This window comes from Novosphingobium sp. CECT 9465, assembly GCF_920987055.1.
In the GTDB taxonomy this organism is placed as follows: Bacteria; Pseudomonadota; Alphaproteobacteria; order Sphingomonadales; family Sphingomonadaceae; genus Novosphingobium.
Map to the genome: position 1 here is coordinate 2,774,546 of NZ_CAKLBX010000001.1, position 225,866 is coordinate 3,000,411.

General features: G+C 62.0%; 223 protein-coding genes, 1 tRNA gene and 2 pseudogenes (2 of these 226 running past the window's edge). 142 read left to right on the forward strand and 84 right to left on the reverse strand.

Translation table 11 applies throughout. From position 1 onward, the window contains the following. The 15 genes from fliG to LUA85_RS13585 all read left to right on the forward strand — a co-directional run. Positions 1-392, forward strand: partial view of a flagellar motor switch protein FliG gene (gene fliG / locus LUA85_RS13515; protein WP_231470806.1) — the end only. The gene continues 643 nt to the left of window position 1, outside the view; only the last 392 of its 1,035 coding nucleotides appear in the window; the start codon falls outside the window, past its left edge; it ends in the stop codon at positions 390-392. After that, entirely contained in the window at positions 385-1,005 is a 621-nt protein-coding gene (locus LUA85_RS13520) for a FliH/SctL family protein (RefSeq protein WP_231470807.1), read from the forward strand. Before fliG ends, LUA85_RS13520 begins: the two co-directional genes overlap by 8 nt. Next, the gene (locus LUA85_RS13525; protein WP_231470808.1) at positions 999-2,321 is read left to right on the forward strand and encodes a FliI/YscN family ATPase; all 1,323 of its coding nucleotides are present in this window, start codon (positions 999-1,001) and stop codon (positions 2,319-2,321) included. Before LUA85_RS13520 ends, LUA85_RS13525 begins: the two co-directional genes overlap by 7 nt. Continuing rightward, the gene (locus LUA85_RS13530; protein ID WP_231470809.1) at positions 2,318-2,749 is read left to right on the forward strand and encodes a hypothetical protein; all 432 of its coding nucleotides are present in this window, start codon (positions 2,318-2,320) and stop codon (positions 2,747-2,749) included. The genes LUA85_RS13525 and LUA85_RS13530 overlap by 4 nt, the downstream gene beginning before the upstream one ends. Positions 2,750-2,783: 34 nt before the next feature. Then, complete coding sequence (locus LUA85_RS13535) at positions 2,784-4,109, forward strand: hypothetical protein (protein WP_231470810.1); 1,326 nt, start codon at positions 2,784-2,786, stop codon at positions 4,107-4,109. 32 nt (positions 4,110-4,141) lie between these two features. After that, entirely contained in the window at positions 4,142-4,726 is a 585-nt protein-coding gene (fliL, locus tag LUA85_RS13540; RefSeq protein ID WP_231470811.1) for a flagellar basal body-associated protein FliL, read from the forward strand. Positions 4,727-4,749: 23 nt separating this feature from the next. Next, on the forward strand, positions 4,750-5,643 hold the full coding sequence (locus LUA85_RS13545; protein WP_231470812.1) for a FliM/FliN family flagellar motor switch protein: 894 nt from the start codon (positions 4,750-4,752) through the stop codon (positions 5,641-5,643). Positions 5,644-5,666: 23 nt separating this feature from the next. Then, on the forward strand, positions 5,667-5,972 hold the full coding sequence (fliN, locus tag LUA85_RS13550; RefSeq protein ID WP_231470813.1) for a flagellar motor switch protein FliN: 306 nt from the start codon (positions 5,667-5,669) through the stop codon (positions 5,970-5,972). Next, complete coding sequence (locus LUA85_RS13555) at positions 5,972-6,265, forward strand: flagellar biosynthetic protein FliO (RefSeq protein ID WP_231470814.1); 294 nt, start codon at positions 5,972-5,974, stop codon at positions 6,263-6,265. The genes fliN and LUA85_RS13555 overlap by 1 nt, the downstream gene beginning before the upstream one ends. Then, positions 6,262-7,038: a flagellar type III secretion system pore protein FliP gene (gene fliP / locus LUA85_RS13560; RefSeq protein WP_371823690.1), complete on the forward strand. Its 777-nt coding sequence runs from the start codon at positions 6,262-6,264 to the stop codon at positions 7,036-7,038. Before LUA85_RS13555 ends, fliP begins: the two co-directional genes overlap by 4 nt. Before the next feature lie 70 nt (positions 7,039-7,108). Continuing rightward, positions 7,109-7,381 carry a flagellar biosynthetic protein FliQ gene (locus tag LUA85_RS13565; RefSeq protein WP_231470815.1) on the forward strand — a complete coding sequence of 91 codons (273 nt, stop codon included), beginning with the start codon at positions 7,109-7,111 and terminating at the stop codon, positions 7,379-7,381. 3 nt (positions 7,382-7,384) lie between these two features. Continuing rightward, on the forward strand, positions 7,385-8,167 hold the full coding sequence (fliR, locus tag LUA85_RS13570) for a flagellar biosynthetic protein FliR (protein WP_231470816.1): 783 nt from the start codon (positions 7,385-7,387) through the stop codon (positions 8,165-8,167). A 12-nt stretch (positions 8,168-8,179) separates the two neighbouring features. Further along, a complete protein-coding gene (locus tag LUA85_RS13575) occupies positions 8,180-9,343 on the forward strand; it encodes a flagellar biosynthesis protein FlhB (RefSeq protein ID WP_231470817.1) in 1,164 nt (387 codons plus the stop codon). 5 nt (positions 9,344-9,348) lie between these two features. Further along, complete coding sequence (fliD, locus tag LUA85_RS13580; RefSeq protein ID WP_231470818.1) at positions 9,349-10,788, forward strand: flagellar filament capping protein FliD; 1,440 nt, start codon at positions 9,349-9,351, stop codon at positions 10,786-10,788. Beyond that, a complete protein-coding gene (locus LUA85_RS13585) occupies positions 10,788-11,171 on the forward strand; it encodes a flagellar protein FliS (protein WP_231470819.1) in 384 nt (127 codons plus the stop codon). Before fliD ends, LUA85_RS13585 begins: the two co-directional genes overlap by 1 nt. A gap of 302 nt (positions 11,172-11,473) precedes the next feature. On the opposite strand, the gene LUA85_RS13590 is transcribed toward LUA85_RS13585, so the two are convergent. Further along, complete coding sequence (locus LUA85_RS13590) at positions 11,474-12,502, reverse strand: chemotaxis protein CheB (protein WP_231470820.1); 1,029 nt, start codon at positions 12,500-12,502, stop codon at positions 11,474-11,476. A 211-nt stretch (positions 12,503-12,713) separates the two neighbouring features. On the opposite strand from LUA85_RS13590, the gene LUA85_RS13595 reads away from it, so the two are divergent. The 8 genes from LUA85_RS13595 to LUA85_RS13630 are packed head-to-tail and all read left to right on the forward strand — an operon-like array spanning position 12,714 to position 18,756. Further along, positions 12,714-12,974: an STAS domain-containing protein gene (locus LUA85_RS13595; RefSeq protein WP_231470821.1), complete on the forward strand. Its 261-nt coding sequence runs from the start codon at positions 12,714-12,716 to the stop codon at positions 12,972-12,974. Next, positions 12,971-15,181, forward strand: coding sequence for a chemotaxis protein CheA (locus LUA85_RS13600; protein ID WP_231470822.1), 2,211 nt, complete (start codon positions 12,971-12,973; stop codon positions 15,179-15,181). The genes LUA85_RS13595 and LUA85_RS13600 overlap by 4 nt, the downstream gene beginning before the upstream one ends. Next, positions 15,178-16,047 carry a protein-glutamate O-methyltransferase CheR gene (locus tag LUA85_RS13605; RefSeq protein ID WP_231470823.1) on the forward strand — a complete coding sequence of 290 codons (870 nt, stop codon included), beginning with the start codon at positions 15,178-15,180 and terminating at the stop codon, positions 16,045-16,047. Before LUA85_RS13600 ends, LUA85_RS13605 begins: the two co-directional genes overlap by 4 nt. Next, positions 16,044-17,063, forward strand: a complete 1,020-nt coding sequence (locus tag LUA85_RS13610) for a chemotaxis response regulator protein-glutamate methylesterase (RefSeq protein WP_231470824.1) — start codon at positions 16,044-16,046, stop codon at positions 17,061-17,063. The genes LUA85_RS13605 and LUA85_RS13610 overlap by 4 nt, the downstream gene beginning before the upstream one ends. Before the next feature lies 1 nt (position 17,064). Next, on the forward strand, positions 17,065-17,622 hold the full coding sequence (locus LUA85_RS13615) for a chemotaxis protein CheD (RefSeq protein WP_231470825.1): 558 nt from the start codon (positions 17,065-17,067) through the stop codon (positions 17,620-17,622). A 20-nt stretch (positions 17,623-17,642) separates the two neighbouring features. Then, positions 17,643-18,014, forward strand: coding sequence for a response regulator (locus LUA85_RS13620; protein WP_231470826.1), 372 nt, complete (start codon positions 17,643-17,645; stop codon positions 18,012-18,014). 26 nt (positions 18,015-18,040) lie between these two features. Continuing rightward, complete coding sequence (locus tag LUA85_RS13625; RefSeq protein WP_231470827.1) at positions 18,041-18,484, forward strand: chemotaxis protein CheW; 444 nt, start codon at positions 18,041-18,043, stop codon at positions 18,482-18,484. Positions 18,485-18,504: 20 nt separating this feature from the next. Then, positions 18,505-18,756: a hypothetical protein gene (locus LUA85_RS13630; RefSeq protein WP_231470828.1), complete on the forward strand. Its 252-nt coding sequence runs from the start codon at positions 18,505-18,507 to the stop codon at positions 18,754-18,756. Positions 18,757-18,921: 165 nt separating this feature from the next. Here the strand turns inward: LUA85_RS13630 and LUA85_RS13635 are convergent. Continuing rightward, positions 18,922-19,688, reverse strand: a protein-coding gene (locus LUA85_RS13635; RefSeq protein WP_231466484.1) for an IS5 family transposase whose coding sequence is annotated in 2 segments (ribosomal slippage) — positions 18,922-19,376 and positions 19,376-19,688 — 768 coding nt in all. Because the reading frame shifts where the segments join, the coding sequence is not laid out codon by codon here. Positions 19,689-19,743: 55 nt separating this feature from the next. On the opposite strand from LUA85_RS13635, the gene LUA85_RS13640 reads away from it, so the two are divergent. The 4 genes from LUA85_RS13640 to LUA85_RS13655 all read left to right on the forward strand — a co-directional run bounded on the left by LUA85_RS13640 (position 19,744) and on the right by LUA85_RS13655 (position 23,464). Then, positions 19,744-19,911: a hypothetical protein gene (locus LUA85_RS13640; protein ID WP_231466483.1), complete on the forward strand. Its 168-nt coding sequence runs from the start codon at positions 19,744-19,746 to the stop codon at positions 19,909-19,911. A 191-nt stretch (positions 19,912-20,102) separates the two neighbouring features. After that, positions 20,103-21,752, forward strand: coding sequence for an Eco57I restriction-modification methylase domain-containing protein (locus tag LUA85_RS13645; protein WP_231470829.1), 1,650 nt, complete (start codon positions 20,103-20,105; stop codon positions 21,750-21,752). Further along, the gene (locus tag LUA85_RS13650) at positions 21,749-22,699 is read left to right on the forward strand and encodes a BsuBI/PstI family type II restriction endonuclease (protein WP_231470830.1); all 951 of its coding nucleotides are present in this window, start codon (positions 21,749-21,751) and stop codon (positions 22,697-22,699) included. The genes LUA85_RS13645 and LUA85_RS13650 overlap by 4 nt, the downstream gene beginning before the upstream one ends. A 93-nt stretch (positions 22,700-22,792) precedes the next feature. Next, positions 22,793-23,464, forward strand: coding sequence for a glutathione S-transferase family protein (locus tag LUA85_RS13655; protein WP_231470831.1), 672 nt, complete (start codon positions 22,793-22,795; stop codon positions 23,462-23,464). A gap of 9 nt (positions 23,465-23,473) precedes the next feature. Here the strand turns inward: LUA85_RS13655 and LUA85_RS13660 are convergent, their stop codons facing one another. Further along, positions 23,474-24,346: a LysR family transcriptional regulator gene (locus tag LUA85_RS13660; protein ID WP_231470832.1), complete on the reverse strand. Its 873-nt coding sequence runs from the start codon at positions 24,344-24,346 to the stop codon at positions 23,474-23,476. A gap of 99 nt (positions 24,347-24,445) precedes the next feature. Between LUA85_RS13660 and LUA85_RS13665 the strand changes: the two genes are divergently transcribed. The 5 genes from LUA85_RS13665 to LUA85_RS13685 are packed head-to-tail and all read left to right on the forward strand — an operon-like array spanning position 24,446 to position 27,998. After that, entirely contained in the window at positions 24,446-25,156 is a 711-nt protein-coding gene (locus tag LUA85_RS13665; RefSeq protein ID WP_231470833.1) for a CoA transferase subunit A, read from the forward strand. Between the two features lie 2 nt (positions 25,157-25,158). Next, the gene (locus tag LUA85_RS13670; RefSeq protein ID WP_231470834.1) at positions 25,159-26,022 is read left to right on the forward strand and encodes a hypothetical protein; all 864 of its coding nucleotides are present in this window, start codon (positions 25,159-25,161) and stop codon (positions 26,020-26,022) included. Positions 26,023-26,044: 22 nt separating this feature from the next. Further along, positions 26,045-26,704 (forward strand): CoA transferase subunit B, encoded by a 660-nt coding sequence (locus LUA85_RS13675; protein WP_231470835.1) that lies wholly within the window; start codon positions 26,045-26,047, stop codon positions 26,702-26,704. A 17-nt stretch (positions 26,705-26,721) separates the two neighbouring features. Then, positions 26,722-27,270, forward strand: coding sequence for a glutathione peroxidase (locus tag LUA85_RS13680; RefSeq protein ID WP_231470836.1), 549 nt, complete (start codon positions 26,722-26,724; stop codon positions 27,268-27,270). Positions 27,271-27,314: 44 nt separating this feature from the next. Then, positions 27,315-27,998 carry a glutathione S-transferase family protein gene (locus tag LUA85_RS13685; protein WP_231470837.1) on the forward strand — a complete coding sequence of 228 codons (684 nt, stop codon included), beginning with the start codon at positions 27,315-27,317 and terminating at the stop codon, positions 27,996-27,998. Here LUA85_RS13685 and LUA85_RS13690 read toward each other — a convergent pair whose 3' ends face one another. Further along, entirely contained in the window at positions 27,999-28,418 is a 420-nt protein-coding gene (locus tag LUA85_RS13690) for a DUF983 domain-containing protein (protein ID WP_231470838.1), read from the reverse strand. It lies immediately after the preceding gene. Between the two features lie 104 nt (positions 28,419-28,522). Here LUA85_RS13690 and LUA85_RS13695 point away from each other — a divergent pair, with 104 nt between their 5' ends. The 3 genes from LUA85_RS13695 (at position 28,523) to LUA85_RS13705 (ending at position 30,673) form a co-directional block, all read left to right on the forward strand. Further along, positions 28,523-29,179: a ferritin-like domain-containing protein gene (locus LUA85_RS13695; protein ID WP_231470839.1), complete on the forward strand. Its 657-nt coding sequence runs from the start codon at positions 28,523-28,525 to the stop codon at positions 29,177-29,179. A 98-nt stretch (positions 29,180-29,277) separates the two neighbouring features. Continuing rightward, complete coding sequence (locus LUA85_RS13700) at positions 29,278-29,883, forward strand: lysophospholipid acyltransferase family protein (RefSeq protein ID WP_231470840.1); 606 nt, start codon at positions 29,278-29,280, stop codon at positions 29,881-29,883. Continuing rightward, positions 29,876-30,673, forward strand: a complete 798-nt coding sequence (locus LUA85_RS13705) for a DUF1295 domain-containing protein (protein WP_231470841.1) — start codon at positions 29,876-29,878, stop codon at positions 30,671-30,673. The genes LUA85_RS13700 and LUA85_RS13705 overlap by 8 nt, the downstream gene beginning before the upstream one ends. Before the next feature lie 3 nt (positions 30,674-30,676). Here the strand turns inward: LUA85_RS13705 and LUA85_RS13710 are convergent, their stop codons facing one another. Genes LUA85_RS13710 through LUA85_RS13720 form a run of 3 tightly spaced genes read right to left on the reverse strand, consistent with a single transcriptional unit; the run spans position 30,677 to position 32,405 of the window. Next, positions 30,677-31,558, reverse strand: a complete 882-nt coding sequence (locus LUA85_RS13710; protein WP_231470842.1) for a sterol desaturase family protein — start codon at positions 31,556-31,558, stop codon at positions 30,677-30,679. After that, complete coding sequence (locus LUA85_RS13715; protein ID WP_231470843.1) at positions 31,555-31,962, reverse strand: hypothetical protein; 408 nt, start codon at positions 31,960-31,962, stop codon at positions 31,555-31,557. Before LUA85_RS13715 ends, LUA85_RS13710 begins: the two co-directional genes overlap by 4 nt. A gap of 8 nt (positions 31,963-31,970) precedes the next feature. Then, on the reverse strand, positions 31,971-32,405 hold the full coding sequence (locus LUA85_RS13720; protein WP_231470844.1) for a TIGR01244 family sulfur transferase: 435 nt from the start codon (positions 32,403-32,405) through the stop codon (positions 31,971-31,973). A gap of 298 nt (positions 32,406-32,703) precedes the next feature. On the opposite strand from LUA85_RS13720, the gene LUA85_RS21660 reads away from it, so the two are divergent. The 6 genes from LUA85_RS21660 (at position 32,704) to queC (ending at position 38,041) form a co-directional block, all read left to right on the forward strand. Further along, the gene (locus LUA85_RS21660; protein WP_305799991.1) at positions 32,704-33,495 is read left to right on the forward strand and encodes a cold-shock protein; all 792 of its coding nucleotides are present in this window, start codon (positions 32,704-32,706) and stop codon (positions 33,493-33,495) included. A 172-nt stretch (positions 33,496-33,667) separates the two neighbouring features. Next, positions 33,668-34,861: an aspartate aminotransferase family protein gene (locus LUA85_RS13735; RefSeq protein ID WP_231471879.1), complete on the forward strand. Its 1,194-nt coding sequence runs from the start codon at positions 33,668-33,670 to the stop codon at positions 34,859-34,861. Next, positions 34,858-35,784: an ornithine carbamoyltransferase gene (gene argF, locus LUA85_RS13740; protein WP_231470845.1), complete on the forward strand. Its 927-nt coding sequence runs from the start codon at positions 34,858-34,860 to the stop codon at positions 35,782-35,784. The genes LUA85_RS13735 and argF overlap by 4 nt, the downstream gene beginning before the upstream one ends. Before the next feature lie 10 nt (positions 35,785-35,794). Further along, positions 35,795-36,694: an Hsp33 family molecular chaperone HslO gene (locus tag LUA85_RS13745; RefSeq protein WP_231470846.1), complete on the forward strand. Its 900-nt coding sequence runs from the start codon at positions 35,795-35,797 to the stop codon at positions 36,692-36,694. A gap of 96 nt (positions 36,695-36,790) precedes the next feature. Further along, a complete protein-coding gene (locus LUA85_RS13750; protein ID WP_231470848.1) occupies positions 36,791-37,270 on the forward strand; it encodes a DUF3617 family protein in 480 nt (159 codons plus the stop codon). A gap of 69 nt (positions 37,271-37,339) precedes the next feature. Continuing rightward, positions 37,340-38,041, forward strand: coding sequence for a 7-cyano-7-deazaguanine synthase QueC (gene queC, locus LUA85_RS13755; protein ID WP_231470852.1), 702 nt, complete (start codon positions 37,340-37,342; stop codon positions 38,039-38,041). A gap of 92 nt (positions 38,042-38,133) precedes the next feature. Here the strand turns inward: queC and LUA85_RS13760 are convergent, their stop codons facing one another. The 20 genes from LUA85_RS13760 to LUA85_RS13855 form a co-directional block, all read right to left on the reverse strand. Continuing rightward, positions 38,134-38,673 (reverse strand): superoxide dismutase family protein, encoded by a 540-nt coding sequence (locus tag LUA85_RS13760; protein WP_231470854.1) that lies wholly within the window; start codon positions 38,671-38,673, stop codon positions 38,134-38,136. A 92-nt stretch (positions 38,674-38,765) separates the two neighbouring features. Further along, on the reverse strand, positions 38,766-39,848 hold the full coding sequence (locus tag LUA85_RS13765) for an OmpA family protein (protein WP_231470855.1): 1,083 nt from the start codon (positions 39,846-39,848) through the stop codon (positions 38,766-38,768). A 193-nt stretch (positions 39,849-40,041) separates the two neighbouring features. Beyond that, positions 40,042-40,500 (reverse strand): DUF2793 domain-containing protein, encoded by a 459-nt coding sequence (locus tag LUA85_RS13770; RefSeq protein ID WP_231471880.1) that lies wholly within the window; start codon positions 40,498-40,500, stop codon positions 40,042-40,044. A gap of 25 nt (positions 40,501-40,525) precedes the next feature. Beyond that, positions 40,526-42,724, reverse strand: coding sequence for a phage tail protein (locus LUA85_RS13775; RefSeq protein ID WP_231470857.1), 2,199 nt, complete (start codon positions 42,722-42,724; stop codon positions 40,526-40,528). 5 nt (positions 42,725-42,729) lie between these two features. After that, entirely contained in the window at positions 42,730-43,125 is a 396-nt protein-coding gene (locus LUA85_RS13780; protein ID WP_231470859.1) for a peptidoglycan endopeptidase, read from the reverse strand. Continuing rightward, positions 43,122-43,943, reverse strand: coding sequence for a DUF2163 domain-containing protein (locus LUA85_RS13785; RefSeq protein WP_231470860.1), 822 nt, complete (start codon positions 43,941-43,943; stop codon positions 43,122-43,124). Before LUA85_RS13785 ends, LUA85_RS13780 begins: the two co-directional genes overlap by 4 nt. Then, complete coding sequence (locus LUA85_RS13790; RefSeq protein WP_231470861.1) at positions 43,940-46,276, reverse strand: DUF2460 domain-containing protein; 2,337 nt, start codon at positions 46,274-46,276, stop codon at positions 43,940-43,942. Before LUA85_RS13790 ends, LUA85_RS13785 begins: the two co-directional genes overlap by 4 nt. A 17-nt stretch (positions 46,277-46,293) precedes the next feature. Further along, complete coding sequence (locus LUA85_RS13795) at positions 46,294-46,875, reverse strand: tail tape measure protein (protein WP_231470862.1); 582 nt, start codon at positions 46,873-46,875, stop codon at positions 46,294-46,296. Then, positions 46,865-47,062 (reverse strand): phage tail assembly chaperone, encoded by a 198-nt coding sequence (locus LUA85_RS13800; protein ID WP_231470863.1) that lies wholly within the window; start codon positions 47,060-47,062, stop codon positions 46,865-46,867. Before LUA85_RS13800 ends, LUA85_RS13795 begins: the two co-directional genes overlap by 11 nt. Beyond that, positions 47,059-47,373 carry a gene transfer agent family protein gene (locus LUA85_RS13805; protein WP_231470865.1) on the reverse strand — a complete coding sequence of 105 codons (315 nt, stop codon included), beginning with the start codon at positions 47,371-47,373 and terminating at the stop codon, positions 47,059-47,061. The genes LUA85_RS13800 and LUA85_RS13805 overlap by 4 nt, the downstream gene beginning before the upstream one ends. Continuing rightward, the gene (locus tag LUA85_RS13810) at positions 47,373-47,780 is read right to left on the reverse strand and encodes a phage major tail protein, TP901-1 family (protein WP_231470866.1); all 408 of its coding nucleotides are present in this window, start codon (positions 47,778-47,780) and stop codon (positions 47,373-47,375) included. Before LUA85_RS13810 ends, LUA85_RS13805 begins: the two co-directional genes overlap by 1 nt. 29 nt (positions 47,781-47,809) lie before the next feature. Continuing rightward, a complete protein-coding gene (locus tag LUA85_RS13815; protein WP_231470867.1) occupies positions 47,810-48,205 on the reverse strand; it encodes a DUF3168 domain-containing protein in 396 nt (131 codons plus the stop codon). 4 nt (positions 48,206-48,209) lie between these two features. Further along, a complete protein-coding gene (locus tag LUA85_RS13820) occupies positions 48,210-48,368 on the reverse strand; it encodes a hypothetical protein (RefSeq protein WP_231470869.1) in 159 nt (52 codons plus the stop codon). Next, positions 48,365-48,916 carry a hypothetical protein gene (locus tag LUA85_RS13825; protein WP_231470870.1) on the reverse strand — a complete coding sequence of 184 codons (552 nt, stop codon included), beginning with the start codon at positions 48,914-48,916 and terminating at the stop codon, positions 48,365-48,367. The genes LUA85_RS13820 and LUA85_RS13825 overlap by 4 nt, the downstream gene beginning before the upstream one ends. Before the next feature lie 119 nt (positions 48,917-49,035). After that, entirely contained in the window at positions 49,036-50,184 is a 1,149-nt protein-coding gene (locus tag LUA85_RS13830; RefSeq protein ID WP_231470872.1) for a phage major capsid protein, read from the reverse strand. Between the two features lie 83 nt (positions 50,185-50,267). Further along, positions 50,268-50,723 carry an HK97 family phage prohead protease gene (locus tag LUA85_RS13835; RefSeq protein ID WP_231470874.1) on the reverse strand — a complete coding sequence of 152 codons (456 nt, stop codon included), beginning with the start codon at positions 50,721-50,723 and terminating at the stop codon, positions 50,268-50,270. Continuing rightward, on the reverse strand, positions 50,720-51,028 hold the full coding sequence (locus LUA85_RS13840) for a DUF6127 family protein (protein ID WP_231470875.1): 309 nt from the start codon (positions 51,026-51,028) through the stop codon (positions 50,720-50,722). The genes LUA85_RS13835 and LUA85_RS13840 overlap by 4 nt, the downstream gene beginning before the upstream one ends. Continuing rightward, positions 51,025-52,179 (reverse strand): phage portal protein, encoded by a 1,155-nt coding sequence (locus LUA85_RS13845; protein ID WP_231470876.1) that lies wholly within the window; start codon positions 52,177-52,179, stop codon positions 51,025-51,027. Before LUA85_RS13845 ends, LUA85_RS13840 begins: the two co-directional genes overlap by 4 nt. A 204-nt stretch (positions 52,180-52,383) precedes the next feature. Continuing rightward, positions 52,384-53,712 carry a DNA-packaging protein gene (locus LUA85_RS13850; protein WP_231470878.1) on the reverse strand — a complete coding sequence of 443 codons (1,329 nt, stop codon included), beginning with the start codon at positions 53,710-53,712 and terminating at the stop codon, positions 52,384-52,386. Continuing rightward, the gene (locus LUA85_RS13855) at positions 53,705-54,079 is read right to left on the reverse strand and encodes a hypothetical protein (RefSeq protein ID WP_231470879.1); all 375 of its coding nucleotides are present in this window, start codon (positions 54,077-54,079) and stop codon (positions 53,705-53,707) included. The genes LUA85_RS13850 and LUA85_RS13855 overlap by 8 nt, the downstream gene beginning before the upstream one ends. A 1-nt stretch (position 54,080) precedes the next feature. Here LUA85_RS13855 and LUA85_RS13860 point away from each other — a divergent pair, with 1 nt between their 5' ends. Then, complete coding sequence (locus tag LUA85_RS13860; protein WP_231470880.1) at positions 54,081-54,365, forward strand: hypothetical protein; 285 nt, start codon at positions 54,081-54,083, stop codon at positions 54,363-54,365. 72 nt (positions 54,366-54,437) lie between these two features. Then, positions 54,438-55,079 carry a YqaA family protein gene (locus LUA85_RS13865; protein WP_231470881.1) on the forward strand — a complete coding sequence of 214 codons (642 nt, stop codon included), beginning with the start codon at positions 54,438-54,440 and terminating at the stop codon, positions 55,077-55,079. A gap of 24 nt (positions 55,080-55,103) precedes the next feature. Here the strand turns inward: LUA85_RS13865 and LUA85_RS13870 are convergent, their stop codons facing one another. Continuing rightward, positions 55,104-56,069, reverse strand: coding sequence for a complex I NDUFA9 subunit family protein (locus LUA85_RS13870; RefSeq protein WP_231470882.1), 966 nt, complete (start codon positions 56,067-56,069; stop codon positions 55,104-55,106). Between the two features lie 221 nt (positions 56,070-56,290). On the opposite strand from LUA85_RS13870, the gene LUA85_RS13875 reads away from it, so the two are divergent. Beyond that, positions 56,291-56,377: transfer RNA gene (locus LUA85_RS13875), tRNA-Leu, on the forward strand. Between the two features lie 170 nt (positions 56,378-56,547). Next, a pseudogene (locus LUA85_RS13880) lies at positions 56,548-57,774 on the forward strand (tyrosine-type recombinase/integrase). Here the strand turns inward: LUA85_RS13880 and LUA85_RS13885 are convergent. Next, on the reverse strand, positions 57,752-58,042 hold the full coding sequence (locus tag LUA85_RS13885) for a helix-turn-helix domain-containing protein (protein ID WP_371823691.1): 291 nt from the start codon (positions 58,040-58,042) through the stop codon (positions 57,752-57,754). The pseudogene LUA85_RS13880 and the gene LUA85_RS13885 sit on opposite strands and share 23 nt — an antisense overlap. A gap of 760 nt (positions 58,043-58,802) precedes the next feature. Between LUA85_RS13885 and LUA85_RS13890 the strand changes: the two genes are divergently transcribed. The 16 genes from LUA85_RS13890 (at position 58,803) to arsB (ending at position 73,829) form a co-directional block, all read left to right on the forward strand. Then, positions 58,803-59,000, forward strand: coding sequence for a type II toxin-antitoxin system Phd/YefM family antitoxin (locus tag LUA85_RS13890; RefSeq protein ID WP_231470883.1), 198 nt, complete (start codon positions 58,803-58,805; stop codon positions 58,998-59,000). Next, a complete protein-coding gene (locus LUA85_RS13895) occupies positions 58,997-60,571 on the forward strand; it encodes a type I restriction-modification system subunit M (protein ID WP_231470884.1) in 1,575 nt (524 codons plus the stop codon). The genes LUA85_RS13890 and LUA85_RS13895 overlap by 4 nt, the downstream gene beginning before the upstream one ends. Then, entirely contained in the window at positions 60,568-61,098 is a 531-nt protein-coding gene (locus LUA85_RS13900; protein ID WP_231470885.1) for a zeta toxin family protein, read from the forward strand. The genes LUA85_RS13895 and LUA85_RS13900 overlap by 4 nt, the downstream gene beginning before the upstream one ends. Next, positions 61,095-61,283 (forward strand): hypothetical protein, encoded by a 189-nt coding sequence (locus tag LUA85_RS13905; RefSeq protein ID WP_231470886.1) that lies wholly within the window; start codon positions 61,095-61,097, stop codon positions 61,281-61,283. The genes LUA85_RS13900 and LUA85_RS13905 overlap by 4 nt, the downstream gene beginning before the upstream one ends. Continuing rightward, the gene (locus tag LUA85_RS13910) at positions 61,280-61,978 is read left to right on the forward strand and encodes a restriction endonuclease subunit S (RefSeq protein ID WP_231470887.1); all 699 of its coding nucleotides are present in this window, start codon (positions 61,280-61,282) and stop codon (positions 61,976-61,978) included. The genes LUA85_RS13905 and LUA85_RS13910 overlap by 4 nt, the downstream gene beginning before the upstream one ends. After that, positions 61,965-62,552, forward strand: a complete 588-nt coding sequence (locus LUA85_RS13915) for a restriction endonuclease subunit S (RefSeq protein WP_231470888.1) — start codon at positions 61,965-61,967, stop codon at positions 62,550-62,552. Before LUA85_RS13910 ends, LUA85_RS13915 begins: the two co-directional genes overlap by 14 nt. After that, a complete protein-coding gene (locus LUA85_RS13920; RefSeq protein ID WP_231470889.1) occupies positions 62,549-65,587 on the forward strand; it encodes a type I restriction endonuclease subunit R in 3,039 nt (1,012 codons plus the stop codon). The genes LUA85_RS13915 and LUA85_RS13920 overlap by 4 nt, the downstream gene beginning before the upstream one ends. Before the next feature lie 41 nt (positions 65,588-65,628). Further along, complete coding sequence (locus LUA85_RS13925) at positions 65,629-67,845, forward strand: AAA family ATPase (protein WP_231470890.1); 2,217 nt, start codon at positions 65,629-65,631, stop codon at positions 67,843-67,845. Then, positions 67,842-68,588, forward strand: coding sequence for a hypothetical protein (locus LUA85_RS13930; protein ID WP_231470891.1), 747 nt, complete (start codon positions 67,842-67,844; stop codon positions 68,586-68,588). The genes LUA85_RS13925 and LUA85_RS13930 overlap by 4 nt, the downstream gene beginning before the upstream one ends. Before the next feature lie 95 nt (positions 68,589-68,683). Continuing rightward, positions 68,684-69,088 carry a hypothetical protein gene (locus tag LUA85_RS13935; RefSeq protein WP_231470892.1) on the forward strand — a complete coding sequence of 135 codons (405 nt, stop codon included), beginning with the start codon at positions 68,684-68,686 and terminating at the stop codon, positions 69,086-69,088. Next, positions 69,085-69,960, forward strand: a complete 876-nt coding sequence (locus LUA85_RS13940) for a TerB family tellurite resistance protein (RefSeq protein WP_231470893.1) — start codon at positions 69,085-69,087, stop codon at positions 69,958-69,960. Before LUA85_RS13935 ends, LUA85_RS13940 begins: the two co-directional genes overlap by 4 nt. Then, a complete protein-coding gene (locus LUA85_RS13945) occupies positions 69,957-71,267 on the forward strand; it encodes an McrC family protein (RefSeq protein ID WP_231470894.1) in 1,311 nt (436 codons plus the stop codon). The genes LUA85_RS13940 and LUA85_RS13945 overlap by 4 nt, the downstream gene beginning before the upstream one ends. Before the next feature lie 380 nt (positions 71,268-71,647). Then, positions 71,648-71,851, forward strand: a complete 204-nt coding sequence (locus tag LUA85_RS13950; RefSeq protein WP_231470895.1) for a hypothetical protein — start codon at positions 71,648-71,650, stop codon at positions 71,849-71,851. 97 nt (positions 71,852-71,948) lie between these two features. Beyond that, positions 71,949-72,302, forward strand: coding sequence for a helix-turn-helix transcriptional regulator (locus LUA85_RS13955; RefSeq protein WP_231470896.1), 354 nt, complete (start codon positions 71,949-71,951; stop codon positions 72,300-72,302). After that, positions 72,299-72,727, forward strand: a complete 429-nt coding sequence (gene arsC / locus LUA85_RS13960; RefSeq protein ID WP_231470897.1) for an arsenate reductase (glutaredoxin) — start codon at positions 72,299-72,301, stop codon at positions 72,725-72,727. Before LUA85_RS13955 ends, arsC begins: the two co-directional genes overlap by 4 nt. A gap of 28 nt (positions 72,728-72,755) precedes the next feature. Further along, positions 72,756-73,829 carry an ACR3 family arsenite efflux transporter gene (gene arsB, locus LUA85_RS13965; RefSeq protein WP_231470898.1) on the forward strand — a complete coding sequence of 358 codons (1,074 nt, stop codon included), beginning with the start codon at positions 72,756-72,758 and terminating at the stop codon, positions 73,827-73,829. Between the two features lie 75 nt (positions 73,830-73,904). Here arsB and LUA85_RS13970 read toward each other — a convergent pair whose 3' ends face one another. The 8 genes from LUA85_RS13970 to LUA85_RS14005 all read right to left on the reverse strand — a co-directional run bounded on the left by LUA85_RS13970 (position 73,905) and on the right by LUA85_RS14005 (position 87,175). Further along, positions 73,905-74,486 (reverse strand): hypothetical protein, encoded by a 582-nt coding sequence (locus LUA85_RS13970; protein ID WP_231470899.1) that lies wholly within the window; start codon positions 74,484-74,486, stop codon positions 73,905-73,907. After that, the gene (locus tag LUA85_RS13975) at positions 74,483-75,862 is read right to left on the reverse strand and encodes a HAMP domain-containing sensor histidine kinase (RefSeq protein ID WP_231470900.1); all 1,380 of its coding nucleotides are present in this window, start codon (positions 75,860-75,862) and stop codon (positions 74,483-74,485) included. The genes LUA85_RS13970 and LUA85_RS13975 overlap by 4 nt, the downstream gene beginning before the upstream one ends. Next, the gene (locus LUA85_RS13980; protein WP_231470901.1) at positions 75,859-76,545 is read right to left on the reverse strand and encodes a response regulator transcription factor; all 687 of its coding nucleotides are present in this window, start codon (positions 76,543-76,545) and stop codon (positions 75,859-75,861) included. The genes LUA85_RS13975 and LUA85_RS13980 overlap by 4 nt, the downstream gene beginning before the upstream one ends. 92 nt (positions 76,546-76,637) lie before the next feature. Beyond that, entirely contained in the window at positions 76,638-77,552 is a 915-nt protein-coding gene (locus LUA85_RS13985) for an SH3 domain-containing protein (RefSeq protein WP_231470902.1), read from the reverse strand. Positions 77,553-77,706: 154 nt separating this feature from the next. Beyond that, entirely contained in the window at positions 77,707-82,539 is a 4,833-nt protein-coding gene (locus LUA85_RS13990; RefSeq protein WP_231470903.1) for a hypothetical protein, read from the reverse strand. Between the two features lie 30 nt (positions 82,540-82,569). Beyond that, positions 82,570-83,874, reverse strand: coding sequence for a porin family protein (locus LUA85_RS13995; RefSeq protein ID WP_231470904.1), 1,305 nt, complete (start codon positions 83,872-83,874; stop codon positions 82,570-82,572). A gap of 123 nt (positions 83,875-83,997) precedes the next feature. Beyond that, positions 83,998-86,502: an autotransporter outer membrane beta-barrel domain-containing protein gene (locus tag LUA85_RS14000; protein ID WP_231471882.1), complete on the reverse strand. Its 2,505-nt coding sequence runs from the start codon at positions 86,500-86,502 to the stop codon at positions 83,998-84,000. Beyond that, a complete protein-coding gene (locus LUA85_RS14005) occupies positions 86,441-87,175 on the reverse strand; it encodes a hypothetical protein (protein WP_231470905.1) in 735 nt (244 codons plus the stop codon). The genes LUA85_RS14000 and LUA85_RS14005 overlap by 62 nt, the downstream gene beginning before the upstream one ends. Before the next feature lie 293 nt (positions 87,176-87,468). On the opposite strand from LUA85_RS14005, the gene LUA85_RS14010 reads away from it, so the two are divergent. The 4 genes from LUA85_RS14010 to LUA85_RS14025 all read left to right on the forward strand — a co-directional run bounded on the left by LUA85_RS14010 (position 87,469) and on the right by LUA85_RS14025 (position 89,908). Beyond that, complete coding sequence (locus tag LUA85_RS14010; RefSeq protein ID WP_231470906.1) at positions 87,469-88,116, forward strand: RNA polymerase sigma factor; 648 nt, start codon at positions 87,469-87,471, stop codon at positions 88,114-88,116. Continuing rightward, complete coding sequence (locus LUA85_RS14015; RefSeq protein WP_231470907.1) at positions 88,116-88,913, forward strand: hypothetical protein; 798 nt, start codon at positions 88,116-88,118, stop codon at positions 88,911-88,913. The genes LUA85_RS14010 and LUA85_RS14015 overlap by 1 nt, the downstream gene beginning before the upstream one ends. Positions 88,914-88,966: 53 nt before the next feature. Further along, positions 88,967-89,458, forward strand: coding sequence for an asparaginase domain-containing protein (locus LUA85_RS14020; RefSeq protein WP_231470908.1), 492 nt, complete (start codon positions 88,967-88,969; stop codon positions 89,456-89,458). Between the two features lie 69 nt (positions 89,459-89,527). Next, positions 89,528-89,908, forward strand: a complete 381-nt coding sequence (locus LUA85_RS14025) for a hypothetical protein (protein ID WP_231470909.1) — start codon at positions 89,528-89,530, stop codon at positions 89,906-89,908. A 58-nt stretch (positions 89,909-89,966) separates the two neighbouring features. On the opposite strand, the gene LUA85_RS14030 is transcribed toward LUA85_RS14025, so the two are convergent. Then, a complete protein-coding gene (locus LUA85_RS14030) occupies positions 89,967-90,128 on the reverse strand; it encodes a type II toxin-antitoxin system Phd/YefM family antitoxin (protein ID WP_231470910.1) in 162 nt (53 codons plus the stop codon). Between the two features lie 348 nt (positions 90,129-90,476). Continuing rightward, complete coding sequence (locus tag LUA85_RS14035) at positions 90,477-91,880, reverse strand: UvrD-helicase domain-containing protein (RefSeq protein ID WP_231470911.1); 1,404 nt, start codon at positions 91,878-91,880, stop codon at positions 90,477-90,479. Positions 91,881-91,970: 90 nt separating this feature from the next. Between LUA85_RS14035 and LUA85_RS14040 the strand changes: the two genes are divergently transcribed. Further along, positions 91,971-92,567 (forward strand): hypothetical protein, encoded by a 597-nt coding sequence (locus LUA85_RS14040; RefSeq protein ID WP_231470912.1) that lies wholly within the window; start codon positions 91,971-91,973, stop codon positions 92,565-92,567. Here LUA85_RS14040 and LUA85_RS14045 read toward each other — a convergent pair. From LUA85_RS14045 to LUA85_RS21735, 8 genes and pseudogenes are all read right to left on the reverse strand, one after another. After that, on the reverse strand, positions 92,513-93,094 hold the full coding sequence (locus LUA85_RS14045; RefSeq protein ID WP_231470913.1) for a hypothetical protein: 582 nt from the start codon (positions 93,092-93,094) through the stop codon (positions 92,513-92,515). The two genes, LUA85_RS14040 and LUA85_RS14045, sit on opposite strands and share 55 nt — an antisense overlap. A gap of 4 nt (positions 93,095-93,098) precedes the next feature. Continuing rightward, positions 93,099-96,179, reverse strand: a complete 3,081-nt coding sequence (locus LUA85_RS14050; RefSeq protein ID WP_231470914.1) for a site-specific DNA-methyltransferase — start codon at positions 96,177-96,179, stop codon at positions 93,099-93,101. Then, positions 96,179-99,166: pseudogene (locus tag LUA85_RS21730) on the reverse strand (BPTD_3080 family restriction endonuclease). Before LUA85_RS21730 ends, LUA85_RS14050 begins: the two are co-directional and overlap by 1 nt. A 121-nt stretch (positions 99,167-99,287) precedes the next feature. After that, positions 99,288-101,636, reverse strand: coding sequence for a hypothetical protein (locus LUA85_RS14065; RefSeq protein WP_231470917.1), 2,349 nt, complete (start codon positions 101,634-101,636; stop codon positions 99,288-99,290). After that, on the reverse strand, positions 101,633-103,183 hold the full coding sequence (locus LUA85_RS14070) for a hypothetical protein (protein ID WP_231470918.1): 1,551 nt from the start codon (positions 103,181-103,183) through the stop codon (positions 101,633-101,635). The genes LUA85_RS14065 and LUA85_RS14070 overlap by 4 nt, the downstream gene beginning before the upstream one ends. Positions 103,184-103,384: 201 nt before the next feature. Further along, positions 103,385-104,293 carry a ThiF family adenylyltransferase gene (locus LUA85_RS14075; RefSeq protein ID WP_231470919.1) on the reverse strand — a complete coding sequence of 303 codons (909 nt, stop codon included), beginning with the start codon at positions 104,291-104,293 and terminating at the stop codon, positions 103,385-103,387. Next, entirely contained in the window at positions 104,290-104,799 is a 510-nt protein-coding gene (locus tag LUA85_RS14080; protein WP_231470920.1) for a hypothetical protein, read from the reverse strand. The genes LUA85_RS14075 and LUA85_RS14080 overlap by 4 nt, the downstream gene beginning before the upstream one ends. Positions 104,800-105,133: 334 nt before the next feature. Then, positions 105,134-105,802 carry a multiubiquitin domain-containing protein gene (locus LUA85_RS21735; RefSeq protein ID WP_371823692.1) on the reverse strand — a complete coding sequence of 223 codons (669 nt, stop codon included), beginning with the start codon at positions 105,800-105,802 and terminating at the stop codon, positions 105,134-105,136. 184 nt (positions 105,803-105,986) lie between these two features. On the opposite strand from LUA85_RS21735, the gene LUA85_RS14090 reads away from it, so the two are divergent. The 6 genes from LUA85_RS14090 to LUA85_RS14115 all read left to right on the forward strand — a co-directional run bounded on the left by LUA85_RS14090 (position 105,987) and on the right by LUA85_RS14115 (position 111,801). Then, positions 105,987-106,349: a helix-turn-helix domain-containing protein gene (locus LUA85_RS14090; protein ID WP_231470922.1), complete on the forward strand. Its 363-nt coding sequence runs from the start codon at positions 105,987-105,989 to the stop codon at positions 106,347-106,349. A gap of 184 nt (positions 106,350-106,533) precedes the next feature. Then, positions 106,534-106,896, forward strand: a complete 363-nt coding sequence (locus tag LUA85_RS14095; RefSeq protein ID WP_231470923.1) for an ImmA/IrrE family metallo-endopeptidase — start codon at positions 106,534-106,536, stop codon at positions 106,894-106,896. A 230-nt stretch (positions 106,897-107,126) separates the two neighbouring features. Beyond that, on the forward strand, positions 107,127-108,320 hold the full coding sequence (locus tag LUA85_RS14100) for a DUF932 domain-containing protein (RefSeq protein ID WP_231470924.1): 1,194 nt from the start codon (positions 107,127-107,129) through the stop codon (positions 108,318-108,320). A gap of 137 nt (positions 108,321-108,457) precedes the next feature. Further along, entirely contained in the window at positions 108,458-110,599 is a 2,142-nt protein-coding gene (locus LUA85_RS14105; RefSeq protein ID WP_231470925.1) for a ParB/RepB/Spo0J family partition protein, read from the forward strand. A 148-nt stretch (positions 110,600-110,747) separates the two neighbouring features. Beyond that, complete coding sequence (locus LUA85_RS14110) at positions 110,748-111,164, forward strand: hypothetical protein (RefSeq protein WP_231470926.1); 417 nt, start codon at positions 110,748-110,750, stop codon at positions 111,162-111,164. Then, positions 111,157-111,801: an antitoxin of toxin-antitoxin stability system gene (locus tag LUA85_RS14115; protein ID WP_231470927.1), complete on the forward strand. Its 645-nt coding sequence runs from the start codon at positions 111,157-111,159 to the stop codon at positions 111,799-111,801. Before LUA85_RS14110 ends, LUA85_RS14115 begins: the two co-directional genes overlap by 8 nt. A gap of 39 nt (positions 111,802-111,840) precedes the next feature. Here the strand turns inward: LUA85_RS14115 and LUA85_RS14120 are convergent, their stop codons facing one another. Continuing rightward, on the reverse strand, positions 111,841-112,116 hold the full coding sequence (locus LUA85_RS14120; protein WP_231470928.1) for an HU family DNA-binding protein: 276 nt from the start codon (positions 112,114-112,116) through the stop codon (positions 111,841-111,843). A gap of 224 nt (positions 112,117-112,340) precedes the next feature. Between LUA85_RS14120 and LUA85_RS14125 the strand changes: the two genes are divergently transcribed. From LUA85_RS14125 to LUA85_RS14135, 3 genes are all read left to right on the forward strand, one after another. Continuing rightward, on the forward strand, positions 112,341-116,621 hold the full coding sequence (locus tag LUA85_RS14125; protein WP_231471883.1) for a strawberry notch family protein: 4,281 nt from the start codon (positions 112,341-112,343) through the stop codon (positions 116,619-116,621). Beyond that, on the forward strand, positions 116,621-117,655 hold the full coding sequence (locus LUA85_RS14130) for a toprim domain-containing protein (protein WP_231470929.1): 1,035 nt from the start codon (positions 116,621-116,623) through the stop codon (positions 117,653-117,655). The genes LUA85_RS14125 and LUA85_RS14130 overlap by 1 nt, the downstream gene beginning before the upstream one ends. A 307-nt stretch (positions 117,656-117,962) precedes the next feature. Continuing rightward, positions 117,963-118,889, forward strand: coding sequence for a DUF2493 domain-containing protein (locus LUA85_RS14135; RefSeq protein WP_231470930.1), 927 nt, complete (start codon positions 117,963-117,965; stop codon positions 118,887-118,889). Positions 118,890-118,904: 15 nt separating this feature from the next. On the opposite strand, the gene LUA85_RS14140 is transcribed toward LUA85_RS14135, so the two are convergent. Next, positions 118,905-119,522, reverse strand: a complete 618-nt coding sequence (locus LUA85_RS14140) for a plasmid pRiA4b ORF-3 family protein (protein WP_231470931.1) — start codon at positions 119,520-119,522, stop codon at positions 118,905-118,907. Positions 119,523-119,818: 296 nt separating this feature from the next. Here LUA85_RS14140 and LUA85_RS14145 point away from each other — a divergent pair, with 296 nt between their 5' ends. The 16 genes from LUA85_RS14145 (at position 119,819) to LUA85_RS14220 (ending at position 131,475) form a co-directional block, all read left to right on the forward strand. Continuing rightward, positions 119,819-119,983 carry a hypothetical protein gene (locus tag LUA85_RS14145; RefSeq protein WP_231470932.1) on the forward strand — a complete coding sequence of 55 codons (165 nt, stop codon included), beginning with the start codon at positions 119,819-119,821 and terminating at the stop codon, positions 119,981-119,983. A 141-nt stretch (positions 119,984-120,124) separates the two neighbouring features. Continuing rightward, positions 120,125-120,565, forward strand: coding sequence for a hypothetical protein (locus tag LUA85_RS14150; protein WP_231471884.1), 441 nt, complete (start codon positions 120,125-120,127; stop codon positions 120,563-120,565). Between the two features lie 582 nt (positions 120,566-121,147). Beyond that, positions 121,148-121,474, forward strand: coding sequence for a DUF736 domain-containing protein (locus LUA85_RS14155; RefSeq protein WP_067907051.1), 327 nt, complete (start codon positions 121,148-121,150; stop codon positions 121,472-121,474). Positions 121,475-121,671: 197 nt separating this feature from the next. Continuing rightward, positions 121,672-121,926, forward strand: a complete 255-nt coding sequence (locus tag LUA85_RS14160) for a helix-turn-helix transcriptional regulator (protein ID WP_231470933.1) — start codon at positions 121,672-121,674, stop codon at positions 121,924-121,926. A 114-nt stretch (positions 121,927-122,040) separates the two neighbouring features. Then, complete coding sequence (locus tag LUA85_RS14165) at positions 122,041-122,313, forward strand: DNA -binding domain-containing protein (protein ID WP_231471885.1); 273 nt, start codon at positions 122,041-122,043, stop codon at positions 122,311-122,313. A gap of 114 nt (positions 122,314-122,427) precedes the next feature. Then, on the forward strand, positions 122,428-122,712 hold the full coding sequence (locus LUA85_RS14170; protein WP_256448275.1) for a transcriptional regulator domain-containing protein: 285 nt from the start codon (positions 122,428-122,430) through the stop codon (positions 122,710-122,712). Beyond that, positions 122,666-123,193 (forward strand): DUF2285 domain-containing protein, encoded by a 528-nt coding sequence (locus LUA85_RS14175; RefSeq protein WP_231470934.1) that lies wholly within the window; start codon positions 122,666-122,668, stop codon positions 123,191-123,193. Before LUA85_RS14170 ends, LUA85_RS14175 begins: the two co-directional genes overlap by 47 nt. 127 nt (positions 123,194-123,320) lie before the next feature. Next, positions 123,321-123,602, forward strand: coding sequence for an AlpA family transcriptional regulator (locus LUA85_RS14180; protein WP_231470935.1), 282 nt, complete (start codon positions 123,321-123,323; stop codon positions 123,600-123,602). Between the two features lie 18 nt (positions 123,603-123,620). Beyond that, positions 123,621-124,766, forward strand: a complete 1,146-nt coding sequence (locus tag LUA85_RS14185; protein WP_231470936.1) for a replication initiator protein A — start codon at positions 123,621-123,623, stop codon at positions 124,764-124,766. A gap of 73 nt (positions 124,767-124,839) precedes the next feature. Next, complete coding sequence (locus tag LUA85_RS14190) at positions 124,840-125,361, forward strand: DUF2840 domain-containing protein (RefSeq protein WP_231470937.1); 522 nt, start codon at positions 124,840-124,842, stop codon at positions 125,359-125,361. Next, positions 125,358-125,915 carry a S26 family signal peptidase gene (locus tag LUA85_RS14195; protein WP_231470938.1) on the forward strand — a complete coding sequence of 186 codons (558 nt, stop codon included), beginning with the start codon at positions 125,358-125,360 and terminating at the stop codon, positions 125,913-125,915. The genes LUA85_RS14190 and LUA85_RS14195 overlap by 4 nt, the downstream gene beginning before the upstream one ends. 68 nt (positions 125,916-125,983) lie before the next feature. Then, entirely contained in the window at positions 125,984-126,331 is a 348-nt protein-coding gene (locus LUA85_RS14200; protein WP_231470939.1) for a DUF736 domain-containing protein, read from the forward strand. Positions 126,332-126,335: 4 nt separating this feature from the next. Then, positions 126,336-127,040 carry a lytic transglycosylase domain-containing protein gene (locus tag LUA85_RS14205; protein ID WP_231470940.1) on the forward strand — a complete coding sequence of 235 codons (705 nt, stop codon included), beginning with the start codon at positions 126,336-126,338 and terminating at the stop codon, positions 127,038-127,040. A 231-nt stretch (positions 127,041-127,271) separates the two neighbouring features. After that, positions 127,272-129,011 carry a VirD2 family relaxase/mobilization nuclease gene (locus tag LUA85_RS14210; protein WP_231470941.1) on the forward strand — a complete coding sequence of 580 codons (1,740 nt, stop codon included), beginning with the start codon at positions 127,272-127,274 and terminating at the stop codon, positions 129,009-129,011. Between the two features lie 25 nt (positions 129,012-129,036). After that, positions 129,037-131,028 (forward strand): conjugal transfer protein TraG, encoded by a 1,992-nt coding sequence (locus LUA85_RS14215; RefSeq protein WP_231470942.1) that lies wholly within the window; start codon positions 129,037-129,039, stop codon positions 131,026-131,028. A 3-nt stretch (positions 131,029-131,031) separates the two neighbouring features. Further along, a complete protein-coding gene (locus tag LUA85_RS14220) occupies positions 131,032-131,475 on the forward strand; it encodes a CopG family transcriptional regulator (RefSeq protein ID WP_231470943.1) in 444 nt (147 codons plus the stop codon). Between the two features lie 248 nt (positions 131,476-131,723). Here LUA85_RS14220 and LUA85_RS14225 read toward each other — a convergent pair whose 3' ends face one another. Next, positions 131,724-132,935 (reverse strand): restriction endonuclease, encoded by a 1,212-nt coding sequence (locus LUA85_RS14225; protein WP_231470944.1) that lies wholly within the window; start codon positions 132,933-132,935, stop codon positions 131,724-131,726. Between the two features lie 62 nt (positions 132,936-132,997). After that, a complete protein-coding gene (locus LUA85_RS14230; protein ID WP_231470945.1) occupies positions 132,998-133,540 on the reverse strand; it encodes a hypothetical protein in 543 nt (180 codons plus the stop codon). Positions 133,541-133,597: 57 nt separating this feature from the next. Here LUA85_RS14230 and LUA85_RS14235 point away from each other — a divergent pair, with 57 nt between their 5' ends. The 4 genes from LUA85_RS14235 (at position 133,598) to LUA85_RS14250 (ending at position 142,348) form a co-directional block, all read left to right on the forward strand. Further along, positions 133,598-135,619: an ATP-dependent endonuclease gene (locus tag LUA85_RS14235; protein ID WP_231470946.1), complete on the forward strand. Its 2,022-nt coding sequence runs from the start codon at positions 133,598-133,600 to the stop codon at positions 135,617-135,619. Continuing rightward, a complete protein-coding gene (locus tag LUA85_RS14240; RefSeq protein WP_231470947.1) occupies positions 135,616-137,340 on the forward strand; it encodes a UvrD-helicase domain-containing protein in 1,725 nt (574 codons plus the stop codon). The genes LUA85_RS14235 and LUA85_RS14240 overlap by 4 nt, the downstream gene beginning before the upstream one ends. Before the next feature lie 281 nt (positions 137,341-137,621). Continuing rightward, positions 137,622-138,887 carry a DNA repair exonuclease gene (locus tag LUA85_RS14245; protein ID WP_231470948.1) on the forward strand — a complete coding sequence of 422 codons (1,266 nt, stop codon included), beginning with the start codon at positions 137,622-137,624 and terminating at the stop codon, positions 138,885-138,887. Between the two features lie 2 nt (positions 138,888-138,889). Then, positions 138,890-142,348: a YhaN family protein gene (locus tag LUA85_RS14250; protein WP_231470949.1), complete on the forward strand. Its 3,459-nt coding sequence runs from the start codon at positions 138,890-138,892 to the stop codon at positions 142,346-142,348. 284 nt (positions 142,349-142,632) lie between these two features. On the opposite strand, the gene LUA85_RS14255 is transcribed toward LUA85_RS14250, so the two are convergent. Together LUA85_RS14255 and LUA85_RS14260 are read right to left on the reverse strand one after the other, a co-directional pair. Then, entirely contained in the window at positions 142,633-143,952 is a 1,320-nt protein-coding gene (locus tag LUA85_RS14255; protein ID WP_231470950.1) for a type II toxin-antitoxin system HipA family toxin, read from the reverse strand. Further along, a complete protein-coding gene (locus LUA85_RS14260) occupies positions 143,942-144,307 on the reverse strand; it encodes a helix-turn-helix transcriptional regulator (RefSeq protein WP_200859915.1) in 366 nt (121 codons plus the stop codon). Before LUA85_RS14260 ends, LUA85_RS14255 begins: the two co-directional genes overlap by 11 nt. A gap of 339 nt (positions 144,308-144,646) precedes the next feature. Here LUA85_RS14260 and trbB point away from each other — a divergent pair, with 339 nt between their 5' ends. The 11 genes from trbB (at position 144,647) to LUA85_RS14315 (ending at position 154,352) form a co-directional block, all read left to right on the forward strand. Next, positions 144,647-145,633, forward strand: a complete 987-nt coding sequence (gene trbB / locus LUA85_RS14265; RefSeq protein WP_231470951.1) for a P-type conjugative transfer ATPase TrbB — start codon at positions 144,647-144,649, stop codon at positions 145,631-145,633. Continuing rightward, positions 145,630-145,962 (forward strand): TrbC/VirB2 family protein, encoded by a 333-nt coding sequence (locus LUA85_RS14270; RefSeq protein ID WP_253073877.1) that lies wholly within the window; start codon positions 145,630-145,632, stop codon positions 145,960-145,962. The genes trbB and LUA85_RS14270 overlap by 4 nt, the downstream gene beginning before the upstream one ends. Further along, positions 145,962-146,243 carry a VirB3 family type IV secretion system protein gene (locus LUA85_RS14275; RefSeq protein ID WP_231470952.1) on the forward strand — a complete coding sequence of 94 codons (282 nt, stop codon included), beginning with the start codon at positions 145,962-145,964 and terminating at the stop codon, positions 146,241-146,243. Before LUA85_RS14270 ends, LUA85_RS14275 begins: the two co-directional genes overlap by 1 nt. A gap of 10 nt (positions 146,244-146,253) precedes the next feature. Further along, positions 146,254-148,692 (forward strand): conjugal transfer protein TrbE, encoded by a 2,439-nt coding sequence (gene trbE, locus LUA85_RS14280; protein ID WP_231470953.1) that lies wholly within the window; start codon positions 146,254-146,256, stop codon positions 148,690-148,692. Next, a complete protein-coding gene (trbJ, locus tag LUA85_RS14285; protein WP_231470954.1) occupies positions 148,689-149,462 on the forward strand; it encodes a P-type conjugative transfer protein TrbJ in 774 nt (257 codons plus the stop codon). Before trbE ends, trbJ begins: the two co-directional genes overlap by 4 nt. Positions 149,463-149,471: 9 nt before the next feature. Beyond that, positions 149,472-149,768 (forward strand): putative entry exclusion protein TrbK-alt, encoded by a 297-nt coding sequence (gene trbK-alt, locus LUA85_RS14290; protein ID WP_231470955.1) that lies wholly within the window; start codon positions 149,472-149,474, stop codon positions 149,766-149,768. A gap of 2 nt (positions 149,769-149,770) precedes the next feature. Next, on the forward strand, positions 149,771-151,108 hold the full coding sequence (gene trbL / locus LUA85_RS14295) for a P-type conjugative transfer protein TrbL (protein ID WP_231470956.1): 1,338 nt from the start codon (positions 149,771-149,773) through the stop codon (positions 151,106-151,108). Positions 151,109-151,110: 2 nt separating this feature from the next. Then, positions 151,111-151,800: a conjugal transfer protein TrbF gene (gene trbF, locus LUA85_RS14300; protein WP_231470957.1), complete on the forward strand. Its 690-nt coding sequence runs from the start codon at positions 151,111-151,113 to the stop codon at positions 151,798-151,800. Then, positions 151,797-152,855 carry a P-type conjugative transfer protein TrbG gene (trbG, locus tag LUA85_RS14305; RefSeq protein ID WP_231470958.1) on the forward strand — a complete coding sequence of 353 codons (1,059 nt, stop codon included), beginning with the start codon at positions 151,797-151,799 and terminating at the stop codon, positions 152,853-152,855. The genes trbF and trbG overlap by 4 nt, the downstream gene beginning before the upstream one ends. A gap of 113 nt (positions 152,856-152,968) precedes the next feature. Next, positions 152,969-154,114 (forward strand): TrbI/VirB10 family protein, encoded by a 1,146-nt coding sequence (locus LUA85_RS14310; protein ID WP_231471888.1) that lies wholly within the window; start codon positions 152,969-152,971, stop codon positions 154,112-154,114. Between the two features lies 1 nt (position 154,115). Further along, the gene (locus tag LUA85_RS14315; protein WP_231470959.1) at positions 154,116-154,352 is read left to right on the forward strand and encodes a DUF2274 domain-containing protein; all 237 of its coding nucleotides are present in this window, start codon (positions 154,116-154,118) and stop codon (positions 154,350-154,352) included. Positions 154,353-154,374: 22 nt separating this feature from the next. On the opposite strand, the gene LUA85_RS14320 is transcribed toward LUA85_RS14315, so the two are convergent. From LUA85_RS14320 to LUA85_RS14335, 4 genes are all read right to left on the reverse strand, one after another. After that, positions 154,375-155,343 (reverse strand): LysR family transcriptional regulator, encoded by a 969-nt coding sequence (locus LUA85_RS14320; protein WP_371823730.1) that lies wholly within the window; start codon positions 155,341-155,343, stop codon positions 154,375-154,377. A gap of 360 nt (positions 155,344-155,703) precedes the next feature. After that, the gene (locus LUA85_RS14325; RefSeq protein WP_029994474.1) at positions 155,704-156,594 is read right to left on the reverse strand and encodes a plasmid partitioning protein RepB C-terminal domain-containing protein; all 891 of its coding nucleotides are present in this window, start codon (positions 156,592-156,594) and stop codon (positions 155,704-155,706) included. Further along, positions 156,591-157,448 carry a plasmid partitioning protein RepB C-terminal domain-containing protein gene (locus LUA85_RS14330; protein ID WP_231470960.1) on the reverse strand — a complete coding sequence of 286 codons (858 nt, stop codon included), beginning with the start codon at positions 157,446-157,448 and terminating at the stop codon, positions 156,591-156,593. The genes LUA85_RS14325 and LUA85_RS14330 overlap by 4 nt, the downstream gene beginning before the upstream one ends. Positions 157,449-157,471: 23 nt before the next feature. Then, the gene (locus LUA85_RS14335) at positions 157,472-159,037 is read right to left on the reverse strand and encodes a recombinase family protein (protein ID WP_256448250.1); all 1,566 of its coding nucleotides are present in this window, start codon (positions 159,035-159,037) and stop codon (positions 157,472-157,474) included. Between the two features lie 70 nt (positions 159,038-159,107). On the opposite strand from LUA85_RS14335, the gene LUA85_RS14340 reads away from it, so the two are divergent. From LUA85_RS14340 to LUA85_RS14350, 3 genes are all read left to right on the forward strand, one after another. Then, the gene (locus tag LUA85_RS14340) at positions 159,108-159,476 is read left to right on the forward strand and encodes a hypothetical protein (RefSeq protein ID WP_231470961.1); all 369 of its coding nucleotides are present in this window, start codon (positions 159,108-159,110) and stop codon (positions 159,474-159,476) included. Between the two features lie 539 nt (positions 159,477-160,015). Beyond that, on the forward strand, positions 160,016-160,528 hold the full coding sequence (locus tag LUA85_RS14345) for a helix-turn-helix domain-containing protein (RefSeq protein WP_231470962.1): 513 nt from the start codon (positions 160,016-160,018) through the stop codon (positions 160,526-160,528). Positions 160,529-160,590: 62 nt separating this feature from the next. After that, on the forward strand, positions 160,591-161,139 hold the full coding sequence (locus LUA85_RS14350; protein ID WP_152523630.1) for a hypothetical protein: 549 nt from the start codon (positions 160,591-160,593) through the stop codon (positions 161,137-161,139). A gap of 342 nt (positions 161,140-161,481) precedes the next feature. On the opposite strand, the gene LUA85_RS14355 is transcribed toward LUA85_RS14350, so the two are convergent. Beyond that, positions 161,482-161,751 carry an AlpA family transcriptional regulator gene (locus tag LUA85_RS14355; RefSeq protein ID WP_081663768.1) on the reverse strand — a complete coding sequence of 90 codons (270 nt, stop codon included), beginning with the start codon at positions 161,749-161,751 and terminating at the stop codon, positions 161,482-161,484. 300 nt (positions 161,752-162,051) lie between these two features. Between LUA85_RS14355 and LUA85_RS14360 the strand changes: the two genes are divergently transcribed. Beyond that, positions 162,052-162,336, forward strand: coding sequence for an AlpA family transcriptional regulator (locus tag LUA85_RS14360; RefSeq protein ID WP_081663766.1), 285 nt, complete (start codon positions 162,052-162,054; stop codon positions 162,334-162,336). On the opposite strand, the gene LUA85_RS14365 is transcribed toward LUA85_RS14360, so the two are convergent. Together LUA85_RS14365 and guaA are read right to left on the reverse strand one after the other, a co-directional pair. Next, positions 162,314-163,570: a tyrosine-type recombinase/integrase gene (locus LUA85_RS14365; RefSeq protein ID WP_231470963.1), complete on the reverse strand. Its 1,257-nt coding sequence runs from the start codon at positions 163,568-163,570 to the stop codon at positions 162,314-162,316. The genes LUA85_RS14360 and LUA85_RS14365 overlap by 23 nt on opposite strands. Positions 163,571-163,888: 318 nt before the next feature. Next, positions 163,889-165,448, reverse strand: a complete 1,560-nt coding sequence (gene guaA / locus LUA85_RS14370) for a glutamine-hydrolyzing GMP synthase (RefSeq protein WP_231471891.1) — start codon at positions 165,446-165,448, stop codon at positions 163,889-163,891. Positions 165,449-165,583: 135 nt separating this feature from the next. Between guaA and LUA85_RS14375 the strand changes: the two genes are divergently transcribed. The 6 genes from LUA85_RS14375 to LUA85_RS14400 all read left to right on the forward strand — a co-directional run bounded on the left by LUA85_RS14375 (position 165,584) and on the right by LUA85_RS14400 (position 168,838). Next, entirely contained in the window at positions 165,584-165,742 is a 159-nt protein-coding gene (locus tag LUA85_RS14375; protein WP_231470964.1) for a hypothetical protein, read from the forward strand. 98 nt (positions 165,743-165,840) lie between these two features. Beyond that, a complete protein-coding gene (gene gluQRS, locus LUA85_RS14380) occupies positions 165,841-166,686 on the forward strand; it encodes a tRNA glutamyl-Q(34) synthetase GluQRS (protein ID WP_231470965.1) in 846 nt (281 codons plus the stop codon). Continuing rightward, positions 166,683-166,913, forward strand: coding sequence for an HIG1 domain-containing protein (locus LUA85_RS14385; protein WP_231470966.1), 231 nt, complete (start codon positions 166,683-166,685; stop codon positions 166,911-166,913). The genes gluQRS and LUA85_RS14385 overlap by 4 nt, the downstream gene beginning before the upstream one ends. Positions 166,914-166,932: 19 nt before the next feature. Beyond that, positions 166,933-167,493 carry a cob(I)yrinic acid a,c-diamide adenosyltransferase gene (locus LUA85_RS14390; RefSeq protein ID WP_231470967.1) on the forward strand — a complete coding sequence of 187 codons (561 nt, stop codon included), beginning with the start codon at positions 166,933-166,935 and terminating at the stop codon, positions 167,491-167,493. 89 nt (positions 167,494-167,582) lie between these two features. After that, entirely contained in the window at positions 167,583-168,455 is an 873-nt protein-coding gene (locus LUA85_RS14395; protein ID WP_231470968.1) for a 3-hydroxyacyl-CoA dehydrogenase NAD-binding domain-containing protein, read from the forward strand. A 53-nt stretch (positions 168,456-168,508) separates the two neighbouring features. Beyond that, on the forward strand, positions 168,509-168,838 hold the full coding sequence (locus LUA85_RS14400; RefSeq protein ID WP_231470969.1) for a hypothetical protein: 330 nt from the start codon (positions 168,509-168,511) through the stop codon (positions 168,836-168,838). Between the two features lie 4 nt (positions 168,839-168,842). Here LUA85_RS14400 and LUA85_RS14405 read toward each other — a convergent pair whose 3' ends face one another. After that, on the reverse strand, positions 168,843-169,037 hold the full coding sequence (locus LUA85_RS14405; RefSeq protein ID WP_231470970.1) for a hypothetical protein: 195 nt from the start codon (positions 169,035-169,037) through the stop codon (positions 168,843-168,845). Between the two features lie 97 nt (positions 169,038-169,134). Between LUA85_RS14405 and LUA85_RS14410 the strand changes: the two genes are divergently transcribed. Next, entirely contained in the window at positions 169,135-169,584 is a 450-nt protein-coding gene (locus LUA85_RS14410) for a thermonuclease family protein (protein ID WP_371823693.1), read from the forward strand. Here LUA85_RS14410 and LUA85_RS14415 read toward each other — a convergent pair. Then, positions 169,570-170,205 (reverse strand): TetR/AcrR family transcriptional regulator, encoded by a 636-nt coding sequence (locus LUA85_RS14415; protein WP_231470971.1) that lies wholly within the window; start codon positions 170,203-170,205, stop codon positions 169,570-169,572. The two genes, LUA85_RS14410 and LUA85_RS14415, sit on opposite strands and share 15 nt — an antisense overlap. A gap of 170 nt (positions 170,206-170,375) precedes the next feature. Between LUA85_RS14415 and LUA85_RS14420 the strand changes: the two genes are divergently transcribed. Next, positions 170,376-172,124: a bifunctional UDP-sugar hydrolase/5'-nucleotidase gene (locus LUA85_RS14420; protein WP_231470972.1), complete on the forward strand. Its 1,749-nt coding sequence runs from the start codon at positions 170,376-170,378 to the stop codon at positions 172,122-172,124. A 164-nt stretch (positions 172,125-172,288) separates the two neighbouring features. On the opposite strand, the gene wecC is transcribed toward LUA85_RS14420, so the two are convergent. Both wecC and wecB read right to left on the reverse strand, forming a co-directional pair. Beyond that, positions 172,289-173,593, reverse strand: a complete 1,305-nt coding sequence (gene wecC, locus LUA85_RS14425) for a UDP-N-acetyl-D-mannosamine dehydrogenase (RefSeq protein WP_231470973.1) — start codon at positions 173,591-173,593, stop codon at positions 172,289-172,291. Beyond that, positions 173,583-174,704, reverse strand: coding sequence for a non-hydrolyzing UDP-N-acetylglucosamine 2-epimerase (gene wecB / locus LUA85_RS14430; RefSeq protein WP_231470974.1), 1,122 nt, complete (start codon positions 174,702-174,704; stop codon positions 173,583-173,585). The genes wecC and wecB overlap by 11 nt, the downstream gene beginning before the upstream one ends. A 107-nt stretch (positions 174,705-174,811) precedes the next feature. Here wecB and LUA85_RS14435 point away from each other — a divergent pair, with 107 nt between their 5' ends. Together LUA85_RS14435 and LUA85_RS14440 are read left to right on the forward strand one after the other, a co-directional pair. Beyond that, the gene (locus tag LUA85_RS14435; RefSeq protein WP_231470975.1) at positions 174,812-176,137 is read left to right on the forward strand and encodes a nucleotide sugar dehydrogenase; all 1,326 of its coding nucleotides are present in this window, start codon (positions 174,812-174,814) and stop codon (positions 176,135-176,137) included. Positions 176,138-176,272: 135 nt separating this feature from the next. Continuing rightward, on the forward strand, positions 176,273-177,271 hold the full coding sequence (locus LUA85_RS14440) for an NAD-dependent epimerase/dehydratase family protein (RefSeq protein WP_231470976.1): 999 nt from the start codon (positions 176,273-176,275) through the stop codon (positions 177,269-177,271). A 176-nt stretch (positions 177,272-177,447) separates the two neighbouring features. Here LUA85_RS14440 and LUA85_RS14445 read toward each other — a convergent pair whose 3' ends face one another. Both LUA85_RS14445 and LUA85_RS14450 read right to left on the reverse strand, forming a co-directional pair. Next, on the reverse strand, positions 177,448-178,215 hold the full coding sequence (locus LUA85_RS14445; RefSeq protein ID WP_231470977.1) for a YkgJ family cysteine cluster protein: 768 nt from the start codon (positions 178,213-178,215) through the stop codon (positions 177,448-177,450). A 294-nt stretch (positions 178,216-178,509) separates the two neighbouring features. Continuing rightward, complete coding sequence (locus LUA85_RS14450) at positions 178,510-179,499, reverse strand: agmatine deiminase family protein (protein ID WP_231470978.1); 990 nt, start codon at positions 179,497-179,499, stop codon at positions 178,510-178,512. 261 nt (positions 179,500-179,760) lie between these two features. On the opposite strand from LUA85_RS14450, the gene glnE reads away from it, so the two are divergent. The 8 genes from glnE (at position 179,761) to LUA85_RS14490 (ending at position 190,650) form a co-directional block, all read left to right on the forward strand. After that, positions 179,761-182,439 (forward strand): bifunctional [glutamate--ammonia ligase]-adenylyl-L-tyrosine phosphorylase/[glutamate--ammonia-ligase] adenylyltransferase, encoded by a 2,679-nt coding sequence (gene glnE / locus LUA85_RS14455; protein ID WP_231470979.1) that lies wholly within the window; start codon positions 179,761-179,763, stop codon positions 182,437-182,439. Continuing rightward, positions 182,436-182,906 (forward strand): peroxiredoxin, encoded by a 471-nt coding sequence (locus tag LUA85_RS14460; RefSeq protein WP_231470980.1) that lies wholly within the window; start codon positions 182,436-182,438, stop codon positions 182,904-182,906. Before glnE ends, LUA85_RS14460 begins: the two co-directional genes overlap by 4 nt. A 37-nt stretch (positions 182,907-182,943) precedes the next feature. Continuing rightward, positions 182,944-183,696, forward strand: coding sequence for a ferritin-like domain-containing protein (locus LUA85_RS14465; RefSeq protein WP_231471892.1), 753 nt, complete (start codon positions 182,944-182,946; stop codon positions 183,694-183,696). A gap of 193 nt (positions 183,697-183,889) precedes the next feature. Next, a complete protein-coding gene (locus tag LUA85_RS14470; protein WP_231470981.1) occupies positions 183,890-184,603 on the forward strand; it encodes a M23 family metallopeptidase in 714 nt (237 codons plus the stop codon). A gap of 347 nt (positions 184,604-184,950) precedes the next feature. Further along, positions 184,951-185,571 carry a GIY-YIG nuclease family protein gene (locus tag LUA85_RS14475; protein WP_083199203.1) on the forward strand — a complete coding sequence of 207 codons (621 nt, stop codon included), beginning with the start codon at positions 184,951-184,953 and terminating at the stop codon, positions 185,569-185,571. A 248-nt stretch (positions 185,572-185,819) separates the two neighbouring features. After that, entirely contained in the window at positions 185,820-186,794 is a 975-nt protein-coding gene (locus LUA85_RS14480; RefSeq protein WP_065847562.1) for an AAA family ATPase, read from the forward strand. A gap of 2 nt (positions 186,795-186,796) precedes the next feature. After that, complete coding sequence (locus tag LUA85_RS14485; RefSeq protein ID WP_231470982.1) at positions 186,797-189,295, forward strand: S8 family peptidase; 2,499 nt, start codon at positions 186,797-186,799, stop codon at positions 189,293-189,295. A 425-nt stretch (positions 189,296-189,720) separates the two neighbouring features. Further along, positions 189,721-190,650: an IS110 family transposase gene (locus LUA85_RS14490; RefSeq protein WP_231466349.1), complete on the forward strand. Its 930-nt coding sequence runs from the start codon at positions 189,721-189,723 to the stop codon at positions 190,648-190,650. Positions 190,651-190,718: 68 nt separating this feature from the next. On the opposite strand, the gene LUA85_RS14495 is transcribed toward LUA85_RS14490, so the two are convergent. From LUA85_RS14495 to sucC, 3 genes are all read right to left on the reverse strand, one after another. Continuing rightward, positions 190,719-191,402 (reverse strand): spermidine synthase, encoded by a 684-nt coding sequence (locus LUA85_RS14495; protein WP_231471893.1) that lies wholly within the window; start codon positions 191,400-191,402, stop codon positions 190,719-190,721. Positions 191,403-191,695: 293 nt separating this feature from the next. Continuing rightward, positions 191,696-192,574, reverse strand: a complete 879-nt coding sequence (locus LUA85_RS14500; protein WP_231470983.1) for an energy transducer TonB — start codon at positions 192,572-192,574, stop codon at positions 191,696-191,698. A 105-nt stretch (positions 192,575-192,679) separates the two neighbouring features. Next, positions 192,680-193,879: an ADP-forming succinate--CoA ligase subunit beta gene (gene sucC, locus LUA85_RS14505; RefSeq protein ID WP_231470984.1), complete on the reverse strand. Its 1,200-nt coding sequence runs from the start codon at positions 193,877-193,879 to the stop codon at positions 192,680-192,682. Positions 193,880-194,100: 221 nt separating this feature from the next. On the opposite strand from sucC, the gene LUA85_RS14510 reads away from it, so the two are divergent. Beyond that, a complete protein-coding gene (locus LUA85_RS14510) occupies positions 194,101-194,877 on the forward strand; it encodes a 3'(2'),5'-bisphosphate nucleotidase CysQ (protein WP_231470985.1) in 777 nt (258 codons plus the stop codon). A gap of 10 nt (positions 194,878-194,887) precedes the next feature. Here the strand turns inward: LUA85_RS14510 and LUA85_RS14515 are convergent, their stop codons facing one another. Next, on the reverse strand, positions 194,888-195,883 hold the full coding sequence (locus LUA85_RS14515) for an aldo/keto reductase (protein ID WP_231470986.1): 996 nt from the start codon (positions 195,881-195,883) through the stop codon (positions 194,888-194,890). Between the two features lie 132 nt (positions 195,884-196,015). Further along, a complete protein-coding gene (locus LUA85_RS14520) occupies positions 196,016-196,708 on the reverse strand; it encodes an OmpA family protein (protein WP_231470987.1) in 693 nt (230 codons plus the stop codon). Between the two features lie 177 nt (positions 196,709-196,885). Here LUA85_RS14520 and LUA85_RS14525 point away from each other — a divergent pair, with 177 nt between their 5' ends. Continuing rightward, positions 196,886-198,214: a hemolysin family protein gene (locus LUA85_RS14525; RefSeq protein WP_231470988.1), complete on the forward strand. Its 1,329-nt coding sequence runs from the start codon at positions 196,886-196,888 to the stop codon at positions 198,212-198,214. 72 nt (positions 198,215-198,286) lie between these two features. Here the strand turns inward: LUA85_RS14525 and LUA85_RS14530 are convergent, their stop codons facing one another. The 4 genes from LUA85_RS14530 to LUA85_RS14545 all read right to left on the reverse strand — a co-directional run bounded on the left by LUA85_RS14530 (position 198,287) and on the right by LUA85_RS14545 (position 207,569). Next, positions 198,287-199,720 carry a glutamate synthase subunit beta gene (locus LUA85_RS14530; RefSeq protein ID WP_231470989.1) on the reverse strand — a complete coding sequence of 478 codons (1,434 nt, stop codon included), beginning with the start codon at positions 199,718-199,720 and terminating at the stop codon, positions 198,287-198,289. Positions 199,721-199,733: 13 nt separating this feature from the next. Further along, on the reverse strand, positions 199,734-204,374 hold the full coding sequence (gltB, locus tag LUA85_RS14535) for a glutamate synthase large subunit (RefSeq protein ID WP_231470990.1): 4,641 nt from the start codon (positions 204,372-204,374) through the stop codon (positions 199,734-199,736). Between the two features lie 203 nt (positions 204,375-204,577). Continuing rightward, on the reverse strand, positions 204,578-206,293 hold the full coding sequence (locus LUA85_RS14540; RefSeq protein WP_231470991.1) for a hypothetical protein: 1,716 nt from the start codon (positions 206,291-206,293) through the stop codon (positions 204,578-204,580). 46 nt (positions 206,294-206,339) lie between these two features. Further along, positions 206,340-207,569 (reverse strand): TIGR04063 family PEP-CTERM/XrtA system glycosyltransferase, encoded by a 1,230-nt coding sequence (locus tag LUA85_RS14545; RefSeq protein ID WP_231471894.1) that lies wholly within the window; start codon positions 207,567-207,569, stop codon positions 206,340-206,342. 69 nt (positions 207,570-207,638) lie between these two features. Here LUA85_RS14545 and LUA85_RS14550 point away from each other — a divergent pair, with 69 nt between their 5' ends. Together LUA85_RS14550 and LUA85_RS14555 are read left to right on the forward strand one after the other, a co-directional pair. Continuing rightward, positions 207,639-207,800: a hypothetical protein gene (locus tag LUA85_RS14550; RefSeq protein WP_231470992.1), complete on the forward strand. Its 162-nt coding sequence runs from the start codon at positions 207,639-207,641 to the stop codon at positions 207,798-207,800. After that, positions 207,793-209,166 (forward strand): putative O-glycosylation ligase, exosortase A system-associated, encoded by a 1,374-nt coding sequence (locus tag LUA85_RS14555; protein WP_231470993.1) that lies wholly within the window; start codon positions 207,793-207,795, stop codon positions 209,164-209,166. Before LUA85_RS14550 ends, LUA85_RS14555 begins: the two co-directional genes overlap by 8 nt. 20 nt (positions 209,167-209,186) lie before the next feature. On the opposite strand, the gene LUA85_RS14560 is transcribed toward LUA85_RS14555, so the two are convergent. Together LUA85_RS14560 and LUA85_RS14565 are read right to left on the reverse strand one after the other, a co-directional pair. Then, complete coding sequence (locus LUA85_RS14560) at positions 209,187-210,065, reverse strand: family 16 glycosylhydrolase (protein ID WP_231470994.1); 879 nt, start codon at positions 210,063-210,065, stop codon at positions 209,187-209,189. Positions 210,066-210,319: 254 nt separating this feature from the next. Continuing rightward, the gene (locus LUA85_RS14565) at positions 210,320-211,576 is read right to left on the reverse strand and encodes a polyhydroxyalkanoate depolymerase (RefSeq protein ID WP_231471895.1); all 1,257 of its coding nucleotides are present in this window, start codon (positions 211,574-211,576) and stop codon (positions 210,320-210,322) included. Between the two features lie 162 nt (positions 211,577-211,738). On the opposite strand from LUA85_RS14565, the gene LUA85_RS14570 reads away from it, so the two are divergent. The 4 genes from LUA85_RS14570 (at position 211,739) to LUA85_RS14585 (ending at position 215,130) form a co-directional block, all read left to right on the forward strand. Next, complete coding sequence (locus tag LUA85_RS14570) at positions 211,739-213,526, forward strand: ABC transporter transmembrane domain-containing protein (protein ID WP_231470995.1); 1,788 nt, start codon at positions 211,739-211,741, stop codon at positions 213,524-213,526. A 63-nt stretch (positions 213,527-213,589) separates the two neighbouring features. Continuing rightward, positions 213,590-214,402, forward strand: coding sequence for an undecaprenyl-diphosphate phosphatase (locus LUA85_RS14575; RefSeq protein WP_231470996.1), 813 nt, complete (start codon positions 213,590-213,592; stop codon positions 214,400-214,402). Positions 214,403-214,495: 93 nt separating this feature from the next. After that, positions 214,496-214,762, forward strand: a complete 267-nt coding sequence (locus tag LUA85_RS14580) for a GlsB/YeaQ/YmgE family stress response membrane protein (protein ID WP_231470997.1) — start codon at positions 214,496-214,498, stop codon at positions 214,760-214,762. Between the two features lie 92 nt (positions 214,763-214,854). Beyond that, the gene (locus LUA85_RS14585) at positions 214,855-215,130 is read left to right on the forward strand and encodes a hypothetical protein (protein WP_231470998.1); all 276 of its coding nucleotides are present in this window, start codon (positions 214,855-214,857) and stop codon (positions 215,128-215,130) included. 64 nt (positions 215,131-215,194) lie between these two features. Here the strand turns inward: LUA85_RS14585 and phhA are convergent, their stop codons facing one another. Next, positions 215,195-216,085, reverse strand: a complete 891-nt coding sequence (gene phhA / locus LUA85_RS14590) for a phenylalanine 4-monooxygenase (protein WP_231471896.1) — start codon at positions 216,083-216,085, stop codon at positions 215,195-215,197. A gap of 234 nt (positions 216,086-216,319) precedes the next feature. Here phhA and rpmG point away from each other — a divergent pair, with 234 nt between their 5' ends. The 4 genes from rpmG to ribA all read left to right on the forward strand — a co-directional run bounded on the left by rpmG (position 216,320) and on the right by ribA (position 219,556). Then, positions 216,320-216,487, forward strand: a complete 168-nt coding sequence (rpmG, locus tag LUA85_RS14595; protein ID WP_011446825.1) for a 50S ribosomal protein L33 — start codon at positions 216,320-216,322, stop codon at positions 216,485-216,487. Between the two features lie 94 nt (positions 216,488-216,581). Next, entirely contained in the window at positions 216,582-217,244 is a 663-nt protein-coding gene (locus LUA85_RS14600) for an outer membrane lipoprotein carrier protein LolA (protein WP_231470999.1), read from the forward strand. A 459-nt stretch (positions 217,245-217,703) separates the two neighbouring features. Next, the gene (locus LUA85_RS14605; RefSeq protein WP_231471000.1) at positions 217,704-218,495 is read left to right on the forward strand and encodes an exodeoxyribonuclease III; all 792 of its coding nucleotides are present in this window, start codon (positions 217,704-217,706) and stop codon (positions 218,493-218,495) included. Continuing rightward, positions 218,492-219,556 (forward strand): GTP cyclohydrolase II, encoded by a 1,065-nt coding sequence (ribA, locus tag LUA85_RS14610; protein ID WP_231471001.1) that lies wholly within the window; start codon positions 218,492-218,494, stop codon positions 219,554-219,556. Before LUA85_RS14605 ends, ribA begins: the two co-directional genes overlap by 4 nt. A 129-nt stretch (positions 219,557-219,685) precedes the next feature. On the opposite strand, the gene LUA85_RS14615 is transcribed toward ribA, so the two are convergent. The 5 genes from LUA85_RS14615 to LUA85_RS14635 all read right to left on the reverse strand — a co-directional run bounded on the left by LUA85_RS14615 (position 219,686) and on the right by LUA85_RS14635 (position 222,634). Further along, positions 219,686-219,985 carry a hypothetical protein gene (locus LUA85_RS14615; RefSeq protein ID WP_231471002.1) on the reverse strand — a complete coding sequence of 100 codons (300 nt, stop codon included), beginning with the start codon at positions 219,983-219,985 and terminating at the stop codon, positions 219,686-219,688. Positions 219,986-220,038: 53 nt separating this feature from the next. Then, positions 220,039-220,380 carry a hypothetical protein gene (locus tag LUA85_RS14620; RefSeq protein ID WP_231471003.1) on the reverse strand — a complete coding sequence of 114 codons (342 nt, stop codon included), beginning with the start codon at positions 220,378-220,380 and terminating at the stop codon, positions 220,039-220,041. Positions 220,381-220,417: 37 nt separating this feature from the next. Next, entirely contained in the window at positions 220,418-221,419 is a 1,002-nt protein-coding gene (locus LUA85_RS14625; protein ID WP_231471004.1) for a right-handed parallel beta-helix repeat-containing protein, read from the reverse strand. 82 nt (positions 221,420-221,501) lie between these two features. After that, positions 221,502-221,714 carry a toxin-antitoxin system HicB family antitoxin gene (locus LUA85_RS14630; protein ID WP_231471005.1) on the reverse strand — a complete coding sequence of 71 codons (213 nt, stop codon included), beginning with the start codon at positions 221,712-221,714 and terminating at the stop codon, positions 221,502-221,504. An 11-nt stretch (positions 221,715-221,725) separates the two neighbouring features. Continuing rightward, positions 221,726-222,634: an SPFH domain-containing protein gene (locus LUA85_RS14635; protein ID WP_231471006.1), complete on the reverse strand. Its 909-nt coding sequence runs from the start codon at positions 222,632-222,634 to the stop codon at positions 221,726-221,728. 295 nt (positions 222,635-222,929) lie between these two features. On the opposite strand from LUA85_RS14635, the gene LUA85_RS14640 reads away from it, so the two are divergent. Together LUA85_RS14640 and LUA85_RS14645 are read left to right on the forward strand one after the other, a co-directional pair. Continuing rightward, a complete protein-coding gene (locus tag LUA85_RS14640) occupies positions 222,930-223,106 on the forward strand; it encodes a DUF465 domain-containing protein (protein ID WP_231471007.1) in 177 nt (58 codons plus the stop codon). A 64-nt stretch (positions 223,107-223,170) separates the two neighbouring features. Next, complete coding sequence (locus LUA85_RS14645; RefSeq protein WP_231471008.1) at positions 223,171-224,151, forward strand: TerC family protein; 981 nt, start codon at positions 223,171-223,173, stop codon at positions 224,149-224,151. A gap of 51 nt (positions 224,152-224,202) precedes the next feature. Here the strand turns inward: LUA85_RS14645 and recQ are convergent, their stop codons facing one another. Next, positions 224,203-225,866 carry the 3' portion of a DNA helicase RecQ gene (recQ, locus tag LUA85_RS14650; protein ID WP_256448251.1) on the reverse strand. It continues 235 nt past the right edge of the window, so only the last 1,664 of its 1,899 coding nucleotides appear in the window; the start codon falls outside the window, past its right edge — the gene reads right to left on this strand; it ends in the stop codon at positions 224,203-224,205.

The following is a 225,866-nucleotide window of genomic DNA, read 5'->3' on the forward strand; positions in this document are numbered from 1 at the left end:
TCATCAACGCATCGGCGCGCACGGTTGAAAAGCGGGTCATGCCCGAAATCGCCAAGCAGGACAAACAACTGGCCAAGGCCATCGAAAACGAGATGTTCAAGTTCGAGCACCTGTTCGTGCTGGACGACAAATCGATGGGCGCGTTGCTGCGCGAGGTCGATAACGATGCGATGATTGCCGCGCTGAAGGGCATTCCCGAAGAGCAGCGCGACGTGTTCCTGCGGGCAATGTCCTCGCGCGCTGCCGATGGTGTGCGCGACGAAATCGCCGGGCGCGGACGCATGAAGATGGCCGAAGTGATCGAGGCACAGAAGGCCATGGTCGCCGCCGCCCGACGCCTCGCTGCCGAAGGCGTGATCGTGTTCGGTGCGGGCGACGACGATTATGTCTGAACCGCTACGGGCGCTATCTTTGGCAGACCTTGGCGCTGCATCGGCCGGCTTTGCGCGCGACCGGCGGTTCTTCCGCGACCTTATGGCTGCGCCTGCGCCGCCACCTGCAGAACCGGAACCGGCGTTCGAGCAAAGCGAACCACACGATCCCGTCGCCGAGGCCTGGGCGGAGGGCTACGCACGAGGTCTTGGCGAAGCGCAGGAAGCCGCGGCGCAGATCATTGCCGAGCAGGAAGCCGCGCGCGCGAAGATCGAACTGTCGCTGGCAAGGCTTGATGCCGCGATGGAGGCAGACCTGAAGGACCGGCTGCGCGAAACGGTCGAGGCCTTGTGCGAGGCGGCGATTGCGCCTGCGGCGATTGACCCCGATGGACTTGCCCGCCGCGTGGAAGTGGCCGCTGCGATGCTGGCGCGCGCGCAGGATGAACGGGTGATCCGGCTGCACCCCGAAGACATCGCGCTGGTGGCCGCGCGCCTGCCCGAAGACTGGCACTTCATCCCCGATGCCACGCTGGAACGCGGCGCGGTGCGGGTGGAAGGCGCTCAGGGCGGGGTCGAGGACGGTCCCGACCAGTGGCGACTGGCGATTGCCGAGGCGCTGCGCCAGTGCTGAACATTCTTGAACGCGCGTTGGACGATTACGCGCTGGCACAGCCCGATTTCACCCCGCCGCGCTTTGGCCTGCTGGCTGCATGCGACGGCGGGATGCTGGAAGTGTCCGGCCTGTCCGTGCCCATCGGCACGCAATGCCGCATCGCGCACGGATCGGGATCGCTGACCGCCGAGACCATCGGTTTCCGCAACGGTCGCACATTGATGATGCTGCTCGGCGATCCGGTGCTGCTGCGCCCCGGCGCAAAAGTGCGTCCCGAAGGCCGCCCCGGCTTGCTGCCGGTGGGCGAGGCGTTCCTTGGCCGCGCCATCGATGGCGAGGGCAAGCCGATAGACGGGCTTGGCGCGATCCATCACCGCAAGGAATGGCCTGCGGGCGGGGTGCGCTCGGCAGCGCTGGACCGCTCCCCCGTGCGCGAACGCTTCGATACCGGGGTGCGCGCGCTGAATGCGCTGACCGCGTTCGGCATCGGGCAGCGCATCGGCATCATGGCGGGATCGGGCGTGGGCAAATCGGTGCTGCTCGACATGATCGCGCATGGGGCCGAGGCCGAAGTGGTGATCGTTGGCCTGATTGGTGAGCGCGCGCGCGAGGTTTCGGATTTTGTCGAACGGCACATGCACGGGGCCAAGCGTGATCGCTCCGTTATCGTGGCCGTGCCTGCCGATCATGCGCCGAACTTGCGCATCCGGGGCGCGATGCTGGCGACGAGCCTTGCCGAATACTTCCGCGCACAGGGCAAGCGGGTGCTGCTGATCATGGACAGCCTGACGCGCGTGGCCCACGCCGGGCGCGAAATAGCGCTGCTGCTAGGTGAACCCGGCGCAGCGCGCGGCTATCCGCCATCGTCATTGGCCACGATTACCAAGCTGGTGGAGCGAGCAGGCAATTCGGCGCAAAGCGGCGGTTCGGTGACGGGCCTCTACACCGTGCTGGCCGATGGCGACAATCAGGATGATCCGGTGGTCGATACCGCGCGGTCGATCCTGGACGGGCACATCGTGCTGTCGCGCGATCTGGCGCAGCGCGGGCAATATCCCGCCATCGATATTGCGGCCTCGCTCAGCCGCGTGATGAATGACATTACCGCGCCTGATCATCAAACCGCCGCGCGCACTTTCCGCGCGCTGGTGGCGAGTTACGAGGCGAACCGCGATCTGGTGCTGATGGGCGCCTATCGCAGCGGGGCCGATCCGCAACTGGACCGAGCCATCGTGATGCACGAAGCCTTGAGCGGCTTCATCAGCCAGCCGCAGCGCGAGATCGTGCCGATGGATGATTCCACCGCCGCGCTCATCCGGCTGATGGGCGGATGAAGGCCGAGCGCGCCCGGCTTGCGCGGCTGAAACGGCTTGAACGCATCCGCGACATTGCGCGGCGCACCGCGCTTGCCGAAGCGGGCAAGGCCGAGGGCACACTGGCGCAGTTGCAGGGACTGGTCGAGCGCACGACACGCCTTTCCGCCGAATATTCAGCCCGGACGGAAATGCCCGATGCCCATGCATTGCAGCAATTGCGGCACTTCGTGGCGGGGCTTGACCGGATCACCACCGGCACTCGCGCCGATGCTGCCAACGCCAAAGTGGTTGCCGATGCCAAGGCGCAGGAAGCCGCAGCAGCCGAACGCCGCCGCGCCGCGGTGGAAGAACGCGCCGCTGCGCAAGCCCGCCTGATCGCACAGAAAATCGCCGGTGCAACAACACCGCTCAGCGCTCGCAAGGCAACTGGCACGGGTCTTGAATAGACAAGGTTAACGCCCACGCGACGGAGCCTTGCCGATGTTCGATCCTGCTGCCCTTGCCCTGCCCACCGCTCCGTTTTCTACCGTTATGCCCAATGCGCTTGTTACGGAAAACCCCGGCGCCCAAGGCGCATCGGCGGAATTGGCGGCAGCGGGCGCGTTCGATGCGCTGCTGACGCTTCAAGCAGCGCAATCCCCTGTTCCATCGGCAATGACCGAACTGACGGCAACCGCCTTGCCGCAAACCGGCAAGACTTTGCCGGATGCGGCAAGGCCGGTTGCCGCCCTTGCCGGTCTGGCGAACCAGCCGGTCGATGACGGTCTTGCCGAGAGCAGTACGGCCCAGCCGGAGTTGTCCGCCGTCCCCCTGGGAGTAACCCTGCCCGATCCCGCGCTGATCGCATCCATTTTCGCCGCTCCCGAACGGCTTGCTCCACTGCCACTCGCAACCACACGGCCCGGCTCGACCGTCAGGCTGGCCGAACAGGCTGACGCTGCCCGGCCCGCCTTGCCGAACCCTGAAGCGCTGCAACGCCCCGCCATTGCTCAAGCCGCGCTCGCGTCAGCGGTATCGGTGGCTCAGGCGGCAGAGATCGAGCTTGCGCCGGCAGATGTGGCATTCGTGCGCGAAGAGCCTGCGGAGGAAAACACCGAGATCGCGGCAGCGCGTCTTTCGACTACCGCCAGCAACGCCCTGAACAGCCGCAGTGTGCGCCCGGTGGCTCCGTCCCGCGCAGGCCCCGCAGGACAGGAGGCGGTGGCTCCATCACCGGAGCCAGCACCAGCGGCCAACGCCACAGCGCGCGTCGCCGCTGCACTTGATCAGGCCGACAAGACACCGTTCGTGCCAGAGACCGCGCACGACATTGCCGCACCGCTGCCCCAGCGTGGCACGGGCGACTTGGCGCCGCAGCAGGATTCGGCGCCGGTGAGCCGCGCAGAACAAAGGCCTGAACGGATCGACTTCGCCACCCTGGTCGACACGCTCAACCGTGCGCGCGAGGAGGCATCGCCGAACGCCGTCCGCATTTCTATGACGCATAGCGATTTCGGACGCGTTTCGATGCGCTTCGAACAGGATGACGGCGGCCTTGCAGTGGCGATGAGCAGCGCTGATCCCGGATTTGCCCGCGCCGTCACCGCATCAAACGAGGCGGCATCCGCCCAGACATCTGCGGACACGCCGCGCGGTCAGTCATCGCAGGCCAGTGGCGGCAACAGCGCGCAGGGCGAAAACGGCCGCCAGCCGCACAGCCAAAGTCAGGACCAGCGTACCGCCACACCAGACCGCCCAGCACCGCAGCTTCGCGACGCCATTCGCCATTCCGATGACACCGGCACCTCCGGCGGCATCTTCGCCTGACACCCTGACATTCGAACCCTGAGGAACATCGCATGAGCGACAAGGAAGAAAAGCCCAAGAAGAAGAAGGGCGGCGGCATGATGAAGATTCTCATGCCGGTCGGCCTGCTGGGCGTGGGCGGCGGCGGCGTGTTCGGGCTGGTTGCGGCAGGTGTGATCGGCGGCGGCGGCCATGCCGAAGTCAAGGAAGACAAGAACCCGAAGCTGATCCGCAAAGGCGAGGTCGATCCGTTCGCCCCTGTTGCCAAGGAAGGTGAAGAAGGCGGCGGGGCCGATACGGACGGCGAAGGCGGCAGCGAGTTCCGCACCGTCTATTACAACTTCCCCGAAGATTTCACATCGAACCTGCGGGATTCCGAAGGGCTGCTGCAAGTCAACATCGCCGCATCCACCCGGCGCGATTACCGCGTGGTGCTGTGGATGAAGAAGCACGAACTGGCAATCCGCTCTGCCGTGCTGATCGCGATTGCCGATACGCCAGAGGAGGACGTCTATTCGCCCATCGGCAAGGACCGCCTGCAGAAGCGCCTGACCGCCGCAATCAACAAGGTGCTGACCGACAACGAAGGCTTCGGCGGAGTCGACGCGGTCTACTTCAAGTCCTTCATCGTCCAGTAACCGCGAAAGCCTGCACCCATCCCATGAAACCAGAACGCGCCTTCATCGCCGAACGTGCCCTGGCCCGGCATGATCCGGTCCTGCTGCGTCCCGGCCCCAGCGTGGGCGATCTTGTGCCTGCGCTGGCGCGGGTGAGCGAACGCATGGCCCGCACCCTGCGCGGCGCGATTTCGCCGCTGCTGGGCGGGTCTGAACCGCAGATCAACCCGATGAAGCCGATACAGACGGACTATGAGGATTTCTGTTCGGAAATCCCGCGCCTTGCCGCCAACAGCCTGTTCCATATCGGATCAGCGCCGTTCGTCGCCACGATCGAGGGCGAAAACGTGCTGCGGCTGCTCGACCGCGCATTCGGCGGTCCCGGCGATACTCCATCGTCCTTGCCCAAGGAATTTCCGCTTTCGGCCGAACTGATGATCGGCCGCGTGGAGCAGATCATCGCCACGTGCCTGGCGCTGGCGCTGGGCGGATCGACCGGCGGCACGATCCGCGCGGTGCGGCGCGAGGCCGCGCACGCCAACCTTCAGGCCATGCCCGCCGATACGCAGATCGCCGCGCTCACCTTCAACATACTCGAACAGGGGCGCATGCCATGGTCGATAGCGCTCGCCTTCCCCATCGAAACGCTGGCGCAAGTCTTTGCGCATGGCGAGACCAGTCCCCGTCCGACGCGACCCTCGCGCGGCCCCGGCAGCCCCACGCAAGCCCCGTTCGCCGACCTGCCCATCGAAGTGACCGCCGTACTGGTGGACATGCAATTGCCGCTGGCGACGATCTCGACGCTGCAAGTGGGTCAGGTGCTGTCCGTGCCGATCGCCCGCAGCGTGCCGCTGATCGTCGGCGGCAAGCCTTGCGCGCACGGCTCCATCGGCGCGCTGGATGATCGCGTTGCCATCCAGATCAGCCAGCTTTCCTGACATTCCCAAAAGAGGCCCGACCAATGACCTTTCAACCCCGTGGTTTCGATTTCCTCAAGGATGTGGATGTCCGCCTGACCGTGGAACTTGGCCGCACGAACATGAAGCTGAAGGATGTGCTCTCGCTCAGCGAAGAGTCGGTTGTGACGCTGGACCGTATGACCGACGAACTGCTCGACGTGATGGTCAACAGCAAGCTGATCGCGCGTGGCGAAGTGGTGGCGCAGGGCGACCGCTTCGGGTTGCGCATCGTCGAACTGCTCGGCACCGAACCCGACGCCATCCCCGCCCCCGCGCCGAAAAAGGCCGCCAAGGGGGATGCGGCCTGATGTTCTGGTACATCCTCAAGTTGCTGGTGCTGCTGCCGCTGATCGGCGGGCTTGCCTGGGCCAGCCTGAAGTTTGCCAAGCGCATGGAAGGCAAGTTCACCGGCGGCAATGGCGCAAAATCGGTGCGGATCGTGGAAACGCAGATGCTCAGCCCCACGTTGCGGCTGGCCGTGCTGGAATTCCATGGGCGCGAGATTCTCGTCTCGGCGGGCAAGAACGGCATCGTCCGGCTGGCTGAAGCGCCTGCCCGGCCCCCCGTTCAACCCAAAGTGGAAGCGGAGGACGCACGATGAGGCCCCTTCTTGCCACAGTGACGGCCGCGCTCGTTCTGCTGCCCCATCACGCGATGGCAGCGGTGGCTCCGGTGCAGCAACCCGCCGCGATTTCCGGCGCGCTGGACCGTGCGTTCGGGCAAATGTCGGGCGCGCAGAGCGGCGGTTCGCTGTCGCTTTCGCTGCAGTTGCTGCTGGTCATGGGTTTGCTGACGATCCTGCCCTCGCTCATCCTGATGATGACCAGCTTCACCCGCGTATTGATCGTGCTCTCGATCCTGCGGCAGGCGATGGGTCTGCAGCAATCACCGCCCAATCAGGTGCTGGTGGGGCTGTCGCTGTTCCTTTCGCTGTTCGTGATGGGACCGACGCTGGACAAGGTGAATGCCAATGCGATCCAGCCCTATTCCGCAGGCCAGATCGGCGCGGAACAGGCCTTCATCAATGGTGGCCGCGAATTCCACGGGTTCATGATCCGCCAGACGCGCGAAAGCGATCTGCAGATGTTCTCGACCATGGCAAAGGCACCGAAATTCGCCACGCCCGCCGACGTGCCCTATTCGATCCTGCTGCCCGCCTTCGTCACCAGCGAACTGAAAACGGCGTTCCAGATCGGGTTCATGCTGTTCCTGCCGTTCCTGGTGATCGACCTTGTCGTATCGTCCGTGCTGATGAGCCTTGGCATGATGATGATGAGTCCGACCATCGTGTCATTGCCGTTCAAGCTGCTGCTGTTCGTGCTGGTCGATGGCTGGGCGCTGCTGATGGGCAGCCTTGCCGCGAGTTTTGGGTAGAACAGCCCACCCCTAACCCCTCCCCCCTTCGACAAGCTCAGGATGAACGGGAGGGGAAAAGGAATATCTGATGGACGATACCGCATCCCTGCTTTCGCTGGCTGACCGCATGTTGTGGATCACCGCGCTGGTCGCCGCGCCCGTGCTGCTGGCATCGCTTGCCATCGGGCTTGTCGTCGGCGTGATCCAGGCGGCAACCTCGGTGAACGAACAGACGCTGACGTTCGTGCCGAAGCTGGCCGTGACCGCGCTGGTGCTGGTGTTGTTCGGTGGGGCGATGCTGGGCCTTGTCGGCGATTTCACCAAGGAAATCTTCGACCAGATCGCGCTGACCGGGCGCTGATCGATGCTTCAGGTCAACTTCGGCTTTGGCGCGCTTGAGGCCGATTTCTGGCGCTTCGTGTTCGTGATGACGCGGATCGGCGCGGCGATGCTGGCCGCTCCGCTATTCGGCATGGCAAGCGTCCCTTATCAGGTGCGCGTGATCGCCACCGGGGCCATCGCGCTGATGGTGTGCGGCTGGACGCCGGTTGCAGCGCCGCCTGCGCTGCTTTCGCTTGCCGGAATGCTGAGCGTTGCCAACGAAGTGCTGATCGGGCTGGCGCTGGGCTTTGTCCTGCAACTGACCTTCGCTTCGCCGACGCTGGCCGCCGAACTGATCGGCGGCGGGATGGGCATGTCGATGGCGACCGCCGCCGATCCGGTGAGCGGTGCCAGTTCGCCCGCGCTGGGCCAGTATTTTGCCGTGGTGCTGACCGTGATCTTCCTTGGCACCGGGGCGCATCTCAACTGGATTGCGCTGATCGTGGAAAGTTATAGCGCGTTCCCGCCGGGGGCTGCGTGGCTGGCGCCGGAGCGGCTTGAATTGATGACGCAGTTTGCCGGAACGATGTTCGTCACCGCGCTGCTGATCGCGCTGCCGGTCACGCTGATCCTGCTGCTGGTGCAGGTGACGACCGGGATCATCAGCCGCTCGGCCCCGGCGCTCAACCTGTTTTCGCTGGGCCTTCCGGCGGGTGTGCTGGCAGGCCTTGCCGCGCTGATCGCCGCCGCGCCGATGCTGACCGATCTGATGATCGACCTTTCCGCCAGCGCGGTGGCGCAGGCTGCCGCGCTGCTGGCGCGATAGGGGAGCCGCTTCATGGCCGAGACCGAGGGCGAGAAGTCCTTTGCCCCTACCGAGAAGCGCAAGAAGGACGCTGCGAAAAATGGCGACGTTCTGCGCTCGCGCGATCTGGCGACGGCGGTGGGTGTGCTGGTCGGCGCGGTGTGGCTGAAATTTGCCGGGCCGTGGGTATTCGATGCAATGCAGGACACATTGCGCACATCTCTGACGATGGACCGCGCGGCGATAGAAGATTTCGCCCCGCGCAAGTTGCTGATCGGCGCGATGATTGCGGCGCTGCCGCCGGTTTTCGTGCTGGGCGGACTGGTGCTGGCATCGTCCGTATTCTCGCAGATCGGCATGTCTGACGGCCGCTGGATTCCGGCCAACCTTGCGCCCAAGGCTTCGCGGATCAATCCGCTATCGGGTCTCAAGCGCATGTTCGGCGCGCAAGGCTGGATCGAACTGGGCAAGGGTCTGGCCAAACTGGCGCTGATGGGCACGATTGCCTGGATCTGGGCTTCGGGCGAACTTTCGAAGCTGATCGGGCTGGGCCATGGTGACATTCACGGGCAATTGGTGATGGCATGGGATGCGATAGTCTCGCTGGCGTTCGCGCTGGCATCGGGGCTGTTGATCATCGCGCTGATCGATTTCCCGATCCAGTTCCTGCGCCGCTTCTTCCGCCTGCGCATGACGTTGCAGGAGGTCAAGGACGAATCCAAGGAATCCGAAGGATCGCCCGAACAGAAGGCCGCGATCCGGCAGAAGCAGCGCCAGTTCGCGATGGGCGCGATGCAATCGGCCATGCTGAAGGCGCAATTCGTGATCACCAACCCCAGCCACTTCTCGGTGGCGATGGTCTATGATCCCGAAATCGCGCCCGCCCCCGTCGTGCTGGCCAAGGGGCGCGGCGAAAAGGCTTTGGCCATGCGTCAACTGGCCGCTGAAATAGGCGTACCGACGCTGGAAATCCCGCCGCTGGCACGCTCTGTCTATTTCACCACGCGCGAAAACCAGGTGATCCGCGAAGACCTCTACGCCGCCGTTGCGGTGGTGCTGGCGTTCGTGATGTCATTGAAGCGCGGCGATGCACCGGCGCTTCCGGCCATCGACGTGCCGATGCACATGCGGTTCGACGCAGAAGGACGCCCGGAGCTGGTCGCACGCCTTAACCCTGCGCTTGCGCAACCGTCCTAGAGTCCATGCCTACAACCTCGTCCACCGCATCGACTTCGGCAACCGCCCAGATCATATCGACGCTGGGCGCGGGCAGCGGCATCAACACCTCACAACTGGCCGAACAGCTTGCCGCCGCGCAATTCGCGACGCGGCTCGATCTGCTCACCGCCAAGAACGAGAAACTGACCGCGCAGATTTCCAGCGCGTCCAATCTCAAATCGCTGATGTCGACGCTTTCGAGTTCGATCGGTTCGCTGATCCGCACCGGCGATCTTGCAGTGACGCCGTCCATCGCCAATGCCAGCGTGGCGTCGGTGACCAAGGGCACGGCTACCGGCAGCGGTTCCTATTCGCTGGAAGTGACCAGCCTTGCCAATGCACAGAAACTGCTGACGCCGGCCTACCCCGCGTCCACATCCACCGTCGGATCGGGCACGCTGACTTTACGCTTCGGCACGGTTTCGGGCAGCAGCTTCACCGCCGATACGGCGCAGGCGGCAGTCGATATCACGATTGCCAGCGGCGCGACGCTTGCCGATGTGGCGAGCGCGATCAACGCCTCCAATTCCGGCGTCAGCGCCTATGTCGCCAACGGAACATCGGGCGCGCAACTGGTGCTCAAGGGCAAGGAAGGCGCGACCAGCGGCTTCGTGATCGAAGCGACCGAAACTGTCGGTAACGAGGGGCTTGCCAATCTGGCGTGGACGCCCGCCACCAACCTGACCCGTCTCAAGACCACAGCCACGGATGCTGCGTACAATATTGACGGCGTGGGCTATACCTCGACCAGCAACACCGTGAACGATGCGGTGGCGGGCGTGAACCTCAAGCTGACCGGCACCAATGTCGGCGCGCCGACGACGATCACCTTCAGCGATCCTTCGGGCAACATTTCAACTGCCGTGACCGATCTGGTCGATGCGCTGAACGAGGTCGCCGCGCAGCTCAATACGGCGACGGACAAGACCGCCGGCGATCTCAACAACGATCCCGGTGCCCGCGCCTTGCGCACCGCGCTGATCACGCTGGCCGGAACCAAGGTCATGCCCAATGCGGCCGATGGCGAACCATCGACGCTGGGCGACCTTGGCCTGAAGGTGGAGCGCAACGGCACTTTCACGATGGATGCCGACCGGCTTGCCAAGACGCTGAAGGACAGCCCCCAAGCCGCTGGCGCAATGTGGACCACGGGAGTCTTCGGCGTCTATGCAACGGTCGACAAGATCGCGCGCGCAGCCTCGTCTACCTCCGAGGGTGCCTCGCTCGGCAGTTCGATCACTCGCTACACTGCGTTGCAGAAAACCGTGACCGAGAAATCGACCAGCCTTTCGGAAAAGCAGGAAGACATGCGCCAGCGCCTCGTCTCGCGCTTTGCCGTCATGGACACGCGGGTCTCAGGCTCGCAATCCACCCTCTCCTTCCTCAAGGCGCAGATCGACGCCTGGAATTCGAGCGATAACTGATGCTGCACCATCGCAACGATCCTTCGGAAGCCTATCGCCGGGTCGATTTCGACGCGCGTGTCTGCGGCGCGGATTCACGCCAGCTGGTCGACCTGTGCCTCGAACAGGTCATCGGATCGGTCGGCCGCGCGCTTCATGCCAATGAACGGCAGGACAATTCCGCCAAGAGCGCGGCGCTCACCCGCGCGGTTGCCGCGCTCACCGCGCTGCAGATGGGCATCGACATGGCCAACCCGACCGCGCAGGCGCTGGTGCAGATGTATCAATCGGCGCGCAATGCGATCCTCGATTGCGTGACGCGGTTCAACGCTGCCAAGCTGGCCGAAATCCGTCAGGATTTTACCGAGATACGCGAAGCCATGTTGCGCAGCATAGCTGCATAAGCTTGCGATTGTCCCGCCCGCATAAGGCGATACTTTCTTCGTCACCCCGGACTTGATCTGGGGTCCATCCATTCCCAAAAGCGGCAGTCAGTTCCGCACCATGGATCCTGAAACAAGTTCAGGATGACGGTGCTGAAGTTTACGGTGCCGAGCGGGATTATCACCCGCACAGTTGTTGCGAAGCCTCCGCTCGGTCCATCCGCACAGAAAGCCCGGAAGGCCTTGATATGGCTTTCCGGGCTTTCTGTTTTCCCGCGCCGCCGGGGACGTGCGGCACGGGAAACTCCAGGGAACATTCGATGTCAGGCGCTGTTGCAGCTGGCGATCAGTGCGGCGCCCATATCATCCAGTGGCAGTTCCGTTTCCGCAGCATCGGCTTCGATGGCTGCGGTGGGCGCTTCTGCCACCATGGCGGTATTGCGATCCTGCGCGAATGTGCGGCACCCCGAATTGCGCATGAGCTTCAGGCCCTTGGCGCCGTCGCTGCCCATGCCGGTCAGGACAGCGGCGGCTGCGGGCACCGATCCTTTTGCAATTGATCCGAACAGCAGGTTGGCCGAAGGACGCATGCCTTCCACCGGATCGCGATCGATCAGGCGCAGCCTGGGCGGTGTGCCCGGTTCGATCACGGCATGCAGATCGGGATCGAAGGCGATGTGGATCGTGCCCTGCGTCAATGGTGTGCCATCCTTGGCGGCCTTGACCGCACATTTCAGATCGGCGTCCATGCGCTTGATGAAGGTTTCGACCACCGCCGGTTCGGCATTGAGCGCGATGACGGTCGGCGGGCATTTTTCGGGAAAATAGGAAAGGATCTGCGTCAGGGCATCGATACCGCCCATCGAGGCGGACAGCGCAACAATGTGCCCGTTCCATTCGAAATTGGTTTCGGCGGCCTTGTGTTCGCGCGGGGCACGGCGATCCTTGACGTTGCTGTTGGCGGCGGCCAGCACGATCTTGCCCAGCTTGCCCACGGTCTTGGTGAACTGTTCGGGCGTTGCCTTCAAAGGCTTGGGGAAACACTCAACTGCCCCCAGCTCGTACGCTTTCAGCGATGTTTCCGTACCGGCCTGGGTAAGGCTCGACAGCATCACCACCGGCAGCGGCGCGGTGCCCATGATTTCCGCGAGGAATTCGATCCCGTTCATTCCGGGCATTTCGACGTCGAGCGTGACGACATTGGGCCGCAGCGCAATGATCTGATCGCGCGCCTCGGCAGCGCTGGCGGCAGCGCCGACAACGGTTACATTTTTCGCCTGATCGAGAATGTCCGCGAACAATGCCCGCATTGCTGCAGAGTCATCGACCACCAGAACCCTTGCTTCGTGCATCTTGCCAGGAACCTCTATTTCGGGCGCGATTGCGCCTGCGATCCTCCTCCTAGTCGTGCAGGGGCAAGGAATTCATGTGCTGCACCTTACGTATCTCACCCTAGCAAGCGCGAAAGCCGACCTTCGTCATCGTGGCTTATCAGGTGGATCACAGTCACCGCGACCGGACCTGTCCGGCTCCGGTTCAATCCATCCGAGGGGCACTCGTCCGATGTCGTCGATATCCTTGCCAGCCCGGTGCGACCGCGCTGCTGCCGAAGCATTGCTGCCCGAACTCGTGGCCGCGCTCGGTTCAGGGCCGCTTCGCATCGATGCGCGCGAATGCCAGCAAGTGGGGCAGGCGATGCTGCAATTGCTGGTCAGCGCGCGGCAGACAGGTGAAGGCGCGGTAATCGAACCTTCGCCCGCCCTGCGCGAAACGGCCGCTCTTGCCGGGCTTACCGACGAACTCTTTGCAGGGACCGACGCATGACCGCCGAGGAAATCCAGGCCATCTTCTTTGCCGAATGCGAAGAATCGCTGGCCGCCGCCGAACAGGGCCTCGCTGCCTGCAAGGAAGGCACACAGGACAGCGATACCGTCAACGCGGTGTTCCGGGGCGTGCATTCGATCAAGGGCGGCGCTGGCGCATTCGGTTATGGCGCATTGCAAGCCTTCACGCATACGTTCGAGACTCTGCTGTCCGACGTGCGCGACGGCACTGTCGAAATTACCGAGCCGCTGATCGATCTGATGCTGATCGCGCTCGATACCCTGAGCGATCACGTCACCGCTGCGCGTGACGGCACAGAACCACCCGAAGATGCCGCACTGCAAGCCGAACTGACCGCCGCGATGGCCGCCAACGCCGGTGCCGCACCCGCGCCAGTTGCGGCACCTGCTGCAACGCCTGCACCTGTTGCCGCGACGACCACCAGCAGCAGCGAAGACGATGACTTCGACCTCGATTTTGACCTCGACGCGTTGCTCGACGATATTTCCGGCGAGATCGGCGAACCTGCGCTTGCCGGTGAAATGCCACGTTGGGAAATGCGTCTGCGCCCGCACGCCGCCGCCATGCGCAATGGCAGCGAGCCACTGCTCATGCTGCGCGAAATGGCCGACCTCGGCGGTGTCTGCGCCGTTTGCGATGTGGCCTCGGTCCCACCGCTTGATTCGTTCGATCCGGGCACTGGTTACCTTGGATGGGTGTTCAGCTTCCCGGTGGACGTGAGCGAAGCGGCTGTGCGCGACATTTTCGACTTTGTGGGTGACGATTGCTCGCTCGCATTCGGCGATGGCGCACAGATTCCGCCCGTTCGCTATCCTGCACCGATTGCCCCAGTCGCGCCCGCAGCGGCTGCTCCTGCCCCTGCTGTTCCGGTCAACGCGTCAAGCGCACCCAACCGTGCCGTACCTGTTGACGCCGAATCCCTTCCCGCTGCACTTCCTGAAGACGCGGCCTCCCCACGGTCGCCGCAGGCCCCGCCCGCTCCACCTGCGCCCGGACAATCCATCCGTATCGAATTGTTCAAGCTGGACAAGCTGATCGACGCGGTGGGCGAACTGGTCATCGCGCAGGCAATGATGGCGCAACGCCTGTCAAGCGACGGCCTTGGCGCGAGCGATGAAATGACCCTGATCGAGGGCCTGACCCGCGATATTCAGGAATCGGCCATGGCGATCCGTGCCCAGCCGATCGGTTCGGTATTCAGCCGCGTTCCGCGCATCCTGCGCGAACTGGCATCGTCTACCGGAAAGCATGTCCGTCTCGAAGTTTCGGGCGAGAGTACCGAACTGGACAAGACCGTGATCGAGCGACTGGGCGAGCCGCTGACTCACCTTATCCGCAACGCGGTCGATCACGGGATCGAACCGGCAGATGAGCGGATCGCCGCAGGAAAGCCCGCCGAAGGAACGCTGACGCTATCGGCCGAGCACCGTTCGGGGCGCATCCTGATCCGCATCAGCGATGACGGCAAGGGCATCGACCGCGAGCGGGTCCTCGGCAAGGCTATCGAAAAGGGCCTGGTTGCGCCCGAAGCGATCCTGACCAAGGAAGAGATCGACCTGCTGATCTTCGCACCGGGCTTCTCCACCGCACAGCAGGTGACCAATGTATCAGGCCGCGGCGTGGGCATGGACGTGGTCCGCCAGAACGTGAAGGATCTGGGCGGACGCATCACCATCGAATCCGAACCCGGATCGGGAACGACGTTCACGCTCACCCTGCCGCTGACACTGGCGATATCCGATGGCATGGTCGTCAATGTCGGCGATCAGACGCTGGTGGTGCCGCTCGCCAACGTGGTCGAGAGCCTGCGCCCCGAACCCGATGAAGTGCAGGGCCTTGGCGCCAACCGTTGCATGATCAACGTACGCGGACGGTTCATCCCCGTCATTCCACTGAGTGCGTCCGTGGGGGCGATCGGTGCAGCGACCCATCCGCAGGACGGTGTGCTGATTGTCGTCGAAACGGAAAGCGCGGGCCGTGCCGCCCTGCTCGTCGATGCGATCTGCGATCAGCGGCAGGTGGTCATCAAGAGCCTTGATACGCATTACCGGTCGGTCGAGGGCGTGGCCGGGGCGACCATCCTTGGGGACGGGCGGGTAGCGTTGATCGTCGATGTCGACAGTCTGGTCTCGCGCACACTTGCTTCAGCCCAGAATCCGGGTTCGGCCCTGGCAGAAGCCGCATGAGCCTGCACGAAACCCTCGATGCGTCGATGCCCGGCGTCAGCCCCGGCATATATGACGAAGCCGATTTTCGCGCGATCAGCGAAATTGCGCATGCCGACGCCGGAATCGTGCTGCCTGCGGGCAAGGCGATGCTGGTCTATTCGCGCCTGGCACCGCTGGTCCGCAACAGCGGCTGCGCCACGTTTGGCGCCTATGTCATGCGCATCCGCGAAGATGCCGCCGAGCGCCAGAAGGCGATCTGCGCGCTGACCACCAATCACACGTTCTTTTACCGCGAAGCACACCATTTCGAACACTTTGCCCAGGATGTGCGGCCGGGCTTCGTCGACCGGCTGCGCAGCGGCGGCAAGGTCAGGTTGTGGTCCGCAGGCTCTTCCAGCGGTGAAGAGACATGGTCGCTGCTGATGACGTTTTTGGGAGCCGACAAGGCCGAGGGCAACGACATTGCGCGGCGCGACTTGCGCCTGCTGGCAAGCGATATCGCCACTCATGCGCTCGCCAAGGCCCGCGCCGCGACCTATCGCGCCGAAGACCTCAAGCCGGTGCCCGACGCGCTGCGCCGCAACTGGACGCAATTGGCGGGCGACGAAGCGACGATAGCGTCCGAAGTTCAGCAGCTTGCGCGGTTCAGAACGCTCAACCTCTTGGGGGATTGGCCAATGAAGGGTCAATTCGATGTGATCTTCTGCCGCAACGTGATGATCTATTTCGACAATCCCACGAAGGAACGGCTTGTCGCGCGCTTTGCCGAAAAGCTCGTGCCCGGAGGGTGGCTCTATATCGGCCATTCCGAACGCGTGACCGGCCCTGCGATGGAGCAACTATCGACCATGGGTCCCACCATTTACCGCAAGAGGCCAGCATGACCATTCGTGTCGTAATCGTCGAGGATTCGCCCACCATGCGCGCGATCCTGATGAACCGGCTGGGCAAGGAGCCGGACATCGAAGTGGTGGCGGCTGCGGCCAATGCCGCCGAAGGGCGCCAGATGATCCGCGAACTGGACCCCGATGTCGTCACGCTGGATATCGAGATGCCCGGCATGAACGGTCTCGATTTCCTTGCCAAGATCATGGAACTGCGACCCACGCCGGTCATCATCGTTTCAGGATCCACCCAGCAGGGCAACGAGATGTCGGCCCGTGTGCTCGCGCTCGGCGCGGTCGATTGCTACGCCAAATCGGGCGGCGGGGCGGGTCTCGACGATGCCGGGCGCCTGGCGCAGATGATCCGCGAGGCATCGAGAGTTCAGTTTTCCACACGCACTCCCACCGTGCAGCGGGTGGCCCAGGAAGCGCGCGGATCACTGATCGAGCGCCCGGCACTGATCGCGATCGGTTCCTCCACCGGCGGCGTCGAGGCGCTGCAGACCGTATTGGGCAGCTTTCCCGCCGACTGTCCGCCAACGGTGATCGTGCAGCATATCAATGCGCGCTTTGCGCCCGCCGTGGCGCGGACGCTGGACCAGTCATGCCCGCCGCGCATCCTGATTGCCGAACCCGACCTGCCGCTGAAGCCGGGCCACGTCTATCTGGCACCGGGTGACGAGCGCCACCTTTCCATCGGTGGATCGAACAACTTTCATTGCAAACTGCGCCCTGGCGATCCGGTTTCGGGCCATCAGCCCAGTGTCGATGTCCTTTTTTCCTCGGTTGCCGAAGTGGTTGGTGCGCGCGCAGTTGGTATCCTGCTGACCGGCATGGGCGCCGATGGCGCGCAGGGGTTGCTGGCCATGGCGCGCAAGGGCGCGCACACCATTGCGCAGGACGAAGCCACCTGCACCGTGTTCGGCATGCCGCGCGCTGCGATCAGTCTGGGCGCGGCCAATGTCGTCGCCCCGCTCGGCTCCATCGCGCGCCATCTGTTCAGCAAGGCGGCCTGACATGAGCTATCAGCAGCCCATATCCAACGGTCCGCCGATTGAACGCGTCACCGTGATGCAGGGGCAGGCGCTTGCCAGCGCCAGCCTTGGCATCGAATATTCGACCGTGCTCGGATCGTGCGTCGCCACCTGCTTCTATGATCCTGAAGCACACATCGGCGGCATGAATCATTTCCTGCTGTCCGAACCGCCCGCGAACACGCCGGGTACGCAGGTTGACGAGCATTACGGCGTCTATCTGATGGAACTTCTGGTCAACGAAATGCTCTCGAAAGGGGCACGCAAATACAACTTGCGGGCGCACCTTTATGGCGGGGCAAACGTGAACCGCAACATGATGAAGATCGGCTCGATGAATGCCGATTTCGCCCGCGAATTCCTGCGGCGCGAAGGCATCATGCTGCTGCGCGAAGACCTTGGCGGCACTCAGGCCCGCCGCGTCGATTTCCGCCCTGCTTCGGGCCAGGTCCGCCTCCGCACGGTGGAAGATCGGTTCGCCCCCCCTGTTCAACCCACCCCGCGCCCGGCTGTCGCCCAAGGCGACGTCGAACTGTTCTGATCGGAAAAGTGAGTCCAACCATGAGCAAGTCCACCAGGATCCTTACCGTAGACGACAGCCCGTCCATGCGGGCCCTTCTCAACCATGCCCTTGCCGGACAAGGCTTCGACGTGTCGCAGGCCGAGGATGGCATGGCCGCGCTCGACTGGCTGGCCATGAACGAGGTCGATGTCGTCATTACCGACATCAACATGCCCCGGCTCGATGGTTTCGGCCTGATCGAGCGCCTGCGCGAAGGCAGCCGCCACCGCGACCGCCCGATCCTGGTGCTGACCACGGAGAGTTCGGAAGAAAAGAAGGCGCGCGCACGGGCAGCCGGCGCAACCGGCTGGATCGTCAAGCCGTTCGATCCCGAAAAGCTGGTCGCGGCCGTCCGTCGCGTGTCACACTGATGTCCCGCCTTTCAGGAGCCTCCACCATGCTGCGCGAACTGATAACCTTCGAAGTCGAAGGCCAGGTCTTCGGTCTCGATATCATGGCCATCCGCGAAATCCGCGCATGGTCTCCCACCACCCGTCTGCCACGCGTACCAAGCTATGTTGCGGGCGTGGTCAACCTGCGCGGCACGGTGCTGCCGGTGATCGACCTTGCCGCGCGCCTCGGCTGGCACGCGACCGAACCGACCCCGCGCCATGCGATCATCGTGACGCAGCAAGGGGCGCAGATCAGCGGCTGGATCGTGGATGCGGTGAGTGACATCGTCACCCTGGCCAGCGACGCCCTGCAACCGCCGCCGCCGACATCATCGGGCGATACCGTGGTCCCATTCCTCGAAGGCCTTGCCGCCATCGAGGACCGCATGGTCATGGTGCTCAATCTTGCCGCACTGTTCGATGGCGCCGAAATCGCCGAAGCAGCCTGATTCCTGAAGGGAGCCGCCCCGTGGCGCAAGCAACCCACCGCCAGATCGCGGTCGTGCTCGAAGAACTCGCCGAAGAGGTCGAAGCCCTCGGCGCTGCGCTGTGCTGCGACATGGACATCGCGATGAAACACATGGACAAGCTTCAGGCGATAGACCTGATCGCCCAGAAGCAGCGCTCATTGGGCAACCTGCTGGTGGCCGAACGTCCCGCCGAAGAGATCGAGCGGATTGCGATCGACGTGCTGCGCGACCGGATGCGGCTGTCGGGGTGAGCGTTTGATGAGCACCTACTCCACACAAACACCTTTCCTGTTAGTGAATTGGCGCTTCACGATCGTCAAATGGTGACAGCGCAGCCAGCTTTCGCTGCATTACGAACGCAAATTGCCACTTCAAAATCCTGTTGGAAAATCCTGACAGCCTTCGACGTTGCGAAACTAGGCCGTAGACTCATAAACGCGCAGCCACAGGCGCATTGAGGCGAGTTGGACCATGGCCAGAAAGTTTTCGGCCAACTTGTCGTAGCGGGTAGCTACTCTGCGGAAGTGCTTCAATTTGGAGAAATAGCGTTCGATCAGGTTCCGCTCGCGGTACAGCCATGTGCTGAAGTACGGTTTCGACTTCCGGTTTGCCTTGGGCGGAATGTTGGCAAACGATCCCTTTTCGCGGAGAGACGCTCGGATACGATCGGCGTCATACGCCTTGTCTGCCAGCACGATTGTTCCGGCGCCAACGTGATTGAGTAGATCGTCAGCCGCTTGCCCGTCGTGGCTTTGCCCGGCAGTCAGGCTGAGCCGGATCGGGAGGCCTTGCCCATCGACGACCGCGTGGATTTTGGTGGTGAGCCCGCCTCGGGAGCGACCGAGACAATGATCTCGATCCCCCTTTTTGCCGTCGCAGCCTGTTGGTGCGCCCGGATGGAAGTGCTGTCGATCATCTGGATATCGCCATCATGGGCGGCGGTGATGGCGTCCATCATTCGATCCCACACACCGGCTTTTCGCCATCGCACGAAGCGATTGTAGCAGGTTGTGCGCGGGCCATAGCGTTCCGGCAAGTCTCGCCACGGCGCCCCTGACCGCAGCACCCAGAAGATGCCATTCAGCACACGCCGGTCATCGACACGTGGCACGCCTCTAGGCTTGTTGGGCAACATTGGTTCGATCACACGCCACTCGAAATCGGTCAGGTCATATCGGCTCATCCAGTCCCTGAATCAGCTTTCGCTCAACAAGGAAAGGCGTGTTACGATGAACCCTATGAAGCCCTGGATGTCTTGGACGCTATTCTTCTTTGCCGCTGCCTTGATCGCATTCTTCAGCGGTGAGCAGTGGAACACCCGACTTATCGTGTTCCTGATTCTGACAATTCCGATTGTCATCTGGGCGGTGCGACAGATCAAGAAGGCTCAGACACCGTCGCGTTAATGGGTTCACGGCCTAGGCCTTTCCATGCCGAGCGATTAAACTATTCCCTGAGCAATGATAAATGACGGTCAAAAGCGGGAATCAGTCACCCTGCGGCCCATCCGCGCTGGTTTGCAACTCGGCCATTGTTCTTGTTATGATCTTTCATTAGTCTGCTTCGCTTCTGCAACGATTCCCCTGGAAGCAAAGTGATGACATTAGATTTCTGCGACTTGCGAGATCGTTGCGGGTTGGAGCTTGCTGATGTTGCGTCAGAGTTTGGTGCACCACTTGATACTGTTTTTCGTTGGGAAAATGGCGAACTGTCGCCGCCCGACCAGGTCTTGCGGTCACTTGCGATCATGGCAGATTTTTCTCCCATTCGTGCAACAGCCCCTGAAGAGGTTGATGTTTTAAAATGTTCGGAGGCCTTGCCAAAGGTGCGGCCTACCACACCGAGGCAACGCAAATCGCAGCTCGGCCAGTTTATGACGCCTCTTGGCGTTGCAGAGTTTATGGCTTCGCTGTTCAACCTCCCCAAGTCTGGAAAGATAAGTCTGCTGGACGCCGGAGCCGGCCAGGGAGCACTAACAACTGCATTCGTCAAAAATTCTCGCAGCTTGCCCGGAGATCGCGTGATCAACGTATCGGCCATCGAGCTGGACGATCAGATTTTGCCCGCGTTGAGTGATAATCTTGCTGCTTTAGGCGACATTGCCCATTGCGAGTTGGTCCAATGCGATTTCATTGAGGAAGCGTCCGCACGCATCTGCTTGGGTAAAGGCGCACAATTCACCCATGCCATCCTCAATCCGCCCTACAAGAAAATAAGCAATAACTCCAAACACCGTACTCTGCTTCGCGCGGCAGGGCTTGAAACGGTCAATCTCTATTCGGGTTTTGTTGGTATGGCGCTCGACTTGCTGGAACCGGGAGGTGAGCTTGTCGCGATCATCCCGCGCAGCTTTTGCAATGGGCCTTATTATCAGCCTTTCCGGCGTTTCATCTTGCGACGCGCTGCAATCCAGCACATCCATTTGTTTGATGCCCGCAACAAGGCGTTCAAGGATGATGCCGTTTTGCAGGAAAACATTATCATCAAACTGGTGCGCGGCACAAAGCAAGGCGATGTCACGGTCTCGACATCACAAGATGACAGCTTCGTTGACTATTCGGAACAGCAACACGGCTTTGCCCGGATCGTCTTTCCCGATGATGCCGAGACGTTTATCCATATACCGACCGGTGATGATGAACAGATATTGGAGCGGGCAAGCTTCGGCCACAGCCTTGCTGATCTGGGCCTAACGGTGTCCACAGGTCCCGTTGTCGATTTCAGGCTACGCGAAGAGTTGCGAACAGACCCCGAAGCTGGAACCGTACCGTTGCTCTATCCAGGTCACTTTACCGGCAGTGGCCTGCAATGGCCCAAGCCGGGGTTCAAGAAGCCGAACGCGATCCGTGACTGCGTGGCGACGCGCAAATGGCTTTATCCCAACGGCTTCTATGCCGTCGTGCGCCGCTTTTCGTCGAAAGAAGAGCGGCGGCGGATCGTCGCAAATGTCATTGACCCGGCGCGCCTGCCAACGGCGATGATCGGAATCGAAAACCACCTCAATGTCTTCCACGCCAAGCGCCAGCCGATACCCGAAGACTTGGCGCATGGGCTGTCGGCTTATTTGAATGCCACTGCCGTCGATTCCTATTTCCGGCGCTTCAACGGACACACACAAGTCAACGCGACCGACCTACGCGCCATGCGCTATCCGAGTGCCGATGCGTTAATCAGCCTGGGACAATGGGCAAAAGGCCTCAGCAGCGTATCGCAGGAAGAGATTGACGAAAGAGTGAAAAGCCTTTGAACATCCATCCCAAAATTGCTCAGGCCTTGCAAATTCTGATCGACCTTGGGCTGCCTCCCGCGCAGCAGAATGATCGTTCGGCGCTCACGCTGCTGGCCTTGCTTGATGTGCAGCCCGACACGGATTGGCAACGAGCAAGCGCTCCTCTGATCGGCATCACTCCCGTTATGGACTGGATCCGGGTGCAGTATGGCAAAGAATACAAGCCCAACACGCGCGAAACGATACGCCGCCAGACGATGCATCAATTCGTTCTGGCGGGTATCGCTCAGTACAATCCTGATGATCCTGCCCGGCCGGTGAACAGTCCGCGGGCTGTCTATCAAATTACCCCGAATGCGCTCGCGCTGATCAAAACCTTTGGCAAGGCGGGGTGGTTAAAACGGGTAGCGGCGTATCAAGGTGACGTAAAAACACTGACGGAAAAGTATGCAAAAAATCGCGAAATGGAGCGTGTTCCTGTCCAACTGGCTGACGGCGTCGAAATACGCCTTAGTCCCGGCGAACATAGCGTGTTGATCCGCGATATCATTGAAGAGTTTGCACCCCGCTTTGCTCCCGGAAGCATATTGATCTACGCGGGTGATACTGGCGAGAAGCTGGGCTATTTTGATCGTGAACGCTTGGCTGCGTTGGGCGTCATTGTCGATCATCACGACAAAATGCCTGATGTTGTGATTCATGATGTGACTCGGAACTGGTTGTTGTTGATCGAATCCGTCACCAGCCACGGCCCCGTCGACGGCAAACGCCATCACGAGTTGATGGAATTGTTCGCAGGATCAATCGCTGGAGTGGTTTATGTCACTGCTTTCCCGACCCGTGCTGTTATGGCCCGCTACCTTGCTGACATTGCTTGGGAATCCGAAGTATGGGTGGCGGATGCACCAAGCCATATGATCCACTTTAATGGGGTTCGGTTTTTGGGGCCATACGATCAAGCATAAACCACGCACCAAATCATGAGTGGTTACCATTCCCTGCAAATTTTATTTGGGCGGGTAGACTTCCCCCCCATCACCGCGCAATGACTCCTCCCCATGTGGCAGCTCTATCAATTTCCCCTTTGCCCGTTCAGCCGCAAGGTGCGGCTTCTGCTCAGCGAGAAGGGCGTGGCCTACGATCTCGTGCGCGAGAATCCGTGGGAGCGGCGCGAGGGATTCGGCAATATCAGCCCGGCCTATCGCACCCCCGCGATCCAGAATCCCGAACGCGGGATCAGTCTGGCCGATAGCCGTGCGATCTGCGAATATTTCGAAGAGACGGTGGACAAGACGCCGATGATCAACGGTACGGCGGCCAATCGCGCTGAAATCCGCCGTCTTGTCGCGCTGTTCGATGAAAGCTTCTATGCCGATGTGACCGGGCCTTTGCTGGACGAGCGCATGAAGAAGCGCCTTGTCTATCGCTCCCCCCCTGACAGCAAGCGGTTGCGTGACGCGATGCGATTGGCGGACGAACACCTCTATTACATCGACTTCTTGATCGATAACCGCCCCTGGCTGGCGGGTTCCACGATGTCCCTTGCCGATCTTGCCGCCGCCGCGCAGATTTCCGTCGCGGATTACCTCGGCGGCATCGACTGGTCTGGCCACGAACAGGCGCGCGGTTGGTATTCGGTGTTCAAGAGCCGTCCCAGCTTCCGCCCGCTGCTGGCCGAACGCATGGACGTGATCCAGCCGCCCAGCCACTATGCCGACGTGAACGCCTGAGGCGAACGGTCACGAATCGATCCGCAAGGCTGCGGCGCGACGGAACAATTCGAGCACCACCGGATCGCTTTCGGTGCTGCGGATCGCGGCTTCGAAATCAATCGTGCGCGGCGGGCGTGGCAACACTTCGACCAGCGCGCCTGTTGCCAGCAATGGTCGCACCATCGGTTCGGGCAGCACGGCGGCACCGCCCCCGCCGCTGACGATCTCGATCAATGTCCGCACGTTGTTGCAGGTGCTGATCGAGCGCGGCGCGATCCCGGCCTGCGCCAGCGTTTCCAGCATCACGCCGTGCAAGGGCGAATGGCTGGGGATCGACCATACTGGCAGGCTTTGCGCAAAGCCCCCGCTCCGCGCCGTATCGCGCCCGGCCACCCATACCAGGCTCACCCCGCCGATGCCGGCCGTACGGATACCGGGGCTGGCGACCGGGCCTGCCAGGAATGCCATGTCGATCATGCCGCCCAGCAATTGCTGAAGCATGCGCGCGGTCAGATCCAGTTCGATCTCCAGCGTCACGCCGGGCAAGTCGCGCTCCACACCCTGTACATAGGCAGGAAGGCACGAGGCTGCGGCAATTTCGCCGGTGCCGATGCGCACGGTGCCGGTCGCACCTTCGAACCCGGCAGCGGTGAGCAACGCCGTTTCAAAGCCTGCCCACAATGGTTCGCATTCCTTCACCAGCCGCCGCCCGCGCGCGGTCAGCACCATGTTGCGGCCTTCGCGCCGGAACACGGCGATGCCCAGTTGGTCCTCGATTTCCCTTACGCGGGCAGATATGGCAGGCTGCGTGGTATTGAGCCGCTCGGCAGCTGCGCGAAAGGTGCCGAGGCGCGCAATCCATAGCAAGGTTTCGAGATGATAAAGGGCGATGCGTTTCATTCGATAGAAGTCTCTTATCGATTACGATAAAAAACAATCGCTCTTTTCAATCCATCGGACGTGCTAGGGCCAGCACCAGAACGCAGGAGAGATTCCACGATGTCCAGGAAGATTTATGCCGACGCCGCAACGGCGCTCGATGGTTTGCTGCGCGACGATCTGCTGATTGCCTGTGGTGGGTTCGGCCTGTGCGGTGTGCCGGAACGCCTGCTCGATGCAGTACGCGATTCGGGCGTAAAGGACCTGACCTTTGCCTCCAACAATGCCGGAATCGACAACGAAGGCATCGGCAAGCTGCTGCGCACGCGGCAGGTGCGCAAGATGATCTCAAGCTACGTGGGCGAGAACAAGGAGTTCGAACGCCAGTATCTTTCGGGCGAACTCGAAGTGGAATTCTGTCCGCAGGGCACCCTGGCCGAGCGGATGCGTGCAGGCGGCGCGGGCATTCCCGGCTTTTATACCAGGACCGGCGTGGGTACGCTGGTGGCCGAAGGCAAGGAGACGAAGACCTTCGGCGGCCAGGAATATGTGCTGGAACAGGGGATTTTCGCCGATCTTTCGCTGGTCAAGGCGTGGAAGGCGGACGAGACCGGCAACGTGGTGTTCCGCAAGACCGCGCGCAACTTCAACGTGCCCGCCGCCACTTGCGGCAAGGTGTGTGTGGTGGAAGTGGAAGAGATCGTCCCCACCGGCAGCCTCGATCCCGACAGCATTCACCTGCCGGGCGTCTACGTACAGCGCATCATCGTCGGCGCGCCGTATGAAAAGAAGATCGAATTCCGTACCGTGCGCGAGCGGGAAGCGGCCTGATCATGCGTGCACTGCCTTGTCTGGCGGTGCTTGCGCTTGCGTCCACGCAGCTTGGCGGCTGCGCGGCCGCAGTCTTGCCCCTGATGGCAAGCGGGGCCATTGCCAAGCGCGCGGTCGACACGCACGGTAACGACCGAAAGGTTATCCCCGTGGTGACCGTGGGTGCAGGTGTGATTCCACCAACGCCGATGCCGACACCAGTAGCAGAGCTTCTGCCGGACGGAGCGCTCTCAGCGGGTGCGCCGGAACCCGCGCCCGAAACATTGGCGGCGGCGCCCGGTGAAGATAGCCCTGTCCCGCGCGAAGGCACCGGCTACGCTGCCATGACTGCATTCGTCATCGCCGCAATGGGCGATGGCAAGCCACTGCCCGGACGCATGTCGGCCCTGCTCGATCAGCGCAGCCTTGCCGCCTTGCCGGTCATGGAAACCTGCGCGGACCAGCGCCCTGCCCTGCTCATGGATCTCGATCCGGGTGCAACGCCGTTCGACCTGACCGATCCCCCCTCGCCCGATCCGGGCCTTGCGGCGCAATTGCGCTCCATCCGCGGGCAAGGCGTCGCGGTTGTGTGGATCGCCACCTTGCCGGAAAGCGCGGCCCGCGATGTGCTGACGATCGTCAAGGCAACCGGGCTGGACCCGCTGGGCATCGATCGCACATTGTTGCTGCGACAGGGCGAAACGCGCAAGCAGCAGATCCTCAACCGCGCGGGCGAAGACTGGTGCGTACTGGCCGTAGCGGGCGATCGCCGCGCCGATTTTGATGAAGTGTTCGATTACCTGCGCAACCCGGACGGGCCGGTTGCGCTTGCGCTGGAGCAGCACATTGGCGCCAGATGGTTCCTTGTGCCGCTTCCCATTCGATGATTCTTGCAGAAAGACCAAGACCATGACCACGCATGACGGACTGAAGGCAGGCTGGAGCCGCGACCAAATGGCAGCGCGCGCCGCGCAGGAATTGCAGGACGGCTATTATGTCAACCTCGGCATCGGCATTCCCACGCTGGTAGCCAATCACGTGCCCGCAGGCATGACCGTGACGCTGCAATCGGAAAACGGGATGCTCGGCATCGGGCCGTTCCCTTATGCGGGCGAGGAAGACGCCGACCTGATCAACGCCGGCAAGCAGACCATCAGCGAACTGCCGCAATCCGCCTATTTCGACAGCGCGACCAGCTTTGCCATGATCCGCGGCGGCAAGATCGATCTGACCGTGCTGGGCGCAATGGAAGTGGCCGAAAACGGCGATATCGCCAACTGGATGGTGCCCGGCAAGATGATCAAGGGCATGGGCGGCGCGATGGACCTCGTCGCGGGCGTCAAGAAGATCATCGTGGTGATGGAACATGTTGCCAAGGACGGCAGCCCGAAGTTCATCCCCGCCTGCACCCTGCCATTGACCGGTGTTCGCGTGGTGGACATGATCGTGACCGACCTTGCGGTGTTTGCACGGCCTGACCACACATCGCCGTTCAGGCTGATCGAACTGGCGCCAGGAGTCACCGCAGAAGACGTGCGCGCCAAGACGACTGCCCATTACGTCGATTGATCAAGGAAGATTGCACCATGAGCACTGATTTCACCACTATTCCGCTCAATCGCATCGACGGCACACCGGACACTTTGGCAAATCATGCCGGCAAGGTGCTGCTGGTCGTCAATGTTGCGTCAAAATGCGGCCTGACCCCGCAGTATGAAGGCCTTGAGGCGCTGTACAAGGCGAAGGCCGACAGCGGCCTGGAAGTGCTGGGCTTTCCCGCCAACGATTTCGGCGCGCAGGAGCCGGGTACGCACGAGGAAATCGCCGAGTTCTGCAAGCTCAACTATGGCGTATCGTTCCCGCTGTTCGCCAAGGCAGACGTTACCGGTCCCGGCAAGCAGCCGCTCTATGCCGCGCTGATCCAGGCGTTCCCGGAAAAGCAGGGACCGGCCGAAGAATTCCGCGAAAAGCTGAAGGGTTTTGGCATGACCCCGACGCAGGACCCCGAAGTGCTGTGGAACTTCGAAAAGTTCGTGATCGGGCGCGATGGCACGGTCGCCGCGCGATTCGCCCCCGGAATCTCGCCAGATGATCCGGCGCTGCTTGCGACTATCGACGCCGAACTGGCGAAGTGATCCGCAACTTGTGAAATGGTCATGGGGCGTTAGGTTTGCGCCCCATGACTTACACCCTGATCACCGCCAACCGGAATTACTCAAGCTGGTCGCTGCGCCCGTGGGTGCTGATGAAGGCCCTCGGCATCGCTTTCGAGGACCGGATCGAGCCTTTCACCAAGCCGTCGAACTACGCCGATTTTCGCGCCTTTTCGCCCACAGGCCAAGTCCCGGTGCTGCTCGACGGCGCGCGCGCGGTGTGGGATTCGCTGGGTATCACGCTCTATCTGGCAGAACGCCACGCGGGCGTGTGGCCGCAGGACGAAGCCGCCCGCGCCTTTGCCATGTGCGCCGTCACCGAAATGCACGGCGGCTTTTCAGCGCTGCGCAACGATTGCACGATGAACGTCGGCGTCCGGGTAAAGCCCCGCCCGATGAACGCGGCGCTGCTGCGAGATGTGGGCCGTGTGCGCGAGATCTTCGAGGAGGGTTTAAGCAGCTTCGGCGGACCGTGGCTGGCGGGTCCAGCATTCACCGCGCTCGATGCCTTCTTCGCACCGGTTGCGTTCCGCATCCGCACGTATGGGCTGGACGTGGGCGCAGGGCAAGCGTGGGTCAATCGCGTGTTGGCGCACCCGGCGATGGTGCAATGGGAAGCCGAAGCGCTGGCGGAAAGCTGGCGTGAGGTCGGGCATGAGGCTGAATTGGCAGTGTGCGGGGAGATCGTGGCGGATTATCGCGCGGTGTAATCAGCCTTCATCCTTTTCCCGCGCGTTCAGCTTGGCCCACAGGCTTTCTGTGCCCGCTTCAATCGCGTTGTTCACATATTGCGAGGCGACCAGCCAGCCCTTGAACGGGCGCAGCGTGGCAAGGCAGCCGAGGCCGAGGATGGGGACGGACGTGATCACATGGACCCACCACGGCGGCGAATAGGCGACTTCGAGCCAGACGACGAAGAACGTCAGCGGAAACGCGGTGATGCACAGCGCGAAGAATGCCGGGCCATCATCGGCATTGGCGAAATGATAACTCAGCCCGCATTCGGGGCACGTCTTGCACAGTTTCAGCCAGCCGTCGAACATCGAAGCCTTGGCGCAGCGCGGGCACAGCCCCTTCAATCCGCACCGGAAAATCCAGTCGAACTTGGGGTTCTTGGTGAAAATGGCCATGCCGGTGATCCTGTGTTGTGCAGGATCGTCCATATGGCGCGCTTCTGGCTTGGCAAGCCCGAAGGGGCGGTGGAACGAAACACCGGTTCGTGCGATGGTGGAGTGTGTCAAAATATTTACAGCGCTTCCGCGCCCGGTTCCTCGATGTGCTCGCATCGATCTACATCTACAACGAGCATCGCGGCTATACTTCGCTGGACCGTGTACTGGATGCCGTGCGAGTGCGCTGCCCGGACGATCCGGCTTTCATTGCGGCCATCGCCAAGCATCGGGGCGACGAGCGCAAGCATTACATGATGTTCAGGCGGTGGTTCGAACTGCAGGGGCGGATGCCGCTGCGTGTTGACAGCACATGCGGGCACATCGACCGCTTTATCGAGAAAGTGTTCGGCTGTTCGATCGACGATCTGGACACGCAGGGCGTAATCGCCAGCCCCGAAGCATTCGAACGCCTGTGTCGCGTCATCATGCTGACCGAGCAGCGCGGCATGCGCCAGGTGGACGTACTGCTGGGCAACCGCCATGTCCGATCCGACAAGGCGATGACCCGGATTTTCGAAGTGGTGGCGCGCGATGAACCCGATCATTGGATGCCCTATGAAGGCTGGCTCGACCGGCAGGGCCGCGCCAAGGCGCTGTGGCGCGAACACTGGGCCGATTACTGGATTCACAAATCGCTGATGCTGGTAAAGCTGCCCAGCCTGTTCCTGCGCCGCTCCACCCCGCGCATGGCCGCGTGGCCCGATGCGGGGGAGGCCTGAACGACGTTTCACCGCTCGGAACTACGGACGGACGAAGGGACCATGGGCGTTAGACAGCGCCGCACCCCCGCGTTAACCTGTCACCGGGGGAGAACGCCGTGGCTATCGAGGACCGAAAGCCTAGCCTGCTATCGCGAATGGTGCGCAAGGCGCTCGTCGGGTTTTATCGCAGACGGGGATGGAAAGCGCACGGCAGCGCGCCGGCGGATGGGCGCTGCGTTATCATCGCCGCGCCGCATACGTCGAACTGGGACTTCCTGTATTTCATCGGACTGACCGAGGATCTCGGTCTCCAGCCGCATTTCATGGCCAAGGACAGCTTGTTCCGCTGGCCGCTGGGGCGGTTCATGCGCGATATGGGCGGTGTTCCGGTGGTGCGATCATCACGGCAGAACGCGGTCGATGCGATGGTGGCCGAGTTCGCGCGGCGCGACCGCTTCATGCTGACCATCGCGCCTGAGGGCACCCGCGGCAAAGTGGGGCAATGGCGGACGGGGTTCTATCACATCGCGATGAAGGCTGGTGTACCCCTGGTGGTGGGCATGATGGACTACGGCACAAAGACCGGCGGGCTTGGCCCGGCGATCTGGCCTACAGGGGATTATGCCGCCGATATGGCGAAGATATTCGAGGTCTATCGCACAGTGACGCCCCGCCATCCCGAACGCGGGATCACGAGCCTGACAGAGGTGACCGATGCTTGACGGACTGCTGATCAACGCTGCCGTGGTGGTGCTGGGCATGGCCGTGCTGTGGCGCGTGGCAGTGCGGATCGGGGATGTCAGCTTTATCGATGCGGTATGGGGCGGCGGCATGGCGGTGCTGGCCGGTGTCGCATGGGTGTCGGTTGAGCATACTGCGGGGACAAGGGCCACGTTGATCGGAGGTATGGCGGCCATCTGGGGCGCGCGGCTGGCGTGGCATCTGTTCCGCCGCTGGCGCGCCCATGGCGAGGACCCGCGCTATGCCAAGATGCTCGGCAAGGCGCGCGCGGAGGGACACTTCGCCAGCGCGGCGTTCAAATTCGTGTTCGCGCCGCAAGCGGTGTTTCTGTTCGTGACCTGTCTGCCCGCGCAGCTTGGGATCCTGGCAAGCGCTGCGCCCGCGCACATCGGACCGCTGGCCATCGCAGGCGCTTCGCTGTGGCTGGTGGGCATCGTGTTCGAAGCCGTGGGCGACTGGCAGCTCAACCGCTTTCGCGCTGATCCCGCCAGCAAGGGCCGCGTGCTCGATACCGGGCTGTGGCGCTATACCCGCCATCCCAATTACTTCGGCGATGCCTGCGTATGGTGGGGCATCTGGCTGGCGGCGGCAGAGGCTGGGCCAGGCGTGGCGATGGCAAGCGTGATCGGGCCGCTGTTCCTGACCTTCACCCTCACTCGCTGGTCAGGCAAGCCGCTGCTGGAAAAGGACATTGCGGCGCGCAGGCCCGGCTATGCGGAGTATGTGCGGCGCACTTCGGGCTTTGTACCGTGGTGGCCCAAGCGGGGATAGCCCTCACCCCTGCCGTTCGGTCCAGCGCACCCTGATAGCGTCCGACCCTTCCCGCGATCCGTCGTGGCTCCAGCCGGGTGGGCGGAGCAGGTACGACAGTTTGTGGCGCCACGGCGCTCCCCAGACATCGGCCAGCATGCCTTGCCATTCGTGGAAAGCCGCGTGGAGGAGGTGGAAGCTGCCGAGTTGCTTGACGATGCCGTAGCGGATCGGGAGGTCATCGCGTTCGCGCTGGAAGGTGCCGAACAGGCGGTCCCAGATGATGAACACGCCCGCGTAATTGCGATCGAGGTAGAGCGGGTTGGTGGCGTGGTGGACGCGGTGGTGGGAGGGAGTGTTGAACACCGCTTCGAACCAGCGCGGCATGCGGCCGATCGTCTCGGTGTGTATCCAGAACTGGTAGATGAGGTTCACGCCACCAACCGTCAGGATCATCGCGGGGTGGAAGCCGATGAATGCGGGCCAGATGCGGAACAGGAACGATCCTGCAAGCGGGCCGGTCCATGTCTGGCGCAGCGCGGTGGAAAGGTTGTAATGCTGGCTGGAGTGGTGATTGACGTGGGACGCCCAGAACCAGCGCACACGGTGGGAGCTGCGGTGGAACAGGTAGTAGTTGAAATCGTCGAGCACGAAGCACAAGCCCCATGCCCACCAGGTGAGCGGCACGGTGGCGACGCGGTGATCGTAGAGCCACAGTGCGGCGGCATAGATCAGGCCCGCCACCAGCGCGCCCGCCACCGCGCTGCCAAGGCCGAGCGCGAGGCTGGTCAGCGTATCGCGCCGTTCGTATTTTTCGGGGTGGCGGCGCGCGGCCCAGATCATCTCCGCCAGGACCAGCACGACGAAGACCGGCACGGCATATATAACGACATCGATCGGCGTCATGGTCGCGCACTCCCCAGGCGGCGCAGGCTGGCGGCCCAGACTTGCGCCTGATCGCCAAGATCGAGCGTGACCGTGCCGAAGCGCTTGTCCTGCGTGGTGATGGTAAGGAAGCGGCCGTCCAGCCGGACGCCCGCGTGGCTGGTCAATTCGCGCGTGGCAAAGTGGCTGCCGTGCTGGCGGATGAGCAGCACGCGGTCCTGCGAATCGCGGACCAATGCGCCGACCCTCGCCCGATCGAGCGCGACGGCTAGGGTATCGAAGCCGCACACAGCCTCATCCGCCAGCGCGCGGGCATGATCTTCATCGGCAATGCGAGGATCACCGCCAAGTTGCAACTTGCGCGCCACCCAGCCGAGCAGGAGGATGGCCAGCAGCGCGGCGGCAAGTTGCAGCAGGACGTGCAAGGCAGCGCTTATCCGGCCTGCGCGGCGAGCATATCCACCGTGGCGCGGATCGGCGCGATATCATAACCCGCGCCAGCGGCCTTGGCGGCGATCTCGTCAGGGTTGATGCCGGCCTTGGCCTGCGCCAGCGCCCACAGCAGGGTGGAGCGTGTGCCGGAGCGACAATAGGCAAGGACCGGAGCATCCCCCGCCTGTGCCAGTGCCTGCTGCATCGCCTCTACCTGGGTCATCGAGAACCCGGCATGCGTGACCGGGATGGCGATGTAGTCAAGACCAGCCTCGCGCGCGGCAGCCTCGATATCGGGGCCGGGGGTCTGGTCGTCCGATTCATCTTCGGGGCGATTGTTGACGATCAAGCCAATGCCGAGCGCCTTGGCATAGGCGACCTCAGCCAGCGTAATTTGCGGGCTGGCATAGGTTTTATCATCGATCTTGCGAAACATGGCTGACTGAGTCCCGATCATTGAAGGCATTATCGCGCTTGTGCCCAATGGCTGAAGGCGGGGCAAGTCTTGCCGGAATCTGCGCCAAATCGGCATTAAAGCCACATCTTTCGGGGCTAATTGACCGGCATATGTCGATTCCGTTCGCGCTTGCCTTTTTTTTGGCTATAGTCTTTCGCGCAAAGGAGACCTCCGGCCCATCAAAGTCCGGGAGTGATTCCTTCGTCGTGCCGCTGGTCCCCGCGTCCGGCCTGCGGTGCCGTGAAGGTAGGGGCGGATTGAAGGTCTATTGATTTCTATGGGTTTTGACAGAGGGCGGCGCGGTCGCGGCAAGGACAAGCGCGACGGATTCGGCGACGAAGGTGGTTTCGATCCCTACGGCGGTGGTGGCGGTTTTGGCGGCGGCTTCGGCGGCGGTGATCGTGGCGGCTTCGGCGGCGGCAATCGTGGCGGCTTCGGCGGTGGCGATCGCGGTGGCTTCGGCGGCGGTGATCGCGGCGGCTTCGGCGGTGGCGATCGTGGCGGCTTCGGCGGCCCGCGTGGCGGCGGTGGCGGCTTCGGCGGCCCGCGTGGCGGCGGCGGCGGCGGTGGCGGCATGCCCGCACAGGTCGTCGGCACCGGCAAGGGCGTCGTAAAGTTCTTCAACGGCCAGAAGGGCTTCGGCTTCATCCAGCGCGAAGACGGCGGCGAAGATGTGTTCGTGCACATCAGCGCGGTCGAACGTGCGGGTCTTGAAGGCCTGGCAGAAGGCCAGCAGCTGGAATTCAACCTCGTCGATCGTGGCGGCAAGGTTTCGGCAGCCGATCTTCAGGTCGTGGGTGACGTGATCGCGGTTGCGGCAAAGCCTGCGGCACCGCAGCGCGAGCTGACGGGTGAGCGCGCCACTGGTACGGTCAAGTTCTTCAACGCGATGAAAGGCTTCGGCTTTATCACGCGTGATGACGGACAGCCGGACGCATTCGTGCACATCAGCGCGGTCGAGCGTTCGGGGCTTCGTGAACTGAACGAAGGCGACAAGCTTGAATTCGACCTTGAGGTCGATCGACGAGGCAAGCACTCGGCGGTCAACCTGGTGCCGATTCAGGGTTGATCCCGATTGCATCGCTTCCGGTGATCTGACCGGCGGCCTGCAACCAACATACGTGCACAAATGGCGGTCCTTTTGGGGCCGCCATTTGTCGTTTGCGATTCCCTTTTCCCCACCCGGACAATGCGCCATGGCCGCGCCACCCGGACCGTTTGCCAAGCAACAGGAGATGCCAATGTCGATCACCCCGCTGATGCCCGTATATCCCCGGTGCGGCGTGCGTCCGGTGCGCGGCGAACATTGCCACCTGATTTCCGAGGACGGCACACGCTATCTCGATTTCGCCAGCGGCATTGCCGTGAACATCCTTGGGCATTCGCACGAGCATCTGATCGGTGCCATCCAGCGGCAAGCCGCAACGCTGATGCACGTCTCGAACCTCTATGGCAGCCCGCAGGGTGAGCATCTGGCGCAGAGGCTGGTCGACCTGACCTTTGCCGACACGGTATTCTTCACCAATTCGGGTGCCGAAGCGGTGGAATGCGCGATCAAGACCGCGCGCGCCTATCACAGCGCGGGAGGGAACGATCACAAGTATGAATTGATCACCTTCAAGAACGCCTTCCACGGCCGCACGATGGCCACGATCAGCGCATCCAATCAGGATAAGATGCACAAGGGCTTCCTGCCTTTGCTCGAAGGCTTCAAATACGTCGATTTCGACGATCTTGAGGGCGCGAAGGCCGCTATCGGCCCAAACACGGCAGGTTTTCTGGTCGAGCCGATCCAGGGCGAAGGCGGCATTCGCGATGCTTCGGATGCATTTCTTCAGGGGTTGCGCGCGCTGTGCGACGAGCATGATCTGATGCTCATTTTTGACGAAGTGCAATGCGGCGTGGCCCGCACGGGTACGCTCTATGCGTATGAACAATATGGCCTGATCCCGGATATCATGGCGACAGCCAAGGGGATTGGCGGCGGCTTCCCGATGGGGGCCTGCCTTGCCACTGAAAAGGCCGCGCGCGGCATGGTGGCGGGAACGCACGGCAGCACGTATGGCGGGAATCCGCTGGCGATGGCTGCGGGGGAGGCCGTGCTCGATGTGGTGGCGAACGACGAATTTCTGGCAGATGTCCGTGCCAAGGGCGAACGGCTGCGCGGGCGGATCGAACAGTTCATCGGCAATTATCCCGATCTGTTCATCGGTGTGCGTGGCCGTGGCCTGATGCTGGGCCTGATGATGAAAGTCGAGCCGCGGCCTTTCGTGGCGCACATGCGCGACAATCACCAGTTGCTGACCGTTTCGGCTGGTGACAACACGGTGCGCGTCATTCCGCCGCTGGTGATCGATGACAGCCATATGGACGAATTCATGGACCGGTTGTCAGCCGCTGCTGCAAGCTATGCGCCGGAGGCGCCTGTTACATGACCCGGCATTTCCTCAATTTGACCGATGCTGGCGGCGATGCGATCGCCGCCATGCTGAATGACGCGCTTGATCGCAAGGCGGCGCGCGCCGGGGTGCCAAAGGGTACGCCAGATGCCGATGCCCCGCTGACCGGTCACTTGCTGGCAATGATGTTCGAGAAGAACTCTACCCGCACACGCGTCTCGTTTGACGTGGCCATGCGCCAGTTGGGCGGCGCGGCACTGATTCTCGACGCCGGGACGACGCAACTGGGCCGGGGCGAGACGATTGCCGATACCGCCCGCGTTCTCAGCCGCATGGCCGACGTGATCATGTTGCGGACCGACGATCACGCCAAAGTGGAAGAACTGGCCCGCCATGCCTCGGTGCCGGTGATCAATGGCCTGACCGATCTTTCACACCCGTGCCAGATCATGGCTGATCTGCTGACACTGATCGAACACGGCAAGGCGCTGCCCGGACTGGAATTGGCGTGGCTGGGCGACGGCAACAACGTGTTGAATTCAATCGTCGAAGCGGCAGGACTGATGAAGTTCAACGTGAGGATCGGTGTGCCTGAAGGATACGAATCCGATGCATCCTTCATCGCGGCAGCAAACGCTGCTGGCGCCAATGTGCGTATCGTGCGCGACCCGCTGGAAGCCGCGCGCGGTGCGGATGTCGTGGTAGCCGACACCTGGATATCGATGGGACAGGCTCATGCCGAAGCCAAGCTGGCGGCGATGGCACCCTATCAGGTCAACGAAGCATTGATGGCCGTGGCCAAGCCCGATGCCTTGTTTTTGCACTGCCTACCTGCGCATCGCGGCGAAGAAGTGACTGATGCCGTGATGGATGGGCCGCAGTCGGTCATCTGGGACGAGGCGGAGAACCGCATCCATGCGCAAAAGTCTATCCTGCGCTGGGTCTTCGGACAGATTTGAGAGACGCCGAGTGAGCGAACAGGACCAGCCGTCAACGGGTTTCGACCAGTTGCTCAACTTCACGCTGCCAGACCGCGATGCGCGGGGGCGGGTCGTCCGGCTTGGGCCTGTGCTCGATACCATTCTGTCGGCGCACAGCTATCCGGCGCCGATCAGATGCCTGCTGGCCGAAGCGTTGACGGTGACGGCGTTGCTAGGGTCACTACTGAAGGACCAGGGCAGCCAGATGACCGTGCAGGCGCAGACCAAGGGTGGCGTTGTCGATCTGCTCGTCTGCGATTACCGCAATGGCGAGTTGCGTGGCTACGTCCGCCACGATCGGGCACGGTTGGACGAACTGGGGCCGGCGCCATCGCTGTTTGCGCTGTTTGGCGAAGGCTATCTCGCGATCACATTCGATCTGGCCGCAACCGGGCAGCGGTATCAGGGCGTGGTTCCGCTGGAAGGCAATTCCCTCGCCGAAGCCTGCGAGAAGTATTTCTACCAGTCTGAACAAGTGCCGACGCTTATCCGCGTCGGCATTGCCAATAGCGCCACCGGCTGCATTGCTGGCGGGCTGTTGCTGCAGCACCTTCCCGAAGGCGAAGAGGGGCGAGAGCGGCTGCATGTGCAACTGGATCATGCTGAGTGGGAACATGTCTCGGTGCTGAGCGGCTCCGTGAAGGCGCAAGAACTTGTCGATCCTGCGCTCGACCTGGAAACGCTTGTCTGGCGCCTGTTCCACGAAGAGCGGGAAGTGAGAGTGGAGGCCGGGACGGCACTAAGCCGCGGTTGTCGCTGTACGATCGAACATTACCGCGATGTTCTTTCCCGATTTGCCGCTGTGGACCGGGAAGACATGAAAAACGATGATGGACTCATCGTGGTGGATTGCGCTTTTTGCTCGCGCGAGTTCGAGATCAATCTCTAACGATAGTGCATCCCAACAATTCTAACAGAACTTTTCACATTTCATCGATGCCATGCGCCGTTTCACCGCAATCACAGCAATGATATATGCGCGCGGGTGAGCAAGCCCACAGCGTGCAGCGCTGGTGGTGTGAAAGAACGCGTTATGGCTATAAAGTCTTGGAAAATAAGCTCGGTGGCGCGGGCAAGCACGATGGCCCTGTGCTTCGGCATGGCGCTTATTGCCGTGTGCGGAAGTGCGCAGGAACCGGCACTTGCCATGCTGGATCGACTGGAACCTGGTTTGTGGGCGATCGTACCTCAGGGGTCGAAGACCGCCAAAGCCGGGATCTGCATCGATAACGGGCGCAAGCTCATCCAGATTCGTCACTCCGGCCAAACCTGCCGTCAGTTCGTCATCGAGGATTCACCGGGTACGGTGACGGTACAATACACCTGCCCCGCCAACGGTTATGGGCATACGCGATTGCGTTTCGAAAATACGAGACTGGCACAAGTTGAAACGCAAGGAATCGAAAGCGGCCTGCCATTCAACTTTTCAGCAGAAGCGCGGCGCATCGGCCCATGCAGGCGTTGATCGGTCCACGTCGCATCCTTTGCAGTCGACCCATTGCATCGCGCGCCAGCGGAAGCTAGCCCATCGGGCATGTCATTCTCCAATACGACCACCCATTCACCACTCGCCGTCGTCCTGCTTTCCGGCGGCCTCGATTCGATGGTCTGCACCGCACTCGCGCAGGAACGAGGCTTCCGCATCCTTGCGCTGACCATCGACTATAACCAGCGCCACAGGATCGAGCTTGACGCAGCCGATCGCATCGCCAAGCGACTGGGCGTTGAACGCCACGTAATTTTGCCCCTCGATCTGCGGCAGTTCGGCGGCTCCGCATTGACCGATAATATCGCTGTCCCGAAAGATGGCGTCGGCAAAGACATCCCGGTCACTTACGTTCCGGCACGCAATCTCATTTTCCTATCCCTCGCATTGGCGTGGGCGGAGGCTGCCGGGGCCAACGATCTGTTCATCGGGGTAAATGCGCTGGACTATTCCGGTTATCCCGATTGTCGCCCGGAATTCATCAGCGGGTTTGAATCACTAGCTCGCACTGCAACCAAGATTGGTAGCGAGGGGGGAACAGTTACGGTGCATGCGCCGCTGCAACACCTGAAGAAATCCGAAATAGCTCTTGAAGCAGCACGGCTGGGCCTGGAGACAGGGGAAAGCTGGTCCTGCTATGATCCGCTAGCGGATGGGACGGCTTGTGGTGTGTGTGACAGTTGCCGCCTGCGACGTGCAGGATTTGCCGAAGCGGGCCTTGAAGATGACACCCGATACGGCTCCGCCTGAGAATATTCAGGCTACCAACATGCCCACGCTCGCTTGACGCTGCTCAAGCGAGCGTGGGAAGAAACCCCACCAACGTCGATGGTGGCTTCAAATTAGCGGGCGTTGCGGACAAGCACTCCGCAGGCGATACGTCCGCCACTGTTACCGCTTGGATCAGTCTTGTAATCGTCAGCGGCCGCATGAAGAACGACTGCGGTGCCGTCGCCATCAAAAATGGTGGGGGATAGAACCGCAACACTCCCAGCAAGCGGGGTGTCTAGCGTCCCGCTGCCATCCGACAGGACGACAACATTTGGCAAATCGCCGATGTGCGGCCCCGCCGGATTCAGGCTGCCATGCTGATGAGCGCCGGGGTTCAGATGCCCGCCTGCCGTCGTAAAGCCTGGCGCTTCACACTTGCCGGTCATGTGAAGGTGTATGCCGTGGTCGCCTGGGGTCTGACCCGCTATGCTTACCCGCAAAAGCACACTTGAACCCTGATCGACAATCTCGGCGGTTCCAATGCCTTTGCCTGCGGCATCTGCCAGAACAGCCCGTCCAATAACAGGCATCGATCCTTCCGCAGGCGTGGTCGCACATCCCCCCAGCAGAGACGCCGTTATCAACGCTATGACGGGAATTTTCTTGTTCATGGATGATCTCCGCAAAATCGACTTACGGAGTTCATAACGAAAAAGGGGCCGGATTTCTCCAGCCCCTTTCAAAATTCGGCGTTATCCGAAAATTACATGCCCGAACCCGGACCGTACGTGATTTCCACGCGACGGTTCTGAAGTTCACGCACACCGTCCGCAGTTGGAACGCGCGGATTGGCTTCACCGAATGCTTGGCTCGTGATCGAACCATCGGGGATGCCATGCGAAGTCAGGTAAGACCGGACCGACACGTTGCGGCGTTCCGAAAGAGCCTGGTTGTACTTGGCAGTACCCGAACGGTCAGCATAACCGGCGAGCATGATCGGCACACTGGCGCAGTTTCCGTAAGCGGTAACGGCATTATCCAGAATGGTCGAAGCTTCCGGCGTGATGTCCGACTTATCCCAGTCGAAGAACACGATGTACGGACCCTTGTTGCAGACCACTGCTGGCGGCGGCGGGGGAGGCGGCGGCGGGGGAGGCGGCGGCGGGGGAGGCGGCGGGGGAGCAGCTTCCTCGACCGGGGCAGCGCCACCGAAGTTGTAGGTCAACGTACCCAAAAGCGAATGCGACCGGAAACGCGTACGAACGTTTGTGCCTGCGTTATTCACCAGGTCAATGTGATCCTGGTTGAAGAAACGATACTTCAGGCCAACGTCAACATTGTCGCTGAGCGGAGTGCGGATACCGGCAAGAGCCTGCCAGGCAAAGCCGGTATCGGAGTCCACGAGGCTGCGAGCGACATCGTTATAGATCACAGCAACCTTGGTGCGGGCAACGCCAACGCCACCACCCACAAAACCCTGGAGACCGTCATCGGGACCAAAGTCGAGCAGACCATTGACCATGAAGCTCAAAGCTTCAGCGCCGCCGCCAAACTGGCTGTCAACGCGGGTAGCCGTCGGTGAATCGTATCCCTTTTCTTCCGCACGACGATAGCTGACTTCGCTTTCGAGGCGGAAGCCACCGAAATCGTAACCAACGATACCACCGAAGTCGTAGCCGTTTCGCGTATCAAGCACGCCAAGTTGACCAGAACCCGTAAGGTTCTCGATGTCCTCGACAATCATCGCGCCTGCTTCAGCTTCGACGTACCAAGAATCATCGCGCGCAAGCGCTGGCGATGCCAAGGCAGTCGAGGCCAAGGCTACGCCCAGGACCAGTTTCCGCATTATAGTTTCCCCTTTTAGCGACATCATGCCACGTCGTGCAGGCTGTCTACCGGTTACAAAGTGGTCATGCAAGCGGACAAACACACTGACTGTTGCACGAATACAACGAACTGAAACCGTTGTGACCTGCAATATGGCAGCTGTAGGCGCCCTCATGTGCCGTAGGAATGTTGCAGTTGCGTTTTGGTTCCAATCACGTTGACGAAATTATGCCGATTTCTTCAAGAGCGGTCAACAGAGCTGCCAGACATGATCGAGCTTCTATGTCCACGGTGCTTCCTCCGGTAGCCAGAAGTGGCGCCGCGACGAGCGACCAGCCATCCGAATAGTACCGGTAGGCGTTGATGGTGCGATCGAGCAATCGCATACCTTGGCGCGGTTGAACGAACCTCCAACCGCCTTGGGTCCATCCGCCAATCCTGTCGACTTCCCCGACGAATGCACCCGTAGCGTCAGGTCCGACGATCCAGGCCATTCCGACTTCGGGATCGGTCGGTGGTATGGAGGTTATTCCCTCGACAGCGCCGGGCAGAAGGAAATCCAACGTCACCAGCGCCTCGTTGACCGTCGTTTCCTTCTGGGCCTGGCCTGCAAAAAGCATGGGCAGCCCAAGGCAGGGTGTTGCAGTTGAGTAACTAAGGAGTTCAGGCATTTCATTCACCTTTCAGGCAAAGGGTTCATGCTGGAATTTCGACAATCAGCGGCAATGAACGGGACTGGCGACCCACTTGCCGAATCGCGAACACCTGCTCCGTTGCGCTGGACCGAAGTTCGGTGAAAAGTGCGGGCGAAATGACCAAAGACGATGATGCCGTTTGCCATATCTTCAGTGGGTTATCGGCTGCTCCAAAACTGATCTCCCACAGCTCGGCACTTTCATTCAGTGGGACGTCGACATCATCGAGCCAGCGCCACGCGCCGCGGGCGCGGCGGACCCAACGCAATTCGGCACCGCCATCGATCGTGCGGATCGCCTGTGCGTGAACAGGAGCGAGAGGGCGCAGCGTCAGCCCTGCATTTCCGATGGTACAAGTCGCTGGCTCAACATCGCCTCTGCCGATCGCAACAATCTCGTTGCCGGGCGTGTCGCCGATCAAGGCGGCAGCCACCGTCAACAGTCTATCGTCAATCAGCGCGAACGGCTCGCCAGTCACGTGGCTGGTAATCGCATGTTCGGTGCCGCCGCGGCCTCTCAACAACCCGGAAAGCCGCCAGGTTTTCACGCCAACCTTTTCGGCGAACGCGAATTGAATCATCTCGGAACCGAGCAAGGCCATGTTGGCGCCCTGCATGATCTGCGCCCAAGTGACCGTTTCCAAGAAGAAATCTACGGATGCGAGTTCCACATCCACGTGGTTGCAAGCATCGAACAGAAGAGGCGTACCACCTTGCAGAACCTCCGTGGCGATGCCTGCCACTGCGCGTCGCCGTCCAGTAGCGGGCAGAGGCTCCATTGCGCCGTCAAAGCGGCGAACGAACAGTGCCGCTCCGGTCCAGCCGCCGGTCAAGGATGTCGCAGCAACTCTTACAGCCGGCCCCGCACCATCGCTCAAACCATCCCATGGGATTTCGAACGCCGCCAGCACCGTTGGTGTCGCCAGCAAGTCGCTGCTCTGGTTCGCCCGACCGGAATCAGCGACATAGCTGACTGGTGGCGATCCCGGCACTGCCAGCAGATCAAGCATGACCCCGTCGGCCTGCCACTCCCACTGGTCGATGCGCCAGATCCCATCTGCCACAGGTGTTCGAACCATGGCACCTGGCCCGATCGATCCTTCAATCTCGCTGGCCCGATATCGCAGGGTATCCCGCGGCATTGTAAACCGCCGGGCGGCGCGGTCGGCCAGAACCCTCGCGTCTGCGGCGGCAAGAGCCGCAGGAAGTTCGATAACCGAAACATCGCCCAGTCCGCTACGACCGACGCTGCGCTGCAACCCCGGCTGGTAGTCACGAGCTATGTCATAGTATCGGATTGCGCACTGCCGGGCTGAAGGCAAAGCCTCGCGCCGCCGCGCCCACCCTTCTGTTTTGGCGTCCTCCGCAGTTTCACCCCCCGCCACAGGGTTGGGAAGCATTGCAGGCAGAACGGTCGGCGATCCTTCAGCCAGCGCAAACGCCAAGGCTTCAGCTTCAACCCTGCAGGACATTGGCGTCACTTCGGACAACGTAGCCAATGCGTCACCAATGGTGCCCTGATCGATCGTGAAACCATGCACCACCGCAGTCGACAACGCTTTGGCGTCGGCGCCCGGCAAAAGTGCATCAATCACGTCCACCATTGATACGATGCCATCATCAGCAATGATTTCCATCGTCACTGAAGGCATGCGATTGCCGAAATCTGCCAGTTCAAGATCCTCGAATACCGCATAGGCCAGTCCGCGATAGGCAGGGTTGCGCCAGAACCCCTCAGCTTGAGCGAGCAGCGGATCGGCGGGCTGGTCACCATGACCGGAATGGATGCGCAATTGCCCGCCGACCTTGAGATCGCCGGCTTCGCCGCGCAGCAGATTACCGTCTGCCCAGATGCGGCCAATTCCGGCAATTGGCCTGCTCGCAACTGCAACCGCAAAAGATACGGTATAGCTGTAGCTGGTCGTCGAAGGCCTTCCCTTTCCACCGCTCGAACTTTCCCGATGCTCGACCAGTTCGGTTGCCCAGATTACCGTTCCTGACGTGCGGATGCGGCCAAAATGTAGTGGAAGCGCCGATCCATAGCTCGAAGTCTGCACCGACAATTCCTTGAGCCTCGGCCCTTCGATCTTGCGGTTGCCAATGATGCTGGAATCGACCTGCCGTCCGATCAATGCGCCGATCGCGCCGCCAAGCGGTCCACCCAGAACCGTGCCGACAGCGGAAAGAACCAGGGTTGCCATGACGATCAATGCTCCTTGTCAGCAAGTTGCCATTGCCGGGCAATCGGCCAGCTCAACGGCGCAGGCATGAAGGTAACGCGCCCCAGCCCTGCGTGCGCATGCACGTACCCGCCCGGCACCGCGATCAGCAGGTGCGGCTGGACGGGATTGACCATGCACAGGATGACATCGCCGTCCTGCGCCACGGGGATGAGGTTGCTTGCTTCAGCGTGGTGAAGCCACTGCGCGACGGATATCGAACGTAGCGAATATCCCTCCGGCGGTCTGGCCGAATACCCGGCGTGGCGCAGCACCTGCGCCACCAGCCCGACGCAATCGAGTCCGCCTTCGACAGTCCGCCCGTTCAGCCGGAACCGCGTTCCGACCAGTTCGAGAGCCACTACAGCGAGCTGGGTGTTCACCCCTGCGCTCCGGGGTATCGCGTCAGCAGATCGTTACCCGGCAAAAACGGTTCGCCCTGAAAATTCACGGCATTGCCGAACCTGTCAGCACAAGTCGCAATCGTATGATCGCAACCTTCGCGCAGAATCACCTGCATCCCTGCGGTCGCATCGTCCGAAAGCGGCCGTTCCAGCACCAGCCACGCCTCGTCAACTGACTGGACACGTACAAGCAAGCCCGCATCGGCACCATCGACCGCACGCAGCCAGCCAAAATCGAAACTTGCAGCGTCGGCGATTCCGGCAATCTTCACCCATTGCCGATCAGCGGAGACTTCAACCACTTCGGCATCACGCGTGAACCGAGCGGCGGAAAGAGTGCAGCCCTCCCCGCAAAACTCGGCCCGGCAGCTGGGAGAAGTCCGGGGCACGATCTGGCGGGCCAACATGTGCTTGATCGATTGCAACTCCGCCGAAAAAGTCGTCCCTTCACGTCCCACCGATCCGATCGTGCCGGTAAACAGCGTTTCGGCCTCCAGCGTTTCCCAATCCACCAGCCCCATTGAAACGCGGGCACCATCGAACCGGCCTGCTGCAAGATCGGCCTCGCCGATGGCATCGTGGCTCATCGCGCCCTGGACTTCGGCGGAATCCGGTTCGAACGTGGCCGTCCGGCGCACAGCCGAAGGCACCATGCCCGGTGCCGTTCGGTGACGCAGTCCGGCAAACACCAGATCACGGTCATGTCCAGTCAGCCCCAGCGTGATGCCGTCGCACCGCTCGATCCGCCACCACACCGCCACCGTCTCCAGCGCCTGGCTGAACCAGGTCCTGCTCATGCGTCTTCTCGCAATTCGATCAGCGGTACGCTCGGTGCCTCGCCAGCTGCAAATTCAGCCCCAGAAATGTCGAGGCGATCTTCGGCGAATCGCACAGGCACGTCGAACTGGAAGCCCGCCCGCACCACTGCTCCTGCCGCAGGAGCGCTCGCCAGACCGATCACCCCCAGCGGTTCCACCACGAAATCGCCCGTCTCGATACCATTCACACTCACCCGCATCGTGCCCGTCCGGGGCCGTGTGATCCGCCGCCGTTGGGCGTCTTCATCTGCGCCATACAACTTGACCAGTTCGAACCGCGCATTGGCGCCATCGCCTGTCCCGATCACCTGATCGATGGGTGTCGGCGTGCCGGTCATGCCGTTCGAGCTGAAGTCCGACGGATCGCGCAACCGGAACCCTCGCGCCTGCCCACGCCGCGCCCGGAAAAACCCGATCAGCTCACCCAGTTCGGCATCGGATCGCACCCCCGGCCCCACGTCAAATCGAAGCCGCGCGTCCGACCACAAGCTGTTGCGCCGCTCGAATCCTGACGCGGTGATCGTCACGTTGGTCGAAAATTCAGGCGTAACCGAGGCGTCCCGGCCCAGTGCGAGCGGGAACAGCACATCATCGAAGGACTGCATCGTTTCGTCTCCGCTATTGTCGGGAAGGCGGACATATCCGTCGCGTGAAACCTGCGGCAGCGCCCAGATGAATGTTTCGGCCACCCCCAACGCCACCGCCTCGCTTGCCGCAGCGTCGATGCGCGGCCACTCGACCGAAGCCTTCGCGCCGTTCAGCACGAAGCCTGACAAGTAGTGCTGCTGCTCGCGCGGATAATTCAGCCGCGCTTCAGCCAAGGTTCGCGCTTGCGTGCGCAACGCATCCTTGCCGGTCGTGACCCAGTCATAATCTTCAAGCTGCAGCACATCGAATGCAGGCGAAGCCCACCCCGTCGGCAAGTTCGCGCGCAGCGCCTCCGGGGTTACCGGGTCAAGCACCGTCGGCAGAAACGCCAGCAATAGTGTCTCGGCTCCCGCTACCCCCGCCGCAGCCTTCACCGCCGCCGCAAGTCCGGCCGTCGATTGCGCCAGCAGTGCGCCCGCCGCATCCAGCAAGGATTTCTGCGCAGCGCTCAGGTTCGCGCCAAGGTCAGGAATATTGACCGGACTGCCCCCGAAAGCGGCCTTCGCTGCCTCATCATAAATGCATATCTGCCGGTCTTGCGTCACCCACCACCAAGGCTCACCCACCTGATGGCGCACCGGCAGTCCTGCGTCCTGCATCAAGCCGACCAGCGCCACGCCCACCTTGCGCACCCACGCCATCGCTTCGGTGTTCGCAGGCGAAAGCAGGGCCGATGGCGGCGACCATCCCGTCAACCCCGCCTCGCCCTCCCAGGTTCGCTGCTGCCAGGCAGCCGGGCAATGCTGCGCCAGCAGTTCGTAGGATTGCGATGCAATGACGGTGTATCCCATCCGCGCCGCTTCAGCCAGAAACGCCCCATGCCACGCATTCGCAGCCCCATTCATCGCTGGCAGCGCAGGGTCGACAACAAACCCGCCCACGCCATCGGGCACCAACGGGAAGAAATGGCTCATCCCGATGTAGTGGTTGATGCTCCCACGGTAGCCGAGCCCACGCACCTGCCGCAGCAATCGCGCAGGCGTCAGATTGTAGGCATCGTCATAGCCCGTGCACATGGAGAGACCATGCGGCGGCACCATGACATCGCCAATTTCAAGCATCGGCTTGTGCCCTTCGCAGCGCACCGCGGTCAGTTCCACCCACCCTGTCGCAGCGTTGGCAAAAGGCGTCGCACCCGTGCCGTAACCCGGCGGCACCAGCGAAATGAACAAACGATCGATGTCGGTGGGATGGACGGGATCAGCCTCGTCCGGCAGCAGAAACCCGCCGCTCAACGCCGAAAATGGCAGGGTCACCTGCGCATCGGTCGGTGTGCCCGTGGCATAGTTCCACAATCGCACATACCATGCGCGCGCATTGCCCGCCGCGTCACGCCCCTCGATGGTCAGCGTCGGTCCATTGACCGCGTCCAGCGGCAGCACGCCCGAAGACCGCCACCGGAACGAAAGCGTCAGGCGCGAATAATCACGCCGCGTGTCGTACGACAACAGCGGATGATCCCACTTGTCCTCCGATTCCCAGATCAGCCCGACAAGATCGTCGGCCTTCTGGAACACCGTATCCACGCGCAAGGCATCGGGCGCGGTGGTGATGACCGAAGCCATCGCCGGCCGGGGAAAGTTGACCGTCCAGAACCGCGGATCGAACCGCTGGATGGTATCGGTATGCTGCACCGTGCGGCGCTTGGCGAGCCAGTGGCTCATGTCCCGTTCTCCGCTTGTCAGAAGTCGTTCAGCGCCCGGCGCACGGCTTGCGCTACCTGGCGGCCAGACCGGCGCAGGCTCTCCGGTTGGTTGCTGCCTTGCGGGCTGACGATCCTGATCGAGACATTCACGTCCCGCCCCTTGCCGCCGCCCAGCGAAGGCTCGACCCGCCCGGCCGATGTCGGGACGAACATCTCTGGTCCGCGCTCGCCCACCAGATAGCCGCGCCCCGGTGCCACCGGCCCGCCCGTTGCCCGGCCCGGAAGGCCGAAGATCGATCCGATCAGGCTGCCAAGTCCCAGCACGCCACCACCGATCCCGCCAGAACCAGCACCACTGCCCAGCGCCCCGATGCCCGACTGCACCGCCTGCGCCGCAATATCGCCCAGAACGTTAAACGCGACCCGGCGCAAATCCTCGAATCCCAGCGATCCCCGTCGGATCGCGCCCAGCAGGCCGCGCTCCAGCGTATCGCCCGCTCGACCGAAGCCATCCACCAGCACGGAATCGAAGCTGCCGCGCATCTGCGCTACATCGGCAGCAAAGCCCGATGTATTGGCGCGCACGTCGATCATCAGTGTGTCGAGTTCATCCGCCACGGTCTGCCTCCATCATACTGTCGAGAGTGCTCTTGTCGATCGTCCCGCCATCGGGCTTGCGCATCGCGCTCAGAACGGTGCCCAGTTCCTCAGGCGTTGCGGCCCAGAATGCGTCAGGCATCCAGCCGAGCAAAAGCGCGGCCTGCCCGCAAAGCCGCGCGGCACTGGCCCCGAATGAGTCGCTCACCCCGCACCCTTCAGGATTTGCACGATCAACGTCCGCAGCGGTGGGGTGCATGCGGCAAGACCCTCGCGCGCCACCGCATCGGCAAAGTCTTCACGTTCCAGCCCCACCCGCTCCCGCAGGCAATGCCAGAACAGCCCGACCATCTCGGCCAGCCGCAGCTGTCCCGCGCTCGCCCGTTCGACCAGGCCAAACAACGGTCCCAGTTCCTGCTCCGCCGCAACCAGCGCGCCGAACGTCGGCCGCAGCACCAGCGGTTGCCCCGCGATGACCAGCACCGCCTCCCCGCGATGGGGGTTCGCAGCGTCCGCCATCAGACTTGCGCCACCAGGCCAGAGCTTTCGAGCGTCATCGTGTAATTGCGCTCGCCGTTGAAATCGCCGGAGTAATCCAGTCGCTGGACCAGGAACTTGCCCCGCATCTTCTCGCCGCCCTCGAACGAAAGCTCGTAGTCGGCGATCGTGCCCGCCAGCGCATTCCCGCGCACTTGCATTTCAGCCGCGCTGCCCAGGAAAATCCCGGCCGCACTCACTGTCACCGATCGCGTACCCGCACCCGAAAGCAGTTCGCGCCAGCCGCCCGAATCCTTGCTGGTGATCACTACGGATTCGCCGTTGATCGACATCTGCGTCGTGCGCAAACCGGCCACGGTGTTGTAGGTCGGTGTCGCTGCGCCATCGCTGATCTTCAGCAGGAACGCGCTTCCCTTCTGGGCTGCCATGATGTTGTCTCCTCGAAAAGAATTGGGTCTCAGGCGGCCAGAACGCGCGCCCGGTATTCCAGCACGACCACGCGCACAGCTTCGTCGCGCTGCTCGGCCCGCGCCCGCAGCAAGCCGATGCTCGCCACGCGAAAACCATTGGCCGATTGGTCGGCAGGCAGGTTCTCCACCCGCGCCTCGATCCCGGCCACCAGCGCCGCGCCGCCCAGCGGATCGTCGCTGCGGTAATTCAGCTCCAGCGCCACACGGATTTCGCGCCCCGCCAGCGTCTTGGTGCCCCAGTTGGTGCTCGCGCTGGTGGTCAGCGCCAGCCACGGCAGCGCCGTGCGCGAAGGCGCTTCTTCAACCACCGCGTTCAGCGCCGCAGCCAGGGCAGGATCGCTCGAAAGCCACGCGATCAGCGCGGCACGAAAGGAAATTTCCATCGGTTCAGTCCTCCCCGAAAAGCGGCCACAGCAGGCTGGCCTTCCGCCAGCGCCGTGCATCGCGCCGTCGCGCCATCATCACCGCCCGCGCCTTCGCCAGCGCTTCAGCCCTCTCGACCAGCCTGCGCGCCAAGGGTCCGGTCGCAGCCGTTGCCGTAATCATGCCAATCGCATCCTGCGCCACGGACGCCACAGTGCCGCCACCACCGCTGGCGGCACCTCCGCTGCCTTGCGCTCATCGTCGCGGCCACGGTGCTGGTGTGCACAAAGACGGATGACCCCGTGCCGGATCGCATCGGGCAGGCTTTCCCAATCTGCCGCCATTCCGGCGGTGTATGTCACCACCACCCGCGTCTGATCGATCGGCTTGCGCAACCGTACCCTGCCCAGCCCGTCCGCATCGATGTCCAGTTCATAGTCGCCGGTCACCAACGCCGTCCGCAGTCCCGCCAGATCCAGCGCCGCCACCGCCGTGATCGCGCGCGCCGGTCGCGCCGACAGCGTCTGCCAGCCATCGCTGGCCGCCAGCGTTTCCTCGCAGCCCGTTTGCAGCGGCATCGCGCCGATAAATCCTTCGCAAATCTCGAACGCGGTGCGCAGCAGCGCCACCAGTTCGGCATCGTCGGCAGACCGGGAAATGCCCAGCCACGCCTTGAGTTCGGTCAGCGCCGCCGAAGACAAGGCGGGCGGTGCGATAATTGCCCGCATCATGGCAATCTCCGGTCAATGAAGGGGAATAAGGGGTGCCTGCAGCGGCAAGGGGGGAACCGCCGCAGGCACCATCGGCACACGGCCTGTCACTCGTGGATGGAGTCAGGCCATGCGCCCGATCAGGCCGCGATCTTCAGCAGCTTGATCGCATCGCTGTCCATCACCTGCCCGCCCACGCGGCGGGTGGCATAGAACTGGACATAGGGCTTGTTGGTGTAGGGATCGCGCAGGATCGACGTCTGGCGGCGTTCCGCAATCAGGTAACCGGCCTTGAAATTGCCGAACGCGATCGGGAACTGATTCGCGGCCACATTGGGCATGTCCTCCGCTTCGATCACCGCATAGCCCAGCAGGCGATCGGGCTGGCCCTCCACCATGCCCGGCTGCCACAGGAACGCCCCATCGGCAGTCTTGAGCTTGCGGACGGTTGCCAGCGTGGTCGAATTCATCACCCACACCGCACCCTGCCGCAGCGGCGCCTTCAACTGGCAGACCAGATCGATCAGCTTTGCTTCCGGCGCTGCATCAAACCCGGCGGCATTGCCCGAACCGATGAACTGCAACGAACCGAAAGCGCGTGCATCGTCCCCGGCAACGCTGGTGGTTGCGGCAAGGAAGCCCTTGGGCTGGTTGGCGCCGGTGCCGTTGATGAACGCGGCACCTTCTGCACGGGCAAATTCGCTGGCGATCTCATTCGCCAGCCAGCCTTCCAGATCGAATGCCGCATCGTCCAGCATGGCCTGCGTGGCCGAAGGATTGGCGTAAAGCTCACCCATTGGCGGCACGATTTCGGCCAGCTTGGGGCTGGCCGTTTCAGGGCGCGCGCCCGTTTCGCTGACCCAGCCCGAAGCCGTGCCACCGGTCGAGATCAGCCGGCGAAAGCCCGATGTGCCGGTCTTGACCACATTGGCCACGGCGCGGATCGGGCTGATCTCCACCATGCGGCGGGCAATCATCGCGTCGATTTCCTGCGGCACGGCAAAGCCGCCATCGGCACCGACCGCGCTCGAAAGCGATTTCAGCTCGGTCTCGCGACCGCTCCGCAGATAACCGTCGACAAAGCCCTTCACTTCCGGCCCCGATACGATCCCGGCACCAGCCAGCATCGGACGGGCCGCTGCTCGGCTGACCTTCTCCAGTCGGCCCTTCACTTCTTCCACTTCGCCGCGCAGTGCGGCCAGTGCGGCATCCTGCGCTTCCTGGCGTCCGACGATGTCGAACGAACCGCTCAGCGCATCGGCCTTGGTTTCGATGGTAACATTATCCATGGGGCACAACGTCCTTTCTGCATGAAAAGGGCCACCCCACGGGGCGCCCGTGGGGGAAATCCAGGGTATTGAAGGAATGCCGATCAGACCGCGTCCGGCGCCGCAGGCTCCACATAATGAACCCGTGCCAGCGGCTGCATCGGCCGCGTCACCAGGCTCACTTCCATGATATCCAGGTCGTGCAGTTCACGGCCGTCGGGCAACGTCCGGCCCTGCCGCACGCGGTAGCCGAACGAGAGTCCGTCCACCGCACCATCCTTCAGCGCACGCGTAGCGGCCGATTCCTTCGCGGTGATCGATGCCACGACGCGCAATCCGCGCTCGTCCTCACCCACCATATCTATCCAGCCAATCTGCTGGTCGGGCCGGTGCTGCCACAGCAGCGGCAGGCGCAAGCCTTCCGACACCCGGCGATCAAGGCTTGCCCGGAATGCTCCCGGCAGGATTGTATCGCCACCACTGTCGCGCTTGCGAAAGATCGCAGCATATCCGGCAAAGCGCAGCGATGCTTTCGCTGCCTTGGGCACAATCGTTGTCATCGCACCAGATCCCCCGAACCGAACCGCACGGCGATGGCGAACAGCAGCAGCGCCAGAACCGCGCGCACCACCCAGCCAACCGCAGCCTTCCACGCGCTCGCCTTGGCATCGCGCCACGCGCTCAGCAGTTGCCGCAATTCCGCCAGATCATGGTGCGCGTTGTCGTCGGCCAGCCCCATCCGGGCGAGCACCCGCACCGCGCCAAGGTCCGATGCTTCCTCCACTACCGCGCGCAGCGTCACCAGATCGCATCCCTCGTCCTCGGCCTGCTCCAGCAGCCGGGCCAGCATGTCCTCGCGGTTCATGCGCCGATTCCCAGCATGGCGCGCTTTTCCTCTGGCGAAAGAAACTCCGCCGCCGAAACCTGGCTCCACAACCGTTCGCGGTCCTCGGCCAGCGCCGGCACCCGGTCCATATCCACGCCCAGCCGCGCCTCGCGGAACCACGGAGCCAGTCCCTCGGCCAGCGCCGAAAGGATCTTGCCCGCCACCGGCAGCAGCGTCAGCCGCCACAGCGCCCGGTTGGCTTCGCGATAATTGGCGTAAGTGTTGTCGCCGGGAATCCCCAGCAACATCGGCGGAACGCCGAACGCCAACGCGATGTCACGCGCCGCCGCCGCCTTCAGCGTGGCAAAATCCATGTCGGCAGGCGTCAGCGAAAGGCTTTGCCATTTCAGCCCGCCTTCCAGCAACATCGGTCGCCCGGCGTTGACCTGTCCGGCATAGGCAGCGGTCAATTCCGCCTTGATCCGCTCAAACTGGTCGGGCGATAGCGCTGCCCCCGGATCACCCGGATCATAAACCAGCGCCCCCGATGGCCGCGCCGCATTCTCCAGCAACGAACGGTTCCACCGCGCCGCCGCATTATGCGTCGCCACCGCTTCTTCGGCCGCCTCAAGGCAACCTGCGCCATAATGATCGTCAACCGGATGGAAGTGCTTCACATGGATCAGGTTGGGTCGGCCGAAATCATCCACCGCCTCGATCCGCATCGCTTTCTCGCCCACTTTGTAAGCGAAGGCGGCGGGCCATCCTCCGGCATCCGGCAGAACTGTCACCCGTTCGGGCCGCAGCGCAAACAGCTCCACCGGATTGCCGTCCACATCGCGCAATACCTGCACATATCCATTGCCATGCAGCATCAGGTGCGCTGCCAGCGTCTCCAGCAGCGGCTGTCCCGCGCTCGTCTCGCTTACCAGCGTCAGCAAGGTCGGGTCCGAAGCCACCACCGGCGCACCACCGATGCCCTCCGCCACCAGCCGCACCGCGCGTTGGGCCACCGGGTTCTTCAGATAGGCATCGCGGATCGCCACCGGATAATTGATCGGACCGCGGCAAGGCTCGCCCTGCCAGTCAGACGCTGCGATCCAGGGCGATACGAAACTCCGCCCCAAAGGCGCACGCGGGGTCACCGCCTCGCCCTTGAAGGCGGCGGCAAGCGATTGAAAGAACGACATGATCAGCCTTTCGATTTCGATAAAGTAAGTCCGCCCAGCGAAGCGATAGCGTCCAAATCTCCTCTCCCGCTCGCGGGAGGGGCTGCCTCAGCTCTCCCCTCCCGCTTGCGGGAGGGGCTGCCTCGAACTCTCCCCTCCCGCTCGCGGGAGGGGCCGGGGGAGGGCCTGTTCCGCGGAAGGGCCTGTTCACCCACCCCGCCGGCTTCAATCAAACCAGATGCGCGGCTCCCCCGCCCTGCCCAGCATCAGCTCGGTCAGTCCCCACACACAGGCATCGGCACGGTCGGGCGATCGCCCCGGTCCCTGATAATCGCCACCCGGCATCAATCCGCACAGTTCGTCCTCCAACCGGGGGAACATGCCCGCATGGCGAACGCGCCCCGCTTCATAAAGCGCCGCCACCGGCTCGGCCCGCGCCGTCTTGCCGCGGCTCGCATGGACAAGGCGCAAGGGCAGCGATGCCTCGGCAGCGCGCAGCACCGCCTCCACCATCGCCCCACCCTGGTTCGCCTCGGCCACCACCCGGTCCGCAGACCAGGCGCGGGCAGCATCCGCAACGGCGCGGGCCCATCGTTCGGGGCTGGCCTGTTCAACCGAACAATCGGCCAGCACCCGCGCGATCCTGTCGTCTCCCATTCCGCACACCACGATTCCGCAGGCATCGCCGTGCGCGCTGGCAGGCGGGTCGACCGCCACCACCACACGTTTCATCGCCGGTGCCACAGCTTCGCGGCCCTGCTCGATCAGCGCACGGCTCCACAGCGCACCGGCCAGATCCTCGATCATTTCACCATGCAATTCCTGCCGCCCCAGCAGCGACCGCCCGAATGTCCGCTTCATCGCCGCGATAAATCGCGCGGGCAGGTTCTGCGCGTTGTCGAACGTGCTTCCCCGTGTCAGCACCACCCCGCCCCGGTCTCCTTCGGCCATGATCCGTGCCACCAGCGGCACCGGCCTCGGTGTCGTCGTTGCCACCAGCCGGGGATCGCCACCAAGACGCATGCCCATCAGCAGGTTGTCCCATGTCGATGTGGCCCTGCTCGATCCGTTGTCCCACTTGGCGATCTCGTCACACCAGGCATGGGTGTGTTGCGGCCCGCGCAAACTGTCAGGCTCTCCTGCCGAATACAGAAACGCCTGCGCTCCGTTCGGCCACACCAGCCTGCGCACCGACGATTCATACGTCGGCCGTCGCCACGGCGCTCCGATCGAAAGCAGCCCGCTTTCGCCTTCCACCATCACCGCCCGCGCTTCGTGCAGCGATGCCGCCACCAGCGCGATCCGCGCTTCGGGATCGGCCTCGGCCCGCTCTCTCACCCATTCTGCACCAAGCCGGGTCTTGCCAAACCCGCGTCCGGCCATGACGAGCCAGATCCGCCAGTCACCTTGCGGCGCGCGCTGGCTCTTGCGGCTCCAGATATTCCAGTTCCACCGCCATTCGCGGCATTCGTTGTCGGATAGCCTGGCGAAGAACGTGTCGATTTCCTCGCGGCTCGCGTTGAACATCCAGTCCAGCGGTTCGCCGTCATCCATGCAGGCCATCCACATCGGCGATCACGCTGTCCGCCTTGCGACGGGCCAGTACCTGATCGCGCATGTCCAGCAGCTTGGCGTGTATCGATGCGCGCACCTCGGCAATATCGGCGTTCTCGCGGATTGCCCGCTGCCGCGCCGCCGTCTCGCGATGCTGTGTCAGCAGCCGCAGTGCGTTGGCATTGTCAAACTTGGCACCACCATCCTTGCCTTCGCCAAAGCGCAGGCGATGCAGCAGTTCCAGTTCAAGGTTGTCGTACCCTTCGCACAACGCCTCCCGCCAGGCCTGTGCAAACCAGTTGTCGCTCTGCTTCACCTTGTAGGGATGAGAAGGTTCGATCCCCGCAGCTATCGCCGCTGCGCTCACATTGGAGGTTTGGGCCAATGCAGCCAGAAATTTCATCTGCCATTGGCGCTTCGGCGCGGGCTTCTTCTTCGCATTGCCAGAACACGCTGTTGCACGCGGCTGCGGCACAGGCACGGACCTTGTCGGCTTGGCCATTCAGACCATCCTCGCGTTTGAAGTGAATGGATTGTCGCGGATATCGGTTGCCGCCGCGTTGCCCCTCGGCGGCGACTCGTCATTTCGCGATGTTCTTGTTATGTACCGATCAAGCGTGACGATGTCAATCAAAAAGTGCCAATCCGGTTAATCGCCTCTCCGCTGGCACTTCGCCGCTATCTCGCCTAAACGCTGCACTGCACAACAACCGACGGGATTCTCGATGCTCCGCCGCCTCTATGATTGGACCATGGCCAAGGCCGCGCACCCTCATGCTGAATGGTGGTTGGCGCTGTTCGCGTTCATGGAGGCAAGCTTCTTCCCCATCCCGCCACATCCGCTGCTGGGTCTGATGTGCCTTGCAGAACCCAGGCGCGCGATCCGCTTTGCCGCGATCGCCACGATCGCCTCGGTTCTCGGCGGACTGCTCGGCTATGCCATCGGTTACGGTCTGTACGATACGGTCGGCACGCAACTGCTCGCCGCTCTCGGTCTCACCGAAAGTTTCCCTAAAGCTGCCTGCTACTTGCGCGATTACGGGGTCGAGATCATCATGATCAAGGGCGCCACGCCCATCCCGTTCAAACTGCTCACGATCACCGCCGGCTTCATCGCCATGCCGCTGGTGCCGTTCATCCTTGCCAGCATTGTGTCTCGCTCGATCAGCTTCATGATCGTGGGCATACTGTTCCGCCTGTTCGGCGCCCCGATCAAGCGCTTCATCGACAAGTACCTCGGCCTCGTCACCATCGGCTTCGTCGTACTGGTCGTTGGCGGCTTCATCGCTGCCACCATGCTGGGCGGTGGCGGGACGGCTGAAACCAAGGCCAAATGCGAACAGGCAGCCCCGCTTATCCCGGCCTGACAAGCGCTGGCCGGGATCGAGAAATCAGGCAGTCTTGGCCTTTACGCCAAAACGCCCGAACTTGCGGAAGCGCGTCATCCAGCGATCAAGGAACAAGCCCAGTGGTCGCGGCGCAACGCCCAGCGCCTCGATTCCGGGCACCGTCCCGCTGGCCACGTTCCCTGAAACCAGCAGCTTCCATTGATCGGTCGTGATCGGTGCTCCCGGCAGCCACCCCGTCAACGATGCGATCGTGCCTGAAACCGCATCAGGCAAGTCGGCAAACACGGGATCACGACCGGCGGCCTTGGCTATGCGCCGGTTCAGCTCGCCCATCGTAATCACTTCCGGTCCGGCCAGTTCATAAGTCTTGCCGCCATGCGCCTGCGGATCGGCCAGCGCATTGGCAACAGCCTCCGCCGCATCGTCGACGAACACCGGCTGCAACTTCGCGTTCGGCCCGAACACCGGGATCAGCGGAAAGCTTGATACCAGTCCGCCAAACATGTTGAGAAACTTGTCGTCTTCGCCGAACAGAATCGATGGCCGCACGATCGTTGCCGATGGAAACGCCGCCAGCACGGCGATTTCGCCCTCGGCCTTGGTCCGGGCATAGGCAACGTCCGATTCACCATCGGCCCCCAGCGCAGAAACGTGGACGAACGCTTGCGCGCCAGCATCCTTCGCTGCCTGCGCCAGCCGCCCGACACCCTCGCCCTGCAATCCATCCAGGTTTCCGGCAAACGCCCCGACAAGGTTCACCACAGCATCCACGCCGGTCAGCGCCACTGCCACGGTATGCGGCTTCAGCACGTCCATGGCCACCAGTTGCACCTGCCCCAGCCCGCCCAGCGGCTTTACCCGGAATGCGCGTTCGGGATGGCGGCTGCACACCCGCAACCGTGCCCCGCGCGCCAGCAGTTCCTGCGCCAGATGGGTCCCGAAGAAGCCGGTTCCGCCAACCAGCGCAACCAGCATGCCGTCGAGATCGCGTGTCTTGCCCTGTGCCATGTGACCAAATCCTGCCGCTTGCGATAATCGCCCGGAAAGAGCGAACCTCTGCGCCGCCTTTGGCACAGCACAGGCCGCGCTTTCAATGACGAACATCCCGCGATCCTGCTCATCCGAAAAAAGAGTCGGCAATTACCGCGCATGCCCCGTTGACACCCCGCCCCCCTTCCCTTAGTGGCGCCCTCCTACCCGGCGGACGGCGCATTTGCCTTCCGCCCCGTGCCCAGATGGCGGAATTGGTAGACGCACCAGCTTCAGGTGCTGGCGCTCGCAAGGGCGTGGAGGTTCGAGTCCTCTTCTGGGCACCATCGCTTCCTCCGGACATGTCCATAAATGTCCGGAGAAGTCCGCAAAATCAAAGGTTTTTGACGGTTGGAGCGTCCACCCGCATCCGGTCAAATTCGTTGCAATTGACGGTATCCGACGGTATTTTTGACGGTATCGAAACCGACGAAAAGGTGGCGTCACGCTTACCGATCTGGCCGTCCGAAAGGCAGTTGCACGCGAGAAGCCCTACAAGCTTTCCGATGGGGGCGGGCTATACCTTCTGGTCACCAAGGCCGGTCAGCGGTGTTGGCGTGTCGATTATCGTTTCGGGGAAAAGCGGGCCACCGCAGCCCTTGGGGTCTATCCCACCGTTTCACTGGCCGAGGCGCGGGCCAAGCGGCTGGAAATCAAGAAGCAGATCGCCGATGGCATGAACCCGTCGGCCAAGCGCAAGATCGACAAGATCACCGGCCCGCTGGCCAACGTGAACAGCTTTCAGGCCGTTGCCTAGGAATGGCTCGACAAAGCCCGCCGGGAAGGCCGCGCTGAAGTGACGCTGGGCAAGCTGAAATGGCTGCTCGACTTCGCCCACCCGATCATCGGCGCACGCAAGATTGGTGAGATCAAAGCGCCCGAATTGCTGGCTGTCTTGCGCGCGGTTGAGAAGCGCGGGCATTATGAGACCGCGCGGCGGCTGCGCAGCACCTGCGGGCAGGTGTTCCGCTATGCCATCGCGACCGGCCGCGCGGACCGCGACGTGTCGGCAGACCTGCGCGGCGCAATCACCGTTCCCAAAGTCACGCATCGCGCGGCCATCACATCGCCGATGGAGGCAGGTGTGCTGCTTCGCGCAATTGACGCCTATTCGGGCTATCCAATCACCCATGCGGCCCTTCGTCTCGCCCCTCACGTCGTTGTGCGTCCTGGCGAACTCAGACACGCCGAATGGACCGAATTTGACCTGACCAAGAACGTCTGGACCATCCCCGCCGAGAAAACCAAGATGCGCGTCGCCCACCGTGTGCCGCTGACCCGGCAGGTGCTCGCCATCATGGAGGAACTGCGCGAGATCAGCGACAACCGCCGCTACCTCTTCCCGGCCCAAGGCAAGCGGGATCGCCCCATGTGCGAAAACACGATCAATCTCGCCCTGCGGCGCATGGGGTTTGATAGCAAGACGATGACCGCGCATGGCTTCCGCGCCATGGCTAGCACGCTGCTGAACGAGCAGGGCCACTGGAATCCCGACGCCATCGAGCGGCAGCTAGGGCACACCGAGACTGATGACGTCCGCCGCGCCTATGCGCGCGGAGAACATTGGGAAGAGCGGCTGGCCATGATGAAAAGCTGGTCCGACTATCTTGATCAGCTCCGATCAGGCGCGAAGATCCTGCAAGACAGCTTCCGCAAGCCGCCTAGCGCCGCGATTTCTGGATAAGGCGGCGCAGGCTGGCGACAGTGATGAGCGTTGATGCACCGATCTTCACGACATCGACCTCACCCGCTGCGATCAGCTCATAGAGCTTCGAACGGCCAATGCCCGTCAGCTGTACCGCGACCGGGATACGCACGGTCAACGGCTCCAGCGGCAATTGCGGGGTTTCCGGCATGGTAGCAGTTTTGGACAGGGCGCGGGGCATGAACTTCGCTTTCGTCAGATGGTTTTCGTGCGCGCCATTCTGCCCGATACGGCGGGATCGCTCCATCGCCGCCTCTGCGCCTGGCTACTCCTCGCAGCCCAGCGCAGACAAACAGGCTGCCGGAAAGAGCGGGATAGGTAGGGAGGTTTGCGGCAGGTGTTCCGCTTCCCGGCCAAACTTCATCAATACAGGGCATTTCGTGCCCATCGCAGGCAAGCGTTGCTTGGCGGCCTTTAGGTGGCTGCGGAATACCATCGGCGGAATCGGCAAGGCAGCAGGATTAGGGCTGTTTTGGAGGGCGAGATAAAAGAGGTGCCAGCGCTCGGTTGTTAAGCCTATGAGTTATAAAAGATTTTCCGTATGGCACCGAATTTCCGGTGCCATACGCTCCTGTCGAAACTGTCGGAGTTCAGCCCTGAAACGGTATGGCACAGCCCAAAATCGACAGATTGCGCCGCCGGATTCCAAGCAGCCTACATCGCATCACCGCACCGCCACTGATGCCCGGCACACTCGGCCTATCGTTGACCGAAGCGGATCGAGCACAACCGCCCAAAAATCAGGGGTGCCATACGTTTGTGCCGCAGATTTTCGCGCCTTTGCGCACTATCGTATGGCAGCCTCCCTTCGGTGCCATACAAAATTCTTCAACTGAACCAACCAGATAAGGGCCAGGTGCTGGCACTCCATTTATCTTGCCCTCCACATCTTACGCCAACCTACTCGCCGAAATTTCGCCAGACATCGCCGCCATCTGGCATTCGGTCATTGCCTAAAAGAGCCATTTCGCCTTAATTGGCGCAATGCTCCAATGCAGAGGCCAGCAATGAAAACCATGTCGGCGCGAGAGGCGAAGAACGGCTTTGGCTTGATGATCGACACGGCTCGCGCAAGTCCGGTGCTGGTCGAAAAGCATGGGCGCGGTGTTGTGGTAGTGATGGCAGTCGAGGAGTATGAGCGCTTGAAAGACATCGAAGCAGGCGGAACGCAGCAACGCTCTGGCATTGAAAGCGCGCGCCTGTGAGCAACCTCAGAGAAGCCGAGCGCGCCGAACTGCACAAGACCATCTGGCGCATCGCCAACGATCTGCGTGGCAGCGTCGATGGCTGGGACTTCAAAACCTATGTTCTGGGGATGCTGTTCTACCGGTTCATCTCCGAGAACCTGGTCGCCTATCTGAACGAGCAGGAACGCCGCGCCGGATCGCCCGACTTTGACTATGCCACCCTGAGCGATGCCGATGCCGAGTTTGGCCGGACTGAAACGGTGAAGGAAAAGGGATTCTACATCCTGCCCTCCAGCCTCTTCCCCAATGTCCGGGCGCGGGCGCGAAATGATGCGAACCTCAACGAAACGCTGTCCCAAATCTTCGCCGAGATTGAAGGGTCAGCCAACGGCGCGGATAGCGAAGATGATCTGAAGGGCCTGTTTGACGATCTGGATGTCAACAGCAGCAAACTTGGCCCGACCGTGGCCAAGCGCAACGAAAAGCTGGTCAAACTGCTCGATGCCATCGGCGATCTGCCGCTGACGCGCGGCGGATTTTCGGACAAGAGCATCGATCTGTTCGGCGATGCCTATGAATATCTGATGCAGATGTATGCCTCCACCGCAGGCAAGTCAGGCGGGGAATATTACACGCCGCAGGAGGTGTCGGAACTGCTGGCCCGGATCACCGTGGTCGGCAAGGATGCGATCAACAAGGTGTATGATCCGGCCTGCGGGTCGGGTTCCTTGCTGCTCAATTTCAGCAAGGTTCTGGGGCCGGACAAGGTGCGGCAGGGCTTTTTCGGCCAGGAAATCAATCTCACCACCTACAATCTGTGCCGGATCAACATGTTTCTGCACGATGTGAACTATGAAAAGTTCGACATCGCACACGGCGATACCCTGACCGACCCGGCACATTGGGATGACGAACCGTTTGAGGCGATTGTCTCCAATCCGCCCTATTCGATCAAATGGGATGGCGATGCCAATCCGCTGATGATCAACGATCCGCGTTTTGCTCCGGCGGGTGTGCTCGCCCCCAAGAGCAAGGCCGATCTCGCCTTCACCCTGCATATCCTGCACTGGCTGGCGGTGAATGGCACGGCTGCCATCGTTGAATTTCCCGGCGTGCTCTATCGCGGCGGCGCGGAACAGAAGATCAGGCAATATCTGATCGACAACAATTATGTCGATGCCGTGATCCAGCTTCCGCCCGATCTGTTTTTCGGCACCACCATCGCCACCTGCATCGTCGTGCTGAAAAAATCCAAGGCGGATAATGCGACCCTGTTCATCGATGCCAGCGCCGAATTCACGAGGGCTGGCAACAAGAACAAGCTGGGGGGCGAACATCGCCAAAAAATTCTGGACGCCTTTGCCGCGCGGGAGAGCGCGCCCCATTTCGCGCGACTGGTGGACAACAGCGAGATTGCCGAAAACGGCTACAACATTGCCGTGTCTTCCTATGTGGAACAACTGGATACGCGGCAGGCGGTAGACATCACCGCGCTGAATGCCGAGATCGCAGCCATCGTCGCCCGGCAGGCCGTGTTGCGGGAACAGATCGACGCGATTGTTGCCGATCTGGAAGGGGTGGCGGCGTGAATGCACAAACCACCAAGAAGATCATCATTATCGCCGGTCCCAATGGCGCGGGGAAGACCACCTTTGCCCGGTCGTTCCTGCCCGCCGAAGCGCAGCTCCCCCGGTTCATCAACGCCGATCTGATCGCGGCAGGCCTCGCCCCCTTTGCGCCGGAAACAGCGGCACTCAAAGCTGGACGATTGATGCTGCAAGAGATCGAGCAATGCGCGCTGAACGGCGAGAGTTTCGCATTCGAAACCACGCTGTCCGGCCTTGGCTATCTGCGCCAGATTGCCCGGTGGCGGGCGCAGGGCTATCGCGTCAGCCTGTACTTTCTGGCGCTGCCGGATGTGGAAACAGCCGTGGCGCGGGTGGCGGAACGGGTGCGCCAGGGCGGGCATGATATTCCCGAACCCGTCATCCGCCGCCGCTTTACCGCTGGCCGCGACAATTTTCATCTGCGCTTCAAGCAGGCCGTGGATGATTGGGCGATATACGACAATACCGGTGCCGAACCCGCCCTGCTGGAATGGGGAGAAAATCCATGAAACCGCAAGACCTGTCCAAGGCAAAGAACCCTGATCTGCGCGCCTCGCTGGCCGCAATGAAGCGCGCAGCCGCATTGGCGCGCCAGACTGCCATGCAAACCGATACGGCCATTATCATGGCACGCGACGGTAAGCCGGTGCGCGTCTCTGCGGAGGAACTGCGCCGGGAAAGCAAACAAGCATGAGCCGGATCGATGCGCTGATTGCGGAGCTTTGCCCGGATGGGGTGGAGTTTCAAACCGTAAAAGAGATTTTTGTCACGAAGAATGGCTATACTCCATCCACAACCAATAAGGACTACTGGACTGATGGGACAGTGCCTTGGTTCCGAATGGAGGACATTCGCGAGAATGGTCGCATTCTTGGAGATTCGATTCAGAAAATCACAAAAGAAGCCGTGAAAGGTGGAAAATATTTTCCAGCAAATTCGATCATCATCGCAACGTCTGCTACCATTGGGGAACATGCGCTTATCACAGTTCCTCATTTATCAAATCAAAGGTTCACTTCGCTTGCGCTGAAGTCAGAGTTCGCGAGCAGAATTGAGATGAAGTTTGTCTACTACTATTGTTTCTTGCTCGATGACTGGTGCCGAAAAAATACGACGACATCAAGTTTCGCGTCGGTCGATATGAGTGGTTTTAAGGATTTTCGTTTTCCCATCCCGCCCCTCGAAATTCAGCGGGAAATTGTTGCAATTCTTGACAGGTTCACCAAGCTGGAGGCGGAGCTGGAGGCGGAGCTGGAGGCGGAGCTGGAGGCGGAGCTGGAGGCGGAGCTGGAGGCGCGGCGTCGGCAGTATCAGCACTATCGCGATACCCTGCTCAGCTTCGCCGAGCGCACGGATAGCCAAGCAAGCAAGGATAATGGCCTTGGGTGAGATTGGCAACTTCATACGCGGTTCGGGCATTCAGAAATCGGACTTCAAGGAATCTGGCGCGGGCTGCATTCACTACGGCCAGATCCACACCCACTACGGTGTGTGGGCGAAGGCGACAAAGTCGTTTGTCAGTCCGGAATACGCCGCACGCCTGCGAAAAGCGCGGAAGGGTGATCTTGTAATCGCCACCACCAGCGAAGACGATGAAGCTGTTGCGAAGGCGGTAGCATGGCTGGGCGATGAGGACGTGTCGGTCAGCACCGATGCTTATATCTTCCACCACACGATGAACCCCAAGTATGTCGCCTATTTCTTTCAGACTCAGGATTTCCAGTCGCAGAAGAAAAGTCACATCACCGGGACCAAGGTTCGCCGCATTTCCGGTGAGAGACTGGCTAAAATCCGCATCCCCGTTCCCCCGCTCGAAGAGCAAGAGCGCATTGTCGCCATCCTCGACACATTCGATGCGCTGGTGAACGATCTGTCCAGCGGACTTCCGGCAGAAATCCGCGCGCGCCGCCAGCAGTATGAACATTACCGCGACCGCCTGCTGGCCTTCAAGGAAGCGGCATGAGCGAAGCGCCGCGACCTTTCCGCTATGAAACCATTGCGATTTCGGAAGAAAGCACCGTCGTCGCCGAATTCGTGCCAGACGCCGCCAGTGTCCAGGACGCCGCCTATCAATCCGAAGATGCGCTGGAACGTGCGTTCATCCGACAATTGCAGGCGCAGGCCTACGACTATCTGCCCCTGACATCCGAAGCCGAGCTGATCGCCAATCTGCGCTTCCAGCTTGAAAAGCTGAACAAGGTTTCCCTGTCAGACGCTGAGTGGGAACGGTTCTTTGCCACGGCAATCGCGGGCGCGAATGACGGCATCATCGAGAAAACGACCCGCATTCAGCAGGACCATGTGCAGGTGCTGAAGCGCGATGACGGCACCACCAAGAACATCTACCTGATCGACAAGACCAACATCCACAACAACACGCTTCAGGTGCTGAACCAGTATGAGGCAGCCAAGAACGACTCAGGGGGCGCGCGGGCCAACCGCTATGACGTGACGGTGCTGGTGAATGGCCTGCCCATGGTCCACATCGAACTGAAGCGGCGCGGCGTGGACATCCGTGAGGCGTTCAACCAGATCAACCGCTATGCCCGCGACAGTTTCTGGGCCGGGTCAGGCCTGTTTGAATATGTCCAGCTGTTCGTCATCAGCAATGGCACACTGACCAAATATTACAGCAATACCGTGCGCGATGGCCATCTGGCCGAACAGCGCGGAAAGCGCAGCCGCCAAAAGAGTTCCAACAGTTTCGCATTCACAAGCTGGTGGGCCGACGCGGCCAACCGCCCGATCACCGAACTGGCCGGCTTCACCAAGACTTTCTTTGCCAAGCATACGCTGCTCAACATCCTGACGCGCTATTGCGTGTTCGACGTGGACCGCAAACTTCTGATGATGCGGCCCTATCAGATCGTCGCCGCCGAAAAGATTTTGCAGCGGATCGCCGGGTCCACCAATCTGCGGCAATTGGGCACGCCTGCCGCAGGCGGCTATATCTGGCACACGACCGGCAGCGGCAAGACGCTGACCAGTTTCAAGGCAGCGCAACTGGCGCGCAGCCTGCCCGGTATCGACAAGGTGCTGTTCGTGGTGGACCGCAAGGATCTGGATTACCAGACCATGCGCGAATACGAGCGGTTCGAGAAGGGCGCGGCCAATTCCAACAGGTCCACCGCCGTGCTGCAACGGCAGCTGGAAGACCCGAACGCCCGGATCATCATCACCACCATCCAGAAACTATCACGCTTTGTCGCCGCGAACCGCAAGCATGATGTCTATAACGATCATGTCGTCGTAATCTTCGACGAATGCCACCGTAGCCAGTTTGGCGATATGCACGCCGAGATCACCCGCGTGTTCAAACGCTATCACCTGTTCGGATTTACCGGCACGCCGATCTTTGCGGAAAATTCCGGCACTGGCGGCGATCCCCGGCGGCGCACGACACAGCAAGCTTTTGGCGACAAGCTGCATACCTACACCATCGTCGATGCCATCAATGACAAGAACGTGCTGCCGTTCCGGATCGATTATATCAACACGATCAAGGCCGGAACGTGGATCAAGGACAAGCAGGTATCGGCCATCGATACCGAGCGGGCATTGCTGGCACCGGAACGGATTGCCCAAATCGTCGGCTATATCCGCGAACACTTTGATCAGAAGACCAAGCGCAGCAGTTCCTACCGGCATGATGGCAAGCGGCTGACCGGTTTCAACTCGTTGTTGGCGACAGCTTCGATTGATGCAGCCAAACGCTATTATGCGGAATTTTCCAAACAGCAGCAGTCCTTGCCAGAGGCGCAGCGGCTGAAGATCGGCCTGATCTACAGCTTTGCCGCCAATGAGGACGAGGAAGGCGGCCTGCTGGGCGAGGAAGAATTTGAAACTGATGGGCTGGATCAGGGTTCGCGCGATTTTCTGGAAGGTGCAATCCGGGATTACAATGCCCTGTTCAACATGAACTTCGACACCTCGGCTGACCAATTCCAGAATTATTACAAGGATCTGTCCCAACGGCTGAAAAAGCGCGAACTGGACATGGTGATCGTGGTCAACATGTTCCTCACCGGGTTTGACGCCACGACGCTCAACACCCTGTGGGCAGACAAGAACCTGAAGGCCCATGGCTTGATCCAGGCCTATTCGCGCACAAACCGCATCCTCAATTCGGTCAAGACCTATGGCAACATCGTGTCGTTCCGCAATCTGGAGAAGGAAACCAACGACGCGCTGGCTTTGTTTGGCAACAAGGACGCCAAGGGCATCGTGTTGCTCAAGCCCTATGCGGAATATTATGGGGAGTATGAAAAGCGGGTCGCCGAGCTGCTTGGCACACACCCGCTTGGCCAGCCGATCATTGGGGAAGCTGCGCAAAAGGCCTTCATCAAACTGTTCGGTTCGATCCTGCGTTTGCGCAATATCCTGACCGCGTTCGATGATTTTGCAGGCAACGAAATCCTGAGCCAGCGCGAGTTTCAGGACTATCAGAGCCTGTATCTCAACCTTTATGCCGAATTTCGCAGCGTGTCCGACGCGGACAAGGAAGCTATCAACGACGACGTTGTGTTCGAGATCGAACTGATCAAGCAGGTTGAGATCAACGTCGATTATATCCTGCTGCTGGTCGAGCGTTACCTTTCATCGAAGGGAACCGGCGACGACAAGGAAATTCTGGCGACCATCGAGCGCGCCATCAATTCCAGCCCATCGCTCAGAAACAAGAAGGACCTAATTGAGCGGTTCGTCGATTCAGTTTCGTCATCAGCGAAGGTCGATGCGCAGTGGCAAGCGTTTGTTGCGGCCAGGAAAGCGGAAGAACTCGAACGGATAATTGCGGACGAAGGCCTCAACGCAGAGGCGACACATGGCTTCATCGACAATGCGTTCCGCGATGGCGCGATCCCTTCAACAGGAATCGCGATCACGAAAATCCTGCCGCCAGTGTCCAGATTCTCCAAGGGCAACGGCCATGCCGTAAAGAAGCAGGCGGTGCTGGATAAGCTGGCCGCCTTCTTTGATCGATATTTCGGGCTGTCATGACGTGACGGTGGGGCAACTGACAGTTCGCGGAAGGGGCGGAGATGCGTGAGGCTGAATTTCGGGTTTGGTTCGAGGCCAATGATTATGACGCGGCCACGATCGGCACGCAGCTTGCCCGCGCCAAGCGGATCGAACAAAGCTACGGTGATCTTGATGAGCTGTACCGTGATGGAGAGTTGGCCGCGCTGAAGGCTGAGCTTTCCTACTCATCAGAAGACGAGCGGGCCAACCGGCCCAATCCAGCCAAATTCCCCGTCAACGGCAATATTCGCAATTCGATGGCAAGCTATTGCAGCACCATCGAATATTATTCGAAATTCTGCGCCTCATTTGACCGCGTGCAACAAGGAGACGGCCAAAATATCACCAGCGAAGCCATTGAAGCGGCAATGGATGAGTTTGATACCATCGGCCTTGAAGGCTTCAAATCGCAATACGGCTTCGGAACGCCCCAGAAATACTGGGTGAAGCGTCCGGGCAATGGAAAGCTCTATCCTGCGAAAGCAGTAGTTGGCGTCTCATACGGACATGTTCCCGGTGGCGTCCCCCTGAAGGCATCAGACTTCTACGGTGGCCAGGGGGAGCAGGCCGCGAATGGGATTCTGCGCAAGCTGGGTTATGAAATCGTCTCGCGCGGGGCCACTGCGCCTGAGGCAAATGGGCCGGTGAAGCCTGAACCGAAGCATGAAGGTGATTTCATGGCCATGCCAACCAACCTGATCCTTTACGGCCCGCCGGGCACCGGCAAGACTTACCGCACTGCGCTGGAAGCGGTGAGGCTGTGCGATGGCATGTCCAGTTATCCGGAAACCAACGATGGCCGGGCTGCTCTGATGGCTCGGTACAATGAGCTGGTCGCGGACAAGCGGATCGCCTTCGTCACCTTTCACCAAAGCTATGGCTACGAAGACTTCGTAGAAGGCCTGCGTCCTGTGCCCATCGGGAATAGCGACGGGGAATCCGTTGGCTTCCATTTACAACCGCAACCGGGCATTTTTCGTCTGATCGCGGAACGTGCGGAAACTGGTGGTCTGGCTGTTGGCAGTGAGCCTTTGAACATCGCTGATCGCGCAGTCTACAAAATGTCTTTGGGAGAGGTGGCCGATTCAGCTTCTGATTTCGTCTTTACGGAATCCCTCCAGAACAACTACGCTTTGTTCGGCTTTCGCGACATCGACTGGACCGACCCGCGCTTTTCGGACCGTGAAGAGATATTCTCCGAGGTGAAGAAGGAATTTCCCGATGAGGATGTCACCCCCAACAAGGGTATGGTGCAATCGCCCGATGTATTCCGCAACCAGCTAGAAATCGGCGACATGCTCATTGTCGCCAAGGGCAATCATCGATTCAGGGCAATTGGCATCGTCGAGGGCGAATACGAATATGCGCCTCGGCCCGATGGTCGATATTGCCACCGCAGAAAAGTGCGATGGCTCTGGCATGACAAGGATGGCTTGGACGTCAGCGAACTCTACCCTCCGAAGTTCATCCAGAAAACGCTGTATCGGCTCAAGGACGCGGAACTAAATCGGCCCCTGATTGCCCGGCTGGTTTCAGAAACCGTTGGTGACGGGGCAGAAGGCGAACCCTTGCCGCACGTCCTCGTCATAGACGAAATCAACCGCGCCAATGTGTCCAAAGTGTTCGGCGAACTCATCACGCTGCTTGAGCCTGACAAGCGGACAGGCATGGACAATGCGTTGTCAGTGACCTTGCCCTATTCCAAGCGGCAGTTTTCTGTACCCGCCAACCTTCACATCATCGGAACGATGAACACGGCAGACCGGTCCATCGCTCTGCTGGACACAGCATTGCGGCGGCGGTTCGATTTTCGGGAAATGGCTCCGGACCCATCGCTTCTGGCGAAAGCCAGCGAGCGGGCCGGGATTGATCTCGTGCGCGTTCTGACCACCATCAATCAGCGGATCGAGTATCTCATCGACCGGGAACACCGCATCGGCCACGCCTTTTTCATCGGTTGCGAGACAGCCGAACAGGTTCATGCCGCCATGCGCGACAAGGTTATTCCGCTGTTGCAGGAATACTTCTTCGAGGACTGGAGCCGTATCCATGGGGTGCTCGGTGACGGCTTCATCGGATCCGTTACCTTGAAGTGCCCACTTGGCGAGGGTGAGGATCGCAAGAGCTGGTTCGTGCGCTTGGACAAGCAGCCGGACGGAAGCGATCTTTTTCCTCATGATGCATTCGCGAAGTTGATCGGCAAGGTTGCAGGCGTTGCGGCAGGGTCCCGCGAATGATCGACGAACTGGCCAGCCATCTCCTTCCCGGTGTGCCTGTCGAGCGGGTTGCTACTGCGCTCGGCGCGGCGGCAGGCCAAGAGTTGGCCTCGGTCAAGTTTGGCAGTCCCGAAAGCAGCTCGGCTCTGGCGGTCAATGGTTTCGGCCCCTTTCTCGAAAGTCCGGGCACGTTACCGGCGTTTCCCTGCCTTAATGATCTGGATTGGCCTGCGCTGACCGTCGATATTGAGCGTCAGATGCGTTTCCCATGGGCGGGCGGCCGCCACCCTTGGCTTGATGCCGCCGTCGAAACTGCAACACAGCTGATCGGCGTTGAATCGAAGCGCTTCGAGCCTTTCCGCGATTCCAAGCTAGCAAAGCTGTCGCCCCAGTACTCGTCGCACAAGTGGGATGAGGGTATGGAGCCGTGGTGCGCGATGCGTGACCACTTGCTGGCGGAACCAGCGGCCTTTCGTCATCTCGATGCGGCGCAACTGGTGAAGCACGGCTTTGGTTTGGTGACTGAGGCAAAGCGACGGGGAAAGTCGCCGGTCCTCCTCTACCTCTTTGCTGAGCCTACGGAAGGCCGCGCCATTAAAGCACAGGCAATTGCTGACCACCGATCCGAAATCGCCCGGTTCGCCGGAGGGGTAACCGGTTCAACAGTCCGATTCGCCGCTTGTTCATGGCGTGAATGGCTGACAACCTTCCAGCCAAGCCTGTCCGATCATGCTGATCGCGTCATTGCCCGGTTCCACCCGTGATGCAGCGCCCATGTCAACCGACCACCATTAGGTTCGTCGCGCGCGGCGAATGGCAGGGTAGTCCCAGATTTGATCTATGTGATGGAGAACAATAGATGTCCGCACTCACCACTCCTTCTCACGCCGAGCTTAGAAACCGGATTGAGCAGCTCGCCATTTCTGCGGACGCCAAGTCTATCCTAATCGGCATGGCTGACATCTCGGCCAAGGCCGGTGACACCGTCATTGCCATAGGGCGGCATGTTCTGGGGTTCACATTCGATTTGTTCAGGCAGTTTCCGAACAGCAGTTTTGGCCTGATCGCAGGCTTTGTCATCGGATCGCTCATTGGAGCCATTCCATTTTTTGGCGCTGCTCTGGCAGCGGTATTCACCCCGCTTCTCATGGCGCTCGGTCTCGCCAGAGGCGCGGTCGCTGATCTTGGCAATGCCGCGATCCGTGACAGAATGACAGATTTCGAGCATCGGCTCCGTGCCATGGTGCCTGAAGCAGCGGCATGATCGTGCAAGCCGAACTGGAAGCCCGATTTTCTAACGTGACCTGCGTTGTCGCTGATCCTTTGCGCTTCAAGCTGCGGCTTGGCATCGGAGAAGACGCTTACACGTCCCTCCGGGTGAAAAAATCGCTGCAAGAAGTCTGGGACGTGGGCGGCATGGCTGCGACCGGCGCTACAGTAGCCGCATCACCAATGGTGGCGGGTACATTCTTTGCATCGAAAGGTCTGCTTGCCGCCATTGGCTTGGGTGCTGCAGCTGCAACGCCAGTGGGATGGGTGGCCGCTGCGGCGGTGGCCTCTGGCGGGGCATATTATGGCGTGACGCGACTGTTCCGGAGCTATTCGGGCAGCCGTGTCGATGTCATTCCCCATTTTCTCAACACGCCAATGGACTTACTGGCCGCAAGTCTGTTTGACCTGATAGGTGGTCTTGCTGCTCGAATTTCAGCCATCGATGGCCAGATTGATGATGTCGAGAAAGCTACGATTGCGCGGCATTTCATCCAGGATTGGGGCCTTGATACCGGCTACGTGACACATGCGCTGGAGGTGATTTTTCAGGGCGTAGATGCTGTGCGGGTCAAGGATATTGCAAAGGCAATCGCATCATTTCAGGCGGACAATCCCGACTGTAATCCGCAAGCCATGCAGGCGGAGTTGATGGCCTTCCTGCGCGAGGTTGCCGAGGCTGATGGCAAAATGGATGAACGCGAAGAACTCGCCCTGGATGCCGTTGCCCGCGTGCTGGAGGAAGAAAGCGCCTTCAGCCTGCAAAAGGCCGGTCAGACTGTCTCGGTATGGGCCAAGGATGCGGCACAATCAGCGGGCAGCCTTGCCAGCAAGCTCCCCTCCTTGAACCTGAAAAGAGGCCAGTGACACACCTCTGTGCCCACGAATGGGGCCGGGTCGCTGTTCACAACGGCACCGGTCCAGCGCTCGAACGGGCGTTTACCCGTAGTCAGGCGAATGCCCTGTTGCTGGCCGCTCGATCTCACCCGTTGGCGAACCGTTCCGGGACCAATATTCTTGTAGATCGCTATACCGAGATAGGGGCGCAGCAGGTTGTCGGCGTGATTGCCGCGCCGGGGTGCAGCCTTGAGATTCTGCCCAAGATCGACGCTACATCGGATGAGAATGATGAAACCATCCGCACCCGTCTTGTTTCCATGCTCGACGTCGCGCTTGGTCTCAAACTCGGCGATGGACAGGCCCTGGCTATGGCACGCCAGAAGGAAACCCTGCTTGATATCCTGATCCGCTTATTCGCTGATCGCCTGCTGGCTGAGGCCCGGCGCGGTCTTCCCCGCGCTTACATGGCGCAGGAAGAGAATCTCGCCGCGTTGCGCGGGCGGCTCGATGTCATCCAGCAGTTTACGCACAATGCGGTCCGACCGGACCGACTGGCCTGCCGTTTTGACACACTGATGCCGGATACGCCGTTGCTGCGTGTCATGAAGGCCTGCGTGCTCATGTTGCGCCGCCACGCGCGCGTACTGGCGACACAGCGAAGCCTTGATGAGTTGCGATTTCTCCTGGCCGAGGTCAGCGACGTTCCGGTCACTGCTCTGCCATGGGCGCAAGTGCGGATAGATCGGACCAATCGTCGCTGGGAGACGCTATACGGGCTGGCAAAGCTGTTTTTGAAACGTGAATGGCAACGCACCAACCACGATGCAAAGGCGGGCCAGGGGATTACCCTGTTGTTCGCCATGAACGACCTGTTCGAAGCCTATATCGCTGCACTTGCCCGGCGGGCGCTGCTGGGTAGCGATCTGACGGTCCATTCGCAGGGCGGATTGCGCTATTGTCTGATGGAGGAGGGTGATGGCGGCAAAGAACGCTTCCAGACGACACCGGACATTCTCATCAAGCGGAATGGGCAGGTCGTGATGGTGATCGATACCAAATGGAAGCTGATCGGCCGAAATCCAGAAGACAAGAAGCGCGGCGTTTCGCAGTCCGATGTCTACCAGATGATGGCTTATGCTCGTCTGTACCAGTGCAGGGAGGTGATGCTGCTCTATCCTCATCACGCCAGCCTTGGCAGTGAGGCGCTGGATGCAGGTTACGGCATGATGGAAGGCGATGAACGCCTGCGGATTGCAAGTGTTGATCTGGTTGCTGGCAAGAGAGCGGTTGAGCAACAACTGGAGGGGCTGATTGCACCTTCCACGGTCACGTAATTGGCTGCGGCTTGATTCGGTTTTTCACCGCTCTCAGGCGGGAAATCGTCGGCGGGCCGCAAAATAAATTTTGCTGTCGCAGATTGATCCGAAATATAACGTCCGCAGCGATTTGAGTCCTCATCGAGGACCAACGCCGATGCCAAGACGGTATTTTCGACGGTATCGAAACTCAAAAAATCACAATAAAGCATTGTGATATAACGCTTTGCCGACACATAACGGTCCCTCTTCTGGCACCATTTTCCGCGTCAGGGCATCCCGCAAGGGTCGGCAAACCGGCGGAAATCTGCCATTTTTAAGCCTTATCAATCCTGTAGTTTGCCAAGCAATATCAGGCAATCCGGGGTGATGTGGTCCCAGACCAAATCGACGACCCCATGTCCCTGGAACCGCACTCGCTGGCCCTCTCCCGGCACCGTTCAGGAGATTCGACTGTAGCGCTGAAAGAGCTGCAAATCGGGAACATCCGTCCGGTTGATAAAGTGACCCGCGCACTGATAAACAAGGCCTCTATCCGGATATCCATCCATGGCGACACCAACGGTCGGCGAGCGTGGCGCAATGCGCGCTTCGCCGACTGAAGGCTGAGGCGCGTCCTCATCAATTCCACAATTTTCGAAATATGGATTGACTACAATGACGCATTTGTTACTTCGATATTTCTCGAAAGGTGGTTTTATGGACAATCTCGATGTGCAGGTATGGGCGGTAGACGCGCTTGGGGCGCTCGCTCATGAAACGCGTTTGTCTGTATTCCGCATGCTGGTGAAAGCAGGGCCTGACGGCATGATTGCCGGTGCCATCGCCGATCAGCAGCGCGTACCGCCTTCCACCATGTCGCATCATCTTGCCATGCTTGAGCGCGCCGGACTCGTGCGATCCGAGCGCGAGAGCCGACTGATTCACTATCGCACCGATTACGCCGGCATGCGGCGCCTGCTGACATTCCTGATGCAGGATTGCTGCCAGGGCGCACCGGAAATGTGCGGTGACCTGCTGGGCGGACTTGCCTGCACCGGAGCAACCGCATGACTGACATCGTGATTTACCATAACCCGGAATGCGGCACATCGCGCAATACGCTGGCCATGATCCGCAATGCCGGGATCGAGCCACATGTCGTGGAGTATCTCAAGACTCCGCCATCGCGCGCCTTGCTGGAAAGACTGATCGAGCGTGCCGGAATTTTACCGCGCGCCTTGCTCCGTGAAAAGGGTTCGCCCTACGCTGAACTGGATCTCGGCAATCCCGATCTTACCGACGCACAATTGATCGATGCGATGATGGAGCATCCCATCCTTATCAACCGCCCGCTGGTGGTTTCGCCCCTTGGGGTAAAGCTGTGCCGCCCTTCGGAAGAGGTCCTCGGTCTCCTCCCCAGCAAGCAGTGCGGCGCCTTTGCCAAGGAAGACGGTGAGCAGGTGATCGACGCAACCGGCAATCGCGTGGCCCGATAACGATGTGGCCTGATAACAAGGAAGCGCCATGACCATACAGCCGAAGCGCGAACGCCTGTCGTTCCTTGACCGCTACCTCACCTTGTGGATTTTCCTCGCAATGGCGCTCGGCATCGGCCTGGGTTCCACTTTTGCGGGACTGCCAGCGGCTATAGACAGCCTTTCCTGGGGCACCACCAATATTCCCATCGCCATTGGCCTGATCGCGATGATGTACCCACCGCTGGCCCGTGTGCGGTACGAGGAACTGCCGCGCGTTTTCCAGGACAGGCGCGTACTGGCGATTTCGCTGATCCAGAACTGGATCATCGGTCCGGTGCTGATGTTCGCGCTTGCCGTCATCTTCCTCAGCGACAAGCCTGAATACATGACGGGGCTGATCCTGATCGGCCTTGCCCGCTGCATCGCCATGGTCGTCGTCTGGAACCAGCTCGCCAGGGGCGACAACCAGTACGTCGCGGCACTGGTAGCGTTCAATTCGATTTTCCAGATCCTGTTTTTCAGTATCTATGCGTGGCTGTTCCTTACATTCCTGCCGCCGCTGCTGGGCCTTAAAGGCAGCGTTATTGACGTCAGCTTCTGGACGATTGCCGAAGCGGTCCTGATCTATCTGGGGATGCCGTTCCTTGCCGGTTTCCTCACGCGCAGATGGCTGGTCAGGGCGAAGGGAAATGCCTGGTATGAACAGACTTTCCTGCCAAAAATCGGCCCGGTAACGCTTGTCGCGCTCCTGTTCACGATCGTTGCCATGTTCAGCCTGAAAGGCAATGAGATCGTGACTCTGCCGACCGACACCATCCGCATTGCCATCCCCCTGACGATCTATTTCGTCGTTCAGTTCTCGATCAGTTTCTTCATGGGGAAACTGGTTGAAAGCGATTATCCACGCACGACAGCCGTGGCGTTTACAGCGGCAGGCAACAATTTCGAGCTGGCGATAGCGGTGGCCATCGCCAGCTTCGGATTGGCTTCCCCGGTGGCCTTCGCCGCCGTGATCGGTCCGCTTGTCGAAGTGCCGGTGCTGATCGCGCTGGTCAACGTCGCGTTCTGGTTCGGGCGGCGCTGGTTTCCAGAAAGCCTGCCGACGGAGGCCCGGATATAGGGAGGTTTATTTCCCGGCGCCTGCTGCCGCTGCCAGATAACGTCCGCTTGCCCGCCCACCAAACAATTGCCCCCGTCAATCTATGACAAGGTAATACCCCGTGGCGCTGGCAGAAGAATTGCTCAACACGATTTCGAACCGGCCACTGTAAAGCGGGGTCCACGTGCATTGGCGGTTCCGCGCCTGGCCGGGTGGGCAGACCGGTCGGGCTTCGCCGTCCAGCACCATGAAATCGATTCCTGCCTGCCCCGGAGTTGCCACCGCGACCCGTGCCGCCCGGCCTCCATCAAAGAGTTGCGGCAAACGCACGGACTTGCCGGGATCGAGCATACCCGTCTTGTAGGCCGGACCAAGCACACGTCCCCGGTACGGCGGAGTCTGCGGCGGCTTTGCCTTGCCGCGCCACGCGGCCATTGCATCCGCCGCACCGTCGGCAGGGCGCGCACCCAGCCCGTCAAGCGCCGCCAGCAAGATGCCAAGGCGGGTGGGATCGTCCTGCGCACGTTCCGCTTGCGCCAGCAATTGCGCCACCGCTGCGGCTGGCTCCATCGGATCGTAGGCTGCCAGAACCGGCGCAGGGTCCGATCGGCCCGTCGTACAGCCTGTTCCAAGGCTGCCGGTCATCAGGCAGGCGAGTGCAAAAGCAGCACGTTTCATGGGGCAGGCTCCAGAATGAATTGTGCGCCACGCGGCGCATCGCCCAGCCGCAGCATCAGGCCATGGCGTTCAGCAATGGCGCGCGAAAGCGCCAGACCAAGACCATGGCCGGGTTTCTCGCCGGGCACGGTTGCCCGCACGAAACGCTCAAAAATGCGCTCGTGCTGATCGGAGGGAATACCGGGGCCGTCGTCCTCGATCACAATGCGCGGCCCCTGCATCAGCGTCAGGCGGACGCGCCCGCCTTCAGGAACGTACTTGATGGCGTTGTCCAGCAAGTTGGACAGCAAACGTGTGATTTGCATGCGCTCTCCCAGCATTGTCACCCCCGGCGCAATCGCGGTTTCCAGCGTCAGCCCGGCGTCTTCAGCGCTGTCTTCGTAAAGATCGGCAAGACCATGGGCGATGGCACTGAGGTCAATCTCCGACAGCCCCGCCAGTTGACCCCGGCGACTTTCGGCAGAGGCAATGTCGAGCAGCGAATCGAGCATCGTGGTGATGCCGCGAATGTCCTCGCGCGATTGGCCGATGGGTCCACCCGGCGCTTCGGGCCGCCCCAGCATCGCGGCACCCAGCCGGTTATCGAGATGCATCAGCGGTGTCCGCACCTCATGCGCGACGTGTTCGGACACCTGCTTGTAGGCTTTCAGCAACTGCGCCTGCCGTGCCAGCAGGCGCGCGCCGTGCCCTGCCATTTCGTCAATCTCGTCACCCCCGCGCAAACGCGCCGGGAAGCTCGCCGCGCGCCCGTCGGCTGCTGCACCCAGCGCTGCATTCACCGCATCCATGCGCCGGGCAAGGTGGCGCGAGGTAATCCACGCAACCAGCGCCACCGCGCCGATGATACCCGCACCCACGACAAGGAAAACCGCCGATAGCACCAGCAGCGAAGCCCGATCGCGGTCATATTCACGTGCCACCAGCAATTGCAGATCCGGCGCAAGCTTCGCCCCCTGGGCATAGACATCCGTACCGTCCGCCAGCGTGACGAAGCCTTCCTCCGACATTGCCGCATTCAACAAGGGCCAGCGGCGTATGTCGCCCGAAAGCGGGCGTCCCGCCCCATCGGCCAGAAGGTAGTGCGAACGCCGCCCCTCAAGGCTGACCACATCCTGCCGGTCATTGACGCGACGGCGCAATTCATCGCGCCCGGCCGTGGCATAAATATCGATCAATCCCGCCATATCCGTGGCAACCGTCGCCGAAAGCGAGGCGCGCGTCTGGCGCTGGATCGTGATCGTGGTCACCGCAAAGAGCACCGCCACCGCGATGATCGCGATCAGGATCGATGCCGCCGTCAATTGCCCGAAGATCGAGCGATGGCGCGGGTGCCTTGCGGATCTGGCTGTGGAATTGCGGGAAAGGGGCGCCGTCATTCGCCTCTCGTCAGGCGGTATCCCGCGCCCCAGATCGTCTCCAGTGCGGGGGTGGCAAAGCCCTCCTCCAGCTTGCGCCGCAAGCGCCCGATGTTGACATCCACCACATTGGTCTGCGGATCGAAGTTCATGTTCCAGACATCGCGCAGCAGCATCTCGCGGGTCACCGTCTCGCCCGCGTTCTCCATGAAATAGCGGAACAGGCCGAATTCGCGCGGAGACAGCGCAATGTGCTGCCCACCGCGGAACGCCGTGCGCGCCTTTACATGGCATTCGAATGCACCATAGATGATTACAGCGCCATGCACCTTGCCCGACGACCGGCGGTGCAGCGCATGCAGCCGCGCGACAAGTTCCTGCGGTTCGTATGGCTTGGCAAGGTAATCGTCGACGCCCGCGTCCAGCCCCTCGATCCGGTTCTCGCTGCGCCCCAGCGCCGAGATCATCAGAACCGGCGTACCGACCCCTGCCGCGCGTAGCCGCGAAACGATGGTCAGTCCGTCCACATCGGGCAGCATCCGATCAAGAATGATCACATCGAACGGCTCGGCGCCCGCGCGCTGCAATCCGCCGGTGCCGGTCTGCTCCCACGCCAGCCGGTCCCCGTCATGGGCCAGCAGCGCCTGCACCGCCTCTGCTGCGCGGGGATCGTCCTCGACATAGAGGATGTTCAGATTGCCCATCGATACTGCACCCCCCGGCTGGCCACTGTTGCAGCAAGACCGTCCGGCGCGATCATTTCACGCCGGACGGCCCGCATGCAACCGTTCAGTTTTCAGCGCATGTCCTCTACCGAGACCCAGCCCTTGGTGCCGAAGCTGTCCTGGACCTCGATAAACAGACCCTGACGCTGGCCGGTAGGGGTGAGAGCGGTCCCGGCCCGAACGGTGCGGAGGCTTGCAGATTTCTTGTCGGCACTGGCAAACATCTTGGTATCGATGGCCGTGGTTGCTGCGGCCATTGCCGGTGCAGCGGCAGGTGCCGGTGTTGTGGTGGCCGGGACCATCGCGGCAAGCGCAGGGCCTTGCGCCGAAACCGCATTGAACGCCTTGATGAACGCTTCGATCAACATCTGGCCGTCCTTGCTCCCGGCATAGGCCGCACCCACCGCCCCATTGGCCACCGCACCGATCGTGCCGCCACCACCGCCGAAGGAAATGCTGGTTTTCTTCACTTCGCCCGCACCCTGGGCAACGGTCTGGCCGCTGGCCGGGCTGATCATGCGGATGCCTGCGGCCACGACCTTCTTCTTGCCACCGAAGCCGCCAAGCATGCCCAGCATCGATCCGCCGCCGGGAATGCCGCGCAGCATGCCGCTGGCCGCGCCTGACCGCACAAGGCCTTCCATGGCAACGCCCTTGGCGGTCTCGATCGATTTGTCGACCTCTTCCTTGTCGCCCGCGATCACATTCATCAGGAACGATGCGGGCTTGCCGCTGGCAGTATTGTGCACGGTGAAGCAGCCCGATTCCACCGCCAGCGCGGCGATCAGTTCGCGCGGCGAACCAAGGCCATACTTGGTCCAGCCTTGCGTATCTCCATCGACCAGCGCGACCGAGCCATAGCTCTTGTCACACTTGTTCAGCGTGACCGGCGGCTCCTTGTCCGCTGCCGCTGCGGTGGTGGGAACGCCACCCAGCATTGCGGCTGCAAGCGCGAAAGCGGCGATGAACTTGTTGTTGCGATACATGGTCGGCATCCCTCGAAACCCTGCCGCCAGTTGTGTGCGGCACGATGCGATCATGCTCCACCGCGCGCGCACTCGACACACAACAGTCCTGTCACCCTTGTGACAAATGCCGTCATCTTCGTTGACGGGCGGCGACCTGGCCGCCCGTGCACACTCAGGGACGAACCTGGCTGAACACCACCACGCCGTTCACTGTGCTGGTTTTCGAGGCAGACAGATCGTTGATCTGGTAGCCCAGCCCGACATGGCTTGCCCCGCTGCCGTAGAGCGATCCGAATGCCGATGCGCTGCACGATGTCTGGCAACTGCTCGTGCTCGGCAACCTTGCGATGCCGACCGAGCCCGACGCGAAACGCATGTCCGCACCAACCGCAAGGCCGCCGTCGGAAGGATCGGCAGAGCCACCGTTGGTGCCGATATGCCAGCCGTTCGTCCCGGTCTGCACGTTCAGATCGAAGCCGACCTGCGCCTGTGTGCCGAACTGTACCGCCAGCGACCCCGTAACCGTGCCAGATTGCCCGTCCGGTGCCTGGAAATCGGTCGGCGCGGTCGAGCCGGCCAGTTGATAATCGACCTTGCCCGATGTGGGCACACGCACTGCGGGCGTTCCGGTCAGGATATGCGTGTTGGGATTGAGATTGGCGTTGGAACTGCTGCCGTCCCACCGGCTCCACGCCACGGCATCGCCAAAGCGGCCATGTTCCTTGAGCGCGGCTGGCGCGCCATAAACGAAAGTCGTCGACGATGTGGCCTTGATCCGGCTGATCGTGCCGTCCTGCGCAACATCGACTTCAGGCGCAACGTACCCGTTGATGCCGCCATCGGCGAAGGTGTAGGTCGCGGCATTTGTCAAAGTGGCAGCACCCGCAGGCGGAGTGGTTCCGCCACTTGTGCCCGAAGCCTTGAATGCCGCCGCTCCGGTGATCCATTTCGCGCTATTTTCACCGTTGACGACCGAATATGTGACGCCGAACTTGTCCGCACTGCCCGCGAACGATCCGTTGAACCCAACGGTGCAGGTGGTTGTACTGCACGGCAAAAGTCCGTCATTCCCGGCAATCACAAAGCCGATCTGACCGTTCGGGTAGACGAGCAGGTCGCTTTGCGAACGGGAAATGTCCGCAAGGCCGCCAGCGGTTGAGAAGTCGAAGTTATAGGGTTCCCCGCCCGCGCCACCGCTGGGCATGGCAACGCGCCCTTCCATCGCGATGCGCGGGACGGTCGTGCCGAAGTTGATCGCAAGGCTTGCGGTAAATGTGCCCGGAGCGCCCGATCCGTCGACCCATGTCGGCCTGGTCGCGGCCAGCAGGCCATATTGAACAACGCCTGCCGTCGGCGCCGCGAACCCGGTCGGCACCGCGCGGGTCAGCATGTAATGCAGGCCCTGATTGGCGTTGAGCGTAAACGTGTTGGCCCCGGTATTGGTGCCATTGCTCCAGCGCCCCAGCAGCACGTCGGCATCGCCCGCCACATCGCTGATGGTCATCGTACCGGGAGTCCGGGTGAAGCCCCCTGCCCGCGTATAGCTTGCCAGCCCGCCATCGGCGTTCAGGGTATAGGAAAGCGCCGCAAAGCCGTTTTCACTGCCCGGAAACTGGACATTGTTGGAAAGCCTGAGCGTGGTCAGGATGTTGATCCGGGGTTCGTTGCCATTGAAGCCCCCGGTGTAGGACGTAAGCACGCCGCTGTCGGCGGGCGGGGTAGTGCCGCCGCCCGTAAACGTGCCCTCCCTGCCAAAGATCGCCGCCCCCTGAAGGCGTCCTGCATTGAATGCGCCGCCATAGGTCTGGTACATCAGGCCGAGCCGGTTTTCAGGCGTCGTGCCGGCAAAGTCGCCGTAAAGCGTGATGTTGCAGCCCGTGCCACCACTGACGCAGGCTGCGCCTGTGCCGGTCATGCCCGCGCCGAAGAAGTAATTGTTCAGGCTGTCGTAGATCACTTCCTGCATCTGCCCGCCAGCATAGTTGGGCGTCGAGAACGTGTAAGTCACATCGCCGCCCGTCTCAGGCATCACGATCGTGCCCAAAGTGCGGAAACGCAGTTGGGTATTGTTGCTCGAAAAGCCGATGGTCAGCGCTGCATCGAACGTGCCGGGCGCGCTGCGCCCATCGGAATAGACCGGGCGGGTCGCGGCCAGAACCTTGTAGTCGATCGTGCCGGATGTCGGCAGCGGCGCACCCTTTGGTGCCAGGACGACATAGGGCAGGCCATTGTTGATGCCGAAGCCTGAGGACGTGGTCTTGAACCGCGCGGTGCCATCGTAAAAGCGCCCGACCACCGCGCTGGCATCGCCCGCCACGTCGGTTACCTTGGCGGTAAGCGGCGCGATGTCGCCCGCTGTGGCAAGCGAGCCATCGCTGTTGAGCGTGGGCGTGGAATTGGCAGGCTGGATATTTCCGGCATTCCCGGCAATCGCCTTCGATCCGCTGGCGTTGGACGGGAAGCCGCCGGTGTAAGTGGTCAGCCGCACCGGGGGGGTGCCGCCACCTGTATCGGGCAGGCCCTCGAACAGATCGGGATTCCCGCCACCCGCCAGATAGACGTAATAACTCTGGATGAAGGTCAGTGTCGCCCCATCAAACAGCGCGGCCAGCACGCCCGCATCGGTCAGCGCCTTGAGATAGGCAAGGATCTGTTCCTGCGTCAGCAGGGTATAGCCCGAAGGCGCACCACCTGCGGCAAGATAGGCATAATAGGCTTCCAGCGCCGTGACGTAGTTTGCGTAAACCGGCAGGGCGGTATAGCCATCCGCGCTGCCGCCGCCCGCCAGATAGGCGTAATATGCGGTCAGGAACTGGGCCTGCCCGGCCAGCAGGGTGTTCAGGTTGCCACTGTCGATCAGCGCTTTGATATATTGTTGCAGCAGGGCAAGATCGGCCCCGGTATAGGCGCTCGGCACACCGCCAGCCTGAAGGTAAGCCACATAGGCCGCTACCGCATCGGCGAAGGCCTGGAAGTTGGGCGGCGTCGGCAGGCCTGCGTAAAGGTCTGGATTGCCGCCCTCTGCCAGAAACGTGAAGTATGCGCTGTAGAACGCGCTCAAACGGCCCAGAAACGCGCCCTTCGCGCCTGCTGCCTGCAACGCTGCCAGATAATTGCGGATTTCGGCCTGGCTCAGCGCGGTATAGCCCGAAGGCAGTCCGCCATTGGCGAGGTAATCGTAATAGGCCTGCAACGCCGTCGCGTAATTGGTGAACACGTTGAACGGCAGGCCCTGCCAGCCATCCAGTGTGCCGCCGCCCTGCAGATAGACCAGATACTGCGCGTAGAATGTCGCGTTTCCGCCAAGGAAGCGATCAAGCGCGCCCGCCGCCGCCAGCGCATCGAGATACTGGCGCAGCACACCCGCATCAAGCGCGGTATAGGCGCTGGGCAGTCCGCCAGCCGCGAGGTATGCCTGATAGCTGGCCAATGCCTGCGCATATCCGGCAAAGACATTGGCGGGCAGGCCCTGCCATGTATCGATCACGCCGCCCGCGCGCAGATGCGCAAGGTAGCCTGCATAGAATTCCGCCTGCGCGCCCAGCACCTGATTGAACAGACCGGCCGCATGCAGCGTTTCAAGATACTGGCGCAATACCGCAGGATCGAGCGCGGCATAGCCGCTCGGCAACTGACCGCTGGAAAGATAGGAGAAATAGGCCGTCAGCGCGACGCGATAATGCGCGATGAACGCCGTGCCGCCATTGGCGAGATAGGCCCGCAGCAGCGCACGGTCAGCCTCGGCCAGCCGCACCAGCAACCCGGAATCGTTGAGGAAAGTGATATAGGCACCCAGCGTCGCCTGCGTTGCGCCCTCGAACGCCAATGGATCGCCGCCGCCGCGCAGGAACGCGAAGTAGGCGCTGGTCAGGCTGGTGTAGCGGCTGACGAACTGATCGGCATTCCCGCCGCCAAGGATGAAGGCGAGATAGGCATCCACCAGCACACGGTTCTGGCCGGAAAGCGCGGCAAAGCCATCGGTGCGGCCACGGTAGGAGATGAACGCGTTGATATCGGCGAAGGACGTTCCCGAAAACGATGAGGGGGCAGCACCCGACCGCACGAGATCGAGGAACTGCACCATCAGCCCGGCATAAACCGTCAGGAACTGCGCGTGCGCCCCGCCATCTGCGAGATAGCGCAGATAAGTGCGGATCACATCGGCCTGCGCCTGATTGAAGGGGCGTCCACCGTTCAGCCGTTCAAGCTGTGCGGCATAGGCGACAAGGCTAGAAAGGTCGTCGGACGGGAAGGTTTCAAGCGTCGGGTTGACCACAGCGGCTTCCACGCGCTGCCCGGCAGAGACGATATCGCCCGATGCACCAGCGGCGGCAAGCGCTTCGCCCAGCACCACCGGAACGCCGTTTTCCGCCGCTGCGGCAGGGCCGCCTTCGCTGATCGAGGCGACTTGCACTTGTGGAGGGATAGCAGGCGTGTTTGCCTGAGGGCGCACGGGTGTAGCCGCGGCAGCTGCGCGCGTCAGGCGCGGTGCCGGAGCAGCGGGCGCGCTGGTGGCGAGACGCGGATGGCCGTTGGCAACCTCCCATGCCTGCCCGGCAGTGAAGCGCTTTTCCTCGCGTCCGTTGGCGATCACGCCAAGGCCGGTCAGGATGCGCCCGGTCGCCTTGGGCTTGCCCCTGGCGTCGGTGCCCACCGAAAAGCTGCCCGATGATCCCGCGCCACTGATCCTGCCCGAACCTTGTCCGGCAAGGTGGATCACCGCGTCGGCCTTGGCAGCGCCGGTGACCGTCACGTTGCCCTTGAACAGTTCAACCGAGCCATCGGGGCGCAACTGGAACTCCGCGCCTTCGACGAACGAGAGCATCGCGCCATTGGCAAGGCGCAACTGGGTGACGCCGGTCGGCTGGCTGACGCGCTCGCCGCGCAGGGCGGCGGCGGCAAGGTCTGCATTGTCGGCAAAGACGATTTCCTGAGCGCGGGGCTGCGCGGCCAGCGCCAGCGACGATGCGCCGATCAGGAGGGTGGCGAGGGTCTTGCGATTCATGGGGAGTCTCCCGGCCATTTGCAGCAGGATCTAGAATTCGAAGCGAGCGCCGGCCTGCACGGTCCAGCGTTCGTGATCGTAAAGCGCGATGTTCGACCAGTTGCGCGACCATGTCGCCTTGGGCTGGAAGAACAGGCCGGGCACAACCGCGATCTTGACCGCAGCGGTCAGATCGAGCCGTTCGTCATGGCGCTTGCGCATGAACAGCAGGTCGGCACGGTCATAGCGGCGCAAGTCGAAGGCCGCACCTGCGACCAGCGCAACTTTGGGCGTGACCGGATATTCCACGCCGGCGCTGATGCCTGCGAACGTGTTCGATTCGGCATCGCCTGCCTGCTTGCGGGTTTCCTCGTGCCCGCCGATCAGGTTCACCGCATAATTGCGCGCGGAATAGCCGATGCCAACGGCGAAGCGGTCTGCATCACGCAAGGGGTCGCGGTCATAATCGAAGCGGTTGTACTGGACCGAGGCGGAAAGCGCGCGGCCTCCAGAAAGCAGGTGGGTGTACTGCGCGATTCCGCCGAACGCGGTGCGAAAACCGCGATGGCCGAGCCAGTATTTCTGCACCTGCCCCGACAGCGAGAAGACATCGCGGCTGGCGAACGTGTGGGCATAGCCTGCGGTGCCGGTCACGCTTGCCTGATCGAAGGCGGCGCTATCGAGATTGTCGCGCCAGTTGCCGAGCAGCGATCCGAACACGCGATCCTGCCGCCCGACTGCGCTGACAGCGCTGACGCCTGCGGACAGATCGTAGAATTCATCCTTCTGCGCCCGCGCCCCTGCCCCCAGCGAACCCGGCCCAAGCGCTGCGAACAGCGGGATCGTGATCGAGGTGAGTTGCGTGGCGGAATTGATGTTGCTGTCATGCCCGAACGCGGCTTCGCCAAAGCCCGAAACGTCCGATCCGCCACCCTTGATCTGCCGATCAAACTGGCGGACGAAGCCGGTGAAGCGCTGACGCACCGGATCGGGGATCGTCGGATCATCGACCACGGTCGAAAACTGATCGCGCGCGGTGTCTATATCGCCTGCCAGAGCATAGGCACGGGCCAGTTCGGCACGAGCAGGCGCGTTGTCCGGCTGGCGCGCAAGCACACGCTGGAAGGCAACGATCGCCTCGCCATAATGCCCTGCATCGGAGGCGGCGAGGCCCAGTGCGTAATCGAACGCCGGATCGCCCGCCCTTGTGCCCATTTCACCACTCAGCGCAGCATAGCGCGCTTCGGCTTCGGCGGGCGATGCTGCGGCCTGCTGGCCGAACGCCGGCAGTGGCAGCCCCGCCACGCAGGCGGCTGCGCAGGCCGTTGCCTGCAAGACTTTGTGGTTGAACGCCATCGCACCCCTCGCTGGTCAGATGGCATTCCAGCTATCGCGCCATGGCGGCAAAGTCCGATGACAAAGCCTGTTAGCGTGGTGACAAGTCTTGTTGCGCCGGTCCGGTAACGGTCTCCTTCCCCATCAGAATGCGATGCTGAGCGAGCCGCGCACTGAATAGTCGATAGTGCCCTGCACCTGCTCCGCGCCGCCCGCGAGTTGCCAGGTATAGTCCATCCCGCCTGCCAGTATGCGCGCTTCGCTGGTCCAGCCGGATTTCAGCCCATCGGGTGTAAGGCGGAAGCTGTCGCCATCCTCGAAGTTTGCCACCGTATCACCCAGCTTTCCGGCCAGGCGCGAGCGGTAGCCGCCTTCGAGTTCCACCGTGAACGGGCGATTGTCGCGGGTATGTTCGCCCGCACTCCACGAAGCGGTGATGCTGCCGGTGCCGGTCAACTGATCGGATTTGCGCGAAGCGACGGTAAGATAGATCTCGTCGTTGCCGCTTTCGGTGTAGCCTTTTTCGCTGAGGCGATAGTAATCGAACATCGCCATAGGCTTGAGCGAGAAGCCGCCGCCAAGGCCGACCTTGTACGAAGCGCCGCCCTGCGCGCCGACGGTCCAACCCTTCCAGCTGCCTGCTGCGCCATAGACCAGATCGGCATCGTCCACTTCACCGGTGAAAGTGCGGGCCGAGGTGAGCGAGACGCGCCCGACGGATGCCTTGGCGTATGCATAGAACGGGCCGCTGCCCATCCGCCAGAAGCCGCCGAGTTCATAATTGCTGGCGTCCGTTGTCTGGTAATCGCCGGTCGCGATATCGCCCTTGGTATAGGCGAACGACACGCCGACATTGCCAATGCCGGTGATCCGTTCGATGCCGGACGAAATGCCCCAGCCCTTCACCTTGAAGCCAGCCGTTCCGGTTTCATCCTTGCTTCCACGGAACCATATCGGCTCAAACCATCCGCCTGCATTGCTGATATCGAACAGCGAATTGTCATCCATCAGGTGGCGCGAGGCAAGGCGCGCACTGCGCGTGACGAAATCGAACACACCGCCGGCGTAATCCGGCAAAAGCTGGTTGAACTGGCCTTGGAGCGCAGCGACATCTTCGACCTGCAACAGGCTTGAGCCGAGATATTCGTAAAGCGTCGCCTGGGCATAAAGTGCTTCGTATGCGGCCGATTGTGCCGCGGTAAGGCCAAGTTCGGCGGCTGACTTGCGCGAAACGTCGAGCACCAGCGTTTCGCCGACTACGCTGACATCGCCATTGAAAAGCACCGGCAGTTCGGTGGTGGTCGCATCGAATGCAGGCGACCCTTCGAGCGTGTCGGCGGTGAGGATGGTGTAGCTGCCTTCGGCGTTTTCGAGCGAGGAGATCGTGGCAGAGACTTTCGATCCACTGGCAAAAGTTGCGGTATTCACGTCGATCATCGAGGCGGTGCCTTCGCTGCCATCGATATAGACTTCGAGCGCACCGCCCGAATTGACGGTCAGGCTATCGAAGCTGAGTGTGGCCACTTCACTCGCGCCGAACTTGCCACCGTTCACGGTGACGGCAAGGTTGGCGGCGTTGCTGAGCGTACCCGAAAACGCGGCAGTGTCGGCAAGGCTGAGCGTACCTGCATTTCCCGCCAGATCGACATTGCCGAGAAAATAGCTGCTGCCCGACATCGCCATGGTTGCCGTGCCGCCGCCGAAGTTTATATCGCCTTCATAACCGCTATCGCCGGAAAGCAGGACCTTATCGTTCCCGGCACCCAGAAAGCTGTCTCCATAGACGCGACCCGATGCGACATCGAGCAGATCATTGCCGCTGCCGGTGTGGATATCGCCAGTGATCGCGGTGTAGATCGTGGGGTTGGCAGAGTCGTAATCGTCCTCGGCCTGTTCTTCCGTCTGGGCGTCCTTGTCCATGTCGTTAAGGTACTGCTTGATCGTGACGCCGCTGGTATTGGTGGAGAGATCAATCGCGCGCAGATCGTCGGTGCTCGATCCGGTGACGGTGATGTATCCGGTGTTGTCGATTGTGTTAAGCGTACCGGACTTGTCGACGATGGCATACGCCGCCCCTTCGCCGGGCGAACTGATCGCGGCCTTGATCGTGCCACTGTTCGACAGGCTGGGCACGGTCGCGCCCTGATTGATCAGGAGCGCGGTGGCGGTTTCATCGATGGTTGTGGCGGTGATCGATCCCGATACGCCGATGCCGTTTGCCATCGTCACCGTGCCGCCCTTGCCGCCGATCACCACGCCGAAAGCTTCGGTATTGCTGTAGACGGCATTTGCCGAAATGGTGCCATCGATGGCGAGCGAGAATTCGCCATCGCGGCCCTTGACTTTGCCTATGGTGATATCGTTCGCACTACCGACCAGCAGCGCAGGGCTGTTGCCGACCGAAGTGATCGCGCCCGTCACTTCCGAACTGTCGGTCGTGCCATCGTCGTCCTCGTCAGTGTCGGTGTCGCTAAGGCTGTATGGTGGTGCATCAAGCAGGATGCCGCCTGCGACATTGCCGGTCACTTCCACCGCCGCCTTGCCGGTGCGCAGGGCCGTGCGCGAAAGCGTCTGCGTGGTGCCACTGTCAGTCGTGTAGGAAGCGCTTTGCGAAACCGTGCCCTGGATGCGGAACGCCCCCCCCCACATCACCGCCGAGCACCACGGCCTGCGCCCCTTCGCCAACGACGCTGACCGTGCCTTCGACGGTGACGTTGCCGGTCACCCCCTGCGTGGCGATGCCCGCACTGTAATCACCCACAACCGCGATTGTGCCGCTGCTGGCAATGCTGCCGACGATATTGGACTTGGCGACTATACCGCCAGAGTTCAGACCATCGACCGAGATGGTGCCTGTGTTGGTGATCGTGGCCGTGGTCGTCGCGCCGGAATTGACGAGAATGCCGTAGCGGTTGCTGGCCGAGGCGATCGGGCCATCGGCGATGCTGTTGGAATCGGTATCATCGGCAGTGAACGATTCGCTTACGGTAATCGCGCCGGCATTGGTGATGGTGGTCGTCTGGCCTGCGTTGACGACGATACCCGCATCGCCATCGTTGCCGCCGGTGTTGGAAATGTATCCGCCATCGTCGAGTTCCACGGTGTTGTTCGAATCGACCGTGACCGCCTTGCCACCATCTTCCAACGTGATCGAGCCGTCGTCACCAATCTTGATATCGCCCAGCGCGGAGGTCGTTACCGGGGTGGTCCGGTCCGCATCGATCCCGGTGGCGGCGAGGACAGATTGAGGAACCAGCAGCGCAAGCGCCACAGGCGCCGCGGCCAGCGTCGACAGAAAGGTGGTGGTGCGCAGACGGTTCATGGGCGAAGGTCATTCCCGAAAGAGGCCCGCGCCGGGGTGCGGTCGGCGCGGGCCAGTTTATTGTGCGACCCGAAGAGCTAGCCACGGGTTCGTTCGACAGGTGGAGACCGGACCGGCATTTCGTCGTTTCCGCCTCCGCAGCGCTTAACGAAGGCATCGCTGCAACCCTTCGCCGCCAATTCGAAAAAATCCGGTAAGGCGCGATCGGGCATCCGTAAATCGGCGGTTCACCTTGCGGGCGGCAGTCAGGCGTCGCAGCCCACCGGGGCTTTGGTGCAAGACGGCGGGACTCCTTGACCTTCCATGGCGACATACGTTCGGAAGCGGTTGCGGGCGATGACGCCCCGCTGAGCGCGTTCGAGCCGGTTCATCGCGATGCGCTGGACGACACCGCGCTGATGGGCGAAGTGGCGCGCGGAACGGTGGAAGCCTTCGCGATCCTTGTCGAGCGCCACTCGCCCGCCCTGTATCGCGTGGCCATGCGGATGCTGTCCGATCCTGCCGAAGCTGAGGACGTGGTGCAGGACTGCTTTACCCGGTTGTGGCAGAATGCGGCCCGGTGGCAGCCAAGCGGGGCGGGGCTGGTCGGCTGGTTGCACCGGGTAGCAATGAACCTGTGCTTCGATCGCAAACGCCGATTCCGCGTGGTCACGGTCGAAACCCTGCCCGATCCAGCCGACGAAACCCCTTTGGCCGACCGGATGATCGAAGCTGGCGAGGCCGCGCTTGCGGTGAACGAGGCGCTGCGCGACTTGCCGGAGCGCTACCGCGCCGCACTGACGCTTTGTTATTATGAGGGATTTTCGAACGCCCTTGCAGCGCAGGTACTTGATCTTAATATCAAGGCGATGGAATCGCTTCTCTTCAGGGCACGGCGGCAGATGCGTGGACTTCTGGAAGCGCGCGATATTTCTTGCGGTGATCTTGGGGCGATTGCCTGATGGCCCGCCCGGTTCCCCGCTCTCCCGCCGCCAGAGAAGCCGCGCTGGACGCCGCGCTGGCCAAGGCTGTGCCCCCGTCGCTGCCACCGGGCCTTGCCGCGCGAATCGTGGCAAATGCCACCGCGCAGCCGCAGCTTCCGCCCGAACCCGTGCTTGAGCCTGAAGTGATCGAGGTCGCGCGCAAGACTTCGGCAGACGTGATCGCCTTTGCATCGATTTCACCTGAAACGCCCGCCCCGCGCCGCCGCTTTGCCGCGATGACGGGACTGGCCGCTCTGGCTGCAAGCGTGGCGGCGGTGTTCGCGCTTGGCCCGGCCGGCACCCAGACCGCTGTCCCGGTTGCGGGTAATCGCGCGGCGCCGATGATCGCTTCCGCACCAAAAGTAGCGCCCGCACCCGCACCCGCAGCGCAACCTGTCACGCCACAACCTCGGATGGCGCAGATCGCGCCGTCACCGCCTGTCAAAACTCGCGCGGTGGCCGAACCACCGATTGAGGCAGAGCCGGAAAGCCCTGCTCAGGCGCCGATCGTGATCGTTCCCGAAACGCAGCTTGCCACATCGGGTGAGCGCCCAGCCGCGCCGGTTGCCGGTCCGCACGCCGATCCATCGCCGGTGGTTCCCAATGGCGGCCTGATGGGTCCGCCTGCGCCGCAACAGGCATGGAGCTTTGGCGGGGGGACGGGCGGCCCGATCACGTTGCCGGGAGCCAAGCCGCCATCGGCGCCCGGTTCCGGTACGATGCCGCCAGCGCCGTCCGGCGGCGGACTTGGCGGTGGCCCGCCGGGGCATCGCTGATCCGCAGCGACGTGGGTCTGTCGCTTTCCTGCGGGCCGGACTAAAACCCCCCGATGCAACAACGACCGATCCTTGTGCTGACCACCGGCGGCACCATCGACAAAGCCTATTTCGACGCGCTCAGCGAATACCAGATCGTCGAGAGCGGCATCCCCGAACTGCTCGCACAGGCGCGCGTGGCGCTGCCGGTCCGGGTGATGGAACTGATGCGCAAGGACAGCCTGGACCTTACCGACGCCGACCGCGCGCTGATCGCCGCAGCCGTGCGCGAAGCGCCTGAAGCGCGCGTGGTAATCACCCATGGCACCGATACCATGACCGATACGGCCAAGGCACTGGCAGGGATTCCGGGCAAGACCGTGGTGCTGACCGGCGCGCTTTCCCCCGCCCGCTTTGCCGAAACCGACGCCCCCTTCAACCTCGGCATGGCCTTTGCCACCGCACAAGTCGCCGCGCCCGGCGTATGGATCGCCATGAGCGGGCAGGTGTTCGACGGGCTGGCCGTGAGGAAAGATCGCGCGGCGCGAAAGTTTGTAGGTGTATAAAATATCTATTTAATTATTATAATGTGTAATATACATATACTCCATATTTAGCGAGATAGGAGTATGAAAATGTCTAAGTATGATACCTTGATCCACTATCTGGCGAGTTTGACCAGCGACTCGACTACGCTCAAGTTTGCCGAAGTCAGCGCTTTGGTGCCGGGCGGGCTTCCGCAAAGCGCTTATGACCATCGGCCTTGGTGGGCTAATCGCCATGATGGCAAGGATGCGCAGAACAAGGGATGGCAGAGCGCTGGATGGGAGACAGCTGACGTTGATATGGTGCGGCAAATTGTGACTTTTCATCGAGTTGGGAAACGCACCGGCCCCCCGGTTCTGGCAAGCAATCAAGGTGTTTTGCGACCGTTGTCCATCGCCGAAGCGAAAGAGGGCTTGGCGCTAAAGTTTGGCGTGTCACCCGATCAAATAGACATAAATATTCGAGGCTAAGGTGTTCAGCGTAAGATTTGAGTAAATGCAAAAACTAAATAAGGGTTACTGCTGCAATCTAAGGTGTTAAATCGCAGCTCAAGCCATTGATTTCTGCAAGTGTTAGTCGCACTATTGGGACGCCGTTTTTGCAAATCACCACCTCCTCTCCGCGCAAGGATGCGGCGATGAGTTTGGAGAAGTTGGACTTTGCCTTGCCGATGTTGGCGTGGATAGTCATGCAGCGAATGTGCCTTGGCCAAGGGGCTTGGTCAAGCTGTGACGATCACTCCCACTCGATTATCAATCGACCATTTAACCAATTGATATTTCGAAGTAAAAATAAATTTCACTGGAAAAGTACCGTCGCTAAAACCGTCGAATCTCGACGCTCTTGAAATTACTGCTTTTTACGAGATTTGTCTAAAAAACGAATCTTCGGGGACTATTGTCAAGCAACGAACGATTGAGATGATGTAGGCAAAAATGTGCATGCCGTCAATTATGCGATATACTACGACACTCACACCTCCGGTGTTTTGGCGCAGGCAGAAATCACTCAACCGAGCTCCCGCCTGGCGGCGCTAAATCACAGGTCTTTCAAGAATTCCGACCCCGGCGTGATACCTGTGACAATCAATCGGTCCCTCGCGCGGGTGCAAGCAACATAGAGCAACTGCCGTTCTGTCTCGTAGATATCGTCGAGTTCACCTTCGTCCGCGGCATCCTCGATCCGGGATTGCAGCGGCAGCGAATCTTCATCGCATGCCACGACAGCGACTGCTCTGAATTCCAACCCCTTGGCCAAATGCATCAGCGCGACGGTAGCCTCAGAATCTACCCCTGCGCGTTGTGCGGCACTACGAGCCCGACCCATTGAAGCCGGATCGCGAACGAATATCCCGATTTCAGCTGGGGCAACGCCATCCGAAATTGCATCCTCAAGAAATTTCGCCACCACTGCGATTTCGGCTTCATAGGAATCGAGAATGCTGACGACCGGAGCTGGCCCGTCAAACAAAGAGACCGTCCCGTCACGGTCCTCCTGATTGCCATCGGGGTCGCGCAACGCGCTAGGCAGCAGACCATCTGCCATTCCTCTTATCTGACGAGAGGTTCGATAGCAGACCTTGAGCGTGGAAGAGCGCCCTCGAACGTCGATGCCCAAGGCCTTCCACGAAAATGGATGCTGAAAAATGCGCTGACCAAGGTCGCCTGCAAAGAACAATGCATCAGCATGGCCAGGTGTAATCGCGGAGAGGAAAACAAGCTCTGCAGGACCAAGATCCTGTGCCTCATCGACGATGATGGCGCCAAATGGCTTATCGGTTCGCACCCGATAGTCGGCCGCCACCTGGCGGTAGACGCTCGAGCGCGTGAACAGGCCACGCGCCGATAGTGCTGATCGAACGCGGTCAAAGACCGACCACAACCGCTCACGTTGCTTCGGCCCCAAAGGGCTTCGTCGGCCGAGACGAGGAACCTGAGCATATGCTTCGAGCCCGTCGATCCCCCACGCATCAACAACATTGGTCCATTCGGACAGCAGGAAGCGATCAGAAAAACCGCGCACATCGGCTTCGGCAGCAGCAGTGGCGATAAGCTCTGCCAATGCCTCTGCGCCCGCAATGCGCGGTCGACGTCCGGTCGAAAGCTGGAATAACTCATCGGCGACATTCGCCCAATCACTCACCGTTATCCGCGGGACGATACCGCTGGCTTCAGGCGCAAGTACCTTGACCTTGCTGGCCAGTTCGCGCGCCAAAGGCTCGGAAAATGTGGCAAGCAAAATTCGGCGGGCTGGATCAGCACGCGCCAGTCGCACGGCACGGTGCAAGGCGACGACAGTCTTACCCGTGCCGGCAGAGCCGGACACCCTCGCTGGTCCATCGAAGCTGCGCTCGACCATTGCGCGCTGCGAAGGATGCAGGAACACGCCCCACCGCTCCCAAGGAAAGTCGAGCGCAAGCCGCAGCTCGTCCTCGTCTGCCACGATACGAATGCGGCGCTGGGCATCGGGGTGTGCATATGGGTCGGTTGTGGAAACGGGAGACGGCTTGGCTAGACGCCCGCTATCGACATATTGCAGCAGGGCTTCTGCGGCTTCCCCTGGCAAGTGGGCAGCGATGTCGAGGAAGCTGTCTTCGGTGGCAGTGGTCACATCGGCCAGCCAGTCTATCGGCACGCCGATGGACAGGAGTTCAGCTTCGGTCAGCTTGGCGAAAAGGCGGGGCGCCGAAACAGGGGCTTCCGGGAAGGGAAGCTGCGGCGCGGCAGGCAATACCGCTTCTTCAACCCGCTCCCGAATTTCTACGATCTGGATCGCGCCCGTCGTGGGATGGGCTTCGATGCGTCGGCGCTGGGCCCAGGCGTAGGCATCGTCGTGATGATCGACATAGGCGATCAAAAGGCTCGAAGCCGTCTTGTGCACGATCAACCGCAAATCGCGGCTGACCCGTACCGACCAGAAATTCGGGTCCTTGGCGCGCTCGATCCGGTGGAAGGATTGCCCCTTGCCGGTCGGGTCGATTTGAAGATCGACGACGCTGGTTTTCACCAGCTTGGCCTCTTGAGCTGGCAACCGGGCCAACGCGGCCGTGAATGTATCGGCGAGGTGAAAGTTCATCACTTGCGCTTGATTGTGCGATTTCGGCGCGGTTTGACCGCGATCCAAGGGTAGAGAATTCTCTCCGGCATGCGGCCCGAGAACTTATAGCCCTGATTTGTGATATCCCAGGCCCGACCTGGGTGAGCACCCATTCCTGGCAACGTTGACTGCTTTTTGTCGTTCCAGAGGTCTTCCCAAAGCGTCCATATCAGAATGTGCTCTAGCTCCTCGATCGCTCGTCGGTTGCCGCTGCCGATCGCAGTTCGGTAGGTGCCGAAGTCTATCGTCCCGATGCTAAGCGCCACGTTCCCCCTGATCGCACGAATCTCGTCGACCTTGGGATGGTTGCTGAAGCGGGCGTCCAGATTGTTGGTGATACCAATATACTGGATCACGTCGCGCCAGTTCGAGCGCCCGTGATTTCGGACCAAAGCATATAGATACCCTGGCTCAGTGAACTCCTCCTCGAACACGATCTTACCGGATTTCTCCAGTTTCCGCGGACGAGACCAATCGATCGTCACCGGCTTGAAAAGCTGCCGGTTCGCCGAGTTGAGCAATTCGGCAGGGTCGCTGCCATAGTCGATTGGCTTCAGCATGCAGCTACACCCGATACACCTTCATCACTTCGTCGCCGAAATGGTTGATGACCTTCACCGCGATCGCGCCGCCGTCGGGGCGCACGAAGGGGCGGCTTTCGGCGCTGTAGAGGGTGGACCAGGCGTCCTCGTCGATCTCGGCCTTCAGCGCCTTGCGGAGCTGTTCATAGGGATCGTTCGCGCCGAGGAAGTAGGCGTGGCGGACGAAGAAGCTTTCCTCGTTGTAGTCGGTATCGATGAACCATGCGGCGATGTCGCGCACGTCGTTGCTGCGGATGTCACCGGTATTGGGATCATAGACGTCCACGCCGTTGACCTTCACCCGCAGGCGGCCATCGTCATCGTTGATGATATCGATATCCGGTTCACCGAAGATGACGAAAAGGTTACCCTTGCCGGTGTTCTTCAACTCGTCGGCCATGTGCAGGTCAGGGTTCATCCGGGCCTTCAGAATGGGCAGCGGCCCCAGACGGTCGAGCTCTGAGGAATGCGCGTCGAAGTTGAAGGCGCAGGCGATCAATACGTCGAAACCAGCCTCGTTTGCCTCGCGTGCGGAGGCGGTGAGATCGGGGCGGGAGACGGTGCCGTATTCGGGGCCGATCAGGATGCCGGCACGGCGCATGGTGCCGGTATCGGCGTCGCCTTCCATGAAGCGCGCCTCCGCGCCAATCCAGCGGCCCGGCCACGGGTTGACGCTGTCGAACACGATCTTGCGGTTCTTGTCCGACTGATGGATGCCGACGCTCTTGAGGTACTCGATCACCACCTGAGCGAAATCGGTCTCGGGATTGTCAGGCGCGGCCCGCTTGCCATCGGCCGCGTTGAGGTCATCGACCAGTTCGCCAGCATCCGAAGGCACGATGCGGTGCGGAGAGAGGCTTTCGACCGTGAACGGCCCGGCGACGCGCACCTTGCTGGTGTCGGGATACGGCCGATCATAGAGGAACTCGCTGTCAGCGACTTCGGCAATCGCCTTGTCGATTTCCGTCTGCCGCGCGATGCGTGCTTCCCACCACCGGTCATGGATCTTAATCACATCCTCCGGCCAAGGATCGCCGGGAACGGCAGGAAGTGTGTCCAGAGTAAGGAATTTGCCAAGGTTGACGCTCAGCGCAGCAACAACCTCCTCTCGTCGAGCGAGTGGTTGCTGGGAGCGTGCAATTGCCCACAACTCGGCGTCTGACTTGCCCCATGGATCATAGGCGTCGCGGGGAATCTGCCATTCCTGCCAGTCTTCGGCCTTGAGGCGGTTAAGCTCCACGCGCAGCGGCTCCAGAACTTCCTGCCACTTCTCCCAAATGTCATCGATACGGGCGTTCCCAGCGATGTCCTTGAGCATAATGTGGGGCACGCGTTCATAGACGAAGCCTTGGCGGATATCGTTACCGTAGGTTCGGTCAGACGGCACGCGGCCTGTAAGCGTTGCTTCCTTGGCCGCGCCTTCTCGGCTGTCTGCCAACAAATACCATGGATACCGCGCTGACATGAGGCGAGTGCGGGCTAACGCCAGAGCAACACGACTTGTATCCATTGTAATCCAACGGCGCCCCCATTGCTCAGCGACATATGCTGTGGTGCCTGAGCCGCAGGTCGGGTCGAGAACCAGATCGCCAGGATCGGTTGTCATCAACATGCAGCGTTCAATGATCTTTGCAGCGGTTTGCACGACGTAAACCTTCGGATCTGAAAATCCGGAGATCACAGTATCTGTCCACATATTCGTGTAGGGATATACGGGGAAGTCATTCAGAAATCTGACGTATCGAAGCGTATTCCCGATGAATATAAAGCGTTTCGCAAATGATAGGCGCCTCAACCCGGCAAGGTCCGTTTTGAATGTTCCCTTTGATAGCTTAAACTCTTTGCCTTCGTATGTGAAAGCTCGCACGTCTCCGCCTTGGGCAGGACGTTGGCTTGTGACATCTCCGTGAGCAAACACTGAGACTTTGGTTAAGTCTCCATCGTCGTTACGCCACTGATTCAGAGGCCTGCGTCGCCCGTCTGGCAGTTGGCCAAATGTGTATTGTGACGCGCCTTCCTCGCCAGGGGCCTTCAATTGAAATAGCGGCCGAATTTTTAATGCATCGGATTTCCCATACCAAAGGACATGGTCAAATACCGATGACAATCCGTCCGAAGATGAAGACGTCGTCTTCAGAAATGCGATTTGGCTGACAAAATTATCGTCGCCAAACACTTCGTCCAAAACCGCGCGGACCCGGTGGACATTTTCATCGCTGATCTGGACAAAGATGCTGCCCGTCGACGTCAACAGATCGCGCATAACGGTGAGGCGGTCACGGAGATAGGTCAGGTACGAGTGGATGCCGTCTTTCCAGGTGTCACGAAAGGCTTTCACCTGCTCGGGCTCGCGGCTGATGTCGGTCTGCTTGCCGTCCTTCACGTCGCGGCTTTGCGTGGAAACCTGCCAGTTGCTGTTGAACTTGATCCCGTAAGGCGGATCGAAATAGATGCACTGCACCTTGCCTTTCAGCCGCTCGCGCTCGGCCAGGCTCGCCATCACAGACAGGCTGTCGCCGAGGATCATTCGGTTCGACCAGTGTTGCGGGTGCTGGTAAAAATCGCTCGCCGCATCCTTGGGCACGCCGTTGAAATCGGCGAACAGATCGTCGAACAGGCCGGGCGCATCGGTATTGGCAGCAGCAGACTTGGCCGTCTGGCGCTTGAGGTCCTCGATGATCGCCTTGGGGTGGATTTTCTCCTGGATATACAGCGGCGGGGTCTGGACGATCAGGTCCGACCAGTCCTGCACATCCTTGCCGCGCCAGACTAGCTGCGCGTCGCCAAGCTCGACGCTGCCGGTTTCGGTGAGCTTTTCGATCTGGGCATCGGACAGCGAGATGCGCATGCCGTTCCAGACGATCTGCGGGTCTTTGTCGCCATCGCGCAGGCGCACTTCGCCTTGCTCCAGCGGACGGGCGCGAGGATATGCCGTCGGCGGACGCGGGGAATGATCCTCCTCGCGCTGAAAAAAGCTCTGCATTTCGGCGGTCGGGATGTTGATCCGCGTATCGCCGTGCCGCAGCGCCTCGACATCCTTGGGGCCGGTGGGTTTGCGGGCCATTATGCAACTTCCTTATTCGTCAACGTCTCGACCAGTCGGCCGAATTCTTCCTGAATCGCGAAGACCTCACGGAATTCGGCGAAGGTCCATTTTCCAAATGTGCCGATCGCATTGACGCCGGGCACCCACAGAGTATGCATCGTGTCAGCTTTCAACTGGGCATCAAGACCCCGGAAACCCTTGGTCTCCAATACCAGCGTGATCACCTCGCCGCCGCCAACATCTAGCCGGACAAGGAAATCCGGGATATATCGCCGCACGCTGCGCCCGATCCGGTATGGCACCTCGAACTGCATGCCCTGGTTCTTGGCGTAGCTGAGCACTTTGGGGTGCGCTTCCAGCACGCGGGCGAGCTCGCCCTCCCACTCGCTGTCGAGCGTGACGTGGCTGATGTGGCTCCGACGAGCGTCCGTCTTCCAGACCGCCTTGGTCGTCTGGAAATTGACCGAGGCGGTCGAACCCTGAGGCTCATAGCTGTCCAGCACGGCGCGCGGCTGCCGGTCATCGCCGGCGGACCGGATTATGGCGTTGGCGATAATCTCGGCAATGGTGTCGGCAATGCCAAGATAAAGCACCGCGCCAAGCTGCACCCCACCGCTCAGTTCCAGCCAGCCTTCATCGAGCCAGCGGCGGCAGATGCGCTGGATTTGCGGGAACAGGTGCTGGCGCGGGAACCCGTCCTCATCCCGGAACCGGCGATAGAGCAGGTGCTTGGCCAGGTTGAAGCTGATTTCCGATGGGCGATAAGCTGCCAGCACCGCAGGTGTGAGCGTGATCGCCTCGCCGACGATGCCCTGCATCAGCACTTCGCAGGGGCCGACGATTGTCGGATCGAGCTTGAAGCGCGAATCCTCGGTGAAGGTCGCGCTCAGCTTTTCATCGGGCATGTCGACCCGGAAGCCGGCGACGCGCGGGAAGACGATCTCCAGATCGGCCCGCTCTCGCACAGCGTGAACATGCGTGGCCGTCTTCGGCTTGGTCGGTGGCGAGGCAATGGCAGGGCCGGTAAAGGCAAAGGGAATGCCCATGACCTGGGCATATTCGACCTCGAACTTGTCTTCCTCGTTCAGATCGTATGACAGTCGGCGAAGCCCGCGCCCAACCACCTGCTCGCACAGAAGCTGCGTACCAAATGCACGAACGCCGAGGATGTGGGTGACGGTGTTGGCATCCCAACCTTCGGTCAGCATCGAGACCGATACGACACAGCGGATCTGTTCGCCCAGCTTACCGGTGCGGCCAACGCTGTTCATCACCTCGCGTAGCAGTTCGCCATCGCTCGGCTCGGTGGTTTCGCCGGCGCCATTGGCACGGCGCTGCTCTGCCTTGAAGGCTTCGATCTCTGCCTCGGCGATCTTTCGGAATGCCGGGTCGATCGCGTCGCCGGACTCAAACTGCTTGCTGTCGATCAGGATTGTGTTGGGTCGGGCGATGGCCTGGCCATGCTCGTCATAGTTCGAGAACAGCTTGAGCGCACCGGGGTGAAAATTGCGCTCTTCATTGATCGTTTCGCCGTCCTCGCTCTCCCGCTCAAACCCTGCGATCCAGTCATAAATCAGGCGCGAGATGGCGGTGTTCTGGCAGACGACGATGAAGACGGGCGGGATGCCGACGCCCTCGGCCTCCCATTCCCGGTAATGCTCTTCATAGTTGGAATACAGCGCGTGAAGCGCCGTCATCAGCATCGGCGGCAGGTCGAGCGGGTTCTTCGTCCGCAGCAGGTCTTTGCCGATGTGCTTCCAAAGGTCGCGATAGATCGGGTCGTCTGCCGCAAGGCTGTTGTCCGCCACGGGCACGCGCGGCAGTTTCACGATGCCGCACTCGATGGCATCCATCAGGCTGAAATCGGAAACCACCCAGGGAAACAGCGTGCCTTCCTGATAGCCTGACCCTCGAAGGAAAAACGGGGTGGCTGACAGATCATAGACATGGCGCACGCCAATCTTGCGCTTGAGCGCCTCGATCCCGGCGATTCAGAGCCGCGCGGCTTCATTGTTTTCCTTGGCCTCGGCAGCCGCTTCGCGGTCGAGCTTTTCTTCCTCGGAGAGCGCACGCTCGCGGTAGCAGTGATGCGCCTCATCGTTGATGACGACGACATTCTTGAATGAAAGCAGCTTGCCGCAAGCCCGTTCGAGCATCTGGCCGTCGGTCTCGCGCGTGAGAACCGGTTCACGACTGTTGCCCTTGAGAAATGCGCGTCCAACCTTGGAAAGCTGCATCGTCTCGCGGTGCTGGAAGCTGTGATAATTGGTGATGACGATGTTGGCTTTTTGGAGCTCGGCCAGCATGTCGGCCGGCACGATCTCGCGCGACTTGTAGTAGCTATCGGGGTGCTCTGGCAGCAGGACCTGGAGACGGTCCTTGATGGTGATGCCGGGCGTGACGATCAGGAACGCCTTTGAAAACCTGTCTGATCCCGGTGCGCGGACGGCATTGAGTGTCTGCCACGCGATGAGCATCGCCATGACGGTGGTCTTGCCTGCGCCTGTCGCCATCTTGAGTGCAAGGCGGAGCAGTTCCGGATTTGCATCGAGGTTGCGCGCCTCGATGTCGCGCCAGAGATGCGCATATTGCCGCTTCGTCCTGGCAACCTCGATCAGCCAGATCAGTGTCTCGACCGCCTCGACCTGACAGAAAAAGGGCTTTTGGTTGGCGAATGGATGATGGCGCCAGTGCTCCAGCAACCTCTGTGTGGTTGGAGTGACACCCCAATCAGCGCCGCCCGGCAGATCACGCCAGTCATCTACATGACGGCGGATTTCATTGATGATCGCATTGTCATCATAGGTCTCAAGGTCGAGGCTTCCCTGGGTTCCAGTGCCTTTGCGCTTGGCCTTCGGCACGGGCACCACAAATTTCGAGGGCCTGCGACCGGCAACAGGCGGCTGATCCAGCGGTTGCCCATGTTCATCCAGCGAGTGGAAATGGGTTGGCTTCTTGTAGGGCGAATTAAGGATTGGCTGTTCATAGAAACTCGTCACGCCAATTCCCCTGATTCACTTGATCATAGCCACACGCGGTGCGCCGTTGTTGTTGAGCCGCAAGTCTTCTATCGTTAGAATGCTTCAGCCTCAACTGACCGCAGCCCGTGTGCGTAAATTCTTGAGATCAGGCCGGAAGCCCCAGGCGGGACTGGAACCGGTCATCGAGCTTTGAGGTCACCTGGTCGAAGTACGTCCGATCGCCCGGAACCGCTGCAAGGACCGCCTGCGTCTGGCTTTGCAGGGAGGCTAATAGACGATCCAGTGGCCCTTGAAGCTGCGAAGCGCGAACTGTGGATTTGACAGCCGCCTGCGCCGCTCGTGCCGACCAATTCGCCAATGCCAGATATTCCACCACCCGGTGCTGTTCACTTTCGTCTTGCTCCAGATGCAGGCTCTGCAAGGCCCGCGAAGTGCTGAAATGCTGGACTAGCAACCGGCCGATCAAGCGCGGCCAGTCGTGACCGGATGAATTGTAGACCGGCAGGATTTGGGCAGCCAAGCAGTTGCCGCGAACTGGCTGCGCGTGACTGAGAATGATCTGAAGCAGTCCGCGCAACCGAACGATTTCTGAAGTGGTGATCGGCTTGCCACTGAGCACCTTGCATCGTGCTTCGAAGGCGGTCACGGCTTCCTGAAATTTCTTGGCCGTTGCGAGTGTTTGACCAAATTGCCCGCGAGGGCGCCCTGGGATATCAGACCGGCCAGTGGGTTGTTCAACGTCCGCCGCTGCAGCCGGTTCAGTGGTTCTGAAATCGATAGCGCTTTGTGCCTGGATCTCCCGATCTTCGACGTCACCAAGGTCAGGACCGACCAAACCAATCAGGCGGTTGAGACAGGCGCTAACCATACTGGCGGCACTGTCCTGACGCCCAGTGAGGAAACCACGAGCGCCGTCGCTGGCAGTGAGAGCTTCGGTTCTGGCTCGGACGAAATCCTCGTAGGAAAGTACACCGTATTCTCGAGTGCCTGATTCCTTCGACGCGCCGTCGGCGTCTGCACCACTGCTGCGAATACCGGGGCGGCTCTGCCCCTCTTCAAACTCGATGGCCTCCAACTGAGAAAGAGTTTCGATCAGCGAGAGATCTTCATCCATCGCATCGACCAGATGATCGATCAGCTTGCGTCGACGACCGCCCTGTGGAGGGAGCGTGGCAACAGCCAATACATCAACATCAGTAATTGGCACCGGCGCCGAGATGGAGTCTTCGTCCATGACGACTACTCCGTAGCGTGGCCGCTGTTCTCCCATGTCCAGATGCCAATGCTGAACGCCCGTGGTTGCGAGCCCCTGAATCTGGGCGACAGATTGATCCTCACGATCAAACAGCTTCAGCATCACAGGCGTCCCCGACCATTTGCCGGGAGGCGTCCACGAAATCGCGCTGGCCGCGAGCATCAGCGAACCGCCGTCAATCTGCGCAACCGGGCCTGTGCCAGGCGCCGTTGAAATCGCCATTGGCGAGATCGTGCTTGGCTCGAGCGGCGCCTCCGAGTAGTTCGCCAACCCCAGCCCCGAGAGCGCCGTGCCGCGCCCCACGCGTTTGTAGAAACCAGCTTCTGCATTTCCCGCCGGACTTGATGGCCCGAACATCGCTGGGAACGTGCAGTTCATGCTACCCGAGATGACGTGGTCCCAAGATTTGCCGATCGCCAAGATCAGTTTAGCGTGAACAAACCTGCCTGCCGAAACGCTTTCTGTGTCAAAAAGTCTGACGTCGGAATGATTTCGGAGTTCATCGACTGGAAAGCCAACGGTTTCATTGTCGATGAGCAGATCTGTGGGAGGTTCGCCGAAAGCAGATCGCAGTCTCGAAAGACCAGAAAGCTTCGTATCCCAGAAGGGCGACAGAACGACGAGCCGTTCAATAATGTCGCCGCCGACGCAGGTAACAATCTGGTCGAGGATGTTGCTGTCCTGCCAATCTCGCAAAAATCCAATCTGCGCTTCACCCCCCGCATCGCGGATAATTGGGGTGCCTTCAACGCCAAGCCAGGGACTGAGGCGCAAAGCACGACTGAGCGCGGTTGAAAACCATTGATCTTGAGGCGGCACATAACTGCGAATGTAGGCGAGCGCGTCCGCAAAAATTGGCGCATGGTCGGGTTCGTTGGGGTTGAAACGAATATCTGCAATCAACTCTCGATTTCCGCCCAACCCTAATGCCGTCAGATTGCCGGAGCCCACCAGCAATCGGCCCTTTGTCGCGCCCACCAGCATGGTAATCTTGGGGTGGAAAGCGCCCGGCGCGTCAGCCTTAACAATGTGATAGCTGCTCCCAGCAAATCGGGGCGCTCCGAAGTCCGCAAATGACTGATTCGCCATCTGTCGGTCGGCAAGGACCGCGATATTCCGACAGCCAGCCCCCCGAAGCTTCGGGAAAGGTACATCTTCAAATGCCTGGGCGCCGAATGCGTATGTCGTGAGGAACGCTGAGTGGTAGCCACCCTCTCCGAAAATTTCGAAATATTTCACGCGGAAGCCATTTCCGCTCGACCGAATGCGGTGAGACCTGCCTCGTCAATCAGCATGACGTCTTTGAGGAAACGCAGCGCCTGATCAAGGCGCGGGCTGCTGGGTGAAACCCGGAAATGATCCCGATAGCGGACGAAACTGTCGTCCGGTTCCATCAAAAATGTGTAGGCCTTCTGATTGCGGAATTTCCGTGACGCGACCCAGAGGTGGCGTTTCAAAATTCGGTCCCGGAATAGCGCTTCGACCGTCAATTTTGCATTGTCCCCAGATCGTTTCTCCAGAAAGCCGGCCTCGGTACGAAGGGACTGAAAATGCTCCCCGATGCTGAGGGATTTTTCCATGAGTGGGCCGAACTGAGCCGCTTTTTCTCTCAACACGCTGATGAGCGGTAAGGCAGCTTTGACAAGGTCCTGCGGCGTTCCCGTTGAGACCGCATCAAGCAAAGCAGCACAATATCTTCTGGCTTCCTCAGGATCTTGTGCATGCCGCATTTGCTGCTCGAAAACAGCCCAACTCATTTGGGCTGGGCATTCGGCATAACCGACGAGTTCATCGATCAGCTCGTTGAGTGTCAGGCGCCGGGAATTTGAAGAAGCCAGGGTAGTCAAAGCCGCCGCCAGAATTGCTTCATAGGCAAGTCGCATCAAATCACATGCTTGGTACAGCACCCAAAGCCGCCGGACTTCATCGACGTCTTTGGCAGGATCGTCCGCAGTGCCGTCGGCTTCGTACCATTTCCATTTCACCTCCTCTGCCCTTGGGATAGAACCGTTTGCCGCAGTCAGTTCGAGAAGCATTCGTAGAGTTTGCCGCCGCGTTGCATCGGAAGCCTTGGCGTTCTCGGCATGCCCAAGCAGGACATTCGACAGCAGACGGTGCTCGTCGCCACCTGGCGCGAGTTCGGCAGGCTTCATGGTTCGCAATGCGTCGAGCTGGGACAACGAAACCACACCGGCCTCAACAATCGCAAAAAACTCAGCGGACATCCCTGCCATGCCGTTTTCGAATGCAGCTACGAGTGGCAAAGCACGCTCGTGGCATATCGGAATCGGGTTCTTCGCATCCTTTTCCGGAATGATGATCAGGCCCATTTCCGCCATCTGCGTCGAATAGATGCCCCCGAATGCCCCGCCTTTGTTGCGCAGATAGCGCTGGCTGAGCTCCGCATCAGGATCTGCTCCTGCACCAAACTCCAAGATAGAGTTTGGGCCATGCTGCTGGCTAACTTCCCCAATTTTTTTGTGAGCCCAGTCCGAACCGGCAATCCCAAGTTCTGGGTCTCCTCGGCAGCATATCAACGCGAACAGTAACTCACAGCGGCGCTGGAATACACGAAATACCGCTGGGTCACTATGCCGGATGTTGTCCTCATAATACTTCAAGATCCAGGGAAAGAAGGCATAGTAGCGGTAGCGAAGCGTGATCGTGCTAATGCCGGGGAGGAGCGATTGGTAAATCGCCTCAATCGGGCGTTGCATCCCAAGCGGATCAAGCCCGGTATCTTGGCCAAGCTCTGTCCATTCAGGGAACCCTGATCCGAAATCCATCGCTTTAGTCGGCCCCCATCTTCCTGAAATATCGCAGTTGTGACGATCGATTTTGCGCCGTTGGACAAACCGTACCATTGCTGCCCACAAAGTGATCGAACACTTTTTACTTGCTGTGTGCAAGTCTGGCATTGGGCCACGCAAAAGGTCAGGATTTACGCTTCCTGTCCCCAGCACTCCCTATCCAGTTCATGCAGATGGTCAGATGGCGAGCCATCCAAAGAGACGGCGCCACCATGATGGCGCTGGAATTGCCGCCGTTGCCACATTCTGGACCGGCGCAGGGGTATCCAAAACCTTGCGCACGTCAAAGCTCGGGTCGCCCGTTTCGTTGCTAGGATAGTGTGGGCATGGCAGATTTTTGATGCGAGCGAAGCGCGCGGACTCCTTGATGGTGTGCGAATTCCCGTCGTATTCAAGGTATGTCGATGAAATCGGATTGGGCAGCCAAGGCGAGAGAATCTGCACGGCCAGTCCCACTGCCGTCGAAGCCAGAACTCCATTAGGCCAAACGACCTGTGGCTTGCCGCCAGCGGCCCCGTAGTTACGGCCCTCTTCGTCCAAGGCCTCTTGCCGGACGATGCCCATGCAACGAAGGCAAGGACAACCAGGCATGGACAAAGCAACTTGGCCAGCGATCAGATAGCCGTCATCCAACGCATGCACATCCATGCCCATGTCGAGGTAAGGGATCAAAAACCGTCGGGAAAAACCTTCGAGCTCGGACTTTGCGCGAACCGAATCCAGCCCCCCGACAATCAGGTCGCAGCCCTTGAGCCGATCTGCCTCGACCTGCCACAGCGCGCTGCGAGCATATACCTTTGCAGCTGGGTTGATGTCGACGATCACTCGGCGAGCAATCTCCACTTTGTCCGTACCGGGCCGAGATTCCTTGGGCAGGTCCCCATGCCGACCACCAATCAACCGGTTGAGATTCGTGTCATCGATGGAGTCATCATCCAGCACCACGAAATTGCCGACGCCAACATGCGCCAATTGCTGGACAACGTGAGAACCTCCACCACCCAAGCCTGCGAGGCCGATCACTGCATCGCGCAGTGCCTGATCGCTGTTGATGCCGAGGAAGCTTTGGCGGTCGAGCCACTTCATATCACTGCTCCGTACTTTGCGTATGGGGCACCAACGCTGATTATGTCGGTGATTGGTATTGGCGCGCGATCAGCGGTTAACCAGATCAAGCCCTTGGCGCTATCGTCGCTGAGCACCAGAATACCATGCGGCATACGCGGTATGGGGTTGAAAAAGCTCGGAATGAATTCAGTAGCACTGCGGCGATCAACACCGCTGAAATCGGGGCGCCCGGAACCGCCATGGGTGTGGATATGAAGTAGCGCCGCTGGCGGTCGGTAAGCCGACTGAAGCGCCTTGCGCATTGCGCCTGACCCGATCTTCACGCCAACTGTCGGGTCGGGAATATAGTCATCCTCATGAACAGGGCTGTATTCACGGCCTAGCAACATCAATCGGCCATCCGATGAAGTCACGACTCCCGCAGTCAAAAAGCCGACGCGCTCATGCGCGAATTCGTGTGGGCGGGCCAGATCGGCGCGGATCGCGCACAACGTGGTGGCTAGGATTTTGACCCTGCCCTTCATTGGAATGCCCCCATATGATTGGCGAAAATTTCGATCCAGGGCAGTTCCGCCGGAACACCTCGCCAAGAATAAGCATGCCAAGAACGCCCCTGCGCCATGCAGTTGGTCCACACCCCTCCACCGTTTGCCCAAGGAATCTGCTCTGAGACGAGTAGCCGAGATGTGTAGCTGTCCCGAGGGTGGGGCCATAGCAAGGCGTCAACTATCCTACTGCCATGGCCAGGTTTCGATATCTTCAGATCAGGGAGATACGCGACAGGCTGACCACCCTCGGTCCAGATCTCTGCCTTGGGGCAAACCGACTGCAAGCGGCTTAGTTCGGCGTGGGGGTCAGTCACGACGATTGCCCGCAAGGCGCATGGGAGATGAATTCCATACCTTCACGGACCTTGGTCCGCTCGTTGGGCTTCAATTCCCGGAACTCGCCCATGCCTTCGATGAGGTCCAGAACATATCCAGCGGGCACCTTGAATTCCGCCAGCAGCTCTTCGGTCGTGTAGGGCCGACGTTCCAGCTCGAAGTGTTCTTCGCCGTAGTGGACAGTCACAAGGCGCTTGCCGGTGTGAAGGTGCTCAATCCCACGCTGCTGCAAATCGAGCGTATCGCCTGCCCCCAACACGTGGTCCGGCTCATCCTGATGTTCGAGGAAGAACACCTTGTCATGGGAGGTGCCAGTGATGTCGTGAAGATCGGCAATGCTGACTGTCTCGGCCCCCCAAACATAACCGACGCCGTCAACAGTGAAATTGAGGGTGCGGTCAAACTTGAAAGCCCGGAACTCGTGGACCGTGCCGACAACGAGGTGAACCTGTTCATCCAAGCCACATGCGATGCTGCCAGGCCGGACAACCTGGACAAGGATATGATCCTCAGCCGGCGTAAGCCTTGCCAAACGCAGGATAGAGCGCCCGTCAATCGTGGTACTATCCACGGCGACCAGCGAATGATTGATCATCACCTGGAAATTGCGACCCCCATCAGGGGGTTCAAAACTATGCGTCATAAAAAATACCTTCTTTTTCGTTCGGTTTGCCGTGGCGACCTGGTCTTGTCCCTTGACTCTGCACCCTGATCGTGATTCTCCGTCTTAGACGTAAGACTGTTTCACATATGATGCGTCGCGTCTTACCTGTGAGACACTAGCTTGATGGGCTTGGGAGAGTCAAGGCCCCTCTCGAGGAGAATTTATGTCCCTTCCGATTCAGGAATTGGGTCCGTTGATCGCCAAAAGGCGCGGCAGCCGAGGAATTCGTTCAGCAGCCGAAGAGGCGGGCGTCAGTTCAGCAACATTGTCTCGCGTTGAGAATGGCCACGTTCCCGACTTGGCCACGTTTGCGAAAATCTGCCGGTGGTTAGAGGTCGATCCCGCGATATTTCTCGGCATAAGTGCGGCGAGCCGACCAGAAAAGCGGCCTGCGGTGGTCCATTTTCGCAAGAAGAAAACATTCTCACCTGAGACGGCCGCATCATTGGCGGAGTTAATCCTCGCGGCGCAGCGGGCGAAGGATGCCCGTCTCGAACTACTGCGCCACAATGCGCAGGGGCTTTAAAGCCGAATGCGAGCGGCGCGCCCTTGCTGCTCGTGAAATGCTGGGCCTGGGACCGACAGACAAGCTCTGCCCATGGAGGTATGCGGACATTGTTGGCGCGCATGTCCTAGGCGCGGATGAACTAGATCTACCGCCCCAGCACAAGGCACAATTGCTCGAGACCGATCCTAGCAGTTGGTCGGGAATGACACTGGTCGAAGATGAGATTTTGCTCATAGTCATCAATTCGGCGCATTCAAAGGCGCGTCAAGCAGCGACCCTGATGCACGAAATAGCCCATTCGATTCTTGGGCATCAGCCCTCCAGCGCTCACGTTTCCGACGCCGGACTTGTCCTCTTGTCCGATTATTCCGACGAACAAGAGGAAGAAGCCGATTGGCTCAGCGGAGTGCTTTTACTTCCTGAACCAGCGCTCATATTCCATCGCGGCGAAGGTCGCTCAGCGCACGATATCGCAACCCTCTTCGGTGTCAGTTTGGATTTAGCCAATTGGCGGTGTCGGATGTCAGGCGTGGAAAAGCGGCTCGCATTTCGGGCTCGCCGCTGATCATAAGCATTCACTACGCTGGTGGAGGGGCAAATTGGCCGTAGTCCAGTCCAGCGATCTAGAGGTCCGGCAACGGGGAAGCTTCCCCTGCGGCCGAGCCGAGGTCTCGGCCTACCCCTTCTGCGGGGACACCCCGCAACGCCCCGGGAGAGCGAGAAGGGGGGCAAGAATCTCCGTGACGGAGAAATGTCGGGAGAGAGGCTTCCGGCGCCCGTCATGGAGGTTTTCCCATGAACATGCAGGTTCTCGATGCCCGCCCCGATGCGCGCGGCGGACACAAGGTTGATGTCACGCGCGGCGAGCGGGTCGGGCGGGTCTCGTCGGAGTGGTTCTCGCGGCCCGATGACGAGAGGTTTCTCTCGCTTGGTGATCTGGCCAGCGCGGTGCGCGGTCGGTCCGAGCGTAGCCGGACCCGCGTCGTCGAAACCGCCCTCATCCATGTCGAAGCCAACCGCAACGATCCAGAGCGCTTGGCTCTGATCCTGCCCGGCGCTGACACGCCAGTCGCCCCGACGCACTGGAGCTTTGGCCAGCTGGCGAGCCAGGTGGGCGCACCCGCTTCCTACCTGCGCCAGCTCCCCGCGCCGTTGGCGGCGATCAACCTGCAATACGGTCTTTCTTCGTATCGCGCCGAGCAGATCAAGACGTTGGAGACCGACAACGGCCGCATCGAACTGCGGGCGGTGACCGGGCCTGATTATGGGCGCATCTACGACCATGAACTGGTCGAAGCTGTGCAGAAGATCGCCGGCAACGGAACCGGCGACACGCGCTGGAAGGTGCCCGGCGTGCTCGATTGGTCGACCGGGATCTACAATCCGCGCGTAGACATCACCCGCGACACCACCACCCTCTATGCCTCCGACCGCGATGTGTTCCTGTTCCTGGTCGACGATCTCAATCCAATCGAGGCAGGACGGCTGCCGGACGGGTCTCCCGACCTCTACTTCCGCGGGTTCTATTGCTGGAACTCCGAGGTCGGCGCCAAGTCGCTCGGCATGGCCAGCTTTTATCTGCGCGCCGTCTGCCAGAACCGGAACCTCTGGGGCGTCGAGGATTTCGAGGAAATCACGATCCGGCACAGCAAATATGCCGCCAATCGCTTCGCCCACGAAGCGGCACCGGCATTGCTGAACTTTGCGAACTCGTCGCCGCAGCCCTTCGTCAACGGCATCAAGGCCGCCCGCGAGCGGATCGTTGCCCGCACCGATGAGGATCGCAGTGATTTCCTGCGCAAGCGGGGATTTTCCAAGGCCGAGACCGGCAAGATCATTGAGACGGTGCTCGCCGAGGAAGGCCGTCCGCCCGAATCAATCTTCGATTTCGTTCAGGGCATCACGGCGGTTGCCCGCGACAAGCCCCACCAGGACGCCCGCCTCGACATGGAGGCCAAGGCCAAGAAGTTGCTCGACCGCGTCCACTGACCCCTAGGTTACGGCAAGGTCTTGGTTCCCAGCGTTGCGCTGCCCCCTCCGAAAGGAAGAGGGCGGCGCTTCGCTTCGTGACGGGTTTCGGGTTCGAGAGAGAGGCTCTCGGGCAGCCCGTCACGAAAGGTACTGCCATGGCTACTGCTGCCCAGAAAATCACCCTATCGACCTCGCGGGACATTCCCTTCAACAAGCTGGTTCTCAGCCAGTCCAACGTCCGGCGCGTGAAGGCCGGCGTTTCGGTCGAGGAGCTGGCCGAATCCATCGCACGCTGCGGCCTCATCCAATCCCTGCACGTCCGCCCTGTCCTCGACGCGGACGGCGCGGAAACCGGAATGTTCGAGGTTCCGGCCGGCGGTCGGCGCTACCGGGCGCTCGAACTCCTCGCCAAGCAAAAACGCCTCGCCCGCACCTCGTCGGTGCCTTGCGTCGTTGGCGATGTCAGCAGCGGCATCCTCATCGATGAAGTCTCGCTGGTCGAAAATATCGAACGCGCGCCGCTCCATCCGCTCGACCAGTTCCGCGCCTTCCAGGCCTTGCGAGATAAGGGTATGACCGAAGAAGCCATCGCCGCGGCCTTCTTCGTCGGCGTCAACGTCGTGAAGCAGCGCCTCCGCCTCGCCGCCGTCTCGCCCACCTTGCATGAGGTCTATGCCGACGACGGCATGACACTCGAACAGCTCATGGCCTTCACCGTCTCCGAGGATCACGCGCGGCAAGAGCAGGTCTGGGAAGCGATCCGCGACAGCTGGCAGAAGGAACCCTGGCAGATTCGCCGTATGCTCACCGAAACCACGGTCCGGGCTTCCGACAAGCGCGCCTTGTTCGTTGGTATCGCGGCCTACGAAGCGGCGGGCGGCATCGTGCTGCGCGATCTCTTCCAGTCCGACGATGGGGGGTGGCTCCAGGATGTCGGTCTCCTCGATCGGCTTGTCGCGGAAAAGCTGCGTGCCGAGGCCGATCAGATCGCGGCTGATGGCTGGAAATGGGTCGAAGCCAGCCTGAGCGTTCCCTACGGCGTCAGCCACGGGATGCGCGAGATCGTCGGCACACCGGTCGACATGACCGATGAAGAGCAGGCAACGCGCGCCGGATTGCAGGCCGAACTCGATCGCCTCACCGAACAATACGAGGACGCTGACGAACTGCCCGACGAGATTGATCAGCGGCTCGGCGAGATCGAGGCCGCCTTGGAGGCGCTGGACAGCCGTCCCATGCACTATGAGCCGGCTGAAATGGCGATCGCGGGTGTTTTCGTCACCATCGATTCCGATGGATCGCTGATTGCCCAGCGCGGCTATGTCCGGCCCGAGGACGAGGTGTCGGCGGCATCCGAGCCAGATGACAATGAGGCCGCAGTTGATGGGCAGCATGCGCCGTCGCTGTCGCATGCGGTCAGGCCGGTGGTCGTCACCATGGGCGGTCAGCCAGTGCCCACCGAGGAAGACGAGGACGATGTCATCAAGCCGTTGCCCGAACGCCTGGTCACCGAACTGACGGCGCACCGCACGTTGGCCTTGCGCGATGCCGTTGCCCAGCATCCCAGGATCGCGATGACCGCATTGCTGCACAAGCTGGTCTCAGACGCCTTCCACCATCGCTCGGCTAATGGTGTCCTCGAAGCTCAGGTCCGGCACATCTTCTTCCCGGCCCAAGCGGAAGAACTGGGCGACAGCCTGTCGGTTAAGTCCGTCGACGAGCGCAACGAGCACTGGAAAAGCCGCATCCCTGCCGATGACACGGCCCTTTGGGATTGGCTGGCCGAGCTCGACGAAGAAAGTCGCATGGCGCTGCTCGCCCATTGCGTCAGCTACGGGGTGAATGCGCTCTATGAGCGGCCCAACCCCTACAGCGGTTCGGGCGTCAGCGAGTACGGTCTGCAACTGCGCTTCGACCAGGCTGATCGCCTCGCACGGGAAACCGGCCTCGACATGGTGCAGGTGGGTTGGCGGCCGACCGTCGGCAACTATCTTGGCCGGGTCACCAAGCCCCGCATTCTCGAAGCCGTGCGTGAAGGCGCAGGCGAACGTGCGGCGCAGCTCATCGATCACATGAAAAAGGGTGACATGGCCAAAGAGGCCGAACGCCTGCTTGCCGACTCTGGCTGGCTCCCTGAACCGCTGCGCCTCGCCGATCCCGAGTACGCTACAGGCAGCGATCTTGCCGATCAGGGCAGTGAAGACAGCACTTTGCCTGCTTTCCTCAGCAGTGACGGTGAGGACGATGAGCTGACCGAAGCCGAGGACGAAGACGCCGCGGCCATCGCTGCGGAATGATCACCCCGCTCGGAGAGCGGCACGGCGCTGCTCTCCGCGCCCTTTGGCAGGTCGGGCAATGATCCCGGCCTGTCGCTTCCCCGCCTCAGCCCGGTGACGACTGCGCGGCGATGCCAGTGCTGGATCGGGCGATTTTTCGGAGGTTCATATGGCCGACTATTTCACCCATTTTTCGTGTCTGCTCGATGTCTGCACGCCCACCAATGCCGCCTGCGCACTCGATCTCTACAATACCCTATCCGAGGACGGGGCATCCGAGGAGCCGCCGTCTGACGGCTTTCTCCTCTCGATCCAGCCCGAGCACGGCGGCACCGCGCTCTGGATACGCGATGACGTGACTGGTGATCCCGAGCGCGTCATCCAATTCGTGAAACGCTGTGCCGAGCAGTTTCAGCTCACTGGCCGCTGGGGCTTTCAATACGCCAACACCTGCTCGAAGCCGCGCCTCGATGGCTTTGGCGGCGGTGCGCACGTGCTCGACCTTGCCACCGGGGAAACCCTGGCCTGGACATATACCGATGGCTGGCTCGCCTCGGTTCTCGCGGGAGGGGACGGCGATGCCTGAGGTCATCGAAACCATCGTCTATCGGCTCGACGAGCTGGACGATGCCGCCAAGGAAAAGGCCCGCGCCTGGTATCGCGAAGGCGGCTTCGACCATGACTGGTACGATGCCGTCTATGCAGATTTTGAGGCGATCTGCGGCCTTATCGGCGTCACACTGCGAACCACCAGCGTTCGCCTCATGAGTGGCAGATCGCGGCAGAAACCCCGCATCTACTTCCGGGGATTTTGGAGCCAAGGCGATGGTGCCTGCTTTGAAGGTAGTTACGCCTATGCGCGAAATGCCCCGACGGAAATCCGCGCCTACGCACCCAAGGATACCGATCTGCATAAGATCGCCGATGCCTTGCAGGCCGTGCAGCGACGCAATTTCTACCAACTGCGGGCTGTGACCCGCCACCGCGGGCACTACTATCACGAGTACTGCATGGACGTTGCCGTCGAACGCGCGAGCCCGACCAGCCAGGACATGACCGATGATGCCGAAGACATCGTGATCGAAGCGATGCGCGATCTGGCGCGCTGGCTCTACCGCCAACTGGAACGAGACTACGAGTATCAAACTTCCGATGTGTCGGTCGACCAGACCCTCATTGCAAATGCCTACACCTTCACCGACACGGGCCGCCGGTTCGGATGAAGGAGCAGCGCCCGACGTAGGCCGGGCGCTGTCGATCCTTTAGCCGTTCAGCTTGTCCTTGATCGCCTTTGCCGGCGCGAAAGTCAGCTTCTTGGACGCGGCGATCTGGATCGTCGCGCCCGTCGACGGATTACGGCCTTCGCGGGCGGGCGTGTCCTTGACCTTGAACTTGCCGAAACCGTTGATCGCGACTTCATCGCCCTTGGCTGCGGCATCGGCAACGGCGGCAAAGACACCGTCGACATACTTGCGGGCATCGGCCTTTGTCAGGCCGTTTGCAGCGGCAAGGGCGTCGGCAAGATCACTATTGTTCATGATAGATCGGTCTTTCGTGAATTGATGAGGTCGCCCGGTTAGCCGCTAGGCTGCTCCAAATCTATAAATTGCTGCTCGATGTCCCCGAAAGAGGGAGAGGACCGCCGTGCCGGGTTGAGACCCGCGCGGCTGAGAGAGAGCGTCGCGCGGGGCTTGATCATCCCGCTCTCCCCTCGAGGTTTCCCGCCATGACCATCCTTCCTGCTGTCGCCGGTGCTCCGGCGATGCCGCACTCGCACGCCCATTCTTCCAACATTCTGACCGCTGCCCAGATCCTATTGCCGCGTCTCGAAGCAGGCGAGCGCATCGATGCGGCCATCCTGCGGCGCGCCATGGAAACTGCCATTGGCGCCTCCGATGCGTCGGGCGCATGGGAATGGAAGCTCGCCTACGAGGCCTGCGAAGTCGCAACCGCCCTGTTCCTCCGCAAATTCGGCAAGGCCCTGTTCCGTAAAGCCGCCACACCTGCAGCACGGCTTGATGTGCTGACCAGGATCGCCGACCTGCTCCCTACCCACACGCGCCGTTCCGAGGAAAGCCAGACCCTCCAGCAGTTTTCCACTCCGCTCCCACTCGGGCTCGCGGCGCTGACCGCCGCCGCAATCGGCTCTTCCGACCGGGTTCTGGAACCTTCGGCGGGCACCGGCCTGCTTGGCATTCTCGCGCAGACAGCGGGCGGCTCGCTCATCCTCAACGAGTTGGCGGAAACCCGTGCAGGCTTGCTTACCGCCCTCTTTCCGGCATGGCCCGTCACTCGGTTCGATGCTGCCCAGATCGATGACTATCTCGACGCGGCAGCGATCCCGTCCGTGGTGCTCATGAATCCGCCCTTCTCGGCGATGGCCCATGTTGCTGGCCGCGTTCAGGACGCCGGCTTTCGCCACATCGCCTCCGCGCTCGCTCGCCTCGCGCACGGCGGCAGGCTGATCACCATCACCGGCGCCAACGTCGGGCCAGAGCACCCCGGTTGGCGTGATGCCTTCATCTCCTTACAGGGACATGCCCGCGTGGTGTTCAGCGCTGCGATTGCTGGATCGGTCTATGCACGTCATGGCACAACATTCCCGACACGGCTGACCGTCATCGACAAAGCCCCGGCTGACGATCCGCAGGCTTTTCCGGCCTCGCCAGGCATCGCCCCCGACGTCGCCACTCTGCTCGACTGGATCGAGCGCCAGATGCCAGCGCGATTGCCCGTCACTCTTCCGGCCCTCGCAGCCCCGGTCGGAACAGCGCCGCCGAAAACCGTCCGTGGCTATGTCTCGCGCACTATGGCCGCGCGTCCGGCCGCCTCCGCAGCAATCGATCCGCAAGGCGTAAGCCTTGCTTACGAGGCAATCGACTCGGCTCCGCCCGAAGCCGAACGAATGAGCGATGGCCTCTATGAGAGCTTCGCCCTTCAGGCGATCCATATCCCCGGATCGACAGCCCACCCCACCAAACTCGTGCAGTCCGCTGCCATGGCCTCAGTCACGCCGCCCAAACCCAGCTATCATCCGATCCTTCCCGCCAATATCCTTGGCGTCTTGTCCGATGCCCAACTCGAAACCCTTATTTATGCAGGCGAGGCCCACAGCGATTATCTCGCCGGTTCATGGACCGTCGATGAAACCTGCGATCTCGTACAAGCCGCGCCTGACGGGGCATCGAATGCTGTCCGCTTCCGGCGCGGCTTCATGCTTGGCGATGGAACCGGGGCGGGCAAGGGCCGCCAATCGGCCGGCATCATCCTCGATAACTGGCTCCAGGGTCGGCGCAAGGCGGTCTGGATTTCAAAGTCCGACAAGCTGATCGAAGACGCGCAGCGCGATTGGTCAGCACTCGGGATGGAGCGGCTTTTGGTAACGCCATTTTCACGCTTTCCGCAGGGCAAGCCGATCGGGCTGACCGAAGGCATCCTGTTTGCAACCTATGCCACGCTGCGCTCCGACGAGCGCGGCGAGAAGGTTTCGCGGGTCCGTCAAATCGTCGATTGGTTGGGAACCGATTTCGACGGTGTGATCATCTTCGACGAGAGCCATGCCATGCAGAACGCCGGTGGCGGCAAGGGAGAACGCGGTGACGTCGCCCCATCGCAACAGGGGCGCGCCGGTCTGCGCCTGCAAAATGCACTTCCCAATGCCCGGGTGGTCTATGTCTCCGCGACCGGTGCGACCAGCGTTCACAACCTCGCCTATGCCCAGCGCCTCGGCCTCTGGGGCGGAGAGGATTTCCCGTTCGCCACTCGCGCCGAATTCGTCGAGGCCATCGAGGAGGGCGGCGTCGCAGCCATGGAGGTGCTCGCCCGTGACCTGCGTTCGCTCGGGCTCTATACCGCTCGTTCGCTGTCCTATGACGGCGTTGAATACGAAATGGTCGAGCACCAGCTGACCGATGACCAGCGCCGGATTTACGATGCCTACGCCGGGGCTTTCACCATCATTCACAACCACCTTGATGCGGCAATGGAAGCCGCAAACATCACCGGGAGTGATGGCACGCTGAACCGCCAAGCCAAATCGGCGGCACGCAGCGCTTTCGAATCTGTGAAGCAAAGGTTCTTCGGGCACCTGTTGACCTCCATGAAAACGCCAACCCTTATCCGTGCGATCGAGCATGATCTCGAAGCAGGCCATGCCGCCGTGATCCAGATTGTATCGACCGGCGAAGCCCTGATGGAGCGGCGCTTGGCGGACATCCCGACCGAGGAGTGGGGCGATGTACGTGTAGACATCACTCCGCGCGAATATGTCCTGTCGTATTTGCAGCATTCCTTCCCGGTGCAGCTCTACGAACCCTACACCGACAGCGAGGGCAATCTTGCTTCGCGGCCGGTGGTCCGCGATGGCCAACCGGTCGAGTGCCGTGAAGCAGTTCGCCGCCGCGACGAGCTCATCGAACGGCTCGCCTCACTCGCACCTGTCCCTGGCGCACTCGACCAAATCATCCAGCGCTTCGGCACCGACATGGTCGCCGAAGTCACTGGCCGATCGCGGCGGATCGTGCGGAAGGGCGAACGCTTCGCCGTCGAAAACCGAGCAGCCAGCGCCAATCTCGCGGAAACCGCCGCCTTCATGGATGACCTGAAACGCATCCTGATCTTTTCCGACGCAGGCGGCACCGGGCGCAGCTATCACGCCGATCTTTCTGCTCGAAACCAGCGCCTGCGTGTCCACTATCTGCTCGAGCCGGGCTGGAAGGCCGACGCGGCGATCCAAGGTCTCGGTCGCACCAACCGTACCAATCAGGCGCAGCCGCCGCTGTTCCGTCCGATCGCAACGGATGTGAAGGCCGAGAAGCGCTTTCTCAGTACGATCGCGCGCAGGCTCGATACCCTCGGGGCCATCACTCGCGGCCAGCGGCAGACCGGTGGCCAAGGGCTCTTTCGCCCCGAAGACAACCTCGAAAGCCCCTATGCGCGCGCCGCGTTGCGCCAGCTCTACCTACTGATCGTGCGCGGCAAGATCGACGGCTGCTCGCTGGAGCGCTTCGAGGCCGCAACCGGCCTGAAGTTGACCGATACCAACGGCATCAAGGACGAGCTTCCGCCGATTACGACGTTCCTCAATCGCCTGCTGGCGCTGACCATCGCGCTGCAGGGCACCCTCTTCACCGCCTTCGAGCAACTGCTCGACGCCAAAGTGGCCGGCGCGATCGCCGGTGGAACCTACGATCTGGGCCTCGAGACCCTCAACGCGGAAAGCTTCACCGTCGCCGGCCGGGCGACCATCTACACGCATCCCGCAACGGGTGCGGAAACACGGCTGCTGACGATCGTCCAGCGTGAGCGGAACCGGCCAATGTCGCTTGGCGACGCGCTGGCATGGCGCGAGAACGACCACGGGCGCTTGCTGGTCAATGCCAAGTCAGGCCGCGCCGCGGTGCAGGTGCCCGCACCATCGATGATGCTTGATGATGGTGAGATCGAACGCCGCGTCCGGCTGATTCGACCGATGGAATACCATCATGCGACCCTCGCGATGATGGCTGAAAGCCACTGGGAAGAAGTTGACGACCAAACCTTTGCGCATGCCTGGAACCGCGAGCTGGACGATGTTCCGACCTTTACCGACAGCACCGTCCACATCGTGGCGGGCCTGCTGCTCCCGGTGTGGAAGCGCCTGCCGACTGAATCGACGCGAGTCTATCGCCTCCAGACCGACGACGGCGAACGGATCATCGGACGCCGGGTCTCCCCGGCTTGGGCTGCAAACACCGCTACGGTTGGGATGCCCGCCCTGACTGGCGAAGATGCCTATGTGGCATTGATCGAAGGGCGCGCGGTCATCGATCTTGCTGAAGGGCTCGGGCTGCGCCGAGTGAGGATCATGGGTGCGAGCCGCATCGAACTCACCGGCTTCACCGAGGCGATGCGTGAGAGATTGCGCGCCTTCGGCCTCTTTACCGAGATCATTGCATGGAAGCTGCGCTTCTTCGTGCCGGTTGATCACCATGGCCCGGCCGTGCTCAGCCGTTTGCTCAAGACCTATCCGCTCTTGCGCATCGTTGAGAGGGAGGCGGCGTGATGGTCCGCCATGATGCTGGTGAACTTGCACACCGCCTTGGCCGAAACGCCGAGGCGGTGTGCCGCCGCTATCTCGATGCAGGCCGCAAACAGGGCAACTACTGGCTGGTGGGCAACGCTTACAACACGCCGGGGCGCTCCCTCTTCATCCGGCTCAGCGACTCCCCCAAAGGCCCTGCGGGCAAGTGGCAGGATGCCGCGACCGGCGAGCACGGCGATTTGCTCGACATCATTCAATTGGCACTGGGGCTGGTTGATTTTGCCGATGTTGCCGCGGAAGCACGCGCCTTTCTAAGCCTGCCACACCCAGAACCCGTGCGACTGAAGGAAACGTTGCCGCGCGTTGCGTCAGGTTCGGTCGAGGCTGCAAGGCGGCTCTTTGCCATGTCGCAGCCACTCGGCGGTTCTCTGGCCGACACTTATCTGCGACACCGTGGCATTGCTTCTCCTCCCGGGCCAGCCAGCCTGCGCTTCCATCCCCGCTGCTATTACAGATCCGACGGAGACGAGGTCACCCAGACATGGCCAGCAATCATCGCCGCCGTCACCGATCTCGATGGCCAGATCACCGGGGTTCATCGTACCTGGCTCGCACCGGGCGGCAAGGACAAGGCGCCCGTCGATACGCCGCGCAAGGCGATGGGAGACTTGCTCGGCCATGCGGTTCGCTTTGGCGTGCCCGGCGAAATCATGGCCGCCGGTGAAGGCATCGAAAGCGTCTTGTCCGTTCGCGAAGTCTCGCCTGGCATGCCTGTGGCGGCAGCGCTCTCGGCAGGGCACCTCGCTGCCACCGCGTTCCCTGATACGTTGCGTCGTCTCTACATCATCCGCGACAATGATCCGGCGGGCGACTGGGCACTTGCTAGCCTAGTCGAGCGAGCCAACGCGGCAGGGATCGAGGCGATCGTGCTGTCGCCGACGCTCGGGGATTTCAACGAGGACCTCTGCGAATACGGCATCAATGCCCTGCGGGCGGGTGTCCGGGGCCAACTAGCCCCGCAAGATGTCGCGCGCTTCTTGGACTTCCCTGCTTAACCAGCGGCCCGGGCACGGTGTGCGGCCATATGCCATCCTATCCATCGCCATAAGTCTCGCCATCGACGAGAGTCCGCGCCCGGCCTTCGAGAGGGCGATAGGCCCACAAACGTTCCAGCCCGGCAATGGCGGCGGTCCGCTATTTTCCGGCGGCGCGCCCTTGGCGCGCCTTTCCATCGCGAAGCAAAATAGCGGGCCTCTGCCATCCTCCGCTGTCGCTTCGGCTCTCCGAGTGCAGGGCCAGCCCGTTCGTGGGCTTCATCGCCATGAAGGCCGCGAGGGCGCGGTCCAATCGATGGAGCATCCGATGGACGACCACGACGATTTTGAACCTGAACACGCCTCTTCCCCGACCGACCACGTTCTGCAGGAGCTTCAGCTCTACGGCTACCGACCTTTCGAGGATGAACCCGATCCTCGACCATTGCCCGACGGCAACCGTATTGCAGGTGCCATCGCCGACATCTTCGATGCACTGATCTCCAGCATGGAAGACACGCGCCTCGAACCCGACCTCGACGATCTTCTCTGGTCGACCGTCAACCTCTTTCACCGCGCCTGCCAGCGGATCGAGCGCGAACTCGACGACAACGAGGTCGGCCAACGCCGCCTCCAGAACGAGCAGGATGGCAGCGAGGTGAAGTCGGTCGAGCTCGAACGGCTGCTCGCCTTGGGGCAAACCCTCCTCGAACGGCGCGATGCCTTCGAACTGATGCGCGATCAGGCCGCTGACCATTTTGAGCGGCAAACCCGGTCAAGCTGGAAACCGCACTCTGGTTCCATGGTCAACCACCGCAACCTGACGGCGGCCATGATCGACAGCCGCGATTTTATCAGCGCCAAACGGCGCGCCGAAACCGAAGTGCTCCTCCCCGCTGGCCCGAAGATCGCCTTTTCCGGCGGCGAGAGCACGGACCATGAACTGATCTGGGCTAAGCTCGACCAGATCCGGGTCAAGCATCCCGATATGGTCCTGATGCACGGCGGCTCACCCAAGGGCGCCGAGAAGATCGCTTCGCGTTGGGCTGATACCCGCAAGGTGCCGCAAATCGCCTTCAAGCCCGACTGGACCAAGCATGCGAAGGCCGCGCCGTTCAAACGCAACGATCAGATGCTCGCTGTCATGCCGATCGGCGTCATCATCTTCCCCGGTTCGGGCATTCAGGACAATCTTGCCGACAAAGCCCGCAAGCTGGGTATCCCGGTCTACCGGTTCGGTTCAGGCGGCGCGTAAGCGCCGCCGCCGATGCTACTTTGTTCGCGGCTTGGGTTGATGCAACCGCCGTTTCACATTGGGATTCAGCGTATTCCTTACGTCCTTGTCGACGATCGCTAAATCGAACCAATCAGGGTCGAAGTGCCCACCGCACCATTGTATTGTTTCACGATGCTCTGGGTCGCCAGGGTCCGCCACGATTTCGAGAAACCGTTCATAGCCAGAAATTCCGCCGACATCTTCTGGAGGCCGAGCACGTGCGCCATCCACACATTGGGCCTTCTTCGGCACAGCGGCGAGGGAAAGCCATTGTTCCAATTCGACAGTGTGGGACCAATTGTCCCCAAAATCATAAAGGTAGCTGAAGCTGGTTCGTGCTTTCGTGAAGTCCCGCAAGCGCACGTCGGCCTGCTCAAAGATCTGCGGGTCGTCTTCGCAGGACCCTTCGTAGGCGGCGGCGGCATCGCCGAAACGCAGGCCACCGATCTGGAACTCGTGCAAATGGTAATTCCACCAGTTGAACGCGGCCTGGATCGCCAAGTGTAGTTGAACAAGGTTCCAGTCGATCGGGAGGATCAGGCGCCTCCAGACCGGAGGCTCAATGTCGTCAATCGACACACGAATCTGAATGGCGGTGTAGGGCTCGAACATATGGACAGCAAACCTTCAGCTTTTGGCTGCGTCAAGTTCTGTCTCAGGTGCAAGGTGTGCAACTTCCACTTGGTTTCAGCCAAGCCTCTCTAGCTCTACATCTGCACAGTCCCCGCTTCAAATGCGCTGATCCTTGGCCCAGCCAAGGGCCTGACGCCATCAACCCGTAAAGGGTCGGACTACGCAAGCGTGCCGCCGCACTGGCTTTGCCAGCGCGGTGATTGCAGCCCTTGGCCGGTCACTTCGGGCGCCTGTCAGCGGGGGATGCGCCTCCGCTTCGAACAGGAGCAGGTCCGATGTCCCTCAACGACGCACAAGCCTTTGCCTTCAGCCTCGCGGCAACCCTGATGGTCGCCATCATCATTTTCCGCGCCGGTGACGGCAGCCTTTCGGTCGTTCCCGCCACCGAATTCGATCACGACGCCGAAGTCATCGCCGAAATCGATCCATTTGCCCCCTGACGGGTTGCGACGGGCCAATCGGAGCAGAGATCCCCTCGATTTCTGCTCCCGCTCGGCCCTGACTTTCGCTATACTGCCCGACGCGCCGTGGAGGTGGTGGAGGCGCGACCGTCAGACCATTTCTCACGGGAGAGCACCACCATGATTATCCTCGGCATACTGCTGTCTATCGCTGCAATCGGCTTCTTTTGCTGGTTGCTGTTCACGCTTGCTGTCTTTGCGCTGCCCCTCTTTGTCGGCGTGAGCGCAGGAAACTGGGCCTATCATACTGGCGCTGGCTGGCTCGGCGCGGTCCTAGTCGGCCTCAGTGCCGCAGGATTGACGCTGGGTCTTGGTCAGGTCGTGCTGATGACCATACGCCCCCTCTGGGCGCGGCTGCTCATTGCGCTCACCTTCGTCGCACCCGCCGTTTTCGCCGGCTATCATGCGACCCACGGCATCTTGAAGCACACCATGCCGTCCGAAACGTGGCAAACAGCCTTTTCGGTCATCGGCGCGATCGCTGTCGGTGTCACCGCGTTCACCCGGGTCGCGGGAATGGCAGGCACCGACCGATCCAACCCGAACCTCGCAAGGGCCTGACACCCCCGGAGATCGGTGGACCAGAGGGCGAGCGTGTCGATGCATCGCCGGACTCGTCTGCGAAGTCAGAACTCGCCGGGCCGAACCTGGATCGCGATCATACCGAAGTCCGGCACACACGCCGAGGATAGTCGAACAGACCGCAGCATTCGCGCGATGGCCTGCGTAACCACCAGGCTGGGGCTTCGCACAGTCGTCGGTGCGGATGATAGCGTAACGCAGCCGGAACTGGCGGGGACAAGCAGGCGGCAAACATCGTCCTTCCTGCCTCGTGGATCGCGCGAGGTCGCCAATATCTCCTGTAGCTGATCGCCTTGCGCCCGCTCCAAACGGCCTCTTCAATGGGCTGATCTGGCCGAAGGTCGGCTTCGCCTCGACCGCCTATGCCGCAACGGCGCCTGCGCCAACTTTCTTCCCCTGCCGGCTGAAGCCGCCATTCCTCGCGAAACAAGAAAGCTGCCTTTGCGCCGTCCTCCGCGATGCTTCGGCAGCAAGCTGTGCGCCGTCGGTAGCCTCCGGCCCCCCGATCGCCATCGAGGCCGCAATGGTGCGGGCTCGAATACGAAAGAATGGAGATTTCTCATGGCTACCATCGGCACCTTCAAGAAGGCTGGCACGAACGAGTTCACCGGCGACATCGTCACCCTCAACGTCCAGGCCAAGGGCGTGCGTATCATCCCCGACCCACGCGCGAACGGCGAAAACGCCCCCAGCCACCGGGTTCTGGTCGGCCGCGCCGAAATCGGTGCAGCCTGGTCGAAGCGCTCGGGCGAGGGTCGCGACTACCTCGGCCTGAAGATCGATGATCCCAGCTTCAACGCCCCGATCTACGCCAACCTCTTCGACGACGAAGACGGCGAAGGCTACTCGCTGATCTGGTCCCGGCCGAACGGCCGCCGGGGCGACTGAGGCTCCAGCGGAGGCCCCGGCCAGAACGGCCGGGGCCTTTTGCCGCTTCGGCGACCGAATCAGTTCGGAGCTGGACCGCAAGTTACTTGCGTTTCAAGGCTCAGTTGGTGCTGGATTGCAGTGGCAATCCGGCCAAGAGCGACTAATATAGTCGTAGTTCTGGCGTGTGCGCTCGCGCCGGTGGGAGGTGATCATGCATGATCACCGCTCGACAATCGCGGGCCGCGCGCGCGTTGCTGGGATGGACACAGGAGACGCTCGCTGACAGGGCCCAAGTATCACTGACCGCGCTTAAACGCCTCGAATCCGAAAGCGGGCTCGAGGTCTATGAGACGACGCGCGATCAGGTACGGCGGGCCTTCGAATCAGCCGGCATCGTCCTTCTGTCCACGGAAAAGGGCGAAGGTGTTCTGCGGCTCCACGAATCAGGAAAGCAACTGGCCAAGCCTTAGCGGATCAAGCCAGGCTATCCATTTCTCCGAAAAATTCTGGGCACCGCTGTCCTGGATCAATGTTAGAACCAGTAGGCACGCGCACACATGCTTAGGGCAACCTGGTATCCGGTGATGGGCCAATCGAAACCGCAGTTCCTTGATGAACCGCCGCAAGGCGAGCAGCTGACGGCTTACGACCGCGAGCATATGGTTCTTTATCTGCGGCTGCTTGATGCCCACCGAGACGGGGCCGATTGGCGCGAGGCTACAGAAATCCTCTTCGGCATCGATCCTGCATCCGAGCCGGAACGGTCGCGCAAGGTCCATGACGCTCATCTTGCGCGCGCTCAGTGGATGACCGAGCGCGGCTATCAGGAACTACTGCGCAAAGATGAAACCGACTAGCCGGTGATGCCGCTGCGGCATCACCTGTTGCCAACATTGAGACTTCCACCGCTGCCCTTATCTCGGAATCATGCCCCTCCCGCAATCGATTGATATCGAGGGAGAAGCAGGATGATGCCAGACGCATCACAATGGCGGTCTGCGGCACGCTATGAACCTGTCGAGGACATGACCGCCTCGGCGCTTGCATGGGAATGGCTGCGCAGAAACGAAGGCTACAATCAGGACTTCGAGGCTTTGTCAGCAAAGGACGCTGACAAGACCACGCTGACGGATACCATCCGTCAGCGCTGGAGGTTGCGATTTCGCGGCAGACCCCGCGATCGATCACGCTACCCAACCAGTGTTCTGGATGGCGCAGGACGATACCAGTGTCGTCGTTCTAGCCGCTGCGCCTGATGAGCTGGTTCGTGCTGAGCACCACTGGCTAGATCCTGAGCGCTTAGACGGCGACTTGGATGCGGCCAGAGCAGACAGAATGGTTCCTCTAGGCGATGGCAGTCAGATCCAGGTCATGTCTGTCGCACGAGAAGGCCTGCCGCTCGCGGCGGTCATACCGCTCGACATCGATGGATTTGCCAGGCTCGAAGCCGTGCACCGCCTCTGGGCCGTGATGCACCGCCGCACAATTCCCCCAGATACGAGGCTGACCCGCCAACAGCGCCAGCGCGCACGGCGCATGCTGCAAGCATTTGACGGCTCGCGCGACGGAGCCACGCAGCAGGACATAGCGCAAATCCTGTTCCGCACCGGTCCTGTTACCCGCGACGAATGGCAGGCGTCTTCGTATCGCTTCGCGATCATGGCCTTGTTGAAGGATGCCCGCGCCATGGTCGCGGGCGGCTATCGCCACCTCTTGCGGCACCGACGCCGCACCTGAGCGACGCCCCCTAATTCCCGGTGTGGGGATTTAGGGTCCCCCAAAACCCCACTCCACCTCGCCAATTTTGCTTCGCCATTGTGGCCTTCGACCGCCGGATTTTCGGCGGGCAACGAAAGGCCGACCCATGCGACCCGATCTCGCCGTTCTGCCGCCACGCTACCTGCGCACCAAGGAAGCGGCCGCGTTTCTCAGCCTTTCACCTCGAACGCTTGAGAAACACCGGACCTATGGCACTGGCCCCGCCTACAAGAAACTCGGTGGCCGGGTCGTCTACTCGATCGACGATTTGCAGCACTGGGCCGAGCGCGGCGCCGTCACCTCGACATCAGACCCACGCGGCACGGTGCTGCCAGCGAAGTGGCATCCAGAAGATGCCGTTTCGATGGCCAGCCGCTTCGCGCGCTGACCCTGGCTGACCCGAACCATGGCGATTCGCCTCCCATCCCTATCGGAACGCGGTCAGCTCGATCTGTTCCGCACCATCCCCGGCAATGTCGCGCCGCGCGACGCGCAGGACCTGATGGCCTATCCCTTCTTTTCCCTGTCCAAGACCCACCGGGTAACCCCCATCGATTTTGCCTCCGGCAATGTCACGATCCGGGTCGAAGCAGTGCCTGATCACGGCATGGCAACCATCTGGGATGCGGACATCCTGATCTGGGCTGCCAGCCAGATCGTCGAGGCACGCGATGCAGGATTTCCGACGTCCCGCCTGATCGTTGCAACGCCCTATGAAGTGCTCAAGTTCATCGGGCGCGGTACGTCCTTGCGCGATTATCAGCGGCTGAAGGCTGCCTTTGACCGGCTGCAATCGACCACTGTGGCCACGTCGATTCGCCAGCATGCCGAAGGGCGCCGGCACCGATTTTCTTGGATCAACGAATGGAAGGAGCGTCGGGACGGCAACGGCCGACCTGACGGTATCGAGCTGATCCTCCCCGACTGGTTCTATCAAGCCGTACTTGACGATGCGCTCGTGCTGACCATCGACCGGGCATATTTCGGGCTTACAGGCGGCCTTGATCGCTGGCTCTATCGCCTGGTGCGCAAACATGGCGGCAAGCAACGCAATGGCTGGCGCTTCGACTTGCGTCATCTGCACCAGAAGTCTGGCAGCCTGTCGCCCTTCAAGCGGTTCGCTTTCGAGCTGCGCGACATCGTTCGTCGTCAGCCGCTCCCTGGATATGTCTTGCTCCTCGAGGCCGAACGCGGCGGCCGCACGCTGCTCGCATTCAAGCCGTCGGCACCTTGTGGAAAGCCTGTGGACGGCGTCGTGCCATCGGGAACCGAGGGGCACGTGCCATCAGGAACCCGTGGGTCGTGCCAACGGGAACCGGAACGAGGTCTAAACCCAAACAGCAAAAGCAGAATTTCCGCCTCTAACTTAGACTCTAACCAAGAATCTAACTTTGAAGCGCGCGCGCGTGATGTGCGCACCCTTATCGACACGGTTCGCGGCCATCTCTCGGTCAACGTCCGGCCCCGGCGACCTCCCAACCGCAACGACCAGGATGTGGCGCGAGCGCCCAAGCTGCCCTTCGATGTGCCACCGGAGAAGCCGCAATGCTGACCCATTGGCCCCGACGCGCGCGCTGTCTCAGCACCTTTCGTCCCTCGATTTCAATCATCCAAGGAGACCCGTCATGACCAATGTCACGGCTCCCAGCGCGCGTGCCCATGCGTTGCCACACGCGCGCTGTGCCGACACGCTGACCCACGTTGAACTCACGCATATCGAAAAGCGGATCGAGAATTGGATCAGGTTCGGCCGCCATGTTCACGAACAGCTTCTCGATCGCCGACGCCGGGTTCTCTCCTACCGCCCGGGCAGCGTATTTGCTTTCGTGCGATGGGCAGCCAACGACTACGGAACCGTCGTTTCCCGGATCGATATCGTGCGCGCCGTCGGACCAAGCGAAGCATACCAGACGCTACCATTTGTTCGTCCTGGTGGTGAAATCCTGCTTACGGCCGATGGTTGGCCGAAGGTGGAGCAAGTGCTCCGCCACATCGATGCCGTGGAAGCCGCCGGGCTCGACGGCTGCGACATAGCCCCGGATCACTGGCGCCATGTGGCCAACCGAATGAGCGTCGGTCAGGCACCCCGCGCTTACACAGCTGAGCGCCATCAAGCGTGGCTCAAGCGGCGGGAGATCGAAGGATGACCCGCTTCGGCTACGTCATGGCAACGTATTTCACGGTGCTCGGCACTGGCATCACAGCCTTTGTTTCCATGCCGCTTCGGTTGGTCTGGAATGCGTCGGCCAGTGTTCCGATTGGCCTTTACGACCTCGGTCCGTCCCGTGACCTAAGCGTCGGGGACATCGTTGCCGTGATGCCTCCCCGGCCGCTCGCAGACTTCATGGTGGAGCGCGGCTACATTGCGCGAGGTGTGCCCTTGATGAAGCATGTCGCGGCCCTGCCGGGACAGACTGTGTGCCGATTGAAAAACACAGTGACCGTTGATGGCATGGTGCTCGGTACGGCGCTCGACCGCGACCGCATGGGTCGCAACCTGCCTGTCTGGCAGGGCTGCCGTCGCATCGCGGCGGGCAGCGTCTTCCTCATGAACGCCGCTGTGAGAGACAGTCTCGACGGTCGCTATTTCGGCCCCATCCCGGCGGGAACGGTGATCGGTCGAGCCACGCCCATTTACACCGACGAGGCTGGCACCGGCGACTTCGATTGGCGCGCCGACGCCCCTCGAACACCCCGCTGACCACCATCGCCGGCAAGCCGCGCTGCGCGCCCACGCACATCCCACCAACGCAACCCAAGGAGACTTCGATGCCTCAGATCGGCACCTTCACCCGGCAGTCGGATCGCTTCATCGGGCGCATCCATACCTTCGCCTACTGCCGCGAAATCATCATCGTGCCCGCAGATGCTTCCGACACCGAAAATGCTCCGGACTATCGCATTCATCTCGATCCTGGCGACGGGACTGAATGCGGACCGGAAATTGGCGCGGCCTGGAAACGTAACGGCGAGCGCGCAGGCTCATTCATTGCCCTGATCATCGACGATCCCACCCTGCCACAGACCATCCGCGCCAATCTGTTCCGTGACGGCGCTGAAGGTGCGTCCTGGTCACTGCACTGGAGTCGCACCAACAAGCGCGACGCGCGGGATTGATGCCATGCGTCTCACTGCCCTCCTTTTCCTTTCCGGCCTGACGTCAGCATGCGTTTTGCCGACTGCCACGCTTGCGCAATCTGCAGCAACCGAACGCGCGATACCTGGCGTTCCCTTCGGCGAGTTCATTGCCGAGGCGGCTTCGCGCTTCGCGCTTCCCGTCACCTGGCTACACGCCATTATGCGCGCTGAAAGTCGTGGGCGGCCGCGCGCCGTTTCGCCCAAGGGCGCAATCGGACTGATGCAGATCATGCCGGCGACCTGGAAGGAATTGCGAGAGCGCCATCGTCTCGGCGCGGACCCATTTGATCCGCACGACAACATCATCGCGGGCGCAGGCTACATCCGTGAATTGTTCGATCGCTATGGTTCTCCCGGCTGGATCGCTGCGTACAACGCTGGCCCGGGTCGCTATGAAGCGGCGCTCCGCGGACGACCTTTGCCCACTGAAACGCGCGCCTATGTCGCCGTCATCATGCCCGCAATCGGGCCAACAAGCGCCGCGAATCCAACCGCGATTGCGATGGTTGATCGCTTCGCGTGGACACGTTCCCCCCTCTTCGTTGGGCGCGGTGAACAGCAGAGTCCGGCATCCGCGGTGCCGCTCGACAAGCAGATCAATGAACGTCCACGGCCCGATGAATTGACGAGGGCGGCAGGCTCGCAAGGGCTGTTTATCGCCCGATCGACTGGAGACAGGCGTCAATGATCACCGCTTGGCCCCGGCGCATTCTGTCGCACGATAGCGGGATATGGGCGAAGACTGTCCCCACAACCGATAGAGGGCAGGATAAAAGGGCGCACGTTGCGCTTCGGTCGGTTGCTTGTTTTTGTGACGTTTTTCGTGGGGAAACGCACCCTGCGATGGTTTTTCGCAAGGTGCCGGACCGGTCTAACATCTTGTTTCCAATATGCCTTATGCACATTGGCGGGTCTGGCCATGGCTGATGACCGCGAGTTCCGCATCCGTCCTGGCCGCATTCGTTCTGGGAGCGCGCAGCGGGCAAGACCCTTTATCGCCCAAGCTCTGGCAGCCGCGCAAAAGGCGGGTGGCGGCATCTCTCGTTCCGGCCGCATCAAGGCCAGTAACACATCGCGTTTCGGGCGAGGGCAACGCGCCAGCATTCAGGCCAATCGGCTCATCAACGCGCGCACGCGCGGTGCCGTCATCAAGGCCCGCGTCGTCCGTCATAGTTCCCGCAGCGCGCCGCTTGCAAACCATCTCGATTATCTGCGCCGGGAAGGCGTGACCCGCGATGGTGAGAAGGCGCGGTTATTTGGCCCGGATGCTGGCGCCGTCGAAGGCAAGGCATTTGCAGACCGCTGCGCAGACGATCGGCACCATTTCCGGTTCATCGTCTCGCCTGACGACGCGCTGGAAATGTCGGACCTGAAGAGCTTCACCCGCGACCTCGTGGTGCAGATGGAAAAAGACCTCGGCTCGCCGCTCGAATGGGCGGCGGTCGATCATTGGAACACCGAGCATCCTCACGTTCATCTGATCGTGCGCGGCGTGCGCGACGATGGGCAGGATCTCGTCATCGCCCGCGACTACATCAAGGCGGGCATGCGCGACCGCGCGCGTGACCTCATTACCCAGGAATTGGGGCCGCGCACCGACCTCGATATTCGCCGGACACTGGAACAGCAGATCGCTGCCGATCGGTGGACCCAGCTTGATCGACAACTCGTTCGCGATGGCGACAGAAACGGTATCATCGATGTGGCACCGGTGCCCGGTGGGGAGCCCGATCAATTCCAGACTTTCAAGATTGGCCGGCTGCGGAAGCTGGAGGCACTGGGGCTCGCGGTGCAGGTCGGTCCCGGCCAATGGACCATCGATGGCAAGGCAGAGGCGACCTTGCGCGAAATTGGTGAGCGCGGCGACATCATCAAGCGCATGCATCGCGCGCTGACACAGCGGGGCATCGAGCGCTCCACATCCAGTTATGTCCTCGCGGCGGAACGCCTCGATCAACCCGTTGTGGGCCGCCTGGTCGCGCGCGGTCTTGATGATGAGCTCAAGTCCAGCGCCTATGCAGTGGTCGATGGTGTCGATGGCCGGACCCATCACATAAAGCTTTCCGACCTCGAAGCCGCTGGCGACAGTGCGGCGGGATCGATCGTCGAGTTGCGCGCCTTTGATGATGCGCGCGGCGTCCGGCGCGTTGCGCTGGCCGTCAGGTCGGATCTCGACCTCGAACGCCAGATCACGGCCCCAGGTGCGACCTGGCTCGACCGGCAGGCTATCGCCCGCGGACCATCGGCAATGTCGGACAGCGGCTTCGGCGCAGAAGTGCGAGACGCCCTCGATCGCCGGGCCGAATATCTCGTCAACCAAGGGCTTGCCGAGCGGAGCGGTTCACAGGTCAACTTCGCGCGAAATCTGCTTGATACGCTGCGGCGTCAGGAACTGGCGGCACTCGGCGACAAGCTTGCTGCGGAAACCGGCAAGCCGTTCCACCGCGCAGGGAGCGGCGAATATGTTGCCGGAACCTATCGCCAGCGCCTGACCCTGGCTTCGGGCCGCTTCGCGATGCTCGATGATGGCCTTGGCTTCCAACTCGTGCCCTGGACACCTGCTCTCGAAAGGCACCTCGGCCGCCACGTCTCCGGTGTGGCCCGCAACGATGGCGGCATCGACTGGAGCTTCGCCCGCAAACGTGGCCTCGGCCTCTGATCAACCTCCAACGAAAGGACCTCCCATGGCCGCCACAAAGATCCTCTGGGGCCAGATCATCACCGTCTTCCTGATCGTGCTCACAACGACCTGGACTGCGACAGAATGGGTCGCTTGGCGTTTGGCCTTTCAGCCAGAACTGGGTGCCCCATGGTTTCGGCTCTTTGGCTTTCCAGTCTATGCGCCGCCGTCGTTCTTTTGGTGGTGGTTCGGCTTTGATGCCTATGCCCCGGCCATCTTTGTCCAAGGCGCCTACATCGCAGCATCCGGCGGCTTCATCTCGGTCGCGGTCGCCATGGCAATGTCCGTCTGGCGCGCGCGGGAGGCAAAGAAGGTCGAGACCTATGGCTCGGCGCGCTGGGCCGAACCGAATGAAATCAAGGCAGCCGGTCTGCGCGGTCCTGACGGTGTCGTTCTCGGCCGTTTCCGCCACGACTATTTGCGGCACGACGGCCCGGAGCATGTGCTGTGCTTCGCGCCAACACGATCCGGCAAAGGCGTGGGCTTGGTAGTCCCGTCGCTCTTGGCTTGGCCCGGCTCGGCAATCGTTCACGACATCAAGGGCGAGAACTGGCAACTCACCGCAGGCTTCCGCGCCCGTCATGGCCGCGTACTGCTGTTCGATCCAACCAACGCCAAATCCGCCGCCTACAACCCGCTGCTCGAAGTCCGGCGCGGCGAATGGGAGGTGCGTGACGTCCAGAACATAGCCGACATCCTCGTCGATCCCGAAGGCAGCCTGGAGAAGCGCAACCACTGGGAGAAGACCAGCCATGCGCTGCTGGTGGGGGCCATCCTCCATGTCCTCTATGCCGAAGCCGACAAGACACTCGCCGGCGTCGCCGCGTTTCTCTCCGATCCCAAGCGCCCCATCGAATCAACGCTCGCGGCGATGATGACGACCACGCACTTGGGAAAGAACGGCCCGCATCCGGTCATCGCCAGTGCAGCGCGAGAATTGCTCAACAAATCGGACAATGAGCGATCCGGCGTGCTGTCGACGGCCATGTCATTCCTTGGCCTTTACCGCGATCCCGTGGTCGCAGCCGTGACCCGGCGCTGTGACTGGCGCATCACCGACATCGTCGATGGCAAACGTCCCACGACGCTCTACCTCGTCATCCCGCCGTCCGACATCAACCGGACCAAGCCGCTCATTCGGCTCCTGCTCAACCAGATCGGGCGCCGCCTCACCGAAGACTTGCAGGCCAAGGGCGGCAGGCATCGGTTGCTGTTGATGCTCGACGAGTTTCCAGCGCTTGGCCGTCTCGACTTTTTCGAAAGCGCGCTGGCGTTCATGGCGGGCTATGGGCTGAAAAGCTTCCTCATCGCGCAGTCGCTCAACCAGATCGAAAAGGCCTATGGCCCTAACAATTCGATCCTCGACAACTGCCATGTTCGCGTGAGTTTCGCGACCAACGACGAGCGCACCGCCAAGCGGGTCTCCGATGCCCTCGGCACCGCCACCGAAATGAAGGCGATGCGCAACTACGCTGGGCACCGTCTTTCGCCATGGCTCGGCCATTTGATGGTGTCGCGATCGGAGACGGCTCGGCCCCTGCTGACTCCGGGCGAGATCATGCAGCTTCCGCCCGCTGACGAGATCGTCATGGTTGCCGGCATCCCGCCGATCCGAGCCAAGAAGGCGCGCTATTTCGAGGATGCCCGGTTCAAGGAGCGCCTGTTGTCGCCACCTGCCTTGGCCGCACCAAAGCAGGCTCAGCCAGACGACTGGACCAGTTTGCCGCTGCCAGCGCAGCCTGCGAATGCCGAGGCATCGATAGCCAATGCGAGGGAGGACGACGATCCGACCGATTCAGAGCGCCGGCACCAGCCCGAGCTGAGTTTGACCCAGCCTGTCGAGAGCCGACCGCCCATCGCTAACGAGTTCGAGATCGACGGCGATCACAATGACGAGGGCGATGAGTTGCCCGCGCGGAACCGGGCGCTGACCGGGATCATGCAGAGCGTGGCTCGGCAGGCCTCGCTCGACTTTGGCGATGGGATGGAGATCTGACCCATGACCATCCGCAAGAAGAAGACGCAGATTTCCGTCTATCTCGATCCCGATGTCATGACGATGCTGGCCGATTACGCCGCGCGCCGCAGCCATTCCCAATCCCTGGTCGCCGAAGCTGCTATAGCCTCGTTCCTATCGCCCGACGCCGCCGATCGCCGCGAAGCCGCGCTCGGCAAGCGTCTCGACCAGATTGATCGTCGGATGGCGCGGATGGAGCGCGATACCGGCATCGCGATCGAGACATTGGCGGTCTTCATCCGCTTCTGGCTTGCGACCACTCCCGCTTTGGCTGAACCAGCAGCACAAGCAGCCAGGGCGAAGGCAGGGCAGCGCTACGATGCCTTTGTCACGGCACTTGGTCGCAGATTGGCTAAGGGGCCGAGGTTGCGGCAGGAAATCCCGGACGACGTTTCAATCGATGCTGGGGGCGGTGCGGCGCCTTGAGCAATCACCGCAATGATATCATTTTAGATAGATCAGAACGCTCCGAAAAGGCGCATTTCGAACCTGAAAAATGGAATAGCCGATATTTCAATGCGCCGAAGTCTGCGTCCGGGAGAGGCCAGTTAAAGTCATTCCGTGTTCCACGCTTGAACGTCCGGTCATACGGCGGAACCGGTCATTAAAATGCAACTGAGCAGCCGGACGGCTGTGCGATAAAGGTAGCCGAGCCGATTGGACGCGGAACGGTTTCAGTCGCGTAAGTCAAACAGAGCTGGGGAACCATCCCACGCCGAATACAGGTTCTGACCGTTCCAATAGCTCACATCGCCGTCGCGGACTGACCGCTTCGCGCGGAAGACGGTGTCAGCCGTCAGGCGGTCAAGGCATGCCGGACCGATCTCAGGCACTTCGCGACCCCTCTGCCCGTAGCCATCGTCTGATATGGTCCGGGATGGGATCGCCATCAGCAGCGCCGCGTGCATTGTCTCCTTCAGGACGATCGCAAACTGATTCATGATGACGGTGTAGCCTGTTCGTGCGTGGACGATGCGCGAATCCCTGGGCGCGAGGCGCTGGATGAGCCGGGAAACCGCCTGAGGCGTAACCAGCTTCGACTTGTCGCGGATGATCCCGTCCCTCGCGTCCCTGCACCAGTCGCGCACGTCGGCGGAGGTGGCGAGCGCCATGGGGATGCTAGTCCGGCCGGCGAACTTCCGCGCCGAGGGGAGGTAGTCGGAGGTCGTCACGAAGAGGCTCCTTTGAGCCGCTTCGACGTCGGCGACGCCATGCAGCGCAGCGACTGCGGACATGTCGATCTTGTTTCTGGGGGCGTATCGCTTGGCCTGCACCAGCGTGAGAATGTCGCCCAGCGGATCCCTCTGGAGCACTCGGACGTCGATGCCGCCGTCGTTTGAGCCCGGGCCCAGCTCGCAGGTGAAGCCTTGGGCTTGGAAGATGCGGAACAGCAGCGTCTCGAACTCACGCCAGGTGAGGCGATGCAGATCTTCTGGCCGCTTCGCGAAATGCGAATACAGCTCGTCGTGAACGTCCGCGACGTCCTGTTGCACTAGGCCGCACACCCACTGCCAATTCTCGCGATCGAGGAAGGGTTGGAGCAGCGGGCTGTCGTCCTCGAGGTATATGTGTGCGCTGACGCTGTCGCTCCGCTCATACCAGAAGCCCTGACGCTGGAGCAGCTCGACGAACTCCATGTCGAGACCCTCGAAGTCGCCGTCGAGGGCACGTCCAAGGTCGCCGTCGAAGTGAAGGATCGTGACCACGGGGGTTTCCCCAGGCTCACCGTCGATCCGATCGGCATAAGTCTGGAAACCGCAATCGACCCATAGTTCATGACGGGTCGCCCACTCCTGTATGGAGCGCTGGAGGTCGGCGACCACAACGTCGAGTTCGGCATCGGTCGGCGCCGATGTGGAAGGGTTTGGATCATGGCCGACAGGCATGTCGTGCTTCCGAGCCTGCTCGATATCGCATGCTTGCGTCGCTCCTGCCTGTAAATCGGGCCTCATCCGACATTCCGGCGCGTCCTCATGAGGCGGCATGCGAGCATCTGATCGTCCCATCGTGTAGCGAACGTCTCGGATATCTCGAACCAGCTTCCGTCGTTGCCGGCTCCGTGGTTGCGTCCCATGCAGGAGCACTGGCACTCGTGGCCGACCGCGTTCAGGCAGGCTGGCGAGCACTTTTCCTGCTCGCGGTAGGGTTGGATCACGTAGACTGCGCCGAAGGTCGCGAGCGCGCGTTCCACAAAGTCGTTAAACCAGGCCTTGGGTATCTCCCAGCAGCGCTTGCCGGCGATCCATGCCGGCGACGTGCGTCTGTCGTTCTGCAGCCAGGACCGATTCGTTTCCGCGTATGGAAGTCGCAGCCGCAAGAGCTCTCCCTTGCCGGTCCTGCGAAGGATCACCGGGATCTCGCGCTGGTTCCAGATGCTTGTGAGTTGCTCCGCGTCCATCCCGATTGCCCCCAGGTCGATCGTACAACCGTCGGCGGGTGGGTCGGGATCGAGGGCAACTTCGGTCCCGTCCCTTTCGGATCGGTTCCACATCACTCTCGCCGATGAACTGCCACTCGTCTATGCAGTATCTGTAGAAAAGGGGGCTCGATGTTTCTCAAGCGCGTGAAGTTGGCTAACTTTCGTTCCTTCGACGATGCGCATCTCGAACTGCAGAAGGACCTGACGGTTCTTGTCGGCGAAAACAACGGCGGGAAGAGCAATGCGATCGACGCGATTCGCTTGGTGACGCTCCCGCTGGGTGGTCGTCGGGAGATTTACTGCGAGCCCACCGATGTCCGCTTCCAGTGCGGATCCACACAATTCGAGCTGGAGGCGCATTTCGCGGAACTCTCGATAGGCCAGCAGGGGCGCCTAATCTCTGCCGCCACCGATGCCGGTCTGACGAATGCCTGCTTCGGACTGCGCTACGATGGCAGTCGGCAGGGGGCGAGACCGCAGCTGTGGGCCGGCAAGGACGGAAACGCACCCGAACCGAACTGCCATGACATGGTCCGGCACGTCTATCTGCCGACGCTGCGCGATGCGAAGCGGGCGCTCGCATCCGGCAACCCGACTCGCATCATGGCTCTCCTGAACCACTTCCTCGAGGGAACGACCGCCTCCGATCTCGCGAAGGAGCTTGCACGGACGCGCAGGCACGACGTGCTGGTGAAGGTCGACGATGCCGTCGAAAAAGGCCTTTCGGCCTTGACGGGCGGCGTGCGCCGGCAGGCCGCGACGCTCGGCTTCGCGTCGGACGAGGGGTTGATCGACATCGCCCGCGATCTGCGCTTCAAGCTCGCCGATCACGGCGTCGATCCTGAGGATCTGCGGTACTCCGGGCACGGCTACGCGAACCTGCTCTTCATGGCGATCATCGCGGTCGAGTTGGAGAAGGTCCGGAGCACGGACCTGACTCTGTTCCTCGTGGAGGAGCCGGAGGCGCATCTCCATCCGCAACTGCAGGCCGCGGTCCTGTCGTTCCTGCGTGAGCAGGCGGAGCAGTCGCGGAAGAGCCTCCCGACCGACCACGGTCCCGCGGGGGAACTACAGGTGGTGGTGGCCACGCATTCGCCGAACCTCTCAGCTTGGGTCAGCAGCGATAGGCTGGTGGTGTTCAAGTCGGTGATAGCGTCGGCAGGGACGGCGGAAGCGGATGAGCTGCTCGAACCCGGATCAATCGACGCCAGCATCATCGAGGACGTCCTCGGCCATGATGCGGATGGCGATGGCGAGGCGGCCGCGGCGTCCGTCGCGGAGGCGATCTCGGCCGTCGTACCACGTCGTGCGACACGGTGCCTGCCTCTCGCCAACATGCCGCTTGAGGATCTCGATCGCCGCAAGGTCGACCGCTACCTTGATGTCACGAAGGCGGCCCTCCTGTTCGGCGGACGGGCGCTGCTCGTTGAAGGTATAGCCGAGGCGCTGCTCCTGCCGGCCATCGCGAAGCACCATGTTCTGAAGGACCACCCGGAGAAGCTCCGGCTCTTCAGGTCCGCCGTGTTCATACCGATCGATGGCGTCGATTTCGCGCCATACGTGACGCTACTCCTGACCGAACTGGAGGGCGCAAGGATTGCCGACCGCGTCGTGGTGATGACCGATGGCGACAGGGGGCTGAAAAAGGAGAAGGACGACGAGGAGGGAGCCGACGACGTTCCGGATGAAGGGACCGAGGCACCGGCGGAGGAAACCGAGAAGCTCCACGAAGCCGCGGAAGCCCACGAAGCCGAGGAGGTCTCCGAGGTCGAGGACGACGCCGCCGACGACGGGCTGATTCCAGGTGAACGGAGGAAGCAGGCCTTGGAGAAGCTAGTCGGCAGACTAGGCGCGATCGACTACTTCGCGGCGGTCACGAGCACCTATTCGCTGGAATCGGAGCTGATCGAGGCGGGTAACGCGGACCTTCTGGAGAAGGCCTACCTCGAGTTACATCGACGCTCGAAGAAGAAGTGGCGCAACGCCATGAAGCTCGATGGCGACGAGCGCGCTGCGGCGATCCACCGCATTTTCAAGAATGCTCGGAAGGGCGACTTCGCCCAGGTGTTGGCGCGACTAATCGAGGACGGCGAGAAGCTCGCAGTGCCACCCTACATCAAGCACGCCATCGAGCAGTTGGTGGCCACGTGAGCGAAGATTACGCGCCGACCAAGGAGCAAGAGGTTGTGATCGGGCATAACGGCCCGGCTTTCGTGACCGCCTGTCCAGGTGCGGGAAAGACGCGGACGATGGTCGAGCGGGCTCGACTTCTGCTGTCGGACGGGCGGGATCGCCGCGGGGTCGCCTTCCTGTCGTTCACGAACGCGGCGGTCGACGAACTGGAGGTGCGCCTCCGGAGCTTCGGGATCCTGCCGACGCCGCTGTTCCCCAGCTTCATCGGCACCTTCGACAGGTTTCTCTGGCAGTTCTTCGTAGCGCCGTTCGGAATGGAGGGCTGCGACGTCGCGCCCCGGCTGATCCCAGACAAGGGCGACTGGGTCGTGCAGCCCTATGAGAAGATGCAGGAGCTCCCTCTGAAGGCGTTCGACCGCAAGACAGGAAGATTGAACCGCGCAATCGCCGCCGAGGAGGGCTTTGACGCGGATCGCGACGCCACGAAGCACGAGGCTCTCGCACTCAAGATGCTGGCCTCCGCCCGCTCAAAGGGGCATGTCGATTTCGAGGACGTGCGCACCTGCGTGAAGGGACGGCTTGCCGACAAGGCCTTCGCCGAGCGGCTGGGGAAGGCCCTCGCAGCCCGTTTCAAAGAGATCTTCGTGGACGAGGCGCAGGACTGCAATCCCGACGACCTCGAGGTCGTGCAGTGGCTTCGGACTTCGGGGCTTATCGTCAAGGTGATCTGCGATCCGAATCAGTCAATCTACCAGTTTCGCGGAGGGATCACCGACGAGCTCGACAGGTTCGCCGATCGCTTCGAGGATGGCGACAGGCTGCCGATGAGCGGAAACTTCCGATCGACGCCGGCGATATGCGCCGCGATCGTCGGATTGAGGCCGCCCTCGGCACACGGCGTGCCGGACCGTGCGCTCGGGAGCCACAAGGCCGATTCCACCGCTATGCACATCCTCTCATACGGTGGAACATCGGTGCCGGCGGCGATCGGCGTAAAGTTCGGCGAACTCGTAAAAGCGCATGGCATCGCGGTGGCGGATGCGCCCATATTGGCCTCGAGGCTACAGAGCGCAGCCCGGGCGATCGGGCATCCTGTCTCGAAGGACACGGTGCACAAGACCCTGCTCCTGGCCAGGGCCGCCACTGATTTCCACTTCTCCTTCAGCCTGGGCAACCGGCGCGAGGCGCTGTCCAATCTCCACCGTGCGATCCTGCTGGTTCAGGGGCGGATCGAGACCGCTGGCGACTATCACCGACATGTGTTGTCGGAAGGCCTGGAGGACGGTCGTTGGCGTCCCGAGATCATCGATGCTGCGGCGACCCTGAAGTTCTCGCCGGGCATGTCCGCCGATGCGTGGCTCGACAAGGCCCGCTGCGCATTGGCACCCGGACTCGCGACACCCGGCGGCATCAGGCAGCGGCTGAAGTCTAGCAACGAGCTGCTGGCCGCCTTGGCCACTCCGCCCGCAGATGCGCATCCGGCGCGGACGATCCACTCAACGAAGGGCCTGGAGTTCCCCGCCGTGTGCGTCGTCCTGACAAGCAATAAGGCGGGAGGCATTCTCGATCATCTGGAAGGGGCGGCTCGTCCCGAGTTCGCAGAGGACGCCCGCAAGATCTACGTTGCGGCGTCAAGGGCGGAAAGGCTTCTCGTGATGGCGATCCCGAAGAGCCGAGCGAAGCGATTGGAGACCCTTCTTCAAGGGAATGGCTGCTCGACGGCCCGTCACGACATCTGACGAGGCGGTCCATTCGCACCCACACGGCTATTCAGAGCTGGACCGGACAGCTGGTCGCACTTGAGTGGCGCGCTTAGTTCAAATCCCACTCTGGAAATATTGACGACTTGCTGTCCTTCTCCATTATGATGTTGGAAACGAAGAGAGCTGGGGCCGCGCTCTTCGAAACAATCGAGAAGGTCGGTTCTAAGAATTTTGTGCGGCTGAAAAGCCTGCGTCGCTAGAAACTAAACGAGGGGAAGCCGGACAGGTATATTGTTGTCGGCGCCTAGGGGTAAGTGATGACCGACTTTCGTTTTCTACACGCCGCTGACATCCATCTCGACAGCCCGCTCCGTGGACTGTCGCGGTATGAAGGGCTACCGGAGGACGACATCCGCGGCGCGACCCGGGCCGCTTTCGACAATCTCGTGCAGCGGGCTATCGACGAGGCTGTCGATTTCGTAGTGATCGCCGGCGACCTGTTCGACGGCGATTGGAAGGACATGGGCACGGGACTCTACTTCGCCCGCGCCATGGGGCGGCTGAACCAGGCCGGCATCCCCGTCTTCCTCCTTTCGGGCAATCACGATGCGGAGTCGGTGCTGACCCGGAGCGTCCCCTGGCCGCCCAACGTGAGGCTGTTTGGGGCGAGGCGGCCGGAGACGCACACGCTTTCCCACCTCGCCGTCGCGGTGCACGGCCAGAGCTTCGCGACGCCAACCGTGATGGACAACCTCGTGCTCGCTTACCCCGACGCAACCGACCACCACTTCAACATTGGGATGCTCCACACTGCCTTGGCAGGTCGACCGGGGCACGCCGCATACGCCCCGTGCAGCCTCGATGACCTTAAGTCGAAGCACTACGACTACTGGGCGCTCGGCCATGTCCACGAGCACGAAATCGTCAGCGAGGCCCCCTACGTCGTGTTCCCCGGCAACACGCAGGGTCGCACGATCCGCGAGACAGGATCGAAGGGCGCCGTTATCGTGACGGTTGAGGATGCTCAGGTCACCACTGTCGAGCGCGTCGAGCTCGACGTCCTGCGCTGGATCCGTGTTGAGGTGGACTGCACCGACGCGACGGCGGATGCTGTCCCATCACTCATGCGCGCGTCACTCGTGTCTGCCTGGCAGGACAACCCGTCCGGCCTGCCGCTCGTCGCGCGGGTCTCGCTGACGGGACAGACCATGGACGCCGGCGCACTCCATGACGGCGTGTCTTCTCTCCGCGACGATGCCCGCGCGGTGTCAGCGTCGATATCACCGGACCTGTTCATCGAGAGGGTGAAGGTGCTGGTCTCGCCGCCTGCACAGGCGCAGCAGATGGTGATCGGCGACGACCTCGAGGCTCTCATTAGACAGGCGCCGACAGACCCCAACCTAGCCGCCCTGCTGGCCGAAGACCTCGCCCCGTTCCTTATCGCCGCCCAGACTTCGCTCGGCCAATCGCCGGAAGAGGCCGATGACGAGGGCGTGCGGCGGTCCGCGAGCGATGGCAACTGGACGGCGGTATTGGAGACGGCGACGCTCGCACTCCGATCGCGTTTGACCGGGGAGGCGTAGAGATGCGCTTCGTCAACCTCGCGCTCGAGCGTTATGGCCACTTCGACAACTGCACGCTCTCCTTCCGCGGTGGCGAACCCGACCTTCACGTGATCTACGGCGCAAACGAGGCCGGCAAGACCACGTCTATGGCGGCCGTATCGGACCTGCTGTTTGGCTTCCCAAGCCGGTCGCCCTACAATTTCATGTACGACTACTCGTTGCTAAGAATCGGCGCCGTCCTCGAAGACGAGGGTCAGACAATGGCCTGCCGACGCAAGAAGGCCACCAGCGGAACGCTCCTCGGTTCTGACGATAAACCCATCGACGAGGGCCCACTGCTGGCGATGCTCCGAGGTCAGACACGAGAAACATTCGGCCTATCGTTCAGCCTCAACCAAGAGGGCCTGCGCGCCGGCGGTAAGGCGATGATGGAGGCGCGCAACGATCTCGGTAGAGCGCTGTTCGCCGCCGGATCGGGCCTGACCGGGGTATCTGACGAGCTAGCACGCCTTGAGGAAGAAGCGGACGCCATCTGGGGTCCACGCGCGTCCAACAAGAGGTCGTTCACCGTCGCGCAGCGAGAGCTCGAGACGAACGCAAAGGCCATACGCGAGCGGTCGTTGAGGCCGAAGACCTGGCTCGACAGCAAGGCGGCGGTGGCGACGGCGCAGGCCGCGCTGGAGGACGCCAGGGGACGGCGGGACGAGTTGCTTGCCGAGATCAGCCGAGCGGAGCGGATACGGCGAATTGCTCCCTCGGCACGCCTTCGAAAGGACCATCTGGCGGCACTAGCCGAATACAGCGCGACCGTTGACATCCCGGCACAGCGCGAAAACATGGCTGAGGCCGCGATGGCCGACGCGGCTTTGGCAACGAGGGCGAAGGCCGCTGCCGCTAAGCTGGCCGACGAGGCGACCAAACGCATGGAGGCGCTGGTTGCCGACGCGGAGATCCTCGCCCAGGCCGACCTGATCGACGAATTGGTGACGGCTTCGGGCGCGGTCGCAAAGGCTGGCAGCGACATGGTGCGGCTGACTACCGAGCAAGCCACGCGCGCTGGCCGGATCGAGCGCCTCCGGGAGGAGGCCGGAGCACTGGCGGCGGATCCACCGTCCCGGATCGCCAGTGCTAAGCTGCGCGAACTGGCGCTAGCGCATGTCGAGGACAAGTCAGCGCTCAGTCAGATATCCGAGAGCGAGCAGGAGCTTGAGGAACGGCGGCGGACTGCACCAGGCATTGCGCCGACGGTCCAAGACGGCTCGCCGGACGAGCTGAAGACAGTGGTCGCCGCCGTCGACGCAGGACGCGCGCTTGGCGTCGACATCGACGCCCGATGCCTGACACTGCGGAGGACCGCCGATTTGGCCGCCGCCACGTTCGCCCAGGCACTCGTCCGGCTCGTGCCATGGAATGGCGACGCTGCGTCACTTCTCCAACTCCCAAGGATCGGCCAGATCGAAGTCGACGAAGCGCGGAAGGCACTCTCCGACCTGACCACCGAGGTCGACCGCGAACTGGCGACCGCGGCGCGCTCAAGAGAAGAGGCGGCCGCGCTCTCCCTTCAGATGGAACAACTGGCGTTGGGCAAGGCCGTATCGGGCGATGAAATCGCGAGCGCGCGGACCGAGCGCGATGAGCGCTGGCGTCCGCTACGCGGTCACGTCCTCTCAGAAATCTGCATTGATGCTCCCAATGAGGCCGTCTCCGCATTCGAGGCCTCGCTCGCTCAAGCCGACGAGCGCAGCGATCGCAGGTTCGCGGCAGCTGACGAGTCCAGTCGACTGACCGACATGGGCAATCGCGTCGCAAAGCTGCTGCTGGATGCCGATCAGGCGGACATTCGTGCCGGGACTTTCGCCGAGCGACGGGAATCAGCGCGAACGGCGTGGGGTGAGAGGCTCACCGCCGCAGGCTATCCTGACATGGAGCCAATCCGGTTCCTTGCCTGGAGCACTGAGAGGGCCGCTGCGGAATCGGCGCACGCCGCTTCCGTCGCTGCCGCCGAGGAGGCCGATGCGACCATTGCCCGAAGGGCGACGGTCCTCGAGGCGCTCGCCTCATGCCTGCCTGAAGGCAATGCCGCACGTCTGGGGAGCGAAGTCGCACCCGCCTTGGCCTCCGCCGAACGCTTAAGGACCGACTTAGAGAAGGCGCAGCAGCAGCGACGGCTTGACGAAGCCGAGGCAGCGCGGATTGAGCAGGATGCCGAAGTGCTTGGGCGGCGCAGGAAGCGGCTCGAGGATGCCGCATCCACGCGTACGAACCGGTGGCGACAGGAGCTTGAGCAGACCGGGCTCAGCCTCGAGATCGAGAGCGCGATCGCCACGCTCGACGTGCTCGACGAACTGCGTGTCCAGATCGCTGCCCAGGCAGACTTGAAGGGACGGCTAGACGGCATGGTCAGGGACGCCAGCGAGCACGACTGCAGGGTCGGTGCGGCGGCGGACGCGGTGGGCATCCCGGCTGCGATAGAACCTGGCGAACGACTGTCTCTGATGCGCGCTAGGCTCACAGCCGCGCGGTCCACCGCCACCGTCCTCGACACCCTGCAGGCCACGGTCAGCAGCCGCTACGACGAGATGGCGGCCGAGGAGGCAAAGTTGACGGCCGCGCTGGATTCGCTGGCCGCCTTGATGGAGGAGACGGGAGCAGCGGACATCGACGAGCTGACTGGCGCGATCGAGCGCTCGCGGGCGGCTCGGGGTCTCCGCGCGTCGATTGCCGACACCGAGACGGCGATTAAGTCCGCCGGAGACGGAAAGGGTCTGGATGAACTTCTCGATTCACTCGAGGGTGTCGACCCGGATGGTCTGGCGGCCAGAACACAAACTCTCTCGTCGGAACTCGCCGACCTCAACGCGGAAGTAGACGCGGCGGCGGCGGCACATGGGGACGCGCAGAGGGCGTTCGGGAGCCTCGAGCAGGTGGGCGACAGCGCAGTGGACGCCGCGTCCGACGCTGACCGTGCCCGCGCAGAACTGACCGTCCTCTCCGAGCAGTACATCCTGAAACGAGCCGAGGCGGTCACGCTGCGCTGGGCGATCGAGCAGTATCGCGAGCGTCACCAAGATCCGATGCTGCTGCGCGCGTCCGAGCTCTTTTCCACCCTTACAATCGGACGCTACACGGCGCTGAAAATCGACAACGATGCAGGCGCACCACGGCTGCTCGGGATGCGAGACGACGGCAAAACCGTGGTCGAAGTTGGCGCCATGAGCGAGGGTACGACAGATCAGCTCTTTCTGGCATTGCGTCTCGCCGCAGTCGAGCAGTCCGTTGCTTCTGGTATCCGCCTGCCATTTCTCGCCGACGACCTCTTCGTCAACTTTGACGATGAGCGATCGGAGGCCGGGATCCGCGTTCTCGCGGAACTGGCCAAGTCCACGCAGGTGTTGTTCTTCACTCACCATCCCCACCTCGCGTCGATCGCGCGTTCGGTAGTTGGTGCTGACCTTTACTCAGAGTGCTCGCTGGCTTGAGATCGGCAAGAAAGCGATGAATGTCGGTTCTCTACATGAGCTGTCCTTCAGCGAATGGATTGGGAACGGCAGCAAAGTTGAAGGGTTTCGGGCGCCGCGAGGCGTACGAAGGTCTCACATGTACGACCCGCGGGAGGTAGGCGTTGCGCTATGGGGATTTCGGGTCGGCGCCCTGGGAGATATGGCGCCAGAGCTGACGGGGCACACCATATGGGCACCAGATGGTCGGCATGTTTAAGCGCTTCCTGACCTCGGGCAGGTGCACCTTCCCGCTATACCTCCACTCAAAGTCGCGGCGCTCCATCGACATAGTCTTCAAAGGCGTAGTCGTTGAGAAACTGGCGGCGCCACAGGTAGCCGCGATCGACCTCGCTCAGTTCGGCTTCATCGCAAATGGCACTCCACAATCCGGTGATCGTCGTGATCTGATTGTCGATCAAATCTCGGGCGTCCCGGTCGCTCAGCAGGAAATTCGGTGCCGAAAGGCGGCAGGTTTCCAGAAGGCTCCGCTTGTCCTCGCCGTTCACCAGCATCGCCTGATTGGCCTCCCGGCCGTTACGCGGCTGCGGGCATATGTCGTAGGCCTGGGTAAGCGTGAGAAGGGCGCCATCCCAGAACGCCGCATGGTTGCGGGCATGGTCGTCCGTATTGCCCGTCAGCACATTGAAGACCAACCGGCCGAACAGTTCACGCAGTGTCGCTTGCGGATCGGTGAAGCGCGCGCGCACCATTTCGGCCAGATCAACGTAGCTCGCATAGCGAGCCTGCATTTCGCTTAGACCAAACATCGTCAGAGCCGAGACCATTGCGCGGCGCGTCCAAGCAGTTCCGTTCCAGTCACGGTCGAACCGGCGCACCAGAAGCACATCCTTGCCGCTGGCCTTGGCAAGCCGGACAGGTGCGACGTTCAGCCCCGCTTCTGCTGCCAGGCGCATGGCAACGAACTCCGCCTTGACGACTGACATGGTGTCGTTGGTCGCCGAAAATTTGGCGATGAACTTGTCCGCGCCGTCCTGGATCAAGGCTTTGGGGCGTGCGCCGCCGATGGAACTGCCATGGAACAGCGCCTTTTCGAGAGCCGGGGGAATGGGTTCGCCCCGCTCCACCCGTTCGGCCGCTTCCAGAAGCTCCTCAAGCGTCGCATTTTCCTGTTCGCGCGGTTGAAATCTATCCGCTGACGTCTGGAAATCGAGCGCACCGATGCGGTCGGAACCAGAATTGAGCATGAATGTCAGTTCGCCGAAATCGACGTTGTGCGCTGCCTCACCGCGCAGACCCGTCAGCCGATTGATGATGACCCGGCGCCCCCATGCGTCAGGCGCGCCGTCCCTCAGGCACCCGGCCATTTCAAGCGGGGCGTCGGGCGCTATCCTGCCGCGCTGGAGAGGTAATTCGGGCGCATAGATGGGTATGGCGTCAGCCCGCTCCAGATAGGAACGACCATAGTTGAAGGCATAAAGGCCGCCCTCCAGCTCGATCCGACCGGCGATGACGGGCTCGAGCGCGCCAGGCAGCCATATCCACACGAAAGCTTCGGTGGCTGGTGGGACAGGACCTTGGGCGGCACCAACTGCCGCAGCGGGCTGATGTCGGTCAGAAGTCATCCTTCACCTCCGAGCGCGGACGCCGCACTGACTGGGGAAGGAGCGCCAACTTGTCGTTGATCCGCGAAATTTCCGGAGCAAGCCGCGAAGGCTCGTCGACGAATAACGGCACGCCCACGAGTGTCGCAGCCTCGAACACCAGCCCGATTTCCACCTTGGCGTGACCCTTCTCGATCAATTGCAGCGTGCTGCGCGCAATGCCGACCCGGGCCGCGAGGTCCGCTTCCGACATTTTGCGCTGCTTGCGTGCGAGACGAATGAGCCCTCCCATCATGGTCAGCGCTTCGCGCGTCACGCGCGAGTAAGTGCGGGGATGCTCGTTCATATGAACCTCAATGCCGGTTATGGCGGTCATGAAATGGCTTCTCGACCGCGATAACGGTCAATATCATGGAGAAAGTTAAAAATCAATGGAATGACCGCGACGGCGGGCACCAGCGCCATTCATGCAGGTTATATCGGTCATTTCTGCAAACCCGCCATGATTCGACCAGTTCCTGCGACCATCGGCCTAGAAGAGGAGAGAACCTGGGCTCTCGCCGTGCACGAACACCCCGGAACTCCGCCGTTTTCCTGTATTTGCACCCCACAGTACTACTACGACCGAAAGCTGTTGAACCGGCCCAATTTCTGGCTCTCTTAATCATCCTCAAGCCGGGGAGCGCCTGTTCTCCCCGACGAAAACGGGGACCCGATGGCGGCTTCACATCACAATTCGGAAAGATCGGCACGAGGCGCGCGCATGCTGCGCACCGCGCTCGGCCCCGCCATTGCCCGCCTGCTGGAAGACCCTTGTGTCGTTGAGGTGATGCTCAATCCAGACGGGCGGCTGTGGATCGATCGCCTCTCTGAAGGCCTGTCCGATACCGGCGAGCGCCTCTCAGCCGCCGATGGCGAGCGCATCATTCGTCTGGTCGCGCACCATGTCGGCGTCGAGGTGCACACCGGCGCACCGCGCGTATCAGCAGAACTTCCCGAAACGGGGGAGCGGTTCGAGGGGCTGCTCCCGCCTGTCGTCGCGGCGCCTGCCTTCGCCATTCGCAAGCCCGCCGTCGCGGTCTTCACCCTCGAGGATTATGTCGCTGCGGGGATCATGGCTGAAGGCCAGGCCGAAGCGCTTCGGGTCGGTGTTGCGACCCGTGCCAACATCCTCGTCGCTGGCGGCACCTCAACCGGCAAGACGACGCTCACGAACGCACTTCTGGCCGAAGTCGCGAAAACCGAAGATCGCGTCGTCATCATCGAGGACACGCGCGAGCTGCAATGCACCGCGCCCAACCTCGTTGCCATGCGAACCAAGGATGGCGTCGCATCGCTCTCCGAACTGGTCCGCTCGTCGCTGCGCCTGCGCCCGGACCGCATTCCAATCGGCGAGGTGCGCGGAAGCGAAGCCCTTGATCTCCTCAAGGCATGGGGCACCGGCCATCCCGGCGGAATCGGCACGATCCATGCCAGCAGCGCCATCGGCGCGCTGCGACGGATGGAGCAACTCATCCAGGAAGCCGTCGTCACCGTGCCCCGCGCGCTGATCGCCGAAACCATCGATCTCATCGCCGTCCTCGCTGGGCGCGGCACCTCTCGCCGCCTCGTCGAACTCGCTCGCGTCGAAGGCCTCGGTCCGGACGGGGACTACTCCGTCAGCCCCATCATCCCTCAGCCCGCACAAGGAGCTTGCCAATGAACCTGCCTGTCCGCCGTCCCACTCACCGTCTGGCAACAGCCATGTCCGCGGTGATCATCACCGCCATGATGGCGCCCGCAGCCCACGCCTCAGGCTCCTCCATGCCGTGGGAAGCCCCGCTGCAATCCATCCTCCAGTCGATCGAAGGCCCAGTCGCCAAGATCATCGCGGTGATCATCATCATCACCACCGGCCTGACACTGGCGTTTGGCGACACCTCGGGCGGTTTCCGCCGCCTGATCCAGATCGTCTTCGGCCTCTCGATTGCCTTTGCCGCATCGAGCTTCTTCCTGTCGTTCTTCTCGTTTGGCGGCGGGGCGCTCGTCTGATGATCGGCAATGCCGATCAGGGCGGCGAGATCGCGGGCTATACCGTCCCGGTTCATCGGGCGCTGACCGAGCAGATCCTGCTCGGCGGCGCTCCGCGCGGCCTCGCCATCCTGAACGGCACGCTTGCCGGCGCAATCGGCCTTGGCCTGCGCCTTTGGCTCATTGGCATAGGCGTCTGGGCCATCGGCCACGTGATTGCCGTCTGGGCTGCCAAACGTGATCCGCTCTTCGTCGATGTGGTGCGCCGTCATCTGCGCATCCCCGGTCATCTTTCCGTCTGAGGGGGCTACCGTGTTCAACCTGGCCGAATACCGCAACCGAAACAGCCGGCTCGCCGACTTTCTGCCATGGGCGGCGCTGGTCGGCGAAGGCATCGTCCTCAACAAGGACGGCAGCTTCCAGAGGACTGCGCAGTTCCGGGGACCGGATCTCGATTCCGCAGTCCCCGCCGAACTCGTCGCCGTGGCCGGACGGCTCAACAACGCCTTCCGGCGCCTCGGATCAGGCTGGGCGATCTTTGTCGAAGCCCACCGGCATGCCGCCGCACACTATCCCGGCTGCCGGTTCCCCGACGCAGCCTCAGCGCTGGTCGATGCCGAGCGCAAAGCCGATTTCGAAGAAGCCGGGGCGCACTTCGAGTCCGCCTACTACCTCACCATCTGTTATCTGCCGCCCGCCGAGGATGCCTCCCGCGCGGAAAGTTGGCTCTACGAGGGCAGGGAACACGGCGGTGCCGACCCCGCCGAAGTCCTGAGCGGCTTTGCCGATCGCACCGACCGCATCTTGCGCTTGATCGAAGCCTTCATGCCCGAATGCCACTGGCTCGGGGATGCCGAGACGCTGACCTATCTGCACGCTTGCGTATCCACCCGGCGGCACCGTGTCCGCGTACCGGAAACGCCGATGTATCTCGATGCGCTCTTGGCCGATCAGCCGCTGACCGGCGGCCTCGAACCGCGCCTCGGCGCATCGCATCTGCGCGTTCTCACCATCACCGGTTTTCCGACGGCGACCACGCCGGGCCTGCTCGATGAGCTCAACCGCCTGGCCTTTCCCTACCGCTGGTCAACGCGCGCGATCCTGCTCGACAAGACCGACGCAACCAAACTGCTGACCAAGATCAGGCGGCAATGGTTCGCCAAGCGCAAGAGCGTCGCTGCAATCCTGAAAGAGGTTATGACGAACGAGGCCTCGATCCTCGTCGACACAGACGCTTCCAATAAAGCAGCCGACGCCGATCTCGCGCTTCAGGAACTCGGCGCAGACTATGCCGGCATGGCCTACGTCACGGCGACCGTCACGGTCTGGGACGCAGATCCCCGTACCGCCGATGAAAAGCTCCGGCTCGTCGAGAAGGTCATCCAGGGCCGCGATTTCACGGCCACACCCGAGACCATCAATGCGGTCGATGCCTGGCTCGGCTCTCTGCCGGGGCATCTCTATGCCAATGTCCGGCAGCCGCCCATCAGCACTTTGAACCTCGCCCACATGATACCCTTGTCAGCGGTGTGGGCGGGGCCGGAACGGGACGAGCATTTTGCAGCGCCCCCACTGCTCTTCGGCAAGACCGAAGGCTCGACCCCGTTCCGGTTTTCCCTTCATGTCGGCGATGTCGGGCACACGCTCGTGGTTGGTCCGACCGGCGCGGGCAAGTCCGTCCTGCTCGCCCTCATGGCGCTTCAGTTCCGGCGCTACGCCGGTGCTCAAGTCTTTGCCTTCGATTTCGGTGGTTCGATCCGCGCGGCCGCGCTCGCCATGGGCGGTGATTGGCACGATCTTGGTGGCGGGCTCACCGACGCCTCGGACACATCCGTCAACCTGCAACCACTCGCGCGCGTCGACGAGCTTGCCGAACGGGGCTGGGCCGCCGACTGGATCGGCGCGATCCTTGCGCGCGAAGGCGTGGCAATCACACCTGACGTGAAGGAATACATCTGGACGGCGATTACTTCTCTGGCCTCGGCGCCGGTCGAGGAACGGACCGTTACCGGACTTGCCGTCCTGCTCCAGTCCAACGACCTCAAGCAGGCACTTCGGCCCTACTGCGTGGGCGGCGCTTATGGCCGCCTTCTCGATGCCGAGGCCGAATATCTCGGCAGCGCAACGGTACAAGCCTTCGAGACCGAGGGGCTCATCGGAACCGGCGCGGCTTCCGCTGTCCTGGCCTACCTGTTCCACCGGATCGAAGACCGCCTCGATGGGTCACCGACGCTGATCATCATCGATGAAGGCTGGCTGGCGCTCGATGACGAGGGGTTCGCCGGTCAGCTGCGCGAATGGCTCAAGACACTGCGCAAGAAGAACGCCAGCGTCGTCTTCGCCACCCAGTCGCTGTCCGACATCGACGGGTCGCCAATCGCGCCGGCCATCATCGAAAGCTGCCAGACCCGTCTGATGCTGCCCAACGAACGGGCGATCGAGCCCCAGATCACGGCCATCTATCGCCGTTTCGGGCTCAACGATCGCCAGATCGAGATCATCGCGCGCGCCGCTCCCAAGCGCGACTATTACTGCCAGTCCCGTCGTGGCAACCGGCTCTTCGAGCTGGGACTGTCCGATGTTGCACTGGCGCTCTGCGCAGCCTCGTCCAAAACCGATCAGGCCGCCATTGCGAAGATCCTCAGCGAGCACGGGCGCGAAGCCTTCCTCCTTCAATGGCTTCGACACCGCGGGCTCGGCTGGGCCGCTGACCTCGTCCCCAACCTCACCAACCAGGATAAAGCCCCATGAAACTGCGCCGCTCGCGCAGCGTTCGGCTCATTGCCGCGCTGCTTGTCGCCCCTGTCGCCCTCACGCCGATGCTGGCCGCGCCCGCTTATGCCCAATTCGGGTTTGGCGGGATCGTCTACGATCCGTCGAACTACGCACAGAACGTGCTGACGGCGGCGCGATCGCTCCAGCAGATCACCAATCAGATCACGTCGCTGCAAAATCAGGCGCAGTCGCTGATCAACCAGGCCCGCAATCTCGCGAGCCTGCCCTATTCCGCGCTCCAGCAGCTCCAGCAGTCGGTGCAGCGCACCCAATCGCTCCTGAGCCAGGCCCAGAACATCGCCTACGACGTGCAGTCGATCGATCGCGCCTTCCAGCTCAAATACGGCAGCACCGCCATGTCGGCGAGCGATACCCAGCTCATCACCGATGCACGCGCGCGCTGGCAGAATACCGTCGGCAGTTTGCAAGACGCGATGAAGGTGCAAGCTGGCGTGGTCGGCAATTTGGGCACCAACCGCTCCCAGATGTCCGCTCTCATCGGCCAGAGCCAGGGTGCAACCGGTGCCTTGCAGGCCGCACAGGCCGGTAATCAGCTCCTCGCGCTTCAGGCTCAGCAGCTCGCCGATCTCACCGCCGTCGTTGCTGCCAACGGTCGGGCGCAGGCGCTCCAGTCAGCCGAACAGGCGGCCGCCGCTGCGCAAGGGCAGGAACAGCGCCGCCGGTTTCTGACCCCCGGCGCGGGCTACCAGCCCGGCAACGCCAAGATGTTCCAGCCCGGTAACTGAGGCCCGACGATGGACGGCAAAACCCTCGCACGCATCGGCGCAGTCGCCTTCGTGGCGCTCGCGATCACGGCAACGGCGATCGATATGAACCGGAGCGACCCGATACCCGATTCGGCCCTATCGAAGCAGCCGTCCATCGTTCGGCATAATCCGCTTGATGAGCAGCTGACCCGTTGCTCGCAGTCAGGAGAAGTGGGAGCGAGCGATCCCCAATGCCTCAAGGCATGGGCCGACAACCGCCGCCGCTTTCTCGGCCAGCTTCCTGCGCCGGGCGAGGTCTCACCAGCCCGGCCGGAGGTCCGCTGACCATGGGCGGCACAGGCGTCATCGACCATTTTCTCGAGGTCTTCACCCGCTACATCGATGGGGGCTTCGGCCTTCTGCACGGCGAGGTGGCGTTCATTGCCACGACGCTGGTCGTCATCGACGTCACGCTCGCCGCGCTCTTCTGGTCATGGGGCACCGACGACGACATCATGGCTCGCCTCATCAAGAAGACGCTGTTCGTGGGCATGTTCGCCTACATCATCGGCAACTGGAACAATCTTGCCCGCATCGTCTTCGAGAGCTTTGCCGGCCTCGGCCTGAAAGCGAGCGGAACTGGGTTCAGCACCGCTGATCTCCTGCGCCCGGGCAAAGTCGCGCAGACCGGCCTCGATGCCGGTCGCCCGCTGCTCGACTCCATCTCCAATCTGATGGGCTACTGGTCCTTCTTCGAAAACTTCATCCAGATCGCCTGCATGCTCTTCGCCTGGGTGCTCGTGCTGCTCGCCTTCTTCGTGCTCGCCGTCCAGCTGTTCGTCACCCTGATCGAGTTCAAACTGACCACGCTCGCAGGCTTCGTGCTCATTCCCTTCGGACTCTTCGGCAAAAGCGCCTTCATGGCCGAACGTGTGCTCGGCAACGTCATTTCGTCAGGCATCAAGGTCCTCGTCCTCGCCGTTATCATCGGCATCGGCTCGACGCTCTTTTCGGAATTCACCGCAGGCTTTGGCGGCGCGACGCCATCGATCGACGATGCCATGGCGATCGTCCTGGCCGCACTGTCGCTGCTTGGCCTCGGTATCTTCGGGCCGGGCATCGCCAACGGCATCGTCTCGGGCGGTCCACAGCTTGGCGCAGGCGCCGCCGTGGGCACCGGGCTTGCAGCCGGCGGCGTGGCCGTCGCCGGTGCGGCCGCCGCCGGCGCCATCGCCTCGGGCGGGGCATCACTGGCCGCCGGCACGGCCGCCGCCGCTCGTGGCGGCGCAACCCTCGCAGGCGGCGCATCGACAGCCTACAGTCTGGGAGCCGCAGGACAGTCGGGCATGACCGGCGTGGCGTCGGGCGTGGGCAATGTCGCCAGCACTGGCGCGCAAGCTGCCGTCTCTCCCCTCAAGCGCGCGGCCTCGAAGGCGGCCGATAGCCTCAGGTCCAGCTATCAATCCGGCGCCAATGCGGCTGCCGAGATCGCTGGCGGCACTTCTGAAGCCGAGGCTCCTGGCGGCGCCGCGCCGCCGGCAACTGCCGAAGGCCAGCCCGATTGGGCCAAGCGCATGAAGCGCAATCAGCAGCTCTCCCAAGGTGTCCAGGTCGCCGCGCACGCCGTCAAATCAGGCGACAGCCATGGCGGCGGCACGTCCATCAACCTTTCCGAAAGCGACTGACCATGAGCCTCTTCAAACGACCCTCGACCCATTACGGCAAATCGCCTGAGCCCGAGACACCCTACCAGCGCGCCGGCCAAATCTGGGATGACCGCATAGGCTCCGCCCGCGTTCAGGCGCATGGCTGGCGGCTGATGGCATTCGGCTCGCTCGCGCTGTCAGCAGGCCTCTCCGCAGCGCTGATCTGGCAGACCGCCAGCGGCTCTATCGTGCCCTGGGTGGTGCAGGTAGACCATCTGGGCCAGGCGCAAGCGGTCGCTCCAGCTACTGCCGACTATCAGCCGTCCGATCCCCAGATCGCCTTCTACCTCGCTCGCTTCATCGAGCAGGTCCGCAGCATCCCGGCAGACCCCATCATCGTGCGCCAGAACTGGCTGCGCGCCTACGACTTCACGACACAAGCCGGAGCACTCGCCTTGGGCGACTATGCCCGCGCCAACGATCCGTTCGCGAAGGTCGGCAAGACGCAAGTGGCGATCGACGTCTCCAGCGTGATCCGCGCATCGCCGACCTCGTTCCGCGTGGCATGGGTCCAGCGCACTTATCAGGACGGAGCGCTCGCCGCGACTGAGCGCTGGACCGCCATCCTCACCATCGCCGTGCAACCGCCCCGCGATCCCGAGAAACTCCGGGCCAATCCGCTCGGCATCTACGTCAACGCCATCAATTGGTCGAAGGAGCTTGGACAATGACCCCCACCTTGCGCAAAGCTGCGAGCCCGCTCTTCCCGGCTTTCTTCATCTCCGCCATCCCGGCCATGCGCAAAACGGCGCTGCCGCTGCTGCTCTGCACATCTGCCCTCGGCGGCTGCGCGACGGTGCAGAAGCCGCCCGCCATCAATTTCGATGATGCGCCCGCCGCCTTGCAGACCGTCGATCCGCCAGCACCGGTCCAGGTTGTCGAGATGCCGAAGATCTTGGCTCTGCCCGGGCAGCTGAAGCCGCTTGGCCCGGACAGCGCGCCAACGCCCGACCTGCTTGATCCAGCCTCCCGGGTGAACGCTGCCAATGCCGCCGCGCGGATGCAGCCGGTCAGGAACGGCTTCATCAACGCCATCCAGATCTACCCGTTCGTCGATGGAGCGCTTTATCAGGTCTATACCGCGCCGGGACAGATAACGGACATCAGCCTCCAACCCGGAGAACAACTCGTCGGCTCCGGCCCTGTCGCTGCCGGGGATACGGTTCGCTGGATCATCGGTGACACCGAAAGCGGCGTCGGGGCATCGCGGCAGGTCCACATCCTCGTCAAACCGACCCGCGCATCGCTGATGACCAACCTCGTCATCAACACCACGTCGCGCACCTACCACATCGAACTGCGGTCCACCGACAAGACCTATATGGCCTCGGTGTCGTGGCAGTATCCGCAAGACCAGCTCATCGCCCTTCATCGCCAGAATGCCGAGGCAAGGGCGACCGAGCCAGTTGCCTCGGGCATCGATCTCACGCAGGTCAACTTTCGCTACCAAGTTTCGGGCGACCGCGTCCCGTGGAAGCCTCTGCGCGCTTTTGACGATGGCCGTCAGGTCTTCATCGAGTTTCCCCGCGGTGTTGCCCAGGGCGAAATGCCGCCGATCTTCGTCGTCGGCCCAGAGGGTAACACCTCCGAGTTGGTGAACTACCGGGTCCGCGCGAACTACATGATCGTCGATCGGCTCTTCGCGGCAGCAGAACTGCGCCTGGGGTCCGGAAAAAGCCCGCAGCGCGTTCGGATCGCCCGCACCGACGGGAGGCCGGCATCGTGACCGACGAACATGGCCCGGGAAGGGAAGAAGGTGGGGCGCGGCAGGGCAATGTCCGGCCGGATGCGCCAGACGGTGATGACGCTCTGCCGCTGACCGGCGAGCCGGTGGTTCGCATGCGGCTGCGGCCTGAACCGCCCCGTGTGACTCGCCTTTCGCGCAAGGTGCTGGCCGCGCTCGGTATCACAGCAGGCCTCGGCATCGGCGGCGCGCTGATCTATGCACTCCAGGTCCAGCATGACGGCAAGACAAGGGAGGAACTCTTCGCCACTGACGGCCGCAGCGCGCCCGATGGACTGGTCGGGCTTCCAAAGGACTATGGCGCAGTCCCCCGCCTCGGACCGCCGCTCCCGGGCGATCTGGGTCGCCCCATTCTCGCGGCGCAGAACAACGGTCAGCCCGTTCCTGTGCCCGGGATGGCAGCGCCAGTCGCCGCGCCTGCCGGCCCCGATCCGGAAATGCAGCGTCGCCACCAAGAGCTGGAGGCCGCGAGAACCGCCCGCCTGTTCTCCGCCTCTCAGGCCGCTTCGGGAAATGCCTCGTCCTCCCCGCCGCCCGTACCGGCGGCGAGCGACCTGGCCGGGCTTGGCCTCGCGCCGCAGCCCGCCACACCCTCAGCGCAGGACCGGCAACTCGCCTTTCTCGGGCAAACGCCTGACAAGCGCACGGTGGCGCCTGATCGGATTGCAGCGCCTGCATCGCCCAATGTACTGCAAGCGGGCGCCGTCATTCCGGCTGCCCTGATCACCGGCATTCGCTCCGACGTCCCCGGCCAGATCACGGCGCAGGTGACCCAGAATGTCTATGACAGCCCCACCGGGCGTATCTTGCTGGTGCCTCAGGGGACGCGGATCGTCGGCCAGTATGACAGCGGCGTCGGTTTCGGGCAGCGCCGGGTCTTGATGGTCTGGAACCGGCTGATCATGCCCGATGGCCGCTCGATCGTTCTCGAGCGGCAGCCGGGTGCGAATGCAGAGGGTTATGCCGGGCTCGAGGATGGCGTCGATTTCCATTGGGGGGAGATGTTCAAGGCCGCTGCGCTCTCGACGCTGCTCGCGGTCGGCGCCGAGGCCGGGACCAATCAGAACGAGAGCAACCTGGTGCAGGCACTGCGTTCAGGTGCCTCGAACAGCATCAACCAGACGGGTCAGCAAATCGTGAGCCGCCAGTTGGGCATCGCGCCAACACTGACCATCAGGCCGGGATTTCCAGTGCGGGTCATGGTCACGCACGACCTGGTTCTCGAACCCTACGGAGGCTGACATGGCCAAGCTGAAACTCGGCCCGATCGCGGACGACAAGCCGGTCAAGATCACACTGGAGCTGCCGGCAAGCCTGCACCGCGATCTCGTTGCCTACGCTGCGATCCTCGGCCGTGAGGGCGGCCAAGGATCTTCTGATCCGCTGCGTCTGATCGTGCCCATGCTCGATCGCTTCGTCGCCTCGGATCGCGGCTTTGCCAAGGCGCGCCGCGAAGCAGATCGCGCAGCAGGCGACTGACCGGCCGTTGTCTCGATCACCATCATGGCTTGGAAACGAGATCCTTGCCCGAATCGCTTGTCGCGTCGTGATCAAGAAAGCTGAAGGCCGACTGCTCGGTTGCGTCGGTCATCGACCGCGCCAGTTCCATCAGGCCCAAGAGCGCGGGATTGTCGTTGCTGGGTGACCAGACGGCGCAGAAGGGCAGAATTTCGTCTTCGATCGGGCGGAAGACGACCCCAGGAAATTGCGCAGCTGTGGTTGCCTCGCTGGTTACGGTGAGGCCCCGGCCCAAGGCGACGAGCCGCATGAGATTATCGCGCCCGACGGCATGATGGTGGATTTCCGGGTGGCGTCCAAGATCGGCAAGCCGCTGCACCAGATAATCATGGATCTCTTGGCCGGGTGCGGCTTCGCTGACGATGAACGTTTCGTGGGCGAGAACGCTGAATTGCACATGAGGCTCGCCAGCGCGCGGATGATCCGATGGCAAAACTACGAAGATGCGCTCGGACCAGAGCTGTTGGCTCGCAAATCCGGGCCATTCACCGGCGCCTGTTATGAAGGCGATATCCAACAGATGCTGGCGGATCGCAACCAGATGGTCCGCCGGATTGCCATCGATGAAGGTGAGTTTGATCGCAGCGTACCGCTCGCCGAACGTCTGTATGAGATCCGACAAAAACCCGGAGGCGAGGGAAGAGAATATCCCTATCCTGAGGTGCCCGTCCTCACCGCGACCAATTGCGGAGACCTCCGCCTTGGCCATGCCGATTTCCGCCAAGGCCTTGCGTCCGCGTTGGACGAACTGTTTGCCGGCATGGGTGAGCTTCACGCCGCCCGGCGAGCGGATGAAGAACGCTGTCCCCAAGCGATCCTCGAGGTCGCGAATTCTGCGACTGACTGCCGATTCCTGGATGCCAAGTGCAACCGCTGCTCGGCGGAAGCTACCATGGTCCGCCGCCGCAACGACATAGCGAAGATGGCGAAGTTCGATATGCGTCCCGGGCAGTGTTCATTCCCCGTTCTTCTGTCTGATTATCACGTCAGACTTTGCGGTGAACTGCGAAGTATCCCGAGTGCAAGTCATTGACGAGTAAATTAATGTATTCAAACTGAGGAGATATATCCATTTTCGCGAGGCATTTACGCAGGGCGCGCCGGGGGATGACCATTCTTGAACCGGCGCGCCCATTTCATCCAAATATCATGCCGAAGAACGGCATGCAGTCAGCCCTATGACGGCTGACCTAGCGGGCTTCCTGCGGGTTCGCCGCCATTCCCGCCGCCGTCCTTGATCCACCCCTCGCGGCGGCTTCTCCGACGGTCCCGGCGCTCAATGGGTCCCGGTCCCCACAGCAATATCGGCCCGTCACACCGTAGAGGCGTGATCGAGCGAGGTGGCTTGCACGATGGCGCGAAAATTCTCCGAGAACTCCGGGTGCCGGGTTTCGAGAAAGCGCTTGATTTCGGGCTTCGAGATCAGTCGTTCGAGGAAGCCGGACGCGACCACGAGGACCAGCATGTCGTCGCCGTAGGAGACCTCCAATTCCTTGTAGTCGTCATTCAGCGCAGCCATTTCCCGCTCGAGCCGGGCCATCTGTTCCGTCGATAGTCCCGTGGATTTCTTAAGATCGTCCGGCTTGTGAAGATCGGCGGGCTTCGACGTCGCCAGCAACGCCTTTGCGTAAGAAGACGTGTAGTTGTTGGCCGACACCATGAGTTCGGCGACCTCGAGCTGACGGATCGGCTTCATCTTCCGGAGTTTCTGGAAGGCATTGTGGCCGACCGGCTTGTCCTTCAGCAGTTCGGCGACATCCTTGCTGATCCCCGAGAGCAGATGGCGCCTTGTCCGGATGACTTTCACATCGACGTTGAGTGCGCGCGCCAGCTTTTCTTCCGAAACACCGCGCTCGAGCGCGCGCACGATCATGTAGTGCTCCTGGATGGTCGCAAGCCGGTTGACCCGCTTGTTGTAGGTGAAGGATTCGTCGTCACTGGCGACGACACAGGCCGCTTCCGTTGCCCCGAGCGCGCGCAAGGCATCCAGACGGACATGGCCGTCGAGGATGAGGAACGTCCCGTCGCGCTGGCGGGCGACAGAGATCGGCTCGATAAGCCCTACTTCCGCAACCGAGGCGGCAATCCGGCGATATTTGACGCTGTCATGCATGCCCTTGGGCAGAGTCCGCGTTGGCAGCAATTTGCTGATCGGAATTTGGAGCACTTGCTGCTCGAAGGCGATTTTCACGGGGCTGTTCATGGCCGCTCCACGGGGCCGATCCGCTCAGCGAGCGCCTGCGGTATGCTGTTGAGGCCTTCCGCGCGCAGCAGCGTGACGAAATGCTCATCTGCCAGCAGGCGGCGCATGGCATTGGTCACGAACAGGAGTCGGCTCCGGGCGAGGGAGGCTCGCTTGATGAGCAGCTTCTGGCGCTCGGTTTCGCGCTGATACGAGCGAATGAGGCTTTCAGATGTTACCGGGCGTGACCGCCAAGGGCGCTGCCCGCGCTTGCTCGTCTGCTTGCCACTTGTGTTGCGCTGCTCGATGATCTGCCGGATCGCGAGCACCTGGTTGCCCGGAATGGTCTTCTCCTCATACGCCTGAGCCAGGGCTTGCTGGACCTCGCCCTCTTTGGCCCTCGCGATCTCCATGGCGATGGTATGCGGGATGACGCCGCGTTCGACCGCGGAAATCAGCTTCTCCTCGCCGTTGTCGAGCAAGACGCAGATCGCAGCGACATATTCGTAGGAGAAATCCACTTTCGCGGCGATTTCGCTGTGCGAATATCCGCGGGCTGCCAGCACGCCGATGGCATGGACGAGTTCTAGCGGGCTATGCTGTCGCCGGGCCAGGTTCTCGACTAGGCTCATCACGTAGCAATCCTCTTCCGAGGCATCGACGATGATGGCCGGGATTTCGGACTGACCAAGCGCGATGAAGGCTTCTAGCCGGCCCTGTCCGCAAACCAGATCGTAGCGTGTTTTGCCGGCGCGCTGGCTCACCGTAATCGGCTTCTTCAGCCCCAGATGGGCGATGCTGTCCACCAGCTCCTGGAAGATGCGCTTGTTCCGCACACGCGGATTGAGAATCGTGATGAGGTCGACCGGCACCATGCGGATTTCGGGGACGGGGTCGCTCATGCTGCCACCCGCAGCGCCGCACGGCGCGTCAGATCCATGAAGGCTTCAAGCGTCTCGTACCGATAGGCATCGAGCAGGATGCCATTCTCGGGCGCGAGCCTTAGGTCAGGCGACTTCCCGAGATCGAGCCAGGGGAGCAGATAGTAGTCCCGTATCGTGCGGTTATCGTCCTCCATCCGGGCTGCGATCGTAATTCCCGGACGAAGACCCTGATCGAATCGGATCTTCCAGCGCAGGTTTCCTGCTGGACTGACCTGGCAGCGGGCTATGACCAGCGCGGCCGTGAACTCCTCGTTGATGTGCAACAGATCGGAAACCGGGTCCCTGCGGACCGAACCGCCGGCGCTCTCGATCCCGGCGATAACCTCCTGGACGACGTCGGGGTGGAGGGCTCGCAAGGCCCGGTTGGTTTCGATGTAGCGGTAGTCCCGCGACGGCGAATAACCGACTAGCTCATAGGCCCGCACCAAGCTGCCGAACCGGTGGCGGAACGTCATGCTGGACGGCATGTCCTCGACTTCGTCGATGACCAGCCCCGAAAGCCACCCCTTCTCGGCCAACAAGGCCGCGAGCCTGTCGAGCAGTTCCTTGTCGGTGTAGCGCTTGCTCCGGGCGTCGATGATGCGCTGCGCAGCTTCATAGAAGTCTGGTTCGACAATCGGCTCGAAGGCCCCATCATGGCGGACCCACATGTCGGGTGGATTGAGGACTCGCTTGGCCTTCAGCTTGAACGAGACCCGGTTGTAGACATTGTTTCCGATGTATTTTTCGTTGGTCAGGATCTGGTGAACCGTGCCTCGGGTCCACGGGCGGCCAAGATCGGTCACATGCCCTTCGCCGTTCAATATCCCGGCAATCTCGCTTTCGGTTCGCTGCTGAACGACGAACATTCGGTAGAGGCGCCGCACCATCTCGATCTCTTCAGGCGGGCCAGGTTGGAGGACCACGCGATCGGTCTGAAGGCTCTTCTGCTCGCCTCGTTCAAGGGTCGTCTTGGGATTGCAGTGCTCATCGACCAGCACGCGGCGCAGGCCGAAACCTGCTGGTCCTCCCTGCCGGAAACCAAGCCGGATGAGGCGGCACTGACCGGTAAAGACCTTAGCCGACAATTCCCGGCTGTATTCGCCGGCCATGGCTCGCTTCATGCTCTTGATGATTGTCGCGCTCAGGCTGCCGTCGTTCTCGAACTGCTCTGCGCAGTAGTGCACCTTGATCCCGCCTTCGCGGCAGATGAACTCATAGTAGGCGCTTTCGTCGGCATCCTGAAAACGGCCCCATCGGCTGACATCATAGACGAGGACCACCTCGAAGTCGGTGTTACCCGAGCGGACGTCCGCGATCAGCTTCTGAAGAGAAAGGCGACCGTCCAACTTGAGGCCGCTCTTCCCCGAGTCCTCATAGGTCCGAACGATCTCGAAACCGCGATGCACCGCATACTCGGCAATGATCTCTGCCTGATTCTCAGTCGAGTATTTCTGATGCTCGGTCGACATGCGCACGTACTGCGCCGCCCGTATCAGGCGCTCAGGCTTGTCGTCGTTATTGCCCGAAGTGTTTGTCACAACCGATGCTTCCAGTTCGCTCCCAGGAGACGCGCTAAACTCTCCGAAAACTTATCTGGAGGAGGGGCGAATGTCGTTCACCAAGAAGGACCGAAAGATTCAGTCGGAATCAGGAAAAACTTTTCCGGCGATCACGCCGGAGTCGCTGGCCCATGTCATCGCAGCAGCATTGCGCGCAGAATTCGGTGCGACGCCGTCATCGGTCAAGACTGTCGCGCGGCTGACGCATGCAAACGAAAGAGCTGTGCGCAACTGGTTCGACGGCAAGAACGGCCCCAGTTCGGATAACTTGGTCGTTCTGATGCGGCATTCCACCATTGTCCTCAAGACCGTTCTCGAATTGGCAGACCGCCCAGATCTTGTCCTTGCTGTTGGAATTCTCGGATTGAGAGAGCAACTGGTGGATGTGGTGGCCGCGATCGACAAGGCCCGGAAATAGGTCCTAGAACGCTGCGATCCTGACGTCACGATTGGTAGCGACATAGCGCCGCGCGGCAACGCCTTGAACGGAAACTCGACCAGCTGCGCTGCATCCGCATAGGCTTGCGTCAATGGGCAGGAAGCTTCTCCCATGCTGGATGGCCTGCACATTTGTCAGTGCACCTTCACCTGCCCAACGCGCGCTCGATCGCCCGCTACCGGCGGGTGGGACAGAGCATGCCCCTGGATCGCCGTCGATAGGGTGATCCCTGTTTTCGGTTGTCTGTTTGCGGGCGGGCTTGATTTGGCGACCCGAGAGGTCGAAAAAATTGGGGGCACGACCGGACATCCGTGTCCGGTCGCTTGTTCCTATTCTCCATGTGCGCTGAAAGCGCTTAGTCTGGATGTGCTCCGGACAATGCGTCTACTTCATAGGACGTGAACGTCTGGTCACCCTATAGTCGTTTACGTCTTGTCGCACTAGACGCCTGCGTCCTGTCGAGTAATCTTGAATCTTCTCTGGACCGGGCGCACATGGGGGCTCGAAAGGAATGTTTCATGACCGATACAGCCGAGGCACAGGCCGATTCCAACATCATTCCGCTGCGCGGGCTGGGCAAGTCTTCGCGTGCACGCGGATTCGAAGAGAAATGGGGACCGATGGCAGGCAAGGTGGGGTTCACGATGATCCCGACGACGTTATTGCGCGGTGCCGCTCGGCTTCAACTCGATCCGCCGAAATTCGCTATCGTCCTCCAGCTTCTGGAGCATTGGTGGGAGCGTGATCGTGACCCGTACCCGTCGAAGGAAACGATCGCGACGCGGGTGAAGTTGAGTCCGCGCCAGGTTCAGCGGCACATCGCGGTGCTTGAAAAGGAAGGACTGGTTCAGCGGCTCGAACGCCGGGCACCGGGGCGTGGCAAGACCAGCAATGCCTATGACCTGTCCGGCTTGGTCAAGCGGGTGGCCAAGCTGTCGGAGGAAATCATTGAGGAGACCGCCGAGGCTAAAAAGCGTCGCGCGGCTCTGGAGAAACCGGGCCTTCGTAAGCGTGCCAAGCCCACAGCTTAAAGTTCTCTGTTCGTTCGCCCGAACCTTCACTGTCCGCCGCCAGCCTATTTGAGTAGCCTTCGATGTCCGTTCAACATTTGCCCTTCACACTCGGCGACCAGACTTTCGATCTAGCGCACCTGAACGCTACTGCGTTGGCGTGTAAGACCGATTTCCGCGATGCCGATCTGACGATCGGTGTCCGGTACAGCAACCACTGTTATACCGTTGGCTGTGCAAATGACGAGGAGCCGGGCGAGCGGCTTCTCCTCGACCATCATGGTAATCGGCGAGCTTTCAACGATGATCGCTATTCGCTGTCTCATCATTTGCCTGCCCTGTTGGCGGCACTGCCTTCGGCGAAGGTTTGGCAAAGCGCTCAGGAGCGCAACTATCTGCACTTCTCGACGACGCTCGGACCGGCGGAGTATCGCGTCTTCTTTCATCTGCGTCGGGCGACGGCTGGGGCGGATCATGATCTCGCGCTGTTCGTCGAGAGTGCCTACGCTCTTGAAGTTGCGGATCCGGCCACACGCGGCAGGGGGCAAATCCGATTTCCCATCCTGGCGCGCAAAACCTATCTGGGTGAAGCGGTGCGGTTCGATTATGGCCGCAACCTTCGTCGGCGCTGATTGGGCACATGCAAAAAGGGCGCCCGTTAAGGCGCCCTTTAGTGTAACTCGGTAGCCCCTTTGGCTTGCGCCTTATCTCGCATCACGCGTGGACCAGGTTACCCCGGCGGGGAAGCACTGTCGGCTCCAAAGAGCCTCAACCGATCTGTTGCCTCTGAGCAGAGAGATAGTCTCGCAACTCTGAAGATTCAACTAAAAGTTGACTCGATCGTTCCCCGCGCGAGCCCCTTGGCGAGCCTGCCAGACACTCACCTTATCGAGCTTTCAGCGATTTTTCAGCGAATTTGTAGCTGCTATCAACTCGCTTCATCGTGAACGGCGATAAAGCCTTTGAGAGGGGCTTTAGCGCTCTACGCCTTGAATGGGTCTGGCCGGATGCACCGTTCCAATACCGCGATCACTGGTCGATTCGCGCCTTCCCAGAGCGCACCAGGCTTTCAAATCATCCAGACTGTAGAGCACTCGTCCTCCTATTTTATGATACACGGGACCGGTCCCATAAATGCGATGCTTTTCCAACGTGCGCGCGGACAACCCAATGAATAGCGCCGCGTCCGGCGTGTTTAAAAAATGGGCCTGGATGTTGACGGGGTGCACTTTGGCCTGAGACATATCTACCCTCCATTCGAACGCGGGTGAAGTATTTGCCCGCAACCGAACGACTGGTCCGATTCGTGCGCCCTTGCGACCAAGAATTGCCGAAATGGACAAGCAACGAACAGATCGGTTGCGCTGACCAGTTTTACCTCGGCGCTTGCACGTAACATCCGAGCAACACGACCACTTGGGATCGCCCACCTTGTCCCATTTGCACGCCATAATGCGATGCAGTCCTTCGCCGTTCGATTCCGCTTTGATCCTCACCATCTATCGCCTTCTATTTCTTCAGATTGATCGGCGAAGGAATTTCTGATGAAGAGCCAGGTTGAAACTGCCATCAAGCGGACGATCCGGAGGCATCAACTGCGGGAAATCGTCCCGCTCGCCGACACCACGATCTATGACATGGAGAGGCGCGGCGAATTTCCTCGGCGATTTTCGCTCACGTCCCGTTGCGTTGTTTGGGATCTGGCCGAGGTCGAGGCATGGCTCGAAGACCGAAGGCGTGCTTCGTATGCAAAGTCAGTGAAGCGCGCGCCGACACCCGACGTCCAACTGCGCAAGACGCGCCCTGTCAGCCGACAAACTCGGACATGAGCAAGTCCATCGCCGGCGGAATGACGGTCGGCACATATTTCTGGCCCGCGATCCAGGCATCCACGATGTTTGCCCATTCCTGCAACATATGCCGCCGCTGGTTCTCGTACTCGGCCTTGTTGTAGACACCTCGTGACGAGTGACCTTCCTCGTGCGCTAGGCACTTTTCGATCCAGTCCCTGTTGAATCCCAATTCGTTGAGAAGCGTCGAGCCGGTTCGACGTAAATCGTGGACAGAGAATGGCTCAAGCGACAGCCCCTCCTTTTTGGCCCGGACAACCACGGCGGTCGTAATTCGGTTGAAGGTCGCCCGCGACATGGGCGCATCGGCGTCATAGCGGGACGGCAGCAGGTAACGAGAATTGCCGGCGCACGTTTTGAGGGCGATCATGATGTCGATGACCTGCTGACTCAAATACACATTGTGTGCCTTGGACCGCTTCATGCGCTCCTTCGGGATCGTCCAAACGGCATTCTCGAAATCCACCTCATCCCACACGGCATCCTGAAGCTCGCTTTTGCGGACCATGGTCAGCAGGAAGAGCTTCATGCCCAGCCTGATGGTTGGCAGCGTCGGAACATGCTCCAGCTGACCGAACATGACGCGGATTTCAGAGGGGGAAAGTGACCTGTCCCTGGGCACGAAATGGGCAATCGATGACGGTCCAACATCGTCTGCGGGATTGTGGACCTTTTCGCCGTGCAAAATTGCGAAGGCGAAAACCTGCTTCACGATGTCTCGCACATGGACGGCTACAGCCGGGGCACCGCGCGCTTTAACCGTGGCGCACATTGCCCGCAGATCCTCGGCTGTAATTTCGGTGAGCAGGCGATTGCGGAATTTTGTCAGTATGTCGCGCTCATAAATCGCCCTTCGCATAGCCTTGGTGCTTTCGGCCATTCGGCCGTCCTGAAACCACCGCTCGGCAAATTGTCCGAAGCTCTTGGCTTCCTTGAGGCGCCGCTTTTCCCGCTGCTTTTCCTGAGCCGGAGAGAGCCCTTCCAAGATCGAGCGCTTCGCATCGATCAGCTTTTCCCGAGCGCGTGCCAAAGAGATCCCGGCTGGCCCATAACGCCCCAGTGTCAGGGTCTCTCGGCGGCCGTGCATTCGGTAGTCAAACCGGAACACGATTGTGCCTGACGTCTGGACTACCAGGTACATACCGTCACGATCCGTGACTTTGTATGGCTTATCTCGCGTTTTCAATGCTTTGATGGCTGCATCCGTAAGCATTCGGCCCTCCGCATTTGGATCAAAAACCGCAGAAAGCGTCCAAAAGTACCGTCAGGCAAAAAGTAGCTATTTCCTAAAAGAAATGTATTTTTCTTTCAGTGCCTTAGTGTCAAAAAAATACCGTCAGAAGCTTTCATTGCCCCTGACGGTATCTTCAAAAATTCAGTTGAGCAAGTTTTCGCATACCGTCATAAATACCGTCAGACGGGAAGCTTTCCCCTCGATAGACCCCGAAAGATGTCGGATAATTTATCGTTATTTATCTGATGGTTGTGTCGGATTCTAGCGTATTTTCGGATGGCTTTGGTCGGGTCTGAATCATTCCCATTCGATCGTGCCCGGCGGCTTTGAGGTGTAGTCATAGACCACGCGGTTGATGCCCTTGACCTCATTGACGATGCGCGTGGCCACGCGGCTCAGGAAACCGGCGTCGAAGGGGTAGATGTCGGCGGTCATGCCATCGGTGCTGGTGACGGCGCGCAGCGCGCAGACGTTGTCGTAAGTGCGGAAATCGCCCATCACGCCAACGGTCTTGACCGGGAGCAGCACCGCGAAAGCCTGCCAGATCGCGTCGTAGAGACCCGCGTTGCGGATTTCCTCAAGGTAGATCGCATCGGCCTTGCGCAGCACGTCGCAGCGTTCGCGGGTCACTTCGCCGGGGATGCGGATGGCAAGGCCGGGGCCGGGAAACGGGTGCCGCCCGACGAACACATCGGGCAAGCCCAGTTCGCGGCCCAGCGCGCGCACTTCGTCCTTGAATAGTTCGCGTAAGGGTTCGACCAGCTTCATGTTCATGCGTTCGGGCAGGCCGCCGACATTGTGGTGGCTCTTGATCGTAACCGATGGACCGCCGGTGAAGCTGACCGATTCGATCACGTCGGGATAGAGCGTGCCCTGTGCAAGGAAATCCGCGCCGCCTACCTGCCTGGCCTCAGCCTCGAACACATCGATAAAGGTCTTGCCGATGAACTTGCGCTTGGCTTCGGGATCGGTGACGCTGGCAAGCCCGCCGAGAAACAGGGCCGAAACGTCCTTGTGGACCAGCGGGATATTGTAGTGATTGCGGAACAGGCTGACGACCTGCTCGGCCTCACCCATCCGCATCAGCCCGTGATCGACGAAGACGCACGTGAGCTGATCGCCGATGGCTTCGTGAATCAGGACTGCGGCAACTGCCGAATCGACCCCGCCCGAAAGCCCGCAGATCACGCGGCTATCGCCGACCTGCTCGCGGATTTCGGCGATCTTGGTCTTGCGGAATTCGGCCATGGTCCAATCGCCGGTGCAGCCGCAGACGTGGCGCACGAAATTGGCGATCAGCTTTCCGCCATCGGGCGTGTGGACCACTTCGGGGTGGAACTGCGTACCGTAGTAGCGCTTCTCATCGTTGGCGATGACCGCGAAGGGCGCACCGTCGGATACCGCGACGATGCGGAAGCCCGGCGCGAACTGGGTGACCTTGTCGCCATGGCTCATCCACACCTGATGGCGTTCACCGACCGACCACAATCCGTCGAACAGTACGCACGGTTCGGTGACGGTGAGGAAGGCGCGGCCAAACTCGCCCGAATCGCCCGGCTCCACCTTGCCGCCAAGCTGCTCGCTCATCACTTGCTGGCCATAGCAGATACCGAGAATCGGCAGGCCTGAGTCGAACAGCACTTGCGGTGCGCGCGGGGACCCTTCGGCGGGCACACTGGCGGGCGAACCCGACAGGATGATGCCGGTCGGCTTCATCCGGTGGAACGCGGCTTCGGCCTGCGTATAGGGCGCGATTTCGGAATAGACCCCTGCCTCGCGGACGCGGCGGGCGATTAGCTGGGTTACCTGACTGCCGAAGTCGACAATAAGGATCGATTCTGAAGGCTGGATGCTCATGCGCAGCCGATAGGCATAGAGGCCGTTTCTGTCCAGATGGGTGCGCGAATGTGACAGTTGCATTACACGCAACCACAAATACCCGCTTCGCACTTGCAGCATACGTCATTAGGCGTATTTGCAGCCCCGGTTCCGATGCGTCCAGCCCACCCTGCCGGCCAAATCGAACCGAGAGGATGCCTGCAAGGTGAACCACAACAGGAGGTTACCATGCGCAGCTTTACCGCGATCGCGCTCCCGATCATCCTTGCCGCTGGCCTCAGCAGCATGATGTTCACCGCCACGCTCGTCTGAGCAGGCCGGGACATACGCGACGACACCGACAAAAGCGGCTGCCCCGGCGGGGTGGCCGTTTTGTCTTTTCCGGCACAAGCGTTAAAGCGTGATGGCGAATGACCGTCACCCGATTTGCCCCCAGCCCGAACGGGCCGCTCCATCTGGGCCATGCCTTTTCCGCAATCGTTGCCCATGATCGCGCGAAACGCGATCATGGCTTGTTCCTGCTGCGCATCGAGGACATCGACGGCGCGCGATCGCGGCCAGAACTGGCGCAGGACTTCCGCGCCGATCTGGCATGGCTGGGGCTGGATTTTCGCGAAGTGCCTCCGCAATCGGAGCGTATCGGCCGCTATCGCGCCGCTGCCGATCTGCTGCGTGACAAGGGCCTGCTTTATCCTTGTTCCTGCACCCGCGCCGAAATTGCCGCCGCGGCACACGTCTCCGGGCCGGACGGGCCGATCTATCCCGGAACCTGCCGCGTTTACGGACCGAAACCCGGCGCAGACGTGGCATGGCGGCTCGATATGAACCGGGCGGTGGAGCTTGCAGGGCCACTGGAATGGACCGACGAGCGGCGCGGGCCGCAGATGGCGCGGCCCGGTCTGTTCGGCGATGTGGTGCTGTGGCGCAAGGATGCACCCGCCAGCTATCACCTTGCCGCCACGCTGGACGATGCTGCGGACGGGGTGACGCATGTGACGCGCGGCGTGGACCTGTTCAACGCCAGCCATGTCCACCGCCTGCTCCAGCATCTGCTGGGGCTGCCGGTGCCGGTGTGGCACCATCACCCGGTGCTGGTGGACGCCGGTGGGCGCAAGCTGGCCAAGCGCCGCGATGCGCCCGCGCTCGCAGACCGCCGCAGGGCCGGCGAAGACGGCCTTGCCATCGCCGCGGCAGTGCGGACTGCCCGCTTTGACACTGGCATTTCCCTATCGGACGCATTAGATCAGCAGGCATGAACTATGTCCTGATCCCGCTGATCGTCGTCCTCGTCGCCATGACGGTCATCTCGCTCGTGCGCGGGATCATCGCATTCTTGAAGACGACCGAAGCCGATCTGAAAAGCGATCCGTCCAAAGGCGCGACCGACATGCAGATCCTGCAGAACAAGATGATGTTCAACCGCATCAAGTATCAGGGGATGGCCGTGCTGGCGGTTGTCATCCTGATGGCCGTTTCGCGCTGACCGGCATACCGCAATTGTCATGGTAAAGCTCAACAAGATCTACACCCGCACGGGTGACGATGGTACGACCGGACTGGTAGATGGTTCGCGCCGGGCCAAGTTCGATGCGCGGATGCAGGCCATCGGCGAAGTGGATGAGGCCAACAGTGCAATCGGCCTTGCCGCCGTGGCCACATCGGCCGATGCTGCGGCCGATCTTCAGCGTATTCAGAACGACCTGTTCGATCTGGGCGCCGATCTTGCCACGCCGGGCGAGGATTTCATGCCATCTGACATGGTCCTGCGCGTTGTTGCCGCGCAAGTCGAATGGCTGGAAACGGCAATCGATGCGCTGAACGAGAGCCTTCCCCCCCTGACCAGTTTCATCCTGCCGGGCGGTTCGGAAGCGGCAGCGCGCATTCACGTGGCGCGGGCCACGGTGCGCCGGGCAGAACGCGCGACGGTGGCGCTCGACAATGTCGAACCGGTCAATCCGCAGGCGATGGCTTACCTCAATCGGCTGTCCGACTACTTGTTCGTGCTCGCCCGTGCGACGAATGCCGGCAATGACCCGCTGTGGGTGCCCGGCGGATCGCGCTGATCTGCTGTCAGCAGGTAGACTCCGGCATCCACGCTCGCTAGTCAGCCCACATTGCCTGCATGGCGCATGGGCTAAGAGTGGGGATTTGCATGATCAGGACGGTTGCGGTGATCGGCGCGGGCCAGATGGGTTCGGGCATTGCGCAGGTTTCAGCGCAGGCGGGCCTGAAGGTGCTGCTGGGCGACGTCTCGGTCGAACTGGCTGAAAAGGCGCGGGACAAGATCGCCAAGGGCCTTGGCAAGCTGGTCGAGAAGGGCAAGGTCGATGCAGCACTGGCCGCTTCCACCATTGCCAACCTTCACTGCTTTTCCGATCACGCCGCAGTTGCCGAAGCCGATCTGATGATCGAAGCCGCGACCGAGCGTGAGGACATCAAGCACAAGATTTTTGAATCGGTGGGCAAGCATCTTGCCGCACACGCGATCATGGCGTCGAACACGTCCTCGATCCCGATTACGCGGATGGCGGTATCCTCGCCCGATCCGCAGCGCTTTATCGGCATTCACTTCTTCAATCCGGTGCCGCTGATGAAACTGGTGGAAGTGATCCCCGGCCTTGCCACTTCGGTTTCCACGATCGAAGCGGTGCGCGATTACGTTGCCAATATCGGCAAGGAAATCGTGCTGTCGCAGGACGAACCCGGCTTTATCGTGAACCGCATCTTCGTGCCCTTCATCAACGAGGCGGCTTTCGTCCTCGGCAGCGGCACAGGCTCCGTCGTGGATATCGACAAGGGCGTGAAGCTGGGCCTCAATCACCCGATGGGTCCGCTTGAACTGGCCGATTTCATCGGGCTGGATACCCTGCTGGAAATCATGAAAATCTACCTCGCCTCCACCGGCGATCCGAAGTACCGCCCGGCGCCGCTGCTGCAGAAGTATGTCGAGGCAGGCTGGCTGGGCCGCAAGTCTGGTCGGGGCTTCTATGACTATTCCGGCGAAGTGCCGGTGCCTACGCGATAAGAACGGAACAGGCGGTCGGTCAGCGCGTAGTCTCCTCAACAAGGAGATGCACCGTGATCGACCGTGAAACCACCGCACCTGAAAATCGGGCACCTGAGACCGTCAACACCGAACAGGAAGACGGCGACACGCAGGCGCAGAGCGTGACCGACGATGCAATTGCGCGCGCAACCAGCGTAATCGGCGAACAGGGTGCCACCGAACGGGTGCCCGGCGGCGAAGATGATTCCGGTGGCATGCCCGATCTTGTCGATCACATGAACCAGATGGTCAGCAGCGGCGTGATCGACATGAGCGCCTATCGCGGTGAGCGGAGCGACGATGACGAAGAGGGCATGCTGGGCGAAGGCGGAATCGACGACGATACTCCGCGCGGGGCCTGAACTATCAATCTGCGCCGGGTTGTTCCGGCGTATCCTTGGCCCATGGATCGACATGGGCGGGTGTGGGCTTGTCGGCCGCCTCGTCCGGCGATGGCACCACCGACCAGGTCAGTAGCAGGATCGATCCTGCCCACCACAAGGCGCGCCAGCGACTGGCAAATACAGTGGTGAGACGCGGCCCGAACATCTGCGTGAACATGACAGCAAAAACTTAGCCAGTGGTTACCCCTTAGCAGTCGCCCGCTCCGCAACGATACGGAGGCGCATTGCTCGCGCCAGCGCCGCACAGCCTTGCGATGACAAGGATTGCTATCTCGCTCGCCGCCGCGCTGCTGACACTGTTGCCCGGCACCGCCTCATCCACCACTTCGGGCGACCGCGAACGCGCGCAGTTCGAACCCTGCGGCGCGTCTCCGCGCATCACCTGCATCGTCGATGGGGACACGTTCTGGTACGGCGGCACCAAGATCCGCATGGCCGACATCAACACCCCGGAAACCGCACAAGCCGCTTGCGCGCAGGAAGCGGCGCTGGGGCTACGGGCAAAGCAGCGCCTTGGCCAGTTGCTCAACGCAGGGCCTTTCACGCTGGAAGTGCGCGGGCGCGAGACCGACCGCTATGGCCGCGCGCTGCGCGTGGTCACCCGCAAGGGGGAAAGCCTTGGCGCGCGGCTTGAGGCGGAGGGCCTTGCCGAACACTGGAAAGGACGGCGCGGCAACTGGTGTGGCGCTTCAGGCGGCGCGTAGGCCGGTAACCGCGCGCGCGCCGCGATCCTGCGCGGAAAGGCCATCGAACATGGCATCGATGATCCGCGCCAGCTTTTCCTCGCTCAGTCGGTCCATCAGCAGAACCATCGTGTTCAGCGCGCAATAGGGCGCAACCATCTGATTCACCAGACTGATGGTCTCATCCACCCCCAGCCCGGCAAAGGCACCATCGCTCATCGCCTCACCGATGATCTCGCCCAGGTAATGATCGGCAAGGTCTATGTAGCTGCGCACCTGTTCGAAATAATCATTGCCGATTTCGACGTTGGCCTGAAGCCTGACCGGGTCGTCCTCCCACTTGGCCCGCAGCAGCAGGAAACGACGGGCGAAGAACTCGTACATCTTGCGGCGGGGCGGAAGATCGCTGGCAAGTACTTCTTCCATGATCGCGACCATCGGCTGGAACCAGTGGTCCGCCATGGCTTCGAGCAGTTCGTCACGCGTTTCGAAATAGCGCGAAAGATTGGCGGTCGACATATTCGCGCGGGCGGCAAGTTCGGCCATCGACAGCGCACCGCCACCGCGCTCATCGATAATGGCCTGCGCCAGATCGACCAGTCGCGCACGCGTTGCCTCAATATCATTGCGGGTTGGGGCCATGACGCGCGGGATCCTGCGAAAGGGGGTGTTGCGGCCATTGTAAGGTGACAAGGCCCCGCCGACAATCACCACTCCGGCAAGAAAGGCGCTTGCAATGCCTTCAAGCCGCAACGCCGATCGGCTAAGGCGCCGCAACAGGTTGCACCAGATACGAAAAGGCTCCCCCGTCAATGCCATTCCGCCCGCGTCATCTGCTCGCCCTCGGACTGCCCGCGCTGCTGGCTGCCTGCGCCGGGCCAATGGCTGGGCCGCGCAGTGCGGTGCCGGTCGAAGTCGGCATCGTGGCAATCAACGATTTCCATGGAAGTCTTGAACCGCCGCGCCAATCGGTCAACGCGCCCGATGGCAAGGGCGGGATCGTGCCTGTGCCCGCAGGCGGCGCGGCGTGGCTCGCCTCTGCCATCGATTCGGTGCGCGGGAAATATGCCCACGCCCTGACCGTTTCGGCGGGCGACATGATCAGCGCCTCGCAACTGGCATCCTCGCTTTATCTGGACGAGCCGACGATCGGCGTGATGAACCGCATCGGTGTGGACTTCAACGCGGTGGGCAATCACGAATTTGATCGCGGCCAGCACGAACTTCTGCGCATGCAGAATGGCGGGTGCGAAAAGCTGACCGCCAAGGAACCCTGCGCGATCGAGCCGTTCACCGGCGCGAAATTCCGCTATCTGTCAGCCAGCACGGTCAAGGCTGATGGCTCCACGCTGTTCCCGGCAACGGCTCTGCGCACGTTCGGCAGCGGTGGGAACGCGGTTACCGTGGGGGTGATCGGGCTGACGCTGAAGGGTACGCCCGCGCTTGTTGTGCCGAGCGGCATCGCAGGGCTGACCTTCGCCGACGAGGCTGACACGATCAACGCCGCCGTTCCCGCGCTGAAGGCGCAAGGTGCCGATGCCATCGTCGTGCTGATCCACGAAGGCGCACGAACGCAAGGGACGCCTGATCCCAACGGCTGCGAAAATCTTGGTGGTGACATCCGCCCGATTCTCGACAGGCTTGATACCCGCGTGGACGTGGTCGTATCGGGCCACACGCACTGGTCCTATGTCTGCGATTATGGCACGCTCAATCCGGCAAAACCGATCCTGTTGACCAGCGCGGGCGTCTATGGCGAACTCGTGACGGACATCACGCTCAAGATCGATCCGGTGGCCGGGCGCGTGATTTCCAAGGCCGCCAGGAACGTGATCGTGCAATCGGTGCCTTACACATCGTCACGCGGGCCACTGGCAAACACGCCGCTCTATCCGCAATTCGGCCCGCGTGCCGATGTGGCCGAATACGTGGCGAAATATGTCGAGGCATCGAAGGTATTTACCCAGCGCCCGATCGGCAAGATCGACCGCGCCGCGCCCAAGAACGAAGGCGCGGAAGGCGGCGCGGGGGGACCGCTGGGCAACCTGATCGCGGATGCGCAATTGAACGCCGGTCGTAGTGCAGGCGCGCAGATCGCGTTCATGAATCCATTCGGCATCCGCGCGCCGCTGGTGCCATCTGCTGACGGCACACTGACCTTTGGCGACATCTACCTGTGCCAGCCCTTCGGCAACAACGTGGTGACCGCAACGATGACCGGCGCGCAGATCAAGGCGACGCTGGAACAGGGGCTGGACGCCACCGGACCGATCCAGGCGCTCGCACCTTCGGCGGGCTTTGCATTTACCTATGACCTCAAGCGCCCATCGGGCGACCGCGTCGTTTCGATCACACTCGACGGCCAGTCGCTGGCGATGGACAAGCCCTATCGCGTCACCGTCAACGGCTTCCTCGGTCTTGGCGGCGATGGCTTCACCGGGTTTGCGGACAAGCCCGATACGGTGACCGGCCCGACAGATATCGACGCGCTGGAAAGCTGGATCAAGGCCGTGCCGGTGCGTGATGTTCCGCAGGAAAAACGCTCAGCGGCTATCGGTTAACAATGCCCATCCCCGACCCTTCCCGCAAGCGGGAAGGGGGAAAAATGAAGGGGACGAAGGACTGTAATAACCACTCCCGCTTGCGGGAGGGGAGCAAGACTTGATGAGCCGCAAGCGAATTTAGTCGCAGCGGGGTGGGCATCGCGCCCACCGCACAAACCAAATCAACCCGCCAACCGCAGCCCCGCACTAACGCTCTCCGCTCCCGGCTGATCCGGCCAGATGCCGCGCGTGTCGTAGACGACCTTGCCCGACCGTTCGGCCAGCGGGATCACCTTGAACACATCGTGATCGACCAGCACGATCAACACGCCACATTCTTCCAGCGCGGTGTCGAGATCGATCTGCACCGCGCCGGTGCCTTCGAATTCACGCGGCAATTCGCCAGCGTAAGGCTCCACCACGTTGATCCGATTGCCGAACTGCCGGGCGAGGCTGGCGGCGACGTAGCGCGCCGGGCTTTCGCGGAAATCGTCGATATTGGCCTTGAACGCAAGGCCAAGGCAGGCGACTTTTTCGTCAGGGTTTGCCTCGACGAGTTCGGCCGCGCGCTTGACCACGTGATGCATTTTGCCATCGTTCACGTTGCGCGCGGTGCGGATGAGCGGGGTCTGTTCGGGCGCGCTGGCCACGATGAACCATGGGTCCACCGCGATGCAGTGCCCGCCCACGCCGGGGCCGGGTTGCAGGATGTTCACGCGCGGGTGGCGGTTGGCAAGACGGATCACCTCCCACACGTCCAGCCCCATCTTGTCCGCCACCATCGAAAGTTCGTTGGCAAAGGCGATGTTCACGTCGCGATAGGCGTTTTCGACCAGCTTGGTCATTTCGGCGCTGCGGGCATCGGTGGTGATGCAGGTGCCACGCACGAAGCGCTTGTAGAACGCCAGCGCCTTGCGCGCGCAACGGGGCGTGATGCCGCCGATGGAGCGATCGTTGTTGGTCAGTTCTTCAAGGATACGGCCAGGCAGCACGCGCTCCGGGCAATAGGCGATGGAAACGTCGGGCGTCTCGCGCGTCTTGCCGGGGAATTTCAGGTCGGGACGCAGGCCTGCCATCAGGTCGCGCATCTTCTCGGTCGTCCCGACGGGCGATGTCGATTCAAGAATCACCGTGTCGCCCGCCTTGATCACAGCGGCAACCTGCGTGGCGGCGGCAAGGACATAGGAGATATCGGGCGTGTGATGGCCATCCTTCTCGAACGGCGTGGGCACCGCAATCACGAACACGTCGGAAGGCTCGATCTGGGTCGATGCGCGCAGCAGCCCGCGCTGGACCACGCCATGGACAAGGCCGTCGAGATCCACTTCCTCGATATGAATTTCGCCGCGATTGATCGTGTCGACCACCTTCTGCGTTACATCCAGCCCCAACACGCGGCAGCCCGCGCGGGCGATGATCGCAGCAGTAGGCAGTCCGATATAGCCAAGGCCGACAACACAGACGTCCGGCTTCACATCACCCATCATTCGCCAGCAACTCCACGATTCGGCGCGATGTCTGCCCATCCCCGAACGGGTTGTGAGCGCGCGCCATGGCTGAATAGGCAGCCTTATCGTCGAGCAGGGTGAAGATTTCGGAAACGATGGCCTGAACATCGGTGCCAACCAACTTTGCGGTGCCCGCAGTCACTCCTTCGGGCCGCTCGGTCGTCTCGCGCATGACGAGGACGGGCTTGCCTAACGCGGGCGCCTCTTCCTGCACCCCGCCCGAATCGGTCAGCATGATCTCGGCAATGGCCAGCAGGCGCGCGAAGTGCGGGTAATCCAGCGGTTCGATCATCGCCACGTTGGACAGGTCGGCCAGCGCCGCGTCCATCACCTTGCGCACATTGGGATTGGGATGGACCGGAAAGATCAGCGCCACGTCGTCGCGCGCCGCGATCCGGCGGATGGCTTCGGCGATGTTCTCAAGGCCCCCGCCAAAGTTTTCACGGCGATGGCTGGTCACGCCGATGATTCGCTTGCCGGCGAATCGCGCCTCGATTGCGGCCAACCCTTGCGCCAGCGCCGGTTCCGCCGCGATTTTGGCGGTGACCCACTGCAACGCATCGATCACGGTATTGCCGGTGATATGGACCCCGGCGGCGTCCACGTTCTCGGCCAGCAGCGCGGCTGCCGAAACATCGGTCGGCGCAAAGTGCAGTTTTGCAATCGTGCCGATGATCTTGCGGTTCACCTCTTCGGGCCAGGGGTGATAGATATTGTGGCTGCGCAGCCCCGCTTCCACATGCGCCACCGGAAGCTTGCGGTAATAGGCGGCAAGCGCGCCGGACATGGCCGTGGCGGTATCGCCCTGCACCACCACCCAATCAGGGTTCACCACGTCCATCACTTTGCCCAGGCCCGTCAGCAGCGCCGCCGTCAAACCGTCGAGCGTCTGGTCGGGGCGCATCAGGTCAAGGTCATGGTCCGGCACGATCCCGGCGATTTCGAGCACCTGATCCAGAATCCCGCGGTGCTGCGCCGAAACGCAGGTCACCACGCGGAATCGCGGATCAGCCTGCAATGCGTGCACCACAGGAAACATCTTTATCGCTTCGGGACGCGTCCCGAACACCACCAGAATCGTCTTTGCCATGGGCAGTCCAATAATCCCCGATCGTTAACCGTGAAATAAGAGCCTCGCATTAGACAGGCGGCTTATGGCGCGCGCTGGCGCGTCAACCATGAAAGGCCGCCCTTCACGTGACCGTCCAGTTCCCTTCGATTTCTGCCGCGCCTCACAATGGCCTCGATCCGCTGGTCTCATCGACCACGCGCGTGACCGTGCTGGGCCTCGGCTATGTCGGCCTGCCGCTGGCGGTGGCGCTGGCAAAGAAGTTTTTCGTCACCGGCTTCGATATCGATACGCAGCGCATCGGAGAATTGTCCGAAGGGCATGACCGTACGCGTGAAATCGATGCGGATCGCCTTGCCAAATCCAGCCTTGGCCTGACCAGCGATGCCGCCGTCTGCCCGCCGAGCGATTTCTACATCGTGACCGTGCCCACCCCCATCGACGCTGATAACAACCCCGACCTGCGTCTGGTCGAATCCGCATCGCGCACCGTGGGCCGCATGCTGCCCGATGCCGTGGCCGAAGGACGCAAGCCGGTGATCGTGTTCGAAAGCACGGTCTATCCCGGCGTCACCGAAGACATCTGCGGTCCGCTGCTCGAACAGGTTTCCGGCCTCAAATGCGGCGAGGACTTCTTCCTGGGCTACAGCCCCGAACGTATAAATCCCGGTGACCGCGAACACACCATCGACCGCATCACCAAGGTCGTCTCCGGGCAAACTCCCGACGTGCTCGACCGCGTGGCCGACCTCTACGGCGCGATCACCAGCGGCGGCGTGTTCCGCGCCGCTTCGATCAAAGCCGCCGAAGCCGCCAAGGTGATCGAGAACGCCCAGCGCGATATCAACATCGCCTTCATGAACGAGATCACGCAGATCTTTTCGAAGATGGACCTTTCGGTGTGGGACGTGCTGGCTGCATCCAACACCAAGTGGAACTTCCTGCCCTTCACCCCCGGCCTGGTCGGCGGGCACTGCATCGGCGTCGATCCCTATTACCTCTCGGCCCGCGCCGAAGCACTGGGCCACGATCCGCAAGTGATCCTGGCCGGACGCGGCGTGAACGATGGCATGGCGCAATGGGTGGCGCGCGAACTGCACCGCACCCGTGGCAGCAAGGCAGGCAGCGTCCTCGTCCTCGGCCTCACCTTCAAGGAAAACGTGCCCGATTTGCGCAATTCCAAGGTGGCGGACGTGATTGCCGAACTGCAAGCGCTGGACCACAAGGTCGCCGTCCACGATCCGCATGCCGATACCGCCGAAGCTTTGCTGGAATATGGGCTGGAACTGGCGGGCGATGCGTTCGAACAGACTTACGACCTCGTGTTCCTTGCCGTACCACACCAGTATTATCTTGCGGCCGGGCCTGACCGCATTGCCGCGCTGGTCGCGCCGGGCGGAACGCTGGCCGATCTCAAGGGCGTGCTGGGCGAAAAGGCCGACTGGAAGCTTTGATCCGCAGCGCCGCGCCCTTATCCTGCGTCCTCGCGAAGGCCGGGACCTCGGTGATCCGGGTCGGACGTTTCGCTACAAGGCCTGAAGCCCTCGCCTGCGCGGGGGAGCAAAGACAAATTGAAGGTGCACTTACCCATGCGCGTCCTCGTTACCGGAGCCGCCGGCTTCATCGGCTACTCCCTGATCACCCGACTGCTCGCGCGGGGCGACGAAGTGATCGGCGTAGACATCGTCAACGCCTACTATGACCCCGCGCTCAAGGAAGCGCGCCTCGCCCGGCTTGTCGAACAGGGCAAAGACCGCTTCACCTTCCTGCGCACCGATTTCGCCGATTACCCCGCGCTCACCGCCGCGCTCGAAGGCAAGCAGTTCGAACGCGTCGTCCACCTCGGCGCGCAAGCAGGTGTACGCTATTCGATCGAAAACCCTCACGCCTATGTGCAGTCGAACCTCGTCGGCCACCTCAACCTGCTCGAAGTCGCGCGCCACCGTGGCGCCGAGCACATGGTCTATGCCTCGTCCTCGTCGGTCTATGGCGGCAACACCAAGCTGCCGTTCTCGGTTGATGATCGCGTCGATCACCCGATGTCGCTCTATGCCGCCACCAAGAAGGCGGATGAATTGATGAGCGAGACTTACGCCCACCTGTATCGCCTGCCGCTGACCGGCCTGCGCTTCTTCACCGTCTATGGCCCGTGGGGCCGCCCGGACATGATGATGTGGCTGTTCACAAAGGCAATTCTGGCGGGAGAGCCGATCCAGGTGTTCAATCACGGCGATATGTTCCGCGATTTCACCTATATCGACGACATCGTATCCGGCGTGATGGCCTGCCTCGACAATCCCCCGCCCGATGACGGCGCGCCCAAGGCCGGCGGCAGCGAAAAGCCCCACCGCCTCTACAACATCGGCAACCACAAATCCGAACCGCTGATGAAAGTTATCGGCATCCTCGAAGCCGAACTTGGCCGCAAGGCGGAGATGAACCTCATGCCGATGCAACCCGGCGACGTCCGCCAGTCGTTCGCCGATATCGATGCGATTTCGGGCGATCTGGGCTACAAGCCGACGACCAGCATCGACGTGGGCGTTCCCAATTTCATCCGCTGGTACAAGGAATACCACGGCATCTGAAAATCCTCCCCCCTGGGGGAGGTGGCAGCCGCAGGCTGACGGAGGGCGTACTCTGGATGCCCCCGCACTAGCGCCGCGCACCAGCCCACCCCGCTGCGACTAGGCTTGCCTACGGCTCACCAAGTCTCGCTCCCCTCCCGCAAGCGGGAGGGACTGGGGGTGGGCCGCCCAACGCGCTACCCCAAATCCGAAAACGATCCCAAGAACCCGTACCCCGCAGCCACCAGCCTTGCCGGACAATCGAGATCGGCCAGCATCGCGCGCGTAGACTCCCGATTCGTCACGATCCGCCAGGCCAGAGGCGCTTCAGGAGCACCCCGTTCCGCCACGTCCAGCGCCTCCAACAAAACCGCGGGCGCTACTTCGCAAACCGCCAGCCCCTCACCCGCCATCGCGGTTTCCGCCCAGCCCATCACGCGGACCAACCGCTCCTTGACGGCGACGTCTTCGATCATGGCGGCGCGGTGCGCGGCCAGAATGGATGCAGCTTGCGGATCGGCAGCCAAGCCGTCACGCTCCAGCACCGGCAGACCTTCACCCCAAGCTTCAGGAGGGCACAGTCGCCGCGCTGGCACCATCGCCTCGAACGGGCGGCTCTCCAGCGGATAGATCCGGCAAATCCGGGGCCGCGCGTCATAATTCCCGCAGCGCATATCGGGCAGCAAATACGGACAAGCCCCCTCATGCCGCGCCACCAGCCGCACATTCACGCGGAACGGCACATCGCCAACGGTCACGGGAAAACTTGTCGCCAATCGCCATTGCGAGGCCGGATCATCAGGATCACCATCAGCGTTATAGGTTTCCGGCCAGGGCCAGCCCTCGACCAGCAAATCCACCCAGTGCCCCCGCCCCGCCCAGACCCGCGCTTCGGCCACCGACAGCGTCAGCCGCAAATCATGGCAACACCGCCCGCACTGCGTACACTCGAATGAGATTTCCATGGGTGGAGGTTAGGCTGATGCGGGTTCACCAAGACAGCGCAACAGCGCCGATTTTGGACCTATCGGTTGCCCCCACGCCTCCACCCATTCACGTCGCCCCGGACTTGATCCGGGGTGGGGCTACTCCCCTTGTTTCGCGCAGAGACCATAAAGAAGGATTCTGCGTACGCGACCCTGTGGGCCATCTGTGCAAAGCAGCAGTTAAAGGCCCGCCGTAAAGATAAGCCTCACCCCGGATCAAGTTGCGGGGCGACGAAGGATTATGAAAATTAGAATGCAGTCTGGCCTATTTCCTTAACCGACCGGCATCTGCTGGCTGGCGCAGTGAAACCCGCCGCCCCCTGCCAGCACCGCATCGCCCATCACGCCCACCGTAGCCCGCTCTGGAAACAGGTCCGCAATCGCCGCCACGCCGTCATCATCGTGCGGCGATCCGAACACCGGGACGACCACCAGATTGCTGGTGATCACGAAGTTCATGTAGCTGGCGGGCTGGACGATATTGCCCCATTCGATCCGCCCCGGCGAGGGCACTTCGGCCACCTCAACACCCATCGCCAGCGCGCGCGCCTTGGCGTCGGCATAGATCGCCGCGTTCGGATCATCCGGCCCGGTGGCGCGCGGCAAGGCCAGCCGGTTGGGGCCGACGAAGCGCGCGAGGTTATCGACATGGCCATCGGTATGATCGTTGATTAGCCCATCGCCGAGCCACAGCACACGGTCGTAACCCAGATCGCGCAGCAACCGCGCTTCCAGATCGGCGCGCGACAGATGCGGATTGCGGTTGGGGTTGAGCAGGCACTGTTCGGTCGTCGCCACCAGCCCCGTGCCATCACCATCCAGCGCGCCGCCCTCCAGAATCCAGTCCGCCTTTGCGCCAAAATCCAGCCCCGCCGACGCCGCCAGATCCGCCCCGATCTCCTGATCGCCGGGCATCAAATATTTCTCGCCCCAGCCATTGAAGCCGAACAATCGCGCCTCACGGTTCCCCGCCTCATCCAGCACAACCAGCGGCCCGGTATCGCGCAGCCACACGTCACCGTACGTCCGCCGCTCCAGCGTTACCGCCGCCGAAACCAGCGTCCTTGCGCGCATTTCATTGGCCGCATCGCGCACCACCAGCCGCACCTGCTGTCCGCTATCGGCAACCGCATTGGCAAAGGCCGCAATCTGCTCCTGCGCCCGGTCGATCACGCCGGACCATTCTTCCGCCAGATGCGGGAAACCGATCCACAACCAGTCCTGCGGGTGCCATTCGGGCGGCATACGGAAGTTTGCAGTCATAGATTGAGTGTCCGTCGCGAAATCATCGGTGGCCCAGCGTTCTGTCAAACCGGCGACGCAGGCCCACCCCGCTGCGACTAGCGTCTCCTGCGGAGCCGCAAGTCTCGCTCCCCTCCCGCATGCGGGAGGGGTTGGGCATGCAACGCCGGATCATCACGCAGCCGTCCACCAGCAGAAACAAGCTCCGTCCCCTAGCCTAAACACGCACCCCTTTCCATCGCGCTTGATCCCCCTGCCCAACCGGTTCATTCCCCCGTTGTAATGACCGACCTGCCCCACGCCATATTCCGCGCCCGTGCGCATGCGCCGTTCCTGTCGATGGCGCTGGACCGTCTGCCGCACCTCGAAGAATTGCTGGCCGCAGGCGAAGTGGAACAAGCCCTCACCCAAGCCAAATCCGCAGGCCACGGCATTGATGACACCGCCGTCGCGCTGCGCCGTGAACGCCTTGCATTGGCGCTGGTGCTGGCCATTGGCGATCTTGCGCACGCTTTTCCCCTGTCCCGCGTCATCACCGAACTGTCAGACTTTGCCGACCGTTCGCTCGACAGCGCGATTGTCGCCGCCATCCGCCGCCGCACACCTGACGCAGAACCAGCCGGGTTCTCCGCCATTGCCCTTGGCAAACATGGCGCGCAGGAACTGAACTACTCTTCGGATATCGACCCGATCCTGCTCTACGATCCCGAAACCCTGCCCAGGCGCGAACGGGACGATCCTGCCGAAGCCGCCCAGCGCGTGGCCCGCGCGCTGATGGAGATCATGGCGAACGTCACGGCGGAGGGCTATGTCTTCCGCGTTGACTTGCGCTTGCGCCCCGCGTCCGAGGTAAGCCCGCTGGCGCTGCCGTTTGAAGCGGCCATAACCCATTACGAATCCAGCGCTTTGGCGTGGGAGCGCGCCGCCTATATCCGCGCCCGTGCCGCTTCGGGCGACATCGCGGCGGGGCAGGCCTTCCTCGATACGATCCGACCGTTCGTATGGCGGCGCAGCCTCGATTTCGGCGCGATTGCAGAGATCGGCCGCCTGACCAGCCAGATCCGCGATCATTATTCTACCGGCCAGGCCATCGGTCCGGGATATGATCTGAAACGCGGGCGCGGCGGGATTCGCGAAGTGGAATTTTTCGCCCAAACGCATCAGCTTATTCATGGCGGCCGCAACCCTGCATTGCGGCTGCGCGGGACACGCGCTTCGCTGGATGCGCTGGCGGACGCGGGGATCATCACGGCGGAAGACGCGCAAGTCATGGGCGACAGCTATGACCGCCTGCGCACACTGGAACATCGGTTGCAGATGGTATCTGACCAGCAGACCCATTCGCTGCCGACCGACCCCGCTGCGCTGGATGGCGTTGCCCGGCTGGACGGGCAGCCCGATGGCGCGGCGCTGGTGCGCGAACTGGCCGGAATCTCCGACGTGGTAGGCCGACGTTTCGACGCCCTGATAGAAACTTACGCCCCGACCGGCGCGGTGAAGGTGGACGCGTCGCCCGTGGCCGACGCATTGTCAGCCCGGATTGCCGCGTGGGAGGGTGGACAGTACCGTTGCCTGCGCTCTGCCGAAGCGCGCGAGGCCTTTGCCCGCATCCGTCCGCAATTGTTGCGCGCGCTGGCCGAAGCGCCCGATCCCGACCGCGCGCTGCTGCGCTGGGAGCAATTGCTCGCCGGACTTCCCAGCGCGATCAACGTGTTCCGTCTGCTCGAAGCGCGGCCCGGCCTGCTCGCAGTGGTCATGCGTGTACTTGCCCATGCGCCCACTCTGGCTGACGAACTCGCCCGCCGCGCCGATTTGCTCGACACCCTGATCGATCGTTCCGCTTTCGATTTGCCCGGCAGCGTCGCGGAGATTGCCGCCGAACTTTCGCGGGGCGAGGCGGGTGACGATTACCAGCGCCTGCTCGATACCGTGCGTGTGCGCGTGGGCGAAATGCGCTTTGCCCTGGGCGTTCAGCTTGTCGAGGGGCAGATGGGGGCGAAAGGACGTGATCCTCTCGAAGTCGCGGCTGCCCTTTCACGCGTAGCGGAAGCTGCCATCGAGGTGCTGGGCCGTGCCGCTATAGAGGAATTTCGCCAGAGCCACGGCGTCGTGCCCGGCAGCGATCTTGCCATTCTCGGCCTTGGCCGGCTGGGCGGCGCGTCGCTTACCCACGCCTCCGATCTTGACCTGATCTTCCTGTTCAGCGGCGATCATGCCGCCGAATCCGATGGGCGCCGTCCCTTGGGTGCGACCTTGTACTACAATCGCCTGGCACAGCGCGTAATCGCCGCGCTGTCGGTTCCGACGGCCGCGGGCGCGCTGTTCGAAGTGGATACCCGGCTGCGGCCTTCGGGCGCGCAAGGGCCTATTTCGGTGAGTTTCGACAGCTTCGAACGCTACCAGCGCGAAGAGGCCTGGACGTGGGAGCACATGGCCCTGTGCCGCGCCCGCCCGCTGTTCGGGACGCCTGATGACCGCGACCAGCTTTGCACGACCATCAAGCAAGTGATTGATCGCGAACGTGATCCTGTCCAGCTGCGGGCCGATGTGCTGGAAATGCGCGCGACCATGGCCGGGCACAAACCGCCAAAGGGTCCGCTGGATGTGAAGCTGGCGCGCGGGGGGCTGGTGGATATCGAATTCATGGTCCACTTCCTACAATTGCGCGATCATGTGGCGCGCACACCAGACTTGGGCGAGGCCATATCCACGCTTGAAAATGCAGGACTTTTGCCGCCGGGCATCCGTGCGGCGCACGATCTGATGGCGCGGTTGCTGGTCGTCGTCCGCCTGGTTGCCCCTGATGGCATGTTCCCGCCTGAGGCGAGCCGGAGCATCGTGGCGCTGGCATGCGGGCTGGAAAGCTGGGACCTGCTGCTGGACGCGGTGTTGCAGGTGCGGCGCGCGGTTGCTGCTGCGTGGCACCGGGTGTTTGAAATGGCATTGGAGATTGAAGAATGAGCGAGCGACTTGGGGTGGGCGATGCGTTTCCCGATATTGCGATGACCGCGCCCGATGGGGGCACGGTCAAGGCTTCGGATTTTGCCGGGAAAAAGCTGGTGGTGTTCTTCTATCCCAAAGATGACACGCCCGGTTGCACCACCGAGAACAAGGACTTTTCAGACCTTTTCGGTGATTTTCAAGCGTCAGGCATCGCAGTGCTGGGGGTGAGCAAGGACCCGCCAAAGAAGCATGTGAAATTCGCGGAGAAGCATGGACTTGTCGCACCGCTGGCCAGCGATGCCGAAGCAGGCGGGGTGTCCGATGCGCTGGGCATCTGGACCGAGAAATCGATGTACGGGCGCACCTATATGGGCATGGAGCGCACGACTTATCTTGTTGACGAAGCTGGAAAGATCGCCCGCATCTGGAACAAGGTGAAGGTCAAGGGCCACGCCGAGGAAGTGCTGGCGGCTGCACGGGGATAATGGCGTGAATTCCGTGTCAGGCAGCATCCGAAACGCGATGCTGACCGGCGATCCCCATGAAAAAGTCATGGCAACGCGCAAGACCTTTCGCAGGTGGCGCGGCGGGCAGTTGGACTTCGCGTTCGACTGTCCGATGCCCGCCGTGCCTGCCCGCCCTGACGCGCCGCAACTGCTTCATCCCGGCGCGATGCCGAAGCGCGGGAAGGGTTCCGAACATGGACGGCTCGCGCTCATCCACGCGCTGGCGCATATCGAATTCGTGGCGATCGATCTGGCGCTGGATGCCGCCGGGAGGTTCGGTGCGGAAATGGGGCGGCAGTTCGTGGACGACTGGCTGGGCGTGGCGGCGGATGAAGCGATGCATTTCGCGCTGCTGGCGCGGCGGTTGCGAACGCTGGGCAGTTTCTACGGGGCGATGCCCGCGCATGTCGGTTTGTGGGATGCCGCGCGCGATACAGCGCATGACGTGGCGGCGCGGCTGGCGGTGGTGCCGATGGTGCTGGAAGCGCGCGGGCTGGACGTGACCCCCGCAACCATCGTGCGGTTTGCCGCAGCGGGCGACGAGCGCACCGCTCGTATCCTGCAAAGAATCCTTGACGACGAAATTCGGCATGTGCGCTTCGGCACAAAGCATTTCGTTGATCTGTGCCAAAGACGCGGAGAATCACCCCCCGCCTACTGGGAAACCCTCGTCACGCAGCATTTTCACGGGGCCGTTAAGCCACCGTTCAACGACTCGGCGCGTCATCAAGCCGGTCTGTCGCGCGAATTCATGGCAGGGGTTGCCTAAGCGCAACACCCTCCTCTACCCCCAATTCACGAGATGGCGGGGGGTTCCGACCAACTCTGAAATATCCCAAGGCGGCAGGCACTTTCCCTGTTTGTCGCCAACCAACGGGTTCGCACTGGGGGTCAGCGCGCACCGAACTCAAGGCCGAAATGGCCGGGTTTGGAACGCAGATAAAAAGGTCGTACGGGTCTCAATGTTGTTCAACAGCAAAACCTTCAAGACTGCTCTCGGTGCCTTTGCAACCGTTGCCTTCTTCTCTTCCGCCGCTCCAGCGCTTGCCAACAGCGCCGCTTCCGCAGACATCGCCGCCCCGCTTCGCGCCGCCGAAGCTGCCAAGGCTGGTGTATCGGCCGATCGTGGTGACGAAGAATTCCGCCGTCTGTTCGCAAGCTGGCAACAACTGGACAACGGCATCCTGCCATCGGCCAAGCCGACGACGATCCGCCGCGCAGGCGTTTCGATCCCGTCGCTGGCTCCGGTGACCGTGGCACACCTTTCCAGCGGTTACGGCATGCGCAATCACCCGGTTCTGGGCGGTCGCCGCGCGCACAAGGGCATCGACCTTGCCGCCAGCACCGGCACCCCGATCCGCGCTAGCGCCGATGGCGTTGTCGAAAAGGCCGACTGGTTCGGCGGTTACGGCCTGTTCGTCCAGCTCGATCATGGCGGCGCGATGGAAACCCGTTACGGCCACATGTCGCGCGTGGCGGTTGCCGAAGGGCAGCAGGTCCGCAAGGGCGACGTGATCGGCTATGTCGGATCGACCGGCCGCTCGACCGGCCCGCACCTGCACTATGAAGTCCGCGTTGCCGGTGAAGCGGTCAACCCGGTTCCCTACATGCAGGCCAACGCCGACAAGCTTTACGCAAGCAACAACCAGGCCGAAGGACGCGGCGGTCCAGAATAAGCCGCCCCGGCATCATTTGCATCTTGGAGAGGATGCGGAAAAGGGCGCCGGTGACGGCGCCCTTTTCTTATGTGGTGGGTTTACGCTAATCGTAGACTTGTAACAAATCACAACCAGTTATTGACGCTGGTCATTCCCCGACAGCAGTTGGGACATTGCCGTCGTTCTGTCGCGACGTGTTCAACGGCAACTTTTTGCCAAAAGGCGACGCTCAATGCTCGCTGGACTGGCCACGCACAGGGGCTGCAATAGGGCTGGCAGCGGACTAGTGGCTTTTGGACAAGAATTTCTGAATGCAGTCGATCAAAGGATCGTCTGTTTGAGGATTCGTGGTAGGGATCTCTGTCATGCCGGTCTATTTCATTCACCAGATCAGCACGGGTGAGCCACGCCTTAAGATAGGGCGTGCCAAGGATATTTGCCGGCGCCGAGACATATTACAGACCGGAAATCCTGAAACTCTCGTTTTGGTCGGCTGGATCAATACAAATGCAGAGAGCGCACTCGAAGCGCAGCTGCACCGGAAATATAGCGCGCGGCGCACCGCCGGAGAGTGGTTTCGGCTCGAGCCCGCGGAGATTCTGGAAGACCTTAAATGGGCTGGCAGCAACGGCTTCGTCGCCCGCAATGCCGATGCCTTCGAGATTGTCGCTCATGACCGCGACGCGCTCCCCGAGCATCTGGGCGTGTGGGAATGGTCGGACCTCGAGCTCGACGAATGCTGTCCCTTCTGCGGCTCGCTATGCGGCATGCATTTCCAGGAGGCCTCGCAAGCCTATTATTGCATCAGCTGTAGGCGGCTCAGCGACTTTGCCGAGCAGGTTCCCGACTTCGACTGCGAGGAAGACTATCTCGCCTGGAAGGCCGACAATCCCGAGCCGTTGCCGACCGGCATGGACCGCTTCGTCATCCTCGGCCCATCGCCCGACTTTCCCGAACATCTGCAGCGCAACCGGCGCCTGCGCTAGCTGCCCCTTGGCGCATCGAGGCCGCGCTTGTGCCTGCAGTCGGTCGCCCCATGGTTCCGGCTACCAGCCGGCGCGGCAAGGCTGGCCGATCGTCTCTCGTTGTTGAACGCGTTGTCATAGCGCCGGAAAGAGGATAGATCGCGATACGACTTGGGGGCAGTCGAGCTAAAGCGCGTCTTCCGAGCGTTGCCGCAACAGACAGCGCGAGTGGAAAACATGGTGTACCAGAGCGATTCGAGTTCGGAACAATGACTAAGGCCACGCATATCGTCGCCTTGCTCCAAAGTCATTTCGACGGGGACGATGAGCATTTCATGACGGTCGCCATGCAGGCGGCCGCTAATGAGGCGCGCCTGGGCCACGGCAAGGTCGCGCAGCAGTTGCGCGACATGGTCGACGAGGCGCGCGCGCGCAAAAAGATCAAAGGCCGCGCGGTGCCGATGGTTCAGCCGCGCGGCGAGCTCGCCAATCTGGTCGCGGCCAAATATGTCGACACCCGGATCTCGAGCATGGTCCTGCCCGACCATCTTCGCGATCGTCTCGAGCGCGTGATCCTCGAACAGCGCCAGGCCTTTCGGCTGCGTCAGCATGGCCTGCAGCCGCGCCGCAAGCTGCTGCTGATTGGTCCTCCGGGCGCGGGCAAGACCATGACCGCAGCCGCCATGGCCGGCGAGCTTAAGCTCCCGCTCTTCTCGGTGCTGCTCGACGGTCTCCTGACCAAGTTCATGGGCGAGACCGCCTCGAAGCTGCGCGCAGTCTTCTCGGCCATGGTCGAGACGCGCGGCGTCTATTTCTTCGACGAGTTCGATGCGATCGGCGCGCGGCGCAGCGAGCGCAACGATGTTGGCGAGATCCGCCGCGTGCTCAACTCCTTCCTCCAATTTCTAGAGGAGGACGACAGTGAAGGTCTCATTGTCGCCGCGACGAACCATCCCGAGCTGCTCGACCCGGCCCTGTTCCGCCGGTTCGACGACGTGATCGAATATGCCCTGCCGAGCGCCGATGTGGCCCGCGCCATCCTCGAGGGGCGCTTGTCCACCTTCGACACCGGATCGCTCGAATGGGACCGGGCGACAAAGGAGATCGAGGGCTTGAGCCAAGCCGATCTCTCCAGGATCGCCGACGAGGCAGCCAAGCGCACGCTGCTAGGCGGACGCGAAAGCGTCGAGACCGATGATCTTCTGGCCGCCATCGCGGAGCGCAAGGCGGCGGCGCGTCGGTAACGATGGCAGACGAGGACGCGCGGCCGCACCCGCATATCTATCTCCGGTCCAACGGTGCACGCCAGGGCTACACCGCCCATCAGGGCGGCGGAGATGGCGGTGGCGGTCCGCCGCAGCGCAACCGGGCCGATCACGCCAATGCCTTGACCCAGGCCCTGACCCAGGTCGTGCAGCAGGGCGAGACGATCCTCGCCAATCGCGAAGCCAATGTCGCTGCCGGCACCAAGGGTTTCTACATCGAATTTACGCTGCCTGAAGCCCAGGCCGACATCGTCGACAAGCTGGAGAACCGGCGCGGCAAGTTTCCGATTGAGCTGGTCAATGTCCGCGCCGCCGACGCCGGCCAGGTCTTCGCGACCGTCTTCGTCCCCGAGAAGCAGAAGGACTATTATCTCAAGAAGGTCGCTGCCTACCGCGATGAGGACAGCGTCAAAGAGAAGATCCGCGAAGACGGCACGGTCGAGGAGGTTCGCAAGCCAAAGAACCAGCTGCTCGTCGCATCGATCGAAACGGCCCGCCTCGCGGTCGCGCGGTCATTCTACACCGACCAGCCCGATCTTTTCCCCGCTCCGGGCCAGGCGGCATGGTGGGAAATCTGGCTCCGCAAAGGAACGCGGCCCGCCTTCGACACCGCGGCGCTGGCTCTGGAGCTTGGCGTGCGCGAGCACAGTCTGGAGTTCGCCGAACGCGAGGTCGTGATCGCGCGCAGCACGCCCGAGCAGCTCGGGCGCGTTGTCGCCCACACCGACAGCGTCGCCGAAATCCGCCTCGCACGCGATACGCCGTCCTTCTTCATGGTCATGCATGGCGCGGAACAACGGGCCTGGAGCGCCGATCTCGCCGGACGGCTCGTCCCTTGCGCCGACGACGCCCCGGCGGTCTGCCTACTCGATTCCGGGACGACCATGGGCCACGCCCTCATCGCTCCTTATCTCAACGCTGCGGACCAGCAGGCCTTCGCCGCCGGATGGAGTGTCGAGGATTCTAGCAATCAAGTCCATGGCGGGCACGGCACGCAGATGTCCGGGACGGCGCTCTACGGCGACCTCATGGAGGTGCTCGATGGCAATGGCCCGGTGGAGGTTCGCCACCGCCTGGAATCGGTCAAGATCCTGCCCGACCACGGTGCTAACGATCCTGATCTCTACGGCGCCATCACCGCCCAATCGATCGCGCGGGCCGAGATCGTCGCTCCCAACCGCCCGCGTGCCATCTGCCTCGCCATTACGAGCTTTGGCGATCATTGGCGCGGACGCCCCTCCTCCTGGTCGGCCAAGCTCGACGCCATCACCTTCGGGCGCGACGAGGTCCAGCGTTTCATGGCTGTCGCCGCAGGCAATATTGGAGGCCAGATCGTCGCAGCGGACTATCCCACCCGCAACGACACCATGCCGATCGAAAACCCGGCCCAAGCCTGGAATGTGCTGACCGTCGGCGCCTTCACCGAGCGCACCGTCATCACAGATCCCGCCTTTGCCGGATGGAGTGCGCTCGGCCTTGCCGGCGACATCATGCCGCGCAGCCGTACCTCGGTGAGCTGGCACCGCGAATGGCCTTTTAAGCCGGACGTTGTCTTCGAAGGCGGCAATATCGGTCATGACCCTGCCACCGGGAACGGCGATCATGTCGATGATCTTGCCCTGCTCACCACCTATCGCATTACCGCCGAGCGCCCGTTCACGACGACCGGGGACACGAGCGCGGCGACGGCGCTCGCGGCCCGGATGGGCGCGCAGATCCTGGCGGAGAAGCCAGCACTGTGGCCGGAGACCGTGCGCGGCCTCATCGTCCATTCAGCTGAATGGACTCCGGCGATGCGTGCGAACCAAGGCGCGATCGGCAAACCCGCCCTGCTACGCCGTTATGGGTTCGGCGTCCCTTCACTAGCAAGAGCGCTGGGCAGCCTCGACCACGACGTGACGATCGTCGCCGAGGAGATGCTCGTCCCATTCAAGATGAAGAGCGGCAAGGCGGTCACTGACGAACTCGCCGTCCATGCTCTGCCTTGGCCGCGCGAGACGCTGCTGGCGCTCGGCGAAGCGCAGGTCCAACTGCGGATCACACTCAGCTATTTCATCGAACCCAATCCTGGTGAGCGGGGCCTGTCGCGCCGCCATGTCTATGCCAGCCACGGCCTTCGCTTCGACCTCAAACATGCCGACGAACAGCTCGACGTGTTCTTGCGTCGACGCACCTCGGAAGCCGGAGCACGGCCGCCGGCGCGCACCGCGCCGGACACCGGCTGGACCGTCGGTCCCCAGCTGCGCAGCCGCGGCTCGCTTCATGCCGATATCTGGGAAGGCATGGCGACCGAACTCGCCGCCCGCGATGCGATCATCGTCTATCCGACCGGGGGCTGGTGGCGCGAGAACGTCGCCCAGGGACATGTCGGTGAAGCGGTGCGATACAGCCTGATCGCCAGCATTAGGGCCGCTCCAGGAGCGGAGCTATATGCTGAGGTCAAGGCGCAAATCGTCCCCGAAGTTATTATCGAAGCGTAGCGCAGCTATCCGCGTTCGCGTCACCTACGGGCAGCTTTCAGGGTCGATTGGGGAAACTTGAAATGGCCGCATTGATGGCGCCTTCCGGACGGTCCGGTTCGGAGTGTCATACTGGCAAGTTTTGTCAGGAGCCGACGTTCGCGGTGGCTGATCTGACCGACCGGGTTTGGTCGAGACCTGCCGAGGCATTGCGGATTGCGGCGTCTGATAAGTCCACCCCCGGCCCCTTGTATCTGGACGTTGTTGGTTGATTGCGATGTAATCGGCTGATCGCCGGGGTGGGTGGCCACCCACCCCGGCGCTGCGGTGCTGTCGCCCGTCACCCCTCAGGCAGTAACCGTAAGGGAGCCTGGGACCAGCACCGCTTGTCACGCACGACCGAATAGTCGGCAGGTGTCTCAACCGTACGGACAAGGCAGGTTACCGTGATCGAAACGATTTGTGGAGTGGATGTTAGCAAGGCCTGGCTTGATGGCTGGATCGAGGCCGGCGGCTATCGCCGGTTCGCCAATGATGAGGCGGGGATTGCTGCGTTGGTGGACTGGGCCGGTCGCCATGGCGCAGGGCTGGTGGTGATGGAATCCAGTGGCGGGCTCGAACAGGACGCATTCCTGGCGCTGTGGCGCGCAGGCATGCCCTGTGCCCTGACCAATCCCAGAGCGGTACGGCATTTTGCCGAGGCGATGGGGCGGCTGGAGAAGACCGACCGTATCGATGCAGAGGTCATCGCCTGCTTTGCTGCGGCACGGCGGCTACGGCCAACGCCGCCACCTTGCGACGAACAACAAAGGCTTAGCGCGCTTTCTGCCCGGTTGCGGCAAGTGACAGGCGATATCACGGTGCAAAAGCAGCGCCTGCATTCCACCCGCGATCCGCTTGCCCTTGCCAGCCTGAAAGAGGCCATCGCCTTCTTCAATACCCAAGCCAAAGCGCTGGCCCGTGAAATCGCAGGCCTGATCGAACACGATCCCGTCTGGACCGCGCTTGATCGCACACTGCGCTCGGTCAAGGGCGTGGCAGATCGCACCGTTGCCACCCTGCTGGCCGAACTGCCCGAAATCGGAACCCTGTCGAACAAGGCCATCGCCAAACTTGCAGGCCTTGCGCCCATCGCGAACGACAGCGGCAAACGATCCGGTGCCCGATCTATCCGTGGTGGAAGAAGCTCTGTCCGCTCGATCCTCTTCCTCGTCGCCGACATCGTGCGAAAATTCGATCCGGCCATGGCAGAGTTCCGCCAACGCCTGCTCGACCAAGGTAAACCCAAAATGGTCGTCCGCATCGCCCTCGCCCGAAAACTGCTCGTCCGACTCAACGCAAAAGCACGCGAAACAAGAGCTGAAATTGGTCAGTGACACTTGACCTGTCAGATAGTCGCTCCCCCCTTCGACAAGCTCAGGATGAGCGGAAGGGGGAGAGAGGCTTAATCCCGCGCGAACCAGATCACATGCTTGGCGCCCTTGCCGTTGCTTCTTGCGCGGACTTCTATTTCCTCGACATCGAATCCGACGTGCTTGAGGCGCTGGGTGAAGTTGGCGTCCTTGGCGGCGGACCAGATCGCGAGGACGCCGCCGGGGCGGAGGGCTGAGCGGGCGGCGCGCAGGCCGCGCGTGGAGTAGAGCTGGTTGTTGGCGGCGCGGACGAGGCCGTCCGGACCGTTGTCCACATCAAGCAGGATCGCATCATAGCCGGTGCCGCCCACATTGAGACCGTTGGCGCGGATCACGTCGGCGACGTCGGTCATCACAAGACGCACACGGGGGTCATCGAGGCAACCGGCGGCAAGATCCTGCATCGGCCCCCGCGCCCATTCGATGATTTCGGGGACGAGTTCGGCGACGGTGACGTGGGCGTCGGCGGGCAATTTGGCCAGCGCGGCGCGCAAGGTGAAGCCCATGCCATATCCGCCGATCAGCATCGCCGGGCGCTCGGCACCGGCAATGCGCGCGCAGCTTTGTTCGGCCAGCGCAATTTCCGAGCCGCTGAGGCGACTGCTCATCAATTCGTTGCGGTCAAGCACGATCATGAAATCGCGGTCATGCCGGTAAAGCCGCAGCTCTTCGCCGCCGGGCACCTGGGCGGTGCCGATCAATTCACGCGGGATCACGGGCACTGGCTCCATCGACAAGCAGGTATGAACGGGGCCGGACTACAGGCCTGTGTCGACCTCAAGTAGATGGCCAGGCGGCAAACGCAAGCCAAAGGCGACCCATTCGATTGAAGCCCCCTCCGGGTCGGCGCTTGCTGACTTCGGAGGCAGTTGCCCAAAAAAGAAAGGCCGGTCCGAAGACCAGCCTTGGAAAGTTTGGGAGAGGATGCCTGAAAGGCCTGTCCTGTGTGCGGGCGCAGCGGTGATTCCGCAAGTGCGAAGGGCGACAAACCAGTTGCATGAAATGCAATTCAAGGCCTGCGTATGATCCAGTTGACCGTGTTGGTGTAATAGCTCGGCACCGCCTGCCCCTGTGCATCGAGCGCAGGAGAAAAGCGCGCCCGCTGCATCAGCAGTTTACAGGTGACGTCGATGAATTCGGGTGACTGGGTGGCGCTCTGCACCTTGCAGGCGCTGGGTGTGCCCGTCTGGTCGATCATCAATCGGAATTGGATGCTCGCGGTTTTTCCCATGCGCAGGGCTGTGGAAGGATAGTCCTTGCTCCGCAGCCAGGTGGACGGCTTGCCCAGATGCCGTGGCCGCGCAGAGAGGCTTGCCTGCTGATCGGGATCGAGGCCCCAACTCTTCACCAGATCGCGCGAGCAGATCGCCAGAACATCGAGCGCCTTGGCCAGCGAGCCAGTGTGCAACACCAGTCGCGCGCCCGACCCGGCGATGGTGAAGCGGTCGATCGCGGCGATCTGTTCACGCTTCGGGGGCATTTCAGACGTATACTCGATATCCCCGCTGAAATCGCGGTTGAGCAGATCGAGATCACCAAGCATGAGCAGGGGCTGTTTATCGTCCCCTGCGGTTCCTGGAAGCGATTGCCTGGCCGGAACCAGCTTCTGCCCTGTGCCGAAGGCAACCATGACGTTGCTGGACCCCGTAGTCATCGGCTTTAACGGCGGGCCGTAGACCGAAACGCGCAGCATGCTGCCTGGTGCGGCCTGCTGGAAGGTCAGCACGGTCTTCTGGTCCGGCCCGAACATGCGGGCGAGACGGCAATTGTCCTCATCGTAAATGACGTGCCATGGCGAGGAGGGTTCGAGGAGAGTTTCCTTCGCCTGCCCCGCTGCGGGGTGAACGGCGGCAAGCAGGGCGAGAATGAGAGTGGCGGGTCTGGTCATCGCAAGCGACGCTATTCGGCCAGTTTTGCGTGTTCAAGACAGAAGAAGGCCCCGCTTTGTGGCGGGGCCTTCTGAATTCGCCGTCGCGAACTCGGCAGTGGCGGGTCAGGCGACCGCGCGCACTTCAGCCACGATCTTCTTGGCGGCATCGCCCAGATCGTTGGCAGCGACGATCGGCAGACCGGAGTTTGCCAGGATGTCCTTGCCCTGCTGGACGTTGGTGCCTTCAAGACGGACGACGAGCGGAACCGAAAGGTTCACTTCCTTAGCTGCGGCAACGATGCCCTCGGCGATGATGTCGCACTTCATGATCCCGCCGAAGATGTTGACGAGAATGCCCTTCACGGCAGGGTCCTTGAGGATGATCTTGAACGCCGCAGTGACTTTTTCCTTGTTGGCGCCGCCGCCAACGTCAAGGAAGTTGGCGGGGAATTCGCCGTTCAGCTTGATGATATCCATCGTCGCCATGGCAAGACCCGCGCCGTTGACCATGCAGCCGATGTTGCCGTCGAGCTTGATGTAGGCAAGGTCATACTTCGAAGCTTCGATTTCGGCAGGGTCTTCCTCGGTCTCGTCGCGCAGGGCGAAGACATCGGGGTGACGATAGAGCGAATTCGAATCGAAGCTCATCTTGGTGTCGAGGACGAGCAGGTTGCCGTCCTTGGTCTCGACCAGAGGGTTGATTTCGAGCATGTCGCAATCGAGCGCGACAAACGCGTTGTAAAGCTGGCCCGCGATCTTGCCGGCCTGCTTGTGCAGTTCGCCCGAAAGGCCCAGCGCAAAGCCGACGGCGCGGCCATGGTGCGGCATGAAGCCTTCGACCGGATCGATCACGATCGTAGCGATCTTTTCCGGCGTGGAGTGGGCGACTTCCTCGATGTCCATGCCGCCTTCGGTCGACACGATCATGGCAACGCGGCTGGTGCCACGATCGACGACCATCGACAGGTAATATTCCTTCGCGATATCAACGCCATCGGTAACATACAGGCGGTTGACCTGCTTGCCCGCTTCACCGGTCTGGATGGTGACAAGGGTGTTGCCGAGCATTTCCTTGGCGAACGCTTCGACTTCCTCGATGCTCTTGGCCAGGCGCACACCACCCTTGGCATCGGCGGGCAGTTCCTTGAACTTGCCCTTGCCACGCCCACCGGCGTGGATTTGCGCCTTGACCACATAGAGCGGTCCGGGAAGCTGCTTTGCCGCCGCTACGGCTTCTTCGACGGTCATTGCCGCGATGCCCGCCGGAATGCCTACGCCAAACTTCGCCAGCAGTTCTTTGCCCTGATATTCATGAACGTTCATGCGTGATCCCCGCTATGCAATAGGCCCGGCCGAACGACCAATGGGCCAACAGGCGCGCCGCCGTTGGCGCAAAGGTATGCACCGCCGTTGGTGCTTTGAGTCCCGATGCCTAAAGCACAGCAAAGAGAGCTTGAAAAGGGGCGTAAATGCCCGCCTAAACCAAAGTCGCAGCGTTAACCGCCTTGCGTTGCCCTCGCATAAGGATCACCTGACGAAATCGCATGATCGATCATGACCGCCTTCACGATATCGTTGCCCAAGCAGGGGCCATGGCGCTTGCCCGCTGGCCGGGTCATGGCCACGCCCTGAAGGTGTGGGAAAAGGTGCCAGGCAGCCCGGTTTGCGAGGCCGACATCGCGGTGGACACGTTCCTCAAACGGGAACTGGGCGCGCTTTTACCCTCTGCCGGGTGGCTTTCGGAAGAAACAGTGGACCATCCAGAGCGGCTTGCGCGCGGCCTGTGTTGGCTGGTCGATCCGATCGATGGCACACGCGATTTCGTGCGCGGCCGCGCTGGCTGGTCGGTATCGGTGGCGCTGGTGAGCGAAGGCCGCCCGTTGATCGGCGCGTTGAGCGCCCCGGCGCGCGGCGAATACTGGTCAGCCATTGCCGGACAAGGGGCGATTCGCAACGGGTTCAAACTGGTTGCCAGTCGCCGCGCCCAGCTTTCGGGATCGCGCGTTCCGGCTGACAGCCTCGCACGGGTGGATGCGGATCTGGTCACGGTGGAAAAGCCCAATTCCATCGCCCTGCGCATCGCCATGGTCGGCGCGAACGAGGCGGACCTGCTCGCAACGATCCGCTGGGGCTTTGAATGGGACATTGCCGCCGCCACGCTGATCGCGCGCGAGGCAGGGGCAGCGGTGAGCGATGTGTTCGGCCAGCCGATTGCGTTCAACAAGCGCGATCCCCGCGCGTTCGGTCTGCTGGTTACCGCGCCTGCGATTCACGCAGCGGCGGTGGAACGGCTGGCCGACCGGGCGGCCAAATCAGTCTAGTCGGCTCTATTCAGGCGAAATCCTCGGTGTCGATGGTCGGCAGGATGGCTTGGGCATAGCGGTGGCCGGAAACGGTCTGCTGATTGATCAGCGCATCGACTTCGTCCGCCAGGGCAGCCGGAAGGCTCCAGTCCCAGAGCGCGATGTTCTCTTCGAGGTGCGCAATCTTGCCCGTGCCGGGAATGGCGACGATATGGTCCCCGCGCGACAGCACCCAGGCCAGCGACAATTGCGAAGGCGTGACGCCTTCGCGCGCGGCAATGGCGTTGAATTGCCGGACCAGCGCCAGATTCCGCGGCCAGTTTTCGCCGTTGAAGCGCGGCATCGTGCGGCGGATGTCGTTGTCCTCAAGCAGCGCAGGATTACTGACGCCGTTGGCAAGCACGCCGCGCGCCACAGGCGAGAATGCGACGAACGCGGTGCCAAGATCGCGACAGGCATCGAGCACGGCGATTTCGGCCTGCCGCGTCCAGGGCGAATATTCGGTTTGCATCGCGGCGATGGGGTGGACGGCGGCGGCCCTGCGCAGGGTATCGGCCGACATTTCGGAAAGGCCGATCGCGCCGATTTTTCCTTCCCTTACAAGGTCGGCCATCGCGCCTACCGATTCCTCTATCGGCACCGTCAAATCGCGACGGTGCATGTAATAGAGATCGATATGATCGGTCTGCAGCAGCCTCAGCGAAATTTCGAGTTCGCTGCGGATTGTATCGGGATGACAATCGATCCCGCGCTTTTCACCACTGGCGAAGAGACCCATCTTGGAGGCAAGGAACACCTTGTCGCGCCGCCCTTTCAGCGCGATGCCCACCTGAGCTTCGTTGTGGCCCAGACCATAGAGGCGCGCGGTATCGAAATGATCGTATCCGATCTCGATGGCGCGATGCAGCAGACGGATACCGTCCTCATCGCCAGGCCTTTCGCCGTAGGCCCAGCTCAGGGACATGCAGCCAAGCCCGACCGGGTTGGTCAGGCGTCCGTTAATGGCGCGGCGTTCGATCGGCATTGCGTGAATTCTCCTGCTTCCCACGGCGATGCCGGTCAGCGACCGCGACAGTCAACCGCGAATCGTATGCGATGCATAGCAAACGGCGCCGCTTCCCGGAGGGAGCGACGCCGCTGGCGCTATCAGGAAGGCTTACTGACCGCTGCGGGCAGCGTTCACATCGTCCTGGCTGATCGGGACGATCTTGATCTCGACCCGGCGGTTGGCCGAACGGCCCTGTTCGGTATCGTTCGACGCAATCGGCTGGGTTTCGCCGAAACCCTGGCTGCGGATGCGGGCATAGCCGACGCCGCGCGAGGTGAGATAATCGGCAACCGCGCGGGCGCGACGTTCCGACAGTGCCTGGTTGTATGTATCCGAGCCGGTCGAATCGGTGTGGCCATAAACGTCAATCAGCGAATTGGGATACTGGACCAGCGATTGTGCGACACGATCGAGCGTGGCACCGAATGCGGGCTTCACCGTGGAGCTATCCACATCGAAGGTGACGCCATTGGGCAGGTTGACGAGGATCGCGTTGCCGCCGTCGGTTTCACTGACATCGATGCCGGTGCCTGCGGTCTGTTCACGCAGTTCGCGGATCTGCTTGTCCTTCTGGTAACCGATCACGCCGCCGGCAACGCCGCCGATGCCAGCGCCGACGATGCGCCCGGTCTTGCCGCCGATCAGGCCGCCAAGCAATGCACCGCCAAGAGCGCCGCCCAGACCGCCGATTGCGGTGCGCGAAACCTTTTTCTCACCCGTGTTGGGATCGGTGACGCAAGCCGAGAGGCTGACCAGCGAAACCGCGCAAAGGCTCGACATCATAATACGACGAATTTTCATTTCCTGTCCCCTTGGATCAGCGTCCGATGGCAACCTTATGCAACGGAATGCCGCTTTGACAGTTCAGATAAGCCCGTTTCGACTGAACGGTTCCCGAACGGGAACCGCAAGAAAGCCATATCGGGAACTTTATCGCAACACTTCGCCTTTGCATTCGAATCTGATAGGGCCGCTTCCGTGACACCTTACCCTTGGTCCGACGTTCTGCTGATCCTGAGCCTCGTAGTGCTCAATGGCTTGTTTTCCATGTCGGAACTGGCGATCGTCTCGGCGCGTCCGGCGCGGCTGAAGGTCGCCGCCGAAGAAGGCAGCAAGGGCGCGAAAATCGCGCTCGAACTGGCAGCAGACCCCGGAAAGTTTCTTTCGACGGTCCAGATCGGCATCACGCTGGTGGGCATCATCGCCGGTGCCTATTCGGGATCGAGCCTTGGCGGGCCGACTGCCGAGCGGCTGGTGGTGTGGGGCGTACCCGAACGCTTTGCCGATGATATAGGCTTTGCCATCGTCATCGCGATTACCACGTACCTGAGCCTCGTCGTTGGCGAACTGGTGCCCAAGCAGCTTGCCCTGCGCGCCGCCGAACCGATCGCAAAGATCGCTGCGCCCGCAATGGTGCTGATGTCGCGCGTAACCGCGCCGTTCGTCTGGACGCTCGACAAGTCGTCGAGCCTGCTGATCCGCATGATGGGCCTGAAGCAGGGCGGCGAACAGGAAGTAACTGCCGAAGAACTGCACATGATCTTTGCCGAAGCGACGCGATCCGGCGTCATCGAGGAAGAAGAACGCGCGCTAATGACCGGCATCATGCGGCTGGCCGAACGCCCTGTGCGTGAAGTGATGACCCCGCGCACCGAGCTCCACTGGATCGAACGGCGCGCGCCGGAAATCGAACTGCGCGCAGCCATCGAGGACAGCCCGCATTCACTGCTGCTGGTCGCCGACGGTTCGGTCGACAAGATCGTGGGCGTGGTGAAAGTGCGCGACGTGCTCTCCACGCTGCTGCGCGGACGCAAGGTGCAGTTGGGGCGCCTGATGAAGAAGCCCGCCATCGTGCCCGACCAGCTCGACACGATGGACGCGCTGACGATGATCCAGCAGGCCGAAGTCGCCATTGCGCTGGTGCACGACGAATACGGCCATCTTGAAGGAATCGTGACCCCGGCTGACCTGCTTGCGGCAATCGCCGGCAATTTCGTGGGTCATGGCGATGCGGGCGACAGCCCGATGGTGGTGGAGCGCGAGGATGGATCGCTGCTGATTTCGGGCGCACTTCCTGCTGACGCGCTGGCCGACCGGCTGTGCATCGACCTGCCCGACGACCGCGAATTTGCGACGACGGCGGGCTATTGCCTTTCGGTGCTGAAACGCCTGCCGACCGAGGGCGAACACTTCCACGATCAGGGCTGGCGCTTCGAGGTCGTCGACATGGACGGCCGCAAGATCGACAAGCTGCTGGTGAGCAAGAAGAAAGCCGCGCCAATGGTTGACGCAGGGTTGGACGGGTAAAATTCCCAGTGAGGAAACAAAAAAGGGGCGCCCGTTTGGGGCGCCCCTTTGTTATTCGGTTCGCAGCGAAAGTCAGCGGGGCAGTTCGCTGACCCCCATCAGGGCTTCGTCGACGGCGCGGGCGCACTGGCGTCCTTCGCGGATCGCCCAAACGACGAGGCTCTGGCCGCGGCGCATGTCACCACAAGCGAATACATTTTCGACACTGGTCTTGTAGTCGATCACGTTGCCTTTGACGTTACCACGCGCATCGAGTTCGACACCGGCCTGTTCGAGCAGGCCCTGCTTGCGCGGTCCGAGGAAACCCATGGCGAGGAAGATCAGGTCGGCCTTGATCGTGAATTCGCTGCCGGCAACTTCCTGCATCTTGCCATCGACCCATTCGACGCGGACGCATTCGAGGCCTGAGACATCGTTTTCGCCGACGACCCGCTTGGTCAATACCGCGAATTCGCGCTCACAGCCCTCTTCATGGCTTGAGGACGTGCGGAGCTTGAGCGGCCAGTTCGGCCATGACAGCGCCTTGTCTTCCTTTTCAGGCGGCTTGGGCATGATCTCAAGCTGCGTGACCGAGGCCGCGCCCTGGCGGTTCGAGGTGCCGACGCAGTCAGACCCGGTGTCGCCACCGCCGATGACCACGACATGCTTGCCGGTGGCGAGCAGCGAGCCACGCGGCGCAGCGCGCAATTCATCGTCACCTGCGTTGCGCTTGTTCTGCTGGGTGAGGAATTCCATCGCCATGCGTACGCCGGGCAGTTCAGCGCCGGGGATGCCGAGACCGCGCGGGTCTTCCGCGCCGCCCGACAGCACGACCGCGTCAAAGTTTTCCTGCAAAGACGCGAACGAGACGGTCACACCCACTTCCACCCCGGTGCGGAACTGGACGCCTTCGGCCTCCATCTGCATCGCGCGGCGGTTGATGTGGGTCTTTTCCATCTTGAAGTCAGGAATGCCGTAGCGCAGCAAGCCGCCGATCCGGTCGTTCTTTTCAAACACCGTAACCGAGTGGCCAGCGCGGGCAAGCTGTTGGGCGGCAGCCATGCCAGCGGGGCCGGAGCCGACCACCGCAACCGATTTGCCGGTCTTCTTTGCCGGAACCTGCGGTTCGATCCAGCCTTCCTTCCACCCGCGATCGACGATGGCGCATTCGATCGACTTGATGGTGACCGGCTGGTCCACGATATTGAGTGTGCACGCCGCCTCGCACGGGGCGGGGCAGATGCGGCCGGTGAATTCGGGGAAATTGTTGGTCGAGTGGAGATTGTCGAGCGCGTCGCGCCAGTCATTCTCATAGACCAGATGGTTCCAGTCGGGGATCTGGTTGTTCACCGGGCAGCCGTTGTGACAGTACGGAATGCCGCAGTTCATGCAGCGCGCCGCCTGGCCCTTCAGGCCTGCATCGTCATGCGGGATGACGAATTCGCGATAGTGCTTCAGCCGTTCCGAAGGCGCATCGTAACTGCGGTCCTTGCGGTCGATTTCGAGAAAGCCGGTTGCCTTGCCCATTGTAATCTAACCCTTATTCAGCTGCGACGGACGCGGCTTCGAGGCGCTCGGCCTCCATCTGGCGCAGGGCGCGAGCATAATCGCGCGGCATGACCTTGACGAACTTCGGCAGCGCCTCGGCCCAGTTATCAAGAATGTCGCGCGCGCGCTTGCTGCCGGTGTAAAGATGGTGCCGCTCAACCAGCACACGCAGGCGCTCGGCGTCGTGACGCAGCATGTCGCCCATGCCGTAGTCGTAGACATCGACCCCGCGTTGCTGTGGACGGCCCATACCGTCTTCCTCATCGCGCTCTGCTGAAATCGGCACGAGATCGACCATCGCGCCATTGACCAGATCGGCAAAGTTGCCGTCCACATCATAGACATAGGCGATACCGCCCGACATGCCCGCGGCAAAGTTGCGCCCGGTCTTGCCCAGCACGGCGACGACGCCGCCGGTCATGTATTCGCAGCCGTGATCGCCGGTTCCTTCGACAACCGCAACGGCGCCCGAATTGCGCACGGCAAAGCGTTCACCGGCAACGCCGTTGAAGTAGGCCTCGCCCGCAATCGCACCGTAAAGCACGGTGTTGCCGACGATGATGTTTTCTGACGGATCGCGTTCGACATGCGCAGGCGGGCGCACGATTACGCGGCCGCCCGACAGGCCCTTACCGACATAGTCGTTGGCATCGCCGACGAGATCGAGCGTGACGCCGTGCGCAAGGAACGCACCGAACGACTGCCCCGCCACACCCTTGAACGAGACGTGGACGGTGTTGTCAGGCAAGCCCTTGTGGCCATATTTGCGGGCGATTTCGCCGGACAGCATTGCGCCGACCGTGCGGTTGACGTTGATGACCGAGCGTTCGAGGCGAACCGCCTGCCCGCTTTCCAGCGCCGCTGCGCTGGACTTGATCAGGTCCTGATCGAGTGCGGCTTCGAGACCGTGATCCTGTGTGCCGCTCCAGTTGAGCGTCGTGCCCTCAACCGGCTCGACGCGATGGAGCAGCTTCGACAGGTCGATCCCTTCAAGCTTCCAGTGATGGATCGCCTTGTTGGTATCGAGCCGGTCAACCCGACCGACCATTTCGGCGACGGTGCGGAAGCCCATCTCTGCCATGATCGCGCGCAGTTCTTCGGCGACGAAGAAGAAGTAGTTGATCACATGTTCGGGCTGGCCGGTGAAGCGCGCGCGCAGGACCGGGTCCTGGGTGGCGACGCCGACCGGGCAAGTGTTGAGGTGGCACTTGCGCATCATGATGCAGCCTGCCGCAATCAGCGGCGCGGTGGCAAAGCCGAATTCGTCGGCACCGAGCAATGCGGCCACGGCCACATCGCGCCCGGTGCGGATGCCACCATCGGCCTGCACGCAGATGCGGCTGCGCAAGTTGTTGAGCAGCAGCGTCTGCTGGGTTTCGGCAAGACCGATTTCCCATGGGCTGCCCGCGTGAGTCAACGATGTGAGCGGCGATGCGCCGGTGCCGCCCTCATACCCTGAGATCGTCACATGATCGGCGCGCGCCTTGGAAACGCCCGCCGCCACGGTGCCCACGCCCACTTCGGACACCAGCTTGACCGAGATGCGCGCGCGCGTGTTCACGTTCTTGAGATCGTGAATGAGCTGCGCGAGATCTTCGATCGAATAGATATCGTGGTGCGGCGGGGGCGAGATCAGGCCCACGCCGGGCGTGGAATGGCGGGTCTTTCCGATGGTCTTGTCCACCTTGTCACCCGGCAGCTGGCCGCCTTCGCCGGGCTTTGCACCCTGCGCCATCTTGATTTGCACGTCGTCAGCGTTGACGAGGTATTCGGCGGTCACGCCGAAGCGCCCGCTCGCGACCTGCTTGATCGCAGAGCGCATCGAATCGCCATTGGCCAACGGGGTAAAGCGCGCAGGGTCCTCGCCGCCCTCACCCGTGTTCGACTTGCCGCCGATGCGGTTCATAGCCACGGCCAGCGTGGTGTGCGCTTCCCACGAGATCGAGCCATAGCTCATTGCGCCGGTGGCAAAGCGCTTGACGATTTCGCTGGCGGGTTCGACTTCGGAAATGTCGATCGGCTGCTCAGCCTTCTTCAGTTCCATCAGCCCGCGGATGGTCAATTGCCGTTCGGACTGATCGTTGATCGATTCCGCAAATTCGCGATACTTTTCAGGCGTATTGCCGCGCACTGCATGTTGCAGGTTGGCGATGTTCGATGCCGTCCAGGCATGGTATTCGCCGCGCAGGCGCAGCTGGTACATGCCGCCCACGTCGAGCATCTTCTTGTAGATGGGATTGTCGCCATAGGCCGTGGCGTGACGGCGCACGGTTTCCTCGGCAATTTCCGTAAGACCGACACCTTCGATGCTGGTCGCGGTGCCAGTGAAGTAGGTGTCGACAAACTCGCTCGACAGGCCGACCGCGTCGAAGATCTGCGCGCCGCAATAGGACTGGTAGGTCGAGATGCCCATCTTGGACATGACCTTGAGGATGCCCTTGCCGATGGCCTTGATGTAGTTCTTCTTTACATCCTTGGGGCCGAGCGGAAGCTCCTTGGCAACGCGAATCTGCTCCAGCGTCTCGAATGCGAGGTACGGGTTGATCGCTTCGGCGCCATAACCTGCCAGAACGCAGAAGTGATGCACTTCGCGTGCTTCGCCGGTTTCGACGACGAGGCCCGTCTGCATACGCAGGCCCTGACGGACAAGGTGCTGGTGCACCGCCGCCGTTGCCAGCGCCGCCGGCATGGGCACACGGTCCTCGTTCTGCCCGCGGTCGGACAGGATCAGGATGTTCTTGTCGGCAAGGACGGCTTCGGTCGCCGCCCAGCACATTTCCTTGATCGCCATTTCAAGGCCTTCGGCACCGGCGGCAGCATCCCAGGTCGTGTCGATGGTGCCAGTGCGGAACGCGCCATCCAGCGCGGCTTCGACCGAGCGGATCTTGGCGATATCCTCGTTGGTGAGGATAGGCTGATCGACTTCGAGACGCTTGTGGCTGCCCGCATCCTGACCGAGCAGATTGGGGCGTGGGCCGATCATGCTGACCAGCGACATCACCAGTTCTTCGCGGATCGGATCGATCGGCGGATTGGTGACCTGCGCGAAGTTCTGCTTGAAGTAATCGTAGAGCAGGCGCGAACGCTTCGATAGCACCGCAATCGGCGTGTCGGTGCCCATCGAGCCGAGCGGATCATCGCCCGCGATGGCCATCGGTTCGAGGAAACGGGAGATATCCTCCTGCGTGTAGCCAAAGGCCTGCTGCCGATCGAGCAACGAGGTGGTTTCCACCGGCAGCGCCGCCAGTTCAGGCTCGATCACGTCGAGTTCCTTGAGCTTGTACTGGGCCTGATCCAGCCATTCCTCGTAAGGTTCGGCAGCGGCGAGTTCCGCCTTGATCTCTTCGTCCTCGATGATCTTGCCCTGCTCCATGTCGATCAGGAGCATGCGACCTGGCTGGAGCCGCCACTTGCGGACGATGTCTTCTTCGCGGAACGGCAGGACGCCGCTTTCCGAAGCCATGACGATGATATCATCGCGCGTGATCGAGAAGCGCGCCGGGCGCAGGCCATTGCGATCAAGCGTGGCGCCAATCTGGCGGCCATCGGTGAAGGCGACCGCTGCCGGGCCGTCCCACGGCTCCATCAGCGCGGCGTGATATTCATAGAACGCACGGCGCGCTGGCGACATCAACGGATTGCCAGCCCACGCTTCGGGGATCAGCATCATCACCGCGTGAGCAAGGCTGTATCCGCCCGCCAGCAGCAGTTCGAGCGCATTGTCGAGGCTGGCCGTATCGGACTGTCCGTGCGGGATCAGCGGCCACATCTTGTCGAGATCGGGACCGAGCAGTTCCGATTCCATCGTGCGGCGGCGCGCGTTCATCCAGTTCACGTTGCCGCGGACGGTGTTGATTTCGCCGTTGTGCGCGATGAAGCGGAACGGGTGCGCCAGCTTCCAGCTGGGGAAAGTGTTGGTGCTGAAGCGCTGATGCACAAGGCCGAGCGCGGAGACGCAATCGGGATCGCGCAGATCGTCGTAGAATGAGCCGACCTGGTTGGCGAGCAGCAGGCCCTTGTAGACAATCGTCCGGGTCGAGAAGCTGGGCATGTACAACTGGGTCACGCCCGGAAGGCCGTGCTTTTCGGCCATCATCGCCAGCGGGTTCTGCGTCTGCTTGCGGATGGCGAGCAGCTTGCGTTCGAACGCGGCCTGATCGGCAGTGCCCGCCCCGCGCTTGATGAAGCACTGGCGGATCACCGGCATGGAATCGATCACGGCCTTGCCCAGGCCGTCCATCGTGGTGGGCACATCGCGCCAGCCGATCAGTTCCTGGCCTTCCTTGGCGATGAACTTTTCGAAGAATTCGGTAACGAACAGGCGCGCAGCCTCTTCCTGAGGCAGGAAGCACATGGCCACGGCGTAGTCACCCGGCTGCGGCAGTTCCTTGCCTTCGGATGCGGCCCATTTGCGGAACAGCTGATCCGGGATCTGGATCAACAGGCCTGCGCCATCGCCCAGCAGGGGATCGGCGCCCACTGCACCGCGATGATCGAGATTGCGCAGAATTTCGAGGGCCTGATCAACGATCGAGTGGCTTTTGATGCCTTTGATATGGGCGACGAAGCCCACGCCACATGCATCGTGCTCATTACGCGGATCGTACAGGCCCTGAACCGGCGGAAATCCCATTTCGAAGTTTGTCCTACATCCAAAAAGAGGAGTTTCGCGCGAATCACGATGCCCGAAAGGCGACGAAAGTTGCGCGAACTCCCCCAATGACTGCAGGAATGTTTTTTTGCAACCGCACACCCGCATCAAGGGCGGGGTTCAGGCCGAAAATACGGTTGCGACACGGCACAAAGGGCTGAAATTCGCCGTATTGCAGGACAGGATCAGCCCTGTGCCGTCATCCGCTGGAGGGTTGCAAGGGCCGCGCGCAGGGCACGGTCGGCTTCTTCGGCATCGGGCAGGGCGGCGGGCGAACTTGCGACCGCTTCGTCTCCATCGTCTGACAAGGTTTGCGGTGATGGCGCGGCGCGGCCACGCGAGGCCAGCGGCGAACCGGGGAGCGGCATGATCGAAGGCCGTTCAAACGGCCGCGATGTGCCGACCGAGGCTCCTTCGCCAATGGAGGGACCCGCCACGAGAGGCGATTCCTGGCCGGGAAAGACCACGACCGGCTCAACGCCTTCATCGCCATCCACGCCCTCTAAGACATCTTCCCCGATGCGCAGCGGTTCACGGCGGGCGACGACAGGTCCCATATCCAGCAGCGAAGGATAGCGATCTTCGACAACTTCGGATTCGGCCATTTCCGTATCCACGGTGCCGTCAGCGTCAAGCGCGTCGGCATCGTCGGTCGCGGTCGCCGCCGGGCGCTTGCGGGCAAGCAGCGGCGACATGCGCAGGAAGCGGTCGAGACCGAGGTCTTCGTCCTCGTCCTCATCGTTTGCTTCAGCGTCCAAAGCGGATGCGGGATCGGCAAAAGGATGGCCCGAAGGCAGGACTGAGGGAGAGGTTGAAGGCCGGAGTTGAACGACGCGTTCCGGGTGGCCGTCTCCAAATGCTCCCAGCGCTGCGTCTGCATCGCTATCGGGCTGGGCAAATGCAGCGCTTTCGAACCGCGCGATGGCAGGCTGTGGCGCGGGCGCGGTGATCGTGAAATCGGGCGTGACCGTCTGTTCAGCGGCTTCGGCACGACGCGTGATGGCCAGCGCAAGACGTTCGGTCAATTGCACCAACCCCAGCCGTTCGAGCGGAGCGCTGTCTATAGGACTTGCCGCTGCGGCCTGTGCCTGAAGGAATGGCGCCGGAGCCGGAATGAAGGCCGGAGCGGCGGAAGGTTCTTCCACCAGGTCCACTTCCTGCTCAAGATCAGATACTTGTACCTCTACCCCTTGCGCCTCGTGTGCTTCAGCCGCTTCGAATCCAGCAGAAGTGTCGTGCGGATCTGCAAAGGGGGCATGATCCACCTTGCTGGCTTCTTCCAGCAGGAGATCAAGTGCGAGCGGATCGGGCAGCGTCGTATCCGGGGCCGCATCTGCGGGCGCATCGGACTGCGCCCGTGCAAATTCGGGGGTCAGCTCCGGTGTGAATGACGGCGCAGGTTCGATGTCCCACGGCATCGCACTGGGGAGCGAGGCATGGTCGACAGGCGGATCCAGCGGCGAATCAAGGTTGAGCGCACGGCGACGCAGCGGGGCGTGTTCAGCCACCGGCGCATCGAGCGGCGCGCCGAGGTCTTCGGCGGCATTGATCGGGCGGCAGGTTTCGAAGGTCGATTCTTCACGCGCCGCCTTGCCAAAGCCGCGCATGCGCACCGGCGCTTCGGTCTTTTCGCGGCCCATCAGGCGACCGATGGCATAGCCCGCCAGCGCGCCAATCCCCATCATGGCGATGGCGAACATGACCCGCGCGGTAAAGCCCAGCGGCGGGGCAGCGGCAGGGACCAGCGCCGGAATGCCGAGCGCGACGACCGGACCTTCGAGCAGCGCAGGCGCGACGGCAAAGCTGCCGAGGCCGAGGAAAGTGGCCGCCCACAGCGCGGTGACGAGCGGAAAAAGCGGGTTCGCGGTGATGGGCTTGGGCTTGCGCTTCGTCGCTGTCACGGGCGTGGCGTCCTGTCTTTCAAGTCAATTTTGGGGACCGGGCGATTCAAGCCGCCGCAGCCGACACATCGCCATGAGGTATCAGCGCTTGGTAAACGACTTGATAACGCCTGACATTGGAAGCCCAGTCGTGATGTTCGCCAACCCAAGCCCGCGCCCTGTCCCGGCGGGCGGGCCATTCCGCTTGCGATTGCAGCATCCGAACCATCGCGGCGGCAAGGCTTGCCGGATCGTCGGGAGGAAAGAGAGTGCCGGTTTCACCATCACGGATGAGTTCGCGATGCCCGCCGACATTGGATGCGGCGACAAGTTTGCCTTGCGCCATTGCTTCCATCGGCTTCAGCGGCGTGACCAGTTCGGTCAGGCGCATGCCTTTGCGCGGGTAGCAGACGACATCGACCAGCGAATAATAGCGGTCCACTTCATGATGCGGCACCCGTCCGACGAAACGGATGGCATCGGCGGCGGACGATGCAGCAGCTTGCGCGCGCAATTGCGTCTCGGCGGGACCGCCGCCGACCAGCAGCAGCCGCGCGCCGGGCATGCCTGCAACGATGGCGGGCATGGCTGCGATCAGATCGTCGAGACCTTCATAGGGATAGAAGCTGCCGAGAAAGCCGATCACCGGGCCATCGCCCAGCCCCAGTTCGGTTGCCAGCACGGTATCGCGCGGCAGTGGATCGCCGAACAGGGCGAGATCGACGCCATTGGGCATGATCGAAATCTTTTCAGGCGCATAGCCGCGCGCGATCAGATCCTGGCGCAGCCCGTCGCATATGGTGACGACGCGGTCTGCGCTGCTGACGACATCGTTTTCCAGCACACGCGATAGCCAGTACTTTGCGCTGCCTTCACGACCCGTGCCGTTGCCGACCGCGGCATCTTCCCAGAAGGCGCGGATTTCATAGACCACCGGGATGCCAAGCTTGCGCCCCGCGCGAATCGCGGCCAGCCCGCACAGCGATGGTGAATGGGCGTGGAGCACATCGGGCCGCCATTCGCGCGCCACCTCGATTATCCGGTCTGCCAGCGCGGAAACTTCGCCCCATTCCCGCACGATGGGCAGGCCCTGCGCCGCGCCGGCGGTGCGATGAAAGATCAGGCCGTCCACCTCATCGGCATCCTGCCCGGTAGCGGGGCCTTCCTGGCGCTGGCCGGTGATGCCGCGCACTTCGATTCCCATGGCTGCTTGCGCCTTGAGAATCGCGCGGGTGCGGAAAGTGTAGCCGCTGTGCAGCGGCAGCGAATGGTCGAGGACGTGGAGCACGCGGGTCATGGTGGCCACTTCTGCCATGACAAGGCTTAACGCCGCGTCAACCTCGATGGTCTAGCGCTGTGTCCAACCATGATCGACCAGTTCACGCTCTTCCTGCCCCACCTGCTGATGGCGCTTGCCGTCTGGCGGCTGCTGCATCGTGACGATCTGGACGACGATCCTTCCCTGCCCAGCCGCAAGACGCCGTTCCGGCAGAAGCGCCAAACGCAGGAAGGCAGCGACGATGCTTGACCTGTTCCTGCTCAGCTTCGTGCTGGCGTTCATCGGCGCGGGCTTTCGCAAGCCATTCCTGTTCGTGCTGGCCTATTCCTATATCGACATCGTGGCCCCGCAGAAGGTGAGCTGGGGCATCCTTTCGCACATTCCGGTATCGCTGATCGCGTTCCTGTGCGCGTTCATCGCGTGGTTCGTGGCCGAGGACAAGAATGGCATCCGCCTGTCGCTGCGCCAGTTCCTGCTGCTGGCGCTGCTGGTCTATTGCGGGCTTTCCACGCAGACCGCCGACTTTCCGGTGGAAGCGGCCGAAAAATGGGCGTGGGTGTGGAAGGCGCTGCTGTGGGCGCTGTTCCTGCCGCTGACCCTGCGCACCCGGCTGCGGATCGAGGCGATCACGCTGATCCTGGTGCTGTCCATCGGGGTGATCGTGATCGGCGGCGGGATCAAGACCGTGGCGGGCGGCGGCGGTTATGGCGAATTGCGCCTGCTGGTGAACGACAACACCGGGCTTTACGAAGGCTCGATCATTTCGGCGGTGGCGATTGCGGTGATCCCGCTGGCGCTATGGCTGATGCGCTTCGGCACGATCTTTCCGCCCGAATGGCGGGTGAAGGCATTTGCGCTGGCGCTGTGCTTTGCCTGCGCGCTGATGCCCATCGGCACCGGCGCGCGCACCGGCCTTGTCTGCGTGGTGGTGTTGATGGCCATGATCCTGCGCACGGCGAAGCGGCGCGTCCTGATCGTTTCGATCATGGCGGTTGCCGCGATGATCGCGGTTCCGCTCCTGCCCAAGGAGTTTACCGATCGCATGGGCACGATCCAGAACCACCAGTCGGACCAATCCGCCGGAACACGGATCGCGGTGTGGAAATGGACCATCGAATTTGCCAAAACGCACCCGTTCGGCGGCGGGTTCGAAGCCTATCGCCAGAACGAACTGGTCTATGACACGGTCAAGGCCGACAATGCCGGGGACAACAACACCGCGCTGGAATACCAGCCGATCGTGGAAAAGGGCCGCGCGTACCATTCCAGCTATTTCGAGATGCTGGGCGAACAGGGCTATCCCGGCCTTGCGCTGTGGCTGGCGCTGCACCTGCTGGGGGTGTGGCAGATGGAAGTGCTGCGCCGCCGCTTCCGCAAGGATACCAGCGAGGAATTCCGCTGGGTTTCGCCACTGGCCGAGGCGCTGCAACAGGCGCAGGTGATCTATCTTGTCGGGTGTACGTTCGTGGGCATCGCGTTCCAGCCCTTCGTGTACATGCTGGTCGGGCTGCAATGCGGATTGTGGGCCTATATCAAGCGGGTGCGCGCCGCGCAGCCTGAACCGATCCGCAAGGGCGCGATCCGCAATGAAAAGGCGAAGCCGTCACTCGCTTGACGGTTCCGGGGCCAGAACACTCAAGGGGCGGTATAGCCATAGCCGTGCGCGACAAGGACAATCTGCTGGTTGGCTTTGAGCGGCGTCCATCTGCCCACCCATTGCACGAAATTGCTCCAGTCCGAACGGGCCGGCCACATCGAGATCAAGGGACGGAATTCCGATGTCGGGAAGAAGCCCAGCTTCTGCTTTTCGAACGTATGGACGAGTGCGCCATCGACATACATCCTGATGGTGCCCTGCGCCTGCGAAACCTCGATGCCGAACCGCTTGCGCTGGCCCGACATATCGACGCCCGCAAACAAGCGCACCGTCTTCGACAAATGCAGCCCGTTGACGTACTGGTGCACGGTAACGTCGAGGCCCTTGCGCCCGGCAAATTCGAAGTCGATCTCGTCTTTCGTGCCGTTGTTGTAGAGCCACAGCGGGGCGATGACGAGACCGTCGCGCATCGTCGGCAGGGTGACTTCGGTTTCCCACAGCCCATCCCTGGCCGCCACGATGCCCCGTTCGGCCTTGAGTTCGGGGGCGCCGGTGGAGTTCAACGTGAAACGCACGTTGCCGTTGGCAGCCTTGGTGACACGATCAAACTTCCATGGGGTGAAGCTCAGCGCACTGGCCCAGTGCGACGCGTGCCATTTGCCCCCGTAATTCCACAGGCGCATGTCCGAAAGATCGAGCGGCGCCAGCTTTGCCGCCGCAGCGGTGGTCCGGCCCGTGCCGGCCAGCGTTGCCGCCGCCGACGTTGGCTGGGCTACAGGCGTGGCTGACGCGGTGGGCGCGGGCAGCACGACCGCTGATGTTGTTGTGGCGGTGGTGCCCGAAGTGGATGTGGCCGCATAGGCGCCAACGGCAAAAACGGCCAATACCGGGGCAACGATGATAACGCGCGACTTCATCCCGAACTCCTGTGGATCACGGGCACCGTCGGCTCAAACAATAGCGAAGCCGTTTAACAGTATCGCTAGCGCATCTTAACTTGTTGGAAATTTCGCAGCTGGATCAGGTTGGGCTTCGAGCAAGCGCGGAAAAAGTTTTCCGGGTTGCTTTGCGACCTACAACCGAAATGGCGCATTTTCATCGCCCCGGAAGCGCAGTGTAACAGGCGGCGGCCACCCCCGCAGGGATGGGCGACGCCGCCTGTTATATCAGATCAGGCCACTGCGGTCAGTTTCCCGCCCTTGGCCTTCTTGTCAAACTTGCCAATCCACTGTTCCACGACAGGCGCGATGGAATTGCGCCAGCGCGAACCGTTGAAGATGCCGTAGTGGCCGGCTTCCGGGGCGAGGTGATAATGCTTCATCTCATCGGGCAGGTTCGGCGTGACCTTGAGCGCGGCCTTGGTCTGGCCGATGCCCGAAATGTCGTCGCGCTCCCCCTCGATGCACAGGATCGCGGTATCGGTAATCGCGCCAAGGTCGACCGCCTGCCCGCGATGAACCAGTTCGCCCTTGGGCAGGGCATGGCTCTGGAACACGACGTCCACGGTTTGCAGGTAGAATTCTGCAGGAAGATCGCAGACCGCGCGATATTCTTCGTAGAACGTCTTGGTAGCCTCGGCGTCAACGTCGGCACCCTGCATCATGTGCTGATAAAGCTTGTAATGGCTCATCATGTGGCTGCCGAGGTTCATCGACATGAAGCTGGCAAGCTGGACGAAGCCCGGATAGACGCGGCGCCCCTCGCCCGGATAGTTGGCGGGAACGGTCGTGATCACGTTGTGCTTGAACCACACGTGCGGCTTCGTAACCGCATGATCGTTGACCGCGGTGGGGCTTTCGCGCGTATCGATCGGGCCACCCATCATCGTGAGCGTGACCGGGCGGCAGGGATGCTTGGACGCCCCCATGATCGCGGTAGCGGCAAAGGCCGGGACCGATGGCTGGCACACCGCCATCATGTGCGCACCGGGACCGATATGTTCGAGAAACCCGGTCAGATAATCAATGTAGTCATCAAGATCGAACGTGCCTTCGGCCATGGGCACGTACTTGGCGTCGGCCCAATCCGTGATGTAGACCACGCAGCGTTCGAGCATGCGTTCGACCGTGCCGCGCAGGAGCGTGGCGTAGTGGCCGCTCATCGGCGCGACCAGCAGCAGGCGTGGTGCGTCCTTGGGCAGACCATCATGCGTGAACATCTTGAGATCGCCGAACGGACGGGTAACGACCGTGGTTTCCTTGACCGCATGGGCCGCGCCATCGACATGGATAACGCGAAGCCCGAAGGCAGGCTTGCCACGCGGCGCAGCTGCATGCGCGAACACGTCGAGCGCCGATGCGAGCATCTGGCTGGGACCGACGCCGGCAAGCGGATTGCGCTCGTCGTTCAGCACGTCTGCCATCATCGAGGCCCATGCACTGCTCGCATTCAGCAGCGAGCGCTGTATCTCGTAAGCCTTGTAAAGCATTGCGAACACCTTTTTGATTTGTTGCCCGGCACAATCAAAACGACGACCGGGGACTCGTTAAGCACAGTTTGCCGCGATTCGCGCATTTGTGCAACGCAACAAATCGCACCTGCGACATCCGCCCCCTTCCGGCGGCCCGCGCCTTAGGCTAGGCGATGCGCCATGGACGAGGAAACCAAGCCCGCCGAACCCGCCCGCGCCCGTACGCTGGGTCCCTTAGGTATGATCTGGCGCGAGGCGATCAAGTATCCCGGACGCCTGGCGGCTGCGTCGGCGGCGCTGCTGGTGACATCGGGTGCAACCCTGGCAATTCCCGCCGGGTTCCGCCTGATCATCGACAAGGGTTTTGCCGCCGGGGCAGACGTGGAGGCGCTGGGCCGCTGGTTCCAGTACCTGCTGCTGATCGTACTGGTACTCGCGCTGGGCACCGCCTGCCGGTTCTATTTCGTATCCTGGCTGGGCGAGCGCGTGGTGGCTGACATTCGCCTCCGCGTGCAGGCCAACCTGCTGCGCCTGCCGCCGTCCTTCTTCGAGAGCAACAGTCCCAAGGAAATCTCCTCGCGGATGACCTCGGACACCGCGATCATCGAGCAAGTGGTCGGCACCACGGTTTCGGTGGCCTTGCGCAACGTGATCACGGCTGTCGGCGGCCTGATCTACCTGTTCTACCTCGCGCCCAAGCTGACCGCGATCCTGATGATCGGCATTCCGCTGGTAGTCGGACCCATCGTGTTCTTCGGGCGACGCGTACGCAACGTGTCACGCTCCAGTCAGGACCGCGTGGCCGGAATCGGCGTGATCGTGGCCGAAGTGCTGGGCGCCATGAAGATCGTCCAGGCTTTCGGGCAGGAAAAACGCGAACTCGATCGTTTCGGCGAAAAGGTCGAGGCGACGTTCCAGACGGCACTGCGACGCATATCCTTGCGCGCGGTGATGACGGCCATCGTCATCCTGCTGGTGTTCGGCGGGATCACCATGCTGGTGTGGGAAGGCGCGGTTGGCGTGGCCGAGGGATCAATCAGCGGGGGGACGATCTTTGCCATCGTGATCACGGCTGGTCTGGTCGCCGGTGCGGCGGGCGCCCTGTCCGAAGTCTATGGCGACCTGCTGCGCGGGGCGGGCGCCGCCGGACGGCTGAACGAACTGCTGCGTGAACAGCCCGACATCGCACCGCCTGCGCGCCCTACGGCATTGCCGATGCCGCCGCGCGGCCAGATCGCGTTCCAGAACGTCGGCTTCCGCTACCCCTCGCGCCCCGAAGTTCTGGCGCTGGACGATTTCTCGCTAACGGTGGAACCGGGCGAGACGGTCGCCATCGTCGGGCCATCGGGGGCGGGCAAATCGACCCTGTTCCTGCTGGCGCAGCGCTTCTACGACCCGCATGCGGGCATGATCCGCATCGACGGCGTACCGCTGACCAGCGCCGATCCTGCCGAAGTGCGCGCCCGCAGCGCGCTGGTGCCGCAGGATGCAACTTTGTTTGCCGCCTCTGCCCGTGACAACCTGCGCTATGGCAACTGGTCCGCCACCGACGAGGATATCTGGGAAGCGGCGCGCACCGCCAATGCCGAGACGTTCCTGCGCGAATTGCCCCAAGGCCTCGATACGTTTCTGGGGGAGGATGGGGCACGGCTTTCGGGCGGGCAGCGCCAGCGCATTGCCATTGCCCGCGCGGTCCTGCGCCAATCGCCGATCCTGCTGCTGGACGAGGCCACCAGCGCACTCGATGCCGAAAGCGAACGGCTGGTGCAGGAAGCGCTCGACCGGCTGATGAAGGCGCGCACCACACTGGTCATCGCGCACCGCCTCGCCACGATCCGCGCCGCAGACCGCATCGTGGTGATGGATGGCGGATGCATCGTCGAACAGGGTACGCATACCAGCCTTTCGGCGGCTGACGGCCTTTATGCACGGCTGGCACGGTTGCAGTTCGAAGGCATGATCGCCTGACGCGTTACCCCTTGACTTGATGCTGCGCTGCGGCAAATCGGGTATTCCGAAACAGGGAAGCTCATGGATACGATCATCACCGCCATCCTTCTCGGCATTGTCGAGGGGCTTACCGAATTTCTGCCGGTTTCCTCCACTGGGCATCTGATTCTGGCGACCGAGCTGTTCGGCTACGAACCGCACCAGTGGGCGATGTTCAACGTCGTGATCCAGCTCGGCGCAATTCTGGCGGTCGTGGTGCAGTACTGGCGCACGTTCTGGGCGGTGGGCATGGGGCTGCTGCGGCTTGAGCCGATCAGCTTGCGCTTCCTGCGCAACCTGCTGGCAGCGTTCATCCCTTCGGCCATCCTTGGGCTGTTGCTGAAGGATCAGATCGACGTTTTGCTGGGTAGCCCGATGGTGGTGTGCTGGGCGTTGATCGCGGGCGGCGTGGCGATCCTCGTGATCGAGAAATACGCCAAGACCGGCGAACTGACCGGCATCGGGCAATTGCCCTTGCGCCAGGCGCTTGGCGTGGGACTGGCGCAGTGCGTTTCGATGATCCCCGGCGTCAGCCGTTCGGGCGCGACGATCATGGGCGCGCTGGCGATGGGAATCGAACGGCGGACAGCGGCAGAGTTCAGCTTCTTTCTTGCCATCCCGACGATGCTGGGCGCGACAACGCTCGAACTGATCGACAATCGCGAGGCGGTGATGGCGGGCACACTGGGCGTGGGATGGACCGAAATCGCGGTCGGCTTCGTGGTCTCGTTCGTCGTCGCGCTGGCAGTTATCCGCATGTTCGTGGCTTACGTGAGCCGCGCCGGATTCAAGCCGTTTGCGTGGTATCGCATCGTGGCCGGCGCTGCCGCTATCGCCTGGCTGTCGCTGCGCTGATCCTGATAGCCTGACAACGCCCCACCGCATTTGCGGAACCAAGTGCCCTGTCCGGGATTGACCGGACAGACAGCACTTCAAGGGGTTATACACATGGGCCTGATCATTCTTCTCATCGTCGGCGGCATTCTCGGCTGGCTGGCGAGCATCGTCATGCGCACCGACGCGCAGCAGGGCATCTTTCTCAACATCGTGGTCGGCATCGTCGGCGCGCTGCTGGGCGGTTTCCTTCTCGCACCGCTGGTCGGTGGCGGCAGCATCACCAACGGCATCTCGGCCGGTACGCTTATCGTATCGTTCCTGGGCGCGCTGATCCTGCTCGCAATCGTCAATCTCGTCCGTCGCGGTTCGGTCCGTTAATCCGGGCTACCCAGATTTCGACCAATATCCGAGGGCGGCCCGCAAGGACCGCCCTCTCCACGACCAGACCAATTTTCAAGAAGGGGATTACCATGAAGGGTATTTTCAAGGGCGCCATGATGGCTTCGGTTGTTGCGATGGGCCTTGGCCTTTCCGCTTGTGACAGCGCAACGGAAAACGCTGCCGAAGATCAGGCCGACGCCGTGCGCGCTTCGAGCGAAGCGACGGCTGACGCCATGGAAGACCGTGCTGACGCGATCGACGGTCCTTCGGAAGACGCCATGGAAGACAAGGCTGAAGCCGTGCGCGATGCCGGCGAAGCCAAGGCCGATGCCATGGAAGACAAGGCCGACAAGATTCCCAACTGATCGAATCGCGCTTTGCAATCGTCAGACCCGGCCTGCATCTTGCGGCGCCGGGTTTTTCGTATGCTCAGACCGGAACCGCGCCCGATCCGCGCCCGCCGCGCAGGTGGTATTCCAGGGTGCCCCGATGCAGCACATCGTCCACGTCGATCATGGCGGTGTTGGCATATGTGAACCCCGGTCCCAGCGCGCGGTAGAGCCGGTCGAAATCGCGCTCCACCGTCTGATGATAAAGGTCGGCAAAGCTTTCGATCACGAAATAGGTCGGTTGCAGATCGTCGATCACGTAATCGGTGCGCATCACCCGGTCGACATTGAGCATGATCCGGTTGGGCGATTGCCCCTCAAGCGCGAACACCGCCTCGCGCGGGCCGGACAGGATGCCCGCACCATAGACGCGAAGGTATCCACCCTCCTGCACCAGTCCGAATTCAACGGTGTACCAATAAAGCGCGCCCAGCGCCTTCAGCCGGTTGTGGCGCATAGCCTTCCACCCGGCGCGGCCATATTCCTGCATGTAATCGGCGTATGTCGGATCGGTGAGCATGGGGACGTGGCCGAACACATCGTGGAAAACGTCCGGCTCCTGAATGTAATCGAAGCTTTCGCGGGTGCGGATGAAATTGCCCGCCGGAAAGCGGCGATTGGCAAGGTGCCAGAAGAAGACGTGATCGGGGATCAGCATCGGCACCGGCACCACGCACCAGCCGGTGAGCGCCCTCAGGCTGGCCGAGAGACGCGCGAAATCGGGCACCCCGCCCTGCCCCAGGTCAAGCCGCTCCAGCCCGTTGAGGAAGGCGCTGCACGCCCGCCCCGGCAGCAGTTCCGTCTGACGGGCGTAAAGCGCGTCCCATACCGCGTTTTCATCGGCGCTGTAGCGGCGTTGCGCGGGTTCAAGCCAATCCTCTCCCACATGGGCGGGGCGGCGCAAGGGCGCGGTATAGACGCCGACCGGCATTTCGGGGAGGCGGGTATAGTCGAAGGGCAAGGTAAGGGTGCTGGACATGGTTTCTGTTGCAACCACTATCATGCATCCATCGTTCCGGCAAATGCAGCGCGCCGGCACTGCGCTCTTGACTTCGGACCGATTCTACCCCAACCGCCCGCCCCACATACCAACAACAGTGATGGCGGCGTGGAAACGCGCCGCTACATTTGTTTCAGATTCGCGCGAAAAGTTCAGGATAGAGCAATGGCAAAGCCGACCACCGTCAAGATCCGTCTGGTCTCGACCGCAGACACAGGTTTCTTCTACGTGACCAAGAAGAACCCGCGCAACACGACCGAGAAGATGACCTTCCGCAAGTATGATCCCGTCGTGCGCAAGCATGTCGAGTTCAAGGAAGCCAAGATCAAGTAAGGGCATTTTTGCCCTTTGCCCGTCGGAACCGCCACTCCCTTTCGGAACCCGGCGGTTCACGGCGAGTTCAACGCCGACACTGCAAGGAACGGCGATGAACACGATTTTGACCACATTCCGCAAGATGGGCCGTCCTTTGGCGGCCATTTCGCTTGTCCTCGGCACGGCCGGGGCCGCGATTGCGCCCGCCTCTGTCGCGGCGCAGGCGCCCTCGCCCGACATCGACCGCGCGGTCGCCGCGTTGCGCGCGATTACCACGTTGAAAGCGAACTTCGTCCAGACCGATCGTTCGGGCCAGAATATCTCTGGTGTGCTGACGATGAAGCGCCCCGGCAAGATCCGCTTCCAGTACCAGAAGGGCATTCCCCTGCTGATCGTGGGCGATGGTCGCGCGCTGACCATGATCGATTACGAAGTGCGCCAGGTGCAGCGCTGGCCGATCGGCAACAGCCCGCTGGGCGCGCTGCTGGATCCGAAGAAGGACGTCGCGCGCTTTGCCAAGCTGCTGCCCACGCCTGACCGCAATGTCATCAGCCTGCAGGTGCGCGATCCCAAGCACCCCGAATATGGCGCGATCACGATGATCTTCGTGCGCAACGGCGCAGCGCCGGGCGGGCTGCAACTCGATTCGTGGGTCGCACTCGATTCGCAGAACAAACGCACGACGATTCGCCTGAACGGCCATCAATATGGCTTGGCGGTTGCAGACAGCACCTTCAAATGGACCGACCCGCGCCGCAACGCTTCGAACCGTTGAAGCAACTCGCTGCCCGCATCTTCACGTTGCCGGGCAATAGCGGAAATATACGAAATCCGCTCCCCCGCGAAGGCGGGGGCCTCATACCTCATCGCGCAACCTCCTGAGATCCCCGCTTTCGCGGGGAAGCAGAAGCTGAAGCTAGGCGATTCGCCGTCCTCCCCCGTCGCCGCCCCGGAGCACCTCGGCCCTCAACCGTTCGCCCCTTGCGACAAGTTGCGACAAGCCTGTCAGGACTGTTCATCGGGGGGCAAGCGAACGTCGCCTAAAACGATTGTCGACGAGGCGGTCGAGGCGGGTTTCCCCCCTGTTGCCGGTCTCCTGATGACCTCCTCGCCAAGCGTGACGAACGCAAATGGAACCCTCGGACCAATGCCCCCGGTCCGAGGGTTTTCTTGTTTTGGGTCGCCCCCACATCCCATCTAGCAATCGCCCGCCCGCAATCCTAAAGCCGAGCGCATGATCTCGGTTGCCACATGGAACATTAATTCGGTCCGCTTGCGCGCCGATCAGGTCGAACGCTTTTTGACGCAGGAGGCGCCCGATGTGTTGTGCCTGCAGGAGATCAAGACGCCGGAGAACCTGTTTCCGCACGAGGTGTTCGAGAAGCTGGGCTACACACACCGCGCGGTGCATGGGCAGAAGGGCTACCACGGCGTCGCCACCGTCAGCCGCATCCCCTTCCGCGATTTCAGCAAGCATGACTGGCAGGACAATGGCGAGGCGCGGCATATCGGCGTGGAGCTGACCGGGCCGGGCAAGGGGTTGATCATCGAGAATGTCTATATCCCGGCAGGCGGTGACGTGGCCGACCGCGAGGTCAACGCCAAGTTCGGCCAGAAGCTCGACTTTCTGGAGCGCATGACGCGCTGGGCCGAAAAGATCGAACGGCCGACGCTGATCGTCGGCGATTTCAACATCGCGCCGCTGGAGTGCGACGTTTACAATCATAAGGCGCTGCTCAAGGTCGTCAGCCACACCCCGCTTGAGGTGGAAACGCTGCAACGCTTTGCCGATGCGCATGGCTGGGTCGATCTGGGCCGCAAGCACATCCCCGCGCCGGAACGCAATTACTCGTGGTGGTCCTATCGCTCCTACTGGCGCGAGAAGGATCAGGGACGGCGGCTCGACCATATGTGGGCCTCGCCAGAGGCGGCGGCGCAGACGCGCGGGCACCGCTTTGTGGAAGAAACCCGCAAGTGGGAGCAGCCTTCCGATCACATCCCGCTGATCACCGAGCTGGACCTTTGACGGATACGCGAAACGTCGCGCGCGCGCTCGACGCGTTGCGCCACGGCTGGGCGATCCGCGTGACCGGCGCGGACGGCGCGCTCGATCTGCTGCCCGCCGAAACCGCGTTCGTGCAGCCGGGCATCTATGCAGCGCGGCTGCTGATTTCCGATGCGCGCGCGGCCACGCTGAAGCTGGCGAACCAGCGCGATGCCGCCGTGCCCGAAGCTCCGGTGCTGATCCGGGGGGCCGAGCCGTTCAGCCTGTCTGCCGCGCGCAATCTGGCCGATCCGGCGCAAGACCTTGGCAGCCCCTTGCGCGGGCCGTTCAAGGCCGATCCGATCGACACTGGCGAAGCAGCGACAGCAGCGATGGAACTGGCGCGGCTGGCGGGAATCCTGCCCGCGTTCCTCGTTTCAACCGGGGTGGAGATTGCCGCCGAGGTTTCCGCGGCCGATCTGGCGCAGTTCAAGGACCCGCTGAACCTGACCATTCAGGCGCGCGCACGGTTGCCCGTTCACGCCTGCGAACATGCCGAGATCGTGGCGTTCCGCGCGCGCGATGATTTGCGCGAACATGTGGCACTGGTGCTGGGCACACAAACCAGTGAGCGCGAGCCGCTGGTGCGGCTGCACAGCGAATGTCTGACCGGCGACGTGCTGGGCAGCCTCAAGTGCGATTGCGGGCCGCAACTGGACGCAGCGCTGGCCCACATGGCCGAGGAAGCCAACGCGGGCGGCTGGGGCGTACTCTTGTACTTACGGCAGGAAGGGCGCGGCATCGGCCTTATCAACAAGCTGCGCGCCTATGAACTGCAGGATCAGGGCTTTGACACGGTGGACGCCAACGAGCGACTGGGCCTGCCAAGCGAGGCGCGCGATTTCCCGGTGGCTGCAAGGATGCTCGATCTGCTGGGAATTGCCCGCCTGCGCCTGCTCACCAACAATCCGCAGAAGGTGGCGACCTTGCGGGAACTGGGCGTGGAAGTGACCGAACGTGTGGCGCACCAGCTTCCGGCCAATCCCCACAACCAGCGCTATCTGGATACCAAGCGCGACCGCACCGGGCACCTGCTGCGCTGAACGGCTGGCGATAATTCATGAATCGTCATTGCGAGGCCGCAGGCTGAGGCAATTCAGAGCGGTTGCGTTCGGCACCCCGGATTGCCGCGTCGGCTTCGCCTCCTCGCAATGACGAACGTGTCTGCTGTGCTATAGCGCGCGCCAGGCGATCAGCAGGACCGCCATGGCAACGATCAACGCAAACCCCAGCGCTTTGGCCATGTCCTTCGGGGTGAACCTGTCGATATGTTCGGCGCGGAAGCGGCGGTAGCCGCGCTCTGCCGCGGGATTGCTGGCAACCAGCGCCACATCGAGCGCGGAGGCTTCATTCCTGAACCAGTTGACGATTATTTCGCGCTCCTGCAGCGTGACATCGGGGTAAGCGCCAAGCAGCGCCTCCACATGGGCACGGCGCGCATCGACGGCCGATGCGAGAGTGGACTTTGACATAGTGAGCTTCCTGACATGCGTGATGACGGCACCCGGTGGGTGCAACGGCAGCGTCAGGCGTGGGGAGGTCCGGTCGGCGCAGGGCGGAGCAGAAGCGGTGGCTGAACTGGCGGCGCGGTCTGGCGCGGCCATGCGTGGGAGCGCGCCGGGATAACGGGTACAGGTGGCGGGAGAATTTCAACCGCGCCTGGTGGCGCGATGGGCAGCAACGCGCGTTGCGGTGCCATACGGCGTTCGGGGGCAACCGCGAGTTCAACCGTAGCGGCACTGAACGCAGAGCCGCTGCGCGCCAGCAACGGTGCATCAAACGGGGCGGTGGCGTGGAACAGCACCGTCAGGGCCAGCAGGGCGGCCCACAGCCGCCCGGTCAGGCGCGATGGCAGGTGGCTAAGCACACCGGCAAGGTAGGGTCAGCGGACCCTCAGGGCAAGATCAGCGCTTTTCGAAGCGGGTGAGACCATTGCCGAGCGTATTGCTGCCGATGGCAAGCGGATCGCCCGACCAGTCTGCCACAAAGGCCGACGAACGGCTGACGCCCGGCGCAAACCGTGCGTCGTTTCCGGCGATGGCAAGGCCCGCCGAACTGTGGAGGCGGCCTTCGGCGGCTACAGTGATGAAAGCGCTGTAGTTTTCCTTGTCGCGGCCCTGCACGAACATATTGTTGGCGATGCGCCCGGTGGCGCCTGCGGGCAGATCGATCATGTAATTGGTGGTGGAACCGGCGGTATCATCGAAGCTGGATTCGGTCACCTCGACGCGGCCTGCGCGAGCCTTGACATAATGCCCGCCCCGTCCGGCCTCAAACCGGCTCTGGCGGATGGTAACGCTGCCATAATCGCCGAAATAGACCGAATGTGCGCAGGACAGGCCGCGATCGCATCGACCAAGGCGCGTGAAGGTGGACTTTTCGATCAGCACGGCGGCAGTGGGGTCGTCTGCCGAAAGGATGCCCTGTTCGCTATCGCGGAACCACGATTGGCGTACGGTCAGGTTGCCATGTTCAAGCCGGATACCGGAACCATTGGCATCGTGGACGCGGATGTTCTGGAAGATCAGGCCTTCGACGCGGGTAGAGCGACCGCGCGCGACGATGGTGGCCTTGCCTTCGCAGGCCGCGCCATCCAACACCGTCTGCCCCGGCACTTGCGCGACAAAACCGACATCGCCCGCCTGCTGGACAGCACAATCGCGATAGACACCGGGTTCGATGCGGATCGTGCCAGTGCCATCGCCAATGGCATTGACCGCTTCCTGAAGCGCAGAAAAGCTGCGGCCGGTTTCAACCACGGTATAGGGCGCGCGCGTTTCCTGCGCCAGAAGCGCCGTTGCCGGTATTGCGACGACCACGCCGAGCGCGAGCAGCAACAGCCGCAATCGCTGGCGGCGGTGGCGGCGTTCGGTGGCCGCGAAAAGATTGGTTTCGGTACTGTTCATCATGCGCTGTCCGGTCCGGTTGTCTGCCGTGGTGGGATAGCGTCGAATGATTGACAGGCGGTTGCGTTCCGCTCGGAACCGATCAGTCCGGCCCGTCTGCCCTTTTGGGCGGGCGGCCCCGGCGCGGCGCTTCGACAGGAGCAAGCTTGATCCCGCGCCTTGCCAGCGCTTCACGCAGCAATATTTCGATCTGGGCGTTGGCCGAGCGCAAATCCGCCGCCGCCGTGCGCTCGATCGCGGCGAACAGCGCCGGATCGATGCGCAAAGGGAAGGCTTTCTTCGGGCTTGGCGACATCGTGCAGACCGTTACTGGTAAAGTGTGCCGGCGTTGACGATGGGCTGCGCATCGCGTTCGCCGCAAAGCACGACCATCAGGTTTGACACCATTGCGGCGCGGCGCTCGTCATCAAGTTCCACCACTCCCTTTTCGGACAGCTGGTTCAGTGCCATCTCGACCATGGAAACGGCGCCTTCGACCAGCTTCTTGCGCGCCGATATGACCGCTTCGGCCTGCTGGCGACGGAGCATGGCCCCTGCGATTTCGGGCGCATAGGCAAGATGCGTCAGGCCGCATTCGTCCACCGTGATGCCCGCCAGCACCAGCCGCGCATTCAGTTCGGTGCGCAGTTCGGCATTGATCTGATCGTGATGGCCACGCAGCGTGACTTCATGATGTTCAATATCGTCATAAGGGTAGCGCGAGCCAATCGAACGCACCGCGCTTTCGATCTGGACGAAGACGAAGGCCTTGTAATCATCGACATCGAACAGGGCCTGGGCAGTATCTGCCACGCGCCACACGACATTGCAGGCAATTTCGATAGGGTTGCCGCGCAAGTCATTGACCTTCAGCTTTTCGGACACGACGTTGTTGGCGCGGACCGATATCTTGGTCTTGGTCATCCACGGCCAGACCCAGCGCAGCCCGTGGTTACGATCCGTTCCGCGATAAGAGCCGAACAGGTTGATCGCCGCAGCCTGGTTAGGCTGGATCATATAGAAACCAGAAGCGATGAACACGGTGGCGACCGGAAGCGCTGCGATGGTGGCGAGGAATCCGGGGACTGCGTCTTCGAGCGGATCACCGCTGGCAAAGCCGATCACGCGAGCCGCGGTCAGGATGGCCAGCACAAGCATGAGGATCAACATGAAATAGCCACTGATCGACCATGCACCGGTTTCAGTGCTCGCGGAATGAGTCTTCGAATCGGACATTGTCCACCCCCTTAAATTTGATATCATATTAATATCAAATCCGGTGGCGACGACAAGAGCTTTCGATTCCGGCTTGCAATTCGGAGCGAATCACTCCACATTCGGGATCGCGGACCGGGCCCCTCTGGCGCGGCGATTTGGCCAACCTTGGTAATCGCTGCGTGATGTCGGACCGCATCGGGTGGTGCCGATGTCTTGTGGTCCGGGTTCTGGTTAGTCCCCCTCTTCTTGCGGACCTGTGAAACAGGACTTCGGCGCACCCGATCGTTGCAACTGCTTCGATAGGGAGCCTTGAATGTCGGACCGTTATTTCACTTTGCTCGAACGTCATCAGAAGCTGGACGAGGCGCTGCGCCTTGCCCGCCGCAGACGCTGGGTCGATCCGTTCGAGATCGCGCGGATCAAGAAATTGAAGCTGGTGGTAAAGGATCGCCTGTCCCGACTCCTGCCGCGCAAATCTGTCACGTTTTGACATAGAGGAACACCAGCCGTGCCGCTGCATTAGCAGTAGCGCGGCTGGCTGATGGAGAAGCGCAATGGAATTCCTCTTTGCCGACTGGCTCGGCACTCCTGCCTGGTTCTGGCTGGCATTTCTGGGCCTTGTCGTGGTCCTGACCGCGTTCGACCTTGGCGTCCTCCACAAGGAGGACAAGGCGATGGGAATCGGCGAATCGCTGAAACTGACGGCATTCTACATCACCATCGCGCTGGCCTTCGGCGCGTGGGTCTGGGCCGAAAAGGGCGCCGACCTGGGCATGAAATACTACACCGGGTTCTTCATCGAAAAGGCGCTGTCGATCGACAACGTGTTCGTGATCAGCCTGATCTTCACGTTCTTCGCGATCCCGGCCAAGTACCAGTACCGCGCCCTGCTGTGGGGTATCGTCGCGGTGATCTTCCTGCGCGGCGGAATGATCGCAGGCGGTGCGGCGCTGGTCGAGCAGGCCTACTGGGTGCTGTATATCTTTGCCGCGTTCCTGGTGTTCACCGGGATCAAGATGTTCTTCACATCGGACCATGATCCCGACATCGGCAACAACCCGGCGGTACGCTGGATCAGCCGCCATATGCGCGTGACCAAGGAACTGCACGACCAGCACTTCTTTGTGAAGGTAACCGATCCGAAGACCGGCAAGCTGGTAAACGCGGCGACGCCGCTGTTTCTGGCGCTGGTGGTGATCAATCTGGCCGACCTGGTGTTCGCAGTCGATTCCGTTCCTGCAATCTTCGCGATCACCACCGATACCTTTGTGGTCTACACGTCGAACATCATGGCCATCCTTGGCCTGCGCGCGCTCTATTTCGCGCTGGCGGCGATGATCGACCGCTTCGTCTACCTCAAGTATGCGCTGGCCGCCGTGCTGGTGTTCATCGGCTCGAAGATCTTCGTCTCGGACTTCCTGCTGGGCGGGGACAAGTTCCCGCCGGTGCTGAGCCTTGGCGTGACAATCGCGCTGATCGCGGGCGGTGTGGTGTTCTCGTTGTGGAAAACGCGCGGGACAGCCGTGAAGGCTTGATCAGAGCCTTCTTCCCCCCTCCTCTGAAGAGGAGGGGGCTTTTGTTTGGGCTCAGAACTGGCGGATGACTTCGAGAAAGCGGTCGCCGTGGGCTTCGAGTTTCCTGGCGCCAACGCCGCCGATCTGGCCCAGTTCGGCCAGACTGGCGGGGCGCGAGGCCGTCATTTCGCGCAAGACCGAATCGTGGAAGATGACGTAGGGCGGCAAGCCCGCATCGCGCGCGATATCACGGCGAAGGCTGCGCAGCGCATCGAACAGCGGATCGCCGACCGGATTGAAGGGTGCGCCCGACGAGGCCCTGCGGCGGTTGGTGCGTTCGCGCTTGGGGACGACTACCAGCGGCACTTCGGCCTCGCCCTTCAGGATCGCACGGGAATCGCCGCCCAGCGCGAGGCCGCCGTGTTCGGTGGCGATCAGCGCGCCGCGTGCCTGCAACGCACGGGCGAGCGGGCGCAACAGCGGGGCTTCGTCGGCGGTGACGATGCCGAACACCGAAAGCTGATCGTGACCGCGCTGGATGATGCGTTCATCGGCAACGCCGGTCAGGACCTTCTCGATGTAGGCGAAGCCGAACGACTGGCCGGTGCGATAGACCGCCGAGAGCAGTTTGCGCGCAACGTGGGTGCCATCGGTGATGCCCGGCGCTTCAAGGCAGTTGTCGCAATTGCCACAGGTTTCGGGCGGGTCTTCGCCAAAGTGGCGCAGCAGTACCGCGCGGCGGCAATGCGGCGTTTCGACGAGCATCGCCAGTGCATCGATGCGGGTGCGTTCCCCTGCCCGCCGATGTTCTTCGACTTCGGACAGACGCTGGCGGGCGCGGACGAAGTCCTCGGCACCCCACAGCATGACAGCGACCGCCGGATCGCCATCGCGGCCCGCGCGGCCGGTTTCCTGATAGTACGCCTCGATCGATTTGGGGCAGGCGGCGTGGGCGACGAAACGCACGTCGGGCTTGTCGATGCCCATGCCGAACGCGACGGTGGCAACCATGACCATGTCTTCGGACGCGACGAAGGCTGCCTGATTTCCGGCGCGGACTGCCGGATCAAGTCCGGCGTGATAGGGCAGGACCTGCCTGCCGGTGGTGCTCAATTGCCCGGCCAGTTTTTCCACTTGCGCGCGGGTGGGCGCATAGACGATGCCGGGGCCGGAGTGTTCTTCCATCAATTGCCTGATCTGGCGCAGCGGATTGTCACGCGGGCGGATGGCATAGCGGATGTTGGGCCGGTCAAAGCCCGATACGATCAGGCCCTCTGCCGGGATGCCAAGCTGTTCGAGAATATCGGCGCGAGTATGGCGGTCTGCCGTGGCAGTGAGCGCCAGACGCGGGACAGCCGGAAAAGCGTCCATCATCGGGCGCAGCAGGCGGTAATCGGGGCGGAAATCGTGGCCCCATTCGGACACGCAATGCGCCTCGTCGATGGCGAAAAGCGAGATGCGCGCGCGGCTCAACAGGTCACGGAAATGCTGCTGGCTGGCCCGTTCGGGGGCGACGTAAAGCAGATCGAGATCGCCGTTTCGAAAACGCTCGATCGTTTCATCACGGTTGGTATCGACGCTGGTCAGCGTGGCCGCGCGGATGCCGTTGGCGGTGGCGGCGCGCAACTGGTCGTGCATCAGCGCAATCAGCGGCGAGACGACGACGCAGGTGCCGTCCATCATCACCGCGGGCAACTGGTAGGTGAGCGACTTGCCCGCGCCCGTCGGCATGACCG

Excerpts from the sequence above, each read along its gene's own strand:
- LUA85_RS14530 (WP_231470989.1), bottom strand. The coding sequence starts at position 199,720 with ATGGGCAAGGCAACCGGCTTTCTCGAAATCGACCGCAAGGACCGCAGT.
- fliL (WP_231470811.1), top strand. The coding sequence starts at position 4,142 with ATGAGCGACAAGGAAGAAAAGCCCAAGAAGAAGAAGGGCGGCGGCATG.
- LUA85_RS13955 (WP_231470896.1), top strand. The coding sequence starts at position 71,949 with ATGGACAATCTCGATGTGCAGGTATGGGCGGTAGACGCGCTTGGGGCG.
- LUA85_RS14510 (WP_231470985.1), top strand. The coding sequence starts at position 194,101 with ATGATCGATCATGACCGCCTTCACGATATCGTTGCCCAAGCAGGGGCC.
- LUA85_RS14575 (WP_231470996.1), top strand. The coding sequence starts at position 213,590 with ATGGATACGATCATCACCGCCATCCTTCTCGGCATTGTCGAGGGGCTT.
- LUA85_RS13645 (WP_231470829.1), top strand. The coding sequence starts at position 20,103 with ATGACATTAGATTTCTGCGACTTGCGAGATCGTTGCGGGTTGGAGCTT.
- LUA85_RS14445 (WP_231470977.1), bottom strand. The coding sequence starts at position 178,215 with ATGGAAATCTCATTCGAGTGTACGCAGTGCGGGCGGTGTTGCCATGAT.
- trbG (WP_231470958.1), top strand. The coding sequence starts at position 151,797 with ATGACCCCCACCTTGCGCAAAGCTGCGAGCCCGCTCTTCCCGGCTTTC.
- LUA85_RS13905 (WP_231470886.1), top strand. The coding sequence starts at position 61,095 with ATGAAACCGCAAGACCTGTCCAAGGCAAAGAACCCTGATCTGCGCGCC.
- guaA (WP_231471891.1), bottom strand. The coding sequence starts at position 165,448 with ATGAGCATCCAGCCTTCAGAATCGATCCTTATTGTCGACTTCGGCAGT.
- LUA85_RS14080 (WP_231470920.1), bottom strand. The coding sequence starts at position 104,799 with ATGAAGGGCAGGGTCAAAATCCTAGCCACCACGTTGTGCGCGATCCGC.
- LUA85_RS13935 (WP_231470892.1), top strand. The coding sequence starts at position 68,684 with ATGTCCGCACTCACCACTCCTTCTCACGCCGAGCTTAGAAACCGGATT.
- LUA85_RS14330 (WP_231470960.1), bottom strand. The coding sequence starts at position 157,448 with ATGGTGCCGGTCGACCTCATCACGATTCTCAATCCGCGTGTGCGGAAC.
- trbB (WP_231470951.1), top strand. The coding sequence starts at position 144,647 with ATGGCGGCTTCACATCACAATTCGGAAAGATCGGCACGAGGCGCGCGC.
- LUA85_RS13890 (WP_231470883.1), top strand. The coding sequence starts at position 58,803 with ATGAAAACCATGTCGGCGCGAGAGGCGAAGAACGGCTTTGGCTTGATG.
- LUA85_RS14220 (WP_231470943.1), top strand. The coding sequence starts at position 131,032 with ATGACCATCCGCAAGAAGAAGACGCAGATTTCCGTCTATCTCGATCCC.
- LUA85_RS14630 (WP_231471005.1), bottom strand. The coding sequence starts at position 221,714 with ATGTCGCCAAGCCCGAAGAAAGCCTTCCCTTTGCGCATCGATCCGGCG.
- LUA85_RS14625 (WP_231471004.1), bottom strand. The coding sequence starts at position 221,419 with ATGAACAGTACCGAAACCAATCTTTTCGCGGCCACCGAACGCCGCCAC.
- LUA85_RS13910 (WP_231470887.1), top strand. The coding sequence starts at position 61,280 with ATGAGCCGGATCGATGCGCTGATTGCGGAGCTTTGCCCGGATGGGGTG.
- LUA85_RS13670 (WP_231470834.1), top strand. The coding sequence starts at position 25,159 with ATGCGTGCACTGCCTTGTCTGGCGGTGCTTGCGCTTGCGTCCACGCAG.
- LUA85_RS14150 (WP_231471884.1), top strand. The coding sequence starts at position 120,125 with ATGATTATCCTCGGCATACTGCTGTCTATCGCTGCAATCGGCTTCTTT.
- LUA85_RS13980 (WP_231470901.1), bottom strand. The coding sequence starts at position 76,545 with ATGGGCAATCTGAACATCCTCTATGTCGAGGACGATCCCCGCGCAGCA.
- gluQRS (WP_231470965.1), top strand. The coding sequence starts at position 165,841 with ATGACCGTCACCCGATTTGCCCCCAGCCCGAACGGGCCGCTCCATCTG.
- LUA85_RS13830 (WP_231470872.1), bottom strand. The coding sequence starts at position 50,184 with ATGGATAATGTTACCATCGAAACCAAGGCCGATGCGCTGAGCGGTTCG.
- LUA85_RS14255 (WP_231470950.1), bottom strand. The coding sequence starts at position 143,952 with ATGACTTCTGACCGACATCAGCCCGCTGCGGCAGTTGGTGCCGCCCAA.
- LUA85_RS14375 (WP_231470964.1), top strand. The coding sequence starts at position 165,584 with ATGCGTCCAGCCCACCCTGCCGGCCAAATCGAACCGAGAGGATGCCTG.
- wecB (WP_231470974.1), bottom strand. The coding sequence starts at position 174,704 with ATGGCAAAGACGATTCTGGTGGTGTTCGGGACGCGTCCCGAAGCGATA.
- LUA85_RS13805 (WP_231470865.1), bottom strand. The coding sequence starts at position 47,373 with ATGGCGGACGCTGCGAACCCCCATCGCGGGGAGGCGGTGCTGGTCATC.
- rpmG (WP_011446825.1), top strand. The coding sequence starts at position 216,320 with ATGGCAAAGCCGACCACCGTCAAGATCCGTCTGGTCTCGACCGCAGAC.
- LUA85_RS14450 (WP_231470978.1), bottom strand. The coding sequence starts at position 179,499 with ATGACTGCAAACTTCCGTATGCCGCCCGAATGGCACCCGCAGGACTGG.
- LUA85_RS14410 (WP_371823693.1), top strand. The coding sequence starts at position 169,135 with ATGACAAGGATTGCTATCTCGCTCGCCGCCGCGCTGCTGACACTGTTG.
- LUA85_RS14480 (WP_065847562.1), top strand. The coding sequence starts at position 185,820 with ATGACTAAGGCCACGCATATCGTCGCCTTGCTCCAAAGTCATTTCGAC.
- LUA85_RS14235 (WP_231470946.1), top strand. The coding sequence starts at position 133,598 with ATGTTTCTCAAGCGCGTGAAGTTGGCTAACTTTCGTTCCTTCGACGAT.
- LUA85_RS13585 (WP_231470819.1), top strand. The coding sequence starts at position 10,788 with ATGCTGCACCATCGCAACGATCCTTCGGAAGCCTATCGCCGGGTCGAT.
- LUA85_RS13590 (WP_231470820.1), bottom strand. The coding sequence starts at position 12,502 with ATGCACGAAGCAAGGGTTCTGGTGGTCGATGACTCTGCAGCAATGCGG.
- fliP (WP_371823690.1), top strand. The coding sequence starts at position 6,262 with ATGAGGCCCCTTCTTGCCACAGTGACGGCCGCGCTCGTTCTGCTGCCC.
- LUA85_RS14070 (WP_231470918.1), bottom strand. The coding sequence starts at position 103,183 with ATGGATTTCGGATCAGGGTTCCCTGAATGGACAGAGCTTGGCCAAGAT.
- LUA85_RS14125 (WP_231471883.1), top strand. The coding sequence starts at position 112,341 with ATGCCGCACTCGCACGCCCATTCTTCCAACATTCTGACCGCTGCCCAG.
- LUA85_RS14200 (WP_231470939.1), top strand. The coding sequence starts at position 125,984 with ATGCCTCAGATCGGCACCTTCACCCGGCAGTCGGATCGCTTCATCGGG.
- LUA85_RS13720 (WP_231470844.1), bottom strand. The coding sequence starts at position 32,405 with ATGTTTCGCAAGATCGATGATAAAACCTATGCCAGCCCGCAAATTACG.
- LUA85_RS14185 (WP_231470936.1), top strand. The coding sequence starts at position 123,621 with ATGGCGATTCGCCTCCCATCCCTATCGGAACGCGGTCAGCTCGATCTG.
- LUA85_RS13815 (WP_231470867.1), bottom strand. The coding sequence starts at position 48,205 with ATGGAAATTTCCTTTCGTGCCGCGCTGATCGCGTGGCTTTCGAGCGAT.
- trbJ (WP_231470954.1), top strand. The coding sequence starts at position 148,689 with ATGAAACTGCGCCGCTCGCGCAGCGTTCGGCTCATTGCCGCGCTGCTT.
- LUA85_RS14005 (WP_231470905.1), bottom strand. The coding sequence starts at position 87,175 with ATGAACCGTCTGCGCACCACCACCTTTCTGTCGACGCTGGCCGCGGCG.
- LUA85_RS14230 (WP_231470945.1), bottom strand. The coding sequence starts at position 133,540 with ATGTGGAACCGATCCGAAAGGGACGGGACCGAAGTTGCCCTCGATCCC.
- LUA85_RS14485 (WP_231470982.1), top strand. The coding sequence starts at position 186,797 with ATGGCAGACGAGGACGCGCGGCCGCACCCGCATATCTATCTCCGGTCC.
- LUA85_RS14475 (WP_083199203.1), top strand. The coding sequence starts at position 184,951 with ATGCCGGTCTATTTCATTCACCAGATCAGCACGGGTGAGCCACGCCTT.
- LUA85_RS14135 (WP_231470930.1), top strand. The coding sequence starts at position 117,963 with ATGGACGACCACGACGATTTTGAACCTGAACACGCCTCTTCCCCGACC.
- LUA85_RS13765 (WP_231470855.1), bottom strand. The coding sequence starts at position 39,848 with ATGCGGAAACTGGTCCTGGGCGTAGCCTTGGCCTCGACTGCCTTGGCA.
- LUA85_RS14090 (WP_231470922.1), top strand. The coding sequence starts at position 105,987 with ATGTCCCTTCCGATTCAGGAATTGGGTCCGTTGATCGCCAAAAGGCGC.
- LUA85_RS13565 (WP_231470815.1), top strand. The coding sequence starts at position 7,109 with ATGGACGATACCGCATCCCTGCTTTCGCTGGCTGACCGCATGTTGTGG.
- sucC (WP_231470984.1), bottom strand. The coding sequence starts at position 193,879 with ATGAACGTTCATGAATATCAGGGCAAAGAACTGCTGGCGAAGTTTGGC.
- LUA85_RS14635 (WP_231471006.1), bottom strand. The coding sequence starts at position 222,634 with ATGTCCGATTCGAAGACTCATTCCGCGAGCACTGAAACCGGTGCATGG.
- LUA85_RS13930 (WP_231470891.1), top strand. The coding sequence starts at position 67,842 with ATGATCGACGAACTGGCCAGCCATCTCCTTCCCGGTGTGCCTGTCGAG.
- LUA85_RS13575 (WP_231470817.1), top strand. The coding sequence starts at position 8,180 with ATGGCCGAGACCGAGGGCGAGAAGTCCTTTGCCCCTACCGAGAAGCGC.
- LUA85_RS13685 (WP_231470837.1), top strand. The coding sequence starts at position 27,315 with ATGACTTACACCCTGATCACCGCCAACCGGAATTACTCAAGCTGGTCG.
- LUA85_RS14550 (WP_231470992.1), top strand. The coding sequence starts at position 207,639 with ATGATCGACCAGTTCACGCTCTTCCTGCCCCACCTGCTGATGGCGCTT.
- LUA85_RS14100 (WP_231470924.1), top strand. The coding sequence starts at position 107,127 with ATGAACATGCAGGTTCTCGATGCCCGCCCCGATGCGCGCGGCGGACAC.
- LUA85_RS14470 (WP_231470981.1), top strand. The coding sequence starts at position 183,890 with ATGTTGTTCAACAGCAAAACCTTCAAGACTGCTCTCGGTGCCTTTGCA.
- LUA85_RS14605 (WP_231471000.1), top strand. The coding sequence starts at position 217,704 with ATGATCTCGGTTGCCACATGGAACATTAATTCGGTCCGCTTGCGCGCC.
- LUA85_RS13535 (WP_231470810.1), top strand. The coding sequence starts at position 2,784 with ATGTTCGATCCTGCTGCCCTTGCCCTGCCCACCGCTCCGTTTTCTACC.
- queC (WP_231470852.1), top strand. The coding sequence starts at position 37,340 with ATGTCATTCTCCAATACGACCACCCATTCACCACTCGCCGTCGTCCTG.
- LUA85_RS14110 (WP_231470926.1), top strand. The coding sequence starts at position 110,748 with ATGGCCGACTATTTCACCCATTTTTCGTGTCTGCTCGATGTCTGCACG.
- LUA85_RS14105 (WP_231470925.1), top strand. The coding sequence starts at position 108,458 with ATGGCTACTGCTGCCCAGAAAATCACCCTATCGACCTCGCGGGACATT.
- LUA85_RS14420 (WP_231470972.1), top strand. The coding sequence starts at position 170,376 with ATGCCATTCCGCCCGCGTCATCTGCTCGCCCTCGGACTGCCCGCGCTG.
- LUA85_RS13785 (WP_231470860.1), bottom strand. The coding sequence starts at position 43,943 with ATGAGCAGGACCTGGTTCAGCCAGGCGCTGGAGACGGTGGCGGTGTGG.
- LUA85_RS13610 (WP_231470824.1), top strand. The coding sequence starts at position 16,044 with ATGACCATTCGTGTCGTAATCGTCGAGGATTCGCCCACCATGCGCGCG.
- LUA85_RS14350 (WP_152523630.1), top strand. The coding sequence starts at position 160,591 with ATGTCCGTTCAACATTTGCCCTTCACACTCGGCGACCAGACTTTCGAT.
- LUA85_RS14600 (WP_231470999.1), top strand. The coding sequence starts at position 216,582 with ATGAACACGATTTTGACCACATTCCGCAAGATGGGCCGTCCTTTGGCG.
- trbL (WP_231470956.1), top strand. The coding sequence starts at position 149,771 with ATGGGCGGCACAGGCGTCATCGACCATTTTCTCGAGGTCTTCACCCGC.
- LUA85_RS13640 (WP_231466483.1), top strand. The coding sequence starts at position 19,744 with ATGAAGCCCTGGATGTCTTGGACGCTATTCTTCTTTGCCGCTGCCTTG.
- LUA85_RS13660 (WP_231470832.1), bottom strand. The coding sequence starts at position 24,346 with ATGAAACGCATCGCCCTTTATCATCTCGAAACCTTGCTATGGATTGCG.
- LUA85_RS14015 (WP_231470907.1), top strand. The coding sequence starts at position 88,116 with ATGGCCCGCCCGGTTCCCCGCTCTCCCGCCGCCAGAGAAGCCGCGCTG.
- LUA85_RS13970 (WP_231470899.1), bottom strand. The coding sequence starts at position 74,486 with ATGAAACGTGCTGCTTTTGCACTCGCCTGCCTGATGACCGGCAGCCTT.
- LUA85_RS13990 (WP_231470903.1), bottom strand. The coding sequence starts at position 82,539 with ATGAATCGCAAGACCCTCGCCACCCTCCTGATCGGCGCATCGTCGCTG.
- LUA85_RS14020 (WP_231470908.1), top strand. The coding sequence starts at position 88,967 with ATGCAACAACGACCGATCCTTGTGCTGACCACCGGCGGCACCATCGAC.
- LUA85_RS13840 (WP_231470875.1), bottom strand. The coding sequence starts at position 51,028 with ATGAACCGCGAGGACATGCTGGCCCGGCTGCTGGAGCAGGCCGAGGAC.
- LUA85_RS13705 (WP_231470841.1), top strand. The coding sequence starts at position 29,876 with ATGCTTGACGGACTGCTGATCAACGCTGCCGTGGTGGTGCTGGGCATG.
- LUA85_RS13760 (WP_231470854.1), bottom strand. The coding sequence starts at position 38,673 with ATGAACAAGAAAATTCCCGTCATAGCGTTGATAACGGCGTCTCTGCTG.
- LUA85_RS14460 (WP_231470980.1), top strand. The coding sequence starts at position 182,436 with ATGAGCGAGCGACTTGGGGTGGGCGATGCGTTTCCCGATATTGCGATG.
- LUA85_RS13680 (WP_231470836.1), top strand. The coding sequence starts at position 26,722 with ATGAGCACTGATTTCACCACTATTCCGCTCAATCGCATCGACGGCACA.
- LUA85_RS13770 (WP_231471880.1), bottom strand. The coding sequence starts at position 40,500 with ATGCCTGAACTCCTTAGTTACTCAACTGCAACACCCTGCCTTGGGCTG.
- LUA85_RS14515 (WP_231470986.1), bottom strand. The coding sequence starts at position 195,883 with ATGCCGATCGAACGCCGCGCCATTAACGGACGCCTGACCAACCCGGTC.
- LUA85_RS14395 (WP_231470968.1), top strand. The coding sequence starts at position 167,583 with ATGATCAGGACGGTTGCGGTGATCGGCGCGGGCCAGATGGGTTCGGGC.
- fliN (WP_231470813.1), top strand. The coding sequence starts at position 5,667 with ATGACCTTTCAACCCCGTGGTTTCGATTTCCTCAAGGATGTGGATGTC.
- LUA85_RS14270 (WP_253073877.1), top strand. The coding sequence starts at position 145,630 with ATGAACCTGCCTGTCCGCCGTCCCACTCACCGTCTGGCAACAGCCATG.
- LUA85_RS14275 (WP_231470952.1), top strand. The coding sequence starts at position 145,962 with ATGATCGGCAATGCCGATCAGGGCGGCGAGATCGCGGGCTATACCGTC.
- LUA85_RS14560 (WP_231470994.1), bottom strand. The coding sequence starts at position 210,065 with ATGAAGTCGCGCGTTATCATCGTTGCCCCGGTATTGGCCGTTTTTGCC.
- LUA85_RS14115 (WP_231470927.1), top strand. The coding sequence starts at position 111,157 with ATGCCTGAGGTCATCGAAACCATCGTCTATCGGCTCGACGAGCTGGAC.
- LUA85_RS13615 (WP_231470825.1), top strand. The coding sequence starts at position 17,065 with ATGAGCTATCAGCAGCCCATATCCAACGGTCCGCCGATTGAACGCGTC.
- LUA85_RS14155 (WP_067907051.1), top strand. The coding sequence starts at position 121,148 with ATGGCTACCATCGGCACCTTCAAGAAGGCTGGCACGAACGAGTTCACC.
- LUA85_RS14145 (WP_231470932.1), top strand. The coding sequence starts at position 119,819 with ATGTCCCTCAACGACGCACAAGCCTTTGCCTTCAGCCTCGCGGCAACC.
- LUA85_RS13655 (WP_231470831.1), top strand. The coding sequence starts at position 22,793 with ATGTGGCAGCTCTATCAATTTCCCCTTTGCCCGTTCAGCCGCAAGGTG.
- LUA85_RS13665 (WP_231470833.1), top strand. The coding sequence starts at position 24,446 with ATGTCCAGGAAGATTTATGCCGACGCCGCAACGGCGCTCGATGGTTTG.
- LUA85_RS13870 (WP_231470882.1), bottom strand. The coding sequence starts at position 56,069 with ATGGCACAGGGCAAGACACGCGATCTCGACGGCATGCTGGTTGCGCTG.
- LUA85_RS13620 (WP_231470826.1), top strand. The coding sequence starts at position 17,643 with ATGAGCAAGTCCACCAGGATCCTTACCGTAGACGACAGCCCGTCCATG.
- LUA85_RS13675 (WP_231470835.1), top strand. The coding sequence starts at position 26,045 with ATGACCACGCATGACGGACTGAAGGCAGGCTGGAGCCGCGACCAAATG.
- LUA85_RS13995 (WP_231470904.1), bottom strand. The coding sequence starts at position 83,874 with ATGGCGTTCAACCACAAAGTCTTGCAGGCAACGGCCTGCGCAGCCGCC.
- LUA85_RS14645 (WP_231471008.1), top strand. The coding sequence starts at position 223,171 with ATGGAATTCCTCTTTGCCGACTGGCTCGGCACTCCTGCCTGGTTCTGG.
- gltB (WP_231470990.1), bottom strand. The coding sequence starts at position 204,374 with ATGGGATTTCCGCCGGTTCAGGGCCTGTACGATCCGCGTAATGAGCAC.
- LUA85_RS14205 (WP_231470940.1), top strand. The coding sequence starts at position 126,336 with ATGCGTCTCACTGCCCTCCTTTTCCTTTCCGGCCTGACGTCAGCATGC.
- LUA85_RS14365 (WP_231470963.1), bottom strand. The coding sequence starts at position 163,570 with ATGCTTACGGATGCAGCCATCAAAGCATTGAAAACGCGAGATAAGCCA.
- LUA85_RS13950 (WP_231470895.1), top strand. The coding sequence starts at position 71,648 with ATGTCCCTGGAACCGCACTCGCTGGCCCTCTCCCGGCACCGTTCAGGA.
- LUA85_RS14260 (WP_200859915.1), bottom strand. The coding sequence starts at position 144,307 with ATGACCGCCATAACCGGCATTGAGGTTCATATGAACGAGCATCCCCGC.
- LUA85_RS14555 (WP_231470993.1), top strand. The coding sequence starts at position 207,793 with ATGCTTGACCTGTTCCTGCTCAGCTTCGTGCTGGCGTTCATCGGCGCG.
- LUA85_RS14340 (WP_231470961.1), top strand. The coding sequence starts at position 159,108 with ATGTCGTTCACCAAGAAGGACCGAAAGATTCAGTCGGAATCAGGAAAA.
- LUA85_RS14345 (WP_231470962.1), top strand. The coding sequence starts at position 160,016 with ATGACCGATACAGCCGAGGCACAGGCCGATTCCAACATCATTCCGCTG.
- LUA85_RS14050 (WP_231470914.1), bottom strand. The coding sequence starts at position 96,179 with ATGGCCCGCAAACCCACCGGCCCCAAGGATGTCGAGGCGCTGCGGCAC.
- LUA85_RS14210 (WP_231470941.1), top strand. The coding sequence starts at position 127,272 with ATGGCTGATGACCGCGAGTTCCGCATCCGTCCTGGCCGCATTCGTTCT.
- LUA85_RS13985 (WP_231470902.1), bottom strand. The coding sequence starts at position 77,552 with ATGTATCGCAACAACAAGTTCATCGCCGCTTTCGCGCTTGCAGCCGCA.
- LUA85_RS13625 (WP_231470827.1), top strand. The coding sequence starts at position 18,041 with ATGCTGCGCGAACTGATAACCTTCGAAGTCGAAGGCCAGGTCTTCGGT.
- LUA85_RS13690 (WP_231470838.1), bottom strand. The coding sequence starts at position 28,418 with ATGGCCATTTTCACCAAGAACCCCAAGTTCGACTGGATTTTCCGGTGC.
- LUA85_RS14160 (WP_231470933.1), top strand. The coding sequence starts at position 121,672 with ATGATCACCGCTCGACAATCGCGGGCCGCGCGCGCGTTGCTGGGATGG.
- arsC (WP_231470897.1), top strand. The coding sequence starts at position 72,299 with ATGACTGACATCGTGATTTACCATAACCCGGAATGCGGCACATCGCGC.
- LUA85_RS13595 (WP_231470821.1), top strand. The coding sequence starts at position 12,714 with ATGTCGTCGATATCCTTGCCAGCCCGGTGCGACCGCGCTGCTGCCGAA.
- LUA85_RS14095 (WP_231470923.1), top strand. The coding sequence starts at position 106,534 with ATGACACTGGTCGAAGATGAGATTTTGCTCATAGTCATCAATTCGGCG.
- LUA85_RS14415 (WP_231470971.1), bottom strand. The coding sequence starts at position 170,205 with ATGGCCCCAACCCGCAATGATATTGAGGCAACGCGTGCGCGACTGGTC.
- fliD (WP_231470818.1), top strand. The coding sequence starts at position 9,349 with ATGCCTACAACCTCGTCCACCGCATCGACTTCGGCAACCGCCCAGATC.
- LUA85_RS14385 (WP_231470966.1), top strand. The coding sequence starts at position 166,683 with ATGAACTATGTCCTGATCCCGCTGATCGTCGTCCTCGTCGCCATGACG.
- LUA85_RS13835 (WP_231470874.1), bottom strand. The coding sequence starts at position 50,723 with ATGACAACGATTGTGCCCAAGGCAGCGAAAGCATCGCTGCGCTTTGCC.
- LUA85_RS14140 (WP_231470931.1), bottom strand. The coding sequence starts at position 119,522 with ATGTTCGAGCCCTACACCGCCATTCAGATTCGTGTGTCGATTGACGAC.
- LUA85_RS14545 (WP_231471894.1), bottom strand. The coding sequence starts at position 207,569 with ATGACCCGCGTGCTCCACGTCCTCGACCATTCGCTGCCGCTGCACAGC.
- LUA85_RS13820 (WP_231470869.1), bottom strand. The coding sequence starts at position 48,368 with ATGATTACGGCAACGGCTGCGACCGGACCCTTGGCGCGCAGGCTGGTC.
- LUA85_RS13530 (WP_231470809.1), top strand. The coding sequence starts at position 2,318 with ATGAAGGCCGAGCGCGCCCGGCTTGCGCGGCTGAAACGGCTTGAACGC.
- LUA85_RS13845 (WP_231470876.1), bottom strand. The coding sequence starts at position 52,179 with ATGTCGTTCTTTCAATCGCTTGCCGCCGCCTTCAAGGGCGAGGCGGTG.
- LUA85_RS13520 (WP_231470807.1), top strand. The coding sequence starts at position 385 with ATGTCTGAACCGCTACGGGCGCTATCTTTGGCAGACCTTGGCGCTGCA.
- LUA85_RS13920 (WP_231470889.1), top strand. The coding sequence starts at position 62,549 with ATGAGCGAAGCGCCGCGACCTTTCCGCTATGAAACCATTGCGATTTCG.
- LUA85_RS14390 (WP_231470967.1), top strand. The coding sequence starts at position 166,933 with ATGGTAAAGCTCAACAAGATCTACACCCGCACGGGTGACGATGGTACG.
- fliR (WP_231470816.1), top strand. The coding sequence starts at position 7,385 with ATGCTTCAGGTCAACTTCGGCTTTGGCGCGCTTGAGGCCGATTTCTGG.
- LUA85_RS13545 (WP_231470812.1), top strand. The coding sequence starts at position 4,750 with ATGAAACCAGAACGCGCCTTCATCGCCGAACGTGCCCTGGCCCGGCAT.
- LUA85_RS13885 (WP_371823691.1), bottom strand. The coding sequence starts at position 58,042 with ATGGAGCGATCCCGCCGTATCGGGCAGAATGGCGCGCACGAAAACCAT.
- LUA85_RS14360 (WP_081663766.1), top strand. The coding sequence starts at position 162,052 with ATGAAGAGCCAGGTTGAAACTGCCATCAAGCGGACGATCCGGAGGCAT.
- LUA85_RS14580 (WP_231470997.1), top strand. The coding sequence starts at position 214,496 with ATGGGCCTGATCATTCTTCTCATCGTCGGCGGCATTCTCGGCTGGCTG.
- LUA85_RS14315 (WP_231470959.1), top strand. The coding sequence starts at position 154,116 with ATGGCCAAGCTGAAACTCGGCCCGATCGCGGACGACAAGCCGGTCAAG.
- wecC (WP_231470973.1), bottom strand. The coding sequence starts at position 173,593 with ATGATGGGTGATGTGAAGCCGGACGTCTGTGTTGTCGGCCTTGGCTAT.
- LUA85_RS13915 (WP_231470888.1), top strand. The coding sequence starts at position 61,965 with ATGGCCTTGGGTGAGATTGGCAACTTCATACGCGGTTCGGGCATTCAG.
- phhA (WP_231471896.1), bottom strand. The coding sequence starts at position 216,085 with ATGCCGGTCGGCGTCTATACCGCGCCCTTGCGCCGCCCCGCCCATGTG.
- LUA85_RS14165 (WP_231471885.1), top strand. The coding sequence starts at position 122,041 with ATGGGCCAATCGAAACCGCAGTTCCTTGATGAACCGCCGCAAGGCGAG.
- LUA85_RS13975 (WP_231470900.1), bottom strand. The coding sequence starts at position 75,862 with ATGACGGCGCCCCTTTCCCGCAATTCCACAGCCAGATCCGCAAGGCAC.
- LUA85_RS14440 (WP_231470976.1), top strand. The coding sequence starts at position 176,273 with ATGCGCGTCCTCGTTACCGGAGCCGCCGGCTTCATCGGCTACTCCCTG.
- LUA85_RS14405 (WP_231470970.1), bottom strand. The coding sequence starts at position 169,037 with ATGTTCACGCAGATGTTCGGGCCGCGTCTCACCACTGTATTTGCCAGT.
- LUA85_RS14120 (WP_231470928.1), bottom strand. The coding sequence starts at position 112,116 with ATGAACAATAGTGATCTTGCCGACGCCCTTGCCGCTGCAAACGGCCTG.
- LUA85_RS14325 (WP_029994474.1), bottom strand. The coding sequence starts at position 156,594 with ATGAACAGCCCCGTGAAAATCGCCTTCGAGCAGCAAGTGCTCCAAATT.
- LUA85_RS14215 (WP_231470942.1), top strand. The coding sequence starts at position 129,037 with ATGGCCGCCACAAAGATCCTCTGGGGCCAGATCATCACCGTCTTCCTG.
- LUA85_RS14030 (WP_231470910.1), bottom strand. The coding sequence starts at position 90,128 with ATGACTATCCACGCCAACATCGGCAAGGCAAAGTCCAACTTCTCCAAA.
- LUA85_RS14045 (WP_231470913.1), bottom strand. The coding sequence starts at position 93,094 with ATGCTGAAGCCAATCGACTATGGCAGCGACCCTGCCGAATTGCTCAAC.
- LUA85_RS14500 (WP_231470983.1), bottom strand. The coding sequence starts at position 192,574 with ATGACCAGACCCGCCACTCTCATTCTCGCCCTGCTTGCCGCCGTTCAC.
- LUA85_RS14130 (WP_231470929.1), top strand. The coding sequence starts at position 116,621 with ATGGTCCGCCATGATGCTGGTGAACTTGCACACCGCCTTGGCCGAAAC.
- LUA85_RS14000 (WP_231471882.1), bottom strand. The coding sequence starts at position 86,502 with ATGTGGGGGGGGGCGTTCCGCATCCAGGGCACGGTTTCGCAAAGCGCT.
- arsB (WP_231470898.1), top strand. The coding sequence starts at position 72,756 with ATGACCATACAGCCGAAGCGCGAACGCCTGTCGTTCCTTGACCGCTAC.
- LUA85_RS13940 (WP_231470893.1), top strand. The coding sequence starts at position 69,085 with ATGATCGTGCAAGCCGAACTGGAAGCCCGATTTTCTAACGTGACCTGC.
- LUA85_RS14170 (WP_256448275.1), top strand. The coding sequence starts at position 122,428 with ATGCCAGACGCATCACAATGGCGGTCTGCGGCACGCTATGAACCTGTC.
- LUA85_RS14640 (WP_231471007.1), top strand. The coding sequence starts at position 222,930 with ATGTCGGACCGTTATTTCACTTTGCTCGAACGTCATCAGAAGCTGGAC.
- LUA85_RS14225 (WP_231470944.1), bottom strand. The coding sequence starts at position 132,935 with ATGCCTGTCGGCCATGATCCAAACCCTTCCACATCGGCGCCGACCGAT.
- LUA85_RS13555 (WP_231470814.1), top strand. The coding sequence starts at position 5,972 with ATGTTCTGGTACATCCTCAAGTTGCTGGTGCTGCTGCCGCTGATCGGC.
- trbK-alt (WP_231470955.1), top strand. The coding sequence starts at position 149,472 with ATGGACGGCAAAACCCTCGCACGCATCGGCGCAGTCGCCTTCGTGGCG.
- LUA85_RS13865 (WP_231470881.1), top strand. The coding sequence starts at position 54,438 with ATGCTCCGCCGCCTCTATGATTGGACCATGGCCAAGGCCGCGCACCCT.
- LUA85_RS13605 (WP_231470823.1), top strand. The coding sequence starts at position 15,178 with ATGAGCCTGCACGAAACCCTCGATGCGTCGATGCCCGGCGTCAGCCCC.
- LUA85_RS14195 (WP_231470938.1), top strand. The coding sequence starts at position 125,358 with ATGACCCGCTTCGGCTACGTCATGGCAACGTATTTCACGGTGCTCGGC.
- LUA85_RS13710 (WP_231470842.1), bottom strand. The coding sequence starts at position 31,558 with ATGACGCCGATCGATGTCGTTATATATGCCGTGCCGGTCTTCGTCGTG.
- LUA85_RS14180 (WP_231470935.1), top strand. The coding sequence starts at position 123,321 with ATGCGACCCGATCTCGCCGTTCTGCCGCCACGCTACCTGCGCACCAAG.
- LUA85_RS14585 (WP_231470998.1), top strand. The coding sequence starts at position 214,855 with ATGAAGGGTATTTTCAAGGGCGCCATGATGGCTTCGGTTGTTGCGATG.
- glnE (WP_231470979.1), top strand. The coding sequence starts at position 179,761 with ATGACCGACCTGCCCCACGCCATATTCCGCGCCCGTGCGCATGCGCCG.
- argF (WP_231470845.1), top strand. The coding sequence starts at position 34,858 with ATGACCCGGCATTTCCTCAATTTGACCGATGCTGGCGGCGATGCGATC.
- LUA85_RS14175 (WP_231470934.1), top strand. The coding sequence starts at position 122,666 with ATGGCGCAGGACGATACCAGTGTCGTCGTTCTAGCCGCTGCGCCTGAT.
- LUA85_RS13600 (WP_231470822.1), top strand. The coding sequence starts at position 12,971 with ATGACCGCCGAGGAAATCCAGGCCATCTTCTTTGCCGAATGCGAAGAA.
- LUA85_RS13790 (WP_231470861.1), bottom strand. The coding sequence starts at position 46,276 with ATGAGCCACTGGCTCGCCAAGCGCCGCACGGTGCAGCATACCGATACC.
- LUA85_RS14355 (WP_081663768.1), bottom strand. The coding sequence starts at position 161,751 with ATGTCTCAGGCCAAAGTGCACCCCGTCAACATCCAGGCCCATTTTTTA.
- LUA85_RS14245 (WP_231470948.1), top strand. The coding sequence starts at position 137,622 with ATGACCGACTTTCGTTTTCTACACGCCGCTGACATCCATCTCGACAGC.
- LUA85_RS13775 (WP_231470857.1), bottom strand. The coding sequence starts at position 42,724 with ATGGCAACCCTGGTTCTTTCCGCTGTCGGCACGGTTCTGGGTGGACCG.
- LUA85_RS14615 (WP_231471002.1), bottom strand. The coding sequence starts at position 219,985 with ATGTCAAAGTCCACTCTCGCATCGGCCGTCGATGCGCGCCGTGCCCAT.
- LUA85_RS13735 (WP_231471879.1), top strand. The coding sequence starts at position 33,668 with ATGTCGATCACCCCGCTGATGCCCGTATATCCCCGGTGCGGCGTGCGT.
- LUA85_RS14310 (WP_231471888.1), top strand. The coding sequence starts at position 152,969 with ATGCGGCTGCGGCCTGAACCGCCCCGTGTGACTCGCCTTTCGCGCAAG.
- LUA85_RS14250 (WP_231470949.1), top strand. The coding sequence starts at position 138,890 with ATGCGCTTCGTCAACCTCGCGCTCGAGCGTTATGGCCACTTCGACAAC.
- LUA85_RS13825 (WP_231470870.1), bottom strand. The coding sequence starts at position 48,916 with ATGATGCGGGCAATTATCGCACCGCCCGCCTTGTCTTCGGCGGCGCTG.
- LUA85_RS14075 (WP_231470919.1), bottom strand. The coding sequence starts at position 104,293 with ATGAAGTGGCTCGACCGCCAAAGCTTCCTCGGCATCAACAGCGATCAG.
- LUA85_RS14025 (WP_231470909.1), top strand. The coding sequence starts at position 89,528 with ATGTCTAAGTATGATACCTTGATCCACTATCTGGCGAGTTTGACCAGC.
- LUA85_RS13925 (WP_231470890.1), top strand. The coding sequence starts at position 65,629 with ATGCGTGAGGCTGAATTTCGGGTTTGGTTCGAGGCCAATGATTATGAC.
- LUA85_RS13850 (WP_231470878.1), bottom strand. The coding sequence starts at position 53,712 with ATGGATGACGGCGAACCGCTGGACTGGATGTTCAACGCGAGCCGCGAG.
- LUA85_RS14190 (WP_231470937.1), top strand. The coding sequence starts at position 124,840 with ATGACCAATGTCACGGCTCCCAGCGCGCGTGCCCATGCGTTGCCACAC.
- LUA85_RS14465 (WP_231471892.1), top strand. The coding sequence starts at position 182,944 with ATGCTGACCGGCGATCCCCATGAAAAAGTCATGGCAACGCGCAAGACC.
- LUA85_RS14520 (WP_231470987.1), bottom strand. The coding sequence starts at position 196,708 with ATGAAAATTCGTCGTATTATGATGTCGAGCCTTTGCGCGGTTTCGCTG.
- LUA85_RS13810 (WP_231470866.1), bottom strand. The coding sequence starts at position 47,780 with ATGGCAGCCCAGAAGGGAAGCGCGTTCCTGCTGAAGATCAGCGATGGC.
- LUA85_RS14565 (WP_231471895.1), bottom strand. The coding sequence starts at position 211,576 with ATGCTTTACAAGGCTTACGAGATACAGCGCTCGCTGCTGAATGCGAGC.
- LUA85_RS21735 (WP_371823692.1), bottom strand. The coding sequence starts at position 105,802 with ATGACGCATAGTTTTGAACCCCCTGATGGGGGTCGCAATTTCCAGGTG.
- trbF (WP_231470957.1), top strand. The coding sequence starts at position 151,111 with ATGAGCCTCTTCAAACGACCCTCGACCCATTACGGCAAATCGCCTGAG.
- LUA85_RS21660 (WP_305799991.1), top strand. The coding sequence starts at position 32,704 with ATGGGTTTTGACAGAGGGCGGCGCGGTCGCGGCAAGGACAAGCGCGAC.
- LUA85_RS14570 (WP_231470995.1), top strand. The coding sequence starts at position 211,739 with ATGGACGAGGAAACCAAGCCCGCCGAACCCGCCCGCGCCCGTACGCTG.